Origin of the sequence: Micromonospora olivasterospora (assembly GCF_007830265.1) — a bacterium.
Classification (GTDB): Bacteria; Actinomycetota; Actinomycetes; order Mycobacteriales; family Micromonosporaceae; genus Micromonospora; species Micromonospora olivasterospora.
Genome location: NZ_VLKE01000001.1, coordinates 6192787 through 6423472 on the forward strand (window position 1 = coordinate 6192787; position 230686 = coordinate 6423472).

Below are 230686 nucleotides of genomic sequence, written 5' to 3' on the forward strand. Positions count from 1 at the left end.
CCGCCGGTAGTCGACGGCCATGATGCGCGCCTGGGCCGGGGTGTGGCTGGCGACGATCGCCTGGGCCACGAGGCGCAGCAGGTTCGTCTTGCCGCTCTCGGTGTCCCCCAGCACGGTCAGGTGCGGCATCGCCCGGAAGTCGTGCCACACCGGCGCGAGCTGGTCCTCGTCCACGCCGAGCGCGATGCGGGCGCCCTCCGGCGCCGGCAGCTCGGCCATCGGCAGCGAGACCGGCAGGGTGCGTACGGCGGCGGCCCGTTCCCCGGGCCAGCTGTCCGCCACCGCGGACACCAGGTGCTCGGTGGCCGCGGCGAGCCCCTCGGCCGACTGGACGCCGTCGATGCGCGGCAGCGCGCCCAGGAAGTGCAGCTTCGCGTCGGTCAGCCCGTGCCCCGGCCGGCGGGGTACCTGGGCTGCCGCGCGCAGGTCGATCCCGGATTCCACCGGGTCGCCCAGGCGCAGTTCGAGGCGGGTCCCGATCTTGTCCCGCATCGACATGTGCAGCTCCGACCAGCGGCCCATGGAGATCATCAGGTGGACCCCGTAGTTCAGGCCGCGGGCGGCGATGTCCCGGGCCATCTCCTCCACCGGCTCGAACTCCTGGCGCAGCGCGAACCACCCGTCCACGACCAGGAACACGTCGCCGAACCGGTCCTCCGGGATGCGACCGTCGGCCTGCGCCTGCCGGTAGGCGTCCCGGCCGTGGATGCCCAGGCCCGCGCAGCGGCGTTCCCGCTCGACCAGGATCGAGCGGACCTCGGCCACCGTGCGGCCCACCCGCTCCGGTTCGTGCCGGCCGGCCACGCCGCCGATGTGCGGCAGGCCGGCCAGTCCGGCCAGCGCACCGCCGCCGAAGTCGAGGCAGTAGAACTGCACCTGCCGCGGCGAGTGGGTCAGGGCCAGCCCGCACACCAGCGACCGCAGCAGGGTGCTCTTGCCGCTCTGCGGCCCGCCGGCCACGCCCACGTGCCCGCCGACCCCGGCCAGGTCCACCACGAGCAGGTCGCGCATCTGCTCGAACGGCTTGTCGATGAGACCGACCGGTACCTGCAGGTACCCCTGCTGGCCGGCGTCGATCGGACGCAGCCCGTGCTCGGGATCGGGCAGCAGCGGCGGCAGCACGTCGTCCAGGGTTGGCGCGTCCTCCAGCGGCGCCATCCACACCTGGTGTGCCGGCGGCCCCTGGTCGACCAGCCGGTCCACCAGCGCGTGCAGCACGGTGGTGCCGGTGTCGGCCGACTCGTCCGGTGCCTGCTCCACCGGCGGGCGCGGCGCCGGGACGGCGGGCGCGGCGGCCCGGGCGGTGAACGGGACGACCTGGCTGGCGATCACCTCGCGGTGCAGCCTGGGGCCGCGTACCCGGTGCGGGCCGGACACGTACGCGGCCTTGAACCGGGTGATGCTGGTGACGCTGGAGCGCAGGTATCCGTTGCCCGGATCGCCCGGCAGCTCGTACGCGTCGGGTACGCCGATGACCGCCCGCGACTCCATCGCGGAGAAGGTGCGCAGCCCGATGCGGTACGACAGGTGGCCCTCGAGCTGGTGGATGCGCCCGTCCTCCAGCCGCTGCGAGGCCAGCAGCAGGTGCACCGCGAGCGAGCGGCCGAGCCGACCGATCATCACGAACAGTTGGATGAAGTCGGGGTTGGTCGCGATCAGCTCGCTGAACTCGTCCACCACCAGGAACAGGGTGGGCAGCGGGTCGAGTTCGGCGCCCTGGGCCCGGGCCTTCTCGTAGTCGCGCACGGAGGTGAAGTTGCCGGCCCGGCGCAGCAGCTCCTGCCGGCGTACCAGTTCCCCTTGCAGCGTGGTCTGCATCCGGTCGACCAGCGCGGCCTCGTCGGCCAGGTTGGTGATGAGCGCGGAGACGTGCGGCAGCCGGTCCAGCCCGACGAAGGTGGCGCCACCCTTGAAGTCCACCAGCACGAAGTTGAGGGTCTCCGAGGAGTGCGTGGCCGCCAGGGCCAGTACCAGGGTGCGCAGCAGTTCGCTCTTGCCCGACCCGGTGGCGCCGATGAGCATGCCGTGCGGGCCCATCCCGCCCTCGGCGGACTCCTTGATGTCCAGCTCGATGGGGGATCCGTCGGCGGCCACCCCGATGGGTACCCGCAGCCGGTCGGCGGGCGTGCGGTCGTCCCACCGCTCGCGGGGGTCGAAGGTGTCCAGATCGGTGATGTCCAGCAGGTCCGGCAGGTCGAGGACGGCGCTGAGCCCGCTGGCCGGCTGCTCGCCGGTGACCTTGGTGGCGTGCCGGGCCATGATCCGGGCCAGCGTCCGCAGCCGGGTCAGGTCCAGGTGGTCGGGCGCGGCGAGCCGGGTGCGCACCTCCCGGCCCACGTGGTCCTTCTCGATCATGTCCACGTCGGTGGCGGACACCTCCAGGTTGAGCACGTTGTCCCCGTCGGCGAGGCCGCGGCCGTCGAAGTCGACGAGGACGGCGTTGCGGTACCCGGAGACGGTCAGCCGGGCGCCCGCCGGGATGACGCCGCCGTCGCAGACCACCACGACGAACGGTTCCTCGCGGGAGGGCTGGGCGTCGTCCTCGTACCGGGAACGGCCCGCGAACTCCGCACCCAGCAGCCGCTCCACCTCTTCCAGGGTGGCGCCGAACAGCCGCACCGACCCGGCGGCGTCGACGTCGGTGGCATGCTTGGCGTGCGGCAGCCACTTGGCCCACTCCCACTGTTCCGCCTGCTCGGCGCCGACGCACAGGGCCAGCCGCAGCTCGTCCGGGGCGTGGAAGGTGGCCAACTGGGCGAGCATGGCGCGCACCATGCCCCGCGCCACGTCCCGGTCGCCACTGATCCGCACGTGCGCGAAGCCGGGCAGGCACAGCGCGACGGGCTGGTCGGGCACCGTCGTGTACGCCTTGATGAACCGGCGCAACGCCTTCGCGCACACCGGTTCCAGGTCCTCCACCGGCTTGGTCTCCAGCGGGCTGATCCGCACCGCGAGCCGCTGGGCGCCGGTACCGACCCGGATCTCGCCGAAGTCCGGATGCGTCGGCCGGCGCTCCCACAGCCGGCTGGTCATCGCCAGCGACCACAGCGACTGCGGGTCGGGGTGCCGCCAGGCCAGCGCGGCCCGCTGTTCCGCCGCGTAGTTGCGGACCTGCCCTCTGGTCTGGGCCAGATAGCGGAAGTAGTCGCGCCGGTCGCCGTTGAGCTGTTGCTGGCGCTGGCCGGAGTGCATCGTCATTCCGAACACCGCCATGGCCAGCATGCCGCCGCCCATCATGACGAGCATCACGATGCCCATCGGGCCTCTGAGCGAGCTGCTCATCATCATGAACATGAACCCGCCGGTCATCAGCAGGCTCGGCAGGATCATCCCGAGCGAGCGGAATCCCGCGGGCTGGACCTCCGGGACCACCGGCGGCTCCTGCAGGGTGATCTCGCCGTGCGGCAGCTCGGGTCCGTTGCGGCGGGCCGGCCGCCGGAAAGGTCTAGTGCTCACATCCGTTACACGGCTGCGAGCCGGAAAGAGTTGACCGGCACCGGGATCATTACTCTCCGCACCGGGGTCGCCGCTGGGCGCCCCCTGCGACGGCCGGGCGCACGAGCAAGCCGCACCCGCCGCACCCGAGGCGGGCGGAGCGATGGCGGGCGTGACCGCCACGAACGCGAACCGGCCCGTACCGCGCATTGCCCCGCCGACCATCTTGCGCAGGCGCCGGGCGGCACGGACGAACTCTGCCGAGCCGCCGAGCCGCCGAGCCGCCGAGCACCGAGGCCATGGGGGCGCACAACCCCTTGCTCAGCCGGCCACGCGGAGCCGCGCAGGGCGCAGGATCACACCTACGCCCCACGCGGCCCCGCGGCGGTGGGAAACCGGGTCAGGCGATCACCACGGCCCTCTTATCAGGGGAGTTCCCGCCGACCCCGGGTCACCGTACGCGCGCTGTCTCTCCTGCTGCACATCGGGACTGTCCACCGATGGGAGCACCAGCGATGCGGGCAGTTCGTGCAGGTTGACATCGACAGCGTAGGGCGCGCCCACTCCTTCCGCCGGCGCGCCCGCAGACGCCGGCCGGGTGAGCAGCAGCTTCAGGTCGTCGTGGCCGCGGTCACCCCGCCAGAACACGTCTTTCGTCGCTATCAACCGCTGGAACTGGTTGCCCTGCCTGACGATCTCGCCCGCTTCCACCGAAACGTTCGGCCGCCAGACGCCGTCACCGCGGTCGTGTTCGAATCGCAGCGTCCAACGCCTCCCACTCGCTGACGTCGATGCCCCCAACTCTCCGACGAACATCTTCTGTACGTCACCGGAGAACACGATCCGCTGCGCGAAGAGGGACTCCTTGCTCACCACCATGATCCGCCACGCACCGCTCATACTCACTGCCGGCATTCTCAAGCACCTACTTCCGTAACTAGGCCAGCGGGTCAGGCCGCGATGGCCGCCCGCACGTCGGCCGCGTGCAACTGGCGCATCTCCTCGACGGTCGGTGCGGCGGCGCCGCGCAACCGGTTGGCCTGCTTGGTCATGGTGCGTTCGAGCAACTGGCGGGCGTACCGGCCGTTGCCGAAGGTCTCGTTCCGGGTCAGGCTCTCGAAGTGCTCGTACAGCAGGGGAATGCTGTCGTTGCTGAAGTCGAAGCCGCCGTCGCGGGCCAGCGTCTGCAAGATGGACACCAGCTCCGAGGAGGTGTACGACTCGAACGGGATCTGCCGGCTGAACCGGGAGGCCAGCCCCACGTTGTTGGCCAGGAACCGGCGCATGTCCCCGGTGTACCCCGCCGCGATCACCACGATGTCGTCCCGGTGGTCCTCCATCAGCTTCACCAGCGTGTCGATGGCTTCCCGACCGAAGTCGTTGCCCTGGCCGGTCAGCGCGTACGCCTCGTCGATGAACAGCACACCACCGCGCGCCCGGTTGAACACATCCGTGGTCTTGACGGCGGTGTGCCCGACGTACTCGCCGACCAGGTCGGCCCGGGAGACCTCGACGAGCTGGCCGGTGCGGAGCACGCCCATCGCGTTGAGCAGTTGGCCGTACAGCCGGGCCACGCTGGTCTTGCCGGTGCCGGGCGGCCCGGCGAAGACCAGGTGCCGGGAGATCGTCGGAGTGGGCAGGCCGGCCCGGGTCCGGGCCTCGGTGGAGGCGATCAGGTCGATGACGTCGGTCACCTCGCGCTTGACCGCGTCCAGGCCGACCATCGAGTTCAGCCGCCCGAGCAGGTCCTGGACGGCCTGTGCCACGCCGGCCGACGCCGACGGCCCGGCCGCCTGTTCGCCCAGGTCCTCCGGCAGCAGCCGGGCCAGTTCGAGGTCCGAGGCCTGCGGGCTGCTCGACAGCCGGTACGCCTGGCGCCCCAGCATGTCCTCGAAGACCTGCCGGGCCACCCGGGCGTTGCCGAACGTCTCGTTGCGGGCGAAATCGCTGAAGTGGCGCACCAGGGCCTGCCGCGTCTCGTACTCCAGCGCGTAGTGGTGGGTACGGCAGAGCCGCTCGACGATCTCGGCCAGTTCGTCGTCGGAGTAGCTCTCGAACTGGATGGTACGGGCGAAGCGGGACTCCAGGCCCGGGTTGGCGGCCAGGAAGGTCCGCATGTTCGGGCTGTAGCCTGCGACCACCACGACCACCTCGTCACGGTGGTCCTCCATCAGTTTGACCAGGGTGTCGATGGCCTCCCGGCCGAAGTCGTGGCCGCCGCCGCCCCCGCCGGTCGAGAGCGTGTACGCCTCGTCGATGAACAGCACCCCGCCCAGGGCCTCCTCGAACCGGGCCGTGGTCTTCACGGCGGTGCCGCCGACGTGCTCGGCGACCAGGTCGCTGCGGGACACCTCGACCAGTTGCCCGCTGGAGAGCACCCCGAGGCTGGCCAGGATCCGGGCGAAGATGCGGGCCACGGTGGTCTTGCCCGTGCCGGGCGGCCCGGCGAAGACCAGGTGCCGGGACATGGGCGGCACGTGCAGCCCGGCCTCCCTGCGCCGCTTGGCGATCTGGTTGAGCCCGACCAGGGTGGCCACCTCGTGCTTGACTCCGGCCAGGCCGACCAGCCCGTTCAGTTCGCGCAGCAGCGCGGCCACCGGCCCGTCCGCTTCCCCGCCGCCACCCGTGCCGCGGCCCGGCGCCTCGGCACTCGGCGGCCCGTCACCGGGCGCGCCGGCGCCGGGACCGCCGTCGGCGGGTACCACGGAACCGAATGGCCCGACGGACGGCGCGGGGGCCGGCGGGCGCATCTCGGACAGGTTTCCGGGCGGGGTGACGCCCGGCCTGGCGCCTCCGGTCGGCGCGGGCACGGATCCCGGGGCGTCGCCGGCCGCCGGCGCTTCCCGCCGCCCGGCCCCGGACGGCGGAAGAGAAACCGGGCGCCCGTTGTGGCCGGTGTCCACGCCGGACAGCTCGACCGCGGCGGTCGGGCTCGGCGCGTCCACGGCGACGCCACCGTTGCCACGCACCACCCCGCCGTGCAGTCGCACCGGCTGGTCGGTCTCCACCAGGACACCTGGGCCCTGGTTGCCCACGATCTCGCAGTCCGTCGCGGTGACGCTGCTGCCGGCGCCGGCCTTGATCCCCGGGCCGCGGCTGCCGCTGATTCGGCTGCGGGACACGGTGACCTCGCTGGGGCCACCGGTCAGCAAGCCCGCCCCGGCCGACTCCTCCACGGCCGTCGAGGACAGTGTGGGGCGGGCGGTCCCGGCCACCTCCACCCCGACCCGGCAGCCGGTGAACCGGGAGTTGGACAGCACGGCGGTCGCGCTGTCGGCGAGCCTCGCCCCGGCGGCCCGCGCCCCGGTGACCTGACCGTTGGAGAACCGGCCGGCACCGCCGGTCGCGTGCAGGCCGTACCGGACGCCCTCGATGGACAGGCCGTGCAGTTGCGGGTCGGCTTCCTGCTCGATCGCCACGCCGATGGGGACGTCGCGTACCTCGACCCCGTCCAGCCGCGCCTTCGACTGGCCGGTCACGAACACTCCCGCGTCGGCGCAGCCCGCCACGGTCCCCCCGGTGAGGTGCGGCGCCGCCGCGTCGTTGACCACCACCCCGGCCGCGCCGCAGTCGCGCACCTCGCAGTTGGTCAGCTTCGGTCGGGACGTACCCCGGCAGTCGAGGCCGTGGCCTCGGGGCCGGGTGATGACCGTGTCGGAGAGCGCGGGTGCCGCATGCGCCATGGTCACCACGGCGTGCACCCGGGTTTCCAGGATCTCGCAGTGCTCCAGCACCGGGGCCGCCTCGTCGTTGGCGAGCAGCCCGACCTCGCCGCCGAGCACCGTGGTCCGGGCCAGGTACGGCCGGGCGGCCTGCTGCGCCACGACGGCGTACTGGCCGACGTCGTCGATGCGGCAGCCCTCCAGGCGCGGGGCGCTGACGCCCACGGCCAGGAGCGCCGCCTCCGCGATTTCGGTGAACGTGCAGTCCCGGAACACCGGCGCGCTCGGCCCGGACGTCAGGATCGCGTACTTGGCGATGCCGTGTACGCGCACGCCGGTGTACTCGCCCGCGCCGGCCTCGTGGACGATGCCTGCCCCGCCGGAGTTGCTGATCGCGCCGCCGCGCATCTCCACGGCGCCGCCGCGCACGTGGATCACGGCCGGCGCCGTGGCGTCGATGGTGCACGCCTCCATCCGAACCCGGCCGGCGGCCACCTGGAGCAGCGGCATCCGCTCGTCGCCGCCGCGGATGGCGATGTCCTGAATCAGGACCTCGCCTCCGGCAGCCAGGATGGCCCCGCCCGCGGGCACCTCGATGGTGACGGTGCCCGGACCGTCCTCGGCGACCAGGACGACATTCTGGCGGAACATCGGCGCCTCGCGGTACACGCCAGGGCGTACCGCGACGGTGTCGCCGGGGGCCGCCGAGTCCAGTGCCCGGGTGATGTCGGTGAGGCATCCGGTGTCCCTGGCCGACACCGACAACACGCTGGTGGTCACGGATTCACTCCTTCATGAATGTCGCCGCCCTGTTCGGGCTGGAGCGCGAACGGGTGGTCGCCGGCCGCGAAGCCCAGCGGCCATGGCAGCGGCGCGGACGCCGCGCCTCGCGGCTGTGCGGCGAGCGCCTCGCGCAGCTTTCCAGCCACCCGCTCGTCGAGCCCGCGCTGGTGCCCGACGACGATCTCCCGCAGCAGTACGCACGGCGCGCCGTCCGGACCCTCGTCGGTGCCGAGCACCGTGAAGCGGGTACCGGCGGCGAACATGGCCCGCCCGGCCCGGGCACCCGGCCCGTCCGGGACACCCAGTTGGTCCAGCCGCCGCGCGGTGGCCGACCAGATCGCGTACCGGCCCGCGCCGCCCTCGGCGCCGCCGGTCAACGACACCGCGGTGAACGCGGGCTCCACCAGCAGATCCCCGGCACGGTACCGGTCGGTCACCTCCAGCCCGGCGGGTGCCGCGGCGAAGACGGGTCCCCCGACGGCCGGTAGCTGTTCCAGCCCCGCGCGGGCGCACCGGGCCAGCAACTGGACGTCCTCGTCGGGCGTACCCCCACCGCGCAGCGCGCCGTTGACCCGCTCGCCCACCCCGTTGAGCAGGGCCAGCACCGCGACCAGCCCGGCCATCACGTCGTACTCGCCGACCGCGCTGCGCAGCCCCGGGCGCAGCGACAGCGCCCGGGTCACCGTCCGGGAGTGGGCCTGGAACTTCCAGCCCAGCACGGTACGCAGCCGCTCCCGGTCCGTCTCGTCGGTGCGCGCCCGTACCCCGAACCACGCCGCCCCCGGCCGGACGGCGCGTGGTGCCGGCGGCGAACCGGCGTCCACACCGGTCGCCGGGCCGTCGGCGGTGCCCGGTCCGGTCGGCGTGGCGTCGGTGGTGTCCGGGGCGGTCGCCGGAGCATCGGTGGTGTCCGGGGTGGCCGCGGCCAGGTCGGCGGCCAGCGTCCGGCAGGTGTCCAGTTCCAGCCGGGGCGGTGCGAAGTCGGGCAGCACCATGCGCCGGACGCTGAGGTCGGGACGGGGCACCTCGATCGCCGGAACCGCCAGGCCGAGCACCCCGAGCGCCGGTTCCGCCTCCGACGACAATCCGGGTGCCGATGCCGCTGCCGCAGCGGGTGACGGGGCGGTCCCCGGATCGGTGGTCACTGGCGGCGGTACCGGTCTGGGCGGTGCCGACGACAGCTGGTCGCGGCCGGGCGCCCCGCCGGTCGGGGTGTGGCGGACGCGGACCGGCCCCAGTAGGGGCAGCAGGCGACCCGCCGGCTCCGGTTCGGCCCCGCCGTCGGGGCGCCAGCACCAGAACAGTCCGCTCGTGGAGGCGCGTCCGAAGGTGAAGTGGATCCCGGCGTCCGAGGCGTAGACCGGTGTCCCCAGGTCGACCGCGAGCTGGTGCAGTACCGCCACCGCCCCGTCGGCCGGCGCGGACGGCTGGGTGACCAGCAGCACCGGCCGACCCCGCCACCGGGGGCAGTGCCAGATCGCCTGGGCCAGGTCGGTGGCGGTCAACGGCCGGCCGCCCAGCCGGAAGCCGGACCGGTCCGCCTCGACCGCGAGTGCGAACCAACCGGCCGGGCCGGGGGTGACCGAGCCCGGGGCCTCCCACGGCCCCCGCTCGAGCACCGGTACCCGTGAACCGGCGTCCGGCAGGAGGCGCGCCACGGCGGCACCCACCGCCTGCGACGCCTGGCGCAGGTACCGCGCCACGTGCCGCCCGACCGGCACGCCCTGGCCGGGCTGCGGACGTCCCCAGGACGACGGCAGGGACACCCGCTGCAACGGGGCGAGCAACTCGGTCACGGCAGCACCGGCCGATCCGTAGCGCCGTCCGGTGCTGCCACGGGCGCCGCGGCAGACAGCCACGGGTTCGCCGGCGCCATACCGTCGGACGAGGGGGCGTCGGCCGGTGGGACCGGGTCGTCGTCGGGACCAGGTACCCGCCACACGACCGCCTCGGTGTCGGGCCGGCACAGGTGCACCAGGGCGCGGTACACGGAGATCTCGTCCAGGGGCTCGGCGGGCTCGCCCCCGGCCAGGTGCGTGACCAACTGCGGATCCGGCGCCAGGCCGTAGTTCTCCAGGTAGTACGCGACCGCCTCGCTCCACAGCCAGGTCCCGTCGGTACGCAGGTGCATCGGCACCACGTCGCCGCGGTCCGGGGTCAGGATGTCGGGCGTCGCGGTGCTGCTCCACGCGATGACCACCCCGCCGCGCAGCGCGGCGAGCAGGCCGTCGCGTTCCGTGACATCGGAGATGACCGGCCGGTTGCTGGCGAACCACGGGCCGCGTACCGGGTCGACGCCGTCGAAGAGCCGGGCGGTGGTCACCGGCGCGGCCGGCCGTGCCGCCCACAGCAGGGCGCCGCACGAGCGGGCCAGGGTCTGGTAGTGCGGCGCGTTCAGCCCGGCCCAGCAGACCTCGACCTGGGCCTCGGCGTCTCCGGCCGCGGCCATGGCCTGCCGCAGGTGGACGCTGATGGCGGGAAGGGTGCCGATGGCCTCGTCGACGCTGACCACGGCCACCCGTAACGGGTCCTGCCAGGGCCGGGCGCTGGACGGCATCCGCCACGCCCGCCACACCGCGCGTACCGTCGGGATTGCCGCCGCCGCGGCCACCAGCGCCCGGTCCACCGGATCGAGGACGTCGGCCGGATCGGCGGTGCGGTCCCGCGGAAGCACTATCGACGCCAGGTCTTCCTCAGTCCTCGGCAGGTCGGACAGGAACTGCCACGGCGCCGGCGGGCGTTCTCCGCGCAGCTCCTCCAGCGCCAGGCCGAGGTCGATGTCCCCGCCGCTGAGTGCCAGTTCCTCGCGCAGCGCCGCGATTTCGTCGGCGTCCAGCTGCAGCGGCTGGGAGACTGCCTCGAAGGCAACCGCATGTACGACGTCCAGCCGCCGGCCGGCGGCCAGCGCGTCCCGAGCGTCCGTCAACAGCCGGTCCGGCAGCGAGCCGGCCAACCGCAGCAGCAAGGCGTGCATGGTCTCGTCCCGTGTCTCCACCGGTGCCACGTCCAGCCCTGTGTCCACGTCCACGGTCACTGCCCTCCTTCGCCGCGTCCAGAATTCATCTGTGGCACGCCCAGCGGGCCGGTGGGGGTTCACTCCTCCCGGCCCGAATTCCTATTTGTGCCGCCACCACGACTCGGTGCTGGTCCGGTCTTCCTTACGGAACTCCGTGCTGACCTGGCGGCCGTGCACGATCATTCCCGCGTACCAGGTGCGAGCCACGTAGTTGAACGGCCCCATGTCGAGCGGGCCGGCCTCCCGGGCGTTGGTGACGCAGAAGTCGAACACGTCCCGGCAGAATTCCAGCACCGTTTCCCGCCGGCCGCCGGTGAGCCCGGCGTTGAGCAGCGGGACACCCCGGTTGTCGGACAGGAACTGCAGCAGCTTAGCGCTGCCGCCGTGGTGGTACACCATCCACGGAATGCACAGCGGCGCCGGCTCGTCGCCCAGGTACAGCCGGTCGTCCATCTCCGGGAACGGATCGCGCAGCATCTCCACGTCGGTACCGTCGACGCACCACACCTGGTCGATCTCGGGGTGCTCGCGCAGGTACCGCCAGCAGCACAGCCAGCGGTGGAAGTACGGCGAGCTGAGGGCCCCGCCCGGCGTCACCCGGACGTGCGTGACCAGGTCGGTGTCCGGCTCGTCGAGGCAGTCGTGCAGCACCACCAGCCGCCGCCCGTGCCGCTCGACAGAGCGGCGCAACTCGGCCAGATCGTCGTAGTTCGGGGTCCAGGTGGTGCCGCGCTGCGGGTCGGGCTGCGAGGTGAGGTACGTGGTCAGCACCACGTTCTGCGCCGCCGCACCGACCGGGACGGTGCGGAACTCGCGGTACTCGGCCGAGGTGTAGCTCGCCTCCGACCGGGTCTTGAGGTTACGCACCAGGTGGAAGCGCTCGATGTCCGACACGCTGGAGCCGACCTTGGTGCGCTCGTCGCAACTGAAGATGAAATCTCCGCTGCCGACCACGTCGGCGAACCGGAACGAGGTCAGGCCGGCGTTGTAGATCCGGTTGGACAGGTCCACGTGCTCGTACCCCCACCGGCCGTACCGGGTGTCGTACCCGCCCACCCGGTCCAGCACCCGCCGCTCGAAGTAGAGCATGCAGCCGCGGGGATGGGTGTACGCCCGAAGCTGCGCGTCCTGGTAGATCTCCACCGAGTCGGTCAGCTGGCCACGCGGGGTGTCGGTGAACATGTACATCAGATGCGGCTCGGGGCTGTCGATGTATGGCCGCTCCCAGCCGTCCGCGACCGGCCAGCAGTCGTCGTCGAACAGGAACAGGTGCGTACAGCCCCGCTCGACCAGCAGTTCCAGGCACTTGTTCTTGGCCCGCGCGATGCCGACGTTGCTGTCGAAGCGGAACGTCGCCTCCTCCACCGGCTCGTCGCTGGCGTCGTCGACCACGACGATCGCGGCGCCGCTGGGCGCGTACTTGCGGATCGCCTCCAACGCGGTACGGAACACGGCGCCCCGGTTGTGCGTCGTGATCCCGATGCCCACCGCCGGAAAGTCCGTCTCCTGCATACCCACCTCTTCGGTCGGGCGCCACGGCGCCGCTGCTCGGGCCGCCGTCCGGCCTCGGTCCCGGCCGTCGCGGCAGTGCCGGACGACCCGTCGCCGCCTGCCTTCCGCCGCCGGGCGGGAGGTCGTCCACCTGGGGCACGGCATCGTGGCACCGTCGGGTTCACGGGTCGGCGCGCGAACCGGCGGCGGCGCGGCGGAGGCCGCGGGTACCAGCGCCGGGCGTAGGGATAACCCTCTCCAACTCGGGGGTCCCCACCCGCGGGAGCAGGGGCCGCACCATATCGAGCGACCCGCCCCGGGCGGCACTGTCATGGCATGGCCGAACGAGTGCAGAGCAACCGACCCAGCAGCACGCCGGAGACCGACTCCTACCTGCGTGAACTGATGGACACCTACCAGCAGCCGCTGCTGCGGTACGCGCAGCGGCTGACCGACGGCGACACCGGGCGCGCCGAGGACGCGGTGCAGGAGGCGTTCCTGCGGGCGTGGCGGCACCTGGACCGGCTCACCGGCGACCACGGGTCGGTGCTGGGCTGGCTGCGCCGGGTGGTGCACAACCTGGTGATGGACGGGTACCGCATGAAGAAGGCCCGGCCGACCGAGGTGGACATCGAGAACGCCGCCGAGGTGGCCACGGCGGACCCGATGGCCGGCGTGGTGGACTCCCTGCTGGTCGAGCAGGTGCTGCACGGGCTGTGGCCGGAGCACCGGGCCGCGCTGGTGGAGACGTACCTCAACGGCCGGACCGCGGCCGAGATCAGCGAGACGCTCGGGGTGCCGGTCGGTACGGTGAAGAGCCGGGTGCACTACGCGCTGCGGGCGGCCCGCAAGGCGACGACCAACCACCTGCTCTGTGCGGCGTGAGCCCTTCGGCGCGACCGTGGCGGAAGGCCGTCGCAGCCGATGGGCCGGGCCAGCCGGGCCCGACCGGAGCCGCCTACAGTAACAGCATGCGCCGCTCGACCCAGCGAACCGACGAATCACCCCCGATGCCGTGCCCATCGGAGCATGTGGCACGGGTGGTCGACGCGGTGCACGGCCTGCCGGGGCGGCCGCTGCCGGGAGTGCAGGCCGAGGCCCTGGCCCGGGCGCTGGGTGGGTGCCTGGAGGCCGCCACCGTCACCATCACGCTGTGGCTTCCCCTGCCGGCGCGCGACGCGGACCCGACGGTCGAACACACCGTGCAGGAGTACCGCTGGACCGCTGTCGGCGCCGAGACGGCGGTACCCGAGACCGGGGCGGCGCCGGTCCGGCTGTGCGACGGCGAGCAGGTCCTGGCCGACCTCGTGATCGAGCCGCCGGCGGCGGCCGAGCGGCTGCGCCGGTGGCCCGAACTGCACGCGGTGACCCGACTGCTGGTCAGCGACATCCAGGCCCAGCTGATCACCGGCGACGCCGAGAGGCTGATCGGCCAGAGCGACCTGCTGCTGGCCGACGCCCGGCTGCGGGCCGCGGGCGAGATGGAGCACCAGCGGTACCAGCTGGAGCGCGACCTGCACGACGGCGCGCAGCACCACATGGTCGCGTTGCAGATGTCGCTGGCCATGGTCGAGTATCAGCTGGGCGCCGGCAACGCCGTGGAGGCGGGCCGGCACCTCGACCGGCTGCGGGAGTTGCTGGCCAGCACCGAGGAGGTGCTGCACAGCACCGCGACCGGCCTGCTGGCACCGTTGGCCGACCACGGTCTGGTGGCCGCGTTGGCCGCCCGGCTGGATGCGCTCGACACGGTCACCCTGGACATCGATGCGCAACTGACCGACCGTCGGTACCCGCCCGAGGTGGAGACCGCCGTCTACCTGGCCTGCCTGGAGGCGGTCAGCAACGCGCACAAGCACGCCCCGGGCGCCGCGGTCACGCTGACGCTACGTACCTCCTGCCGGGGCCTGAGCTTCGAGGTGGTGGACACCGGGCCGGGCTTCGACACCGGCGGGCGGATGCCGCTGCGCCAGCTCGCCGCCCGTCTGGCCTCGGTCGACGGCACGTTGACGGTACGGTCGAGCCCGACCACCGGTACCCGGGTCAGCGGGTTCGTGGCGAGCTGAGCGTCGCGCCGGTACCGCCGGGCCGCCCGCCCGCGCGTGCCTCGCGCCGGTCACCCGGCGCCGCCGGTGAGCAGCCGTTCGCACGTCCGCACCAGCAGCGCGCACGCACTGCGCCCGGCCGGTCCCGAGTCCGGCGCCATGGACTGCGTCCGCCAGAACGCCAACGCCCTGCTCGCGGCCTGGGCTACCTGCCCCGAGCCGGCGTCGTCCGCCAGGCCGAGCCGGGACCGCGAGTCCGGACCGTGCTCGCCGAGCAGGCGCAGCGCCTCGTCCTGCCCGCGCGGCAGCCGGATCCGCCGGCCCTGCAACGCCTGCAACAGGTCCAGCTCGGCCACCTCGTGCGCGCCCGCGACGGCCGCCTCCACCGCCCGGGCGAACCGGTCGTCCAGCTGCCCCGCGGCCAGGCAGGCCGCCAGTGCGCGCAGCGTCCACCGGGCGGCCAACACCCCCGCCCAGGCGCGTACCCGGGCGCGCAGCGCCGCCTCGACCGCCGCACCGCCGCCCGGGGCCACCCGCCAGTCCACGATCGCGTCGCACATCGACGTCAGCTGCTGGTGTGATCCGGCCGTCGCGGCGGTACCCTCGCGCAGCGCGCAGATCGCCACCGGGGGGAACCCGTCCCCGCCCGGCGCGCGCAGAGCGGCCAGGAACTCCAACTCCGCCGCGCTGGCCGGCCCGGACAGCACCAGCACGACCGCGTCGGGGGGCCCGTCGACAGTCCCCGACCAGCGGCGCAGCCGGGCCGCGAGGTCGGCGTCGACCCGGTCGCGGTAGCGCAGCAGCCGCAGCCCGCGCAGCGCGTCCACGGGGCCCTCGATCAGTATCCGGTCCACCTCGGCCGCTGCGCCCGGCCACCCGGCGCCGGACCGGTCGGGCAGCCGGACCGGCCGCCACGGCGGTGCCCCGGGAGTTGGCTCCAGCGTGACCCGCGGGTATGGCTGGTACTGGTAACCGGTCGGCGAGACCACCCCGACCGGTGGATCCCATCTGGCGGTGTCGGCCGGCTCGTACAGCACCGACACCAGCTCAGGTGCCGAGGCCCCGACCACCACCACCCGGCTGCGACCGTCCTGCCGGTCGACCGCGACCCGTAACGGCGGGCTGTCCGCGGGCGCCTCCCGGCTGGTCACGAGCAGGGTCAGCAGGCGGCGCGCGGAAACACCGGCCGGCAGCTCTGGCGCGGCGGCGGCCTCGTCCGGCGGCGGCCCGGCCGGCTCCGGCGCGGCGGTGCGCGTGGGCTCCGGCGCGGCGGTGCGCGTGGGCTCCGGCAAGTCGCCGCCGACCCGCTCCGGCAGCAGGATGTCCACCACGGTCGGCGCGCCCCGGCCGGCCCGTTCCACCCGCAGCCGGCCGCCCAGCGCGGCCAGCCGCCGGGAGTCGTCCCGCAGCGCCGCGACGACCCGGGCCGGGTCGGCGCCGGCCCGCTGCGCGCGGATGGTCAACACCCCGTCGGACCGGCCCAGTTCCAGGTGCACCGGCTGCTCGCCGCCGCTGGCGCCCAACGCGGCCGCCGCGGACACCCCGGCCTGGTACAGCCCGGACTCGACCTCCCAGCCCTGGCGCCGGCCCAGTTCGCCGCGGAGGACCACCGGCACCGGCAACGCCGCGGTGACCTCCTCCAGCGCCGCGCGCACGCCGGTGCTGCGCAGCACCTGCGGGTACACCCCGCGGACAACGGCCCGGAACTGCTCGATCATCTCGCCCAACCCGGCCCGGATGCCGCCGGCGATCGCCGTCGCCTCCGGTGAGCCGGCGCGCAGCGCCCGCTCAAGGTCCGCGGTGCGGTCCAGGATCGCCCGCAGCTGCCGGCCGGGCGTCGCGGTGACCGCGGTGGCGAGCCGGTCGCGCTCCACCGCCTGCACCGTGAACAACTCCATCTGGGTCGCGCTGACCCGCCGTACCGCCCGGTCGACCCGGGCCCGCACGGCAGTGCACGCCGCACGGTGGCTCGCCTGCCGCAGCAGTAGGCCGACGCAGACCGCTGTCTCGCCCAGCGGCACCGCGGCGTCCAGCGGGTACCGGGGATTCTCCGGGTGTGCCAGCACCAGCACCGCGTACCGGGCGCCGCCGTCGGTCACGTCCGCGGTCGCCACCACCCCGGCCGTGCCCAGCAGCAGGTCCGGGTCGGCTACCGGGTTCGGCAGGGCGGCCAGCATCCAGCGCCGGGACCGCCACGTGATCGCGGGTGCCCATGACAGGGCGCTGCTGTCGTATGCCGTTTCCGTCGGCAGCCACAGCGCCGCGTAGCGCACCGCGTGGGCCCGGGCGAGTTCGCGCAGCAGCGTGCGCAGGATCGGCCGGTATCCGCCCAGCGGGTCCCGCGGCCCGGCCGGCGCGGGCAGCGCACCCGAGGACGCCAACCGGGCCAGAGCGGTGAACGGCCCGGCCGGGCGGGGTGGGTATGCCGGCTCGCCGGCTGTGTTCCGGGGCACGGCGCTAGCCCGCCATCTGGTTCGAGCGCATGTAGGCGAGCACCGCCAGAACCCGCCGGTGGTGCGCGGCCGACTCGGCCGGCAGGTTCAGCTTGGTGAATATGCTCGCGATCCGCTTCTCGACCGTTTTGACCGACAGGAACAACTCCGTCGCGATCGCGGAATTCGACCGCCCTTCCGCCATGAGCCGCAGCACGGCGCGTTCCTGCTCGGTGAGATCGGCCAGCACACTGCGTACCGGTGGGCTCGGCCGGTCCACCAGGTTGGCGGCCAGCGCCGGCTCGATCACGATCTCGCCGGCGGCGATGCGCACCAGCGTGTCGGCGAGCACGGCCACCCCGGCCACCTGGTCTTTGAGCCGGTACCCGATCCGCTCGGTGCCGATCTCCAGCAGTCGGAACAGGTAGTGCGCCTCGGCGTGCTGGGACAGCAGCAGCAGCCCGACGTGGGGGTGTTCCGCCCGTACGCGCTGGGCGGTCTGCAGTCCGCCGTCCGCGCCTGGCGGCATCCGGATGTCCATGATTGCCACGTCGACGGGGGTACGGGCCAGTAACTCCAGCAGTCGGTCGCCGTCCTCGACGCAGCCGACCACCTGGTGCCCCGCGGCGGACAGCAGCAGTTGCAGCCCTTCCCGGAACAGCGCGCCGTCGTCGGCTACCGCAACGTCCATGGCTCGTCTCCCGATGTCAATAACCACGATCTTGTGACCCGGTATACCGGGGCGTATCGTGGTGGCGCCGTTAACCAGCCACGACGTTGTTGCATGGTAGCGGCGGCGGGCTCGGCGAGGGGACTCTGGTATGTATGGGGTGGGCATCGACCTGGGTACCAGCTTCACCGCCGCAGCGACAGCCTCCGCCTGGGCCCTGGACATGGTGCCCCTGGCCGGGCAGGCGATCGTCACCCCGTCGGTCGCCTACCTCGACGAACAGGGCGCGCTGCTGACCGGTGAGGCGGCCGACCGCCTCGGCCTGCAGAACCCCAGCCGGATGGCGCGGGAGTTCAAACGCCGCCTCGGTGATCCCACCCCGGTGATCCTGGACGGGGCGCCATACTCCCCCACCGCCCTGATGGCCGCCCTGCTCCAGTCCGTGGTGGACACCGTCAGCCAGGCCCAGGGCGCCCCACCCGACCGGATCGTGCTGACCCACCCGGCCGTGTGGGGCCCGTACCGGCGCGAACAGTTCGCCGAGATCCCCCACCTGGCCGGCCTGCCCCGCCCACACACCGACCCGGGACGGGCAGCCCGGTCCGACGGCCCGACCGTCATCACCATCACCGAACCGGTCGCCGCGGCCACCTACTACTGCTCCACCCAACCACTCCCCCCCGACGGCCTGCTGGCCGTCTACGACCTGGGCGGAGGCACCTTCGACAGCGCCGTGGTCCGCAACGGCCGCGACGGACTGGAGATCATCGGCACCCCCGAAGGCATCGAATGGCTCGGCGGCGCCGACTTCGACCAGGCGATCATGGACCACGTCGACCGCCAACTCGACGGCGCGATCACCGCCCTGGACCCCACCGACCCCGGCACCCCGGCGATCCTGGCCGCCGTCCAACGCGACTGCATGCTCGCGAAAGAAGCCCTGTCCACCCGCGACAAGGCCGACATCACCGTCCCCCTGCCCGGCTCCGACCGGCACGTAACCGTGACCCGGGAAGCGTTCGAGCAGATGATCACACCACCCGTGGAAACCACCATGGAAACGTTCCGGCGGACCCTCACCGCCGCCGGCATCACCATGCAGGACCTCACCGCCGTGCTCCTGGTCGGCGGATCATCCCAGATCCCCCTGGTCACCCAACTACTACGAGACACACTGCGGCGACCAATCATGACCAACACCCACCCGAAACACGCAGTCGCCCTCGGCGCCGCCATGCTCAGCTCCGACACCCACACCGCACACTTCATCCCCGCACCCCGCATCCCCACAACCCGACGAACCAAGCCCAACACACCAACCACCACGGCCACCACCACAACGACCCGAACCAGCACACCGCCCACAGCAGCCGAACACGACAGCGGCGAGCCCGAGGCAGCAGCCCCAGCAGCAGCACTGGGCGCGCTGGCCCTGGAGGCGGGGCGCGGCGCGAAGCACTCGGCACGGCCGCCGGCCGAGCCGACACAGCCGGTCAGCGGCCCTGCCGGAGACACTCAACCGGCGGACGTGCCGCCGCCGGCGTGGCGGCGGTGGTCACGGCCCGTGAACGCGCGCGTCGTTGTCGCGCTCGTCGCGGTCACCGGCCTGCTGGGCGCAGCGATGCTGCTCGGGACCGACACGCCGAGCGACCGGCCGCAGGTGTCCGGCGCGACGTCCGGGGCCGACATCCCGGGCGACCGGCCAATGCTCAAACTGGAGGACGTCCGGGTACAGAAACCGTCGAAGCTGGCTACGGTCCGCCCCGCGGTAGTAGGTACCAAGCATTTCGTCGACCGGCCGCCCGTCTTCACCAGCGTTCCCGCCCCGCTCACCGGAGCAGTGCTGATCCCCGGCTCCAGCAACGACAAGCGACTGACCGCCCCGGCGGACTACCTGGTCTTCGACGTCACACACGACGCCACCGTCTACGTCGCCCTCGACAGACGCGGATCACCGGAGGTGGACAACTGGTGGCCGGCGTGGCTGAACCAGCAGGGCTTCAAACGCACTGACATGATCATCCCAACCAACGACAAGAGCCAGCGCCACTTCGTCGTGTTCGCCAAAAAGGTGCCGGCCGGACGCGTCACACTCGGACCGAACGCGGCAACAAGCGTGTACTCCACCGGATACATCACGCTCGTAACCGCCGATTAACGGTGGTTTCGTGACAAGATGACCGTTCCGACGCTATGGCTGATCCAGCACAGAGGTTGATCGCGGTGGCGCCGATGCGTAGCAGCCCGCCAGGCGTGGTTCGCAGATAGCGTTGGGCGGCTTCGGGGTTGGTGCAGCTCACGAACCGGTCGTCGGTGCCGAACGTTGGCCTCTTGACCTGCGGTCGCACTCCCGCGAGCCGACCATATCGACGCGAAACCACGGGACGTAGGTCTCGGGACTGAAATGAACTGACCCACGGACCGGGGCCTGGCCGTGTTGGGAAGTATGAGGGCACTTCAAATCACGAAGCCGTGGCGCGTCCTGGTTCGCCGGCAGCAGGCGTGGCCGGCAGATTCTGTCACTGATTCACGAGGCGTGCCGCAGCCGGATGGCCTTCACCCAGTCGACGGCCAGCCGCCACTGCCCGACCTCTTGGCGGTACCGGTGCCAGATGCGATGAGGTACTGCCTGGTCGAGTGGACGCCCGAGCAGCTCGCCACCCGGGCGGACGAGGCGATCGATGTCCTTGCCGAGGCGCCGGGCCATGGCCCGGCGATGCGGGATGGCAGCCGTCGGCAGTTGGTCGAACACCTGACGATGCCCGGGTTCCGAGCGGTGGCCATTCTGGGGCCGCTGGCCGACATCGTCGGATTCGGCTACGGCTATCTGTGTCGGCCTGGCCAGCGGTGGCGAAACTGGGCGGCCGGTGCGATGCCGGTCGTCGCCGATCGCAGGCGGTGGCTCGACGACGCCTACACCGTATCCGAGCTACAGGTCCGCCCGGCCCGCCAGGGCGGAGGGCTGGGTGAGGCAATGCTGCGCGGCATGCTGTCATCGGCCGGCACGCGGACGGCAGTGCTGTCGACGGCGGAGACGGCCGAGGCGCGGTCGCGGGCGTGGCGGCTGTATCGGCGGATGGGATTCCGTGACCTGCGCCGCGGGCTGGGCTATCCCGGCGACCCGCGTTCGTTCGCCATCCTCGGCCGCGATCTGCCGTGGCGGGACGGTTCGGGGTGCACGGGGGATCGCGGTGCGTGGCCGGCAGTGAGGAGGTAGCGCAATGCTGAGGCACCGGACCCTGCTGCTCGCCGGAGTTCTGTTCGCGTCGGCGCTACGGACGGTTGCCGACTGCGGTCACTGGGGCTACGCGCGGCTGGCGGTGCTCCGCGGACGTGGACCGCGCAGCCGGTCATCGACAGAGACCTTTCATATCAACTTCGCCACGGATTGATCCACGCACGCTTTGCAGTACGTGCACACAGGGACGCGAAGGGGCGCCGCGCCGAGGCGCCGGACTTCGAAACCATCCCTTTCACAGTGGAGTGACCGACGTGAACAGAACCCTCCGAAGGCTACTCTCCCTGGCGGGCGGCCTGCTGCTCGGCATGCTCGCGGCGCTGGTGGCGGTGAGCCCCGCGGCAGCGCATCAGACCCGGGTCAGCGGGGCCGCGGTGTGCCAGCCGGACGGCACGTATGAGATCACCTGGCAGGTAAACAACGGCAGCTGGGAGAACAGATACGCTCAGATCACCAAGCTCGTCGCGCGACCGCAGGAGCCGATCGACGGGATCAAGGTGGGCAGCGCGATCAGCGCCGACACCGACGGCAACGGTCCGAAAGGTGTCGTAACCGGCGTGCAGCGGGTGCCGGGCACGACGACGAGTGCCACCCTGACGGTGTCGGCGACCTGGTTCGAGCGCAACGGCGACCGTACCGGCATCTCCAGCACCGACTCCGGCCACGCCGCTGGCCTCAAGGGGACGTGCAGGAAGACACCGCAATGCGTCGGCATGGCACAGGCCACGTACAAACATACGTTCGACGGCGCGAAGGGCCGGGCGACGATCGAGCTCGCCGGTGACCTGCCCCTGTGCAAGGATCAGAAGCAGGAGTTCCTCCTCGTCTCCTACTTCGCGCCGAGCGCCGAGGCGAGTTGGCCGCAATACGCGCACGACCACCACATCGCGGCGATCGACGCCACGCACCGTAAGGTTGAGCTGAAGGTCGACGTGCCGAAGTGCTACACCCAGATCGACCTTGTCTGGGGCGGCAAGAGCGAGCTGATCACGCCAATGTTGGCGAAGGGCAAGCGCTACGGCGACAAGAAGCTGGGCAGCAAGGGCAAGCCCGGCAACCGCTCCGCCGGCCCGCTCGGCGCCTACAACGGCGGTGCCGTGTCCTGCGCACAGCCGAAGGCCACCTTCGTGCCGGCCTGCGACGGGTCGGTCACCGTCCATCTCAGCGGTGGCCGCTATCCGGTGACGTTCCGGGTCACCGCGGCCGGTGTGGACCGTGCTGCCGAGGTGCCCGCGGGGAAGTCGGTGAAGTTGCAGCTGCCGGCGGGCACGGGCCCGATCGTCGTAGCCGAGCGGGGCAAGGAAGTGGCTCGTTATCTCTGGTCGCGGCCGTCGACCTGCGGGCTGCCCACGATGTCCACCGAGTCGACCTGCACCGAGCTGAAGGTGACCATCACCCATCCGGGTCAGGGGATGCCGCCGATGGAGGCGGTCGCCAGCTATGGCACGCAGGACAGGAAGATCACGGCCTCCGACGGGAGATCGGAGACGGTCGTCTTCGCCGCCGGACGAGAGCGCGTCGTCAATGTGGTATTTGACGGCGACGACTACAAGCTGATCGGTGAGTACGAGGACCCGGGCACCTGCGAGAAGCTGCCGGCGACAGGTGCGATGACCGCCCGGATCAGCCTCATCGGAGTCCTGATGGTCGCCTTCGGGGCGGCCCTGATCATCTTCGTGCGCCGCAGAAAGACGTCGACCGACGAGCGCTAGTCAGTGCGCGTCCACCACGTTCGCCGGGTGGCCGGTGGTGGTCGTGGATCCTCGCCTTGGGAGCGAGCGGCCCCACCGACAAGTGATGCGGTGGGCGCCCGCGCGGACCAAATGTTCCTTGAGTCGCCCATGGTGGGCGGCAGAGGCCACGTCGGGACGGGCCGGCGCCGGGGTAGGTGCCGGCCAGTCCCGACGTGGCGCGATGACCGAACGCTCCCATCAGCAGTGCCTACGATGATCGCACGTAGGAACAGCCGCGCAGCACCTGGACCAGCTTGTCGAACATGACGCGGTCATCGATCCGCCTACGGTGGTAGCCCAGGTGCTGTCCGGCATGGACGCCGCCGCGTTGACGCGGTTGCGGCAGGCTCGGGCCGACTCGCGGGAGTTGGCGTGGGCGCAGATGCTCTCTACTCGCGGGAGAACGCATCACGCACGTGGAAGAAAACCTATCGCCGAACGGCTAGCCGACGCCACCGATCCGGTCAGCAGCAGCCGACGTCGGGGTACTTCGCGCGTACGCGCTGGGCGGTCCGCAGTCCGCCGTCCGCGCCTGGCGGCAGCCGAATGTCCATGACGGCCACATCGACAGCAACTCCAGCACCGACGATCTTGTGACCCGGTATACCGGAGCGTATCGTGGTGGCGCCGTTAACCAGCCACGACGTTGTTGCATGGTAGCGGCGGCGGGCTCGGCGAGGGGACTCTGGTATGTATGGGGTGGGCATCGACCTGGGTACCAGCTTCACCGCCGCAGCGACAGCCTCCGCCTGGGCCCTGGACATGGTGCCCCTGGCCGGGCAGGCGATCGTCACCCCGTCGGTCGCCTACCTCGACGAACAGGGCGCGCTGCTGACCGGTGAGGCGGCCGACCGCCTCGGCCTGCAGAACCCCAGCCGGATGGCGCGGGAGTTCAAACGCCGCCTCGGTGATCCCACCCCGGTGATCCTGGACGGGGCGCCATACTCCCCCACCGCCCTGATGGCCGCCCTGCTCCAGTCCGTGGTGGACACCGTCAGCCAGGCCCAGGGCGCCCCACCCGACCGGATCGTGCTGACCCACCCGGCCGTGTGGGGCCCGTACCGGCGCGAACAGTTCGCCGAGATCCCTCACCTGGCCGGCCTGCCCCGCCCACACACCGACCCGGGACGGGCAGCCCGGTCCGACGGCCCGACCGTCATCACCATCACCGAACCGGTCGCCGCGGCCACCTACTACTGCTCCACCCAACCACTCCCCCCCGACGGCCTGCTGGCCGTCTACGACCTGGGCGGAGGCACCTTCGACAGCGCCGTGGTCCGCAACGGCCGCGACGGACTGGAGATCATCGGCACCCCCGAAGGCATCGAATGGCTCGGCGGCGCCGACTTCGACCAGGCGATCATGGACCACGTCGACCGCCAACTCGACGGCGCGATCACCGCCCTGGACCCCACCGACCCCGGCACCCCGGCGATCCTGGCCGCCGTCCAACGCGACTGCATGCTCGCGAAAGAAGCCCTGTCCACCCGCGACAAGGCCGACATCACCGTCCCCCTGCCCGGCTCCGACCGGCACGTAACCGTGACCCGGGAAGCGTTCGAGCAGATGATCACACCACCCGTGGAAACCACCATGGAAACGTTCCGGCGGACCCTCACCGCCGCCGGCATCACCATGCAGGACCTCACCGCCGTGCTCCTGGTCGGCGGATCATCCCAGATCCCCCTGGTCACCCAACTACTACGAGACACACTGCGGCGACCAATCATGACCAACACCCACCCGAAACACGCAGTCGCCCTCGGCGCCGCCATGCTCAGCTCCGACACCCACACCGCACACCCCATCCCCGCACCCCGCATCCCCACAACCCGACGAACCAAGCCCAACACACCAACCACCACAACGGCCCGAACCAGCGCACCACCCACAGCAGCCGAACACGACAGCGGCGAGCACCGCCTTGTTGGTCGGCACGTAGCACCCGGTTCGGTCACGCCCGCGCCCGCAGCCGGCGCCCCGGCCCCGAAGGCGAAGCGCGGCGCGAAGCACCGGGCACGGTCCGCGGCCAATCCGACACAGCCGGTCACCGGCCCTACCGGCGACACCCACCCAGCCGACCTGCCGTCACCGGCGCGACGGCAGTGGTCACGGCTCGCGAACGCGCGCCTCGTCGTCACGCTCGTCGTGGTCTTCGGTCTGCTTGGCGTAGCGCTCGTGTCCGGGAACGACGCCCCGAGCCACCGGCCACAGGTGTCCAGCGCGACGTCCGAAACCAACGTCCCGAGCGAGCGGCCGCAGGCGCCCAGCGCAACGCCCGCAACCATCGCCCCGAGCAAACGGCCGCAGGTGCCCAGCGCAACGCCCGCAACCATCGCCCCGAGCAAACGGCCGCAGGCGCCCAGCGCAACGCCCGCAACCATCGCCCCGAGCGGCCGGCCAATGCTCAAACTGGAGGACGTCCAGGTACACAAACCGTCGAAGCTGACCTCTGTCCGCCCCGCGGTAGTAGGTACCAAGCATTTCGTCGACCGGTCACCCGTCTTCACCAGCGTTCCCGCCCCGCTCACCGGAGCAGTACTGATCCCCGGCTCCAGCAACGACAAGCGACTGACCGCCCCGGCGGACTACCTGGTCTTCGACGTCACACACGACGCCACCGTCTACGTCGCCCTCGACAGACGCGGAGCACCGGACGTGGACAACTGGTGGCCCGCCTGGCTGAACCAGCAGGGCTTCAAACGCACTGACATGATCATCCCAACCAACGACAAGGACCAACGCCACTTCGTCGTGTTCGCCAAAAAGGTGCCGGCCGGACGCGTCACACTCGGACCGAACGCGGCAACAAGCGTGTACTCCACCGGATACATCACGCTCGTAACCGCTGATTGATGATGATTACGTCGCAACGTCACTGAACGTCCACTACCGGACCGGGCTGTTTCGCGGGCCGCCAGGTCTCATCGAATCTGGACGAACCATCTGGACGTTCTTGGGGAAGGACTCAGAAACAGATGACCACGGAAAGCTCAGTCCAGTTGGCCGGCATCGATCCCTCCATCCCCACTGCTGCGGGCATGTACGACTACTACCTGGGCGGTAGGAACAATTTCGCAGCCGATCGCCGAGCCGCGAACAAGGTGATCGCAGCGGCTCCCGAGGTGATTCTCATGGCCCGGGAGAATCGCGGGTTCATCCAACGCGCGGTGCGATTCCTGGCCCGCGACGCGGGCATCCGCCAATTCCTCGACATCGGCAGTGGCATGCCCACCCAAGGCAACGTCCACGAGATCGCCCAAGCTGAGGCGCCAGACGCACGCGTGGTCTACGTCGACAACGATCCGCAGGTGCTGGTCCGCTCGCGTGCCTTGAAGACCACCGAAGCCAAGACCACGAGCGTGATCACGGCGGACCTCCGCGACCCGGATGCCATCCTCAACCACCCCGAGACCCGGGCGCAGATCGACTTCGACCAGCCGATGGCCATCCTGCTGGTGGCCGTCCTTCACTTCATCGACGACGAAGCTGACCCGTACGGGATCGTCGCCCGCCTCCGCGACTCGATGGCCCCGGGTAGCTACCTGGTCATCAATCACGCCACCGCCGACCCCAGGCCGGGCAACGCTGGCGGCGCCGCAGAGGTCTACAAGAACACCAAGTATCCGGCCACCCACCGCACGCGCGATCAAATCGAACGCTTCTTCGACGGCGCACCCCTCATCGACCCCGGCCTGGTGTTCGTTCCGGAATGGCGGCCCGACGTCGAAACCGACATCAGCCCAGAGGAGGTCTGGATCCTCGGCGGCGTAGGCCGAAAGCCGACCGTGGACTAACTTCGATCGTTCACGGATCTGAGGGGTCGGCCTGACGTCACCGAGGGTGCGTGGCCGGCGGTGCAGCCGGAACTGCACATCTCGCTTAGTGAGGACCCACAGGGAAGGCGCCCGGCATGGGACAACAAGAGGCACTCCTCGAAAACCCTCGACACGAATCCGAGCTACGTCAGCCGCTTACCTTCGAACAGCATGGTGTCGACCGTATCCCGGAAGCGGAGCGGAAGAGTACGCCGTGGACGTTCTTCACCGTCTGCACCGGGGCCAGCTTCACCCTCGGGAGCGTGGCGTTCGGCTGGCTCCCGGTCTCGTTCGGGCTCAGCTTCTGGGCATCGCTCACCTCAATCACGGTGGGCACGCTCATCGGGCTCGTTCCACTCGTACCGCTCATCGTCATCGGCTCACGCACCGCCACCAACAATTCCACCTCGAGCGGGGCTCATTTCGGTGTACGGGGCCGACTGATCGGGTCCATCATCGGGCTGGGCATGATGTTGCTGGGCACAGCCATCGCTATCTGGTCCAGCGGCGGTGTACTCGTCGCGGGCGCGGCCAGGCTCCTCCATACGCCGACGGGGAGCGGTGCCCTTGCGCTGACCTACACGGTTCTCGGCCTCCTTTCGGTGCTGATCGCGGTATACGGGTACCACCTGCTCGTCCGGACCACGCTGATCCTGATGGTCTTCGGCGTGCTCACCACGCTGCTACTGGTGGCGGCCTTCGCCGGCCACGTCGACGTGGGGTATCGGGGCGGTCAGTACGCGCTCGGCAGCTTCACCAGCACCTGGCTGCTGTCGGTGTTCGCCGTCGGCGTCGGTGGCGTCATGACGATGAGTACGATCGCCGGCGACTGGACCCGCTACATATCGTCCCGCCGCTATCCGACGTCCAGGCTGCTGCCTGTCGGCCTGCTGGCCGTGGTCCTGAGCTACATCGTGCCCATGGGGATCGGCGCGCTCGTGAGCACGGCGTTCGTCGACCCGTCGGCACCCTTCCCGCAGAGCTTGGTGACCGCGGCGCCCGGTTGGTATGCCATCCTGCTCATCCCGATGGCCCTCTTCGGTGGCCTGGGCTGGACGGCGTCGAACGTCTACAGTTCGGGGCTCGACCTCAGCGCCATCGTCAGCCGGCTGACCCGGGCGAACGCGACCACGATCGTGAGCATCGTCAGCGTGGGGCTGGTACTCGCCGGCTCGCTCGTGTGGAACGCTGCTGACTCGCTGTCCGCGATCTCACTCATCCTGCTTGCGGCCAGCGCACCATGGGCCGCGGTCATCGGCATTGGTTACCTGCGGTGCGGTGGACGATACCTCCCCGACGACCTTCAGGTGTTCAACCGGCGGCAACGCGGTGGCGCGTACTGGTACACGAACGGCTGGAACGTGCCCGCCGTTGTCGCCTGGGCGGTGGGGTGCGGATTCGGACTGCTCACCGTGCGGACCACGCTCTACACCGGCCCGTTGGCAAACATAGCCAACGGCATCGATGTGAGCTTCGTGGGTTCGTTCCTCCTCGCCGGGGCGCTGTATCTCGGCCTGGAGACCCTGCGCCCTGGCGCCGGTACCACGTCCCAGGCGCCGGTCACCCCGAGCACCCCGGTCATCCAGAACACCACGCCGTGAGAAGGCGGGGGCGTACCCGAGGACGTCGGGTACGCCGCCCACCGAACCCGCCAGCCAAGGGAGTCCGCGGAACATGGCAGCATCGGCTGTTCCCGAGAACATCGGCCTTCCGGAGAGCGCCAGTCTCGCCGAGCCGGAGTACACATCCGGAGCCAGATGGCTGCGACCGTCGGAATGGCCCACCGAGGCCGATCCCTATTTCCAGCCCAGGCCTCTCGACAGCAGCACCACTCCGGCGATCATCAGCCGGTACGACGACGTGCTCGCGGTGATGCTCGATCCCGAGGACATCTGGCGCCGTGAGATACCACCAGCACTCTTTCCGCTCGATGATCGTCATTGCATCATGGGCGCCTCCTGGATGTTGGACGGTGAGGTACACAAGCGGCTGCGCCGAACGCTGCGGCAGATCAACCGCGGCTCCACCGACCGAACGCGTAGGTTCACCCGGACGCTCACCGGAATGTTGCTCGCCAGGTTGATGAACGAGCCGCCGCCGTGGAACCTCTCCCGGGTCATCGATGACGTATCCATGCGGGTCATCATCGAGTGCACCCTGCAGGCACCGCCCCTCCTGGTCCACGCGGTGCGGCTTCGGCAGCTGTGGCACGAAGCGGGCGCTGCCAGCGACGGCTACTTCGGCATGGCACGCCAGCCCGAGTTCGAAGCGATCCTGCAGCTCGTGACCGAGGAACACCACGACCTGCCCGATGGGCTGGCCCGTCACCTGGTCGATATGCGGGACTCCGGTGTCATGACCGACAGCCAGCTCATGAGTCAGCTGGGGATGCTGGTCGTCAGCTACGAAACGCAGGCCGCCTCGGCCGCGAGCCTGATCGGCATGCTCCTTGAACACGACCTGTACGGGTACGCCCGCCAGGCCACCGCGCATCCCGAACTCATGCGGCGAATCGTCGCCGAGGGTAGCCGGCGTGGCCTCTCCTTCCCCACAAACCTCATGACGCCGTCGAGACCGGTAACCATCGACGGCCAGACGCTTCCCGCCGGGGAGCCGGTGCTTGTGTCCTACGCGGCGGCAAACATGGATCCGATCCGCTTCGGCGCTTCGGCGAGTCGTTTCGACCCGCGGCCCTCGCGGCCCACACACCTCGCGTTTGGTCAAGGGCCGCATCGCTGTCAAGGAGAGACGGGCGCCGAGCAGTTCGTGGAGGATGTGTTGGTGGCAATGCTGACCCAGCTGCCGGACGACGTTCAACTCGACCACGACGGGAAGGTACTCCGCGAGACCGCGGGCATCTCGTGGACGATCCCGCGCCTGCTGGTGAGCCCCCGTCCCGGATCGTGACCCACGATCGGCCGTACGCGACAGGACCCCCGTCGCCCCCCGCTTGACGTTTCGAAGCCACTCCGAGTCTCCTACTGCGCATTCGCCAGCTCACGGGCGATGTCGACCCGCGAATGGGCCCCGAGCTTCGCCAGGATGTGGGAGACGTGGGTTTCCACGGTACGGCGGGACAGGAACAGTTGGGCGGCGATGTTGGGATTGGACTGTCCCGCGGCGACGAGGTCGGCGATCTTCCGTTCGGTGGTGGTGAGGGCTTCCCAGCCGATGGTGGGCCGACGGCGCGGTCCGCGGCGGCCACGGCGGATGCCGTGCGGCCGTATGCGGGCGTCGGCGCGCATGATGTCCCAGGCCGCATCGAGCGACGTGTAGACCTCGATGGCCTGCGCGTACGCGGCCCGCGCCGGCAGCTGGTCGGCGCGTTCGGCGTACAGCACGGCGGCGTCCTCCAGTGCCTGCGCGCGGAACAGGGGGTAGCCGATGCGGTGGAAGATGTCGGCGGCGGCGAGGATCCCCGCGGGGTCGGCCGCCAGCAGGCCCGCGCAGTACCCGGCCGCGGCGGTGGTCGCGGGAGATCCCTGCCCCTCGGGGGCGTTCGCCCGGGCCGCGGCGGTGGCGGTGGTGCGATCGCCGCAGACCAGCGCGAGGCGGACCACGTCGGCCAACCACATCGGCGTGTCCGGGGTCAGTTGCGGAAACTCGCGCTTCCCCTCGGGATCGAACACGGCCAGCAGGCGAGCCAGCGCCTCGCCGGGCCGGCCCTCGCGCTCGGCGGCCAACGCCCAGGCAACCAGCAGAAGGTCGGCGTACAGGCGCAGGCCGTTCCCGGGGCTCGCCAGCTCCTCGACGCCGGTGAACTCCCGCTCGGCCGCCGGCAGGTCGTCGCGGTGAACCGCGATCAACGCCCGCACCCCGCGCCCGGCCAGCCGGTACGTCATGTCGATCGGCAGGTCGGCAGAAGCCTGTAGCTCCGCCAGCGCCTCGTCCCACCGCCCCCGGTAGAAGTTGTAGTCTGCGATCTTCGCCCGCAGATGCCCCAGCCGGGGCGGAGTGCCGGCACGTTCGGCGAACACCATGGCCTGGCCGAATGCGTCGTCGGCCTCGGCTGGCCGTCCCAGGTTGTCGAGGCCGCCCGCGCGGTTGATCATCAACAGCAGCCGCAGGTCGGCGACCGGCGGCTCGTCCCCCAACACCGCCAACGCGCGATCGATGAGCGCCACCTGCGCCGCCACGTTCCGCTGCTGGTTGTGCTCGATGAGGGCCAGGGTGTGCAGGGCGTATCCGGCCGCCAGCCGGTCACCGGCCCGGTGCCCCTCGGCCTCGGCCCGGGCGGCGGCCGCCCGAGCCTCGTCGAAACGCCCGACGCCGATGAGCGCAAGGGCGCGCAGGGCGTACAGCCGGGCGGTCCAGACCGCCGACAGTCCCGGCCGCTCCAGCGTGTGCTCGGCGACCTCAACGGCCTGCTCGTACCGCCCCATGCGCATCAGCGCGTACCCAAGGGTCCAGGCCACCCGGGCTGTCACCATGGGATCGCGGCTGAAGGCCAGCACCGGATGGGCCAACTGCTCGACCTGCTCGTTGTCGCCAAGCTGCGACAGCGCGACCGTAAGGTCGGCATCCAGCCGTTCCCGGCGCGGATCGTCGTCAACCGCGTCGCGAACCCGGGTCAACAGGTCGACGGCCACCCGCGGCGCCCGGTAGGTCAACGCCGCAGCTTCCCGGGCCACCCAGTCGATCATCCACTCGTCGGCCCGCACCGGTCCGGCGAGCAACTGCTCGGCCACCCGCTCCACCGGCGCCCCCGCGCCGGCCAGCGCCCGAGCCGCCTGCCGATGCAGCGCCGCCCGCAGGCTCGCCGGCATCGCCTCGTACAGCGCCTGCCGGATCAGCCCGTGCCGGAACACCAGCCGGTCCCCCGACGCCGCCAACATCCCGCCCGCCAGCGCCTCATCCACCACGACCATCAACTCGGTCGCCGGCTGCCCGGCCACCACCCCCAGGTCATCGACCGTGAACGCGGAACCCAACACCGCCGCCAGCCCCAGCACCGACCGGGTCCGCTCCGGCAAGAACCCCAACCGCCGCCCGATCGCCTCCGGCAACGACCCCGGCCACTCCCCCGCACCCGTCAACTCCGCCACACCCGCGACCACCGTGATCCGCGCCTCCCGGACCAACGCGTCGACCGCCTCGCGGGCGTACAGCGGATTTCCCCCCGCCTGCCCCGTCAGCTCACTCAACGCCCCGCTCGGCACCGCGCCCACCAGTTCGCCCACCACCTCGACCACCTGGGGCGCCGACAATGCCCCCAGCGGCAGCACCGTCGCCCCCCGCTCCACGAGGTCACGCCGCGTTGCGGCCACTTCTGCTCGGCGTGGCACCGGCCGGGACGCCGCCACCAGCAACAACGGCGCCTGGGCGGCGGCCCGACCCAACCGCGACCACACCGACAGGCTCGCCTCGTCCGCCCACTGCGCGTCGTCGAGCACCAGCACCACCGGCGTCATCGAACACAACCGGTCCACCAGCACCAGGACCTGCTCGGCCAACAACGCCGCCACATCCCGCGGCGTCACCAGCTCCGACCTTCCCTCCCCCTGCAACAGCCCCGCCAACGGCGCCCGCAACGGGTCCACCGAGTCCCGCCCGACCAGCAGCGCATCCAGCAACACCTGCAACGGAAACGGCGGCAGCAACTCCGGCGCAGCCCCCGTGTACACCGCACACCCCAGCCGCGCCGCCTCGGCTGTCGCCGCCGAGATCAGTGTCGTCTTCCCGATCCCAGGTTCGCCGTCCACCCACACCATCCCGCCTCGGCCCCCGGCCACCCCCACAATCAGCTCTCGCAAGACCGCCAGCTCGACGTCCCGACCGACGATGGCCGAGGCAGGTGAACGCATGCCGACACGATAGGGCGGCCACCGCCGCAACGTGAGGCCACCTGGTGGGGAGTGTGCCGATTTCCGTGTTTGGGCCTGTGGTGCGACCGGGGCACCTGTGTCGCTACGCCTGCCGCACCTCGTGCCCTATCGGATCGCCGGCAGGGCGGCCGGCTCTCCCCTCAACGTGAGATTCCAGGCCAGCACCGCCTCCACCGGATCGGCCACGGTCGTGATGCCGGTGCCGCCGGTGAGTCCGACGTAGGCCCGCCCGGTACCGACGACCAGGCGCAGGTCGACCGACTTCGTCAACAGCGGCTTGGCCGGGCGGAAGCCGGACTTCCTGTTCACGTAGACCCTCAGCCTGTGCATCCTGGCGTCGTAGTCGATCCACACATTGACGACGCCCTTGCCATACAGGCTGAAGCCCGGCTCCTTCCACACAAGATGCTGGGTGATGTCACCGTTCCTGGTCACCGCGACGTGCTGGTGGTCGACTGGGTCGAACCTGTTGGCCCACGTGTCGAACTCGACCGCCAGGCTCGGCTGGATCCGCGGCCGGCCGGTGTTCGGCCGGGCGCCGTACCCGAGCCCTTCGCCACTGGCCCCACGCGCGTTGGGGGACTCGCCCTGGACCACGAACGCGATCCCGTCGCTGATCTTGGTGATCTCGAAGGAGAATCCCGTGCTGAAGGAGCGCGACGGGTCGATCCTGGTGGTCGCCCACGCGCTGCCCGCCGTGTCCCGCCCGGATGCCAGCACCAGCCGCCCGCCCGCGACGGTCGCCGACCCGTTGAGCCGGAGGTTGGCGGTGTCGGGGAAGCCATTGAACGAGAAAACGGGCGTCACCTTGCTCATCGGCGTCCGAACCGTCGGTGGCTGGTTCTGGCGGACTGCCAGTGGTGACATCGGCGCGGCCTTCGTGTGCTCGGGGATCGCCGTGGACGACGAGGTCGCGCTCGTCAGCACCGGGGCGAGGGACCCGTCGAGGGGGGCCGCCTTCGGGATCTCGGCGGCGTTGCTCGCCGAGATCGCGGGAACACCGACCGCAGCGGCCACCACGACCGCCGCCACCCTCGCGACGCCGCGCCGCGAGATCTGCCCTCGGGACGAGGGCCGGGCGGTCCGGTCAGAACGCGCGAACATCACATCCAGCTCCTGCCTTGTGAGCCCATGCCCGTGTCGTCATCGAGCTACGCACCCTGCACGGATGGGGAGCGGGTCGCGGTTCACCGCGAACGAATCGGGTTTCGGCCGGCAGGCCGATGATGCTGGCGGCAGCGCCGGCCGGGGCGCATCGCACCACCCGCCTTGCTAATTCGTATTAGCGTCTTGACGCCGCCGAGACGGCGCGCGCAAACTCGTCAACCAACGGACCCGTCCGCGGCGAGCGTCCACACCGCACAACCGCCCAGCGAGGCCGAACACCACCCGCTGACTCGTCACGGCCGGCCTGCTTCCCCTGTTCCCCTTCGGCCCGTCTCACGAACGGAGGGACCGCGATGACGCGTACCCCGGAAAGCCCCTTCTCCCGACGCACCCTGCTACGCGGCGCAGCAGCCGCCGCCGGCGTCGCCGCCACCGGCGCCAGCCTGACCGCCACACCCACACCCGCGCTCGCCGCACCAGCCGGCTTCCCCAACTACCAATACGTCCGCGACGCCTTCACCAGCCCACTGCGCTACAACCCCACCGGCGAATTCATCTTCCCGTGCGCACGCGGCGTCTACGACAAACTCGACACCTACCTCGGCCGCTACTACCTCTACTACGCACCCCACGACGCACCCGGCGGCATCTGCCTCGCCTACGCCGACCGGCTCGAAGGCCCCTACACCGAATACCCCAACAACCCCATCATCGACCGCTACCTACCCACCACCACCGTCAGCCACGTCTCCTCACCACACGTCGTCTGGGACGCCCCCACCCGACAGTTCTACCTCTACTTCCACGGCGAGAACTACACCACCCGCGTCGCCCGCTCCACCGACGGCATCCACTTCACCGACGAAACCCCCATCCTCTCCACCAGACTCGTACCCAACACCACCGAAACCTCCTACGCCCGAGTCTTCGAACACACCGTGACCGGCAAGAACAACCGCTACGTCATGGTCTTCATGGGCCTACACAACGGCAACCGCAAAATCTTCTGGGGCTGGTCACCCAACGGCTGGGACGGCTGGCAATTCGACCCCAACCCCCTGATCTCACCATCCGGCGACGGACTCACCGACATCTCCGGAGCACACCTGCTGAAACGCAACGGCACCGCATACGTCGCCTACCACGGCAACAGCGGCAACATGTACCTCACCGAAATCGGCAACAACTTCGACCGCGAAAACCACCTCGGAATCTTCCACCGACCAATCGCCTCCGACAACGGCCGCGTCGCAGCCCCCACCTTCGGCACCGACGGCGGCGTCCAATACATGCTCTACGAAGCCGGACCCCGCCTCGACGCCAGAATCTGCATCGCCCGCGCAATCTAGTAATACTCGGGTTGCATTGGTATGTCGCCGGGCGGTCAGGGCGGCTCTGAGGTGAGCATCGCCAGCCCGCTCGGCGCGCCGAGGATCGGCGCCAGGAGCAACGGCTCGTCGCCACCCTGTCGATCAACGTCAGCGTGCCGTCGAGGATGCCGTCCGCCAGCCGGCGACCCGCCGTATCGCAGCGGCGAGGTCGCCGGCACAGGCGGCGAGTAGGTCGACGGCTTCGCGCAGGTACCACCACACGGTGGTGGCCGACACTCGAAGCCGGCCACGAGACGGGTGAGCGTGTCACCGTTGCTTGACTTCCTCTCTCCCCTGAAGAGGGCAGATTCCTGGCGGTGCTCATGCGGCACGCCGGGTGGTTGACGCTTCGCAGCCCACAGGTGCGGGGCTCCACGTCCGTACACGACCAAGCCCGGCCGCGTTGAGAATGTTCAGGGCCGCGTTGGTGTCGGCGTGGTCGAGGTGCCCGCACGAGGTACAGGTGAACACGACGCCGTGACGGGAGCGGGGGTCACGGTGCCCGCAGGTTGAGCACGTTTGCGACGTGTACGCTGCTGGCACTTTCAGCAGTTGCCCGCCCCGCTCGGCCAGCTTGTACGCCAGCAGTTCAACGGTGCGTGCGTGGGCCTCGTTGAGCATGACCCGGTTCAGCCCGGCCTTCTGCCGCACGTTGCGGCCCGGCTCGGCGATGGTGCCTCTCGCAGAGCGGGTCATGTTTTCCACCCGCAGTTCTTCCACCGCCACGATGCCGTACCTTCCGGCTTTGAACTCCGGTACGGACGCCCGGCCTTCCCAGCAGTTTCTCCACGCCCGCACGTACGTTTTCAACACCTGCCGTGCGGCCTGCGCGGGCAGGTCCGCCAGCCACGGGATGTCCTTGCGTGCCTGCCGGATCGCTTCATCGGCCTGCTTCAGTGTGGGGCGTCGGTCGCGTCCGCCGCCCCACGTCCACCACCCGTGCAGCAGGTTCCACATCGCCCGGGCCGCGTGGCCCTGAATGTCGAGTGCGGCGGCCTGCTCCGCAGTGGGGGCGAGACGACGCACGTATCCGTGGTTGATCTTCACGACGCGCCTCTCTTCCTCCACGGCCGCTCCCACTGGGTTTCGATGTACCTCTGGATGGTTACGGCGGACACGTTGCCGACCGACGACACGAAGTACGACCGGGACCACAGGGTTGGCAGCCGGCTGCGCAGGTGAGAGAACTCGTCGCGAAGCACCCGCGAGGTGAAGCCCTTGAACTGGTTCGCGATGTACGACGGCGAAGCGTTCGGGTCGGCCCGGACGAACAGGTGCACGTGGTCGGGCATGACTTCCAGCGCCACGATCGACCAGCCATGCTCGTCACACTTCTGTCCGATCAGGTCCCGCAGACGTTCGGCGACTGGGCCGACGAGCACGGGGCGGCGGTACTTCGGGCACCACACCACGTGGTATCCGAGGCTGTACGCCGCCCCACGGCTCGTCTGGTATTCGGCCACCAACCTAGTATACGCATGGCACGTAGCTAACAGAGCAGCATCAGGGCAGCGATTCACCTGCCGCCTGAACACGGCAGCCCTCTCGCCTCAAATCGGTAGGTGGGCTACGGACGCCAGCGCCTGTCTGCTGCGCGGGCAGCCTACGGGTGAGGCGTAGCAACCTCAGGACCCGGAACGACCGGGCTCACGCAGCGCGGCGTCGACGGCTGCCTCGACGTGCAGCCGGGAGGTGGGGAAAACCGGCACCGGGCTGTCGTCCGGCGAGATCAGCAGTTCGATCTCGGTGCAGCCGAGGATGATGCCCTGGGCACCGGAGTGAACAAGCCGGTCGATGACCTGCCGGTAGGTCTGCCGCGACGTGTCGCTGACGTGACCGAGGCAGAGCTCCTGGTAGATGATGCGGTGGACCTCGGCCCGGTCGTCGGCTTCGGGAACGATCACGTTCAGGCCGTGCCCGGTCAGCCGGTCGCGGTAGAAGTCCTGCTCCATCGTGAAGGCGGTACCGAGCAGACCCACCGAATCCAGACCCGCCGCGCCGACGGCGGCGGCGGTGGCGTCGGCCAGGTGCAGCAGCGGGATGTCGATGGCGGCTTGGACCTGGTCGGCGACCTTGTGCATGGTGTTCGTGCACAGCAGCAACAGGTCGGCGCCCGCGGCCTGCACGGCGGCAGCGGCCCGGCCGAGCAGACGGCCGGCCTCGTCCCACCGCCCGGTGCTCTGCAACTGCTCGATGTCGGCGAAGTCGACCGAGTACAACACGCAGCGGGCCGAGTGCAGACCGCCCATGCGTTCGCGGACGAGTTCGTTGGCCAGCCGGTAGTAGTGGGCGCTGGATTCCCAGCTCATCCCGCCAAGCAGTCCGATGGTCAGCATGGGTCCCTTCCTATCAGGCGCTCACCCCGTGACAGCCGGTGGGCCGGTCGAAGCGCCCGCAGGCGTCGAACCGTCGCTCGACAGTGCTGGCAATTGGGGGCTGGCACGGCCGGCGGTGGGCGTGGGGGAAGGGCCCGCCGCCGGCCGCAGGCCGGTGGTATCCCTGCGCGTGGGGACCGCTGACAGGGGCCGGCCCGGCAGTCATTCGGGTTGACTGCCGCCGCCCCGAACCTCGGCAGGTGGGTGCGACCACTGCCGAGGCTGGTGCACATCAGTGGACGGGTGACGGTCGCGCCGCGCGCTCACTGACGAGTCGGGTGACTGCTTTCCGGGCTTGGGACCGCCCGCAATCGGCGGTTGGCTACGGCGGCCCGCTGGCTCGAGCCTGGCCTACTGGCCTGGCAGGTGGTCGGTAAGGGTGTCATCGGCATCTCGTGCCGTTGGGCAGGGCGCCCAGGCGAACTGCCCGAGGTCTTCGCAGCCGCGGCACAAGCCGTTGTCACCGGCCCGGTGGACTGTGAGCGTGGTTCGGGCCCACGCGATGACGGTGTGGTCCGCCGGCGGTGGCTGAGGGCTGGGGCGTGCGGCGAGGACATGGGCATCAGGCCGGCGCTGGTGCCGGGGTCGTGCCACAGGTACTCGGGGCGGACGACGTAGCCGGGTCGCCATGGTGATCACCTCCGTGGATCGGTGGACGGTGCCGGATGAAGAGAAGTCAGTGTCCAGCGGTACTGGCCTCCGATTCGGGTGGGAGCCAGGGCTGCGGGATCGACCTCGGTGGTGCGACGCCACCAGATCCGCAATAAAAGCGTCGATCTGCCCGCGGGTGACGCCGGGCATGCAGATGATGTGGCTGGTGTCGCCGTCGGTGGCGAGCAGCCACTTCTTCCGTACCGGTTCTGGTGGGGTGGGAAGGACGACGGTGAAGGCGTGTGGATGCCGCCAGGCGGGCCAACCGACGGCGGTGAGCTGGTCGACCGCGTAGGCGGCGAGGGTTCGTGCTTCGATGGCACGCCACCGGTGCCCCTCACGCCCGTGGGTGGCGATGGCGTGCCACAGCAGCGCGGCGGCCAGGCCGCAGCGGGAACCGGTGATCGTGGTGTCGACGGTGTCGGTGTAGGCGACGTGGCTGCCGTGGCCGCGGACCCTGTCGCGGATGAGCACGACCCCGCACGGGGTCGGCACGCCGAGGAACTTGTGCCCCGACACCGCGATGCTGCCGACGCCGCCGGCATCGTCGAAGCGCAGCCGGCCGTCGAGGGCGAGCGGGATACCGGACAGGGCAGCGTCGACGTGCAGGTGCCCGTCAACGCCGTAGTCGTCGAGGACGGCGCGGATGCGGGTGGTGTCGTCCACTGCCTCGGTGAGGGTGGTGCCGGCGGTGGCCACCACGATGGCGGGCCGCCGCCGGCGTTTGCGCAGCTGCGCGGCCAGATGCGCGTAGTCCATCTCGCCGTCCGGGCGGGCGCTGACGACCACACCGCGCGCCCCGAGTATCTGCAACGATTTGGGAATCGAGTAGTGCGCGGCGGTCGAGTAGTAGATCCGGGCCGTGGGGTAGCGGCGGCGAGCGGCGTGCAGGGCGGACAGGTTGCCTTCGGTGCCGCCGGTGGTGACGTAGCCCCATCGGTCGTCGGTTGGCATGGCGAGGATGTCGGCGAGCCAGGCGATGACGGCCCGTTCCAGCGCCCGGGTGTGGGCGCCCCCGCCCGGGTCCGCCGGGTCGCCGATGTTGTTCCACAGCCGGTTGCCGAGGCGGGCCATGACCTCGGTCTGGTCGAGGTCCACGGCCGCGGGAAAGCCGATGCTCGTCGCGGCCGCGGCGTCGGCCTCGCGCACCAGGTGGTCGAGGACGGTGGTGATGTCGACCGGCGCGCGGCTGAGGTCCGCGGCGTCGGTGAGGCTGACGGTCTGGGTCACGCGGGCCGCCTGGCGAGCAGGTGGGTGGCGAGGGTGTTGTTCAGGGCGAGAAGTTGCCGCCATATCAGGCGGGTCTCGTCGTCGCCCTGCTCGGTGAGGCTGGCGTAGGGATTGTGGTAGGTGATTCGGTCCGGGTCGAGGGTCTTGTTGCAGCGGATCCCGGTGTCACCCAGTCGCGCCTCGGGATCGCGGTCGATGTACAGGGCGGTGCCGTCGGCCATCGCCGCGTAGCACTGGCCCTTGAGGTTGAAGGCCGACATGTAGCGGCCGGCGGCCGCCGCGTCGCGCAGCGTTTCGGCGACCTGGTACCAGCGTCCCCGGTCCGAGTCGAGGGTGCTGACGCCCACGCCGACGTAGGTGGTGCCTGTAGGCAGGGTCATGTCCCCGCCGTTGACCATGGAACCCTGGGGCCCGAGAGGACTCCAGGCACGCCCGAGAGTGGCGATGTTGTCCACCGCCACCTCCGTCAGCTCGCCCAGCAGCCTGGGCAGGTCGTCGGAGTCCGGTGACTGCGGCCAGGTCCGGGTGGCGGTGTACAGCTTGTAGCCGTGTGGCTCGGCCGGGGCGTCGCAGGTGAAGAACAGCATCACGGCGTGCGGGCTGACCGCGTCGCGCCGGCCGAACGCCTGGTCAGCCGCGATCATGTGGCTGGTGTTGGCCCGCTTGCAGCGATACGCGATCTGCATCCGCAGATCAGCCTGGCGGCGGGCCCCGGCGGACGGTTCGTCCTCAAGATGACTCGGCCCGCGCGGGGACAGGGGTGGACTCGCAGTCGGGGGCGGAGGCGGAGGGACAGGGGTGGCCGGTGGCCGTTGGTGCTCGGCGAGAGCCCAGGGAGCCCCGTGTCCGGGTGGTGGGGCGTGGGTCACGGGCTGCTGCTGGCCGGCGGGTGGCACGGTCGGTGGGTGCGGCCGCCAGGCGGGGTCCAGGGGATCGACGCCGTAGTGCCCACCTAATGAGGGCGTGGCAGCGTGCGTTCTGATCATCGCTTCCCCCTCAGATCGAGATGCTCATCGGATCGGGCACGGCGTGGGTTTTCGGGGTGCCGCGGCCGATGCCGGCGTAGACCTCGGGTCGCGACTGCCGCAGACTCGCCGCCCAGGTCCCACCGATGGCAGCGGCGGCGGCGAGGATCGCGGGCAGCAGAAACGGATACAGCGATCCCGGCGCGGCACCGAGCAGCGAGCCGACGTTGCCGACCATCAGGGCCAGCACCACCACCCCGCCGAGCACCCCCAGCACGGGGGCGAGCCGCCACTCCCACATCCCGGACCGCTGTCCACGCAGGCTGGCCGGCGCCCTGAACGCGGCCACCGAGGCGGCCAGCAGCAGGCACAGCAGGCCCATGGCGCCCAACGTCGACAGCCAGGTGAACATCACCGTGACGGGGTCAGCGTCGCTGAGCGCGAACGCACCCACCACGACGGCGGCGATACCGGTCTGCGTCAGTGACCCGCCGCGCGGCGCGCTGACGCGAGTGCGGCCGCTGGCCCGGGCGAGGCCGGCGGGCAGGACGCCTTCGCGGGCCATCGCGAACACGTACCGTGCGATCACGGCGTGGAATGCGAGCATGCAGGTGATGGTGGCGCCGATCAGCGCCAGCTGACCGAGGAAACTCCACCCGGGGCCGAGGCGGTCCAGGACCGAGAACGGCAGTCCGCCCGCCGGATCAGCGGCCGCCTCGGCAACGGACTGCGGGCCGACGGCCACTCCCATCGCCCACGCGGCGATCGCGTACACGACGCCGAGCACCAGTACGCCGCCGACCGTGGCCCGGCTGACCGACCGGCGGTCGATCGCCTCCTCGACGAACGACCCCACTCCGTCGACGCCCATGAACGCGGCCACGCAGAAGGCGACCGCGCCGCCGATGCCGCTGACCGCCAACCCCGAGGCGTCGAAGCCCTCCCAGGACAGCCCACCGTTGGCCGGCCGACCGGAACCGGCGAGCACGAACGCCGCCACGATCAGCAGCGACACCGCAAGCACGGCGACCAGGGCCCGGGTGGACAGCACGATCGCCCGCACGCCCAGCACCCCGACCACCGCCAGGGCGATACCCGCCCACACCCACCAGGTTCCGCCCAGGTGCGCGGCCATGGTCGCCCCGAACAGCCCGTACAGGCTGGTCTGGATCGCGTTGTAGGCCACCAGGGCGACCAGGCCGGCGGCGACGCCCCAGCCACGACCCAGGCCGTTGGCGAGGATGCCGTAGTAGGCCGCCGGGTGGCCGACCTGACGTGCCATCGCCGCGTACCCGGTCGCCAACAGCGCCACCACCCCGGCGACCAGCAGGAACGTCAGCGGCAGCGCGACCACCTGCGTGGTCGCGTAGATCGCGACGATCCCACCGACCAGCACCACCATCGGCGCCGAGGCCGCCGCCCCGAACACCCACAACCCGAACGGGGTCAACGTCCGCCGCGCGAGGGCCACCTGCACATGCGTCGGCTTCACCGCCGCACCCCCCGGCTCGCACCGGTACGCGTGGCGGTGCGCCCTGCCGGCGACCACCCTCGGGCATCGAGCTGTCGTGGTGGAGGCGCGGTGAGGGAGGATGTGGCTACGGTAGGCATGACGGGTATCTCCTTCGATATCCGGTGGGGGCAGAGGGTGGCCTGCTGGCCGTGCGGTCAGCGGCAGCAGGTGATCGACTGGTGCCCTATCGGGCGGTCAGGGAGAACGTGGGGGCGTCGCCGGGATGGCCCGACCGCGAAACGGTGTCGCGGTGCGGTGCAGGCGCACCCGGCGTGGCAGCCCGCCCGGTCGCCCGCCGCCGGACGGAGGTCGCCACATCCGCCACAGGGCCGGGCCGCCCGGCTCCAGCAGGATCGGCGAGCGCGGCTCGTAGCCCAGTCGGGTGAGCAGACCGTCCCGGGGGCGGTCGCTGCAGACCTCCGCGTACGACGGCAGCCCGGCAGCATCCGCGACGCGGTGGTAGCTGGCCAGCAACGCCTCCCCGGCTGCACCCTGCCCGGGACAGACCGCGAGGTGAGCGAGGTAGTGATGCGGCGTATGGGGAAGCACGGCGTCGACGTAGGCATGGAGCAGGGCGAACCGGGCCGCGTGCGGACCGAGGAGGCTGTGCAGGTCGTACATCCACTCCGCAGCCGGCGGAGCTGGCTCCAGTCGCGGATACCAGACCGTGACGGCGGACCGGTCGTCGGTCGTGTCCACCTGGCCGTGCGCCAGCCCGCGCCGCAGTGCGAACTGCGCGTATCGGCGCACGACTCCGGGGCGCTCGGCCGCGTCCGGCACCAGCCACGCACCCAGGCGCCCGGCTGCCAGCGTGTCGGCGATGACCGGGGCCAGCGCGGCGACGTCCTCGCCGGTCGCACGGCGGACGCCGGTGTCCATCAGCTTCATGTCGCACTCCTCGGCGATCGGACGTCGCTGCTTGCGGCCGTCATGGTCGGGAAGGGGTCACCGGCGGGTGACGGGCGCTGGCCCGACGCCCACAGCGCCGCACCAGGCGCGTCGGCGAAGGTCGCGGCCAGGTGCAGGCGGTCCGGGGTGACTCCGGCGGCGGGCAGCAGAGACCGCGCCGACTCGATCAACCGCGGTGGCCCGCACACGTAGACCGCCTGCCCCGGCCGGTAGCGGTCCAAGGCCACACCGAGCAGGTCGCCCTTGGCGTCAGGCTCGACGTCGAACGCCGGCCCCAACCACAGCAACTCCCCCGGGGCCACCCGCTCGACCAGCACCCGGGACACCTCACCGGCCGCCACGGCGCGCGCGTGGAACTCCACCCGTCCATCGCGGCGAGGAGCGTTCGCTGGCGAGTACCAGCGCCAGGCCCCCGGCAGCCGAGGCGTGCACACCGGCATCGCCTGGCCGGGCGCGTACCGCAGACGTCGTGTCGGGCGGACCGTCAACACCGCGACGCCGTCGGCTGCCGCCTCGCACGCCTCGACCACGCCGGCCGTGACATGCGGACCGTCGCCCACCACACCGGCCGCCCGCTCCGCCAACCGGAGCACCCGGCGGCAACCCCGCCCCCAGATCCCGGCCAACTCCGGCTCCCAGCAGCCGCCGGCGAACCGCCGCACCGTGTCCGCCATCGCCGCCGCGATCACCGTCCCGTGGTACGGGTAGAGGCCGAATCGCCGGTACATCCGACCCAACACTGCTATCCCCGCGCGCCGGCCAGCCGGAGCATCTTTGCCGGCGACCAGGTGCCCCAGCGTGGAGAAGAAGATCGGCGCGACCTGGGATGGGCGGAGACGGACGCTGCGGTCCTCGGTGAACGACCAGAAGTGGTCGGCGGCGCGGTCGTGCGCGGCGAGGGCGCCTGCGAGTGACTGTGCTGGATCAGTCATCGGCCCGGCCGTTCCTGTCCGGACGAGCTCGGTCGAGCACAGCCCGCGAGGGCCGTGCAGCGGAGAGACCTGGGACCCCGGCGGTGAGATCCCCGGCTGCGGCGGTTCCGGTTGCTAGCGCCATGGCTGCCCTCCTCCACCCCGTTTCTCTTCAGGCAAGACTCGTTCGTCCGGTACCGAGAGACATCGGGTAGCTCACGGATATTTACGGCCGTGCCCGTTCCGCGCCGGGTCGCCACAGCGGTGTCCACGAGCCTTCGCACTGGCCGTCGACGGCAGGATTGCCGTACCGGTGGTGTTGGACACCGACCACCGGGAGGGAGCGTTCGTGGCCGGCCGGCGGCTCCGCAGCCGACGTTGCCGGCATCGAGCCAGCGGGAAGATGTTGGGCCTGGCCCGGCAGCGGCTCGGCGATGGCACGGCCCTGCACCAGGGCGGTCTGGGCGGATCCTCTGTCGTTCCCCGACGGCGCGTTCGACGATGCCATCGCCTGCCTGGTCCTGCACTACCTCAAGGCGGCACCACTCGCCGAGTTGCGACGCGTGCTCGACTGGTCATCGAGCCAGCGGCGTCGGCGGCCGCGGACACCAGCGGCGGACGGGTCCACGGCACCGACAGGCCATCGGTCCGCCATGGGCACCCACGGCCGGGTGTCGCGGTCCACTGCTTCGTCCGCCGCGTCCGCACCCCGCACTGCGGGCGGCATCGCGCCTGCGCTTCCGTGGTGCCAACCGGGGTCCCGGCATCGTCCAGCGCGAGCTCGTAGGCAGCGGCAGCGGTAATGACCTCGTCATCCCGCTTCATGCGACCGATGACCTGCAGACCAACCGGCAACGACGGGCCCCCCAGGGGGTTCGTCGTGAAGCCGGCCGGCAGGCTCATCGCGGGGTGACCGCTGAAGTTGACCGGATAGGTCAAGCACCAACCAATCTGCGGATCGACGGCGACACCGTTGACGGCCGACGGGCCGAGGGTATTGCCATCCTCGGCGTTCTGAACCCCCGCGACGGCAATCGTCGGCGTGACTATGTAGTCGTAGGTCCCCAGCCCGGCGTTGAGCTTGTGCAGCACGTCGGAGCGCAGGAAGTCCAGGTGCCGGTACTCTTCGGCCAAAAGCCTCTCCGACCGGTCGAGCATGGCAGCGAACTGCGGCGTCAACTGCTCCTTGCGCTCGCGTAGATCCAGAGGGATGCCGAACTCCAGGAACAGGTCCCGGGCGTGACCGTACAAGCCGGCCTGCATGAGCACCCAGGTGTCGGCGAAGTGCTGGCTGGTCAGCGGCCGCCGGTTTCTGCCGCCCAGGTCGGTGACCTGAATCTCGTCGAGCCCCAGCTTCACCTGGTCAACCACTGCCCCGGCCTTCACGAAGGCCTTGAGGGCCTGGCGGACAACACTCTCCACCGGCGCCTCTACCGGAAACAGATCCATGTTCGGCGAGTAGGCGATGCGCCTACCCGCGAGCGGGGACGTGCCCTCCGCGCCGCCACGAAACGCGCCGATGTAGTCCAGCGAACCGTCCATGCTCAACGGGTCACCCTCGTACGGACCGCTGATGGCCTGCATCAGCATGGCCACGTCTGCCACCGTTCGTGCCATGGGCCCGGGGGTGAAGAACGGCGCCGCAGCGAACGGCGGAGCGTCCTGCGGCCAGCGACCGACACTCGGCTTGAGTGCCACGATGTTGCACATGGCCGCCGGGATGCGAACACTGCCGCCCGCGTCGGAGCCCTGCGTGAGGGCCGTCATGGACGATGCCACGGCCGCGGCCGAACCGCCGCTGGAACCACCGGCGTTGAACCGAGGGTCGAACGGGGTGCTTGTCGGGCCGTGGACCTTGTTGTCGGTAGTGCCCTTGTGACCGAACTCGGGGGCAGCGGCGTCGGGCTGACCGAAGACGCAGGAGTACCAGCCCACCAAGGCACCGTCAGGCGGGACTACCGACCGTGCGCTCACCAGAGCGCAATGAGGGGTGGCGGCTCACTCCGTCAACGTCAGCCACAATGGGCATGCGACTACGGAGGTCTACATGAACAGGGACGACAGTCGGTGGCTCCGGAACTACTGCCCCGGTCCACACCTGGCGAGTCAGTTGGTCTGCTTTCCACACGCCGGTGGGTCGGCGAGTTTCTTTCTGCCGATGTCCCGCGCCCTCAGTGACGACCTCCAGGTGCTCGCGGTCCAGTACCCCGGTCGGGGCGACCGCCGCAGCGAGCCGTGCGTCCACACGATCGAGGCACTCGCCGACGCGGTGGCCGACGAACTGGCTCGGTGCCTGGACCGGTCCATCGCGCTGTTCGGCCACAGTATGGGTGGCTTGGTCGCCTTCGAGGTCGCACGACGCCTGGAGGCGCGGGGCCGCACCCCACTGGCGCTTTTCGTCTCCGGGTGTCGCGCGCCGTCGCGCCGTCGCGCACAAGTCGTACGGCTGCGCGACGGCGAGGACGTCCGCGCCGAGCTGGAGCGGTTGGGCGGCACGGACCCGCGACTCCTCGACAACAGTCAGGCACTCCGCGCGGCCCTCCCGGCGATGCGCAACGACTACGAGGCGATCGACGCCTATCGTCTTTCGTCCCACGCCGCGCCGTTGAGCATCCCGATCCACGCCTACATCGGTGACAGCGACCCGGAGGTTCTACCGGACGAGGCCGTTGCGTGGCGGCGGCACACCAGGGGCTCCTTCGACCTGCGTACGTACCCGGGCGGCCACTTCTACCTCGGCTCGCCCGAGGTTGATCTGGCCTCTGCGATCCGCACTGCCATGGCCACCAGCCCTGCCACCGGCTACCGAGCCTGAGGGCGTAGTTGATCCGCTGCGGACGTCCTGGACACCTGGACCTCAAGCTTGCTGAATCTGCGGACGACCGTGCGCTTCTGCCGCTGCGGCGCGCTGACCGTGGCCAGCGCCTCGACCCTCCCGGCGAGTTGACCGAAGGCGATCTCGGCTGTGACCAAGGCCAGTTCGGCTCCGGCGCAGCGATGTGTGCCCAGGCCGAAGGACAAGACGTCCCTGGGGTCTGCACCTGGCGCGATGAACCGGTCCGCGACGAAATCGCTCGGCTTCGAAAATCGCCGGGAGTCCCGGCCAAGTGCGCCCAAGCACACGAGGATCAGGCTGTCGCGGGCGATGGGCAGCCCGCCCAGCTCGGTATCCTCGGCCGCGACCCTGGCGCCGTACTGAATCGGCGGGTCGTAACGAAGGGTCTCGAGCACGAACGACCGCAGCAGGGCATCGTCCGAACGCAACCGGCGTAGCAGATCATTGTCCCGTGCGAGCTGGAGCATTCCGCTGCCGAGAAGAGAACCCGTGGTCACCGTGCCCGCGCTGAGCACGAACACCAGGTTGCTGATGATGTCCTGCTCGTCGAAGGAACCATCCTGAGCCAGCAGTCCGGCCAGGCCGGCGTCGCCGGCCGCGCGCGTCGAGCAGGTTTCCCTGACGTACGAGATGAGGTGCGACGCGGCTTCATCAGCATCCTGGAGCCTCTTGTCGGGCGGATGCAGCTCATTGCGTTCCAGGAACATGTCGAGCCATGCCATCAACTGGTGCACATCGTCGTGAGGGATTCCGAGCAGCTCACCCATCACGGAGTTCGGGATGGCGGTGAACGACTGTGTCGCGTCGACGCTGCCGTCACCGGCGACAAGCGTGTCGATGTGTGCCGCAACATGACGCTCGATCATCGGACGCATCAGCTTGACTCGTCTGGGGTTGAAGAACCGCGACACCAGACGACGAGCGGGCTGGTTTTCCGGCGGGTTGAGAAAGAGCAGGCTGTTGTAGAGGAGCACGGTCGATGGGTGCGCCTGCCAGCCCGGCCAGGAGCGATCGGCGTAGCCGGGATCGGGCACCGGAAACAGCCGCGAGTTCAACAGGACGTCGACGCTCTCCTGAAACCCCATGACCACCGCGCGATTTTTTCCGATCGACAGGACAGGAGCCCGCTCCATCAGATCGCTGTAGAAGGGATAAGGATTCGCGCGCCCTTCGGGGCTGAACAGGCGCAGCAGGACGTCCTGAGGATTATTCATGACCCCATGCCACTTCGGTCTCGTCCGCTGACCGCTAGGCCCCCCATCGCAAGGAGCGGCTCGCCGTTTTCTGACCCGAAGGCAACGCCTTCGGCAATCCCGTCCGAGTGGTCGACGCGCAGTTGAACGCCATACGCCACCTTCGACAACGTGAGGTCGTTGTCCGTGGTGTGCAGTCTCAGTTCTTCGATTGAATGAGGTGTCGCGTACCGGTTCGGGGTTCCGGTGGCACAGGCCGCCTGCAACAGGGCATCCACCAGCAGCCACGGAATTCGGTGTCGAGAGAAGAACTCGTCGTCGATTCCCTCGGACAGGCGTGGCTCCCACCGGGCCGAGGTCAGCCGCGCGCCGAGTCGCACATCCCGGACGTGGTCGAAGAGCCCGGACATCGACATCGTCGCGGACGCCCGCTTCGTGGTCGGCGCGACCCGCGGGGTGTCACGCTGCTCGGACGTGGCGGCGACGCCACCGATCGGGATCAGGACGTCGAAGTGCTGGACGCGCCGGTCGTGGTTCCCGCCGGAAACCCGCGAGTGGATACCGACCCGGACGACACCGCAGTCGAACCCGGCCGGGGTGTACGAAGCGGTGAGCAAGTATCTGACCACCTGCGGGTCTACTGCGATCGGAGCTTGGAAGCGGATGTCTCGGAAGGTGTTCACGGGCGCCGCGCCGGCGAGGTGACCGGCCGCCTCCGCCGCGAGCTCCAGTGCCAGTGCTCCGGGCACGAGCGCCCGTGACTCTCGAACATGCCCATAGAGGTGCCCGTACGGAGCAAGGTCGAGTTCCCAGACGAGTTCCCCGCCGTCCGCCCAGGACGGGGTTCCGAGATAGGAACTCCGGTGGGTGGCGTCCACCAGCGCGGGGAACCGCGTACGCAACATGTGCAGTTCCGCGTCGCCCAACGGCGTGGGCACTGCCCGTCGTCCCGACCGAGGAGCCTCCACCTCGGTGTTGAACAGGCGTTGTCCTTCGGCGTCGCTGAGCAGACCGAGTTGCCCCGTCCTCGCCGTGTACTCGGTGAAGCCGGTCCGTGGGCCGAGACCTGACTCACCCCACAGGCTCCAGCAGATGGAGTACTCGGCAGTCCCCGAATGTGCGGCCTCGTACCGGGCTGCGGAGTTCAAGAAGTCATTGGCCGGACCGTAGTCACTTTCCCCGGCCAGGCCGAAGGCTCCCGCGACGGAGCTGAAGTTGCACCACAGGCCAGGTGCGAGATCGCCGAAGGCCGCCTTGAGGTTGTGGTACCCGGCTACCTTCGTGTCCCGCACCTTCCGGAAGGTCGTCAGGTCCTTGGCCGCCAACCGGCGCGCGCCGCTGATTCCAGCACCATTGATGACCATGTCGAGGCGGGGTGTCGTGCCGCGGATCGTTGCCGCGACGCGGCGAACAGCGGTCTCATCCGTGACGTCACAACCCAGATAGCGAACCCGTGCGGCACCGAACCGCTGCCGCAGGACGTCGAGGTGCGACAGAGACTCGCGAGACTTACGACATCGGTCGTAGAAGCTCCGCACCTGGGCCATACGGACCTCGGGATCCGCTGCCCGGCGTTTCCGCGCATACTCTGTGCTGGTGGTCTCACCTATCTCGCGAGACTGCGCCGCCATCGTCTCCGGGTCGGTACTGCCGAGTAGCCAGAGCATCGAAGGCTGCGTGCGCAGGCCTTCGAGACATCGGGCGGTGATACCGCGCGCCCCTCCCACGGCGAGGACGACCGGGCCTTCGCTCGTCGACCACGGACGAGCACCATCGTGTGCGCCGACGGTGGCCGCGTTGTCTGGCAGCAGCCGTTCTTCCAGACGCGTGGCGGACGTCGACTGCCCGCGGTAGTAGGCCACGGGCAGGCCCCGGACGCACGCCGATTCGCGACCCAGCTGCGCCAGTGCGGTTGGCAGGGTGGCTGCGTCAGTCACCACGGCATGCGCGTGAGTATGCGGCAACTCCCAGGCCATGGCCTTGATCAGACCGGTGAGCAGGGCCGCGTGCGGATGGGGTGTCCCGCCCTCGATGGGGTCCAGGACGAGAACGGCCAGCGAGGAATCCGGCGGATCCGATTGGGCCAACCGTTTGGCCGCCAGGAAGGCCGCTTCCTGCAGGGCGAGCAGCCGCGGCTGGGGCGCCGCCGGCCACCTGGTCGAGTGCAGGGAGGTGATGACGCGGACATGACTCGGGACGCTTTCCCCGACGGTCATGAGCCTGACGATCGCGTCCTCGTCCCAGCAGGTCGCGTCGGGTGGAACGACCACGGTCACGACGCTCGGCTCGGTCAAGTTGGAGAGCTGGTCCGCGATGTCCCAGTCATCGGTGAGCACGAGCGCGCCGGGTGGCAGCGATTCACGTTCCGCGAACCCCGGCACCGCCGGGCAGGGTACGAGCTGGAGCGAGTACAACTGCGTCATCACGAGCCTCCTGAGTTCAGTCGCCTCGCGACGGCGGTAGTACGTCCACCGTCGGCCCTGCCGTGCTCGAAAAGCGTTGGGGCAGCTTGCCTTCGAAGATGGAACGCAGCACACCGACGAATCCGTCCCCGGCCAGATAGCTCGGTTCCCCCCTCCCGTCTGCCGCTTGGGGATCCGCACGAAGTTCGGTGCGCACTCGCGCCAGCACCTGCCAGCCCCGTGCCCGGGCCGTCTCGGGGCGCGCGAGTGCGACCGCATAGGCGCCTTCGGCGACCTCCTGCGGGGAGAGCCCGAGCGACTGCGCGTTCTGCTCCAGTGGGCCGGCGCTCCACGCGGCCACAAGGGCGAGGTCGATGTCCCCGCGTCGCAGGTAGCAGCTTGCCGCGTGCAACGCCGCCAGTCCGGAGGCCGGGCCGGTGTCGACCATCATCGTGGGCCCGTGCAGGTCTCGACGGTTCGCCACCCAGCCGAGCGCGGTGGACGACATACGCCCTACCAGACTGTAGGGACCGATCGGATTGGTGCGCGATCGGTGTTCCCGCAGGTAGGCGGCCGCCGCCCGGGCATCCGCTCCGTCCAGCGATCGGGCGATACCGCTGCCCAGACACCGTAGCGTGGAGTCGACCGCCGATTGGGTGAGACCGTAGTGCGCGCCGAAGATGCCGGTGCGTTCCTCCAGTCCGTCCCAGAGCAGACCCCGGCCGGGCTCCGCCGCCCCTAGGCGGTTCACGAGCTCGACCACCAGCAGTTGGCTCATGTCCAACTGAGCCGCCACCTTGGGTGGTATCAGTGACTTCTCGAATGGCGGCACCGGGTAGGGACGCTCGAAGCGGAACGCCTCGGCACCCGCTTCTCCCCTGGACATCCGCGCGGCGACGACGTCGTCGTCCGGCCGTCCTGGCAGAAGGGCGCTCCAGCGGACGAGAACGAGCTCGTCACACAGCGGCGGTGGCGAGGACCGTACCTCGTGCTCATCCGCGTCGGGGGAGATCAGGAGCTGATAGCCGTTGATACCCCCCAGTCCGCAGGCGAAGACACCGACGAACGGCGCCTGCCCGTCCGTCATCGACTTCTCGAGTCCCACCGGCGCCGACGGGATCCGCACCGGAAGCGAGCGAGCGTAGTCGGGCACCGTCGTGTGATTGGGCTGCCGGGGAATGGTGGACCGGTGCAACCCCAGTGCTGCCTGGATGATGGAAACGGCCCCACACGCCATTCCGGTGTGGCCGAGCATCGGCTTGTTGCCGGTCACCCAGGGGGTGCCACCGGGATGCGCGGCGGCTATGGAACGCAACTCGGTGGCGTCGCCCACGTGGGTGGCCGTGCCGTGTCCCAATACCCACGCCACCTGGCCACCGGGCACGTCGTTGACGCTCCTCGCCCGGATCATCGCCCGGACCTGGCCCTCCTGGCTGGGCGCGAATATCGCCTTGCTCTTTCCGTCGGAGGCAGCCCCGAACCCGGCGAGAACCGCGAGCACGGTGTCGTGGTCGCGGAGCGCGTCACTGAGGCGTTTGAGCGTGACGAGTGCGGCGCCCTCCGAGAAGACGGTGCCGTCCGCCGCCGAGTCGAACGCTCGCACCTCGCCTGACGGGGACAGCGTTCCCATCTCCGAGAAATAGATCTGTCGTAGCGGTCCGTGCGAGCTCACCCCGCCGCAGAAAGCCACGTCCACCGCACCGTCGAGCAGGTGCCTGACCCCGAGGTCGACGGAGTACAGCGAGGACGGACAGATGTTGTCGACGACCAGGATCGGGGTGTCCTGCGGCAGGAGACCTTCGATCGCCCTCCGGGCTTGCGCATACGGGAGGAACTCCCCATGACGCGAACCGGCACACGGGTCGGCCTGCGCCAACTGGTGCCGGATCCGTTCGCCGACCCGGGCGTCGTCCGGATCAGCCGGCAGGTGTCTCGCCGCGCCGGCGGCGAGCATGTCGGCGGTGAGAGCCGTGTCGAGCTCATAGCTGGTGTCGGTGGAAGCGGCGAGAAAGAGCCCAGGCCTCGTCACCTTCCCGGACGTCCCCGCCAGGCACTGCCGCAGGGCACGGCGTAGCCAGGAAGCCTGGAGATCCCCAGCCCCCTGCTCGGCGGCCTCACGTACCTCACCGAAGCGGAGGTCGGGCACCCGGCCGGTCTCGTCCTCGGCCGCCGCGACCAGCGCCTCATGCCCTCGGAACCTGTCAGGTCTTCCAAACGGGAGCGGCCCGTCCTGCGCCCGTTGCCAGAGGTCCTCGATTCCCTCACACCCGGGGATCACCACGCCTGCCCCAACCAGGCAGACCTGCTCGGCAGGCACTGCTTACGCCTCGGTCGTGGAGTCGGAGCGTCGCAGCAGATCGGCCACCGAACGAAGGGTGAGCGTCGCGGGAGACTCCGAGTCTCCGGTGTCTACTGCCCACAACTCCCCGGCGCGCGCGAGCACGATCCGGTGCTGCAGGGAGTCCAAGCCGAGTTCCGCTTCCAGGTCCACGTCTGGCGTCACCACCTCTTCGGGGAGTTCCAGGACGGTGGCGTACATCTTCTGCAGACCCTGCAGGAGGGTGTCGTTCTCGGGCAGCATGGCTACTCCTTACGGTATTGTTGGATATTGGCATCGGTCGGGCGTGTTCTGAATGGAGTCAACACGCAGGTGTCGCCCCCTGTGATTTCGACGACAAACCGGGACAGGCTGTCCCTGAGGCCGCATTCCACAAACCGGTCGACCCCTGCCTCACGGAGTTCCGTCACCGCGTTCGGGAAATTCAGTGGGCGCACCAACTGTGCACCGATCATAGCGAGCAGGTCGTCGTCCGGCGCAAGCCTCCGCCCAAGTATCGTCGAATACACGGCCGTCCGCAGGACTCCCGGCTGGATTCCGCGCACTGATTCCAGGTAGTGCTGCAACGCCGAATCGAGACAGGGATGATGCTGTGGATACGGGCCAGTGCGCAGCCTCGTCGCCAATATTCCGCGCGAATCGGCGATACGCAGCAATCGCCGCACCTGCTCGGCCGGCCCGGAAAGAATCACCTGTGTCGGGCTGTTTGTCGCGGCGACGACGACGTCCTCTCCCTGCCGCGCAAATTCCTCCGCTTCGGCCGGGGAGACCATGAACGCCGCAGTCGCCCCAGTCGGCTGCGCGTAGGACTCGAGAGAGCGAGCCCGCTCGCACAGCAGGCGCGCCCCGTCCTCGACAGTGAGCCCCCCTGCGGCGACCAGGGAGGTTATCTCCCCCAGGCTGTGTCCGAAGACTATGTCGGCCCCGAGCCCGAGTTCCTCTTCAAGAATTCGCCAGCAACAGAGCTGGAGATGATAGGTGCGCAACTCGCTCAACGGATCCCATGAATCCAGATCCGACTCGGAGAGTACGGACGACCAGCCGTAAGCGGCACTGACAGGATCGATCCGCTCGGCCACTTCCGTGGCGATACGCCGTCCCGGCGAGTAGTGCGCGAAGGGAGCCGAGAAATAGGAGCCCGCGCCAGGAAACATGAAGGCAGTGACCATGAACCTCTCGCTCAAATCCGGCCGGGAGGGGTTCTCCTGTCTACCAGACAGGAGAATTCTGTGCGGCGCTCTACGATGCCGCACCGGGATGCACTGTGTGTAGGAAGATCGGCGATGTTGGCCTGAAGATACCCCTGGATCGGCCAACGGGGAAGATCTTTTCCGCCTCCTGATACCCGCAGAGTCCGCCATTCGATCGTCGAACACGCTCCGCCGCCAAACCGATACTCAGCGACGCGTTCGGCGCCACATTTCCGTCGGCCATACCTCCGTACCCGGCCGATCGAGGTGCGGGTGAGGTGTTCGGCGAGTTGGCGGTGATGGGCCCGCCGCTGGCCCTGGCGCACCTACCCGGCGGAGTCTCCTCCGGCGGCCAGCACCTCGGCGAAGAACCGCAACCGGACCTCGTCCTGCACCGACTCACCGCCTTCGTGTCCGTTGAACGGATACACCTCCATCCGGCACGGCCCCGCATAGTGGTGGTAGGCGCCGAACACCGTCGAGGCCGGGCAACTGGCGTCCATCAGCGCCACGCTGAACAGCGCCGGGCAGCGCCCCCGGGCGGCGAAGTTGACCCCGTCGACATAGCTCAACGTGTCGAAGACCCGCTCCACGTTGCCCCGGTGGACCTTCAGGTAGTTGACGATCTCCTGGTAGGGGCCGGCGGTGGCCAGCTCGGCGCCGCGCCGGAAGTCACAGAGGAACGGCACGTCGGGCGCGACGGCGCGCAGCCGGGGGTCGAGGGCCGCGACCGCCAGCGACAGCCCGCCACCCTGGCTGATCCCGGTGGCCACCACCCGGTCGGGGTCGACCAGCGGATGGGCCCGGGCCGCCTGCACGGCGCGCACCGCGTCGGTGACCACCCGCCGGTAGTAGTGGGTTCGGGGGTCGAGCACGCCCCGGGTGACGAAGCCGGGATGCTGTGGGTTGCCGCCGGCCGGCTCGTGGTCGGGGGTCGCTCCGGCGCTCCACCCGCTGCCCTGGCCGCGTACGTCCATGAAGAGGTGGGCGTAGCCCGAGGCGGCGTAGAGCAGGTTCTCGTGCGGCAGGCCCCGGCCGCCGCCGTAGCCGGGAAACTCCACCACGCACGGCAGCGGCTCCTCGACACCGGCCGGGACGGCGAGCCACGCCTTGACCCGGTCCCCGCCGAAGCCGCTGAACGTCACGTCGTAGACGGTGATCACCCGCAGTGGTGAGTCGACCGGTTCGAAGGTGGCGTCCAGCTCGCGCCGGGCCGCCTCGGCCAGGGTGTCGGCCCAGAACTCGTCGAAATCGGCGGGCTCGCGGCGCACCGGCCGGTATCCGGCGAGTTCGGCCAACGGCAGGTCGGTCAGCGGCATGCGTACCCCAGTTCATCTCGTCGCGTCGGCCGACCCGAGCCACCCCATGGTCACGCTGAGTGTCGGCTGGTGTTCCGATTTGGGCAGGCGGCTGACGGCCGGATGTCATCCTTGGCTGCGGCAACCCGCCAGGTCAAGGGGCCGAGCGCCCGACCCGGCGACCGAGAAGTGCGGTGATAATCCGTATTAGCTTCTTGACTCGGCGGATCGCCCGGGACCACACTCAGCACTCGGACCGGCCAGACACCTGCCGCACCCTCCGTCACTGATGATCTCGCCGGTGGCCGTGCCCGACGCCGCCTCGCCACGAGCTCCGGTCGGTCCGCCGCGCCACGTCCGAGTCGCTTGATTCCGCTCCGACCCGCCTGCCCGTCCCGACAGGAGGACCACCATGGCCACCAACCCGATCCCGACCAGTTTCAGACGCCGAACGTTGCTGGCCGCCGCAGCGGGCGGAGCGGCCCTGCTCGCCGTACCGCTCCGGGCGTTCGCCGAGACGTCGGACGCCACCGGGACGCCGGAGAGCACGGAGACGTCGGAGGCCACCGCGTCGGGCCTGCCGCTGCTGGCCCCGCTGCCGCCCGGAGCACCGGACCGGACCCTGTTCGCCCCGCTGGAACAGCGGTTCGCCGGCTACCTGGCGATCCTTCCGGCGATGACCAACGACATCGACGAGACGACCAACCCCGGGTTCATGGGCGGCGGCTGGTGGCGCTCCCCGAACGCGCCGTACAACGCCCGGGTGCAGGAGCACGTCTACACGTTGAGCTGGTTCCACGCCAACCAGCGGCCGTGGAATCCGTACGCCGGAAACGCGGCGCTGGCCGGGCGGCTCGACGCGGCGCTCGGGCACTACCTCGGGCTCCAGCACGACGACGGATCCTGGCCGGAGTACAGCCGCAACGAGCACTCGCTGCCCGCCACCGGCTTCGGCCTCGGTTACCTGGCCAAGACCCTGGCCAACCTGCGGCAGTCGGATGCGCTGCCGCAGCGGCGGACGGAGATCGAGCGGGCCCTGCGCGCCGGGATGAGCTGGCTGCTGGATCCTGCCAACGGCATCTGGCGTACCCCCGTCCAGTGGACCAACCAGGTCGCCGCCGGCCTCGCCGGCGCGACCCTGGCGCTGCGGCTCCAACCGGACGCCGCGCTGGCCGCCCGGCTCACCGAGCGGATCGACTTCCTGGCCGAGCACGGACAGAGCCCGGCCGGCTTCTTCTACGACCCGACCGGCATGGACATCAACTACAACTTCGAGGTGATGCTGCCGGAACTGGCGGAGATCTACCTGCTCACCGGCAACCGGGCCGTGCTGGGGATGGCCCGCCGGTTCACCGAGTGGTTCGGCTACAACCTGCTCCGCGAGCCGGACGGCTCGGGCTGGCTCACCTACTACGCCATGTCCGCCCGGACCAGCGTCGCCTACTACGACAACGCGATCCCCGACCCGGACCGCACCAACCTCAACTCGGCCTTCGTCCCCGACCTGCCACAGCTCGGCGCGTTCCTCACGTCCAGGGAGGACCGGGCCGCCGCCCGCGCCGCCTGGGCCGCCGAGCCGGGTCCCGCCCCCGGACTGGCCAAGCAGGACACCTCGCCCCGGATCATCGCGCACGCGCCGTACGCGGAGACGCTGCCGAGCAACGCCGAGAAGAAGCGGGCCATCGCGGCGCTGCCCTACCTGCGGCAGCCGGAGTTCGCCCAGGTGCGCCGGGACACCGTGGTCAAGCAGGACTACCTCTACGTCAGGCGGCCGGGGCTCTACTTCGGGGCGTTCTTCGGCACCCGGCCGACCAGCACGGTCCGCAGCGGACCGGGTTTCCTCTGGCACCCGGTGGTCGGCACCATCGTGCACGCCCAGCAGAGCGACACCGGCTGCTGGTCGACGCTGCTGCCCAACGGCAACCCGGACGGCCGGAGCAACCTGGTCGCCGAGTACCAGATCGGTGACCGGGAGTGGAACGGGAAGTTCCTCTCCCCCGGCGACGCGCCGGTGCGGGTGCACTACGGTCTGCCGGACTCGCGGATCACCACCGAGCTGACCCTCACCCGGGACAGCGTGATCCGCTCGGTGCGGGCCACCTCGACGGCGACCGAGCAGATCCCACTGGTGCTGCAACCGCAGGACGCCGTGACGTTCGCCGACGGCACCCCGGTCGCCTACGGCGCCAACGCGGCTGCACGCACCGACGGCCTGACCATCCGTCGCGGCGGCACCGTCATCACGATCAGTTGGGACAGCGTACGGCCGGCCACCGTGACCAGCACGTCCCGGACCTACCTGCGCGACGCCCGGCGACGGGTGCACACGCTGCGGGTGCCGCACGACGGCCGGATCGAGGTACGCATCACCCTGTCCTGACCGTGAATCTGGTATCGACCAGCCGCCGGACCGGTTGTCGACCGGTCCGGCGGCCAGCTGGTGGAGACGTCGCGGCCGCCGACACCACGTACAGGCGACGCCCAGCCGGCCCGCCTCGGCTGCCTCGACCAGCCTCTCCGGGGGGGGAATCCGATCCCGTTGTCGCGCACGGTGACGCGTACCAGGTCCGCCTCGTCCTCCAGCAGCACCCAGGCGTGGGCGCCGGGGCCGGCGTGCCGTCGTACGTTGTCCAGGGCGGCTTGCACCGCCGCGCTCAGCTCTGCGGCGGTGGGGGCCGGCAGGCCGGCAGGCACCGACTGGGAAGACCGGGAGACACCCGTGGCCGGGGCATCAGCTTGTCCACGCGTACATCATCACCGGCCGGAAACGCGCGGCCACCGCCCACTGGCAGGCCATGTGCCGAGCCCGGCGCGGAGCGGCCAGGAGCGCCACCGGCAGCAACATCACCGCGAGCAGCCGTACGACGACCCGATACCGCCGGCCACGAGGGCGGGCGGGCGTCACCGAGAGAAGAGATCCCGCGGTCGACACCTCGTGATCTGAGTTCCGCTACTCATCCTCGACAGGTGGACCCCCCGGTGGGCCCGCGTGAAGTGAGCAGACCATGCAGCGCCGCGCCGAACGCCCCGGGGTGTGTCCGGTATCCCTCGTGGCCACCCGGCAGGTCGGCCAGGTGCTCGCCGAGCAGGGCCGCGAGCCTGGCCGCGCAACGGCTGGGGAACGTGTCGGTCGCCCGGCCGGTGGCGGGCACGATCGTCGTGGCGCCCGCGCGCAACGCCGCCCAGCCGGCGGCGCCGATCCGGTATTCCCATGTCGCGCGCGCCTCGCCGGTGAGGAAGGCGTTGATGTTCGCGACGGTCCGGCCGCTGGCGGGCTCCCACACCACCTCGTCCTCGTGGTCGCGTGGATCGTGGGAGGGGTCTCCGAAGCCGGCCCGCATGATTTTGAGCGCCGCCGGCCAGCCCGACTCCGCGTGGACCCGGCGGGCGTCGCGGTGCAACCTGTCGTACCTGGCGCGCTCGGACGCGGTGGCGAGCGACCGCAGCGGGGGTTCGTGGGCGACGAGGACACTCACCCGCCGCGGCCGGCGCCACGCGAGTTCCAAGCCGATGACCGCGCCGGTGCTGCACCCGAACACGCTGACGGGGGCCTCGCCGAAGATGTGGTCGGCCAGCGCGGCCGCGTCCTCGGCATGCCGTTCGAGTGACACCGGGCGCCCCGGGTCGTCCACCACGGTGCGGGTCTGGCCCCGCCGGTCGTAGGTCAGAACGGCGTAGGTCTCGGCGAGCCGGGTGGCGAGCAGATCGGCGCAGTGCGCGTCCCCGCCGCCGCTGGGCAGCAGCATGAGGGGCGGGCCGGCACCGCGCACGACGTAGTAGAAGTCCGCGCCGTCGCCCCGAAACGTCCCGATCCGGTCAGCGGCCACCGTCGTCCCCGCCGTGGCTCTGGAACTGCTCCGCCCGCGCGAGATCACCGTTGGTGAGACCGTGCCGTCGGAAGTACATCCGTGGGTTGAAGTACACCGCGATCCGTGCGGGGCCGTGGGGGGAGCGCTGTGCGCTGAGGAACGAGTGCGCGTACATCTCCTTGTCCGCCTCGCCGCCCATGAAGAACCGCGCGCAGCGCTCGTAGGCGTCGCGGCTGCGCGCCGACACGTCGTAGGCGTCGAGGACCTCGCGGATCATCCACTGCGCCTCCGCGTCGGAGCGGCAGCGCGGGGTCAGCCCGAACTGGTGCATCACCGACTCGATCGGACGCGTGCCGCCGGGTACGAGCGAGACGTAGGTGCCGTACGACCAGAAGCGGCGGTGGTTGGAGCGCCATTCGAGCCGGGTCCGCGGCGGTGTCCCCGGTGCCCACGCGGATCGCGCCCAGGCGCGGCTTGCGATCGCGGCCATCGTGGGGCCGTCTCCGAGGTCGGCGCGTGGCCCCAACCGGTCCCAGCGGGCGAGGCGTTCCGCGGTGAGGACACCGCGGTGCTGCACGTACAGCTTCGTCCTGGCTGACGGTCCGGTCGCGAGGTCGAGGCACAGGTAGGACACCGTGTCGTCGTCGTGCATCGCGCCGGCGATCACCTGCCACTGGCCGGGGAAGCCGAGCGCGGACAGTGCCGCGTCGACGCGCGCGGCCGTGTCGGCGGGGTTGGGGCCGCCGTGCCATAGGTGGATCTTGCCGATCGGCGGTCGACGGGGAACCCAGCCCATCGTGTGGAACGCCGCCATGGGCGGGCGGTCGGCCGGTCGGGGTGCCACGAGGTGCTCGATCCGCCGCAGCCTGCTCAGGTCGAGGCCGTGGGTGGCACTCAGGCGTGCGTTCAACCGGCGCGCGCTTTCCCAGTACGACACCGGGTTCGCGGGTTCGGCGTGCGCTTCGACCGAGGCTCGCAGGCCGAGTGGCTCGTCGCCGAGCACGACGGAGAGTTCGAGCGGTGTGCTGTCCGCGGTGAGCGTCGACCACGCCGGCGGGGCGTCGAGCGGGCGATGTCGCCACGTCTCGCCCATGAGCCGGACGTCCGCCGCCACCTGGTCGGCGAGTTGGTCGAGGCCGGTCGCGTGGCACAGCCCTCGCACGGCGGCCTCCGCGTGCTCGCCGCACGTTGCGGTCATGGCGTGAACCTTATCGGCAGGCTGGCGATCCCGTTCACCACGGCCGACACGAGGTGGCGCGGAGGGCCGGCGAGGGCGAAGCGGACGCCGCTGTCGGCGAGTTCGTCGACGAGGGCGGCGAGCAGCGTGCGTGACGCCGCCGCGCCGACGCAGAAGTGGGGACCGAACCCGAACGCGAGGTGCGGGTTGGGCGCGCGGCGGGGATCGAACCGGTAGGGCGACGAGAACACGGACTCGTCCCGGTTCGCCGACGCGATCCAGGCCACCACCCAGTCGCCCGCGCGCAGCCGTACCCCGCCGAGTTCGACGTCCGCGGTGGTCCGACGCACCAACTGCTGCGCGGGGGTGGTCCAGCGTGCCGCTTCGTCGACCAGCCCGGGAATCACCGACCGGTCGTCGACGACCGCCCGCCACAGGTCGGGGGTGCGCGCGAGGTGCAGCAGCAGATGCAGCGCGACGTTCAGCGTGGCGGTGTTGCCGCCGACCAGCGCGCTGTGGACGTTCAGCATGATCCGGCGGCGGGCCAGCGCGGTGCCGTCGACGGAGGTCGCCGACAAGGCGCCGATGAGCGTTTCCGGTCGGGACAGCGACGTGGCCAACGAGGCCCTGATCGACCCGAAGAGCCGTGAACTCGCGCGTAGTACGGTCTCGTCCTCGTCTCCGTCCTGGTAGGACGGGTCGCTCGGCGCGAGGGTGGCGAGGGCGGTCACGACCGTGCTGTCCCAATGTTCCTCGGGTATCCCGAGGAGGGGACCGGCGGCGATCATCGGGAGTTGCCGCAGCGCGGTGGCCAGGTCGTGGACGCCTCCGGCGAGGATCGGGCGTAGCAACCGGCGTACGCGCGCGCGGATCTCTGCCTCGTGCGCCCGGACGGCCCCGGGCCCCACCGCGCGGGCGGACGGCCGGCGCAGCGCCGTGTGTTGGGGTGGGTCCGTGAGCGCCAGCGCCTGGCCGCCGGCCGGGTCGGGTGCGCCGACACAGTGGAGCAGGGCGCCCGATGTGGAGCTGAACACCGCCGTGTCGCGCAGAATCGTGTGGCATTCCGCGTAGCGGAAAAACGACCAGCACTCCGTCCCGTTGGGGGCGACGTCCTTGCGCACCGGCTCGGTCCGCCGCAGCGCGCGCCACGCCGCGTGCGCGCCGCCCCTTGTGGAGTTAGTGGCGTCAAAAGAATCGAAAATGGACATTGTTTGTGGTGTACGTGACCGGCCCAATTCAGCGTCCATGTCGCATCACCGCCCTGTGTCGACGATTACCGTGAGTGGCGGCGCGCTTGACCCTTGCGCACGCCGGCAGAGGCATGGATCATGACAGCACCCCCTCGTCAGGGAAGGCAAGACAATGGACGATATCGAACGGACAATCCACGACTTCGTCGCGGACGTGCTGCTGGAGGGCGAGGACATCTCGTTCGACGAACGTACCCCGCTCCTGAAGCATCGGCTGATCGACTCGCTCAATGTCGAAGAACTCATCGCGTTCGTCGAGAGTGAATATTCGATTACGTTGAGCGACTGGCTGCACTCGAAGTGGGAGACCATCGAGAGCATGGCCGGACTTATCCGCGCGCATTCCCCACGATCCCCGGAGGCCGCTGTGTCCAAGACGGACGTGACACCCGACGCCATCGCCACCGACTACGAAAAGTCAGTAGCTCGTTACTGGAACGAGAAACTGAACGACCCGATCAACCTTTTGCTCGGCGCCGAGGACGGGCTGGTCCACCACCACTACGGCCTCGGGGAGTACGACCCTGCCGTGCTGTCCGGCAGCGGTGCCGACCGCGAAGCCGCCATCATCCGGGAACTGCACCGGCTGGAGTGCGCACAGACCGACGTCGTGCTCGACGCATTCGGCGGCATGGAGCCGGACGGCCGGTTGCTCGACGCCGGGTCGGGCAGGGGCGGTGGCTCGTTCAGCGCGCACCGCAGGTTCGGCTGCTGGGTCGACGGCATCACTCTGTCGCAGTACCAGGTCGACTTCGCCACGAAGCAGGCAGCTCGGCACGGCTGCACGGACAAGGTCGCCTTCCACCTGCAGAACATGACCCGAACGCTGTTCCCGGACGGTCACTTCGACCGCGTCCTCACCAACGAGACCACCATGTACGTGGACCTGGCTGCCGCGTTCGGCGAGTTCGCCCGGCTGCTGCGTCCCGGCGGCCGCTACGTCTGCGTCACCTACTGCGTCAACGACACGATCGCGCCGACGAGCGCGGACTGCGAGGCGGTGGACGCGCACTACGGCACCCGGATGCACTTGCGCAGCGAATACCTCGCGGCGCTGTCCGCCGCCGGGTTCTCGCCCAGTCAGGTCACCGTCCTCAACGCCCAGACGATCCCGTACTGGGAGCTGCGCAGCCACTCCGAGCACCGAACCGGCGTCGAGCGGGCGTTCCTCGACGGATACCGGTCCAACGTGCTGCAGTACGTGCTGATCGCGGCCGACCGCCTGCCGTCCTGACCCCCGGACAGCGGACACGTACACCCCGCCCGAGGACACATGGACTTCGCACCGGACCCCGACCAACGGCTACTCGCGGACAGCATCCACGCACTCGGCGTCGCGCTCAACGCCCCGGACGAGCACGACCGCAGCGGCGGACCGTACTTCAGCCGGCAGAAGTGGCGACGGTGCGGAGAATTCGGCCTGCTCGGGCTCAGCCTCCCCGAACGCTGGGGAGGGCTTGGGCTCGACTCGCTGAGCACGGCCCTCGCGATCGAGGCATTCGCCCGCGGGCACGAGGACATGGGACTGGTGTTCTCAGCCTGCGCCCACCTGTTCGCGTGCGCGATGCCGATCGCGGCGCACGGCACCGACTCCGTACGCGACGAGGTGCTGCCGAAGCTCGGGTCGGGCGAGTGGATCGCGGCCAACGCGATAACCGAGGCCGAGGCGGGGTCCGATGTCTACGCCATGCGCGCCACGGCCGTACGCGACGGCGACCGGTACGTGCTCGACGGCGTGAAGAACTACGTGACCAACGCTCCGCTGGCCGACGTGTTCGTGGTGTACGCGAGCACCGATCCCCGCAGCGGTTACCTGGGCATCAGCGCGTTCGTCGTCCACCGCGACACACCAGGGGTGACGGTCGGCTCGCCGCTGCCGAAGACCGGGCTCGCGTCCTCGCCGCTCGCCCCGGTCTACCTCGACGGTGTGGCGGTACCGGTGGCGAACCGGCTCGGCGGCGAGGGCGAGGGGCGCGACGTCTTCACCGGCTCGATGGAATGGGAACGCACCTGCCTGTTCGCCGCCTACGTCGGTGCCATGGACCGCCAACTCGGCAGGACCGTCGCGTACACCAGCGAGCGCCGCCAGTTCCGCAAACCGCTCGCCAGACACCAGGCCGTCGCACATCGACTCGCCGACATGAAACTACGTCTGGAGAGCGCGCGCCTGCTGCTGTACCGCGCCTGCTGGGCACGCGACCAGGGGACGGCCCGTCCGCTCGACGTGTCGCTCGCGAAGCTGGGCGTCAGCGAGGCCGCCACCCGCAACGCGCTCGACGCCGTACACCTGCACGGCGGTGCGGGCATCGTAGACGGTTCCGGCGTCGAACAGGCGATCGCGGACGCGGTGCCCGCGTCGCTGTTCTCCGGCACCTCCGAGATCCACCGCGACGTCATCGCGGCGGAGCTGCGCCGTGAGACTTGAGGAGCACGTCCTCCGCGCCGCCGCGGCGACACCCGACGCGGTGGCCGTGTGCGGTCCGGACGCATGCCTGACCTATCGCGAGCTGAACGCACGCGCGGACGAGCTCGCCGCCGGACTGCGCACGCTCGGTGTCGATGCCGGCGACCGCGTCGCCCTGTGGTTGCCGAAGTCCGCGTTCGGCGTCGCGGTCACGCAGGCGGTACTTCGGCTGGGCGCGGCCTACGTCCCGTTGGACCCGCGCGCCCCCGCACCGCGGGCGGCGGCCCTGATCAGCGACTGCACACCCGCCGCCGTGGTGACGACGGACGGGAGGGCCACCGACGTCGCCGGGCAGACGGCGCTACCGCCCGCGCTGATCGGCCACGACGATCTCGCCCGGTGGGAGGTCAGGTCGGCGCCACGACCGCCACGGCCGTCGACACGTGACGCCGACCTCGCCTACGTGCTCTACACCTCGGGCTCGACCGGCACACCCAAGGGCGTATGCGTGAGCCATTCCGCGGCAGCGGCGTTCGTCGACTGGGCAGCGGACGAAATCGGCGTCACCGGCGGTGACCACCTCGCCAACCACGCGCCGTTGCAGTTCGACCTCTCGGTGTTCGACCTCTACGCGGCGTTCCGAGCGGGCGCTTCCGTACACCTGATCCCGGAGTCCACCCCGGCGCGGAACCTGGTGCGGTTCATCGACGACCACGCCATCACCGTCTGGTACTCGGTACCGTCCGCGCTGACGATGATGATGGAGTTCGGACGTCTGCTCGACCAGACCCGCCTGCCGCTGCGCGCCGTCGTGTTCGCGGGCGAGACGTTCCCCATCGAGCACCTCAGAGCGCTGCGCGAGCGCTGGCCCTCGTTGGACCTCTACAACTTCTACGGCCCCACCGAGACCAACGTCTGCGCCTTCCACCGCGTCGGGGCGATCCCGGCCGACCGTACCGCCGCGGTGCCGATCGGCACCGCAGCGGCGGGGGACGAGATCTGGGCCGTCCGCCAGGACGGAACGATTGCTGAACCCGGCGAGGAAGGCGAACTGATGGTCGCCGGGCCGACGCTGATGACCGGCTACCTCAACGCCGAGCCGTTGCACGGCCCATACGCCACCGGCGACGTCGTGCGCCGACTCCCCGACGGCGCGTTCGAGTACGTCGGCCGCCGCGACCACATGATGAAGATTCGGGGCTACCGGGTGGAACCGGCCGAGATCGAGGCAGCGCTGCACGCTCACCCGGACGTCGTCGAGGCCGCGGTCGTGGCCACCGGATCCGGTCACCGGGCCCGCCTGCGCGCGTGGGTGCGCACCCGCTCAGGAGACACGCTGCCGCTGGGCGAGGTCAAACCATTCCTCGCGCGGCGGCTGGCCCCGCACCTCATTCCCGACAGCGTCCGCACGGTCGACCGGCTGCCGCGGACGACCAACGGCAAGCTCGACCGCCGTGCGTTGGTCGAGGACCGCACGATTGCAGGAAGGGACGGATCGTGACTGCCGAGACCTACGACGTATGCATCATCGGGGGTGGCCCCGCCGGCTCGACCACCGCGTCGTACCTGGCGAAGGCCGGTCTGCGGTGCATCGTGTTGGAGGGCGACCGGTTTCCCCGCCCCCACGTGGGCGAGTCGCTGGTGCCGAGGGCGACGGTCGCCCTCCAGGAGATCGGCGTGCTGGACAAGATCGACCGAGCCGGATTCGCGCGGAAGTACGGCGCGGCGTGGACGGCCGCGGCGGACGACGCCCCGACGGCCGACGCCGTGGTACGCCACCGCCGCCACTTCACCATCCCGCAGGTCGCCGTCCGGTTCGCCGAACGCCAACAAACCGGGGTATCCCACGAATACACCTACCACGTCGACCGGGCCCGATTCGACACGTTGCTGCTGGAACATGCCGCCGAACTGGGCGCGACCGTGCTCCAGGAGGCCCGGGTCGGGCGGGTGGACCTCGACGGCCCGATCAAGCGCGTGACCTTCCGACGGCATGGCGTGACTTCCGAGGTCCACGCGCCGATGGTGGTCGACGCGAGCGGCCGTGGCACCCTGCTCGGCCGCCAGCTCAAACTCAAGGTCGCCGATCCAGAGTTCAAGCAGTACGCCGTGCACTCCTGGTTCGAGGGTCTCGACCGGGAGGCGGCGAGCGGTACCACCGGCATCGGCGACTACACGATCATCCACTTCCTTCCCTTCGCCGGATCCTGGATGTGGCAGATCCCGATCTCGGACACCGTGACCAGCGTCGGCGTCGTCACGGAGAAGGCCCGCCTGCGCGAGGCGAGCGGTGACCTGGAGAAGTTCTTCGACGCGTGGGTGAGCACCCGGCCGCCGCTGGCACAGGCACTGCGCGCCGCGCGACGACTGCGCCCGTACACCGCGGAGGGCGACTACAGCTACTCGATGCGCGAACTGTCCGGCGACGGATGGGTGCTCGTCGGCGACGCCGCGCGGTTCGTGGACCCGATCTTCTCCAGCGGCGTCGGCATCGCCCTCAGCAGCGCGCGGCTCGCCGCGAGCAACATCATCGCCGCAGCACCACTCGGCTTCGCCAAGTCCGCGTTCGCCGAGTTCGAGCGCAAGTCGCGCAACGCCACCCAGTGGTGGCGCAACTTCATCACTGTCTACTACCGGCTGAACGTGTTGTTCAGCTCCTACATCCGCAACCCCGAGTATCGGCTCGATCTGATCAGGCTCCTCCAGGGCGACTTCTTCGACGACGACGAGGAGCCGCCAGTGCTCGGCAAGATGAGAGAAAAGTTGGCGTTGGTCGAAAGCAACCCGAACCATCCCTGGCACAGCCGCCTCCGGTCGTTGCAACCGCAGTCATGGCGGGACGGCCCCGCGGAGCGCTGACCGACACTGGCCGCTCGGCCGCCACGCTTCCAGCGCCCATCTGAGCTGCCATTCACTGCACAGGTCAGAGGCGATCAGCGAGGCCGCCGCCTCCGGTTCGTGAGCGGACAGGCGAACACCAACAGCGCGTGTGCCGCCAGCACCGTCAGGTAACCAGCCGCCGACCTCAGCAGAGCACCAACGCCACCAGCAGCACCGTGCCAGCGACCTGGTGCTGCGCTGGTGTCCCCACCTCCACTTCGGTGCGGAACACGATGTGCCAGCCGAGCGCGCCCTTGACGAGCCGGCCTTGAACTGGTTCGCGATGTACGACGGCGAAGCGTTCGGGTCGGCCCGGACGAACAGGTGCACGTGGTCGGGCATGACTTCCAGCGCCACGATCGACCAGCCATGCTCGTCACACTTCTGTCCGATCAGGTCCCGCAGACGTTCGGCGACTGGGCCGACGAGCACGGGGCGGCGGTACTTCGGGCACCACACCACGTGGTATCCGAGGCTGTACGCCGCCCCACGGCTCGTCTGGTATTCGGCCACTAACGTAGTATACGCATGGCACGTAGCTAACAGAGCAGCATCAGGGCAGCGATTCACCTGCCGCCTGAAGACGGCAGCCCTCTCGCCTCAAATCGGTAGGTGAAATCCCGAGGCGGGCTGTCCACCCCGACGTACGGCAGCACCAGGAACACCGCCACGATGCCGAGGAGCAGGCATCGCACCACCAGCGACCCGACCGCAAGCCTCGCGGACGGCTCTCCCCGCACGGGAGCCAGCGCGCCGGACACCGTCGGCTGCGAACCGGGCGCAACGGGCGACGGGGCGACGTCACCGGGCCGCGGCCCACCCGTCACACCATCCCGCCACCCTGCACAAGGGAACCTTGCCACGATAATCCGCGCCGGTGAAGAGGTCGCAGCACGAGAAGGGAAGAGAGGAGAATGAAGTCCAACTGTCGAACGGGGGCACGATGACTGATCCAGGCACTCCCAACACCCTCGGCACCTCCACCAGTTTCGGTGAGTCCGCTCTCGACGCCTTCCGCCGCTCCGTCGGGACGCGGGCGCGCAGGTTCCTAATCGCGGTCACCCTGCTGCTGGGACTGCTGGCCGCTGCCGGGCTTGCTTTGGTCGGACCACCCGGTGATCGCACGTTCGCCAACCTTTCCGGGCCGGCACAGAGCCTGATGTCCGTCATCGTGCCGGCCTTCGGCGTCCTGCTCGCCCGCGACCTGAAGCCGGCGTCCCGGTCCACGCGCCTCGCACCTACCCTGCTGGCCGCGGCGCTGCTCGCCGCCGCCGTGGGCCTGTTCGGCCTCCTGGCGTGCGTCGCAGCCCTCACAATGACCACGTCGAGTGCTCAGGACCCCTGGCGGCACGCCGGAACCATCGCGGTGGGTGGTGTTCTGGTCCAAGTGGTGGCCCAACTTGTCGGCACCGGACTCGGCCTGCTGATGCGGCGTCCCACCGTCGCCTTCATCACCACCATCGTCCTGCCGCTCGGCCTGTGGTTCCTACTGGGTGCCGTCGACGTTCTCCGGCCGGCCCAAGCCCTGACCCCGTATTCCACCGTCCGGCACCTGCTCTCCGGCCAGATGAATCCACTGAACTGGGTCCAGTGGCTCGCCGTCCTGCTCATCTGGGGCGTGGGGCTGAACGCCCTTGGCTGGGCGCGGCTCCGACACCGGAACCATGACGGCCGGCCCGCCCCAGCACACGGTGAGCCGAGCCCGTCGCCAAGCCGGTAGCCATCCCGATCTGCCGTCCCCCGCCCCTCCGGGAGCGCGTCGCCGCCGACCCGCGACGTCCAGCGGGCGTGACCTCGGGTGCTCGCCCCCGGCCGCGGCGGGGAGTCAGCGCGTAGTCCAGTTCCGGAAAGTGATCTCGATACCCGTCGAGCAGGCGCCTCGCCACCCCACCGAGTCGACGAGCGGATGCGTGGCCAGGGCGCGCAGCGACCGGTCCCGGCTGCCCGCGCCCCGCCCCCGCCGGCCGCCGCCCGCCGACCCGGGCCGTCGTACGGCGATCCGGAGGAGGTCGCCGCGGTGCTGGCGGACGAGATCGTCGGTCCGCTGCTGACGGCCCGCCCGGCACCGGACGACGACTTCTTCGCCCTCGGCGGCGACTCGTTGGCGGCGGCCGTGGTCGTCGGGCGGGTCCGCGACCGGTTCGGCGTGCCGGTCAGCCTGACCGAGTTCCTCGCCGAGCCCACCCTGGCGCGGCTGGCCGCGCTGGTCGAACTGGCGACCGCTGACAAGGGGATCCGTTGACGCAGTTGGCTTTCCTGATCGCCCCGATGCACGGGCACGTCAACCCGACGCTGCCGGTGGCGCGGGAGTTGGTGGCCCGGGGCCACCGGGTGATCTACTGGCTGACCGCGCAGTTCCGGGACGCGGTGGCCGCCACCGGCGCGGAGTTCCGGGAGATCCGCACGCCGCCGCCGGATCCGCGCCTCCCGGCCGACACCGACCCGCTGGTCACCCTCGCGCTGATCCCGGCCCGGTTGGCCGCCGCCGCGGTCGAGGTCCTGCCCGGGGTGCTCGACGGGGTACGGGAGCTCGGCCCCGACACGGTGGTCGTCTACGACCAGCTGTGCGTGTGGGGGCGGCTGGTGGCCGAGGTCGCCGGCGTGCCGGCGGCGATGCTGTGCACCACGTACGCGTCGAACGAGCACTTCTCCTTCCTCACGGGGCCGCACGGGCGGACGGTGCCACGGATTCCCGCGGCCATGGAGGTGTTCGACGGCGACCTGGGCCGCCTCGCCGCACCGATCCTGTTCGACGTCGACGAGGTGTCGGTGCACGACCCCGGCGGCGACCGGCCCCGGGTCACCTTCACCGACGCCGGCGGAACCGCCCGCACCCTCGTCTGCGACGTCGTCGCCGGCTGCGACGGCTTCCACGGGGTCAGCCGCACCGCGTTTCCGCCCGGCGCCCTGCGGACCTACCGGCGGGAGTACCCGTTCGCCTGGCTGGGCATCCTCGCCCGGACGCCGCCGTCGCACCACGAGCTGATCTACGCGTACTCGGATCGCGGGTTCGCGTTGCACAGCATGCGCTCGCCCGAGATCACCCGGCTGTACCTGCAGGTGCCGGCCGGCGAACGGATCGAGGACTGGCCGGACGACCGGATCTGGGACGAGTTGGCCGTCCGGCTCGCCGTCGACGGGTTCGACCTGCGGTCCGGGCCGGTGTTGGAGAAGGGGCTGACGTCCGTACGCAGCGTGGTGACGGAGCCGATGCGGTACGGCCGGTTGCTGCTCGCCGGCGACGCCGCCCACATCGTGCCGCCCACCGGAGCGAAGGGCATGAACCTCGCCGTCGCCGACGCGCTGGACCTCTCCCGGGCCCTGGTCCCCTTCCTGTCAGGGCGGTCCACGGAACTGCTGGACGGCTACAGCGACCGTCGCCTGCACCGGGTCTGGCGGGCCGAGCACTTCTCCTGGTGGATGACCTCGATGCTGCACCGGTTCCCCGACGACGACCCGTTCGAGCGTCGCCTGCAACTGGCCCAGCTCCGCTACACCGTGTCGTCGGTCGCCGCCGCGACCAGCCTGGCCGAGAACTCTACGTGGGCCTGCCGTACGACCTCTCCTGAGGCAGGCCCACGACAGGGCACCACTAGGCGCGACTCCGGCGCTGAGCCTGGGCGAACAGTCCGGTCGCCGCGAGCGCCATCAGGCCGGGAAGCCAGTACTGCCACGCCTGGGAGAGCCCGGCGAACACGGCGACGTTCTGGGTCACCTGAAGCAGCACGACTCCGCAGAGAACGCCGATGAAGCTGCCGCGCCCGCCGAAGATGGAGGCGCCACCGAGTACGACCGCGGTGATGCTGGCGAGCGTGTAGGACGTCCCGGCTGTCGGGTCGCCGACCCCGATCTGGGCCGCCAGCAGGAACGCGCCGAACAGTGTGCATACCGAACTGGCGACGTAGGCCAGTACCTGGACCCGGGCCACCGGGATGCCCAGCTTGTGTGCGGCGTGCTCGTTCGAACCGGTGCCCCGCAGGTACAAGCCCGGCATGGTCCGCCGCGACGCGAGTTCGAGGCCGAGCAGGAGTGCCACGCCCACGAGCACCGGCCAGGGGACCGGGCCGATCCCTGCCTTCAGCAGTGCGGTAACCGGATCGGCGATCGAGCCGCCGGGTATGTCGCGCATGACCAGTGACAGCCCCTGCAGCGCCATGTACGTCACCAGCGTCGCCACCACGGGGGCGGCCCCCGCGAACCGGACGAGTGCTCCGTTCGCCCCGCCGACGGCGACGGCGAGCAGGGTCATCAGTCCGACCCCCACGATCCACCAGACGACCGCGTAGTCGTCGCTGACATAGAACGACGCCACCACGACGAGGGCGCCGCTGAGCGGGCCGACGGAGAGGTCGATCCCGCCGGTCAACATCACGATCAACTGCCCGGCGGACAGGAACAGCAGGGGTGCGAGCAGTTCCAGCATGCTGCCGATGTTGAAGCTGGAGAGGAACCGCTCGTTCTGCGTGGCGCCGACCAGCCCGAGGGCGAGCACGGCCGTGAGGAGAAAGACACTCGGGCCCTGCTCGCCGCTGAGAAACCGGCGCCACCGGCTCCCCCGGGCCCGGCCGCCGGACGCGGCCTGCTCCACGTCCTTCGTGACCGTGCCGGTCAGCGACGCCGCCGTGATGGCGTCGTCGGATATGTCGTCACCGACGAGTTCGGCCACGACCCGGCCGCCGCGGAAGACCAGAACCCGGTCGCACAGGCCGGCGAGTTCCACGTTGTCCGAGCTGAGCACCACGACGGGTACTCCGTCGTCGGCGGTCCGCCGGAGCCGGTGGTAGATGTCGGAGCGGACACCCACGTCGATGCCCTGGGTGGGCTCGTCGCAGAGCAGGACCTTGGGGTCGGAGAGCAGCGAGCGGCCCAGCACCACCTTCTGCTGGTTACCGCCGGAGAGCGTCTCGACCGCCACGTCAGGCGAGGCGAGCCGCACCCCCAGGTCCGCGATCTCCCGTCGGACGATCCGCTCCTCGGACTGCGGGGCGATGACGCCGGCGCGGGACGTCCGGTGGGTCGCGGCGACGGCCAGATTCTCCCGGACGGAGTGGATGGTGGCCACTCCCTCGATGTGGCGTTCCTGGGGCATGAGCACGATGCCCGACGCGCGGGCACGGCGTGGGCTCGACACGTCGACCGGGCGATCGTCGACCGTCACCTGGCCGCTGCTGCGCGTCGCGCCGCCGAGGGCCCTGATGAACTCCCGTTGGCCGTTGCCCTCGACGCCGGCCAGGCCGACGATCTCGTGCCGCGCCACGTCCACACTCACACCGGCGAACCGGTCGGACGTCAGGTTCCGTACCCGGAGCACGGGTTCCCCCAGATCGTCGGCGCGGTCGGGGAACAGCGCCGTGACCTCGCGTCCGGCGACTCGGGTGATGATTTCCCGCTCGCTGACGTCGGACCGGTTGAATGTGCCGCGGATCTGCCCGTCCCGCAGCACGGTGATGCGGTCAGCCAGCGCGAACACGTCGGGTAGCCGGTGGCTGATGTACACGACCGCGACACCACGGGCCGCAAGCCCGCGGATGCCCTCGAACAGTCGGTTGGTCTCGGCGGCCATGAACGGTTCGGTGGGTTCGTCGAAGATGACGACCTCCGGGTCGCAGGCGAGCGCGCCGCAGATCTCGACCGCCTGTTTCTCGGCGAGAGTCAGGGTGCGGACCGACGAGGTGGGATCGATCGGCATTCCCATCGCCGCCAGCTTGTCCCTCGCCCACCTTGTGGCCTCGGCGAACCTGGGCCGCTTCGCCTCCGGGACCGACAGCATGAGGTTCTCAGCCACCGTCAGGTCGGCCAGCAGCGCTGGATGCTGGAAGGCGATCGCCAGACCCTGCCTGCGCGCGGCGGTCGGCGAGACTTCGGCGATCGGCCTCCCGCCGATCTCGACGCTGCCGGTGTCCGGCTTCAGTGCCCCGGATGCGATCGCCATCAGGGTGGACTTCCCCGCGCCGTTGCCACCGACGAGTGCGTGGATCTCGCCTGCGTGGACCTCGAAGTCGACCCGATCGAGGGCGAGGACGCCGGGGAAGCGTTTTGTCACACCGCGCATCACGAGGCGGGCGTTGGATCCAGCCATGGTTGGTGTCCCTTCGGATGCTTGGCCGTTGACCGGGGTGTCGGCCAACGGCCAAGCATGGAGGTGGATCAGTTGTAGATGCTCTTGAGCTGTTCGGGGCCGAGCTCCGCGGAGAGGATGGCGTTGCTGGGCAGGGCCGGGTCGCACCTGGGCTGCTTGGCCTTGTCGAAGCTGTCCTCGTAGATCGGGATGTTGATGATCTCGGGCTCGCCGTCGGTGATCCCCTGCTTCGCCGCGACCGCCTTGCGCAGGGCGAGTCGGACGATCCAGGTCCGGCTGGAGACAGTCACGATGTTGTAGTCCGGCTGTTGGGCACTACGTTTCTTCCACTCGCAGGCGAAGCCGTTGAGGTCGTTGGCCGTCCAGAGGGGCAGCTTCCGGTTGGCCGCCTCGAAGGCGCGAAGGCCGCCGAGGGATCCGTCACCGGAGTCTGAGATGATCGCGTCGATCTTCGGGTATTTGGTCAGCAGGCCGGCAACGACCCGCTGGGTCTGCGCGGGGTTCCAGTTCGTGTCGATCGGCTTGCCCGGCTCGTTCAGCAACTTGGCGTTTCGGCAGGCGGGGTTCGCGGCGAACTCCTCCTCGACACCCTTGATCTCGGTGGTGCTCTGGGTGTTGCCGGGCGTACCGCCGAGGAACAGCACGTTTCCGCCGGTGTCGCCCAGGTGCGCACAGGTCCACCGCGCCCAGGTGCGGCCGTCGTTGATGGTGTTGTGGCCGACGAAGGTGGTGTAGTCCTTGCCGGGGGTACCGCCCGGGTTGGCGGTCCACGGGACGATGGCGACACCGGCTTTGAACGCCTCCCGCAGGGTGGGCAGCAGCGCCTCTCCGGCGTCGGGGAAGACGACGATGGCGTCGGCGCCCTGGGCGACGAGGGCCTTGATGTCGCTGATCGCCTTCTGCGGGTTGTTCTGAGCGTCGGAGTACGGCATGACGGTGAGGTTCGAACACTTGCGTGCCTCGTCCTCGAACTCCGCCCGGGCCGTCTTGCGCCAGGCGTTGTCACCTGTCCCGTCAGCCAGCGCGACCTTCAACGGCTTGCTGCCGCAGAACTCCTGGATCGACTTCAGCTGGTTGACCTCGCCGACCCGGGTCTGGTCGCTGTAGACGGCCTCGACGTTCGCGGCGTTCGGCGAGTCGTTCTTCTTGGCGGCGCATCCGGTGACGGCGAGCATCGCCGTGATCACCACCGCTCCGGCCGCCGGCACGCGGCGTTGTTTGTCGATCACTGTTCCTCCAGTTCGAGGGCTACTAGGGGAAGAAACGGGCGATATGAGATGGAAGGGGTCACCGGGATCTGGGCACGCCGAGCCGGCGTAGGACCCCGGTCAGTGGAAGTCGGCGCAGGACGACGGCCACCGCGAGCACGACCGCCTGCACGAGCAACTGGATCGAGGTGGTGGCACCGGCGGCCAGGACGACCTGGTTCAGCTGGGTCAGGAACAGCGCGGCGACGCCGGTGGCGAGGGCGTTGCTCATGCCGCCGGTCAGTACGCTCCCGCCGAGGACCACAGCGGCGATGGACGACAGCTGGTACGTGTTACCGAGCAGGATGTCGGGCGTACGCAGGTATCCCGCGAGAAGCAGCCCGGCCGCGGCGTACAGAGCCCCGGCCGCGGCATAGGCGGAGACCTGGTATGCCCCGGTCCGGATACCCAGCAGCCGCGCGGCTGCGGAGTTGGCGCCCGCCGCCATGAACCGGCGACCCAGCACCGACCGGCGGCGCAGCCACTGGGTGGCCACGACCAGCACCACCGCGATGATCAGGAGGTTTGGTACCACCCACACCGAGCCGGTCGCGAAGCCGCTGAGGCTCGGATCCGCCGAGCCGGGGAATCCGCCGGACACCTGTAGGACCACGCCGATGAGGATCGCGTTCATGGCCAGGGTCACCACGAACGCCGCTATCCCGAACCGCACCACGGCGATGCCGGTGACGAGTCCACCGGCCGCGCCCACGAGGAGTCCGAGGGCGGCCGCGATCGGGACCGGGATGCCGGCGAGCTGCGGCACCTTGGTGACGAACACCGCGGCCAGGGCCATCGCGCCGGGCACCGAGAGGTCGATGCCGCCCTGGCTGACGACGAAGGCCTGCCCGAGTGCGGCGACCGCCAGGACCGCAGCGAATGGGAACATCGAGTTCAACGCGGAACCGGAGAGGCTGCCCGGCGCGATCAGCGGGCTGGCCGCGAAGAGCAGCGCGGTCATCACCCACACCGGCGTGAACGGCCCCCGGGGCAGCCGCACCCGTGACGCGGGGATCTGCCTGGATTGCTGTTCGGGTTCGCTTACGTCGAGGGACATCCCGCGTGTCCTTTCTGTCAGACCGGGGTGCGCGTGGTCATACGGCGGTGTAGCCGCCATCGACCGGAATGTCGGCACCGGTGATGAAGCTCGACCTGGGACCGAGCAGGAACACGATCACTGCGGCGACCTCGGAGGTGTCCGCGATCCGGTGCAGCGGATGGGAGTCGACGAGCTGCCGTTCGGCAGCGATCGGATCGGGTTGTGCCGCGAGGTACGTCCGAAGCTGGTCCGTACGGACCGAGCCTGGGCTCACGGCGTTGCAGCGGATGTTGTGGCCGGCGTAGTCGGCGGCGATCTGACGGGTCAGCTGGAGCACCGCCCCCTTGGAGGCGCAGTACGCCGGCTGGTTGGGCAGGCCGACTCTCCCCGAGATCGACGAGAGGTTGACGATGGAGCCGCCCAGCCCTTGACCGACCATGGCTCGGACGACGTGCTTGCACGTGAGGAAGGTGCCGGTCGCGTTCACGGTGAGCACCCGCGTCCAGTCCGCGAGCGTGGTCTCGGTGAGCGGCGTGGAGATCATCGTGGCGGCGCAGTTGACCAGCCCGTCGATCCTGTCCCAGGCGTCGAGTGCCGCGCCGACGGTGTCGTGGACCGCGTCCTCGTCGGCGATGTCGGCTACGTGGGCCAACGCCTGCCGCCCCTCGGAGCGCAGCTCCGCCGCCAGCCGTTCGATCCCCTCCGCTCGGTGGTCGACCAGCAGAACGGCGTCGCCCGCGGCGGCGACGGCACGTGCCACGGCGGCACCGATGCCACCGCTCGCGCCGGTGATCATGATGGCGTTCCCCATGATCAGGTCCTTTGGCTCGTAGGGTCAGCGGTTTGCCGGACGGGCCGGCCGGTCGGTGGGGGCCGAGGCGCTGAACCTCCACCGGTCCCACCTCGAATGCATCCCACCGCTTGGGTGGAGGCGGGATATCCGAGCGTTGTTCGGTGGGCGGCACGTCGCTGCGTTGCACGCGGGTTGTACCGCCGATTATGCAGATGAGCTGCGGGAACAGCTCTAAGCTGGGGACGAGGCTGACATGCTGCATGCAGCATGTCAAGGGCTTGACGGCGACTTGGACGGTTGGCATGCTGCATGCAGCGTGCCGGTGACGGCGGTTCGGAGCAGAGGCGGTGAGTGCTGGAGATGCCCGGGACGAAGGAAACGGTGAGGGTCGCGGTCGCCCAACTGCCATCAGCTCAGGGAAACCCGGATGCGAACGTCGAACGTACGGCCGCGACGATCAGACGCGCCGGCGCGGAGGGCAACCACCTGGTGGTGTTCCCGGAGTGCACGCTCAGTGGATACATGTTCGACTCGCACGAGGAGACGGCGCGCGCCGCCATCGGCGTCGGCGATCCCCGGATCGGGCACCTCGTCCGGGCATGCCGGGAAGCATCGACCATCGCCGTGGTCGGCTTCCTCGAAACCGACGGCACCCTGCTGTACAACTCGGCGGTGACGCTCGGCCCGCACGGGGTGCTCGGGATCTACCGCAAGCAGCATCTGCCGTACCTCGGCGCCGACCGGTTCGTGACACCCGGTCGCGGCGACACCCCGCCGGTGGTGGAGACGCCGGCCGGAAAGATCGGCACGATGATCTGCTTCGACCTGCGCTTCCCGGAGGCGGCCCGGGTGCTCGCCCTGCAAGGTGCGGACATCATCGCGGTGCCGACCAACTGGCCGCGAAACGCGAACATGCTCTCCGACCACGTCACCCGGGTCCGGGCCCTGGAGAACCTCGTCTACCTCGCCGTCGCCGACCGCGCCGACGAGGAGAACGGCACTCCCTTCCACGGCCGGAGCCAGGTGGTCTCTCCGGGCGGGGAGGTTCTGGTCGACGCCGGCACGGACGAAGGACTCTTCGGCGCCGAGGTGGAGCTCGCCCAGGCCCGCAACAAGAAGCTGGTGATCGTCCCGGGCGAGTACGAACTTGAGATCTTCGCCGGACGCAGACCGGACCAGTACACCGAGATCACCGGTCCGGTCCGGGCCGAGCGGGACGCGGACCTCGACTGAGGTCGGACGAAGACATGCGACCAGAGAAGGAGGGCGGCCGTGTGCGGACCTGAGTTCATCACCGAGGCGACCCGACAGAAGATCGCGGCCTACGCCGCCCAGTTCCGGAAGGTGACCAGGAGTCCCTTCGGCCCCGACGACGAGATCGGCATGCTCAACCTGCTGTCGGCTGAATCCGCCCGCGAGGTCATGCGACGCGCCGACGGCGGTGCCGCGATCGACCTGTCGGTGGACATGTTCATGGGCATGCCCTCCTGGACCAAGGCCGGTGACCCGCCCTTCCAGCAGTGGATGACCCACACCCCCGCCGGCACGGTTCTCGACGACCTGACCGGCGCCGGGCAGGCCCAGAACGAACTGGTCGCCTACTCCGGCGACGCGGTGTCGATGTACACCCACACCGGGACGCATATCGACACGCTCAACCACTTCGGCTACAACGGCGAGATCTGGAACGGATTCTCCGCCGCGCAGCACCTCAGTTCCCGGCACTGGACCAGATGCGGAGCCGACAGGATCCCCCCGATCATCGGTCGCGGCGTGCTCTTCGACGTGGCCGCGCTGCACGGTGTCGACATGCTGCCGGACAACTACGGCATCGGCGCCGATGACCTACGGAACGCACTGAAACGACAGCGGACCACCTTCCTGCCCGGGGACATCGCACTGGTCCGTACGGGGCGAATGACCCAGTGGCCCGATCCACGGCGCTACATCGACAACAGCCCTGGACTGAACCTCGACGGCGCGCGGTTCCTCGCCCTGGCCGGAGCAGCGGTGATCGGCGGCGACAACTCGGCTCTCGAACAGATGCCGGCCAACGACCCGGAGAACTGGCAGGTGGTCCACACCTACCTGCTCGGTGAGGCCGGTGTGCCCATCATGGAGATCGTCGACTGTGAGCACCTCGCCGCGGAATCCCTCTACGAATTCGCCTTCGTCGGCGCCTGCCTGAAAATCCGCGGCGCCACCGGCGCGCCGATGCGCCCCCTTGCCCTGCCACTGATCCGCTGAGCAACACGATCAGCCGGATTCCACCGTCACCATTTCAAGTAAGGCGACCCTGTCATGCCCAACGAAGAGTTCACCTCTGCGATCGACCGCAGCCGGACCGCCTACGGAGACGACGGTTTCAGCCGGTACCTGCGGCGAGCGTTCCTGGCTTCCCGCGGGTACGACGACATCGACCTCGACCGGCCCGTGGTCGGGATCGCGGTGACCGCCTCCGACTACAACACCTGCCACCGGGACATGCCGGCCCTGCTGGCGGCCGTACGGCGGGGAATTCTCGAGGCCGGCGGTCTCCCGATGGACTTCCCCACCATCTCCCTCGGCGAGATCCTCACCTCGCCCACCTCCATGCTGTTCCGGAACCTGATGGCGATGGACACCGAGGAGATGATCCGCGCTCTGCCGATGGACGCCGCCGTACTGCTCGGCGGCTGCGACAAGACCGTCCCGGCCCAGCTGATGGCCGCCGCGTCGTCGGACAAGCCGGTCATGCTCGAAGTGGTCGGACCGATGATGACGGGCAGCTGGCGCGGGCAGCGGATGGGCGCCTGCACCGACTGCCGCCGGGTGTGGGGAGAGCATCGGGCGGGAAACCTGACGTCCGCCGACGTGACCGAGGCGCGAAGCGAGCTGGTCACGACAGCTGGCACATGTGCCGTCATGGGCACGGCCTCCACGATGGCCTGCATGGCGGAAACGCTCGGCATGATGCTGCCCGGTGGAGCCACCCCGGGGGCGTCGACCGGCGAGCGGCTTCGCCACGGCGTCGCCACCGGACGACGCGCCGTCGAACTGGCCCGCCAGGGGGCACCCGCGCCGCGACAGGTCCTCACCAGGGACGCGTTCGAGAACGCCGTAAAGGTTCTCGCCGCGCTCGGCGGCTCCACCAACGTCCTGGTGCACATGATCGCCGTGGCCCGCCGGGCCGGGGTGGACCTGTCCCTCGCCGACTTCGACACCATCGGCGCCAAGGTACCGCTGCTGGTGGACTGCAAGCCGTCGGGCGCGAACTACATGGAGGATTTCCACCGCTCCGGTGGGCTTCCCGCCCTGCTCAAAGAGCTGGAACCACACCTGGAGACGTCGACGGTCGGGGTCAGCGGGCATGCCCTGGCCGACCTGCTCGCCGACACCAACGCGCGTGCCGACTGGCAGCACGTCATCCGACCGCTCGACGACCCCCTCGGGCCACCCGGCGCTCTGGCGGTACTGACCGGATCACTCGCCCCGAACGGCGCGGTGATCAAGACCTCGGCGGCCAGCCCGTCCCTGATGCAGCACACCGGCCCGGCCTTCGTCGTCGACGCCGACCAGGACATCGCCTCGATCCTCGACGACCCCGACCTCGACGTCACTCCCGACCACATTCTCGTGCTGCGCTACGCCGGGCCGATCGCCGCTGGAATGCCGGAGGCCGGGGCACTGCCGATCCCGGCCAAACTGGCTCGGAATGGAACACGCGACATGGTCAGGATCTCCGACGCGAGGATGAGCGGGACCTCGTACGGGACGGTTGTCCTGCACTGCGACCCCGAGGCCGCCGCCGGCGGGCCGCTCGCCGCCGTCCGAAACGGCGACCTCATCCGACTCGACATCCCAGCACGACGGCTCGACCTTCTGGTGGATGAGGCGGAGATCCGGCGGCGCCTGGCCGGTTTCACTCCCCCTCCGCTGCCGGAACGTGGCTGGCGACGGCTCTACGCGACAACGGTCCTGCCCCCTAGCCAGGGCGCTGACCTTTCATTCTTGTAGGCTCCGGGCGAGAAATGCGGGGAACGATGGGACCGGCGACATACCTGCGGACAACGGGCCGCGAGGCTGTTGCACGCCGTGCCGGCGGAAAGGGTGGGCGGGCGTGAAGCCACTGTCCGAGGATGTCTCACTGACCGAACGGGTCTTCGAGCAGATCCGGGCCGCGATCATCTCCGGGGAGCTGGCGCCTGGTTCGTTGTACTCGGTGGTGGAGATCGCGAGTCAGCTGGGGGTGTCGCGCACACCGGTACGCGAGGCGCTGTTGCAGTTCGCGGCCAATGGCATGGTCAGGTTCGAGCGCAGTCGTGGCGTACGAATCCTGGAACTCTCGGTCAAGGACATCGAGGAGATCTACTCGCTCCGGCTGCTGCTCGAGGCACCGTCGGCCCATCGTGCGGCGACCGAGATGAGCGAACGCGATCGCGCCGCCCTCAAGAAGGCGTTCGACGGCATGCGGAAAGCGTGTGACGCGGGCGACGAAAGCCTCTTCCAGAGACACGACCTGGTGTTCCACGAAACGATCGTCCGGGCGGCGGGCAACGAGCGGGTCGTCCAGGTCGTGGCGAACACTCGCTCCCAGATGCACGCGCTGGGCCTGTCGACGACGAAGACCCGAACCCTCGCCGACATCCTGGCCGTCCACGAAAAGATCTATACCAATATCATGGCCCGCGATCCGGCTGGTGCCAGCGACGCGGTCCAGGACCACCTGATCGGTACGTTGCAGATGCTGGTGCAGCAGTCGACCGACGACCCGGCGGCGGTCGAGAACTACCAGCCACCCGTCAGACCGCTGAGGATGACCCCCTAGCGGGCGCCGACGTAACAGAGCCGAACGTGTGGTGGGCCCAGTCGGCGAAGCTGGTCCAACCCACCTCGGGGTAGGCGGCATGCAGCGCGGCGATGTCGACCTGGTAACCCGGCCCGTTCAGGAACGCCCACATCGCGTGCATGTCCGCATTGCCGATCTCGGCCAGCGGCACCCGCTCACGGCGCACTTCCCGTCCCAGCGCCGCGCTCAGCGCGGCCGCCATCTGGGCGGGGGTAGGGGCGTCGCTGGCCAGCTCGATGCGCCGCCCGACGTAGGGAGCGGGGTCGAGAAGCACCTGCGCGGCGAAGGCGCCGAGGTCGGCGCGGGCAAGCTGCTGCAGCGGCCGATCCGCCGGCAGCGGCAGATCGAGCACCCCACCGCGAATGCGGTCCGCCCCACCGAGGGCGTTCTCGAAGAAGTACGTCGGCCCCAAGATCGTGTACGGGACGTCACCAGCAGCCAGCTCGGTTTCGATGCGCGCCTTGCTGTCGAAGTGCGGCACACCGCTGCCCTGGTCGGCGCCAGCCACCGAACTGAACACCAGATGCGGCACTCGGGATTCGCCGGCGGCTGCCAGGATCGCCCGCCCCTGGGCGACCTCGGCATCCACGCCCGCCTCGAAGGGCGTCGTGAGCGCGAAGGTAGCCCCCGCGCCCGCCATCGCCGCGGCCAGCGAGCCGCGATCATCCAGCGATCCCGCGACCACCTCGACACCCCCGTCGGCCAACCGGCGAGCCGCCGCCCGCTCCGGGTCGCGTACCAGTGCCCGCACCCGGGCCCCGCGGCCCAACAACGCCTCGGTGACGGCGCTGCCCTGACCGCCGGTCGCCCCGAACACCAAGACCGGCGCATCGGCCATCAAAGACACCTCTTCCCGGCGAGCGGACGCGGCGACCGATCGCCGCCGCGCACCACCCTATCCGCCCTCGTCGGCCGTCACCCCTGTCCTTGCGCAGCCGGCTTCCGTCTTCAGAGTCGTACCGGCCGGTCGACGCCGAGTTGCCCGGCGGCCTCCGCGCTGCCGGCCGGTATCCGGCGGGTCAGACTGCGGCGGCGATCCCCTGCGCGAGGTCTGCGGCCTTCTCGGCGATCATCACCGTCGCCGCGTTGGTGTTCGTCGACACGATCGTCGGCATGACCGAGGCGTCGGCGATCCGCAGTCCGTGCAAACCTCTCACTCGCAGCTGCGGGTCCACGACCGCGTGCGAGTCCACGCCCATCCGGCACGAGCCGGCCGCATGCCCGTAGGACTGCACCGCCTCGCGAACGAACGCCGTGACCGTGGCGTCGTCGGCGGTCAGGAGCGGGTGCGATCTCGCCTTCCAGTCGTCGAAGGCCGGCATCTCGCTGATCCGCAGGGCGTGTCTGACACCGCACACCAGGGCCCGGATGTCGGCAGGCTCGTCGAGGTAGCGGAAGTCGATGCGGGGCGGCACCGCCGGGTCGGGGCTGGCCAGTTCCAGCACCCCTCGGCTGGCGGGACGCATGTGCCCGATGCCGAAGGTGTAGCCATGCTCGGGCGCCGACTGCCAGGGGTTTGTGAAGGGGACGTGGATGAACACGATCTGCAGGTCGATCGACGCCCGCCCGGGCTCGCTGTCCAGCAGCAGCGTCGTCTCGCCGAGATTGCCGCTGGCGGGCGGGAGCGGGCGGCCGGCCTCGACGGTGAGGCCGGCCAGGATGACGTGGTCCTGGAGGCTCTGCCCCACGCCCGGCAGGTCGTGGAGCACCTTGACGCCGACGCGCTCCAGGGTCTGGACGGGGCCGACCCCCGAGGTGAGCAGGAGGTGCGGGGTTCCGATGGCGCCGGCACAGAGGATCGTGTCGTTCCCTGCCGCGTAGTGGCGCCGCTCGCCGTCGACGACCACGTCGACGCCGAGGCACCGGTCACCGTCGACGACCACCCGCTCCACGAACGCCCCGGTCACCAGGTCGAGGTTCGCCCGGCCGAGCGCCGGTTCGAGGTACGCCGTCGCGGTGCTCTGCCGCCGCCCGTCGACGATGAGCAGGTCGTGGCTGCTGGCGCCGCGCAGCTCGGGACCGTTCAGGTCGTCGACGACCGGATGGCCGGCCTGGGCGGCGGCGGCCAGGTAGGCCCGGGACAACGGGTGCGGCTGCGCGGCCGGTGCCGGGCGGAGCGGACCGGTCCGCCCCCGGTACGCCGGGTCGCCGTGGGCGCACGTCTCGGACCGCTTGAAGTACGGCAGCACGGAGGCGTAGTCCCATCCCGTACAGCCGAGGTAGGCCCAGGTGTCGAAGTCGCTACGGTCGCCGCGCAGGAAGGCCATCGCGTTGATGCTGCCGGTGCCGCCGACGGTACGTCCACGCGGGATGTCGTGGACCTTGCCGGTGCCGGTCTGCGGGACGGTCTGGAAGGCCCAGTCCACCTCCGTCCGCCGCAGCGCCGGCCAGGTGGACGTGGTCATGATCCGTTCGCTGACCTCGGCCCGGCCCGCCTCGATCAGCAGCACCCGGACCGCCGGGTTCTCGCTGAGCCGGGCGGCTAGAACGCAGCCGGCCGTACCGGCTCCGACCACGATGTAGTCGTAGCCGATGGGCGTCGACGCCCTCACAGGGACACCACGACCGTCTTGGTCTCGAGGTACTCCTCCAGCGACTCCCGGCAGGTCTCCCGGCCCCAGCCGGACTCCTTGGTGCCACCGAACGGGAGCGCCGAGTCGGCCGCCTGGTAGCAGTTGACCCACACCTGGCCGGACTCGATCGCGGCGGCCATCCGGTGCGCCCGCGAGACGTCCCGGGTCCACACGGCGGCGCCGAGGCCGAAGCGGGTGTTGTTGGCCAGTGCCAGCACCTCCTCCTCGGTGTCGAACGGTACGGCCGAGACGACCGGCCCGAAGATCTCCTCGTGCATGATCCGCGAGTCGGGACGGGCGTTGACGAGGACGGTGGGCTCGACGAAGTAGCCGCCGGCGTACTCGTCCCCCTGCGGCGCGCGGCCACCCGTGACCACCTCGGCGCCCTCGCCGACGACGATCTCGACGTACCCGAGGACCCTGTCGCGGTGCTCTGCCGAGATCAACGGCCCCATCTGCGTGGCGGGGTCGGTACCCCGACCGAGCGTGATCGAGGCGGCGTACTTCGCGAGCCGCTGGACGACCTCGTCGAAGACGCCGCGCTGCACGTAGAGGCGGGAGCCGGCGATGCAGCTCTCGCCCTGGGTGGCGAAGGCCGCGGCGGCCGCGCCGGCGATCACGGCGTCGAGGTCGGCGTCGTCGAAGACGATGTTGGGGGACTTTCCGCCCAGTTCGAGCGAGACGCGCTTGAGGTTGCCGGTGGCGGCTCGCACGATCGCCTTGCCGGTGGGCACCGAGCCGGTGAACGTCACCTTGTCCACGCCGGGGTGCTCGACGAGGGCCACGCCGGCGGTCTCACCGAACCCGGTCACGTAGTTCACCACCCCGGCCGGGATGCCGGCCTCGGCCGTGAGCTGCGCGAGCAGCGCGATGGAGATCGGGGTCTGCTCGGCCGGCTTGAGCACGACGGTGCAGCCGGTGGCGAGGGCGGGCGCGAGCTTCTTGATGGCCATGAGCAGCGGCAGGTTCCACGGCACGATCGCGGCGACCACACCGACCGGCTCCTTGAGGGTGTACGCGTGGAACCTCCCGCCGTGGCTGGCCGGGTAGGAGATCGGGATCGTCTCACCGGTGATCTTCGTCGTCCAGCCGGCGTAGTAGCGCAGTACGTCCACGGAGAACGGAATGTCGAAGTACCGCATCTCGTTGATCGGCTTTCCGCTGTCGATCGAGTCGAGTACGGCCAGCCGCTCGGCGTTCTCCTCGATCAGGTCGGCAAGCCGCCAGATCAGCCTGCCACGGGTCTGGGGGGTGAGCGACCGCCACGCGCCGCCCGGCGCGAAGGCGGCGCGAGCGGCCGCGACCGCCCGGTCGACGTCGCTCGCGTCGCCGGCGGGCACCTCGACGACCAGGCTGCCGTCGGCAGGGTCGTAGACCGGCAACGTCTGACCGCTGCCGGCCGCCACCCACTCGCCGCCGATGAGCATCTTCTCGGCGAGCCTGATGTCAGCCGCGACCGACGAGGTGGTCTGGAGCGTGCTCGTCATCCCGCAACCTCCTGAGAGTTCTGCCATACCAGTAGGGACCGTGGTGGTCGTGTCTCTTGCCGCCGGGGGCGACGGTGCCGGTGCTCCAGCAGTTCGGTGTGGCGCCCCCGCCGTGCGGGCGTGCCGACCTCAGCGGCGGGGAGCCAACCGGACGCTGACGCTCTTGACGTGCGAGTAGTGGTGCAAGGCCTCGATCCCCTTCTCCCGCCCGTAGCCGCTCTGCTTGTGCCCGCCGAACGGCATCTGGACCGACTGGGTCGACCATGAGTTGATGTAGACCTGCCCCGCCTCGATCGATTCGGCGACGCGGAAGGCACGGGAGATGTCCTCGGTGAAGACCCCCCCGACCAGGCCGAACTCCGAGTCGTTGGCGAGGGCGATGGCCTCCTGCTCGGTGTCGAACGGAATGACCACCAGGACGGGTCCGAAGATCTCCTCCCGGGCGATCCGCATCTCGTTGGTGACGCCGGAGTAGATCGTGGGCTCGACATAGAAGCCGCCGTCCAGCTCGGGATCGCTGACCACGGCGCCGCCGAGCTCGGTTCGGGCGCCCTCCTCGGCGGCGATCGCGAAGTACCGCTGCACGGTGTCGTACTGGCCTCGGGTGATCATCGGACCCACGTCCTGGCCGGGACGCAGCCGCCGGGCGGCCGCCACCAGCGCCTCGACGAGCCGCTCCTGGACCGACCGCTCCACCAGAAGCCGGGTTCCGGAGGAGCAGACCTGGCCGGCGTTGGTCGTGAAGGCTCGGACGGCCTCGGCGGCGGCGAACTCGAGATCGGCGTCGGCGAACACGATGTTGGCCGACTTGCCGCCGAGTTCGAGAGTCAGCGGGAGGATTCGGTCCGCCGCGATCCGCCCGATGTCCTGCCCGACCCGCACCGAACCGGTAAAGGCCACCTTGCGCACGAGCGGGTGCCGCACGATCGCGGTCCCGACCTCGTCGCCGCGGCCGAGCACCACGTTGAACACCCCCGGCGGCAGCCCTTCCTCGCTGGCGATCCGTGCCAACGTCACGGTCGTCTGGGAGGTGGTTTCCGCGGGCTTCGCGACGATCGTGTTGCCGGCGGCGAGCGCCGGGGCGCAGGCCCGGGCCGCCTGGTTGAGCGGCAGGTTCCACGGCGTGATCACCCCGACCACCCCGAACGGTTCGCGCAGCGTGTAGACGTGCAGGTCGGGCTGGATATCGAGCACGTCGCCCGCCGGCAGGTTCACCAGTGCCGCGTAGAACTCGAAGTACTCCGCGGCGCCGCGGATCTCGGCCGTGGCGAGGGCGAGCGGCTTGCCGGTGTCGAGGCTCTCCAACTCGGCAAGGGCGTCCAGGTCCGCGAGCAGCCGCCGGCCGATGGCCGCCAGGATCCGGCCGCGTTCCAGCGAGGCGATCCGACGCCACCCGGGCGCCGCGGCGTGGGCCGCCCGCACGGCGAGGTCGACATCGGCCGCCGTGCCCTGCGCGACCTGTGCTCCGGCACCGCCGGTCGCCGGATTGGTGCCGGAGCGGAAGTTCCCGGTGGTCGGCGGGACGGCCTCGCCGCCGATCCAGTGCAGCAGCGGGGCGGTCACCGGTCACCGCCGATCAGCTCGTACATGGCGGTGTGGTCGGTCTGCGGCGTGACTTCCCCGGCGATGCGCCGCCACTGTCGGGCCACGCCGTCGGCAATCTCGGTGGCCTGGCCGAGTTCGCGTGCCAGGTCGACGGCGATCCCGACGTCCTTGGCCATCAGCTGCAGCGCGAACCCCGAGTCGTGGCTGCCGCTGATCATGAACTGGGCGACCTTGTTCTCGCTGGTGTTCGAGCGCCCGGAGGAGCTGTTGAGCACCTCGGTCATCGTCTCCGGCGGGATGCCGAACCGCTCCCCCAGCCGCAGCGCCTCCACGGTCACCGAGATGGTGGTGGCCGAGACGAGGTTGTTCAGGGCCTTCGCCGCGTGCCCGGACCCGATGGGGCCGACCGGGATGACGGTACGGGCCAGTCGTTGCAGGGCCGGGCGCACCTCGGCCAGATCGGCCTCCTCCCCGCCGACCAGTACCGCCAGCGTTCCGGCGACCGCGCCGCGTACCCCGCCGGAGACGGGAGCGTCGAGCATCCGCAAACCCCGGGCGGCCAGCCGCTCGGCCAGCGCACGGGTGCGCAGCGGCTCGGAGGAGCTCATGTCGACGACCAGGGTGCCGGGTCGCAGGGCGCCCGCGACCGCGTCGCCCTCGAGCACCGATTCGACAATCGCCGAGTTCGGCAGCATCAGGACCAGGGCGTCCACAGCGCGGTACGCGTCGACGGTGTGGGCGGTGACCGCCTTCGGGTGGTCGGTCACGAATCCCTCGGCGACGTCCGGTGCGGCGTCGGCCACGGTGAGCCGGTAGCCCGCGTCGTACAGTCGCGAGGCCATCGGTCGGCCCATCTTGCCGAGGCCGATGAACCCGATGTGCTCGATCCCCATCCCGGTCACTCGGCATCCACCGCGGCGAACACCTCGGCTGCGAGGCGGAAACTCTCCAACGCGGCGGGCCCGCCGCAGTAGAAGGCGGTCTGCATGAGGACCTCCTTGATCTTTTCCCGGGAGACCCCGTTGTTCAGCGCACCGCGGACGTGCGCCTTGAACTCGTGGCCCCGGTTGAGGGCGGTGATCATGGCGAGGTTGATCAGGCTGCGCTCCTCCAGGCTGAGCCCGGGGCGGTTCCAGATGTCGCCCCAGCAGTACTTCGTCACGTACTCCTGCAGGTCGATCGAGAAGTCGGTGGCGGCAGCCAGCGACGCGTCGACGTGGGCGTCGCCGAGCACCCGGCGGCGCATCGCCAGGCCGGCCTCGTACAGGTCTTCGGTCACGGTGGGTTCCTTCCGAGCGGTGGTTCAGATCCGGGCCAGGTCGGCCCAGTCGCGGATGACGAACACGTCGTCGGCGGCGGCGACGTGACAGGCGGAGTGCCCGCCGAAGTGGGCCGGGAAGACCAGCAACGAGCGGTCCGCGGCCTCGGCGAGGAGGCGGCGGCGGGACGCCCGGGCCAGCGCCGGGTCCTCGCAGAAGCAGCTGTTGACGTCCGGGTCCGCTATCTGCACGGGTGAGTGGATGATGTCGCCGACGAAGAGCGCGCCGGCGTTCCCGGACTCCAGCCGCAGCACCGCGGAGCCGGGGGTGTGCCCGGGCGTGGCCTGCAACACCAGGTCGGAATCGATCCGGTACTCGCCGCTCCAGAGCTCGACGAGTCCCGCGCGGTGCACCGGGACGACGCTGTCCTCGAAGACGTTCTGGTTGCCGTCGGCCGGCGGCCGCGGGTTCCGCACCGGGTCCCAGAACTCGAAGTCCTCCTGGGTGATGAGGTAGCGCGCGTTCGGGAAGGTGGGCACCCAGCCGCGGCCCTCCAGACGGGTGTTCCACCCGACGTGGTCGACGTGGAGGTGGGTGTTGACGACGACGTCCACGTCCTCCGGTGCGACCCCCGCCGCGGCCAGGTCCGCCAGGTACGCCGTGTCGTGGTGGGCGTAGACCGGGGCGTAGGGGCGTTCCTTGCCGTTGCCGGCGCCGGTGTCGACCAGGATCACCGCCCCCTGGCTGCGGATCAGCCAGGTGTGCAGCACCGAGCGGAGCTGCCCTTGGCCGGCGTCGAAGAAGTCCGGGTCTAGCCATCCGGCGTTGTCCCGCCAGTACGCGGGGTCGCTGTCCGGGAACAGGAAGCCGGGGGTCGCCGGGCTGGGGCCGGCGTGCTCCTGGATCCGGGTGATCTCGACGCCGCCGATGACGACCGTCTGCGGCCCGCTCACCACGACCGGTTCACCTCCGGCACCGGGTACGCCGCCTCGATCTCGGGCGTGGCCGAGGAGAGCACGAAGTTCGCCGTCTCCATGACCTCGGGGGTGAAGCCGTTGCCCTTGGCCAGCGTGCGGGTCTCGGCCATGTAGGCGCTACGCGCCTGGGCGGCGTCGGTCATGCTCCGCTCACGCTGCTCCCACACCGCGAGCGCCTCGCCGATCTCGTCGTACTGGTCGAGGGTGTGGGCGAGTTCGACCGCGTTGACGAGGCCGACGCTGGCCCCCTGCCCGAGCGCGGGACACATGGCGTGGGCCGCGTCCCCGACGAGCACCGCCCGACCGGTCGACCAGGGCGTCACCCGGTTGGTCTGGTAGCTGTCGTGTCGGCCGCCCTCGGCCCTGCCGGCCAGCTCCACCGCCGTGGCCAGGTGCGGGAAGCGCTTCGACCAGACCTCGACGTCGATCGGGATTCGCGAGGCCCGTTCGTTGGTGGTGGTCGCCATCATGCCCAGGTAGATCGTGTCGGGCCCGGTGGGGATGAACAGGATGCGCATCGGGTCCGGCTCCAGCGTCCAGAAGTCGATGACCCGGTCCCACTCGGGGCCCTGGAACTCCTCGGGCCGCGGGATCAGGACCCGGCAGACGCCGTCCTGGTACCTCTTGCGTTCCTGGGTGAGCTCGCCCAGCGAGTTACGTACGACCGAGCCGGCGCCGTCGGCACCGACCACCAGGTCGGCCGCCAGCCGGGCCCCGTCCGCCAGGAGCAGGGCGCCCGACGGGTCGGCGCCCACCGCCCGGGAACCGGTGACGATCTCGACCCCGGCCTCACGGGCAGCCGAAACGAGCAGCGCGTGCAGCTTTGGCCGGGTTATCGCCCAGTAGGGATAGCCGGCCAGCTCCGACGAGACCGGGTCGCCGTTCAGGCTGGTGTCGTAGGTGCCGGGCTGTACGCCGTTCGCCCGGATTGCCCCGGCTACCCCGATGACCTCGAGGGCCAGCATCGCGTTGCGCCACAGCAGGATGCCGGCGCCGAAGTCGCGCACCTGGTCGTTCTGCTCGTGCAGGCGGACGGTCCAGCCACGGCGGGCGAGCGCGATGCTCACGGTGAGACCGGCGAACCCGGCGCCCGCGACCTCGGCGTGGCGGGTACCGCCGGTGGGGCTTGTCGGGCGGATTCCTGTCATCTCGGTGCCTCCGCGTCCACCCACACGGTCATGTTCCCTCGCGCCAGCGTGTGAAAGTGCAGGTTGAAGCCCAGGACGACCGGGGTCAGCTCGGGATCGATCTCGAGCGCGGGGACGTCGACCGCGTGGACGATGAACACGTAGCGGTGGCGGCCCGAGCCCGTCGGCGGGTTGGGGCCGATGTACTGGCGCATCCGCAGGTCGTTGGGGAGGGTGAGGGACCCCGGCGGCATCGGTCCGTCCGGCGCACCGGCGCCGGCGGGCAGCGAGGTCACGGAGGCGGGAATGTTCGCCACGGCCCAGTGCATGAAACCGACCCCGGTGGGAGCGTCCGGGTCGTAGCAGGTGATCGCGAAGCTCTTGGTCTCGGCCGGGAAGTCCGCCCAGGCGAGGTGGGGTGAGGCGTTCGTGCCGCCGATGTCCGGATCGCGGTAGGGCAGCGGCATCTCCGTGCCGTCGACGAGGTCGTTGCTGAATACCCGCAGCGGTGGCGCCGGGGTCACGGCCGCGTAGGGGTCGTCGTTGATCACAGTTTCTCCTGTCCCGATCACTTGTCGGCGATCGGTGCGGTGTCGACGCGGACTGTGCGGATCGTGGTGCGGATGTCCCAGGTGCCGGCCCAGCCGTCCGGCAGGGCGACGGCGCTGCCGGGGGTCAACTCGTGCGAGGTGCCGTCCTCGTCCGCGACGGTGGCCTCGCCGGAGATGACGTACAGGTAGGAGGCCCCCTCGGCCGCCGCCCGCCGGTACACCCCCGGTCGGCGTTCCTGCACGGCGCACCGGCCGTCGGGGCCGTCGAACACGACGGTCTCGGCGACCGGCGGCGCCCAGGAGGCCCCTCCCGCCACCGGCGGGAGCTGCAGGTCACCTCCGTGCACGTCGGCCGCGGCCAGGAAGGCGGACGGCTGCACGCCCTCGCGGTACGGCGGCACCGGGGTCGTGTGCAGGTAGACCTTCCGGATGGTCTCGCGGATGTCCCAGGCGCCGACCCAGCCGTACGGCAGCACGATCACGCTGCCGGCGGTCAGCTCGTGGGTGGTGCCGTCCTCGTCCGTGATGGTGGCCTCGCCGGAGATGATGTACATGAACGAGCCCCGCCTGTCCTTCACGCGGGGATAGACACCGGCGTCGCACGCCCAGACGGCGAAGAACGAGCCCGCAGCGTCGTACAGGACTCTCTCGTAGGCGAACGGCGCGCCCCGGAGGATCGGCTCCATCGAGATCTCGACGGGGAGCTGGCCTTCCAGGACGGCCCCAGCGTCCAGGAACACCGAGGAATGAGTGGTCTGGTTCGTCGTCATGGCTCTTTCCGTAGAACAGTCAGTGGGCGGTTCGGGCCAGTTCGGTCGTGTTCAGCGGGGGCGCCGCGGGTGCCTCGATGCCGAGCAGGTCGAACGAGGGGCGGTGCAGGATCCCGTGCAGTTCCTCGTCGGTGATGGGCGTGTGCGCGATCTGCCGCATCCGCGCGACGATCCGTTCGAGGGCGGTGGTCGCGCTGGCGGCGGACACCATCGGGGAGTCGCTGCCGAAGAGCACCTTGGAGAGGACGCCGTACTCCTTGGCGGCCGAGAAGGCGTTCGCCAGCACCGTCGGACGGCTCGCGATCGCGGACGTGTCGGCGAAGACGTTGGGGTGCCGGCGCATCACGACGACGGTCTCGTAGATCCACGGGTGACCCATGTGTGCGACCACGATCCGCAGGTCGGGGAAGGTGCACGCCACGTCGTCGAGCAGCAGCGGGTTGGCGTCGGGCAGCCGGCCGGCGTTCGCGAAGATCGCGCCCTGGTGGATCATCACGGGCAGGCCGAGCCGCTCCGCGGTCTTGAAGACCCGCATCGTCATGGGGTGCAGCGGCGAGGTTCCCTGGTAGATCGGCCCCATCTTGATGCCGACCAGTCCAAGTTCCGCGTGGCAGCGCTCCACTTCGTCGACGGCGTCGTGGCGGGTCGGGTCGACCGACATGAAGCCGACGGTCTGCCCGCCGACTTCTCGTACGAATGCGGCGACGGCATCGTTGGGGACCATGATCCCAGAGGCCTGCGCCTGGAGCCCGAAGACGATCGTCCGCTCGGCGGGCGCGACGCCCCGACGGTAGGACTCCACCGTGACCAGGTCGATCTCGTCGGAGGCCAGCGTCTTCGAGACCCGCCCCAGCCCGTCCGTCCAGGGAGAGCGCTGGTGCTCCCGAGTCCAGAAGTGCGTGTGCACGTCGGTGATCAAAGTCAGACCTCACTTCGCAGATAGGGAACGGCGAGCGCCTCTGGCGCCTTGTGCCGCCGTTTGCCCTCGACGGCGAGGGCGACGAGCGCCAGCACGTACGGCATGGCGAGCCACAGGGACACCGGCAACGTCACGGCCGGCCGGACAATGGCGAGCACGACCAGCGCCGCGACCACGGCCAGGCCGGCGAGCTCGACGGCACCGGCCCGCCGCCGGTCGGGACGGGAGGCGGCAGCCGCACGCCGGACGCGCCCGGCGCCGATGGCCACCAGGATGAGTAGGGCCGCGGCAATCCACACCTCACGAGGGATGTCGCCGACGGCCTGCAGCCGCAACTGGGTGGCATCGGTGACCGCGAAGATCGCGACGGCAAGGCCCAGACCGCTCAGCCGCCAGCCGCCGAACAGGACGGCGGCGATCGCCAGGTAACCACGCCCGCCGGTCATCGCCTCACGGAAGACACCGACGTCGCCGATGGAGATGTATGCTCCCGCCGCTCCGGCGCAGGCCCCGGAGAGCAGGACACCGGCCCAGCGCAGCCCGCGGACGCTGACGCCGGCGGCGTCGACGGACACCGGGCTCTCACCGGTCGCCTTCAGGTTGATGCCCCAGGTCGTCCGAGTCAGTGCCAGGGCCACGAGGACGACGACGACGGCCGTGGCATAGATGAAGGCGTCCTGGGTGAACAGGGCGGGCCCGAGGACAGGCACGTCCGAGAGCAGCGGAATCGCGAGTCGGGGCAGCGGGTCGAAGGCGCGTGGCTTGCTGAAGAGGTCGTCGTTGAGGAACGCCGTCAGGCCGTAGCCGAGCAGGGTCAGCGCGATGCCGGAGATGATCTGGTCGACCTTGGTCTCGATCGCGAGCACGCCCATCAGCGCCCCGAACAGCAGGCCGCCGACGATGCCGCCGAGGAAACCGACCGCGATGTTCCCGGTGCCGGCCATCACGAGGTAGCCGCCGAAGGCGCCGACGAGCAGCACACCTTCGAGCCCGACGTTCAGTACGCCGGCCCGCTCGGAGACGAGTTCCCCGGTGGCGGCGAGCAGGATCGGAGCGGCGATCGTGATCGCCGAGACGAGGAACGCGACGTCGAACATGCCCATGTCAGGCCTCCTCGGTCCGGGCACCGCTGCGGGCGACGACGCCGGCCCGGCGACGGGCGGGGCGGGCCTGGCCACGGACGGCGCCCTCCTGCCCCTCAGGACGACGGCCGCCACCAGGACCAGCACGATGACGGCGCCCTGGAGCACCGACGCCAGCGAGGACGGCACATCCAGCTGGGCCTGCATGGCGGTCCCACCGACGTTCAGCGCGGAGAACACGACGGCGGCGGCGACCGCGCCGACCGGTGAGTTGCGCGCCAGCAGGGCGACCGCGATGCCGTTGAAGCCGACGCCGGCTTCGAATCCGTCGCTCATCCAGGGCGCGGAACCGGCGAAGAGCAGCGCGGCGCCCGCGAGACCGGCGAACCCACCGGAGATCACGATGGCCGAGACCCCCTCGCGGACCGGATCGATGCCCGACCACCGAGCGGCCTCCTGGTTGCCGCCGGCTACCCGCAGGCGGAAGCCGAACGCGGTGCGCGACAGCAGCAGCACCACGGCGACGGCGCACACCGGGAGGAGCACCACGTCGTACGAGAGCGTGCGCCCGGGGATCGACTCGACGCTCGGCCACAGTGCCGCGGCCGGGAAGTTCGCCGACTGCGGTTGACCGTCCAGGGAGCCCTGCAGCGGCCCCCGGACCAACCAGTTCGCGACCTGGATCGCGACCAGGTTGAGCAGGAGCGACGACACGATCTCAAGGACCCCGCGCGAGGCCCACAACCAGGCGGTCAGGCCCGCCCAGAGTGCCCCGCCGACGATGCCGGCGACGGCGGTGAGCCCCACCGCGACCGGGCCCGGCAGGCTTCCGCACTGCAGCCCGACCGCCGTGGCCAGGGATCCACCGGCGAGGATCTGACCGGGAAAGCCGACGTGCAGACGTCCGGCCCGGGTGGTCAGGATCCAGCCGAGCGCGACGAGGAGCAGCGGCACGGCCTGGGTCAGGGTCGTACCGGCGTTGGCCGGCGTCCCGAACGTTCCGCTCCAGAAGGCGTGGAACGCGTCGGGCGGCGCCACCCCGATCGCCAGCAGCAGGAACGCGCCGACGACCAGCGCCGCCAAGGCCACCCCCACCTGCACGAGCAGCCGCATGACCAGGTCTTTCGACAGCATCACAGGGCCTCTCCCGACGACGTCATGAGGGCGCCGAGGCTGGCGCGGGTGGCCTTCTCGGCGTCGACGACGCCCTGGATGCGGCCGTGGGCGAGCACCGCGATCCGGTCGGACATCGAGATGACCTCGTCGAGGTCCATGGAGATCAGCAGCACGGCACCACCGCGTTCGCGGTGCGCGACGAGGCTCCGGTAGACGAAGTCCGCCGCTCGTACGTCGAGACCCCGCACCGGCTGCGCGGCGATCAGCAGGGCCGGATTCCCCGACAGTTCCCGGGCGAGGACGGCCTTCTGCTGGTTTCCGCCGGAGAGCCGCCCGATCGGCAGGTTCTCGCTGTCGGCGCGCACGTCGAACTCGTCCATCAGCCGGCGGGCCTCGGCGCACGCCGCCCGGATGTCGAGCAGTCCCCGCCTGTTCAGCGGCGCGCGGCGCAGCGACCGTAGGGTGATGTTCTCCCACAGGGCCATCCCGGGGACGATCGCCGCGTGGTGCCGGTCCTCCGGAATCACGGCTCCGCCGGCTCGGAAGAACCCTCGCGGCGACCGGTGGGTGAATGGCCGCCCCGCCAGCTCGATGGTGCCCGACAGCGTCCGCCGGATGCCCACGAGCACCTCGACGAGTTCGGACTGCCCGCTACCGGCGACACCGGCGATCCCCAGGATCTCGCCTCGGCGCACCTCGAGGTCGATGCCCTGGAGTGCCTTCGGCCCGGCCGGCTGGCTGTCGTCCCGAGCGACGTCGAGGCCGCGGATGGTGAGGACGGCGGGACCCGGCGTGCCGGCGGGGAGCGGCGGACGGTCGGCCACGCGATCGCCGACCATCAGGGTCACCAGGTGGTCGGGGGTCGCCTCCGCGATGGTTCCCGAGCCGCTCACCGCGCCTCGGCGCAGCACGGTGTACCGGTCCGCGACGCTGAAGACCTCTGAAAGTTTGTGCGAGATCAGGATGACCGCGTGACCGTCGGCGGCGAGCCGCCGCATCAGGTTGGCGAGTTCGTCCCACTCGCCCGGGCTCAGCGCGGCGCTCGGCTCGTCGAAGATCAGGATCCGGGCGCCTCGGCACAGCAGCTTGACGATCTCCAGTCGCTGCCGCTCCCCCACCGACGCGTCGGCGACCAGCCGGTCGGGCGTGATCCGCAGGCCGGTCGTCGAAGCGACCTCCTGTGATCGGTGACGCGCCTCGGCCAGACCGTTGCGCCATGGGACGGCGGCGGGTGCGATGGCGAGGTTCTCCAGCTCGGTCAGGGTCGGTACCAGCGTGAAGTGCTGGTGGACCATCCCGATTCCGGCCCGTAGTGCGTGCTCGGGCTTGCGGAAGCGCACCGGCTCTCCGTCGAGCTCGATGCCACCCTCATCGGGGGCGTAGAGGCCGGTGACGATCCGCATGAGCGTCGTCTTGCCCGCACCGTTCTCGCCGAGGAGGGCGTGGATCTCACCCCAGGCGATGTCGAGGTCGACGGCGTCGTTGGCGACGAAGGAGCCGAACCTCTTGGTCACTCCGGTGAGCCGGAGAGCGGGGGCTCTGGTGTCCGCGCCGCGCAGGGCGGGGCCGGAATCGGGACGAGTCTTCATCGACGGCGGCCTAACGCTGCTCGAAGTGGTAGGCCGGCTTGGGAAGGAGAACACCCTTGTCGGCGACGATCTTGCCGTCGGTGATGTCCTTGGTGATCCGCTCGACGAGCGCCTTCTCCTCCGCCGTTCCCTTGCCCGGGCAGAACTCGAACCGCAGCGCGCCGGTGCCAAGGCCGTAGCTGATGGCGCCAGCCGGCAGCTTGTCGGCGGCGGCGTCGGCGACAGCGTTCTTCAGGATGTCGGACCAGCTCACTACGCCGGAGCCGATGATGTGGGGACTCGAGTCGCAGTGCAGGGCAAAGACGTCGTACACGTCGGCGGGGCTGGCGGACCCGCCGACGGCCTGGTAGACGCCCCCGGAGCCACTGTCGAGGTCGGAGAGGATCGAGTCGACGCCACTGGCGATCATGGCTTCGGCGGCCTGCTTCGCCTTGCCGACATCGTTGTAGTCGCCGGTGTAGGTCTGCACGACCTTGGTGTTCGGGTTCTCCAGCGCGGCTCCCTGAGCCATGCCGTAGTACCACGCGCCCGACGCGGGAACCTGGAGGCCGGCGATCATCCCGAGTTTCTTGGTCCGGGAGTGCGCCGAGGCGACGGCCCCGACGACGATGGCGTTGTAGCCGACGGCGGCGCTGACCGAGGTCACGTTCTCGGCGTAGGCGTCGAGGTCGGCGGCCACCAGGATGAAGCGCACCTTCGGATACTTCGGTGCCACGACCGCGACGGACTTGTTGAACGAGGCGCCGTCGGCGACCACGATCTGGTTCTTCGCGGCCAGCGACTCAAGGCCCTGGATCTGCTCCTGGGAGTTGGCGGCGTTGTCGACGATGGAGGACAGCTTGAGGTTCTTGTCAGCCTCGATCGCCGCGTTGACGCCGGCCAGGCCGAACTGGGTGAACCCGCCGTCGTTGCGGGGAGCCTGGGAGATGAAACCGATGCTCTTGGTCCCGTCGGCGGCCGCTACTTCGCCCGAGGGCCCACACGCCGAGAGCGCGAGGGGTATGGCGGTAACGGCTGACAAGACCCTGATCTTGGTACGCATGCGAGCCCTTTCGTCGGCTGCTGCCCGTTCAGGTAACAGGGGTGAAACGGACCGTTGAAGAGACTGGTATGGCAGATACAGGCGCGTAGACTGCGGAAACGCGGTGACGTGACCCAGATACTGCTGATCTGCCATACCAGTTGTCAAGAGGTTGATCGGACCTGAACCTCGGATGACCTGCCGCAGGCCGGGCCGACTCGGCGTCGGCACAGGCGATGGTGGAAGGAGGGCCGGTCAGGCCACGCCGGGGTACGGGCGCGGAAGGCGCCGGACCGGTCGGCGACCGACCGGTCAGTGACCGAACTTCGCCGTGACCTCGTCCTGGAGTTCGAGGCGACCGCGTTGCACGTGGGCACGCATGGCCTCTTCCGCCGCATCGGCGTCCCGCGCGCGGATGGCGTACACGACGGCGCGGTGCTCCGCGAGCGACCGCCGCATCCGCCCCTCTCGCCTGGTCACGATCGACGACAGCAGGCCGCGGTTCAGATGCTGGACCAGCAACCGGTAGTGGTCGCTCAACCGATCGTTGCCAGCACCCTCGGTAATGAGCTCGTGCAACCGCGCGTCCGTGGCGCTGTAGCCGTCGGTGTCGCCAGCGTCGACGCAGTCCTGCATCGACGCCATCACCTCGTCGATCCGCGCGATGAGCTCGTTGCTGGCGCGGTTCGCGCACAGCCGGGCGGTCATCCCCTCGACCGCCTCACGCACCTCGAACAGATCGAGGATCTCGTGCCGGCTGAGGCTCTTGACGAACGTGCCACGGCGACGCTCGATCGAGACAAATCCGGCGCCTTCGAGCTCCTTGAACGCCTCACGCACCGGCATCCGACTGACCCCGAACCGCTCGGCGAGGCGCGCCTCCGAGAGCTTCTCCCCGGGCGCGATGACGCCGGACACGATCTCCTCACGAAGCCTCTGGACGATCACGTCCTTCTTCGAGACGTCGTTGTCGGCGACCCCAGCGGATGCCCTGTGCGCCGCCGACATAGCTCCAAACTTCCGCTAGACCACTGCCCGGACTCCCCCTGAGCTTGATGCATGATACCCGTTGCGGTGGCCGTGCCGGGGCGCCGCACCCCGGGAAGCCGGCCGTCGGTTGTCGCTCACCGGGGCGTACGACAGATCCGGGCCGACGAGAACGCTGGCCCGGGTGGCGCCTTGGGCCGCCACACCGGGTTCGCGTTGACCGTCAGAAGGGGTGCCTGCCAGGCTGCCCCGAGCCGCTGCAGCAGGCCGTACTCTCTACGGACGTGGCTGACGTCCGCTCCGGCGAGAAAGCCGATCACCTCGTCGTGCACCATCGGCCGGCCGAGCAACTCGACGTGGAGCGACAGCACCTCGACCACGGGGATCTTGGTGAACGGGCCTGGTGTGGACTCGGCCGCGGTGACGATCGGCAGGAAGGCGACCACCCGCACGCCTGGAATCGGGCAGAGGGTCTGGAAGCGGTAGAACGGCGCGTCCTCCAGAAGCGAGCGGATGAACGGCTCGTCCGGGTGGTCTTCGGTTGCCGAGCCGACGCCCGCGAGTGCGTACATGACGCGTAGCAGCCAGCCGGTGGCCACGCCGAAGCCGGAGTCGGCGTTCGGTGGCGGGTAGTACGCGCGGCCGGTGCGGACCAGCGGGCTGAGCATCACCAGCGCCGTCACCGGCGATTTCGGCGGGTTTCGCAGGTAGGTGCGGGCCACCATCGCCCCCTCGCTCTCCCCGACCAGGGCGATCGGCCGGCCGGTGCGCCGGTGCACCGCCTCGACCTGCACGGCGAGCAGCTGCGCGCTGGACTCCAGCGAGCGGTGGGTGGCCGTCGACCGGTACGGCAGCGGACGGCCGCCCGAGTCCAGGCCGTCGTACGAGAACCGCTCCACGTTCGGATCCGCGGCGGGCCGGCCGTCGTACGCGGAATTGTGGCCGGCAATCAGGATCACCGCGTAGGGCACCCCCTGGGGTAGCGGTTGGTTGAAGATCGGCGGCGAGAAGGTGCTCCGCGCGCCGTCGCGTTGGGCGAGCGCCTGCCCCACCAGCGGGATGGCCAGCACCAGCACCACGACGATCGGCACCACCGGCACCCGTCGCAACCGCACGTGGGAGGGCAGCACGGCCGCCCGCACCGTCCGGTTCCACAGCAGGCCGTTGATCATCCCGACGGCCACGGCGACGACGGGCGTCCACTCCTCCGGGGCGCTCCACACCAGGCCACCGGCCGCGGTGATGACCACGAAGTTCAACGACGACCAGCCGAACAGCTTCGCCGTCGGCAGGCCGCGCCACCAGCCCGCACCCACCGCCATCCGCTGCAGGAACGGGGCCAGTACCACCATGGGGATCAGCGAGGCGAACAGGACCCAGGACAGGGACACCACCGAAGCGGCCACCGCGAGCGCGGCGAACGGCGCGACGATGGCGGCCGTCAACGCCGCCACGCCGAGATTGCGCAGCAGCAGGGCCCGCCGTACCGGCCGGGGGCTCCCGGCCGGCCAGGACAGGCCGACCAGCGCCGCGGACAGCGCCCCGCGCGCCACGATCGCCCCCACCAGGCCGAGCCCGAACACCCACCAGGAATTGTGGTAGACCAACAGCCAGCGCATGTCGTGGTAGGAGTCGTACGGCCAGACCGCCGAACTCTGCCCGATCAATCCCTCCGCCTGCCGGAAACCGATCGGCACCAACACGAGGGACTCGGCCAGCGGAACGACGGCGGCGACCCCGAGCAGTGCCAGCAAGCGCCAACGGCTCGGCACCCCTCCTCCTTCACGCAGGTGAGGCTTTGCACCAACTCTCCCGCGTTCCCGATCCCGACGAGGACGTTTCGGTCGAACCCGTCCGCGCGCCGGTGACCGTGGCAGCGCCGGGTTGCGGTGCGACATCATGCGTGGCTGCGGCGGTTTCGGCCCACCGAATGCGGCGAGGGGCTGACAGGTCAACTCCAGTGCGCCGACGACGGGATGCCGCAGACGTTTTACTCCTTCCGCGGGCGCCCACAACGGTCAAGGCAGGATCTCGACGTACCCGTCGGTCCCGTGCACGCGGATCCGCTGCCCGTCCCGGATGAGCCGGGTGGCATCTACCACGCCGACGACGGCCGGCAAGCCGTACTCCCGGGCGATCACCGCGCCATGGGTCATCAGGCCGCCCACCTCCGTCACCAGGCCCGTGATTCCGACGAACAGGGGCGACCAGCTGGGATCGGTGTAGGCCGTGACCAGGATGTCGCCCTCCTCGAGATCGGCCTCCGCCATGTCGAGGATGACGCGGGCCCGCCCCTCGACGGTCCCGGCGGAAACCGGCAGGCCGATCAGGGCACCGGCCGGCACGTCGTCGCGCCGGTACGCCCCGACGACGGCCTCGCCATCCGACGTGAGCACCCGGGGCGGCGTGAGCGCCTGGTACGACCGGAACATGTCCTTGCGCTGCTGGATGAGCTGGTCATCCACTCGGTTCGCGCGCACGACGTCGTGGAGCTCCTGGAACGTGAGGTAGAAGATGTCCTCCTTCGCGGAGAGCACGTTGGCCTGCACGAGGCGCTCGGCCTCTTCCAGCAACGCCTGCTTGTAGACGAAGTAGCGGCTGACGATGCCGTACTTCGGGTACTCCCGGTAGCCGATGAAGGTCCGGACCCGGTCGATCATCCGCTTGGTCTCGTCGGCCTTCTGCTCCCCGTCCGGCAGGGCCCGCAAGCGTGACAGCACGTCGTGTTCCTTCTTCGCCGCCTCCCGCTGCCCCTGTGCGAAGCGCCGCTCGGCGGCGCCCGGCTCGAAGTTCCTGACGTTGTCGAGGATCACGGGTACGAGCGTGGTGGGACGCTCGCGCCACCGCGGCCTCGTGATGTCGATCTCGCCGACACAGCGCATGCCGTACCGGTCGAGGTAGGCCTCGATGGCGTCACGCGCTTCGGTCCCGCCCGCGAGCTTCGGCAGCTCGTCCAGGAAGCCCTCGTCCTCGACGCCCTGCAGGAACGCCACCACCTCTGGATGCGGGCGGATCACGTCGGCGACGTCGAGCAGCGCCAGTCCCATCTCCGACGTGACGTTGCCGGGGGCGGACAGCGTGAGGGTGTCGGCCGCGTTCTTCTCGCCCAGCCATTCCCACAGCCGGTCGTTGAGCCACCAGGTGGCCTCCATCCCCGCCATGATCGCCTGCATGCTCAACGGATCACTGAGGACCCGCTTGTGCTCCTGGAAGTCCTCCAGCAGGAAGTCGAACAGCGCCGCTCCGGTCTTCGTCCGGATGTCGCGCCGCAGGGCGGCGATGGAGGCCCGGCTGCGCTCGATCAGCTCGGTGACGATGGCCGGATCGGTCTCGATCGGGGCGGACGCGCCGCCGACCGGCGGCCCGCCGGGACTTGCGTCCGGGAGCGACGGGACGAAGTCGTCGCGGTCGAGGACGGTCTCCAGGGCGTCCCTGGTCAGCGGATCGGATCTACCCGCCATCTCGAGGAGACCGGCGCGGCTCGCGGGCGAGGCCAGGCGCCGGGTGACGTCGACGAACAGCCTCCCGCCGGCCTCGTGCATCGGCACCATGGCCGTCAGCTGCCACATGGAGATCCCCAGGGGCTTCATGGGGTCGGTCATCATCTGCTGGTGACCGACGGAGAGGTAGACGTGGTTCTCCGCGTCGCCGGCCGCGGGGATGGGGAACAGCGTGGTGATCGGCCGGCTCTGAACGATCTGGAAGCCATCGTCGACCAGGCACCATTCGATGTCCTGCGGGCGGCCGAAGTGCGCTTCGATCCGTCGGCCGAGCTGGACGAGCCGCACGACCTCCGCGTCCGTCAGCGCCGGCTGCTCCTGCCGCGCCGGGTCGATCGCCACTTCCTGCGTGCCGCCGGCCGGCAGGGCGTGAACGGCACGCTGCTTGGCGGCGACCGCCCTGGCGACGATCCCGCCGTCGCGCACCTTGAAGACGTCCGGGTTCACCAGGCCGGAGACCAGGGCCTCGCCGAGGCCGAAGCTGGCGTCCACGGTGGCGACCTTCCGATTGCCCGTGACGGGGTCGGCCGTGAACAGGATGCCGGCCGCATGCGGGAAGACCATCTGCTGCACGACCACGGCCATGTGGACCGTACGGTGGTCAAGGCCGTTCCGCTGGCGGTAGATCACGGCCCGCTCGGTGAACAGCGACGCCCAGCACCGGCTGACGTGCTGGAGGATCGCCGCCGGCCCCACGACGTTCAGGTACGTGTCCTGCTGGCCGGCGAAGCTGGCCGTCGGCAGGTCCTCTGCCGTCGCGCTGGACCGGACGGCGTAGGCGGCGTGCTCGCCGAGTCGGACGAGCGCGCGGGTGATCGCCGCCGTGAGATCGTCGGGAATGGCGATCCCTTCGATGGTCCGGCGGATCTCCCCGCTGAGGGTGCGGACCGCCTCCCGGTCGTCCGGGTTCAGGCGCGACAGCTGATCGATCCGATCGTCGATCGACGGCGCTTCCGCCATGATCCGCCGGAAGGCGTCCGTCGTCACGCAGAAGCCAGCCGGCACGCGGATGCCCTCGATCCGCGACAGCCCGCCCAGGTGCGCGCCCTTGCCGCCGACGACCGCGACCCGCGTCTCGTCGACCTCTTGAAGATCCAACACGTACTGCTCGATCATCGCGACACCTCCGAGACAGCCGTGCTCCGTCGCACCGCACCAGCCGACCGACTCACCAGCGCCCCCACCCCTGGTTCGCAATCACCGCGTCCCCCGTACATCGACACCAACACACGCACGTCGTGCCCCCGTTTCCGCAGGTTGTGACCTCGGCCGACGATTCTGCGCCACAACCCGGGTCTTGCCGCAAGCCCCCTGGTGCGATATACGTTAGAAGTGGCAGGGAGATGTCTCCTTGCCTTTTCCTTTCGCTGTTCACTGAAACTGACAAGCTTTTCGTGCAGCGGCGGCGCGCCGCGTACGGCCGGCCGTACGCGTCGTCGGCCCAGGCGGATGTCCCATCGGCCTTCGGATGCAGCGGCGGAAGTTTCCCTTGTCGGCATGGCCGAACGCCGTCGACGCGCCGCCGTCTCCCGCAGGTAGGAACCAGCGGATCGGTCAGGCGCGAAGCCGCGTCTGGGCGACGGCGGACGAGCGAGTTGATCGTGCCGGTTCGATGCGCTGCTCCAGCGTCGGATGTGGCATGGTGGCCGGATGATCGACACCCGCCGGGCCGTACACCTCAGAGGATCGTGGCATGTCCAGTGACCGTCTCATGCGCATCCACAGCGCCGAGTTCCAGGCCATGGCCGAAAGGGTCCTGCGGGTCACCGAGCTCACCTCCCGCCTGAACGTCCTGCCCTTCGAGGACGAAGCGGGCAGGGCGGAACTGTTCGAACAGATCCTCGGCCGGCCGCTGCCGGCGAGGGTCACGATCTATCCGCCCTTCTACACCGACCACGGCCTTCACCTGGACCTGGCGGAGCGCGTGTTCATCAATCAGAACTGCACGTTCCTGGACTACGCCGGCATCCGGCTCGGCGAACGCGTGATGGTCGGCCCAAAGGCCACGTTCATCACCGTCGGTCATCCGGTCGATCCTGAGGAGCGACGGGGGTGGCTCAGCGGCGCGCCCATCGACGTGGCGGAGAACGTGTGGATCGGCGCCGGTGCCACGATCCTGCCCGGCGTCAGCATTGGCCGTGATGCCGTGGTCGCCGCGGGCGCGGTCGTGGCCGACGACGTTCCAGCGGCAAGCCTGGTGACCGGCAGTAAGGCCACCGTGCACCGGCGGTGGTGACAGCTTTCGAGCGCGAGCAGATCCAGGCGGTGGCGATCGACATGTGCACCGTGTTCAAGGCCGCCGTCCGTCAGGTGCTACCGCACGCGCTGCTGGTCGTTGACCATTTCCACGTCGTGCAGCTGGCCAACCGGGCCGTTACCGAGGTCCGCCGCAGAGTCACGCTCACCCAGCGCGGGCGTCGAGGCCGCGGCACCGACCTGGAATGGCGGATGCGGAACCGGCTGACCCGCCGCGCTGCTCGCATGCCCGGCAAGCACGTCGACCGCCTGGTCGACACCCTTGAGGCACTGCCCGCCAAGATCGGCGCCCCGATCCTGGCCGCGTCGAATGCCAAGGAAGACCTGCTCGACCTGCTCGCGACCGCCCGCACCCAACCCGACCGGGAACACGTCCACCGACTGCTGCACCGCTGCTACAACCGCTGCACCGCCACCGACCTGCACCGGCTCGCCACCACAGTCGAAACCTGGTGGCCGCAGATCCACGCGTTCCTACGCACAGCTATCACGAACGCCGGGTCGGAAGGCACCAACCGCGTCATCAAGACCATCGCCCGCGACGCCTACGGATTCCGCAACCCTGAAAACCAGCGACTACGCACCCGCACCGCGACCACCCGACGCCACCGCGGACACCTCAACCCCGCTTAAGTTCGAAGAGCCCCTAAAGATCAACTACGGTAAATGATCCCCGGTGACACGAGCGTTAGGAAACCCCCAAGGCCCGTGAAACTCAAGAACTAAAACTAAAGCAGAAGGTGTAAATCAAATGGCAACTCAAGACCTTTACCCGTTCCGGGTGGCGGTGGAGGGAGCGGCGGCGCCGCCTCCCGCCAATATCTCCCGACCGATTATTGGCTGATCAGTTTGCCGGATAGTGTGGCTACCTCATCCTCGGTGTAGGGGTGGCCGTCGGGGGCGGTCTTACAGCCCTGTGCCCAGGCTTTCACCCATGCGGCCATCCCCGGCCCCAACTTCCCCTGTTCGTCGGGGGTCAGGGATACCCGGTCGGGGAGTTCACCCTTTTCTTCCAGCGTCTTCAGGTATTCGCGGAGGGTGGCGGACCCGTCCTTGCCGGGCCGCCAAGTGACCACGTGATCTGGTGGTGGGGGCAGCGACGGCGCCGCCTCCAGCCAATAATTCCCGACCGATTGCCGGGTGATCAGTTTGCCGGATAGTGTGGCTACCTCATCCTGGGTGTAGCGGTGGCCGTCGGGGGCGGTCTTACAGCCCTGTGCCCAGGCTTTCACCCATGCGGCCATCCCCGGCCCCAGCCTCCCCTGTCTGTCGGGGGTCAGGGATACCGGGTCGGGGAGTTCACCCTTTTCTTCCAGCGTCTTCAGGTATGCGCGGAGGGTGGCGGGCCCGTCCTTACTGGGCCGCCATGTGACCACGTGATCTGGTGGTGGGGGCAGCGGCGGCGCCGCCTCCCGCCAATATTTCCCGACCCATGTCTGGGTGATCAGTTTGCCGGATAGTGTGGCTACCTCATCCTGGGTGTAGGGGTGGCCGTCGGGGGTGGGCTTATCCTGTAGTCGCTGTGCCCAGGCTTTCACCCATGCGGCCATCCCCGGCCCCAACTTTTTCTTTTTGGGCAGGGATACCCCGTCGGGGAGTTTACCCTTTTCTTCCAGCGTCTTCAGGTATTCGCGGAGGGTGGCGGGCCCGTCCTTGCCGGGCCGCCAAGTGACCACGTGATCTGGTGGTGGGGGCAGCGCCGCCTCCCGCCAATAGCTCCTGACCGATTCTTGGGTGATCAGTTTGCCGGATAGTGTGGCTACCTCATCCTCGGTGTAGGGGTGGCCGTCGGGGGCGGGCTTACCCTGTAGTCCCTGTGCCCAGGCTTTCACCCATGCGGCCATCCCCGGCCCCAGCTTCCCCCTTCTGTCGGGGGTCAGGGATACCCGGTCGGGGAGTTCACCCTTTTCTTCCAGCGTCTTCAGGTATTCGCGGAGGGTGGCGGGCCCGTCCGTGCCGGGCCCCCATGTGACCACGTGATCTGGTGGTGGGGGCAGCGGCGGCGCTCCCTCCAGCCAATATCTCCCGACCGATTCTGGGGCGATCAGTTTGCCGGATAGTGTGGCTACCTCCTTCTGGGTGTAGCGGTGGCCGTCGGGGGCGGTCTTACAGCCCTGTGCCCAGGCTTTCACCCATGCGGCCATCCCCGGCCCCAGCCTCCCCTTTCTGTCGGGAGTCAGGGATACCCCGTCGGGGAGTTCACCCTTTTCTTCCAGCCTCTTCAGGTATTCGCGGAGGGTGGCGGGCCCATCCGTGCCGGGCCGCCATTTGACCACGTGATCTGGTGGTGGGGGCAGCGGCGGCGCCGCCTCCCGCCAATATCTCCCGACCGATGTCTTGTCGATCAGGTTGCCGGATAGTTCGGCTACCTCATCCTGGGTGTAGCGGTGGCCGTCGGGGGCGGGCTTACAGCCCTGTGCCCAGGCTTTCACCCATGCGGCCATCCCCGGCCCCAGCTTCCCCTTTCTGTCGGGAGTCAGGGATACCCCGTCGGGGAGTTCACCCTTTTCTTCCAGCCTCTTCAGGTATTCGCGGAGGGTGGCGGGCCCATCCGTGCCGGGCCGCCATTTGACCACGTGATCTGGTGGTGGGGGCAGCGGCGGCGCCGCCTCCCGCCAATATCTCCCGACCGATGTCTTGTCGATCAGGTTGCCGGATAGTTCGGCTACCTCATCCTGGGTGTAGGGGTGGCCGTCGGGGGCGGGCTTACCCTGTAGTCCCTGTGCCCAGGCTTTCACCCATGCGGCCATTCCCGGCCCCAAGTTTTTCTTTTCAGGCAGGGATACCCGGTCGGGGAGTTCACCCTTTTTTTCCAGCGTCTTCAGGTATTCGCGGAAGGTTTGAGGCCCGTCCGTGCCGGGCCGCCAAGTGACCACGTGATCTGGCGGTTCTGGTAGTGGCGCCTTGGTGGTGGAGGCCGCTGGGGGCGGCTGCGGTGTGGGGTGCGGGCCTGCCGATTGGCCGGTACGGATCGGTATGGATCGCGTGTGCGGAGATGCCGGGCCGGACGTGATCTGAGTGTCGGGGTAGCCCAGTGCGACCATCCTGGGATACCCGGGTGCGAAACCATAGTTGTCGTGGAACCCCGACGCGGCCGAGGCCAGGGTGATGTTGACCTCGTACACCTCGGACATCAGGCGTAGCAGCGCCCCCTTGAGGTGGGGAACGGACGTCCCGCGCGTGTCCAGGGCCTGCCGCAGCCGGTGAACGTCCTCCGGGGACAGGCCGTTCGCTTCAGCGAAGTCGGTTCTGTCGATGATGAGGTCGAACTGCGCCTGCAGACCACGGCGCACATCCTCAGCACCTGGCAGCCCCATCACGCTGGAGAATCGCGTGAACAACCGGTCCCACTCGTCTGACCGCGGCAGCTCGGCCGGCACCGATGGTAACGGGACAGCAGCGGGAACAGCGGCGTTGTAGTGGTTGTGGTGGGTGGGGTTCGCCGGGTCGGCCGCGACGTAGTACAGGTCGACCCGCCGGCCGTCCCGCGGCCCGAACACCGCCACCGGGCTCACCCCCCGCCCGGTGCGCTGCACCACCGTGATCCGGCTACCGGTGGCGTGGGCCAGCAACGGCAGCAGGAACTCCCCGCCCGGCCCGGCCCACCGACGGTCCCAATTGGCCACCGTGTCGACGACCTCGGCAAACTCGTCCGCCTCGAGCGGCCCGTCAGACGTGCTCAACACGTGGACCAGATAGTCACGGGCCCGATCCGGCGCCAACAACGCCACCGGGAAACCCCGGCCACGCCCATTGACGAAGTCCAACTGCTCCTGCGGCACATCCGTCACCGAACCGGGATCGAGCCACAACCCGATCAACTCCGCACGCGCCTCGTCATACCGCTGCCTGATCCGCCCCGCATCCAGGAAAGCCGCCTCGGTGACAACACCGCCCACCGAAACGCCCTGGTCGCCGACACGTTCCATCAGCCGCGCCAACACCTGCCCATCGCTGAGCTCCCGCACCTGCCGCAACGGCTCCCCCTGCGGCAGATGCCGCCGCTGCACCACCACATCGGCCGGCAACCCCCCGAAACAGGTGTCCAGGTACGACCCGACACGGGCCTGCAACAACTCGTTCACCCGCGCCAACCCAGACCCGGCCGGCACCGCACCAGCCATCCGCCCCACACTGACGCGCACCCGCTCAGGACCGGACAGCCACTCATACAGATCCGCCGGCAGCACCCCTGCCTGCGCCAACACGTCCCGCACCCACACCGGATCAGCGACAACGAACGCCGACAACACGCAATACCCATCAGCCGGCACCGCGAACTCCAACACCGGCCGGCCAACCCCATCCACACCATCCAGATCCAGAACCAGATCCGGGTCCAGGACCAGATCCAGATCCGGGTCCAGAACAAGATCCGGGTCCAGGTCCAGGTCCAGAACAAGACCCGGGTCCAGAACCAGGTCCAGGTCCGGGTCCAGAACAAGATCCGGGTCCAGATCCGCATCCGGGTCCGGGCCCGGGGCCGGGTCCGGCATCGATAGATCCTGGGTGAATGCCGGGTTAAGAAGCGCCGGGTCAAGAGAAGACAGGTTGTGATCTTCCGTATCCCGATCGTCCGGCGCGGTCACGTCGTCCCCCACCACCGACGGCGCCCACGCGACATCCACCTCCGGCACCCCAGACGGCGGGTACAAAGAATCGACCTGTTCGGTGCCGTCCGGTGGCGTCCACCCCCAGCCGGGCGGCAGCGCCGACAGTTCCACCCCTCCCGGACCTAGACCCACACCCAGGTCCAGGTCCAGGTACGGCATCCACAGATCCTCCACGAATGCCGGGTCAAGAAGTCTCGGGCCAAGATGAAACGGGTCGTGGTCTCCCGCATCCCGCTGTTGCGGGACCGCCACGGTCGCGTTGTCCCCCACCCCCAACGGCACCCACGCGACATCCACCCCTGGCATTCCGGACAGCGGGGACTGGACCTGCTCGGTGTCCTGCAGCGGCCCCCACTCGACGAGCTTTGGTGTGTCCAGATCCATCCCATCCAGATCCGGGTCCCACACGTTCTGAAATTCCTGATCACCGGATGCCGGGCCAGTACCAGACGGGTCGTCGAGGTTCCTGTTGCTGCCGTCGTCGAGCTGATTGCCGATGGGCGCGCCGAAGTCGCCGGGTATCGCAGCAGCACCGTGCTCGTCGGTCGCACCAATGTCGGAATCCCACCCTGCCTGCCAGAGCGATGCCGTGGGGATGCCCGGGTCGTTCAGCGAACCGGTCGGCGCTGGCAGCCAGGGCAGACCCGTGTCCGCCGGCGGGGCAGGTACCGGCCCGGGCATCGGCAACTGAGGTGCCGGATCCTGCCCGTCCAGTCCGTGCGGGAACGACTGCGTCCCTGGGAACTGGCTGGGCTGGGGGCCGCTGGGCTGCGACCACGATATCGGGCCGGGCGGGGCCTGCGGCCAGTGCGGATCCGTCGGTTGCGGCTCGGGGTCGGGTGCCGTGTCCATGGCCTCAAGCAGATAGAGCAGATCGACCGGGTCCACATCGAGCAGATCGGCGGGTTCCCCCTGGTTGGTGGCCCAGTCGCCGAGGTTCCTGCGGCCGTCGTCGGGCTGATTGCCGATGGGCGGGTCGACGTTGGCGGGTATCGCAGCATCGTGCGTCGGCCAGTGCGATGCCGTGGGGGTGTCCGGGTCGTTCAGCGGCTCGGGCGGCGCTGGCAGCCAGGGCAGGCCCGTGTCCGCCGACGAGGCAGATACCGTCCCCGGCATCGGCAACGTGCCCCCGTAGTCCAGCCGGGACAGGTCCTCACCCTGCGGGCGGTCCGGTCCGAGGGCAGGGCCCGGCGGTGGTGCTTGCCGGGGCTGAACCGGAGCGCTCACCCCGTACCGCGCCGCCACGCCACCGCGACCTTCCCGGACCAGCCGCAGCAGACCACTGCGGAGCAATACCCCGATCCGGTCCTGCACCGTTCTCGGGTCCATGGAGGGGGTTGTCGCCTTGCCGAGGGCTCTCAGGGTGACGGTGATGATCCCGGCGTCGTCCATAAGGCGGATCAGGGCGTTCCACAACTCCCGCAGACCATCCCGCTGCCGTGTTGTGGTGGCGATGTCGTCGGCGTGCTGGGCGAACAGCGTCCGGGCGTCCTTCTTGTTGAGCACCCACTGGCTGCCCGCAGGAGGGTCCGGCAACGGTGCTTGTTGGGGCTGACCCGGATCGCTCACCCTGTACTGCGTCACCCCGCGACCGCCGTGAGCTTTCTGGACCAACTGCAGCAGACCACTGTCGAGCAATATCTTGATCCGCTTACTTACCGTCGACAGCGCTGTGTTTGTCGCCTCGACGAGGGCCGGCTGGCTGGCGGTGATGGTCCCGTTTTTTTCCATACGGTGGATCAGGGCGTTCCACAACTCCTGCAGATTCTCCGGCTGCTGCCGTGTTGTGGTGGCGATGTGGTTGGCGTGCTGGGCGAACAGCGTCCGGGCGTCCTTCTTGTTGAGCACCCACTGGCTGCCCACGGGAGGGTCGGGCAACGGTGCTTGTTGGGGCTGACCCGGATCGCTCACCCAGTACGGGGACTCGACCTGTCCGGTGTTCCGCGGCGGCTCCCACTCGTCGTCGAGGTGTGGTGTGCCCAGATTCATCCCGTCAAGATCCGGGTCCCGTACGTTCTGGAATTCCTGATCACCGGACACCGGGCCGGTACCAGACGGGTCGTCCTTGCGCGGATCCATCGGTTGCGGCTCGGGGTCGGGTTCCGTGCCCACGGCCTCAACAAGCAGATAGAGCAGATCGGCCGGGTCCACCAGTGGATCGGAGTGGGGGGAGTCGGCCGGGTCGGGGGCGGTGGTGTCTGCCCGCATGGCGTGGGACGGGCCGCGTGGCGGGCTGGTGGAGGCGAGCAGGAACGCGCTGGTGTCGGTGCCGGTCGTGGTTGTCGGCCGCGGGTGGCGGGCGGCCTGGCCGAGGAGGTCGGTGATGGTGGCGGGTCGCCCGTCTCCGTCGAACGCGGCCACCCGGGTGCTGGATGCGAACAGGTGTCGCAGCCACGGATCACGTATCGGGTCGTCCGGCTCGGGTCGGTCGGCGGCGCCGGGCAGCAGAGGGTCCCGCACCCGGATCCTCGGCGGCCCGGGATCCTGTGGCTGGCTGTGGAGGGCGAACACGTGCTGCGGTTCGTTCGGTGGCGCGGCCCTGACCACCACCATCGACCCCGGCGCCGCCCGCAACGCGGCCAGCACGTCCTCTCCCGCGACCCCGTCCGGGTGGGCGACCCGCTCGGGTACCGTGTCGAGGATCTCCATCAGTTGCGGCCAGCCCATGGTGGGCGCGAGCCGGCCGTCCGGTCCGATGATCCGGTCGTCGAACACCGCCCGGTTGCCCAGCCGCTTGTACTCGGTGTGGAACACATCGAGAGTGGCCGCCACACACCACCACAGGTCACCGCTGCCGGGACGCACCTGCTGCGCGGCGGCCCAGTCGGCGGCCCGCTGCCCGGACCCGAACGGCGTGAGATCCTGCCCAGTCGTTGTGGCAGCCGGCTCGCCGTGTCTGCCGGGGCCGCCACTGACCGGTCCGTCCCGCAACGACACACCCCGCCACGAATCCGCGTCGCTGAACGAACCCGCGTCACTGAACGAACCCGCGTCGCTGAACGAATCCGCGTCGCTGAGGCCGTGCTTGCCAGGCACCCCGCCAAGCGACTCGTCCGGCAAGGACACGTCACTGATCGACATGGTGTCGCTGGTGTCGAGGTTGCTGAACACGTCATCGCTGGACATCGACATGTCACTGGCGGTGGCGTTGTCACGGCCGCCGGCGCTGGCGTTGTCACGGCCGCTGGCGTTGGCGTGGTGGTGGATCGGCGTGCCATCGGCGGGGGCGGCGGGGCCAGCGGGCACGGTACTACCGGCGCTGGCCGCGTCCGGGGTGCCTGGCGTCCCCGCCGTGCCGGGCGTGCCGGGCGTGGCGGGCGTGGCGCTGCCGGCGGCCTGGGCGAGGACCTGCTGGTATCGGTCCTTCCATTCCTGTTGGAACGGCCTGGCGAGGGTGTCGTGACCGGTCGGATCCAGGCCGTACCGGTGGGCGAGGGCGGTGAACTGGGCCTGCGCCAGGCCGGCCGCCGCCGCGGTGTGCTGCTCGGGTGTTACCGGTACGGCCGGCGCGCCGGTACGCCCGCTTTCCTGAACGTCGAGGGTAGCCACACCGGCGGCCGGTCCGGTGACGCCGGGAACGGCCGCGGCCGAGAAACGGGCGGGCAGGTCGTTGACCGCCTGCCGGACCACGTCCGCCACGGCGCTCACCTGCGCGGCGTCGGGACCGGCCACCACAGCGGGCAGCACTGCGGGCAGTGCGGAGGTGCCGAGGATCGCATTGAGGCTTCGGTCCACCCGGTCCCGCACGGCGCTCTTGACCGCCTCGATCGCGGCGGCGGACGGCACCGCCGCCCCGGCACCTGCCGGCACGCCGGCACCTGTCGGCGTGCCAACGGCCCACGACGTGCCAGCGGCCGTCGGTAGGCCGGCGGCGAGGTACCGGTCGATGTGGTGTTCGGCGGCCAGGTGCGCGATCGCGCGCAACGCCTCCAGGTCGAACGCCGCCGGCAGCCCGGCGACCACCTGCTGCGCCCGCACCCCGGCCGGGAACTGCCCACCCGCGGACGCCAACGCCTCGGCCATCCCGGCCACCGCCCGCTGCCGAACACCCGTCAAAAATCCCTCGGTCAGCGCGGCAGCGGGCAGACCGACCGCAGACAGGAAACCCGCAACAACCCGATCACCCCGCCGGGCCTCGACCCACCCGGCGAAAACCCCCTCGATCGGCATGGCGAGGGCGGCCATGCTCTCGCCCGCCCGAGCCACCCCGGCCAGCAACCCACCGTAACGGTCCACCAGATCCTGCTGGAACCGATACCACCGCTCGACCACCGGCCCACCCGCTGCCGCGACCCACGCCGGCACCGGCGCAACCGGCACCGACAGGCTCGGCACCGACCACGACGGCACCGACAGATCCAGGCGCGGCGCGGGCAGGTCCAGACTCGGCGCGGGCAGGTTCAACCCCGGCAGCGGCAGCGGCGGCGGGGTGGACGGCGGGGCCTGCCCGCCGGCACCCACAGCCTTCGGATCATCGGCCCCAGTCCGGTACCCCGTGAATGTGTCCCCACCAACCGGTGTCGGCCCCACCGGCATGACCGGCCTACCGTCGGGCGTGAAGTCCAGGCGAGGCATCTGCACCCGGGGCCCATTCATGGCGCGACTCACGACGAGCCCGAGGCCGCTCGCGGCCGACCCGCCCGCCCCCGAAATCGCCCCGGACAGAAGATCCGCACCGAGATTGCCGGGGTCCCAGTACCCGTCGACCATCAAGCTGGCACCGATACCGAAGATTCCCTCCGTGCCGGTCTCCAACACCGGCCGCGTCAACAGATCGGTCAACAGCATCTTGGTGCTGTCCGACAGGCCGAGTTTGCTGACCGCGGCGGCGACAGCGCCAGCGGCCTTGCCCAACGCCGGCCCGCCCGCCGTGCTCAGGAACGCCACCGCCCCCGCGTACGCCGCCTGCTTACCGACCGCCGACCAGTTCACCCCCGACTGCAAACCATCGGTCATCATCGACACCTCGGCCAGCAGCGCAGAACCCGGCATCGTCAGCATCTGCATCGCCGTGCTACTCGCCGCCGACCGGACCAACGCCGACCGCAGGACCACCTGGATGATCGTCCGCGTCTGGGCGACGTGTGTCGCCGCCCCCACCGGATTCCACCACCACATCGCGGCGGCGGCGGCGAACTCGGCCTGCATGAAGGAGAACATGGCCACCGTCGTACGCTTGCCGGTCTCCGTCTCCAGGAAGAACTTCTTCTCCGCCTCCACCACGGCGAGCATCAGATCGGCCGTCTCGGCCATCTTCCCCACGAACGGAACGGTCTGCGCCACGAACCGGTCAAAGGCCTCACCCTCCCCCGCCTGCCGGACCGCCCTGACCGTCTGCTCCAGCAACGGACCCAGCACCGTACGCACCCGACCCGCCAGCAACTCCAGCGTGCCGATGTCATCCCACAACAACGGCAACCTCGCCCGGGACACCCCCACCCCGGTGAACCCTTCCAAAACCCGCAACGAACTCTCACTGAGCTCAACAGTCGAAAAAGCGGCGGCGACCAACGCGCAACGCTCCTTCCCCGCCCCCCGAACCAAGGACACCCAGTACGGATCAGCCAGCCGCGCAGACCGCCCACCCCAGCCCCCGACCATCTCCTCGGCGATGACCTCGGCACCGTCGCCCGCCCGGCGGCCGAGACCCCAACACCTCACCCCACGACCCGACCGACGCCCACCACCACCGGCAGTGTTGATCGCCGAGAGCCACGCACCATCACCGTAGAGTGACGGTAGTCGACACCGGCGACGCGAGCCATCCCGCCCACACGTGGGCCACCACACATCCGCACCCCGCGCCGGGCCCCGGCGGCGTGTCACGCGAGAACTGGCTCCATGCGATTCACGGTCAGGAGTCCCTCCTGCCGTGGTCGGCTGTGATCGGGACGACGTGCGCAGGGCCGGCGCGATCGGCTGTGTGGCTCGTTCCGGCAAGCGGAACACTCCGCTCGGTAGATGGACCGGTGATCGCCACGGTGTGCACCATGGACGCCACCCTTGCCGCCCCTAGGACACCGGTCGACGCGGCCGCCGAGTGCCTCCGCACGGCCGCGCGTGATCGGATTCCCTGTCCACCATTGCGCGGCCTCATCGATCCCGACGACGTCGCCACGGCGCCGTCCCCGCCGCCCCGCCCCGCCGTTCCGTACGCCGTGCAGGAGCGGCTGAGCGAGCTACGCCTGGTCGACGGAGCCAGGGTGGTCGGCCGCAAGATCGGCCTGACGTCCCCCGCCGTCCAGGCCCAGCTCGGCGTAGCGGTGCGCCGAGCCGCCTCCGGTCCATCACGGCCAGGTGGATGACTCGCTCGGCGATTCAGCCCCTGCCGCTGCCGCATGGAACGCGCGCCGGCGACTATGCCTTCATCTCGGGCCAGGTGGCCGTCCGTCCCGCCGGCAGCACGGTCATCGGCGATTTCGGGGCAGCAGCGCGGGCGGTCCTCGACAACGTCCGCGCCTTCTGCCACGCCGCCGGTGGAGACCTCAGCGATGTGTGCAAGGTAACCGCATTCCTGCTCAACGCCACCCTGTTCGAACCGTTCAACGCGGTCTACAGCGAGTACTTCGCTGACCCGCTGCCGGCCCGGTCGACGGTGTTGGCTCCGCTGTCCAATCCGGATCTGCGTATCGAAACCGAGGCGGGCGATCGCGGCTGGGCCGCGTGACGGCGAGGCGGCAGAGCGCCGGCGGATCTCAATGGATCCGCCGGCGCTTTGATGACGGGGTTCAGCGGCACGGACGATAGACGGAGTCGTCCAGGTCGAGTGAGAAGAGCACGCCGTTGATGTTGGCCGCGTTGTCAGCCTGGCAGAAGGCAGTCGAGGAGCCGTATTCCGCGTGGAGGACCGGCTTGCCCGCGGCGATGAACGGCTGGTATTCGCCGCATTCGTTGTACCGGCCGCATTCCTCGTTGAGCGCCATGTCGAAGTAGTCGACGAGGTCGTCGATCTGGCCGAGGTCGTTCTTCATCACGGTGCTGAGGCCACGGGCGTGGGCGGTGTTGGCGAGGAACCGGTTGTACGCGAGTTGGTCGGCGGCGGTGAGCGGGAACCCGGTCCGGTTGATGTAGCCGTCCATGTTGTCGAACTCGACAGCGTCGAACCCCTTCGCCCGGCACATGTCGATCCGTGCCGTCATGATGCGGGCCAGCGGGCTCGTGGGACTGATGCCGCGGACGTCGAGCCACCGTTCGCCGGCCCAACCGTCGAGGTTCCGGCCGACGAGGCTCGCCGGGAACTGGCCCGCGTCGGGGCGCCAGTCCTCGTAGGAGCCCGCGCTGATGTAGCAGACCACCCGAATTCCGGCTCGGTGGAGGGCGGCGACGTCCGCCGAGGACGCGTCAAAACCGTCGATGTCGTAGATGTCGACATCCCGGAAGGGAGGCTTTGGCACGCCCGCGATGACCCAGTTCCAGCTGACCTGCAGCGGCGGGCGCCAGCAGTCGGGGCACCGTACCGAGCTTGTCGTGCTCCCGGGTCGGGTAGACGGGGACGGCGGAGCGGTCGTTGGCGTCGTAGCGGAAGGTGACGTGGGTACGTGCGGCTGGGTCGATGGGGGTGGCGGAGTGGACGCGGACGGGGATCTGGCCCCGCCCGATGGTGCCGGCTGCCCGGGCGTCGAGGTCAGCGAGATGGCGACATAGTCGAGGTCGGCTGCGTCACGGCCGGTGTTGGTGGTGATTTGTAGCCGCAGCTCGCCGGTGGGTGACATGTACCGGGCGTAGGGTGCGGACGCGGGCCAGGCGAGCGACGTCCACGGGCCCCAGTGTGGAGCGCCGGCGTTGGTGCCCACGCGCACCCAGCCCCTCGCCGCCCAATCGAACAGTGCGAACGTCCAGGTCTGGGTCTCGGGGTCCGGACCGCGGTAGTTGACCCGTACGTCGACTGCGGTCACCTCCCTGGGCGACACGTCGGGCGGCGCGACGAAGGTGAGGTATCCGGAGTAGCGGCCGATGAACTCGACGTAGCGGTTCCAGTCATCGGTGGTGCCGGTGAGGTCGGCCTCGGCCAGGTTGGTCACCGGCTGCCCCTCACCCGTCCGGCCCGTCGTTGTCGTGCGCTGCGTAGCCGTAACTGCCGTCGTACTGGCCTGGGCACGAGGCGACAGGGCTGCGACCAGGCCAAGAACGATGGCCAGTACCACGACGCCGATCCCAGTGAGGTAGAGGGCTCTTGTCTTGGTCATGGCTGCGCGATTCCTGTTCAAAGCGGATTTCCTCAATTTGAACCGTGCTGCTGCCGCCGTGCCAGAAATCGAGATGGAGCTCACCTGGGGTGGTGCGGTTGACACGGTTTGCCGCCAGCGGAATGCGCAGGTCCTGGTAGCCGGTGGTGATGGTCCGATAGTCGCCCCTCACACCCGGTGGTCTCTCCCAGGATCGTTGCGGCCGTGACCGTCGGTCCATGCCGGATTACCGTCGAAGTTGTCGAGCAGTATCGGCTGTGCGGTCGGTCGGGGCGCCGGTGGTGCCGCACCCTGCGGCAGTCGGCGTCGGGACGGGGCCGGCGGCGGTGGGGGCGGGAAGTGATGCCGGGTCCGCCGGGTCGACGGTCGACTCGGAGGAAAGGTCGCTATCTCCGGTCCATAGGTACTCCTGCCGCTCGACGCGCCCGAGGTCGCCCTTGCCCCTGTCGCCGGCGCTGGCCATGCACACGCCGAGTACCGCCAGGGGCGCCAGGAAGCTGACGACGAGGAAAACCGCACCCCGTCGCGCCGCCTTGGTTCGTTGCGTGACTGGTGGGCGGGTCTGCATCCGGAGGGGGGAGGACGGGTGCCGGGCAGCGTATCCGCGGCCGCGGGCTTCCCGTTGGGATTGGTCGTACCAGGTCATCGTCTGCCACCTGACCTACGTGGACGGGGTCTCACATCGAGCACGGCTGCCGGTCAGCATCCGTTCACCACCGCCCGCAGACACGGCCGACGCGTGAAGGCCGCTCGGTCCGCGCGGGGACTGCCACGCGTCCCCGCGCGGAGGCGGTCAGGCCACCGGCCGGTCAGGCGTCGACGATCGGGCTGGTGCCCACGCGGACGTTGTCGATCGCCCAGTACCAGTTGTTGCCGGCATTGAAGATTCGGAAGCTGACCTTCGCCGACGTGGCCCCAGCCGGGACGGGGCAGGAGAGCCGGACCAGCCGGTTCTCCTGGTCCCGGCCCTGGTTGGTGTTCCCGGAGGTGGCGCTGCTGTAGTGCAGCAGCTGGACCTTGTCGCCGGTGTCGAACTGCACGGTGACCTCGGCCTCCTGCGGGCTCTCCTGTCGGTAGTGGGAGTCGAAGCCCAGGTGGAGCGTGGCGGTGCCCGACGGGATGGCCACCGCCGGGGTGGTCAGGGTCGAGTCGAACCGGCCCCGGCCGGACGGGCCGCCGGTGTCGTCCCAGTCGTCGGGGTCGGCGACCGCGACGACGCCGAGGGACCGGCTGAAGTTGGGGCGGTTCTGCCCGCCGGGGAACCAGAACTGCTTGGTCGGGAAGGTCCAGCCCTGCAGCTCCCGGGTGCCCTGTGGCATGGCCGGCGCGTTGCTGACCGTCCAGCCCTCGGGGGCGGTCCGGGTCCAGCCGAGCAGGCCGGGCCGGCTCAGGTCGGCCGCCGGGGCGAGCGCGGGAACGACGGACTCGAAGTCCTCCGCGAGCAGATAGCCGGTCATGACGGGCCCGGTCTTGGTGGACAGGGACGCGGTCGCCTGCTGGGCGCTGCCGCTCAGATTCGCCGTGACGGTCGCCTTGAGGCTGCCGGAGGCGCGCGCCGCGGTGGTGGGCGCGACGACGTCCCACTCCAGGCTGGCGGAGGAGCGGGCCGGAACGGACGTCGGCGTGTCGCCCCGTGGGGTGGCGGTCCAGCCCGTCGGGAGGGCCAGCGTGGCGGACAGGCTGGTAAGCGGGGTGCCGCCGGCATTGGTGACGGCGGCGGTCACGGTGACCGGCCTGCCCGGCGAGATCACGGTGCCGTCGGTGCCGGGCGAGCTCGCCGGACCGGTCAGCGAGACGCTCATCGCGGGGGCGACCCGGGAGCGGACCCGGGCCTCGGCGAACCTCAGCAGGCCGTCGCCGTCGCCGTGGGCGGCTACCACCAGGCTGCCGGTGGTGGCGTTCGGGGGCGGCGTGACGGTGAAGCGCACATCGGCCGAGTCCCCGGCGGCGATCACGGTCGGCGCTGCGGCGGTCCGCTCGACCGTCCAGCCGGAGGGGGCGAGCAGGGCGACCGAGAGCTGGTCGAGCTTGGCGTCGGCCTGGTTCCGCACGGTGACGACGACATCGGTCGGGTTGCCTTGGGCGAACGGCGTGTCCAGGGCGGGCAGCGGCTGCGGCAGGACGATTGCAGCGGCCAGCGCCGGGGCGGTACCGGTCGCCGGGTCGGTGACGCCGGGCCTGCCGCCGGCCAGGCGGCCGGCCATCCGGCGCAGGAACGTCGGGTCCGCCTGGTCGACGACCACGACGTCGTACCAGCCATGGTCGGGGAGGTGGATCGGCACGGTCTGGGTCTCGCCGGGCGCGAGGGTGACGGCCTGGACATGATCCCCGGGGTTGCGCGGGTAGACCGACTCGCCGACGAGGAGCGTGCGGGTGGCGGCGGAGGGGTTGGCGCACCGGACCTTCACCTGGCCGGGGACGGCCTGCTCGACGAGGTGGGCCTCGGCGCCCACACCGGTGCCGCGCAGTTCCCAGACGGACCAGCCGGGGCCGGTGACCTGCAGATCGTAGCCGTCGGCGCCGTAGCCGACCGTGTTGTCCGCGGTCCCGCCCGCGGGGACGGTCCAGGTGCGTGGGATGGTGCCGTCACCGGGGTAGGCGGTGAACGTCGCGGCGGTGGTGCCCGCGTTGCCGAGCCGGAGGCGGACGCCAGAGCCGGTGACGTCGGCCCGCAGGGACAGCCGGTACGGAGAGGGGCGCGTCGGGCGGGTGCCGGCCTCCTGCTGCGGGAGCGACTGGTTCTTCGGCGGTACGGGGTTCCAGCGGCCGACCGCCGACGGCACCGGCTCGGGCTGCTCCAGCCTGGGCTGCGCGTGTGCGCGCGTAGTGTCGAAGGCGGAGGTCAGGTCGCCGAACACGCTGCGGCGCCAGGCGCTGATGTTGGGCTTCTGGACACCGGTCCGCTTCTCCAGGAAGCGGATGAGCGAGGTGTGGTCGAACGCCTCCGAGCAGACGAAGCCGCCGACCGTCCATCGCGAGACGACCGTCATCGGCACCCGCGGGCCGGGGCCGACCGGGAGGCCGTTGAACCAGTCGTCGCTGTTGCCGGAGTCCGGCCGGGGCTCGACCGGGGCGGGCACGTGGTCGAAGTAGCCGTCGTTCTCGTCGAAGTTGATGAACAAGGCCGTCTTCGACCAGGTCTTCGGGTCGCTCGCGATGGCGTCGAGGAGGTCGTAGATGAGGTTGGCGCTGCCGACCGGGGTGGAGGAGCTGGGGTGCTCGGAGAGCGCCGCCGTCGGAACCAGCCAACTCACCTTCGGCAGCGTGCCGTTCTTGATGTCGGATCTGATCCGCTGGACGAGGGTGTTCGGCTCGGAGCGGTAGGCGCCCCGCATGAACAGCCGGCGGTCCGCCTCGGTCAGCGAGTCGACACCCTGCTGGAACTGGGCCAGCGCGGCCTTCCGCTGGTCCGCGGTCTTGCCCCAGAGGCCGTCGTAGAACTGCTTGGTGGTGGAGTACTGGCCGCTGACCTTGGAGAGGATCTTCCGGCCGATCTCCTTCCAGGGCCGGAAGTACTCCACCGCGTTGTCGGTGAAGTTGTCCCACTCCTGGTAGATCTGCCAGGAGACGCCGGCGGCCTCCGGGCGCTCGGGGTATGTCGTCCAGTCGTAGCCGGCGTGGGTGTAGGAGTACGCGGCGTTGGTGACAGCCCGGTTGGCGCTGCCCGGCTCGTAGCCGGTCGTGCCGGTCCACAGGTAGTTGGGGTTGGGGTTGGTCGAGCCGTAGACCGAGCAGAAGTAGGCGTCGCAGATGGTGAAGCGGTCGGCCAGTTCGTACTGGAGGGGGATGTCGCGCCGGTCGTAGAAAGCCATGGTGCTCTGGCCCTTGGCCGCGACCCAGTCGTTCCACCAGCCGTTCGCCCGGGCCCGGTTGGCGTCGGAGAAGCCGTGCGGGAGCGAGCCGAGGTACTGGATGTCGCTCTCGGGACGGCCGGCGTCGACCGCCGCCTGCCGGGCCGAGAACGGCAGGACCTCGCCGCCGCTGGTCCGTGGCTGCGCGAAGGCGGTGGCCCCGGTGGGCAGACGCAGCGGCGTACGGTCGCCGAAGCCGCGCACCCCCTTCAGGTTCCGTCGGTGGTACAGCCACGTTCTCCGTCGCACCTGTTCGAACGCCGACACCTCATCGTTGTATCGCTCGAACAGGCCATCGCGATGTTCGTGGCGGCCGTCCTATGGAGGGTGGCGGGACCGGCTGACCTCGCCGGTCCCGCCGTCGGTTCTCGCGTCGGACGTCGAACCGCCCCCCGGGTCCGGGCCGCCGAGCGGCGGGCGCGGCGCTCAGCTGGACCAGCGAAGGTAGACCGACTTGGACACGGTGTAGAAGTCCAGGGCGGCCGATCCCTGTTCCTTGAACGCCGCGTTGGAGGAATCCTTCAGGCCGCCGAACGGCACGTTGGGCTGGTTTCCGGTTGTCGGCTCGTTCACCTTGATGGTGCCTGCCCGGACCTCGTCGGTGAAGGTCTGCGCCGCGGCCAGCGAGTCGGTCAGGATGCTGGCGACGAGCCCGTACCGGCTGGCGTTGACGCAGGCGATGGCCTCCTCCAGCGAGGAGACCTCGACGACCGCGACAACGGGCCGAACACCTCCGTCTCGAAGATCTGCGCGCCGGGCGTGAGGTTGGTGAGGACCGTGGGTTCGAAGAACGGCGGGGGGCTTCCCGGGGCGTGTGCAGGACCGCGCCTTCCCGCACGGCCGCCTCGACGATCTTCGCCACCCGGGCGTGGGCGGCCGGGTTGACGAGCGGACCGACGTCCGTTGCCGGCTCCGTGCCGTCTCCGATCCGCAACGCCCGGGCCCGGGCGGCCAGCGACTCGACCAGTGCTGGCGCGATGCCCGGGGTGCAGTAGACCCGGCTGGTGGCGGTGCAGGCCTGCCCGGTCAGCCCGAACGCGCTCCGGGCGATCAGCTCGGCGGCAACGTCCGGCTCCGCGTCGTCCAGGACGACGGTGGCGTTCGATCCGCCCAGCTCCAGTTGGACGCGGGCCATGCGCTGCCCCGCGACCGCCGCGATCTGCCGGCCGATCTCGGTGGACCCCGTGAAGCTGACGGCCTGGACGCCCGGGTGGGCGACGACGGCGGCGCCGACCGTGGCGCCCCCGCCGATCAGGACGTTGAGTACGCCCGGAGGCAGTCCGGCTGATTCGAGGAGCTCGGCAAGGAGGACGCTCGGTCCGGGCGCCTCGAGGGCGGGTTTGAGCACGACGGAGTTGCCCGCCACCAGTGCCGGCCCGAGCTTCCACGCCGGAATTGCCAGGGGGAAGTTCCACGGGGTGATCAGGCCGACCACCCCGAGCGGCTCCCGCCGCGACGTGATCCGCAGGTTCGGTTCGAGGTTGGCGAACTCGTGGCCGGCGAGTCGCCAGCCTTCGGCTCCGAAGAACGAGAGATAGTCGACGGTCCGGTCGACCTCCGCGCCCGCCTCCCGGAGGGTCTTGCCCTCCTCACGCGTGATTGCCGCCGCGAATTCGGTGCGGCGCTCGGCGAGGATCGCCGCGGCACGGGTGAGGATCTCGCCGCGCCGCGGCGGAGGGGTACGCCGCCAGGCCCGCTGCGCGTCGACGGCGGCACGGACCGCCGCGTCGACGTCGGGGACGTCGGAGAGCGAGAGGTGTGCGACCAGGTCCCCGGTCGGGCCGTGCAGTGCTCGACTGTCGCCGCCGACCGGGCGTCCGTTGATGCGGCCGGCGATCACCGACCTGTCCGTGGCGAGGTTCTGGATGCTACTCACCGCCCGGGTCGTTCTCTTCGAGGATGTGTTCGAGGACTTCGTGCACGTGCCTGCGCATCGCGCCCTCGGCGCCCTCGGGGTCCTGGTTGGCGATCGCCTCCGCGATCGTGACGTGCAGGTGCGCGGCGGCCGCTTTGAAGCCCTGCCGCGCGGGCCTGATGTTGCGCAGGGTCTGGGCCAGGTCGAGCGCGTTGCGGGCGTATCGCTGCAGGTGGCCCGAGCGGGAGGCGTCGACGATGGTGAGGTGGAACTGCGCGTCGAGTGTCCTGAACTCCTTGGGCTCTCCGCGGTCGGCCGCTTCGAGGCTGCGGCCCGCGAGCGTGACGATGGCCTCCGCCTGTTCGTCGGATCGTCGCAGCGCCGCCAACCTCGCGGTCATCCCCTCGATGCACTCGCGTACTTCGAAAGCCTCGGCCAACGCCGGCTTCGACGGCGTCGCGATCCGGATGCCCTGGGGATGGATCGAGACCAGGCCCGCTTCGGTCAGATGGATGAGTGCCTCACGGACCGGGGTGGCGCTCACCCCGCAGAGTTTTGCGATGCGCGGGATGGTGAGGTACATGCCGGGGGCGAGCGTGCCGTCGACTATGGCCTCTCTGAGCAGCGCCGCCGTACGAGCGGTCAGATTCTGGTGTCGTGCCAGCGGTGTGATCTTCAGCGAGGAATCGTCGCCGCTCACTGCCCCTCCCCATTCGAGTAGTTCGACCAATATCTCATATATCACTCCGTTGCGGAGAGGACAGTCCGAGGCAACGTACTCAGGAACCTCGTTCCATTCTCTTCCACCGCGAGGATGTCGGTGCAGCCGACGGCTCCCAGGCCCGGGACCCGAAGTGTCGGTAGGAGGTGGAAGACCATGCCGACCTCGACGGGGCGCGGGTCGCCTGCGCGAATGTCGAGGACGTCTCCTTCGCCGAGGCCCGGCGGGTACGCGATGCCCATGCTGTAGCCGCCGCGGTTCGGCCAGTACGCGGCGGGGACCTCGGCCTCCACGAGGGACCGGCCGGCCCTGTCCACGTCCCCGATCGGCACTCCCGGCCGGGCCGCGGCCCGCATCGCCTCGCCGGCCGCCGCCGACAGCGCGACCATACCCGTGAGCTGCGACGTCGGCCTCGCGCGTGTCACGGTCCGGGTCAGGACGCCGTGATACCTGCCCTTCGAGGCGCACACCTCCAGGCGCAGCGGCTCCTGGTCGCCGACCGGGCGCTGGGCATGCGTCGAGTGGGTCACGAGGGAACTCACCCCCGGAACGATGTAGGCCGGCGACCCGGTGTACTCGCTCCCGCCGCGCGCGAGGCTGGCGAGTACGGTGGCCGCGACGTCGCTGTCGGTCCTGGCCGTACGAAGGCTGTCCAGCCCGGCGAGGACGGACGCTTCGGCGAGCTCGGTGGCCCGCTGGATCAGCGCGATCTCCGCGGGCGACTTGCGGGCACGGTGCCGCTCCACGAGGCCGGAGGCGTCGACCAGGTCGATCTCCTCGCGCAACTGGTCGTAGTACAGCGGAGGCAGGAACAGGCTCCGCCGGTCCACGCCGAGCCGCTTTCCCGCGAGCCCTTCCCGCCTGATCGACGACAGCAGGACCGGAATGGGGTCGGAGAGGGACTCGACCCCGATCGGGACGGGTTCGGCCACCCACGGCAGGTCGGGCACGTTGACGCGTTCGGTGTTGCGGACCACGAATGTGATGTCGCCCTCGGCAGGCAGGATCACGCACTGGAAGATGTGATAGCCGGGCGTCGTGTATCCGGTGAGATAGGTGATGTTCTCGGGCCCGGTGACGAGAAGCGCGTCCATGTTCCGCGCGGCCATGTCCGCGCGCACGGCCGCCAGCCGCGACGCGTACTCGTCGTCGGTGAAGTATCGGTTCATCGAGCTGTTCCTCTCCTAGCTGACAACTGGTTGGTATCGGCGAGTTGCTCCAGGGCAACCGACAATCTGCGCAGGCCCTCCTCCAGTTCGGGCCGCGGCACCGAGAAGGTGAGCCGCCCGAACACCGGGGCGCCGAATCGGTTGTCGTGTGCGACCGAGACGCGCGCTCGGGAGGTCCACGATTCGAAGAAGGACGCCTCCTCGCCGGTCGCGATGCCGAGCTCCTCCGGGACGAGCTCGATCAGTTGGTAGATGGCGCCGGACGGCCGCACCGTCCGGATGCCACGCCATCGGTCCACGACGGCGTGCGACAGGTCGCGCAGCTCCTGGTGTCGTCGCGGGTCGTGATGATCCCGGGGCGCACCGGTGAGCGCTCCCCACGCCGCCCACTGGCTGATCGAGGGAGCGCAGTTGCACAGGCCGGCGTGTACGCGTCGGGCGACGTCGATGACGGCTCTCGGTCCGGCGGCGTAACCGACCCGCCAACCGGTCATGCCGTAGGCCTTGGAGACGCCGTCGATCGTGACCGTCCGGGCCAGCACCTCGGGACCCAGGGAACCGAGGCTGGGTGCGGGCCGCCCGTCGTACACGAAGCGGGCGTAGATCTCGTCGCTCACGATGGTCGCGGAGCTGTGGTTGACCACCACGTCGGCGAGCCCGGCAAGCTCGTCGGCGCTGTAGACCGCGCCGCTGGGATTGGCCGGCGAGTTGAGCAGTACGACCCTCGTGTCGTCGTCGAGGGCGTCTCGCAGCTGCGCCCTGGTGAGCTTGTAGCCCGTGTCCGGTGTCGTCCCGAGCCCGACGATCCGCCCGCCCAGCCGCTCGATCTGCCCCCGGTAGCCCCCGTAGTGCGGGACCGGCAACACGACGGCGCTGCCAGGTCCGACCAGTGCGCTGAGTACGCAGAAGACGCTCAGCTTCGCGCCGGCGGTCACCATGATCTGCGAAGGCTCGTAGGACAGGCCGCGCTCCTCTAGAAGGGACCGGCTGACGGCCTCCCTGAGGGGCGCGATGCCCGCCGCGCCGACGTACCTGGTGTCGCCCCGGTTGATCGCTTCGGTGGCCGCGGCCGCGGCCGACGGCGGAGAGCCGATGTCCGGTACGCCGGTGGCGAGGTCGATGGTGTCCATCGGGCTATCCGGCGGAGGGGACGTCAGGCGTCGAGGCGTCGTCCTGCGCCCCGGACGTGTCACGGAGGACCCGGGTGGCCGCGTTGTACCCGGGGATGCCCGTCACCGTTCCGCCGGGCCAGACACCCGAGCCGCACAGGTAGAGGCCCCGCACCGGCGTGCGGTACCGGGCGAGACCGGGGGTGGGCCGGTTGCCGAACATACCCAGCGGCGTCATGTCGCCGTGCAGCTGGTGGCCCTCGACCAGCCCGTACTCCCGCTCGAAGTCGACCGGACTGAAGGTCACCTGGTCGACGATGATGTCCTTGATGTTCACGATGAATTCCTCGATGGTGTCGATGCAGGTGGCCGCGAACTTGGCCTTCGTCTCGGCGTCCCAGGCCCCGGACGCGAGGCGGTACGGCGCGTACCAGACGTTGACGCTCATCAGGTGCCGCCCCGGCGGGGCGACGCTGGGGTCGACGACCGATGGGGTCAGCCCCAGGAGCTTGGGGCGCCTCGACGGGTGGCCGTACTTGTAGTCGTCGTGGGCCTCCTCGAGGTACTCCACGGTCGGCGAGTAGCGGTACTGGCAGGCCGCCAGCTGTCGCGCCTCGGTGTCGGAGGTGGCCGAGCGGTGGATGGGCAGCCCGTCGAGGGCCAGGACGAGTTTGAACGCTCCCCCCGCCATCTTGAGGCTGCCCAGCCGCTCGGCGAGTCCGTCGGGGACGAGCGCCGGGTTGTCCAGCAGGTTCAGGAGGGTGGTCTTGGGATTGAGGTTGGACAGCACCGTCTGTGCCGTCACCTCGTCGCCGGACGAGAGCACCACGCCGGTGGCCCGCTCCCCCGCCGTCACGATGCGTTCGACCCGGGTCTCGAGGCAGATCTCGACGCCCCGCGCCTCGGCGGCGGCGCGCATGGCTTCGGCGATCGAACCCATCCCACCGCGGGGTAGGCCGGTCGAGCCCCGGACCATGTGGCGCCGCGGGTCGTCGGCCGTCGCGTGCCCGCTCATCAGGGACAGCGGGCGGCGCAGGAGGCCGATCGGTGATCCCGGGGTGGAGGGCGCGACGTTCCCGGCGCTCATCGACAGGCTCGCCAGCAGCGCCTTGAGGTGGGGGCTGGACAGCCGCCTGTCGAGGAAGTCCTGGATGTTGCCGAAGAACACCTCGGCGAACGCCGCCTCGTCGTCGGGCGTACGCATGGCCGCGGCCAGCTCCGCGAGGCTGGGCGGGTCGTCGAACACCGACACGCCGAGCTTGCGCGCGAAGTCGTTGAAAAAGTCGATGATGGCGAAGTAGGACTCGACGTCGTTCGGTGCCAGTAGGCGCAGGTCGGCCTCGGTCCGCTTCCGGTCCCGCCAGCCCTTGAACGACCGTCCGTCGGCGAGCGGGAACACCATGGTCGGATCGGGCCGGTCGAAGGTGACCCCGAAGTGCTCCAGCTGCATGTCCCCGAAGATCCGCGGTTCGAGGGCGCTCGGCGTGTTCGTGATCGTGCCCCGGTACCCGGGGAAGAACTCCAGCGGCGCGCAGAGGCCCCCGGCCTGCGCCCGCTGCTCGACGACAAGTACCCGGCGACCGGCTGCGGCCAGGTAGAAACTGGCGACAAGACCGTTGTGGCCGCCGCCGACGATCACGGCGTCGTAGTGGGTGCTTCTCGGCTTCATCGCGATACTCCATATTCGATATATCGCAGACGGGCGACGTGACCCGACCGCGAGACGATCCCCAGCTAGTTCGAGAAGCCGGTCCTGGACAGGAACGCCTTGAGGCCATCGGTCTGTGGAGCGCGGAGCAGCCGGCTCGGCGAGCCCGACTCGACGATGCGCCCGTCCTGCATGAACACGATCCTGCTCGCCACCTCCTCGGCGAACCGCAGCTCGTGGGTGACCACGATCATGGTCATGCCGTCCGCGGCCAGATCGCGCATGACGTCGAGCACCTCTCCGACCAGCTCGGGATCGAGCGCCGACGTCGGTTCGTCGAAGAGGATCAGCTTCGGGCGCATGGCCAGCGCCCGGGCGATCGCCACGCGCTGCTGCTGCCCGCCGGAGAGCTGCCGCGGGTAGGAGCCGGCCTTCTCCGCCATGCCGACCCGCTCCAGAAGCTCGACGGCGAGGGCGACGGCGTCGGCGCGCTTGCGCCCGATCACCCGGGTGGGCCCCTCGACGACGTTCTCCAGCACCGTCATGTGCGGGAAGAGGTTGAACTGTTGGAACACGATGCCGATGTGCCGCCGGTTCACGGCGACCCTGCGCTCGGGGAGCTCCACGAGCGCGCCGTTCGACTCCCGGTAGCCGACGTACTCACCGTCGACCTTGATGACGCCCGAGTCGACCGTCTCCAGATGGTTGACGCACCGCAGCAGCGTCGTCTTGCCGGACCCCGACCTTCCGATCAGGCAGACCACCTCGCCCCTGGAGACGTCGAGGTCCACCGACTTGAGCACCTCGATGCTGCCGTACGACTTCCGCACTCCCCTGATCGTGACGAGCGGTGTCATCCGCGCACCACCTTTCGCACCATGCGCCCCCCGGCCCGAACAGGGCCGATGCGCGTCGCCCCGGGGCGGGCCACGCCCCTACCGAAGATCCGTTCGATGTAGATCTGCGCCACCATGAGGATCGAGGTGCAGACGAGGTACCACGCGGAGGCGACGAGCAGCAGCGGGATCGGCTGGAAGTTCCGGGAGAAGATCTGCTCCGAGACGTACAGCAGGTCGCCCAGGGACAGCACGCTGACCAGTGACGAGTACTTCAGCATCCCGATGATGTTGTTGAAGGTCGGCGGGATGATGACCCGGATGGCCTGGGGCAGGACGATGCGACGGAACGTGTGCCACGGGGTCATCCCCAGGCCCTTGGCGGCCTCGGTCTGCCCCCGGTCGATCGAGAGCAGACCACCCCGAACGATCTCGGACATGTAGGCGGCCTCGTTGAGGCCGAGCCCCAGGACCCCGGCGACCATCGCCGAGATCACCGCGTTGGTCGGCCAGCTGTGCAGTTCGGGGCCGAACGGGATGGCCAGCGTCAGCTTCGGGTACAGCGCGCTCAGGTTGTAGAAGAAGATGAGCTGCACCAGGGTCGGTGTGCCCCGGAAGATCCACGTGTAGAACCAGGCGAAGCGGGAGAGAATCGGGTTCTGGGACATCCGGCACAGGGCGATGACGATGCCGAGCACGATGCCCAGGCTCATCGCCAGGACGGTGACCTCCAGCGTCAGCAGCAGGCCGCTGAGGATCGCCTCGCTGAACAGGTACTCGGCGAAGACGTCCCACCGGTAGGCGTCGTTGGTGACCATCGAGACCACCATGCGCGCCGCGAGCACGAGGGCGACCGCGACCGACACCCAGCGCCAGGGGTGCCGCTGCTTGACCACGTGCAACGCTTCCGGGGCCTCCCGGGTGAGGTCTCGCGGCGCGGCCGTGGCGCTATCCATGTTGGCTCCACTCGTCGTCGGCCGGGAGCCACCGGGTCGTGCCGCCCGCCTTCAGGGCGATCTGCGTGAAGCTCTCCTCGTCACTGACGGAGCCGTGCCAGTGATGCGCGTGGGCCGGGATCACCACCCAGTCGCCGGGCCGGAGCTCGTGCACCTCGCCCTCGATGGACACCGCGCCCCGGCCGCTGACGGCGTAGAGCACCTGGTCGACGCTGTGGGTGTGCGGCAGGGTGCGCGCCCCGGGCGCGAAGTAGACGCCGGTGAGGTCGGTGCCGACCTCCTCGCCGTTGCGGTACAGGTCCGTCCGGGAGACGGCGCCGGCGAAGCGGTCCGGCTCGTCGGCCAGCTCAGCCTGAACCGGGTCGAAATGCCTCGGCTTCATCGTCTCTGCCTCCGTTCAGTGGGTGTCGAAGATCTGTTGCAGGGATCGGACGTATTCGTTGGTGGCGCGCTTCTCGGCGTCGGTCGGCTGGCGCGGGTCCTTGGCCACTGGCGCGGCGCCGAACCTGAGCAGGCAGGCGAGCAGGAGCATCCGGGCCTTCGTGGCGCTGAGGTTGCTGCCCGCGACGAACGGCGCCGGGGCTCGACCCACCGGGTCCTCCGGCCGGCCGCGGCCGCACCAGACGACGGGAAATCCCGAGTACGCGGCGAACGACAGCGAGGATTCCACCTCGCGGCTGGCCCAGCCGTTGGGCGCGATGCCCTCCAGCACGAAGCCGGCCAGACCGTGCCGCTCGGCGTGGTGCGACACAGCGTCGGCGACGCCGAGGTCCGCACAGCCGCAGGTGCCCGCCAGGCCGTACCTGCCGTACACGACGATGGTGACGACCGGAAGCACCTCGGGGGCGAGCCGGCCGCTGCCGTCGGTGACCTGGACCAGCCTGGTGCCGCCGGCGCCATCCAGGGCCGGAACCTCGCGCGGAAGCGCGGAGATCCGCACGGCGGAGCTTCGGGTGTGCCGCCGCAGCGGCAGGTACTCCAGCCGGATGGGCCACTGCGTGGCGCAGGTGGCCACCGGGCCGCCGCCGGCGTAGCCACCCGGGCGTCCGGCCACCTTGTACGCTCCGCGCGCGGTGCGGACGACGCCGTCGGCCACCAGGACCGGGCCGACGGCGTCTCCCCGGCCGTCCAGGTCCCAGGCTCTCGACGCGATGTACCGCACGCCGTCGACGAGGTTCTGGGCGCCGTCCGACCCGAGGGAGCGATGCAGACGCTGGGCGACCTGGCCGACGATGGGCTTGTCGGTGTCGATGAGCAGCGCGAGCCAGTACAGCGTCTCCTCGATCACCGGGCTGCCCTCGAGCCACTGCACCCCGGCGACGCCGTCCTCGGCAGTGATCTGCTGGACCGTGTTGGTGATGGTCACGAGGGTGGCGATGGTCGGCTCGGCGCGGCTCTCCCAGGCGCCGTACGGGAAGTAGTCGACTCCGAGGACCTCGGGGGCTTCGCCGGACAGGTACCCGGCCGGCGGGGCGGCGCGGAAGTGCCGGTACCGGGCCAGCCGGCCGAGCGCCCCGGCGCGTCCGGTCTCGTCGACCCAGAGCGCGTCGAGCTCTTCGTACAGGCGCTCCGCCGACGGGAAGAAGCTCTGTGCCGCCGGGTCCGCGCCCTCGGGCAACGGAAGCGCCACCAACTGCCCCCGGGCAAGTACCACCTTCCGCGGGACCGGGGGTGTCGCGTCGTTGTCCAGCTCGTCGATCGGGTGGCCGCTGCGGTCGACGACGCCGATGACGACGTCGTCGGCCACGCGCTGCGGCACCAGCGCGGCGGGATCCGCGCCCATGGGCGGCGTGTTGAGGATGGTCGCCGTCGGGCCCGCGATCACCGCGACCAGTGGACGGGACTCCGCGCCGGGTTGCGTGTCGGGTTGGCTGCTCACGGGTGGGCCCTCAGTTGGTGCCGGCATTGATGAGGGCCTTGTCGGAAGCGATGCCCTGGACGTTCCACTTCTCGAGGATCTTCAGGTACGTACCGTCGTCCATCAGCTCCTGGAGCGCGGCCTTCATCGCGTCGCGCAGCTTCGGCTCGGCCTTGGAGATCGCAATTCCGGTGTAACCACCGGCCATGAGCGGGTCCCCGAACAGCTTCAGCGCGCTTCCGGCCTGCTTGACCGCGTAGGCGGCCGGCGCCGTCGAGGCGAAGACCGCGTCGACCCGCTGGCTGGTCAGCGCGACCACCGCCTGTGGATTGCTCGGGTAGGTGGCGGCCTCGATCGCGGGCTTCCCCGCCGCCACGCACTTTTTCTGAGAGAGGTCGTCGATGATCAGTGCCTCGGCGCTACCTGCCCCGACGCCGACGCGTTTCCCGCATGGGATCGGGTCGCCCTGGTAGTCGCTGCGGGTGATGAAGGACTGGGAGACGCGATAGGCGTCGAGGATGTCGACAGCCTTCTGGCGCTCCCTGGTGTCGAGGAAGCTGATGCCCGCGTCGAAGCGTCCGGCCTCGATGCCGGTGATCACTCCCGTGAACTTGGTGCGGGTGAAGTTGATTTTCAGGCCGAGCTTCGCGGCGACCGCGTCGAGCATCTCGGCGTTGTAACCGATCACGTCCTTCTCGTTGGTGTCGAGGAAGTTGTCGGGCGGGAAGTCGGCCGAGCCCGCCACCTCGATCGTGCCGCGGGCGGCGATCTCGGCGGGCACGAGGGCGTGCAGGGTGTCGTCGGCCTTCACCGCCGACGCGACGTCCTTGTCGGGGCCGTCGCCTCCGCAGGCGCTCACGGCCATGAGAAGGACGAGTGCGACGGGGGCGGCAACGCGGGAGGGTTTGAGAGCGGAGAGAGTCATGGCGCCTCCAGATATCCCAGATGCGGCGTACGCTATGCGATATATCTCTCACCGGCAAGAGGCTGATTCGCCCGCGATCCAGCGCCCCACCTGGGCCTACTGCCCCCTCCACGCGAGGGAGGTGGCCGCGGGGCGACCACCCTGGCGAACCGAGCCCGCCCGCACGTCGCGTCCCAGCCTCTGAAATCCTATTTACCCGGTAGGGATTACCGGGTTACCTTGGCAGCCATGATCAGTCAGGTGAATCCCCTCGACGGCACCGCGGTCGCGGTGTCCCGGGGATGTTGCCGTGGCTGGACCACCGCGCGCGGCTGTTGCCGCTGAGCGCGCATCCCTGACTTCTCCCTGTCGCCACGCCGCCGGCTCGACGACGAGCCGCAGCGTGTCCGCCACCGGTCAACGGCCACTCGACGCCGCCCCCGCCCGCCGCGGGGCGCCGGCGCACACCCGTCGTTCTCGATCAGGAGGAACGTCATGACTGTCCTCGACCAATCACCCGCGCCTGTCGACCCGGACCTGTTCCGTGCCCTGCTGCGCCGGCAGGCCGCGTCGGTCGCGGTGGTCACCGCCGCCGGCGACCCGCCGGTGGGGTTCACCGCGACGTCGTTCACGTCGGTGTCCCTGCGCCCGCCACTGGTCTCGTTCTGCCTGGCCCGGTCCTCGTCGAGCTGGCCGACCGTCGCCGGCGCGGCGCACGTCGGGGTGCACCTGCTCGGTGAGGACCAGCGGGAGGTCGCGCGGACGTTCGCGACCAGCGGTATCGACCGGTTCGCCGCGCACTCCGGCTGGCGGCACGGCCCGTACGGGGTGCCGCTGCTCGACGAGCCGGTCGCCTGGCTGCTGTGCCGGGTGACCGAGCGGGTGCTCGCCGGCGACCACGCGATCGTGCTGGCCGAACCGCTGAGCGGTCACCACGGGGAGGGCGCCCCGCTGCTCTACCACATGGGGCGGTACGCCGCCCTGCAGCCATCCACGAAGGAGTCGTAAGTGAAGCCGTCACGCCATTTCGATCGCCGGGCGTTCCTGTCCGCCACCCTCGGCGCGGTCGCGCTGGGCCTGACCGCCTGCGCCGGCGACGAGACACCCGACGCGGCGCTGGCCGCCGGCGCGCCGCTGCCGGAGTCCGCACCGAAGGGCACCAAACTCGTCGTGGGCGACAAGGAGCACCAGAAAGCCCTCGAGTTCTCCGGCGAGGTGGACAAGTTCACGTTCCAGGTGGAGTTCGCCAACCTCAGCGGCGGCCCGCAGACCCTGGAGGCGTTCCGGGCCGACGCCCTGGACATCGGGTCGGTCGCGGACATCCCGCCGATCCACTCCCACTGGACCGGCATTCCCACGAAGATCGTCGCATCGAAGTTCCGCCAGGACCCGCTGAACCACGCCATCTACCGGCTCGGCATCGCGCCCGGCGTCGCGGTCGCCACGCTCGCCGACATCCGCGGCAAGAAGATCGCGTACAGCCCGGGGCAGGCACAGGGCGCGCTGGTGCTGCGCGTCCTGCACAAGGTCGGACTGACCAAGCAGGACGTCAAGCTGGTCGAGCTGCCGAGCACCGGCGACGCGTACTCGACCGCGCTCGCCAGCCGCCAGGTCGAGGTCGCCCCGATCGGGGGCGTGCAGATCAGGCGCTACGAGACCAAGTACGGCAGGGACGGCGCCACCACGATCGCGCACGGCCTGCGGGACGACCCCGGCCACCTGTACGCGCCGGTCACCGTGCTGGCCGACCCGGCGAAGGCGGCCGCGATCCGCGAGTACGTGCAGGCGTGGGCGCGGGCCTGGCGGTGGCGGGAGGCCAACCCGGACGAGTGGATCGAGCGGTACTACGTCAAGGACCAGGGCCTCAGCGCCGACGACGGCAGGTGGCTGGTCGAGAACGCCGGCGTGGCCGACATCCCGGCGAGCTGGACCGAGGCCATCGCCCGGCACCAGGAAACCATCGACCTGCTGGCGAAGGAGACCGGCAACAAGCCGCTCCGGGCCGAGGACCTGTACGACCGGCGGTACGAATCGGTCGCCGCGGACGCGCTCGCCGCGGGAGGTGCCCGATGACCGCCTCCGTTCTCACCCGGCCCCGGACGGCGACGACCGCGCCCGCCCGCAAGCCGAGGCGCCGGCTGAAGCCGGGCCGCCCCATCCCGTTCGGGGCGGCGCTCGGCCCGCTCCTGCTGCTCGCGGCGTGGGCGCTCGGCTCGGCAACCGGCTGGCTCGACTCCCGTACCCTCTCGGCGCCCTGGACCGTGGTGACGACGGCGGGCGACCTCATCGCGGACGGCCGCCTGCAGGACAACCTGGCCGTCTCGGCGCGCAGGGCCGCCCTGGGCCTCGCCATCGGCACCGTCGCCGGCACGGTGCTGGCCCTGGTCGCGGGGCTGAGCCGGTTGGGTGAGGCAATCCTCGACGGCCCGATCCAGATCAAGCGGGCCATCCCGGCCCTCGCCCTGGTGCCGCTGCTCATCCTCTGGCTCGGCATCGGTGAGCAGATGAAGGTCACGACCATCACGCTGGGCGTGCTCGTGCCCGTCTACATACACACGCACAACGGGTTGCGCAGCATCGACACCCGGTACGTCGAACTGGGCGAGTCGCTGCGGCTGCGGCCGGCCGTCTTCCTCCGCCGGATCGTGCTGCCCGGCGCGCTGCCCGGCTTCCTGCTCGGCATGCGGTTCGCCGTCGTGGGCGCATGGCTGGCCCTCGTGGTGGTCGAGCAGATCAACTCGACCAGCGGCATCGGCTACATGATGGATCTGGCCCGCCAGTACGGCCAGACCGACGTGATCATCGTCGGGCTCGTGCTGTACGGGCTGCTCGGGCTGCTGTCCGACGGCGCCGTCCGACTCGTGCAGAGGAGGGCGCTGTCGTGGCGACGCACGCTGGCGGACTGACCGCCACCCGCCCCGTCCGGGTCCAGGGACTGGTGCGCGGCTTCGGTGACCGAACCGTCCTGGACGGTCTCGACCTGGAGGTCGGCGCGGGGGAATTCGTCGCGCTGCTGGGTCGCAGCGGGTCGGGCAAGAGCACCCTGCTGCGCACGCTCGCCGGCCTGGACGGCGCCGTGACGGGCTCGGGGCTGGTCGACGTACCGGACAACTCCTCGGTCGTGTTCCAGGACGCCCGGCTGCTGCCGTGGCAGCGCGTCCTGGACAACGTCGTCCTCGGCCTACGCGGATCGGACGCACCCGAACGCGGCCGCGCGGCCCTCGCCGAAGTCGGACTGGCCGGGCGCGAACGGGCCTGGCCCAGTGAGCTGTCCGGTGGTGAGCAGCAGCGGGTGGCGCTGGCCCGGGCCCTGGTGTCCGAGCCGGAGCTGCTGTTGGCCGACGAGCCCTTCGGCGCGCTGGACGCGCTGACCCGGCTGCGCATGCACGACCTGCTGCGCGAGCTGTGCGCCCGGCACCGGCCCGCGGTGCTGCTCGTCACGCACGACGTGGACGAGGCCGTCACGCTGGCCGATCGGGTGCTGCTGCTCGACGCCGGCCGTATCGCGGTGGACCTCGCCATCGACCTGCCGGCGCCGCGTTCGCACCGGCAACCGCGGTTCCTCGCCTACCGGGAGTCCCTGCTGCGGGCGCTCGGCGTCGACCAGACGGAAGGATGACCATGCTGCACCTCAACGCGTTCCTGATGGGTGTCGGCCACCACGAGGCGGCCTGGCGGCTGCCGGAGAGCGACCCGTTCGCGCAGACCGACGTCGCGCACTTCACGCGCCTGGCACGCATCGCCGAGCGCGGCAAGCTCGACTCGCTCTTCCTCGCCGACAGCCCGGTGCTGTGGAACAGCATCGGTCGGCGGCCGGGCGGCACCCTCGAACCGACCGTGCTGCTCACCGCACTGGCCGGCGCGACCAGACACATCGGCCTGATCGCGACCGCCTCGACGACGTACAACGAGCCGTTCAACCTGGCCCGCCGGTTCGCGTCGCTGGACCACGTCAGCGGCGGCCGGGCCGGCTGGAACATCGTCACCACGGCCGGCGAGCAGGCGGCCCGCAACTTCAACCTGGACGAGCTGCCCGCCCACCGGGACCGGTACGAGCGGGCCGCCGAGTTCGTCGAGGTGTCGCTGAAGCTCTGGGACAGTTGGGACGACGCCGCGCCGCTCGGCGACAAGGACGCCGGCCGGTGGGGCGACGACGACCTGCTCTACCCGACGGAGCACGTCGGGCGGTACTTCCGGGTGGCCGGCCCGCTGAACGTCCCCCGCTCGCCGCAGGGCTACCCGCTGCTGGTGCAGGCCGGGTCGTCCGAGGACGGCAAGGAGCTGGCCGCCCGGTACGCCGAGGCCGTCTTCACCGCCCAGCAGACACTCGCCGAGGCGCAGGCGTTCTACCGGGACCTCAAGGAACGGGCCGCGCGGGCCGGCCGCGATCCGGACACCATCAAGATCCTGCCGGGGATCGTGCCGGCGATCGGCGCCACGGAGGCGGAGGCCCGCGCGCTGGAGGACGAGTTGGATCGGTTGATCAAGCCCGAGTACGCCCGGCAGCAGCTCGCCACCACGCTGCGGGTCGCGCCGGAGGACCTCGACCTGGACAAGGAGCTGCCCGCCGACCTGCCCGCCGAAGACGAGATCGAGGGCGCCAAGAGCCGGTACACGTTGATCGTCACCCTGGCCCGGCGGGAACGGCTGACCGTACGCCAGCTCATCGGCCGGCTCGGTGGCGGGCGCGGGCACCGCACCTTCGCCGGCACGCCGGAGCAGGTCGCCGACGCCATCGAGGAGTGGTACCGCAGCGGTGCGGCCGACGGCTTCAACATCATGCCGCCGGTGCTGCCCTCCGGGCTGGAGGCATTCGTCGACCATGTCGTGCCGATCCTGCAGCGCCGCGGACTGTTCCGCACCGAGTACACCGGGGCAACCCTGCGCGACCACTACGGGCTGCCCCGCCCGACCAACCAGTTCACGCGGCAGCTCGCGGCCACCGCCCGCTGACCGCTGACCGCTGAAAAGGAGAACCCATGGTCGACTACCGGCCCTTCGGGCGCACCGGCGTCCGGGTCAGCTCGCTGACACTGGGCGCGATGAACTTCGGGCAACGGGGCAACCCGGACCACGAGGACAGCATCCAGATCATCCACCGGGCGCTCGACGAAGGCATCAACTCCATCGACACCGCTGACGTCTACTCCGACGGCGAGTCGGAGGAGATCGTGGGCAAGGCCCTCGCCGGCGGGCGGCGTGACGACGTCTTCCTCGCCACCAAGTTCCACGGTCAGGTCGGCGACAACCCGCAGCACCGGGGCAACTCCCGCCGCTGGGTCATCCGTGCGGTGGAGAACAGCCTGCGCCGGCTGCGCACCGACTGGATCGACCTGTACCAGGCGCACCGGCCGGAGCCGGACACCGACTTCGACGAGACCCTCGGCGCACTCACCGACCTGGTGCACCAGGGCAAGATCCGCTACATCGGCACCTCCACGTTCGAGCCGTCGGCCATCGTGGAGGGCCAGTGGATCGCGCAGCGGCGCGGCCGGGAGCGGGTGGTCAGCGAGCAGCCGCCGTACTCGATCCTGGCCCGTGGGGTCGAGCGCGAGGTGCTGCCCGTGGCCCAGCGGTACGGGCTGGCGGTGATCCCGTGGAGCCCACTGGCCGGCGGTTGGCTGTCCGGTCGCTACCACGCGGGGCTCGAGGCCCCGATCTCCCGTCGGGCGGGCTGGCTCCCGGCCCGGTTCGACCCGGCCCTGCCGGCCAACGCTGCCAAGCTGGCCGCCGTCGACGAGCTGGCCGCCCTCGCCGACGAGGCCGGGCTGTCGCTGATCCACCTGGCGATCGCGTTCGTCCTGGAGCACCCGGCGGTCACCTCGGCGATCATCGGACCACGCACCCTGGCGCACCTGGAGTCGCAGCTCGGTGCCGCCAAGGTGACGCTGTCCCGGGACGTGCTGGATCGCATCGACGCCATCGTTCCACCCGGCACCACGCTGAACCCGGCCGACGCCGGCTACCAGCCGCCGTCGCTGGCCGATCCGGCGTACCGCCGTCGTGGCGGGTCGTCGGAACAACCGACCGGGGTGGCCCCGTGAGCGGCGGACCGTCGCCGACCCCGGATGTCGTCGTGCTGGTCGGTAACCCGCGCGCTGGGTCGCGTACCCGAGGCGTCGCCGAGGCCGTGGCCGGGGCGCTGCTGGATCGGCTGGGCGGGTCGCTCGGCGCCGTCCAGGTGCTGGAGCTGGCCGAGGCCGTCGGAGTGTCGTTCGGACCGGAGCCGGCGTACGGGGCGAAGGCCGGTTCTGATCCGTTCGCGGCGGTGCGGTCGGCGCGGCTGCTGGTCGTCGCGACATCGGCGTACAAGGGCAGCTACACCGGGCTGTTGAAGATCTTCCTGGACCAGTTCCCGCACCGGGAGCTGGCCGAGGTCGTCGCGGTGCCGGTGTCCGTGGCCGCCTCACCGGCGCACGCCGACGCGGCGGCGTCGGCCCTGCGCGACGTGCTGCTCGAACTGGGCGCCCGGGTCCCGGCGCCGCCGCTGGCCGTGCCGGAATCGCGGCTCGCGGACGCGCGTGAGATAGCCGCGCGGTGGGCCGACCAGCACGCCGCCGCGGTCGGGCCACGCCTGGCCAGGGTGGTGTGACGTGCCTGTCGTGTCGCGACACCCCCGCCTGACCGGGCCGCCCTTCGTGGACCACCAGCCGCCCGACTTCACCGTTCACCGAACTCACAGAGGGAGTGCCCGCATCATGAGCTTACTGACGGTTCCTGGCTGGCGCCGCGGCGCGGCCGGGATCGCCGCCGCCGCGCTGGCTGCCGGCATGTCGGTTGCCGCGCCGGCAGCCGCCGCCACCGCCACGGTCGACACCATCCTCGAGTGGTACGACACCACCGCGGCCGCCATCGCAACCGGCACCCGGCCGCAGGTGACGAACAGCCGCGCGTGGGCGATCAGCTGGCTCGCCGCGGCCCGGGCGGTCCGGACCGCACCCGCCTCCGCCGCGGGCCACTACCAGGACGCCGCACTCGCGACCGCCGTACACACCGCGCTGAGCACCCTGATACCGGACAGCGCGCCCACGCTCGACGCGGCACTACGGACCACGCTCGACCGGATCCCCGACGGGCGCGCCAAGGACCGCGGGGTCGCCGCCGGCCAGCGCGAAGCACGTTCGTTGGCCGCCCAGCGTGCGGGCGACGGACTCGATCCCGCCGCCGTCAACCCGCCCTACCCCGCACCCGACCCGGGGCCGGGCGTCTGGCAGCCCACCCCACCGAGCTTCAGCGCCGCCCAGCAGGCCGGAACCCGGTTCGCCACGCCGTTCGTGCTCGACCGCGCGGACCGGTACCGGCCCGAGCCACCGCCCGCGCTTGGGTCGGAGCGCTACCGTGCCGACCTTGCCGAGGTCCGTGCGTACGGCGCGGCCGACAGCACGGTACGCACACCGCAGCAGACGGACACGGCGACGTTCTGGCTCGGCTCCTCGCTGACCCTCTACACCGGGATCCTGCGCGCCGCGCTCGCCCAGTCCACCCGGCCGACCGCCTGGCGGGCGAGCCTCGTGGCCATCTTCCACGTCGCGCTCGTCGACACCCAGATCGCGACCTCCGACGCCAAGTACGCCTACCTGCGCTGGCGGCCGGTCACCGCCATCCAGGCCGATGGCGACCCCGGATGGACGCCGCTGCACGGGACCCCCGCGCACCCGGACTACCCCAGCGGGCACAACACCTACGCCGGCGCCGCCGAACAGGTGCTCACCGCCCTGATCGGGGCGCAAGCCCGGCGGCCGTACACCATCACCAGCCCCAGCCAGCCCGGCGCCACCCGTACCTACGCCGACTGGCGGCGCCCCACCGAGGAGAACGTCGACGCCCGCGTGTGGTCCGGCATCCACACCCGTACCGCGGACGAGGTCGGCGTCCGGCTCGGCCGTGACGTCGCCGCCTACACCGTCCGCAGCGCGGCACGGCTGTTCACCTAGAACGGGCTGACCGGCGGGGCGGCACGGTCGCCGTTCCGCCCCGCGGGCAACGCCCCTCCCCCACCTCACCCAACCGAGCAGGAAGGCCGTCCACTGATGAGCCTCGAGTTCCTCTGGTACATCCCGAATCAGGTTCAGCCCGGTCATCGGGGCGACGACGTCGTCGAGAACCACAACAGCCTGCACACCCTCGCCGGCCACGCCAGGGCTCTCGAGGAGCACGGGTGGGGCGGCGCGCTCATCGGGACCGGCTGGGGACGGCCCGACACCTTCACGGTCGCCGCCGCACTCGCCGCCCAGACGACGACCTTCCAGCCCCTGATCGCCATCCGGCCCGGCTACTGGCGGCCCGCCAACTTCGCCGCCGCCGCCGCGACGCTCGACCATCTCAGCGGGGGTCGAGTGCTGATCAACATCGTGTCGGGCAAGGACAACCTGGCGGCGTACGGCGACGGCGAAGGCGACCAGGCCCACCGCTACGCCCGCACCCGGGAATTCCTCCAGATCGTGCGCAGGCTGTGGACCGAGGAGCACGTCACCTACCAGGGCGAGCACTTCCGCGTCACCGGCTCCACGGTCGCGCTCCGGCCGGTCGTCCGCGGCGACCGCAGGCACCCCCGGCTCTACTTCGGCGGCGCCTCCCCCGCCGCCGAGGAGGTGGCCGCCACCGAGGCCGACGTCCAGCTCTTCTGGGGCGAGCCCCTCGACGGCGTGGCCGAGCGGATCGAGCGACTCAAGCAGCTCGGCGAGAAGCTGGGACGCGAGCACGCCCCGCTGGAGTTCGGGCTGCGTGTCACCACGCTGGTGCGGGACACCACCGAACAGGCCTGGGCCGACGCCGAAGCCAAGGTGGCAGAGATGGCGAGGGCCACGGGCCGCACCGCGCGGGACCAGAACTGGCAGGCCGCTGTCGGTCAGCGGCGTCTGCTCGACCTCGCCGCACGCGGAGAGGTGCTCGACGACAACCTCTACACCACTCCCGGCAGGTTCGGTGGCGGCGGGGCGGGCACCACCTGGCTGGTCGGCTCCGCCGAGGACGTGGCGCGGTCGCTGCGGAAGTATCAGGGGCTGGGCATCACCCACTTCGTGCTCTCCGATACGCCCTACCTGCCGGAGATCAGGCGCCAGGGCGACGAGCTTCTGCCGTTGCTGCGCGGCTGAGCGCCGGCGCCGTGAGGTTTTCAGTGGCAGCGGCGTCTGTCGCCTTGGGCTGCTCGCGGGCCTACTCGAATCCGCCGCACCGGGGATACTGTCCGGGCCCGAGTCGAGTGATCGTCAGGAGTGCCCGTGATGCGTCCCAGGATCGGTTTCCAGATCCCGTGCCGGCTGCCAGCACCGGAGATCGCCGCGGTTGCGAGATCGGTGGAGCGGGCCGGTTTCGACGAGATGTGGGTGGTCGAGGACTGCTTCTTTGCCGGCGGAATCGCCGCCTCGGCGACCGCGTTGGCCGCGACCGAACACATCACGGTCGGCATCGGGATCCTGCCGGCGGTCGCGCGTAACGCGGCGTTCACCGCGATGGAGGTCGCCGCGCTGGCCGAGATGTACCCGGGCCGGCTCACCTGTGGACTGGGGCACGGAATGCGGGACTGGATGCGTCAGGTCGGCGCGGCACCGGCCTCGCCGCTGACCGCGCTTGGCGAGCACCTGGACGCGGTCCGCCGGCTCCTCGCCGGCGAGGAGGTCACGGTGCGGGGCCGCTATGTGCGGCTGGACCAGGTGGCCCTGGAGTTTCCGCCCCGCCAGCCGCCGCCCGTGATCGCCGGGGTACGCGGTCCCAAGTCGCTCGAGGTGGCGGGCCGCCACGCCGACGGAACGCTGCTGGCCGAGCCTGTCACGCCGGCCTACCTCGCGGCGGCTCGCGCCTCGATCGAGCGCGGACAGGGCGGCGACCGGCGCGCGCACCCGATCACCGCCTACGCGCTGTGTCACGTCGACGAGGACGCGGCGACGGGCCGCGACGCCGTGCGTCCGGTGCTGACCGCCGCGATCACCGACCCGGCCTGGTCGGCCCATCTCGACCCGTTGGACCTGGCCGGACAACTCGCTCAGATCGCCGCACTGCCCGAGGCCGAACGCGCCGCCGCCGTACCGGATTCGTGGGTCGACGAACTCGCCGTAGTTGGTACTCCGGCCGACTGTGTCCGCCGGATCCGCGAACTGCACGATGCTGGTGCGGACAGCGTGGTGCTCTCCGCGGTCGGCGACCTTCGGCAGCAACTCGACCGCGCGGCGGCAGTTGTCGGCATGCTGACCGACACTCGCTCCTGACGCACCAGGGTGCCTGGGTGACGAGTACCCCCGGGAAGCGGAAGCGCGCCTCGGTCCGATCAAGGAGCGGCCGCGATCGCCAACAGTTCCACTGCGAGGGCGGTCGGGGTACGGCCGAGCCAGAGGGCGTGCAGCGGACGGGTCAGGGGGAGGCCCTCGACCCGAAGCTCGATCACTTCTCCCGCGGCGATGGCCGGCGCGGCTGCGCGCGCGCTGATCACACCGATGCCACCGCCGGCGCGGACCGTGGAGAGGATCGTGGTGGTCGAGCCGAGGTTGATGGCGTGCGGCAGCGACGGCGCGAAGCCGAGGGCGTGCTCGATCGCGTTCAGGAACGTGTCGCGGGTGCCGGAGCCCGGTTCACGCAGCAGCAGTGGCTGATCGGCGAGGTCCGTCGGCCGCAGCTCGCGCCAGGCGTGCGCGGCGAGCGGGTAGCCGGCGGCGATGACCAAGGCGAGCCGGTCGCGGCCCACGATGCGGGTGCTCAGGTCGGCAGGGATGTCGGGTGACTCGACGAACCCGAGGTCCACCGCGCCCGAGCGGACGGCTTCGACAACGCCGTGGCTGTTCGCGACGTCTGCGGAGATGTGCAGCTCGGGATGGGTACGGCGCAGGCTCAGCAGCCAGGCCGGCAGCAGGTACTCGGCCACGGTGAGGCTCGCGGAGATACGCAGCCGCGCCTGCCGGTCCGCGCGCAGCGTCAGAATTCCGTCGGCGAGGGCCTGCGCGGCGTCGATGACGTTGCGCGACCAGGCGACGACCGCCTCGCCGGCAGGTGTGAGAAGGCTCCCGCGTCGCGACCGCACCAACAGCGGTACGCCGAGCCGGCGCTCCAGCTTCGCGAGTCGTGCGCTGGCGCTGGGCTGGGTGATCCCGTGCGCCTGCGCCGCGCGCCCGACGCTTCCCGTCTCGGCGACGGACAGCAGCAGGTCGAGCGCCGGCAGATCGCTTATCCAGGGCGGCAGTGGCATCGCGCGCAGTCTGTCACAGGCGCTCGGGGGTGTCCGGCCCGTCCCGGGCCTCGCCATCAGGCCAGCAGGTATTGCAGGCCCAGGCTGGTCGAGCCGACCGCGGCCCAGAGGATCAGGCCGAGCAGCAGCGGCCGGGCACCGGCGCGGCGGAGCGCGGCCACGTCGGTGGAGAGGCCGACGGCGGCGAGGGCGATCGCGACGAACAGCAGCGCCACCTGGTGCAGAACGGCCTGGGCCGCGGCGGGGATCAGTCCGCCGGTGTTCAGCGCGGCCACGGCGAGGAAGGCGACCAGGAACCAGGGCACGAGCGAGGCCGCGAGCCGAGCCTTCGACGCCTCCGGCAGGTCCGCGCGGCGGCGACTCGACGTGGCGAGGACGAGGACGACCGGGATGATCATCAGGGTGCGGACGAGCTTGACGACGACGGCCGGTCCGACGGCGTCCTGGCCGTAGGCGCCAGCGGCGGCCACCACCGAACTGGTGTCGTTGACGGCGGTGCCCGCCAGGAGCCCGAATGCGTGCCCGCTCAGCCCCAGTGCGTGCCCGAGCGGCGGAAGGACCAGCACGGCGGCCACGTTGAAGAGGAAGATCGTCGACATCGCGTACGCGACGTCGTTGCTCTTCGCCCGGATGACCGGCGTCGTGGCCGCGATGGCGGAGGCGCCGCAGATACCGGTGCCGACACCGATCAGCGTGCGCAGATCGCGGGGAACGCCGAGCCGCCGGCCCACCGACCAGGCCAACAGGAGACACACCCCGAGCGTGCCCAGCATGACCGGCAGCGACCCCACGCCCGCCGACAGCACCTCGCCGAGCGACAGCCGAGCGCCGAGAAAGACGACCGACAACTGCAGCACCACACCCTTGGCCAGGCTCAGCCCCGGCTCCAGCGCCTCGGGCCGGCGCCGCGCCAGCGGGCTCAGCAGCACCCCGGCGACGACGGCGAGGACGGGCGCACCGACCACGGGGACCTGCGTGCCCGCAACCGTCGCAGCGAGTCCCAGCAACACCGCCGCGCCGAGCCCGCCGGCCTGGACGGGCGCGCGGCGTCGGGTGGGCACCTCGGCAAGAACGATCACCAGTCCAGGCTTCGCCCGCACGGCGCTCCCCGGTAGCGCACATTTCCGGACCACGGTCATAGCCAGCACCTATGACCAAACCCGCCGCTGCGCCAGCCCATCGACCCCGCCGGGCCGCCGTCCCGGCGGGCGCGGATCATGCCGGGTGTGCTCGGCCGCCTCGTCGACGTCGGAGGTACCAAGATCGTCAACGTTACACACTCGGACCTGATGCGATACGGTCGGGGGGTGAAGACCGAGCGTCACTGGTGGAACGGCGACCGCACCGTGCGCGGGCGTCGCGACGTGTACATCCGCACCGATGGCGTGTCGTGGGAGGTCGAGGCCCGAGTCGGCGGCGGCGCCGGCCGGTCGAAGATCCACCAGTGCCCGGGGCGGAAGTCGGCGGAGATCCTGGCCGGGGCATGGATGGACGGGCAGAGCCGGTGGCAGGTCGTCGCGCCCTGATCGGTCGCGGCGATCCTCGGCTCACCGCCGGTCGGCAGGCGGCGGGATCCGGTGCGGTTCGAGTAGACTGCAGCAGGCCCGCCCATCATGGCGGGCCGAGTTCGATGTCCCACGCCACGCGCCGCAGCCGAGACGGCCAGCGCCGGGCGGGACGTCCCTTCGACGTTCGGAGCCTTCATGGCGGCACGCCGCCCGCGCCAGACCACCTCGTCCAACTGCCCCACCTTCGCCGACCTCGGCGTGCCCGACGCGCTCAACCGGGTGCTGGCCGCGGCCGGAGTGGAGCGGCCGTTCCCGATCCAGGCCGCGACCCTGCCTGACGCGCTCGCCGGGCGGGACGTGCTCGGCCGGGGCCGCACCGGTTCGGGCAAGACCTATGCCTTCGTACTGGCGGTGCTGACCCGTCTGGCCGCCACCTCCGCGCCACGGCGGGCCGGACGCCCCCGGGCGCTGATCCTCGCACCCACCCGTGAACTGGCCACCCAGATCGACAGCGTGATGGCACCGCTGGCGCAGGCGCTGTCGCTACGCACGATGACCATCTTCGGCGGCGTCGCCGCCCGCCCCCAGATCGCCGGGCTGCGCGCCGGGGTCGACGTCCTGGTGGCCTGCCCGGGCCGGCTCGCCGACCACGTCGAGGCCGGCAACGCACACCTGGACGCCGTCGAGATCACCGTGCTCGACGAGGCCGATCACATGGCCGACCTCGGCTTCCTGCCCACCGTACGGCGGCTGCTGGAGCGGACTCCGCGCGGCGGGCAGCGTCTGCTGTTCTCCGCCACCCTGGACGCCGGTGTCGATGTCCTGGTGCGGCGGTTCCTCACCGATCCGGTCGTGCACAGCGTTGACTCGACGCTGTCGCCGGTCGCCGCGATGGCGCACCACGTGCTGCACGTCCACGCCGACGACCGGTTCGCCGTGCTGGTCGAGCTGACCGCCGCGCCGGGCCGCACCGTGGTCTTCACGCGCACCAAGCGGGGGGCGAGAACCCTCGCCCGCCGGCTGGTCGCGGCCGGTGTGACCGCTGTCGAACTGCATGGCAACCTGGCCCAGAGCGCGCGCACCAGGAACCTGCGGGCGTTCTCCGCCGGAGAGGTGCACACGCTCGTCGCCACCGACATCGCCGCCCGGGGTATCCACGTTGACGACGTGGCTCTGGTTGTGCACGCCGACCCGCCGGTCGAGCACAAGGCGTACCTGCACCGCTCGGGCCGTACCGCCCGGGCCGGCGCGGCCGGGACCGTCGTCACGCTGATGACCGACGGGCAGGTGCCCGAGGTACGGGAACTGACCCGCAAGGCGGGCATCACGGCGACCACGACCCGGCTGCGCCCGGGTGACGCGCTGCTGCACCAGCTCGCCCCCGGGGAGCGGACGCTGGTCCCCCAGCCGGTACCGCAGTCCGCCGGCCGGCGGCACGAGGCGCAGCCCGCCCACGGCGGCCGGGGCCGACGCGGCGACAAGCCGGCATCGACCACCTCGACACGATCCGCACCGGGATCCGCACCGGCGCGATCCGGTGCGGCGGCGTTCTCCGCCCGGGCTCGGCCGGGCGCTCGCCACGGCGGGCGCTGACCCTACCCGACGGGGCCGAGCACCGAGACCTCGGTGAGTTCGGCGTCCTCGGCGGCGCCCAAGCCGCCTACCTGATAGCTGGTCAGTACCTGCAGCCATCGGTGGGGCAGGTGCCCGCGGCCGGGATCACCGACGAGGACACGCGCGCCGCGGTCGGCGGCGCGGTGCAGGAACCCCAGCATCCGCGCGGCCATCTCGGGGTCGTAGAAGGCGTCGCCGGCGAGGATCACGTCGGCGACGCCGCCATCACCATCGAGCAGATCACCTTCGTCCACCGCCAGCGTGACCGCGTTGGCCGTGGCGTTCATCGCGACGGCCGCCAGCGCATACGGGTCGATGTCGTTGGCGGTCACCTCGGAGGCGCCCGCCCTGGCTGCGGCGATGGCCACCAGACCGGAGCCGGACGCTACGTCGATCATCCGCCGGCCGGCCACCACCTGCGGATGGTCCAGGACGTACCGGGCGAGGGCCTGGGGCGTGGTCATCCCGATTTCCGCACAGGTTTCGGTCGACTGTGACACCTATGGCGGGTATGTGCGAGTGGAGGCCAGATGGGGGACGACCGACAGCTGACCGCTGTGATCATCGACGACCACCCAGCCGTGCTGGCCGGGGTGGCCCACTGGCTATCCTCCGGCGCACCACCGATACGGGTGGCCGCCTCGGGTCATGACGTCCGCGTCGCGTGGCTCGGTGAGGGTGCCCAGGCCGACGTCGTCATCCTCGACCTCCACCTTGGCGGGCCGACCCCGGTGATGGGTGAGCTGCGTAGGCTGGTCACCTGCTCAAGGCCACCAGGGCCGCGGCGGCCGGTCGAGGCTACAACGCGTCGTCCCTGGCGGGCGCGCTCGCCGGCGACCGCACCTCGGCGCACGCAACGGTTTGCCGCCTCGTCAGCGACGTTTTCTCGATGGACGGACGGCGAACTTTAGCACCGCGTTTCACCGGTCCGCCAGGTCAGACACCCGACACCAGGGAAGCTCCGGTGTGGGCAGGAGTCCTTACACGTCCTTTGTCGACGATTACGCCACAGCGGTGTGGCTGGCGACGATACGGCGCATAGGGTCCAAGATTTCCGACTGGTGGTCAGTCAGGAAGAAATGCCCACCGGCGAACACGTGTCGCTGTGGCGGGGTCGCGCATTCCAGCGCCCACCCGGCCGCCCGGTCCAGGTCCACGTGCTCGTCCCCGTCGCCGAGCAGCACATGCACCGGCAGCTCCAGCGGCGACTCGGCCCGGTAGGCGTACCGCTCGGACAGGGCGAAGTCGGCCCGGATACCCGGCAGGATGAGCTCCATCAGCTCCCGGTCCGCCAGCAGTCCGGCCGGGGTGGCCCCCAAAGGCGCGCAACGCCTCGATCAGGCCGGCGTCGTCGAGCTCGTGCCAGCGCTGCCCGATCAGCCGGGTCTGCGGCGCCTCGGCCCCGCTGACCAGCAGCGCCAGCGGATCGGGCGCGCCCCGGCGGCGCAGCTCCCGAGCCACCTCGAACGCCACCAGCGCACCCAGGCTGTGCCCGAACAGCAGGAACGGCCCCGACGCCCGCTCGACGACCGCCGTGGTCAGCTGATCCACCAGCTCCGTGACGTCGTCGAGGGGCGGCTCGTGCAGCCGGGTCCCCCTGGCCGGCATCAGCGCGACCTGCAACGACAGCTCCGGCTCGGCCATCGCCTGCCACTCAAGGAACGACGCGGCGATGCCACCGGCATGCGGGAAGACGAAGACCTGCGCATCGCCGGTGGACCGCGCCACCGACCCGAACCAGCGGGTCGCGCCGCCCGCACTCTCCAGGGCCATGACCGCGAGCATAGGTCAACCAGGCAGCGGAGCCGCCCAGGCCGTGATCCCCGTGCGCCGACCCGACACTGGCCGCTCGGCGCTGTCGCTCTCGTACTGCCGCTCACGGGAGCTCTACCGTCCCGTACCGGGTCCGGGTGGCTCCGGTGCTCAGCGCCCAGTAGCGGTCGCCGAACGACCAGTGCCACCATTCGGTCGGGTAGTTGACCATGCCGGCGGACGAGAGCGCCCGGGCGAGGACGTCGCGGTTGGTGCGGGCCTGCGGGGTGATGTCGGGTGACCCGGTGTAGCAGGCGTTGGCGCTGTCCACCGGGGTCCCACTCCGGGTACCTGCGGCGCAGTTCGTCCTGGTAGCTCTCGAGGTAGGTCGTCTGCAGGCTGAGCGGCCGATACCCCTCGATGATCAGCACCGCAGCCCCCGAGGCAGGGTCCGCTGGGCGGCGAGCAAGCGCTGGACCGTTGCCTCACGGAGGTGCGCGTAGGCCCCGGCCTCGTCGGCCAGGCGATCGTCTACCCGAAGTTCCGCAACCTGGCGCACGTCGACCAGGGCTTCCCCGTTGTCGCCCAGCGGGATGGCCGAGATTCGTCGATCGGACAGCAGGATCATGAGCGGCACCGCCCGGCGTCGGCGAGGTGTCGCGCGGCGACGACGACGCGGATGCCGCGGAGACGTGCGGCGGTGCAGACGGCCATCAGCAGGCCGCCGGAGAGGGAAAGACGGCGAGGCGCGGCCGCAGCGCGCCCTCGATCAGGATGTCCAGCAGCGCCGAGAAGCCGATCCCGGCCCGCTGCCAGATCTGCGGGTACTGGGAGGCGGCGGTGAATCCGGGGAAGGTGTTGACCTCGTTGATCACCAGCTCCCGGGAGTCTCCGGCCCACCCGGTGGTGCCGGGGTCGAGCTGGGCCGGAATGTGGAAGACGGCGCCGTCGTCGTACTTGGCGTCGTAGTCGAAGAAGGAGGCGGTCGCCACCTGTATCTCCAGCGGCGGCCCGGCCTCGACGCGACCGTCGGGGTGCTGGAGGACGCCGACGTCGATCTCGCGCCCGCGCACGGCGCGTTCGACGAGAACCTTCGCGTCGCTCTCGCGCGCGAGCCGCAGGGCGGCGGGCAGGTGCGCCCATCGTTCGACCTTGGAGACGCCCAGGCTGGAGCCGGCCCGGGCCGGTTTGACGAAGACCGGCAGTCCCAGTCGCTCCTGATCCCGCGACGACAGCTCCTCGTGGGGGCGCAGCGTCACCCCGGCGGCCACGCGCAGGCCGTCGGCGGCGAGGAGCTTCTTCGTGACCGGCTTGTCCATTCCCGCGGCGCCGGTGAAGACACCGTTCCCGACGAACGCGACGCCGAGCCACTCCAGCATCGACTGGACGGTGCCGTCCTCACCGTACGGGCCGTGCAGCGCCGGGAACACCACGTCCTGGTCGCCGAGGGTCCGCAGCGCCTGCGCGAACGTGGCCCGGTCGCCGTTCACCCGCCACTGGCCGTCCCGCTCGATCAGCACCTCGGTCACGTCGTACGTGTCGCGGTCGAGATGGGTCAGGATGCTTTCCGCCGAGCGGCGGGAGACGTCGTGTTCCCCGCTGCGCCCACCGAACAGCACCGCCAAACGAACATCGCCGATAGTGTTCTCAACCGCACTGTCCGTTCATCTTGAAGGGTTCTGCCATGGCCTCTGGTCATCGGCGGCTGTCGCGAACTGTCGCCGCGCTGCTCCTCCTCGCCGGGATGACCCTCCCCGCCGATCCCGCCGAGGCGGCGAAAAGGGGTCCGGACCTCACGGTCGACGCGTCCGGGACAAGGCTCCCGTTGGGGGTCGGGAGAAAGGTCGCCTATCTGAAGGTCAGCAACCTGGGAAACGAGACCCCGAACGAGGTCACCGTCGACGTCCACCAGCCACCGGGTGACCCCATGCCGGTCGCGCTGCTGTGGCATTCAGGGGGTGCAGGCGAGTGTGACGGCGATTTCGGCGGCTTCTACTGCCGGCTGTCGCCAGAACTGATTCCGGGGCCTGGCGAAACCGTCGACATTCCCATCGACGCAACTGTCTACACGACCGAGGAGCCTTACGAAGGCAGGTTCGAAGCGTCGGTGAGGATCGAGTCGGGTAAGGACGCGAATCCGGCGAACAACACCAAGTGGTTCCCGCTTGAGCTGGTCGACCAGCCCAGCGCCGACCTCTCGTTGGTCGCCCGGGACGTGAAGCAGTCGGTACGGGTCGGCGGCGACGGCACGCCCGAGTCCACCGGGACGCTGAACCCGGGTGAGACGGGTGCGGTGCGGTACACCATCGCCAACCAGGGCCGGAAGGCGGTCAGCGGCGTGCGGGTCACGCTGCACCTGCCCAAGGGGGCGACCTTCACCAGGCCGCCGACGCAGTGTGTCCTCGCCGACGCCGCGCGCTCGGCGGTCTGCACCTACGAGGACCTCACGCTCGTTCCCGCCGCCGAGGACACCGATCCGAACGACACGATCTACTCGGCGGTCGAGCTGTACAACCTCGTGACGACTGCGGCCTCCGCCGCCGCGCCGGCAACGTTGAGGGACGGAACCGTGCAGGTCGAGGGCCTGGCCGAGCAGTCGACGGACGTCCGTTCCAAGCCTGCGCGGACCGAACTGCCCGCGAACGCCATCGCCGTACCGGCGGCCGACGTGGACCACAGTGACAATCGGGACGGGTTCGCCGTAGTGCTGGCCGCGAAGAGCGGCGGCGATGGTGGCGCCGGCGGCGGTGATGGTGACGGCGGGTTGCCGGTCACCGGGCCGCAGGCCGGGCTGATCGGCGGAATCGGCCTCGCCGCGCTGGCGGCCGGAGGCATGCTGTTCCTCGTTGCCCGGCGTCGCCGGACAATCCTGGTCACCCCCGAGGACGAGAGGCCAGCAGCCTGATCTGTCCCCTATCGGCCGGTGCGGACCCCCGTCCACGTACGGGCGGGATGGGAAACCATCCCGCCCGTCGCTGAGTCTGATGTGGGACAACAGACATGTCGCTCCGGCCGATGCGTCGTCGCTGGCCCGCCTGATGATCTGGACCGGAGAGATGTGACCGATCGACACCGGCCACGTAGACGGGGCGCCCGGACAAGTAGCGCGGTCCGGCAGGCTGAAGGGATGTCTCGTAACCCGGTGAGGGGTCAGCTCACCCTCCGGTCGCGACTGCTGCGACAGCGGCGTGTGGCCGATGAGTGCCGTCGCTGGGCCGCTGCAGGCGCTCAACCTCCGCGAAGCCAGCTCGCGTCAGTCGCTCCGAGAACTCGTCGAGGGGCCAGCGATAGGCGGTCACGACCTTGTGGTCGAAGGCCGCGACCTCGTCACCGTCGAAGAGGCCGAGCACCAACGTTCCGGCCGGGACCATTGCTCGCCGGAACTCGGCGAGCACGCCGTCGAGATCTTGCGGCGGTAGGTGGATCAACGAGTACCAGGCCAGGATGCCGGCGATGGAGTGGTCGGCGACGGCGAGAGTTTCCATCGACCCGAGTTGGTACCTGCCGCCCGGGTGGGCCGCCTGCGCGTGGGCGATGAACTCGGGAACCATGTCGATTCCTGTGGCGTCGACGCCCAGCGATCGAAGGTGATCGGTGATGTGGCCGGGCCCGCAACCCAGGTCGAGTACCGTGCCAGGTCGGCCCGCCAGGTGCCGCCCGATGAAGGCGAGGTCGTCGGCGTGTACCTGCTGGCTGGTACCGAACAGCCCGATGTAGAGCTCTGCGACGGCCGCATACGCCTGCCGGACCCGCGCCATGTTCACCGCGTGACTGTATGAGGTCCCGAATCGACAGAACAAGCCCCGGGGCCGGCGCGGAAAGCAGGTCGTCCCTTGCGGTGCCCGCGTCAACGCCGGTGAAGTTCCGACTCCAGCCGCCGGATGAGGGTCTTGCGGGCCCGGCCGCCACGCTCCCGCCGCAGTGCCGCCCTGAGCTGGTCCGCGTCCAGGCCGCGGACGAGTCTCGTGGCCTCGGCGACCGGCACGTCCGCCAGCCGCTCGGCCGCCGTCGCGTCTCTGCGCGCCCGTTTGGCCGGTGCCGTGTTGGCGACGTACTGCTTGCCGGATTTGGATGCCTGCCGCTTCTTGGTGTCGGTCGCGCGCCGTTCCTCCTCGGAGAGCTCTTCCCATGCCTGCGCGGGCAGGTATCGGCTCGTCTCACCGTTCCTGCGCGCCCGGGTGGAGCCCTCCCTCGTCTGCCAGTCCTCGGCGCCCCAGCGTTGCAGGGACCGCTGCCGCTCGTCCTTGGGTCCCTGGTAGCCCCCGCCGCGCCTCTCGTACTCCTTGGTCAGCAGCTGTGACTTGCGTGCCGACCACTGCCCCCGCTTGCCGCCCTTGTCGGACGCCCTGATTTCGTTCTTGATCTGCTCTCTGAGTTCCGGCTTCGTGTACCGCGCCATGACATGCCGGTACCCGGTGCGAAGCGGGGTGAACACGTGCGGGACCGCGCACTTTTCAACCACCCGTAGCTGGGACACGTACTTGTGCAGTTGGGCGACGGCGGTGGGGGCGGCTGCTCGCCCCCCAGAGCACGGACACCGGCCGCTCGGTCAGGACGACATGGTTGGCCCGCAGAGCACGCGGCGGGAGACCCGGTCAGCCCCGCCGGCAGCGGTAGGCCAACCGAACACCGGCCTGCACGGGCGACGGTTCGATGATGTTGACGGTGGCGGTCTCGGTGGTGGCGCCGACCCCGCTGAACGTCCACTTCAGGGTGAGGGTGGCGCTCCGCTGCCCCCGGCCGACCCGCTCGGTGAGCAGGGCGCCCGGCGGCGCGTCCGAGCGAAGCCACTGGTAGCGGATCGTCCCGCCCCTGCCGTTGGTCCGCACGGTGGCGACCACGTCGACGGTGACGTCGCATCGGTTACCGGCCGGCCGCGGCACCGCTACCGTGACTCCCTCCACCTCGAGCGGGCTGAGCCGCTCAAACAGGTAGAGCCCGACCACGGCGACCAACGCGAGGGTCAGCAGCGTGGAGAGCACCGAGACCCCTCGGCGCCACAGCGGGCGCGGGCGGCTCGCCGGGGCCGTGGCAGGCCAGGCGGGGGCGCCCGGTGGGGTGGCCGGCACGCCGGGTCCGAAGCGCACCTCGCCGCTCGGCGCCTGCTGGGCCGGGCCACCTGCGGCCGGCACCTGCGCCGACCGCTGGGTACGCGCGTCGGTCGTCCCGCCGTATGTGGCGGTGGCCGGCCTGGTAGCAGAGGTGTCGGGCGCGCCGAACCGCGTGGTGGCGGCGTCCGCCGCACCGAAGCTGATGGTCCGATCGGTCGCGCCGGAGCGCATGGTCGGCTCGGCCGCCCCTGGGTACGCGGTCCGGCCGGTCGCGTCGAGGTGGACGGTCGCGGTGGATCCGGCGTCGCCGAGCGCCACGGTACGGTCGAGGTCGAGGGTCGCCCCCGGGTCGGCGGCCGGCGACATCGCCCGGGTGGGCAGTGCCTCGGTGGGCTCCTCCGGCCGGGTCACGCGAACCCTCTCCAGCTCGGGGCGACGGTGTGGGCAGCGGGCACGTCGTACTCCTCAGCCGGGGGTGCAGTAGTTGTAGAGGGTCACGTACACCGTCGAGGAGGTGGCGGTGTTGCCGGCGGCGTCGACGGCGGTGACGCGGATGGGGATGCGGGTGGTCAGTTTCGGCATCGGTAGCGGACCGAGGGTGCCCTGGAAGCCGCCCCGCCGGGCCGGGCTCATCGGGACGGTGGAGGTGACGTTCTCCAGGGTGTAACGAAAGGTGACCTTGAGCCCGGCCGGGTCGCTGCGGTCGTCGGTGACGGTGGCTGCGACGGTGCTCGTCTGGTAGCCGTACGGGCAGCCGTTCGCCTCCAGCTGACCGGGGTTGGCGCTGACGCCGTCGACGGTGGGGGCGGTGACGTCGGGCGGGGCGGTGCTGGTGGTCGGAGTCGGGGTCGGCGGCGCGCTGGTGCGTACCGGTGAGCGGGTCGGGGTGGCCGGGCGGGACGGGCTGGGCGTGGCCGTCGGGACCGCCGGCGGTGTGGGCGTGGGCGACGCTACCGCGGTGGGGCCCAGGGTGGGCGTGGGGGCGCCGGTCGGGGTGGCGGCCGGAGTGCCGGACGCGGCCGGATCGACGCCGGCCGGGCCGTCGGCGACCGCCGGGCCGTCGTGGGCGGCGTAGCTGTAGCCGGCGCCTCCGGCCAGCAGGGCCGCTACGAGGGCGCCACCGACCAGTGCGGTCCGCTTCCGACCCTGATGGAACAGGCCCCCGCGGGCCCGGATGGCGCCCGCGCCGAGCACCGTGCTGGCCAGGCTGGTGGCGCCGCCCGCGCCGTCGGGGAACGGCCACAGCGCGGCCAGCAACGCCGCCCGTCGCGCCAACTCGCGCAGCCCGCGCTCCTCCCACTCCGGGCCGTACGCCTCGCCGGCCACCCGGTCGAGGAGCTCGAGGAAGACCTGAGCGGGTTGCGGCCGGTCGGTGGGCTGCTTCGCCATGCCGTACCGGAGCAGGTCGTGTACCGGCACCGGGGCCGGTTCGGTCGGGATCGGCGCGGTGGCGTGCTGCTCGCGCAGGGTGAAGATGTTCCGCCCGTCGTAGGGCGGCAGGCCGGTCAGGCACTCGAAGAAGGTGGCGGTGGCCGCGTAGATGTCGCAGGCGGGGCTGGCCGGGGCGCCGGTCCACTGCTCGGGCGCCATGTAGCGGGGCGTGCCGGAGACGGTGGTGTCGGAGCCCTGGCCGATCGGCATGGCGATGCCGAAGTCGCCGAGCTTGCTCAGCCCTTCGCCGGTGACCAGCACGTTCTCCGGCTTGTAGTCGCGGTGCACGACGCCGTGGGCGTGCGCGGCGGCGAGCCCTGCGAGGGAGCCCTTGAGGACGCAGAGCGCCGACTCGGGGGTGGTGGGGCCGTGCTCGCGCAGCATCTGCCGCAGCGACACTCCGTTGACCAGTTCCATGACGATCGCCGCGCCCTCGGCGCACTCGACGTACTCGTACAGCCGGGAGATGTGCGGGTCGTCGATCTCCCCGAGCAACCGCGCCTCCTGCCGGAAGGCGGTCCGGAAGGACGGGTCGTCGCCGATGTCACGCACGAGGTACTTGATGGCGACCGGAGTGCCGGTGGCATCGTGGGTGGCGAGCATGACGCTGCCCGACGCCCCGGCACCGAGCCGACGGACAGGCGTGTAGCCGGACAACTGCCAGCCGCTCATGCGACGTACTCCACGGCGATCCAGGAACGGGTGTCGGTTCCCGTCTCGCTGATCATTTTGGTCGCGTCGGAGCTGCCGTCCATCGGCGCAACGGGTGCTTCCGCCGTCCGGTCGGCGACCCGGGAGCGGGGGTGCTGGCCGGGCTCGGGGCCGGTCGTATGCGGGCCGGGCGACGCGGTCGGCGCGTGGTCGATGACGGACACGCCGCAACAGGTAGCATCCCCCGGCAAGCCGCCGGGCGCACAGGCGCGGGCAAACGTGGGTCCGGTGATCCAACGGCTCCCAGCCAGTGGAGTCGGCCGTGGTGCGTCGCACCGCTCGGCCCACAGTCCGTGCTCGGCGCTGGCGCAGAGCATGGGGCGGACGGCGAGGGGCTCAGACCGTAGTCTGCTGCCGGTGTGGCGACGACAGAGATCATGGGATGCGGTCGACCGGGGCTCGGTGCAGCACGCGTACGGGCCGGCGGTGGAGGTGCCCGACCTGCTGCGCCGGTTGCGCTCGCGCGACCAGGAGGCCCGCCGCAACGCCTACCACGGGACCAGCCACTGGTGTCGCAGTACGACGAGTGCGCCGCGCCGTCGGCTGCCTGCGACGCGGATTTCCGCTGTGGGTCAGTCCCCATGCCGGCTCAGGGGCACCCCTGAGCCGGCATGTCGTCCGGCACCTGACCAGCATCGACGCACCGGTCACCGGCGAGCGGGACGATGACGTACCGGATGCGCCCGGCTGGCTCGGGACCGTCTCCGGCGTGCGGTGCCGGTCAGCCCCACCAGGTGAGCATGAGTCGCATCGGCTGCTGCCGGGACCAGTAGAAGACGTAGGGGTACCGGGTGCCGGTGAATCTGTTCGGCAGGGCCACGGCATCCCCGCAGCTGGGGTCGAGTCCGGCGGCGTCGGTGCCAGCTTGCACCGACCACACCCATTGCGCCCCGGTCCACCAGTTGGTGCGCAGCGGGCCGCCCTCCAGGTCGCAGGAGAAGACGTAGGGTCGCTGCTGGGTGTCCCAGCCGTCCTGCACGGCGATGGTGCCGGCGTGCCGGACATGGGTGGTGCCCGAGCTGGAATGAGTGGACCACGTCCATGCGTCGTTGTACCAGGTGAGCTCCAGCACCTGGCCGTTTACGCCGATGAATGCCTCGGGGCGGGATGCGGCGTTGGGGCCGTTCTGGACAGCGACCAGACCCACGCCGTGCGCGTTGTAGCTGGGCTGCGGTGAACCGTGGCCAAACCAACGCCAGGTCAAGCCGTCGAAGCCGTGGCGCCAGAGATTACCCTGCACGTCCAGCACGAACACCTGGGGCAGGTCGGGTTGGGTGGGCGACAGCCGCAGGTTGACCGCACCGACCGGGTCGGCGAGGCGGTGCAGGGTCACCCCCGCCGGGACGCCCTGGTCCGTCCAGGTCCATTGTCCGGTGTTGTTCTTCCGGCTCCACCAGAGATGTCCGTCGGCGCCGATCACGTAGATGTACGGGACCGCCTGACTGCCAGGAGCGGTCTGTACGGCGACCGCACCGACCGGCGCGCTGACCGTGGTGCCGCCGGGCGTGCCGATGTCGGTCCAGGCCCAACGGCTGCCGTCCCACCAGTTACCCCACAGGTGACCGTCGTCGGTGTATACGAAGACGTAGGCACGCTCGATGGACGTGGACTGGTCCAGGAATTTGATGACACCGACCGAGCCCCTGATCCGGCTCACCGGGGGTGCGCCGCGCGCGGTCCACCGCCAACTGCCCGCGACCGGCGACATCACCCACAGGGCATCATTGATCACGTTGAACATGTACGGCCGGGGGTCGCTCGCCGGGCCGTCCTGGAGGCTGACCGCCCCGACCACCTTGGCGTATCCCAGGTTTGGAACCGGAGCGCCGAGGTCCTCGACGTGCCACGCCGCAGCGGTTGACACCGGACGGGCCGTGCTCGACGCGAGCGCGGGCCGCGCCACCCCGGGATGGGCGGCGGCGACGGTCAGTGCCGCACCCACCAGAATGGCGGCGAGTACCCGCGTTCGTCGTCTTGATCTCAGCATGGATGGGACTCCTGTTCGCGACGGAATCGCACAACCGCCGGCGCTGTCTGTCGACAGCGCCGGCGGGCGATGGTCCAGAGCGTGGCAGGAACCCCTCTGCGGCGATGTCCGTACATCGACACCGGTCGGGTTACCGTCATCTGGGGCGGCCAGCGTCAGCACCCCAGACTGATCCCCATCGATGCAACCTGGGCAACGACGGCCCCTCATCGAGGTGACCGGATCCGCGCGTTCGTCGTACAGGAAATCGCGGCGCGGACGCCAGCTCAGGGGAGGTCGGGATCCGGGTGCTCGGCCACGAAACGCTCGCCCGTGTCGTCGTCGACCAGCGAGTTGTCGACCAGCCATTCCACCGCCCGCCGCCGTGCGCGAACGTCGCGGAAGGCGTACCACGCCGGCAGCAGGTGCGCATACTCCTCGTGCAACTCGTTCTTGAACCGGCGGAAGGCACCCCGGCCCTGGATAACCCGCGCGAGTCTTCGGCCGGCCGCCGCGTCACTGACCCCCGCAGCGAAGTCGGCCATGTCCTGGTACCAGACGTAGGACGGCAGCGGGTCGATGCCCACCAGGTCGAGGTCGTCAAGGTCGACGGGGGTGTGTCCGTCGATGCCACCGTCCGTCGTCCAGAACACGATCTCGCCGGTCTGCGGGTCGATCAGCCATCGGTGCTCGTAGTCGGTCTGGTCCTCGAGCGCGGTAGCGATCGCCTCCAGGTCCAGCCTGCTCAGGTCAAGCATCCAGCCACCATAAACCCGCTTCGTTCCGCGCTTCGACCAGCGACAGCACACGACAGTGCCGGGCACCCGCCAGCCCGCCGTCCACGCTCACGCTACGTGATGCTCGGTTCGCGGCGGGAGCGAATTTCCGCGCTCTACTCGTTGATGAGCTGCTCCCGGAGAATGTCTGCGTGCCCACAGTGCTGGGCGAGCTCGCGCAGCACGTGGAGATACACCCACCGCAGCGGAACCGGGCCCCGCCGGTGCCCGTGAAGAATGTCGTCCAGACCCAGGGACGACGCCGCCTGGCGTGATGCTTCGCAGGCTTCACGGTGCGCGTGCTGGACGGTGGCGATCGTGTCGTCGTCATCGAGGGTGAAGGACTCGTCTGACGTCGCATGGATGCCGATCTCAGCGCGCGGCCGGCACGTGACGGCTTCGTCGAACCAGACCTTTCGACGAAGGTCGCGTGCTTCACAAGACCGAGCAGCGTGGTCCGGGAGGCCACCAACGATCGGCGCGCCTGTTCCTCTGTCAGCCCGTCCAAGCAGCCATTGAGCGCGACCCGGGGTGCCCTTTCCTCGGCTTCGGATCCTTCATTTGGGTGGTGATGGGGCTTCGAGTGGCTTTCCGCGAGCGCGTGCGGCATCGGTGGCGGCGATCCCAGTCAGGACCAGCATTGCGGTGAGGGCGGCGAGCAGGGGTGGTATGAGGACCATCAGCGGGGCTGCAAGGACGAGAATGAGGACCCCGATGATCCGTGGTCGGGATACGCGGGCGAAGACCACGTACTCGAAGTGGGCGCGGCCGGCGACGTACAGGGCGGGGCCGCCGAGGATGACCGCGGCCCAGGCTGGCAGGGTGTGGCCGAGTGGCTGGGGGATGACGAGTTCGTATCCGATGGCGGTGATGATGATGCCGAGAATCATGATCCAGTGGGTGAAGGCGGCCACTCGGCCGAGGTGGGAGGGGTCCTTCGACGCGGCGATGGCGTCGGCGAGGATCTGCCCAGCGCGGTAGAAGTAGATCCGCCACAGCAGGACAGTGGTGACGAACCCGATCACGAACGCGGCTGTCGATGCGACGTCGTACAGGCCGCTGGTGTAGGCCAGGGCGATGCCAAGGACGGACTCGCCGAGAGCGATCAGGAGGAACTGTCGGTAACGGTCGGCCAAATGTTCGCCGGCCGCCGCCCACACCGTGGCACGGGACCTCCCGAGCTTCGGCACGGGCCACCCGAATCGTGCCGATAAGAAGTCCCCGGCCGCTGCGGCAACCCACAGCAGCACCCGGGCCCCGTCGTGGGTGAGCGCGCCGGCGATCCACAGGATGCCCGTCAGCGCGAACCAGACGAGCTCTCGGGTGACTCTGTCCTGCAGCTCGTGCCCGGGCAGCATGGCCTTGACGACGACGAACCGGCCGACCTGGAGGACAACGTACGGCACAGCGAAGGCCAGGCCGCCGCCGCGGAAGGCGGTCGGCAGCGCAGCCGACATGATCAAGACACCGAACATGGTCACGATGACCATGACCTGCACGGGTAGCCGGCGTGGGTCCATTCTGGCCGTCGTCCACGCGGTCGTGGTCCACACCCAGGTCAGCGGCATGAGCAGCAGCAGCGTCTTGCCCGCAGCCGGGAGAGCAAGCCACGACTCGGCAACGCCAGGACGGGCCAACTGTTCGGTCACCCGCCGGGCGATCCGCTCGATGACGAAGACGAACGACAGGTCGAAGAACAATTCCAGGAACGTCGCCTGCTGCGGGCTCCCACGTTTGCGCAGCAGGCCGGACCACCCTGCCTCCATCATCGCCGACCTCACTTGGCTGACCCGTCACGCCGTTACCCTGCCACGCCGCCCTGTCGGCGCGCGTGCACTCGCGCCGATCCCACCCATAGAACGAACGGCGAACTCGCCCAGCTCGAAGCCGACGGCTGCCGGCCGCTGCCGCATGGCCGACGGCGGCGCGGACAGCACCGCCGGATAGACACCCTCCGGCGCGGCGGCTGACCACCGTGCCGGAGGGCGTCTGCGCCGGTTCCCCGAGAGCTGCCCCGGAAGGTTTCTCGGGAGCTTCCGTAAATCGCCGGGCCGGTCGGCGCGCTGCGGCACGTCAGGCTGTTGACAACGCCCTGGCAACGCTGGTCGACAACTTCTTCGTCGCGACGCTGGCCGCGCACCTCGAAGCTCACGCCCCGCACCGCGTGCCCCTCCCCCAGCGGTCGGGCCGAGAATGCAAGAGGGTGTGCCGCGTACAAGGCAGCCAGCGGCCGTTACCTGGGCGGACACGGCGGCCGGGACCGGCCGACATTGCGGCCAGGATCGAACAGCTCGGCGGGGCGGCTGGACCGCTTGGGCGCGATGCCTGGGTGTGACTGTGGGTTCTTCTTATTGGTCGCGGTCGGCTGCAATGGACGTATGTCGTTTCGTGGTCAGCCGGGTACTGGGAACCGTCAACGTGTGTCCGCTTCGAGGCGGCGTTTGAGAGCTGCAGGTCAATACACGGACGGGCTGCGGGTGCCACGTTCCTCGCGGCCCGCGGCGGCTCGGCTGGAGGTGGGGCCGATCGACGTCAAGCCTGACCCGTGGCAGCGTTTGGTGGCCATCGGCAGCATCCTGTCGGTGCTGTTCGTGGCCATCGGCCTGTACATCACCAATGAGGCCAACCGTGAGACCAGCGAGGCCAACCGCGAGCAGCATCGTCTCACCGCTCAGGGGCAGATCACTGATCGGTTCACCGAGGCGGTGGAGCAGCTCGGTCAGGGGCACGGTCCGGCCGCAGCCGGCGCACTGGGCGTCGTCGGGGTGCTGTTGTCGGAAGCTGCGGCAGGCCACGCAGCGGCGGCTGGGTAGTACGCCCCAGGCGAAGCACTCGGCGCAGCCGATCGCCAGCGCGCCAGCGCCGCGTGGCCGTCGTGGGATGCTCACGCGGGCGGTAGTGACCGGCCGTCGCGTCGTTGCGGCACCACCGCTGTCGTGGCGCCGCCGACAGCAACAACGGGTTTCCCTTGTCCCGCAACGGGTTTGGTGACCCTCTCCGGTTCGGCGACGAGGAGGTCGGCGACGGTGCAGCCGATCGTGACGCAGATGACGTCCAGGTCATCGAGTTTGATACTGGCCGGCTGCCCGGACCACAGGCCCGACATCTTCCCGGCGGAGATGACCAGGCCGTGCTCGGCCAGCATCCGCTGCAGGTCGCTGGCCTTCCAGATCCCACGCTGAGCGGCGGCCAGCCGCAGGTTCCACTTCACGCCAGCAGCCCCTTCAATCGTTGCGCGGCACGCTCGTGCCCCGCGGCCCAGGCATCCTCGACATGGGTGCGATGAACATGGACATACCTCATAGTTGTGGCGATCCAGGAATGGCCGAGGATCTCCTGGATCGAGATCAGATCAAGGCCGTCCTGATAGAGCCGCGAGGCCGCATAGTGGCGCAGCACGTGCGGAGTGAGCGTGTCCGCCCAGCCCGGCAAGTGCTTGGCGGCGGCCTCGGCCAGCCCCGCGCGCAGCGCGTCGTCACCGACCCGACGGCTGGTGCCGTCGGCGTGCTTACGCTCGGAGGGGAACAGTGGCGCGCCGGGCCGGACGTGGTCGTCGTCGAAGTGGCCCCACACGTCGGCGACGAACCAGGCGAGGGTCCGCCGCGCGTTGTTGATCAGCGGCACGATCCGCTCCCGCGGCCCGGAACCCCGCGCGCCCTTGCCGTGACGCACGTGCAACTTGCCGAACCGGCCCAGGTCCCACTTGACGTCGTGCAGGTCCAGCCGACACGCCTCGTCGACCCGTAAGCCCACCTCGGCCATCAGCCGGGCCGCGGCGTAGTTGCGGGCGGTGGGCGCGAACTTCCGGCAGGTCGCCAGCTCTTCCCGCCACCCCGCGAACAGCACCTCGACTTCCGCGTCGGTCGGTGGGATACGCAGCATCGCCTCGGTGCCACCGCGCGGCCGGTTGAGCTCGTCGATCGGGCACTCGACCACCCGACCGGTCAGGTTGTGGATCTCGACCTTGTGACGCAGTTCCAGGAACAGGAAGTACGTCTTGAGCGCCTGCGCCCGCGCCAGCCGGGTGCCCTTGGCCGTCTCGCGCAGCACCCGACCGAAGTAGGCGTCCGCGTCGGCCGGCTCCATCTCCCACAGCGGCCGGCCGAACCAGGTCCGTACCTGCTCCAGGTGCCCGACGTCGCCGCGGATCGTCGCGTCCGCCAACCCGGCCGACGCGCGGGCCAGCACGAACCCGGCCAGCACGTCGGTCTCGAATTCGGCGATGTCCTCCGGCCCCGGCTCGGCCCGGACCACCCGCAGATCCCGCACGACCGCCAGTCCCAACCCGAGCCTCCTCGCCTTCACCGGCGACATCAATCAGTCACCGACGACGACAACGACTCAGAATTTCTGAAGTGACGTCAACCCCATTCAGTCGCGCGGAAGACCCGCAGACTCCCGCCCTGGCCAGGGGAAACAGGATCAGACCTCAGACCACCACGTGGGGAACTGGCGGGTTGTTTCTTATGTACGGCGTGGCACCGACCACCAGGTGAGGTGGGCGGCGCGGGTGAGCGCGCCGGTTTTGCGGAGGGCGGGCATGACGGGCCCCAACGCCTCGGAGTACCGCTGCGGGTTGGTCGATCAGGTGGTGGGTCTGGTCTGGCATGGGCCTGTTCAACGGCTCGGGTCGGGGGTCAGGCCCCCGTCCGGGGCCCGGCGTGGGGTGTGGGTGTGGGGTGGCGCACGTGTGGGTGGGGATGGCTGGTGTCGCCGGTGTCGACTACCGTCACTTTGCGGTGAGGGGTGCGTGGCTCTCGGCGATCAACGCTGTCGGTGGGGGTGGTGGGCGTCGGTCGCATCGCGGGGCGAGGTGTGGGGGTTTTGGCCGCCGGGTGGGCGACGGGGTGGCGAGGTTGTCGCCGGCGAGGTGGTCGGGGCTGGGGTGGGCGGTCCGCGGGGCTGGCTAATCCGTACTGGGTGTCCTTGGTTCGGGAGCGGGGAAGGAGCGTTGCGCGTTGGTCGCCGCCGCTTTTTCGACTGTTGAGCTCAGTGAGAGTTCGTTGCGGGTTTTGGAAGGGTTCACCGGGGTGCGGGTGTCCCGGGCGAGGTTGCCGTTGTTGTGGGATGACATCGGCACGCTGGAGTTGCTGGCGGGTCGGGTGCGTGCGGTGCTGGGTCCGTTGCTGGAGCAGACGGTCAGGGCGGTCCGGCAGGCGGGGGAGGGTGAGGCCTTCGACCGGTTCGTGGCGCAGACGGTTCCGTTCGTGGGGAAGATGGCCGAGACGGCCGATCTGATGCTCGCCGTGGTGGAGGCGGAGAAGAAGTTCTTCCTGGAGGCGGAGACCGGCAAGCGTACGACGGTGGCGATGTTCTCCTTCATGCAGGCCGAGTTCGCCGCCGCGGCCGCGATGTGGTGGTGGAATCCGGTGGGGGCGGCGGCGCACGTCGCTCAGGCGCGGACGATCATTCAGGTGGTCCTGCGTTCGGCGTTGGTGCGGTCGGCGGCGAGTAGCACGGCGATGCAGATGTTGTTCATGCCGGGTTCTGCGCTGTTGGCGCAGGTGTCGATGATGACCGATGGTTTGCAGTCGGGGGTGAACTGGTCGGCGGTCGGTAAGCAGGCGGCGTTCGCGGGGGCGGTGGCGTTCCTGAGCACGGCGGGCGGGCCGGCGTTGGGCAAGGCCGCTGGCGCTGTCGCCGCCGCGGTCAGCAAGCTGGGCCTGTCGGACACCACCAGAATGCTGTTGACCGATCTGTTGACGCGGCCGGTGTTGGAGACCGGCACGGAGGGGCTGTTCGGTATCGGTGCCAGCCTGATGGTCGACGGGTACTACGACACCGGCAATCTCGGTGCCGATCTTCTGTCCGGGGCGCTGTCGGGGACGGGCGGGGCGGCCGCGAGCGGCCTCGGGATCGTCGTGAGTCGCGCCATGAATGGGCCCCGGGTGCGGGTGCCGCATATCGCGTTCACGCCCGACGGTAGGCCGGTCCTGCCGGTGGCGTCGACACCGGTTGGTGTGGACCCGTCCACGGGCTACCAGAGCGGGGTCGACGATCCGAAGGCTGTGGCTGCCGGCACGCAGGCCCCGCCGCCCACCCCGCCGCCGCTGCCGGCATCGAACATGCTCACGCCGAGTCTGGACCTGCCCGTGCCGCGCCTGGACCTGTCGGTGCCGTCGTGGTCGGTGCCGAGCCTGTCGGTGCCGGTTGCGCCGGTGCCGGCGTGGGTTGTGGCAGCGGGTGGGCCGGTGGTGGAGCGGTGGTATCGGTTCCAGCAGGATCTGGTGGATCGTTACGGTGGGTTGCTGGCCGGGGTGGCTCGGGCGGGCGAGAGCATGGCCGCGCTCGCCGTGCCGGTCGAGGGGGTTTTCGCCGGGTGGGTCGAGGCCCGGCGGGGTGATCGGGTTGTTGCGGGTTTCCTGTCCGATGTCGGTCTGCCCGCTGCCGCGCTGACCGAGGGGTTTTTGACGGGTGTTCGGCAGCGGGCGGTGGCCCGGATGGTCGAGGCGTTGGCGTCCGCGGGTGAGCAGATCCCGGCCGAGGTGCGGTCGGAGCAGGTGGTCGCCGGGCTGCCGGCGGAGTTCGACCGGCAGGCGCTGCGCGCGCTCGCGCACCTGGCCGTTCAACACCACATCGACCAGCACCTCACCGCCGGCACGCCGACAGGCCCCGGCACGCCGACCGGCGCTGGCACGTCGTCGGCCGCGGGCGTGCCGGCAGGCGCCGGGGCGGGGGTGCCGTCCGCCGCCGCGGTCGAGGTGGTCGAGAGGGAAACGCGGAACTGGGTGGACCGAAGCCTCGATGCGATCCTCGGTGCCCCCGCAGTGCTGCCCGCCGTGCTGCCCGCTGTGCTGCCCGCTGTGGTGGCCGGTCCCGACGCCGCGCAGGTCAGTGCCGTGGCGAACGTGGTCCGGCAGGTGGTCACCGACCTGCCCGCCCGTTTCTCGGCTGCGACCATTGCCGATATCACCGCACCGCACGCCATCCCGTTCCCGGCGGACGCCCCGGCAAGCTGGCGTACCGGCGCGCCGGCAGTGTCGGTGACTGTCGAGCAGCACACCGCAGCCGCGGCCAGCCTGGCAGAAAAGCAGTTCACCGCCCTGGCCCACCGCTACGGTGTCGACCCGGCCGGTCACGACACCCTCGCCGAACTGTTCCGAGGGGACTGGGTGGATGGATACCATCAGGTGCTCACGCAGGCCGGCGGCAGCACGCCCGGCATGCCGGACACGGCCAGCGCCCGCAGTACGGAGCCGGGCGGCGCTGCCTTCCGCGTTGACGCCACGCCGATCTACGCCAGCGACACGACCCCGGTCAGTGACGTGTCCGTGGCAAGCGATGCGGTGTTCAGCCCCGATCTCGGCTCCAGAGACACGGATTCGACCGGTTTCAGGGACACGGGTTCGATCGGTGACGTGTCGGTGCTGGACGAACCGGTCGGTGCCGACTCTGCCGGTCTCGGCGAGCCGGCCGTCGCGGCTACCGGGCCGGCCGGGCAACGAATCCACGACCTCGCCAGCGGCGGCCACGGCCGTGCCAGCGACGCTCAGCTGCGCCGCCTCGCCGCGGACATCGGTATCCAGACGGCGTCGCCGGACGGGATCCTGCCCCGACTGTTCGAGGTGTCCAGGGACATCGTCATGGCGGACACGTTCAGCGGGGTGTACTTCGCAGACCCGGCGGCGGCGGATCCGGACGCGGCGGCGGCGGACCGCACGGCGGCGCGGGCGCTGCCGCGGGTGCGGGGATGGTTCACCATCGCCGGGCACCGGAACCTGGCCGAGCGGCTGGCCGACGATCCGGTACGTCAGGCCTTGTTCCTCCGGATGCTCACCGCCTCGCCCGCCTGGCAACACGCCGTCGCGCAGGCGCGGCAGCGCGGCGGCGACGCACCCGACATCATGCTGGTCTGGTGCGACGCGGCATGGCAGGCACCGGGACAGGCCACCTCCTTCGGTGAATGGCTGCGCACCCGGCTGCGCGCCCGGCGGCTGATGTCGTCCACGCACGAGGTGGACCAGATACCCGGCGAGCTGCGGCCACACGTGGACGAGCCGGTACGGTCGGTGTTGTTCTCGGACGCTTCGGTGGAGTTGTTCGGACCGGACCTGGTGGAGGCGGTACGAACCGCGGACATCGTGCAGAACGGTCAGGAACCCGGCGTGCGCTGGCCGGACCAGGAGGACTTCGCCGCCGCTGGCGGCCGGCACCGGTGGGCCGGCAACACCTCACACGGGCAGTCGCCCGATCCAGCGCAAGACGGCGACCCGTCCGGTCCTGGCCCGGCGTCCGCGGCCCAGTGGATGCGGGGCCCGTCGCGGGATCCAGAGGCGGAATTGCCGGTGCCGGGCCCTGCCCTCGGACCGGACCGCCCGCAGGGTGAAGACCTGTCCTGGCTGGACTACGGGACTACGGTGCCGATGCCCGGGCTGGCACCTGCCCCGCCGGCGGACACGGGGCTGCCCGGGCCGCTGGACGACTGGGATACGCTGCCGATGTCCGGGCTGGCACCTGCCCCGCCGGCAGGCACGGGGCTGCCCGGGCTGCCCTGGCTGCCCGGGCTGCCCTGGCTGCCCTGGCCGCTGGACGACCCAGACGCCCCCACCGCGTCGGCCTGGCCGGCAGGGCCGGCCGCGTCGGCCTGGACGGTGGGGTGGACGGAACCGGGGTGGCCGGTTTCCGACATTGATGTGACCGCCCACGGTGCTGGGATGTCCACCGACCCCGGCCAGCCGCGCGATCAGGCCGGCGACGGCGGGGATCTCGGCGACTGGGCCACCTGGCAGGGGCCGGTCATGGACTGGCAACCCTCCCTCGCGCCCTCCCCGGCGGTGACCCGCACCGACGCCGGCATTGTCCACGCCGGCGACACCCCCCATCACCCGGCCGACGAGCCACCCACCACCACCGCCTCGCTGCACCCCGACCAACCCCAACCCCAGCCCACCGCGGGCAGCCGGTGGGTGCGCAACCGGAATGATGCCCGGACGCTGTTCGACCAGCACGCCGACCACACCGCCACCACAACACCGCATCGGGAACAGCTGCGGCAGTTGTGGAACGCCCTGATCAACCATATGGACGACGACGGGATCATCACCGCCAGCGAGTCAGCCCTCGCCGCGGCGACATCCACATCGCAGCCGACGGTGCATAAACGGATCGTGGTATTGCGCGACAGTGGTCTGCTGCAGCTGGTCCAGGAAGCACACAGTCGCGTGGCGGCGCGGTACGCGGTGAGCGATCCGGGTCAGCCCCGGCAAGCACCGTTGCCGGCCCTTCCCGCGGGCAGCCGGTGGGTACGCAACCGGAATGATGCCCGGACGCTGTTCAACCAGCACGCCGACCACATCGCCACCACAACACAGCAGCGGGAACAGCTGCCGCAGTTGTGGAACGCCCTGATCAACCATATGGACGACGACGGGACCATCACCGCCAGCGAGCCAGCCCTCGCCGCGGCGACATCCACATCGCGGCAGACGGTGCATGACCGGATCGGGGCATTACGCGACAGTGGTCTGCTGCAGCTGGTCCAGGAAGCACACAGTCGCGTGGCGGCGCGGTACAGGGTGAGCGATCCGGGTCAGCCCCGGCAAGCACCGTTGCCGGCCCTTCCCGCGGGCAGCCAGTGGGTACGCAACCGGAATGATGCCCGGACGCTGTTCAACCAGCACGCCGACCACATCGCCACCACAACACAGCAGCGGGAACAGCTGCCGAAGTTGTGGAACGCCCTGATCAACCATATGGACGACGACGGAACCATCACCGCCAGCGAGCCAGCCCTCGCCGCAGCGACATCCACATCGCAGCCGACGGTGCATCGCCGGATCGTGGCATTACGCGACCGTGGTCTGCTGCAGCTGGTCCAGGAAACACACCGTGGCGTGGCGGCGCGGTACAGGGTGACCGATCCAGGTCAGCCCCGGCAAGCACCGGTGCCGGGCCCCGCCCCCGAACCGGACCGCCCGCAGGGTAGTGAGGACCTGTCCCGGCTGAACCACGGGGATACGTCACCGATGCCCGGGCCGGTACCTGCCCCGCCAGCGGGCACGGGCCTGCCCGGGCTCTCAGGGCCGCCCGGGCCGCTGGACGCCCCGGACGCCCTCACGGCGGCGGCCTGGCCGGCGGGGCCGGCCGCGTCGGCCCGGCCGATGGAGGAGGGACCGGCGGGGCCGGCGGGGCCGGTTTCCGGCATTGATGTGACCGCCCACGGTGCTGGAATGTCCACCGACTTCGGCCAGCCGCGCATCGACGATCAGGCCGGCGACGGCGGGAACCTCGGCGACTGGGCCACCTGGCAGGAGGACCCAGCCCTCGATCTGTTTGATCCGCTTCATCCGGCGGCGTGGGTCGGCCCGCCCACGGCCGTGGGCACGGGACTCTACCCCGGGCCGCAACCGATGGATCCGACCTGGGCGCAGGCCCCGCCCGGCCCGACATCGTGGTCGCAGCCCAGCGGCGACCAACCCAGCCAGTTCCCAGGGACACAGTCGTTCCCGCCCGGACCGGGCATGCAGGAACCGGCACCTCAGTCGCCGATGTCCGGGCCGGCACCTGCCCCGCCGGCGGGCACGGGCTGCCCGGGCTGCCCTGGCCGCTGGACGACCCGGACGCCCCCACCGCGTCGGCCTGGCCGGCGGGGCCGGCCGCGTCGGCCTGGACGGTGGGGTGGACGGAACCGGGGTGGCCGGTTTCCGACATTGATGTGACCGCCCACGGTGCTGGGATGTCCACCGACCCCGGCCAGCCGAGCATCGATGATCAGGCCGGCGAGGGCAGCGGGAACCTCGGCGACTGGGCCACCTGGCAGGGGCCGGACATGGACTGGCAACCATCCCTCGCGCCCTCCCCGGCGGTGACCCGCACCGACGCCGGCACTGTCCACGCCTACGACACCCCCCATCACCCGGCCGACGAGCCACCCACCACCCCCGCCCCGCTGCACCCCGACCAACCCCAACCCACTGCGGGCAGCCAGTGGGTGCGCAACCCGGATGATGCCCGGACGCTGTTCGACCAGCACGCCGACCGCATCGCCACCACAACACAGCAGCGGGAACAGCTGCCGCAGTTGTGGAACGCCCTGATCAACCATATGGGCGACGACGGGATCATCACCGTCAGCGAGTCAGCCCTCGCCGCGGCGACATCCACATCGCAGCCGGCGGTGCATAAACGGATCGTGGCATTACGCGACCGTGGTCTGCTGCAGCTGGTCCAGGAAGCACGCCCTGGTGTGGCGGCGCGGTACGGGGTGACCGATCCGGGTCAGCCCCGGCAAGCACCGTCGCCGGACCTTCCCGAGGGCAGCCGGTGGGTGCGCAACCGGAATGATGCCCGGACGCTGTTCGACCAGCACGCCGACCACATCGCCACCACAACACCGCAGCAGGAACAGCTGCCGCAGTTGTGGAACGCCCTGATCAACCATATGGACGACGACGGGACCATCACCGTCACCGAGCGAGACCTCGCCGCGGCGACATCCACATCGCAGCCGACGGTGCATAAACGGATCGTGGCATTACGCGACCGTGGTCTGCTGCAGCTGGTCCAGGAAGCACGCCCTGGTGTGGCGGCGCGGTACGGGGTGACCGATCCGGGTCAGCCCCGGCAAGCACCGTCGCCGGACCTTCCCGAGGGCAGCCAGTGGGTACGCAACCAGAATGATGCCCAGACGCTGTTCGACCAACACGCCGACCACATCGCCACCACAACACAGCAGCAGGAACAGCTGCGGCAGTTGTGGAACGCCCTGATCAACCATATGGACGACGACGGGACCATCACCGCCAGCGAGCCAGCCCTCGCCGCAGCGACATTCACACCGCAGCCGACGGTGCATAAACGGATCGTGGTATTGCGCGACAGTGGTCTGCTGCAGCTGGTCCAGGAAGCACACAGTCGCGTGGCGGCGCGGTACGCGGTGAGCGATCCGGGTCAGCCCCGGCAAGCACCGTTGCCGGGCCTTCCCGCGGGCAGCCGGTGGGTACGCAACCGGAATGATGCCCAGACGCTGTTCGACCAGCACGCCGACCACATCGCCACCACAACACAGCAGCGGGAACAGCTGCCGAAGTTGTGGAACGCCCTGATCAACCATATGGACGACGACGGGACCATCACCGTCACCGAGTCAGCCCTCGCCGCAGCGACATCCACACCGCGGCAGACGGTGCATGACCGGATCGTGGCATTACGCGACAGTGGTCTGCTGCAGCTGGTCCGGGAAGGCCACGGTGGTGTGGCGGCGCGGTACGGGGTGAGCGATCCGGGTCAGCCCCGGCAAGCACCGTTGCCGGGCCTTCCCGCGGGCAGCCAGTGGGTACGCAACCGGAATGATGCCCGGACGCTGTTCAACCAGCACGCCGACCACATCGCCACCACAACACAGCAGCGGGAACAGCTGCCGCAGTTGTGGAACGCCCTGATCAACCATATGGACGACGACGGGACCATCACCGCCAGCGAGTCAGACCTCGCCGCGGCGACATCCACACCGCGGCCGACGGTGCATAAACGGATCGTGGCGTTACGCGACCGTGGTCTGCTGCAGCTGGTCCAGGAAGCACACCGTGGCGTGGCGGCGCGGTACGCGGTGACCGATCCGGGTCAGCCCCGGCAAGCACCGGTGCCGGGCCCCGCCCCCGGACCGGACCGCCCGCAGGGTAGTGAGGACCTGTCCCGGCTGAACCACGGGGATACGTCACCGATGCCCGGGCCGGTACCTGCCCCGCCAGCGGGCACGGGTCTGCCCGGGCTCTCAGGGCTGCCCGGGCCGCTGGACGCCCCGGACGCCCTCACGGCGGCGGCCTGGCCGGCGGGGCCGGCCGCGTCGGCCCGGCCGATGGAGGAGGGACCGGCGGGGCCGGCGGGGCCGGTTTCCGGCATTGATGTGACCGCCCACGGTGCTGGAATGTCCACCGACTTCGGCCAGCCGCGCATCGACGATCAGGCCGGCGACGGCGGGAACCTCGGCGACTGGGCCACCTGGCAGGAGGACCCAGCCCTCGATCTGTTTGATCCGCTTCATCCGGCGGCGTGGGTCGGCCCGCCCACGGCCGTGGGCACGGGACTCTACCCCGGGCCGCAACCGATGGATCCGACCTGGGCGCAGGCCCCGCCCGGCCCGACATCGTGGTCGCAGCCCAGCGGCGACCAGCCCAGCCAGTTCCCAGGGACACAGTCGTTCCCGCCCGGACCGGGCATGCAGGAACCGGCACCTCAGTCGCCGATGTCCGGGCCGGCACCTGCCCCGCCGGCGGGCACGGGGCTGCCCGGGCTGCCCTGGCCGCTGGACGACCCGGACGCCCCCACCGCGTCGGCCTGGCCGGCGGGGCCGGCCGCGTCGGCCTGGACGGCGGGGTGGACGGAACCGGGGTGGCCGGATCCCGACATTGATGTGACCACCCACGGTGCTGCGATGTCCACCGACCCCGGCCAGCCGCGCAATCAGGCCAGCGACGGCAGCGGGAACCTCGGCGACTGGGCCACCTGGCAGGGGCCGGACCCGGGGGTTTCCTAACGCTCATGTCACCGGGGATCGTTTAGTTGATCTTTAGGGCGTGGGGTTGAGCGTCTGGCCGGGCACGCAGCATTCGCCCCGGATGTCTCTGTCGGCAAAGGACCGTCCAGGCCGGCGGTCACCGCCGTTTTCCTTGGGCCTGGTCGAGCTGGGCGTGGAGTCGGGCGGCGTCGGCGCGGGCGTCCTGGGCGGCCTGCTCAGCCTGCCGCCGGTCGGTGTGGAGTTGCTCGACCTGGCGGCGTACCTCGGCCAGGGCGGCGAGCGTGGCGCGTAGCTCGGCTTCGGCGTCGTGGCGGGCTGTCTCGGCCTGGGCGAGGGCGGTGCGGGCGGTGTCCCGTTCGGCGGCGGCTGCCGCGGCGGCGGTGGTGGTGGTGGTGGTGGTGGTGGTGGTGGTGTGGCCTGCTCGGCGCGCTGCTCGACGGTGGCGCGGGCGGTGTCGGTGGCGCGGGCCTGCGCCTGTGTGTCGGCCAGGTCCCGGCGCAGGGCGGTGTTCTGCTCGGCCTGGTCGGCGGCACGCTGCTCGGCGGTGTCGGCGCGGCCGGTCGCGGCGGCCAGGTCGACGCGCAGCTGCTCGATGGTGGTGCGGGCGGTGTCGAGCTGGGCGCGCAGGTCGGCCACCTCGCCGGCGAGACGCGCGGCGTCGGTGCGGGCGGTGTCGCGCTCGGCGGTGACGGTGGCGGCGGTGGCCTCGGCCCGGTCCGCCCGGGTGGCCTCGGCGCGGCCGGTCTTCTCCGCGGCGCGGAGTTCGCCGGTGAGGGTTTTGACCTCGGCGCGGGCCTCGCGGAGCTGGGCGCGCACGTCGTCGTGCTGGGCCTCCAGGGCGCGGCGGCGTTCGATCTCCCGGGCGGCGGTCGCCGCGCGGGCCTCCGCCTCGGCCTCCGCGCGCCCTTGGGCCTTGCGGGCTTCGGCGACGTCGCGGGCGGCGCGGGCGACCGCGTCCGCGGCGTCCCGCTCGGCCGCGGTGGCGCGGGCGACGGCGGCGTGCCGCTCGGTCTGCGCCGCCGCCCGTTCCCGCTCCGCGTGGTGGGCGGTGTTGAGGGCCTGGTCCCGCTCCGCCTCCGCCGTCTGGGCGCGCTCGACGGCGGCCGCCATCGCGGTCTCGGCCTCCGCGATCCGGGCCAGGGCGCCCGTCTCGACGCCGTGCACCGCCGGGAGTACCGGCTCCAGGCGGGCGGTCAGCGCGGTGAGCGCCGGCACCAGGTCGCCGGCCACGGCGCGAAACGCCGCCAGCGGGGCGTCCAGCCCGGTGGCCAGCTCCGCCGCGCGTTCGGCGGCGGCCATCTCCTTGCACGTCCGGTTGCCCGGCTGCCACCGCCGGTCCCGGCAGAACTCCAGCGGCCTGCCGAACCCGCTGTAGGCCAGCGGGCCCGCCCGACTGGCAGGGTGTGGTAATCCAATCGTCTTGTATTCACCGCTTGCCAGTCACGGTGCGTTGCGGGTTGGGCTGTAGCGGTTCCAAGTGCCGCCAGCGGCGGCGTGGTGCCGTTGGGTGGTGTGGTGGTGGAAGTCGAGGGCCTGGGCGACGACCGGTGCCGGGGCTTGGAGCACGAGCTGGCGCAGTGCGGCCAGGCGGCCGGGGACGGTCGGGATACCGAGGTCCCGGATGAGCGGGGCCATCGTGTCGACGGTGAGGGGCTGGCTGGCGCGGCGGCCGGGGAACAACCAGCGGGCGTCGCGGTTGGTGGCGGTGCGCATGTTGGTCCGCTGGTCGCGCAGGGCCAGCAGCAGTGCGGCGACGGGTTCGGGGACCGGTGTCGGCGGATCGCCGAGGTGCAGCAGGACGTCGGGCCCGGTGGTGTCGATGTCGTCGATGGTCAGGCGCAGGATGCGGCCGAGGGGTTGGGCGTAGAGCAGGACGAGGATCGCGGCCACGCGGGTACGCAGTCCGCCGGTCTCGTCGGTGATCAGCTTGCGCAGCAGCGCGAGATGGCGGTGCTGGGTGATCGGGACCTGCCCAGGCGCAGGGCTTGGCCAGGCGAGGAAGTCGCCGGCGCGCAGGACCTGCTGGCCGAGGCCGTTGCGGGTGGCGCGGCTGATGGGTCCGCGTTCGGTGCGGCGCCGGAGCCAGGGCAGGGTGTGTCAGGTGGTGTACTGGCGTAGCAGCCGGCGTTGCTCGGCCTCGGTGACGGTGTCCAGGTGTTCGAGCAGCCACCGCTCGAACAGCGTGACCTGCTTGTCGATGCGGGGTAGGACGTCGCACTGCATGAGCAGCTCGCGTAGGTGGGCGGCGACGCGCCAAGGCTGTAGGCGGTGGAACGCCTCGTGGGTCAGCACAATGTCGCCGCGCCCCAGGCCCCGCAACAGATCGACGGCCCCGGCGGAGCGACCGTGCCGGGATGAGACCCGTGCCAGGCCGGAGAGTGGATTGTCCATGCTGGTCAGCAGCTCGGCCAGCGGCACCAGCTCGGGCCGGACGCGTCCGGTGCCGTCGTCGAGGAGTTCGGCGACGCGCCGGGTGACGGTGCAGCGGGTGCAGTGGCGGCCGGCGTGTAGCTTGCCCTCCTGCCCGCACTCGACACAGGCGTAGGAGATGGAGAATCCGGCGCATCTGGTGCAGATTGGCGCCTGGTCTTCGGCGCGTAGTCCGGCCAGGACCCGGTCGAGGCCGCAGCTGGGGCAGCGGCCATGGGCGCGTAGTGTCCGGTCGTGGCAGGTGCGGCAGACGTGCCCGTCAGGCCAGCGCGCCGCGAAGGTGCCGCGCCGACCGCAGCGGGCGCAGTCGCGGATGAACCAGCGTTCGTACTGCTCGGCGGTGGCATAGGGACGGTCCATCAGTCCGGCCGCACGCGGGCCCGCCGGGGCCGGACCGTGGCCAGGTCCACCGGCGCCGGGGCGTCTCTGGCGACGGCCTTGCGCGGGGCGACGTTGGCCGCCGTGGTGACGACCAGGTCGGCGGGGGTGACCTCCAGGATGTCGCACAGCGCGGCCAGTACTGGCAGCGACAGTCGCTCGGGTGTGCCGGTGACGAGACGGTGGACCTGGGAGGAGGACAGGTCGATGCCGCGTTCGTGCAGCAGCGGCACCAGTTCGGTGGCGGTGAACACGCCGCGGGTGGCCATCATCTCCCGCAGCCGCCACTGGTAGCTGACCTGCTTTTTCATGCTCATTGCGCCCTCCTGGCCGGTCGTAGTGCCGCGTCCATGGTCGCGTCAAGCGCCTGCCGCAGCGTGCGGGTGCGGAAGTCCGACGACACGCAGGTGTAGATCGCCGTGGTGGAGGCGTGTTCGTGGCCGACCTGCTGCTGCACGAACAGCGGGTCCCAGCCGGCCTCGATCAGATGGGTGACATACGAGCGGCGCAGCGAGTGGAAGTCCAGCCCGGCGTCCAGGCCGAGGGCGTCGCGGTAGGCAGACAGCCGCGCGTTGATCTGCGCCAGCCCGACCCGCGACGCCCGTTCCGACGGCCACAGCGCCGGGTTGCCCTCGACCGCCAGCAGCGGCCGGATCTCGTCGATCCACTCGGCGAGGATCTCCGGCACCCAGCTCCAGACGGTCAGCACGCTGCGCCGCTTCGGCGGCGAGCCCTTCATCGCCTTGCCGTGGCGCACGTAGAGCACGCCGTACTCGCCGAACTCGTCGGCGTGCGGGTTACGGCCGACGTCGGCCACGTCCAGCATTCGAGTCTCGTTGCGCCGCAGCCCGTACCCGTAGGCGACCTTGAACAGGGTCGCGTCGCGGAACGCCGGCAGCCAACCCTTACGCCCCGCCGCCCGGATCCGGGTGACCTGCTCGTCGGCGTAGTCCAGCAGCGCCTGCATCTCGTCGAGCGTGAACGCCCGCTTGGCCGGGTCCCCCTCGGCCGCGGCGACGTGAACAGCGGCGTTCCACTCGTGGACCACCTGCACCGGGTGCGTGCCGAACCGCTTCTCGCACTCACCGACCCAGCCGTAGGCCGGATCAGTCAGGTACGCGCAGAACAGCCGGACCGCCTCCTGATAGCCGCGCAGCGTGGAGCGGCGCACCCGACGCACGGCCCGCAGATCGGTGCACCACTCGTCGACCAACTGCGGAGTCCACCGCCACGGCAGCGCCTGCGCGTGCGCGGCGAACGCCCGCACCGCCCGCTGTCGATTCTCCACGGTGCCGAACGACAGGTTCCGCGCGAGCTGCTGGTTACGCCAGCCGTCGAGCATCGCCGCGAACACCTGCTCGTCCGGCCGCAGCAGCCGCACCCCGTCGGCGAGATGCAGGGCCACCGACCCCGGCGCGGCGCGTTCCACGTCCACCGACAGTGACCTCCCACCCCTCGCATCAGATGCGAGATCTTCGCATCAGATGCGACCCGCTTGTCAAACAAGCAGGTCAACACGGGCGCCGGGAAGCAGCCCTGGAGGCGGTAGCATGCCGGCGGCCCCCTACGACGGGCGGGCTGCTACCTTCGCGACCACCAGCGCCAAGGCCGGACCGCGCTCGCACGCGAACCGCCGTGTATTCGCGTCACTCGAATACACGGCGGAGGTAGTTTCCAGACCAAAAACAACGCTAGCTAGGCGCGCGTGGATGGGACAACCAACTGTGGCGGCTCGGTGACGACCTGGCCGTCCGGCTTCCCTGGGCGACGGGGGCCGCTGACGCGCTGCTACGCAAGGAGTACGCCTGGCTGCCCACGCTTGCCCCGCGCCTTCCGCTGCCGATCCCCGTCCCGCAGCGACTCGGCGACCCCCCGAACGGTTCCCTCGGCCCCGGACGCCGTCCACGCCGCCTGGCACGACGCGAGCACCGCACCCGAATGGACAGGCCCGGCGCTATGGCTCCACGCCGACCTGCACCCGGCCAACATCCTCACCGCCCACGGCACCTTCTGCGGCGTGATCGACTTCGGCGACCTCTGCGCAGGCGATCCCGCATACGACCTCGCCGCCATGTGGCTCCTCCTACCAGACAACAACACCACCGACCACTTCCACGCCGCCTACCAGCCGACCCCGGACACCGCCACCACGCGCCGCGCCCGAGGCTGGGCAGTCGCACGCGCCCTCGGCGGCATCCTCATCGGCGACGACGGCATCCACGGCCGCCCCGGCGGCAAACCCACCTGGGGCCCACCCGCCCACGCCGCCCTACAACGCCTCACCGCCACAACCCACTGACCCGGCCGTCACCACTGCGTCCGGCAGACGGCCTCATCAACCATCCGCGCATCGGCCATGAGCGCGCCCCACCGATCCACAAGTTATTCCTTGACAAGAATATTTTCGGTCGAAAATACTCCTCGCTATGGACGCTCTCCTCACCGCACTGGCCGACCCGGCCCGCTGGCGGCTCGTGAACCTGTTGGCCGAGCGGCCCCGCTCGGTCGGCGTCCTCGCCCAGCTTGCCGAGGCACGCCAGCCGCAGACGACCAAGCACCTGCAGACCCTCGAGCGCGCTGGCGTCGTCACCTCCCAGCGCACCGGCCAGCGCCGCATCTACGCGCTCCAGCCCGCTCCCCTGCGGGACCTGGCGGCTGCGCTCAGCCGGCTGGCCGACGCCGCGGGCCAGGTCGGCGGCCCGGGCTCGACCCACGACGGGCTCAGCCGCCAAGCAGAGCGGCTCGCCGCGGAGGCGCCGGGGTGGGCCGACGGACGATCGTTCAGGTTCCTCCAGTCGCTGGCGGGGCACCCCGAGCTGGTCTGGCGTCACCTGACCGAGGCCCCCTGCTCGCCGGATGGTGGACGCCCGACGACCTCCGCGTCTCCGAACTCGTCTTCGAGGCGCGACCTGGTGGGCGGATCGTCCAGGAGTATCGCGACGCCGAGGACGCCGACGGCTCCGACCTCGTCGCGGGGCGCGCGGAGGGAGTCGTCGACGACGTACGCCCCAATGAGCGGCTCGCCTACCGCCTCTCCCCCCTGCTTCCCGACGGCGGCCTCGCCTTCACCGCCCACGTCGACCTCAGCCTCCGGCCCACCGACACCGGCACGGACCTCGACGTCCACTGGCGAATCACCGACAGCACAGTCGGTTCCGCGGACTTCGTCGCAGGCATCGAGATCGGTTTCGGCCAGAGCCTCGACAGGCTCGCGGCGACCGTCGCCACCCATTCCGACAGCACCGACAGCACCGACGACACCGACACAAGGAGCACGAAGTGACACAGCAGACCACCGGCCGCAGGGTCGTCACGAACATGAGCATCTCCCTCGACGGCCACTACGCCCGGCCGGGCGACCCCCGGGACATGGGCTGGGTGATGCCGTACGCCGTCACCGACGTCGCCCGTGACCATCTGACCAGCCTCTGGAAGCCGGCGACGACGGCCCTGCTCGGGCGGGTCAACGCCGAGGGGTTCCTCGGTTTCTGGCCCACCGTCATCGGCATGGAGGGTGCCGACCCGCGCGACGAGGGCTTCGCGCAGTGGCTCGTCGACACCGACAAGGTGGTCCTCTCCTCCACGCTCGGCGAGGCTCCGTGGGAGCGGACGACGATCGTCGACAAGCCGACCGCCGAGGTGGTCGCGGACCTCCAGGCGACCGAGGGCGGCGACATTCTCGTGCTCTCCAGCGGGAGCGTCATCAAGGCGCTCCTGGCGGCCGACAAGGTCGACCGACTGGCGCTCACGATCTTTCCGGTCTTCCTCGGCGGAGGGCCACGCCTCTTCGACGACGGCCTGCCCGGCGGGCAGTGGGCGCTCGCCAGCGAGGCCGCGGGCGAGCACGGCACGTTGACTCTCGTCTACGACCGAGTCCGCTGAGCCAAGGATGCCATCGGCCTCGCCTGGGACCACGTCGAAGTCACCCGCAGACCAGGACGTCCTCATCTCGCCCACCTGTCGGTGCTGCCCTCGCGTGCGGCGGTGGTCGTACGTACCCACCGCCGGGATGGGTATCGATCGGGCGGTCAGTTAGGGTTGAGCCGGCGATCACGGTCCGACGGGCGTACGGGACACGTTTGTCGTTGCTCGCGGTCGTGGCGAAAGCGCGGGGGTTTGACGAGGAGGGCAGCGATGGAGCGGCCGGACTGGGCACCCGAAGGTATAGACCTCAGCAAGCCGAGCGTCGCGCGCGCCTACGACTACTGGTTGGGTGGCTCCCACAACTTCGCGATCGATCGGGAGTTCGCCCGGCAGGCCATCGCGGCGGTGCCGGACCTGCGGCTGGTGGCGCGGGCGAACCGGGAGTTCCTGCACCGCGCGGTCCGCTTCATGATTGACATGGGGATCCGTCAGTTCCTGGACATCGGCTCGGGCATCCCGACCGTGGGTAACGTGCACGAAATCGCCCAGAAGATCGTGCCGGACGCACGCGTGGTCTATGTGGACATCGATCCGGTGGCGGTGGCACACAGCGAACAGATCCTGTCCGGCAACGAGTTCGCCGCCGCGATCCACGAGGATCTGCGCCGGCCGGAGGTCATCCTCGACCATCCGACGACGCGGGCACTGCTGGACCTGGACCAGCCGGTGGGACTGCTGTTGGCGTCGGTCGTGCACGCGATTCCCGACGAGGACGATCCGTACGGGATCCTGAACCGGCTGCGTACGGCGCTCTGCCCGGGCAGCTACCTGGCCATCAGCCACGTTACGACCGACAGCCGCCCACAGGAGATGGGCGAGGGGGCGCGGCTGAGCGGTCGGACCACCACGCCGGTCACGGCCCGTACCCGCGCCCAGGTCGAGCGGTTCTTCGACGGTCTCGAACTGGTGGAACCCGGCGTGGTGTGGTCGCCGCTGTGGCGTCCGGAATCTCCCGAGGATGTCGGGGACCATCCGGAGCGGATGAGTTTCTATGTAGGAGTTGGGCGTACGGCGTGACGGGGCACCCCGATGCCGACTCGCTCGCCGACCGACACCGTCACGGCCTGGACACGTTCGCGAAGGCGTGGGCAAAGGGGCTGCACCGGGCGCACTATGTGCCGATCAGCTCCGCCGAGCGGTACCGAATCGTCAGCGGGCTGGCCGAACGGCTCGTCGGCGGCCTGTTCGCCGAGCCGCCCGACCCCACCTGCGGGTTCGGCGTCGGGGAGGATCTCGTCGCCGCCGGGTTCGCGTCTCCAGACGCGTTGGGCCGTACCATCGCGGTCCTGAACACCCGACTCGCGGCCGACCTGGGGCTGCCCGCCGACGCCGCGGTGTGCGTACGGCTGACCGCGTTGCTGGAAGGACTGGCGGCCGGGTTCACGGCCGCGGTGCACGACCGCAGCCTGGACGCCCAGGATGCCGTCCGCCTGGCCGCGTTGGCCGCGCAGGCACGCGCCGAGCAGGCACTACGGGCCAACGAGGCCCGCTTCCGGCATCTCGCCACCCACGACGCGTGAACGCCCTGGGTCACACCCTCGGGCTCACCGTCACCGCCGAAGGCATCGAGACCGCCAGCCGGGCCCGGCGGATGCGCGCCGCCGGCTGCGACACCGGCCAGGGCTGGTACTTCGGTCGGCCGGTACCGCCGGGCGAGATCACCCGACGCGTCGCCGCCCAGCGGCGCTGACCGCCGGCCCGGTAGGTCTGACGGCCCGCCGGTGACGTTGACGGCCAGGCCGGCAACCCTGACATCTGATCGCGTTTCCGCAGCTGTCGGCCCACCCTCACGCGACCAGCGCTGTCACGATTGGCTGCGGGGCGGGTGCTGGGCCCGTCTGCTACGGTCGCCGCCATGGCTGCCGTATGGCGGATCGCGAACTATCACCAGGCCAAGGCGCCGGTGACCGACCCGGTCACCAAGTTCGGCGGTCAGCCCGTCTGGCTCACCGGCCCCCAGTGGCCGGTAAGCCGGCTGCTACCACCGGGCCGTCGACCTGTATCGCCAGCTCGCCGACCCGTACAACGTGGCACTCAGCCTCGCCGACCTCGGCGAGATCCACGACGACAGCGGCGACCGACGGGCCGCCCGGCAGGTCTGGCAGGAGGCGCTGTCCATTCTCGACGGACTCGCCCATCCCGACGCCGAGGGGATCCGGGCGAGGTTGGCCGGCACCGAGTCCTCCGATGGCACCCTCTCCGGGGCCGGAGCGGCGGGTCCGGCGCCGGACCGCTCGGCTCCGCTCGGCGGTCCGCCGACGGGTGAGCGTGGTGGCCGACGGTCGCCCCGGCGCGTCCACGCCGGGGCGACCGTCGGCGGTCTGCCGTCAGCCGGGCCTCACCACCGGATGATGATCGAGCACCACGGCGGGAGCAACTTGCACTTGAAGGTGATGGTGAACTTCGGCCACTTACGGTTCGAGAACTCGACCGTGGGCGCCTCGGTGCCGGCTTTGTCGGCGAGGTCGGCGATGGTCGTCTTCTCGGTCAGCTCCTGGGTGGTGTAGAGCTCCTTGCCGTCCTCGGAACGCACGACGGCCTGGTCCGGCTCGTACGGGTCGGACACGCCGGCCGCCTCGAGGATGTACTTGACCTCGCCGGCCCGGATGTCCCCCGCCCGTCCGTCGATCACCGCCTCGTCGACCTTGACGCCACCCCGGTCGTCCACGGTGATCACGTCGGCGGTCGCCATGCTCGCCGAGTCGAAGGGGAACCACCCGAATTTCCAGTCCCCACCCTCGCAGTGGATCAACCCGTACGTGGTGCCTTCGGGCACGTAGACGATGGTGACGTTGCCCTTGTCGTCGACGGTCTCGACCGGACAGTCGGTGGGCTTCGACGGCCCCGGTTTGTCGTCCTGGGCCACGGCCGTTCCCGGCACCGACAACACGGCGGCGAGTACGGCGAGCGCGGTCCATCGCGCGCCCGTCCTGCGAATCATGTTCCCTCCCGTTGTTCGTGACCGGTGACCCGGTCGCCACCAACCACGATGGCGGCGTGGGCTGGAACGGCACTGATGCGGCGCTGAAACGCGGACGATGCCGGCGGTGCCCGTTCCTCCCGGCGGCGGTCTCGCGCCCGCACCAGCACCGGCGACAAATCCGGCCGTGGACGACGCGCGGAGCCCAGGGCGGCGTGCGTCACCGCGCAAGGGCACGGCTAATACTGCAACGGCGGGTCGTGGCTTCGGCTGCTGATCGTTCGTTGACTGGTTGTGGTGGATGCGCAGTTGGTCGGGTCGTGGGATGCCGGGTTGGAGGAGTTGTTCTTCCGGTTCTCGCATCGGTTTACTCGAGTGGAGCCGCGGCGGCGGGCGTGGGCGTATGTGCGGGGGTTGCTGGCGCCGTTGGAGCGGCGCAACGGCTGGACCCTCGCGGAGCAGGCTGGGCATGTCTCGCCGGACGGGTTGCAGGGCATGTTGTGCAGCGCGGCGTGGGACCGGGACGCGGTCCGCGATGACGTACGCGACTACGTCGTGGAGCAGATCGGCGATGCGGCCGGGGTGCTCGTCGCCGACGAGACCGGGTTCGTCAAGAAGGGCCGCGCCTCGGCGGGGGTCCAACGGCAGTATTCAGGCACGGCGGGCAAGACGGAGAACTGCCAGATCGGCACGTTCCTGTGCTACGCCACGAGTCGGGGCCGGGCGTTGATCGACCGGGAGTTGTACCTGCCCAAGTCGTGGACCGGCGACCGGGACCGGTGCCGAGCGGCGGCGATCCCGGACGAGGTCGAGTTCGCCACGAAGCCGCAGCAGGCTCGGGCCATGCTGGAGCGGGCGATCACCGCCGGGGTGCCGTTTTCGTGGTTCACCGCCGACGAGGCCTACGGGCAGAACCCCGGCCTGCGGGGCTGGCTGGAGGAGCAGGACATCGCGTATGTGATGGCCACCCGATGCGACGACGAGGTGCCCTCCGGGTTGCATACCACCACCCGCGTCGATGAGCTGATCGCCAGAGTACGTGCGGGCGCGTGGCAGCGGCTGTCGTGCGGCGATGGCGCGCACGGACCACGCCGCTACGACTGGGCCCGGGTGCCGATCCGCCGCACCTTCGCCCACGGCCGCCGCGGCTGGGTCCTGGCCCGACGCTCGATCAGCGACCCTAGCGACATCGCCTACTACGTCTGCTTCGGCCCCCGCGGCACCCGACTGCGGGAACTCGTGCGGGTCGCCGGTAGCCGTTGGTCGGTGGAGGAATCGTTCCAGACCGCGAAGAACGAGGTCGGCCTGGACCAGTACCAGGTCCGCCGCTACGACGCCTGGTACGGCCACATCACCCTGGCCATGGCCGCTGCCGCGTTCCTCGTCGTCACCCGCGCCCGCGAAGCCGCAAAGGGGGCACCACCGGCAGCGAGGGCAGCCTGATCCCGCTGAGCAGCAACGAGATCCGCCACCTGTTCGCCCACCTCGTCCTGACCATCCGCCACCACGCCAGCCACATCCTGCACTGGTCCAACTTCCGCCGCCTACGCCAGGAACAAGCCCGAGCCGCCCACTACCGCAAACGACTCGAACCGCCATAAGTCACGACCCGCCGTTGCAGTACTAAGGGCACAGCCGGCCGCCGATGCGCCGGGTCAGTTCGGCGGTCGTGCGGGCGACCTGCCGGGCCAACTCGCGCTGCCCGTCGACGTCCACGTCGGCGGCAGGGTAGGTCACGGCCACGGCCGCGACCGGGTGGCCGGTGTGGTCGTGTACCGCTGCGGCGACCGCGGAGACCTCGGGTGTGACCAGCCCCTCCTCGATGGCGTAGGTGCGTTGCCGGACTCGGATCAGCTCGGCGCGCAGCTGGGCCAGACTGGTGACGCCGACGCCGTGCCGCTGCACGAACGCGTCCCGGCCGGGGAAGAGGGCGCGCACCTGGGCGTGCGGCAGGGCGGCGAGCATGGCCAGGCCGCTCGCGGTCAGCGCCGCCGGCAGCCGTACCCCGACGTCGGTGACCAGCGGGGGGCGGCCAGGCGCGCGCTCCTCGATCACGTAGAACACCTCGCGGCCGTACAGCACGGCCAGATGGGCGTTGTGCGAGCTGGTCTCGACCAGGCGGGTCAGCAGGGGCCGGGCGACCCGCTGCAGCGGGGCCTGACGGGAGTACGCGGAGCCGAGGGCGAACGCCTCGACCCCCAGGCCGTACCGCCGCTCCTCCGCCAGGTGCATCACGAATCCCTCGTTCCGCAGCACCGCCAGCAGGTGGTAGACGGTGGACCGCGGCAGCTCGAGGTCACGCGCGATCGACGCGGCGGGGAGGGGTTCGGCGTGCCGGGCCAGCAGCTTGAGCAGGCTGATGGCGTGGGCCGCGGCGGGGACGTTAGCCACGCCCCAGTGTCTCAGATCCGAGACAGAACCTGGCCGCCGGTCGTATCCGGCAGGCTCGGTCGTCGGTTCGAATAGAGGGTATGAGAACAGCCCAACCCCGTCGGGCCGCTGCCGTCGTCACGGTCGGCACCGGCCCGCTGAGCTTCGACGACGTCGTCGCGGTCGCCCGCCACGACGCCCCCGTCGAGATCTCCGCCGATGCGCTGTCCGAGATCCGCAGGAGCCGCGAGGTCGTCGAGGCGCTCGCCGACGACGCTGAGCCCCACTACGGCGTGTCCACCGGGTTCGGGGCGCTGGCGACCCGGCACATCCCGGTCGAGCTGCGCGCCCAGCTCCAGTCCAGCCTCGTCCGCAGCCACGCCGCCGGGTCGGGGCCGGAGGTGGAGCGGGAGGTCGTCCGGGCGCTGATGCTGCTGCGCCTGTCGACGTTGGCGACCGGCCGTACAGGAGTCCGCGCCGAAACCGCGCTCACGTACGCGCGGCTGCTGAACGCCCGGATCAGCCCGGTCGTGCACGAGTTCGGCAGCCTCGGCTGCTCCGGCGACCTCGCGCCGCTGGCGCACTGCGCGCTGGCGCTGATGGGAGAGGGCCCTGTGCGCGATGCCGCCGGTGAGCTGCGCGACGCCGGGGACGCCCTACGCGAGGCAGGCATCGAGCCGGTCTCCTTGGCTGAGAAGGAGGGCCTCGCGCTGATCAACGGCACCGACGGCATGCTGGGCATGCTGGTGCTGGCGATCAGCGACCTACGCCACCTGCTCAAGGTCGCCGACCTGACCGCCGCGATGAGCGTAGAGGGGCTGCTCGGCACCGACGCAGTGTTCACCCCTGAGCTGCAGGCCCTGCGTCCCCACCCGGGCCAGGCCGCCTCCGCGGCCAACATCCGCGCCGTGCTCGCCGGCAGCCCGATCGTGGCCAGTCACCGCAGCCCGGACTGCACCCGCGTCCAGGACGCCTACTCGCTGCGCTGCGCGCCGCAGGTGGCCGGGGCCGCCCGGGACACCGTGGACCACGCGGCGCTGGTCGCCTCCCGGGAGCTGGCCGCCGCGGTGGACAATCCGGTAGTCACCCGCGACGGGCGGGTCTCCTCGAACGGTAACTTCCACGGTGCCCCGCTGGCGTACGTGCTCGATTTCCTCGCGGTCGTCACCGCAGACGCCGCCTCGATGGCCGAGCGCCGCACCGACCGGTTCCTCGACGTGGCCCGCAGCCACGGGTTGACCGCCTTCCTCGCCGAGGACCCGGGCGTCGACTCGGGCTACATGATCGCGCAGTACACCCAGGCCGCGCTCGTCTCGGAGCTCAAGCGGCTCGCCGTACCCGCCAGCGTCGACTCGATCCCGAGTTCGGCGATGCAGGAGGACCACGTCTCGATGGGCTGGTCCGGTGCCCGTAAGCTGCGCCGCGCCGTCGACGCGCTGACCCGCGTGCTCGCCATCGAGCTGCTCACGGCCGCGCGCGGCATCCAGTTGCGGGCGCCGCTGCGCCCCGCCCCCGCCACCGGCGCGGTGATCGACGCCCTGCGCGAGGTGGCCCCCGGTCCTGGGCGCGACCGCTTCCTCTCGCCGGAGATCGACGTCGCCGTGCGGTTCGTGGCCAGCGGGGCCGCGCTTCGCGCCGTCGAGTCGGTAACCGGACCGTTCAACTGATCCCCGGCCAAGCAAGGAGACACGCCATGGAAGGCGCACGTCCCGTCCGTGCCCCGCGCGGCACGACCCTGACCGCCAAGTCGTGGGCCACCGAGGCCCCGCTACGGATGCTGATGAACAACCTGGACCCGGAGGTCGCCGAGCGCCCCGACGACCTCGTGGTGTACGGCGGCACCGGCCGCGCGGCCCGCGACTGGACGTCCTTCGACGCGATGGTCCGCACCCTGACCACGCTGGAGCGGGACGAGACGATGCTGGTGCAGTCGGGTCGCCCGGTGGGCGTGCTACGGACGCACGAGTGGGCCCCGCGGGTGCTCCTGGCCAACTCCAACCTTGTCGGCGACTGGGCCACCTGGCCCGAGTTTCGGCGGCTGGAGCGGCTGGGCCTGACGATGTACGGCCAGATGACGGCCGGCTCGTGGATCTACATCGGCACGCAGGGCATCGTGCAGGGCACGTACGAGACGTTCGCGGCCGTAGCGGAGAAGCGCTTCAACGGCACCCTGGCCGGCACGCTCACGCTCACCGGGGGCTGCGGCGGCATGGGCGGGGCGCAACCGCTCGCGGTGACCCTGAACGACGGGGTGTGCCTGATCGTCGACGTGAACAGGGCCCGTCTCGACCGCCGGGTGCAGCACCGCTACCTGGACGAGGTCGCCACCGACCTGGACGACGCGATCGAGCGGGTGCTACGCGCCAGGGGCGAGCGCCGCGCGCTCTCCGTCGGGCTGGTCGGCAACTGCGCCGAGGTCTTCCCCGAACTGCTGCGTCGTGGTGTCCCGATCGACATCGTCACCGACCAGACCAGCGCCCACGACCCGCTGTCGTACCTGCCCGAGGGCGTCTCGGTCGAGGACTGGCACGATTACGCGGAGGGGAAGCCCGAGGAGTTCACCGCCCGGGCCCGCGCCTCGATGGCCCGGCACGTCCAGGCGATGGTGGAGTTCCAGGACGCCGGCGCCGAGGTCTTCGACTACGGCAACTCCATCCGGGACGAGGCACGACTCGGCGGGTACGAGCGGGCGTTCGAGTTCCCCGGGTTCGTCCCCGCGTACATCCGGCCGCTGTTCTGCGAGGGCAAGGGCCCGTTCCGCTGGGCGGCCCTGTCCGGCGACCCGAAGGACATCCACGCCACCGACCGCGCCGTGTTGGAGCTGTTCCCGGACAACGACCGCCTGCAGAAGTGGCTACGCGGGGCGCCGGAGAAGATCGCGTTCCAGGGCCTGCCGGCGCGCATCTGCTGGTTGGGCTACGGCGAGCGGGACAAAGCCGGCCTGCGGTTCAACGAGATGGTCGCCTCGGGCGAACTCAGGGCGCCGATCGTCATCGGGCGGGACCACCTGGACGCCGGCTCGGTCGCCTCGCCGTATCGGGAGACCGAGGCCATGCTCGACGGGTCGGACGCCATCGCCGACTGGCCGCTGCTGAACGCGCTGATCAACACCGCATCCGGGGCGTCCTGGGTATCGATCCACCACGGCGGGGGTGTCGGCATCGGCCGGTCGATCCACGCCGGCCAGGTGTCGGTCGCGGACGGGACCGCCCTGGCGGCCGAGAAGCTGGCACGGGTGCTGACCAACGACCCCGGCATGGGCGTGATCCGCCACGCCGACGCTGGCTACGAGCGCGCCGAGCAGGTCGCCGCCGAGCGGGGCGTGCGGATCCCGATGCGGGAGAGCTGAACCTCCGCGATGAGCTCCGACAGCGGCAACGGCGTCCGGGGCGGTAACTCCGGACGCCGTTGCCGTCGGAAGACTCACCACCTGCGCATATGCCTCCTATCACTTGCGCTTGCGGATCTCCTCGGCGGCCTGGGGGACGACTGTGAACAGGTCGCCGACCACGCCGAAGTCGGCGAGTTCGAAGATCGGCGCCTCGGCGTCCTTGTTCACCGCGACGATGGTCTTCGAGGTCTGCATGCCGGCGCGGTGCTGGATCGCGCCGGAGATGCCCAGCGCGACGTACAACTGCGGGGAGACGGTCTTGCCGGTCTGACCGACCTGGAACTGGTGCGGGTAGAAGCCGGAGTCCACGGCCGCGCGGGACGCGCCGACCGCGCCGCCGAGCAGGTCGGCCAACTCCTCTACCAGCTTGAAGTTGTCGGCGTTGCCGACGCCCCGGCCGCCGGAGACGACCACGGACGCCTCGGTCAGTTCCGGGCGGGAGCCCTTCTGCTCGGCGACGCGCTGCACGACCCTGGCCAGCTTGTCCGCCTCACCAACCTGCACGGTGAGCTGCTCGACGGCCGGGGTGGCCGCCGCCGGGGTCGGGGTGAGCGAGTTCGGGCGGACGGTGACCAGCGGCAGGCCGCGGGTGACCTTGGACTTGACGATGGTCGAGCCGGCGAACGCGACCTGCGTGGCGGTGCCGTCGGCGGTCAGGGCGACCACGTCGGTCAGGATGCCGTTGTCCAGCTTGACCGCCAGCCGGGCGGCGATCTCCTTGCCCTCCTGGGCGGAGGCGAGCAGCACCGCGGCCGGCTGCACCCGCTTCACGAGGTCGGCCAGCACGGTGGCCTTCGGGGCCACCAGGTAGCCGTCGATGTCCTCGCTCTCGGCGGCGTAGACCTTCTCCGCGCCGAACTCGCCCAGCTTGCCGGTCAGCGCCTGCGCGGCGCCGGGGCCGCCGAGCACGACCGCGCTCGGGGTGCCCAACTCGCGGGCGAGGGTGAGCATCTCCAGGGTGACCTTCTTGACGCCGAACTCCCGGGTGGCGTCGACGACGACGAGAACCTCAGCCATGTCCAGACCCCTCACACGAACTTCTCGGTGGCGAGGAACTCGACCAGCTGCACGCCGCCGGAGCCCTCGTCGGTGACCTTGGTGCCGCCGGAGCGCGGCGGGCGCTTGGAGTGCTCCAGCACCGTGCTGGTGGCGCCGGCGAAGCCCACCTCGGCGGGGGCGACGCTCAGGTCCGCCAGGGACAACGTCTGCAGCGGCTTCTTCTTCGCGGCCATGATGCCCTTGAACGACGGGTACCGCGGCTCGTTGATCGTGTCCCACACCGAGACCACGGCCGGGGTCGAGGCGGTGACGACCTCGTACCCCTCCTCCGTCTGCCGCTCCACGGTCAACGTCGCCCCGTCCACGGTCAGCTTCCGCGCCCCGGTCAACGCCGCAACACCCAACCGCTCCGCGATCATGTGCGGCAGCACCTGCACCCCACCATCAGTCGACTCCGAACCACACAGCACCAGATCCGCATTGAGCCGACCGAGAGCGGCCGCCAGGACCTTTGAGGTGGCCACCGCGCAGGAGCCGTGCAGGGCGTCGTCCACCACGTGCACCGCCTTGTCCGGCCCCATGGACAGCGCCTTACGGATCGACTCGGTCGCCTTGTCCGGACCCATGGTCAGGACGGTCACCTCGCCGCCGTGCGCCTCCTTGATCTTCAACGCCTCCTCGATGGCGTACTCGTCCATCTCGTTGATGACGTTGTTCGCCGAACCGCGGTCGACGGTGTTGTCGTCAGAACGCAGGTTGCGGTCCGCGCCCGAATCAGGCACCTGCTTGACGAGTACGACGATATTCATCGCGCTTCGACAACCTCTCTACGTTGTTCGCCACGCCGGGCCGCGACGCGACACACGGCTCAGTTGAATGTGCTTTCTTCGGCCCTGGTACCCGATGGATCAGGCCAGCGCCGGACGGTAGATGTCTGCCCCGCGAACTGCTGGGACACGGTCCAGGGCTCGGACGATGTCCTCGACCCGCTCCTTGGCGTCGCCGAAGAGCATCTGGCTGTTGTCGCGGAAGAACAACGGGTTCTGCACGCCGGCGTAGCCTGTGGCCATCGACCGCTTGAAGACGATCACGTCGTGGGCGTTCCAGACCTTCAGGACCGGCATGCCGGCGATCGGCGAGGACGGGTCCTCCGACGCGGCCGGGTTGACCGTGTCGTTGGCGCCGATGACCAGGACCACGTCGGTGGCGTCGAAGTCGTCGTTGATCTCGTCCATCTCGAGCACGATGTCGTAGGGCACCTTGGCCTCGGCCAGCAGCACGTTCATGTGGCCGGGAAGGCGACCCGCCACGGGGTGAATGCCGAACCTCACGTTGACGCCCCTGGCCCGAAGCTTCGCGGTCAGGTCGGCAACGGGGTACTGCGCCTGCGCCACCGCCATGCCGTAGCCGGGGGTGATGACGACCGAGGAGGCGCCGGCCAGCAGCTCGGCGACGGCGTCGGCCTGGATCTCGCGGTGCTCGCCGTAGTCCTTGTCGCCGCCGGGGGCGGCCTCGACCCCGAAGCCACCGGCGATGACGGAGATGAAGGAGCGGTTCATCGCCTTGCACATGATGTAGGAGAGGTAGGCACCGGATGAGCCGACCAGCGCACCGGTCACGATCAGCAAATCGTTGCTGAGTAGGAACCCCGAGGCGGCCGCAGCCCAACCCGAGTAGCTGTTGAGCATCGAGACCACGACCGGCATGTCGCCGCCACCGATGGAGGCGACCAGGTGCCAGCCCAGGGCCAGAGCGAGCACCGTCAGCACGACGAGGACGACATCCTGTCCGGTGCTGCCGGCGTCGATGGCGGCGTAGGCGATGGTGAGGATCGTGAAGAGGACCAGCGAGCCGACGTTGATGAAGTTCTTGCCCGGCAGCATGAGCGGGGCGGACTTCATCTTCGCCGAGAGCTTCAGGTTGGCGACGATCGAGCCGGTGAAGGTGACCGCGCCGATGAAGATACCGATCGAGACCTCGGCCTCGTGGATGTTGTTGAGGCTGTCCAGAGCGTAGTGCGAGCCCTGGAGGTGGCCGTTCCACCCGATCGCGACGGCGGCGAGACCGACGAAGCTGTGCAGCAGCGCGATGAGCTCGGGCATTCCGGTCATCTCGACGATTCTGGCCCGCCACAGGCCGATCACGGCACCGACCGTGATCGCGGCCAGCATGAGCAGGATCGAGACCATGCCGCCGTCGATGTCGGTGGTGACGTCGATGACCAGGACAACGGTGGCGACGAGCGCCATCGCCATGCCGACGATCCCGTAGGTCAGGCCGTTCTTGGCGGACTCGTGCCTCGACAGGCCCGCCAGCGAGAGGATGAACAACAGCGAGGCAACGATGTACACCGCGCCAGTGGTCGAGATGATGTCCATCGCTCAGGCCCCCTTGTTGAACATGCCGAGCATCCGCCGCGTGACCGCGAAGCCACCGAAGATGTTGATCGAGGCAAGCAGGGTCGCGACGGCGGAGAGAATCCGTATGGTGGTGTTCTCCGAGGCGACCTGGATCAGCGCGCCGACCACGACCACGCCGGAGATGGCGTTGGTGACCGACATCAGCGGCGTGTGCAGCGCGTGCGCCACCTTGCCGATGACGTAGTAACCGATCACGATCGAGAGCATCAGCGTCGTGAAGTGCCGCGGGATCGGGTCCGGCGCGGTCGCGTTGACCAGCCAGAGCAGGGCGGTGCCGCCCAACACCAGGCCGACCTTCGCACCTGCGGACAGCCGCGCCTTCTCCTCCTTGGCCGGAGCGGCAACCGTGCGAGTCGCGGCGGCGGGGGCTGCCGAGACCTGCACGGCCGGCGGCGGCCAGGTGGACTCGCCATCCTTGACGACGGTGATGCCACGCTGGACGACGTCGTCGAAGTCCAACGTCAGGTTGCCGTCCTTCTCCGGGGTCAGCAGCTTGAGCAGGTTGACGACGTTGGTGCCGTACAGCTGCGACGTCTGCGCGGCCAGGCGGCCGGCGAGGTCGGTGTAACCCAGGATCGTCACACCGTTCTGGGTGACGACCCTCTGATCCGCCACGGTGCCCGCGACGTTTCCACCGTTGGCCGCGGCCATGTCGACGATCACGGAGCCGTTCCTCATGCCGGCCACAGTCTCGGCGGTGAGCAGGCGCGGCGCCGGGCGTCCGGGTATGAGCGCGGTGGTGATGACGATGTCGGCGGCCCGCGCCTCCTCGTCGTACATCGCGGCAGTCGCGGCCCGCTGTTCCTCGGTCATCTCCTTGGCATAGCCGTCGGAGGACTTCTCCGCCTTGAACACGGACCGGTCCAGCTCAACAAACTGCGCGCCCATCGACTCGACCTGCTCGGCCACCTCGGGGCGCACGTCGAACGCGCGCACGACCGCACCCATCGCCGATGCGGCACCGATCGCGGCCAGACCCGCGACACCGGCGCCCACCACGAACACCCGGGCCGGAGGGATCTTGCCCGCGGCGGTCACCTGGCCGGTGAACATCCGGCCGAACTCGTGCGCGGCCTCGACCACGGCGCGGTAGCCCGCGACGTTCGCCATCGAGGACAGCACGTCCATCGACTGCGCGCGCGAGATCCGCGGCACCGCGTCCATCGCGAGCGCGGTCACGCCCTGCGCTTGCAGCTCCTCCAGCAGCTCGGGGCTGCGGCCCGGCGCCATCATCGAGATGATCGTGGCGCCCTGCCGGAGCCGGCCGATCTCCTCGTGGGTGGGGGCGTTGACCTTCACGACGACGTCGGCGGCCCACACCTCCTCCGTCGTACCGACCCGGACACCAGCGGCGGTGAACGCGCCGTCAGGCTGGTCGGCGAGGTCGCCGGCGCCCGACTCGACGATCACGTCGTAGCCGAGGTTGGTCAGTTGGGAAACGGTCTTGGCGGTCGCCGCGACCAGGGCGCCCTGTTTCGACTCGCTCGGGATGCCGATGAGCATCGATACCCTCCTTCTCTCGTTTCCACCGGGTCCACCCTGTCCGGGGCAGCCAAGGAAGCGCCGGACGGCGGCGAGCCGCGAGACCCTGCCGTAGCCGGCGGACGGCCGGTGCGGTCCCGGGCCACGGGACGGTCACGACAGGATGCCGTTGTCCCCCGCACCCCTGTCACGGATAGCGACCACGGACCCGGTGCACCCGGCACGCGCGTTCGATGGCCATGCAGGAGACCGCTAGTAGAGAGCCTTCCCGCCATCGAGACGGATGACCGTGCCATTCAGGTAGGGCGAGCACGTCGCGAGGAAGAGCAGCGCCTCCGCGACATCGTCGGCATCCCCGTTGCGGAACTCGTACCGCGTCCCGACACGGTAGGTGTCGCCATCGACGAGCGGTTCGCCGCGATAACGACGCAGCGCGTCATTGGTGCCGTCGTCCGAACGGAAGAACTGCGTCGGTGCCACCGCGTTGCACTGCACCGTTGGAGACAGCGCGACGGCGAGCTGCTCCATGAGCCGAATCAGGGCCGTCTTGGACAGGCCGTGCGGAATGAGGTTCGGCCATGCCTCGTTGGTCGAGTTCCCCACCAGCGCGATGATCCTGCCGTGGCCCTGTGCCTTCATGACCGCGGCCGCGGCCTGGCTGAGGAAGAACGGTCCCCGGATGTTGACCCCGAACGAGGCGTCGAAGTCGTCCTCGGTCACATCTTCGAACTCCTTCGCGCGAAGTGAGCTCGCATTGTGGATCAGCACGGAGAGATCGCCGCGCCAGGCCACCGCCTGGTCCACGAGCCGGCGGGCGTCGGCGGTGTTCGACACGTCCGCCTCCACGGCGATCGCCTCGCCGCCCTCGGAGCGGATGAGCTTGACGGTCTTCTCGGCGAGCTCCGCCTGCTTCCAGTGGTTCACCACCACGGCCGCCCCGGCCGCTCCGAACCTGCGCGCGAACACCCGGCCCGCACGTTCGGCCGCGCCGGTGATGAGAACCGTCCGGCCGACGATAGATGAACTCATGATGTCTCCAGATAGTCAGAATGAGGGGAATGAATTCTGGATTGGTCGCCGCCACGGCGACGGGCCGCAGGCGGAAGCAGAAGTGTCTCGGCGGACGGTAGGTCAGACTTCGCGGATGCCGGCCCGCCACACGGCGCTCGTGAGCGGGACCCCGGGGCGGTAGGCGAGGTGGGTGACCGAGGGGGCGTCCAGCACCTGAAAATCCGCCCGCCGGCCAGGACCAATCACCCCGACGGCCGGCTGCGCCGCGCCGCGGGGATCGAGCCACCCCGCCTCGTCCATTCCCAACGCGATCGCCCCTCCCAGCGTCGCCGCGCGGACCGCCTCCTGCACGGTGAGACCCATCTGCAGCACGGCGGTGGCGACGGAGAACGCCATCGAGGTGGTGAAGGACGTCCCGGGGTTGCAGTTCGAGGCGATCGCGACGACCGCGCCGGCGTCCAGGAGACGCCGGGCAGGCGCGAGCGGCATCCGAGTGGAGAGGTCGCAGGCCGGAAGAACCGTCGCGACCGTGCCTCGCCCCGCGCCCGCCCAGGAGGAGGCCAGGGCCGCGATGTCGTCGTCGGTCAGGAAGCCGAGGTGGTCCACGCTGAGGGCGCCGTACTCGACAGCGAGCTGCGCCCCTGGCCCGTGCCCGAGCTGGTTGCCGTGCAGGCGACGCGCCATCCCCCGCGCCCTGGCCACGTCGAGGATCCTGCGCGTCGCCGCCTCGTCGAAGGCGCCGACCTCGCAGAAGACATCCACCGCGGTCACGAGGGGAGCGACGGCGTCGAGCATCGGACCAGCGACGAGCGCGACGTACTCGTCCGGGTCGGCGCCCGCGGGCACGACGTGTGCGCCGAGGAACGTCACCGCGTCCGCGTGCCGACCGGCCAGGCGGGCTGCCCGTACCTCGTCGGTCACTGTCAGGCCGTACCCGGTCTTCGTCTCGATCGTCGTGGTCCCGCCACGGCGCGCCTCAGCCACCAGCCGCTCGATATTTCCCTCGAGATCCGCGTCGCTCGCCGCCCGCGTGGCCTGGACCGTCACGTTGATACCGCCCGCCGCGTACGGCTCACCGGCCATCCTCGCCTCGAACTCCGCGGTGCGGTCTCCGGCGAAGACCAGGTGGGTGTGGGAATCTACCCAGCCCGGGAGCACAGCTCGTCCGGCCAGGTCCACCCTCCGGTCGGCGGGGGGCGCCGCACGAGACGGCCCGACCCACGCGATCCGGTCTCCTTCGACGACCAGCGCCGCATCGGCGACCCGCCCGCCGTTGGCCTCGTCGTTCGTGGTCAACTCTGAGATGCCGTCGATGACGACGGCTTCCTGTGGCTCGTTCACGTCCTGGTGCCTCTGGTTGTCCCACATGTCTGCAGGCCCCTCATCCCCGAAGCTGGCCCTTGCGCGGATCACGCAGCCGGGAGAACTGCGCCGTCGAATAGCTGCGCCCGCTGGTCGGGGCGAGGAACGGTTCGGCGGTGTGGTCGCGGCCGTCCAGCTCTGTCTCGACGACGTGGCGAAGTAGCTCACCCACGATCGGCGCCGTCTTGAACTGTGTGCCTGAGGTCGCCATCGCGACGAACAGCCCGTCGAAGCACGTCCGGTCGTAGATCGGCAGCCAGTCCTCCGCCGCGTCGTACAGCCCGACGACGCCGGTTCGCGCACGCGGGATGCCCAGTGCCGGGATGCGCCGAGCCAGCCGCAGCGTCGTGCGTTCCCAGACGTCGGCCGTCACCAGCGGGTCGAACTCATCGGGGTCCTCGATGACTGTCTGCTCCTCGACGAGATCGCCGTTACTGCCACCGAGGAACGCGTTGCCCAGCTCCGGACGAAAGTTGATGTTGAGGTCGCCGTCCACGAGGTGTACCCCCTGAAGCGCGAGGTCCAGCCCCGCAGGCGCCGGCACGTGGACCAGTTCCTCCCGGATCCGCCGGGTTCGGACCCGGAAGTCGGAGGTTCCGCCGATTGCACTGACAAGTGAGTCGGTGTGCGGTCCGGCAGCGACGAGAACCGCCTCCGCCCGCAACCTGCTCCCATCGGCCAGGGTCGCCCCCACGACGCGGGCACCCTCGAGATCGATCCGCACGACGGGGGTCGATCGCCGCAGGCGGGCACCTTCTCTCTGGGCCGCGTGCATCAGATTGACGGCCGCGAGGGTCGGGTCACCGACGTACCCCGACTGCGCGGTGTAGAGAGCGCCGGGCAGCAACTCTGTCGGCTCGGACCAGAACTCGTCGTCGTCCACGGGCCGGGGCGGTCCGAACCGGTGGAAGTCGAAGTACGGGAAGTGGCCACTCATCTCGTCCAGCGACCACTCCTCGTACGAGACCTCGGCGGCCCTCATCGCCGCTGCGGCTCGGTCGACGAACCCGGTCCCGGCGTCAAGGATCAGCGAGCCACACCGCACGAAACGCGCGACCTCCTCGGTGCTGTCGGCACCGAGGAAGCCGCGCCAGTTGTTCCACACCGCCAGGGCGTCGGCAGCGAGCGCCGAGCTCTGCGCGTCGCTCGCGTGGACGCGGATGATGCCTGCCGACGACCCGGTCGAACCGTCTCCGATCCCGCTGTTGCGGTCGACCACGAGCACGTCGTGGCCCGCCTTCGCCAGCGCGAAGGCGGCACTGGCGCCGATCACCCCCGCCCCGACGATCAGCACGTCAGCGCGGTTCTCTACCTCGGTACCCATGTTCCCTCACAGTCTGGATCAACGCGGCGCTCAACGATCGTCAACGGCGGAGATTCAGAGACCCCAGCCGGCGTGCGGCTGAAGAGCCCCCTTCTGCTTGACGAACGACTCGCGCAGGTCCGCAACCCTGTTCCCGGCGAAGGTCAGCAGGAAGTTGCCCGCCAGGGTGTAGTCCTCCCCGCCCGAGCGGAGGGTGGCCCACCATTCGACGCCCACCCGGTCTCCCTCGATCACCGGCGTCCCGTAGCGGAAGTCGACATCAGAGACGCCAACGAGCGCGGCCTCCCAAAACCCCGCGATGGCGTCGTGACCGACGAACGGCTGCTCCAGGAAGGGGCTGTTCCGGTAGCTGGCGTCCTCGGTCATGATGGCCGCCGCCCCCTCCACGTCGCCTTCGCGCCACACCCGCCCGAACTCCTCCAGCCATGCCTTGACGACGTCAGCCGAAACGCTCACTTGATCTTCCTCGCTCTCGTTGGGGGCGGAACCGCATCGGCCACGGTGCGGCCGGCGTCGCGGCCGGCCGCCCACCCGGCCCGGCACAACTCTATGCGAGATGTCGCCGCTAGCATAGTATTATGCGGGCGAGAAACGGCCAGCTCCGGCACTGCGCATCCCGCACGGACGTCCGTCTCGCCAGAAGGAGGTAGCAACCCGAATGACACCGACTCCCGAACCTGGTGCCGACGAGATGCATCGGTTCGACGACCTCTACCAGGTTTCTCGGTCCGAAGCCATCGTCGAGGACGACGAGTTCCTCAAGCACATGGCGGCCGGCTCGGAGCTGCCCGTCCTGCTCGCTGCGCTGGCGGCAGCTCTCGGCGACACGTCGATCCTGCACGCGGACCTCCAACCGCCCCTGACGCCAATGGACACGCAGCCGCACCCGCACGGTGGGATGTCGGAGGAGCAGAAGGAGAAGGCCGTTGCCGTCGCCCTCTCTGCGCTGACCGTCCTGCGCGACAAGGGGATCACCACGGTCGACGTGCTGCCGGACGAGACAGTTCGAGAGATCCTCCACTACCTCAGCGGCGGGCGAGAGGAGTGGTATCGGATGCTGACCCATGAGCTCGACCTCGCAACCGACAAGGGCGGCCGGCCGTCCTGGAGGTTCGGGGACGTCGCGAAGGGGCGACCGTTCCCCACCCTCATCATCGGCGCGGGTGTCGCGGGGATCGCCGCCGCTCACCGGTTCGCCCAGGCGGAAGTGCCGTTCACCCTGATCGAGGCCAACACGTCCGTGGGCGGTACGTGGGCGAAGAACACCTATCCCGGGGTCCGGCTCGACACTCCCACCTTCGGATACTCCTACTCGTTCGCGCAGCGCGGGGACTGGCCGCACCAGTTCGCGCAGGGCGGCGAAATCCTCGACTACCTTCGTGACGTGGCCGAGCGGGCCGGAATCATCGACAGGATCGAGTTCTCGACCAGACTCCTTCGCCTGCGCTGGGACGACGACGGCAGGTTCTGGGAGGCGACCACCCGCGGACCGGACGGCGGCGAACAGGTCCGCCGGTTCTCGGCGGTGGTCGGCGCGTTGGGCCAGCTCGACAGGCCGAACATCCCGGAGTTCGAGGGCCAGAGCCTGTTCCGCGGAACGACGATGCACTCGCAGGAGTGGGATCACGCAACCGACCTGCGGGGCAAGCGGGTTGCCGTCATCGGCACCGGCGCGAGCGCCTACCAGATCGTGCCCGCCATCGTCGGTGATGTGGACGCCCTCACCGTCTTCCAGCGCAGTGCGCCGTGGATGCTGCCGGCGCCGAACTATCACCACCCGATGACGGACGCGTTCAGCTGGCTCGTGCGGAAGGTTCCGCACTATGCGCAGTGGTACCGCCTCTGGGTGATCCTCACGGGCATCCCCGGACGGACCCATACCGTCACGGCGGAAGAGGACTGGCCCGGCGCGCCGCTCAGCGTCTCGGCCAAGAACCAGGAGCTGCGGGAGTACCTCGTCGCCCGACTCGAGGCCCAGTTCCAGGACGCCCCGGAACTCCTCCAGCACATCGTCCCCACGTACCCGCCCGGCGCGAAGCGCATGCTGCGGGACAACGAGGTGTGGGCCGCTGCGCTGCTCGCCGAGAAGACGACGCTCGTGACTTCCGGGATCGCGCGGTTCACCGAGGACGGGATCGTCGACAACGACGGTCTCCTGCACGAGGTGGACGTCATCGTGTACGCGACCGGCTTCAAGCCGTCCGACTATCTCGACGAGGTCGAGGTCCTGGGACGAGACGGTATGGAGATCCACGAGTTCTGGGACGGTGACGCACGCGCCCACAACGGCGTCATGGTCCCGGGTTTCCCCAACTTCTTCCTGATCTATGGCCCCAACGTGGGTGGCGTTGTCGCGGGCAGCCTGCACTTCATGCTGGAGCGCGCCGTCGAGTACTCACTCAAGGCGATTCACGAGGTTCTTCGCCGGGGAGCGGCCGCGATCGACGTACGCGGAGAGGCGCTCGACCGCTTCGTGGCGTGGGTCGACCAGGGCAACCGGAGGATGGCGTGGGGCCAGCCGTATGTGAGCACCTGGTATCAGAACCGACACGGACGGGTGTCCCAGATCTGGCCGTACACCAATGTGGAGTACTGGGAGATCACCGAGTCGATCACCGAGTCGGACCACGAGTTCCTCGACTAGGCCGGCAGATCCCCGATGACCCCTGGCACCACGCATCCCTCCACAGGAGACACCGACATGTCGACAATCAAACGAGACCAGATCAACGTCGGCGGGCTTGTGACGAGCTTCCTGTCGGCGGGATCCCCGTCCGCACACCCCCTGGTACTGCTGCACGACGGGGCATGGGGTGGTTCGGCCGAGGCAAGCTGGATCAACGTGATCCCCACCCTGGCGAAGCGCTACAGGGTGATCGCACCAGACCTCTACGGCTACGGGGCCTCCAGCAAGATGGTGCAACTCGACGTGGCGCCGTACGAGTTCCGGCTCCGCCAGGTAGCGGCGCTGCTCGACGCGCTCGGTCTGGAGGACCGCCCACCCACCTCGTCGGCAACTCCTTCGGCGGCGCCATGGCGCTGCGGGCGGCGACCCTGCCCTGGTTCTCGTGGCGCGTCAGCGCGGCCGTGTCGATCTCAGGAACGGGCGGCCCGTACCGCACCAGGGAGGGGCTGGCCGCGCTGTCGCGCTTCGACGGCTCCCACGCGGACATGCTGCGGATCGTGCGACTGCTCACCGATAATTTCCCGGCGATCGACGACCACGTCGAGCTTCGGCTACGTGACGCGTGCAACCCGGGCCACTACAGAGCGGTGGCTGCCGCCGGACTCGCCACCCCGTTCGAGAGCGCGCCGAAGCACCGCGACGACTACCCGCGGAGCCTCCGAACGGTCCGGACGCCACTGGCGCTGGTGAGCGGGCGCCAGGACAACCTCGTCGAGCCGGACTGGGCGCACAGGATCGCCGAGCACGCCCCCAGCTGCAAGGTCTACGAGATCGATGCGAGGCACTCCCCCAACATCAGTGACCCCGAGACGACGGCGGCTCTCCTCCTCACGATCGTGGGCGAGCTCGAGGGTGGCGCCGCGACGCACGACCATGCCGCGCCCGGGACGAGCCGGTGACGCGGAAGCCGACGGTCCCTCACGGAGCCAGTCGCGTTCGCGGGGATCTCGGCCAGGGGGCCGGAGCCGCCCCAGCGAGCGGGCGACCTGGTGACGGCGGGGTGCCGGCACCGCTGCGCCGGTTCTGCCAGCTTCGGCCGACTCCGTGGGCGACGGGTGCGGGTGTGACCCGCGAAGTGGTGTCCTACCACGAGAGCCGGAGGCTGGCCACCGGCCGGCCGCCCTGGCGGCTGAGCATCGCCGACCTGACCGGACCAGGCCCGTTCTCACGCCTGCCGGGGATCACCCGCACCTTCGTTCCGATCGACAGCCCTGTCGAGCTGCGGGTGGATGGTGAGACCCACCGCATCGCCGCTGCCACGCCGTTCTCGTTCGCCGGCGACTCCGAGACGACGCTGGTCCGGCTGACGGCGCCGTGCCGTGCCGTCAACCTCATGGTCAAGGCCGACGACCCCGACCCGGCTGAACTCCTGCCCTGCCGGTTCCCAGGGCTGGAGGTCCCGACGGCCGTCGTCGTGATCGCCCTCACCGCTGGCCGCGAAACCAGCAGGCTCGACGTCTGGCGACCGTCGGCCGCCCTCGACGGGCTAGGGGTTCGGCAGTGGCTCGCGGTTCGGTGACCTTGGAGAGACTGTCAGTAGGCACTGTCTGAGGCGGCGGGTGCGTTCGACCGGCCGGCGGTTGCTGGCCTGCATCGGGGCGCGCCCGGCCGGGCAGCAGTGCGGCGAACCGAACCCAGCCGGGTTCCAACAGCGAAGGGCAGCGCAGGCACGGGAATCCTTGTCGGTCACGGAGCGTGAAGAACTCACATGATCGGTAAAGTCCCGTGCCTGTCTGCTGCCCGCGAACGGTTACCTCTCAGCAGCCGGGACGTGTCAGCCGACCCCCGACGATGGTTGCCCGCACATCGCAGGCACGCGCCGCGAGTGGCAACTGCCAGGGGTCGGCACCTCGGACTCTCGTCGACGCCGCGTCGATTTCGACCGCGTCCCAGTGCTCGCCCACGCGCAGTCCCGGCGGAAGCCCAGGATTCCGCGACAGAGCGAGGGATTCGTACCCCCTGACTGTTCCCGCCGCCCAGAGCGTGTCCGGCGGGAAAACCCCACGTCGCTGCAGCCGCAAGCGCTGGTCGAGTTCCAAACGGCTGAGCTCCTCGAACGGATCGATCACCGCGTGCTGGTCCGAGCCGATGGCGAGGCGTGCCTTCGCGTCCTGGAGCTCGGGGGCAGGGCCGATCCCGTCGCCGAGATCAGCTTCGGTCGTGGGACACATCACGATCGTCGCGCCGGCGTCGCCGAGCAGGCCGATGTCGCCAGTGGTCAGGTGCGTCGCGTGAACTGCGGAGAACCGCGACGACACCAGCCCGTGATCCGCGAGCAGGCCGACCGGAGTGAGGCCGTGCGCCTCCAGGCAGGCCTGGTTCTCCGCGGGCTGCTCGGACACGTGGGCGTGCAGCGGCACGTCCTGAGGTAGGCCGTCGGCGATCACGGAGAGGTCGGATCGCGATACCGCTCGGACCGAGTGAATGGCGGCACCCAGGGTGACGAGTCCGCCAGCCTGTTCTGAGAGCACGTCGCGCAGCCGATGCCAGCGGTCCAACCACCGATGGGCGTCTCCGTCGCTGAACCGCTGCTGCTCCGCGCCCAGTGGCTCGTTGACGCCACCCCACAGGTAGCAGGTGTCCAGAAGTACCAGCCGAACGCCGGCGGCGGCCGCCGCCGCCGCCAGCGCCAGCTCCATCTCGTGACCGCCGTACGGCGTTCCGCCAGGCTGGTGGTGCAGGTAGTGAAACTCACCGACTGCCGTGTAACCGGCGTCGCGCATCTCCTTGAAGACCCGCTCCGCGACGACGTGGTAGCTGTCCGGCGTCAGACGGTTGGCGACGTCGTACATCCGCTGCCGCCACTGCCAGAAGTCACCCCCGTTGGCGTGCGTACGACCGCGCAGCTCTCGATGAAACGCATGGGAATGGGCGTTCGCGAATCCCGGCACGACCATTCCGAGCACGACATCGTCGGGCTGCGGCGGCACGCCTGCGACGACCTCGACGACCACACCGTCCACCGCCTCCACCCGCACCCTCTCGGCCAGGCCTCCCTCCACGAGCGCGACCTGGCAGTGGAAGCGCTGCCGTTCGCCGCTCATCGGGATGCCCCGCCGGTGAGGTCTCGGAGAACGGCGGCAAGCCCTTGTGCTCCGACCTCGCAGTCCTCCTCGCGGGCGGCCTCCTCCGGGGCGTGCGAGACGCCAGTCGGATTCCGGACGAAGATCATCGCGGATGGGACGTACGCGGAGAGGACACCTGCGTCGTGGCCAGCGCCTGTCGGTATCGCCGGCACGCCGCCGAGCAGACCGGCGATCCTCGCCGTGAGCGGCTCGTCGAAAAGGACCAACGGCGAAAACGACTCCTCGTGGACCTCAAGGGCACAGCCCTCGGCCGCAACCCGCTTCTGGATGAGCGCAACCGTCGTGTCCAACTGCACGCGTACCTCAGAGTCGGTATGAGCCCGGATGTCGAGCCAGGCGTCGACACGCGAGGCGATGACATTCGTGCCGTTCGGGGTGACCGAGATGCGGCCGATGGTGCCACGAGCGGCCGGTCGCTCCAAGGCGATCTCGCGGACCGCAAGGGCCGCCGACGAGAGCGCGACCACCGGGTCGCGGCGTCCCTGCATCGGCGTGGTCCCGGCATGGTTCCCCTCCCCGACGATCGAGAGCCGCCACCTGCCGTGCGCCATGATCGCCGAACCCACCGCGAGGGGGAGACCGCGGTCCTCCAGGTCGAGGCCCTGCTCGACGTGAAGTTCGAGGAACATGTCGATGCCGGCGAGTCGGTCGGGGTCCGGGCCGATGGTGGAGACCCCCAGGCCCGCCTGCCGCCAGGCCTCTTCGAGGGTGACGCCACTGCGGTCGACCCGGGCGAGCGCGTCCTCCGGCGCGATCTCACCGACCATCAGTCGAGAGCCCAGGCACGGCATGCCGAAGCGGGATCCTTCTTCCTCCGCGAACGCGCAGACGGCAATCGGCCGCGTGGGACACCAGCCATCAGCCTTGAGGATCGCGACCGCCTCGAGTGCACTCACCACACCGAGAGGTCCGTCGAACGCGCCTCCGCCGGGGACGGAGTCAAGGTGACTGCCTGTCGCGACGGCGCCCTGTCGCGACTCGCCCCACCACGCCCACAGGTTCCCGTTCCCGTCCACCTCGACGGAAAGACCCAGTGCTTCCGCTGAGCTTCTGAACCAGCTGCGAAGCGCCACCTCCGCCGGCTCCAGCAGATGACGCGAGTAGCCACCGCGGACGTTGTCTCGGCCGATCTCGCTGATCTCCGCCAATCTGTCACGAACCGACACGGCGCCCGCCCCTCGCGTCGACGTGCGTCATTGGTCGCCGTCGACCGACAGCGGCGTGGTCATGGAAGGCTGTACTGGGCATAAGCTCTGTCAACGTCGTTTCTATCGGGGACACAGGTCCTCACCGGCATCTTGAGTTCGTCTGCAGGCGCGTTCTACATGTTGCCGCCTCGAGCACCGGGACATGGCCGCAGGGGCTCGGGCGGTAACGGCGGTGCAGTCTTCCACATTCGACCGTGCCGTCACTCGCGGACAACGCTCACGGGCCTAGGAAGAAGTCGACCAGCAGATCCGAGACGGTCGTGGGCTGCTCGAGGGGCGCGGCATGTGCCGCATCAGGAACGCACTGGAGAGATCCGCGCGGCAGCCCTCGAGCGAGCTCGGCCGACTTGCGCTCGGGGACGAGCTGGTCGTACTCGCCCCACAGCGCGAGAGCGCGGACGTCCATCCGGGACAGGTCGGGCGAGACGTCGTAGGCGGCGAGAGCCTCGCACGCCCACGCGTAACTACGGTCGTCGGCGCGACGAAGTTCCTCGATCATCGACGCCGCTCGCTCGCCGCGGTGCTCTCGCGTCGCCGGCGCGAACCAGCGCTGCAGCGATCCCGCCGCCAACGCCTCAGTCCCTTCCGAGCGCACCAAGGCAGCCCGCTCAGCCCAGGCCGCTGGTGCGTCGACGTTGGCGCCGGCGGAGATGACCGCAACCGCGTCGACGCGCTCGGCATGCCGGCGGGCCACGTCCATCCCCACGGTGCCACCGATGGAGACGCCCGCGTACAGGAACTTGGAGACCCCGCGTGCGCCGAGCTGACCGACCACCGCGTCGGACAGGTCGCTGATGGTGAACGCATCGTCTGCGGCGGGCGAGGCGCCGTGTCCGGGTAGGTCCCAGGTGACGACACGGAAGTGTTTTGCGAGCAACGCGGCCGCGTCGGCCCAGAGGGCGGATGACGTACCCAAGGAGTGGCCGAGGACCAGGCACGGAGCATCCGTGGCGCCGTGTGGCTCACCGAACGTGATCTGCAGGTTGACCATACCGACTCTCACTTCACGTGGTTCAGGAAGTTCTTCGTACGCTCGGATGTCGGCGAATCGATCAGCTTCTTGGCGTCGTCGATCTCGGCGATCCGGCCCTGATCCATGAAGGCAACCCGATCGGCGACGTCCCGCGCGAACCGCATCTCGTGGGTCACCACGATCATGGTCATCCCCCGCTCAGCCACGCGACGCATCACCGACAGCACCTCCCCGACGAGCTCGGGATCCAGTGCGCTCGTCGGCTCGTCGAACAGCATGAGCCTCGGCTCCATGGCCAGCGCGCGGGCGATGGCGACACGTTGCTGCTGCCCACCGGAGAGATGGCGCGGGTACGAGTTCTCCAGGTGCGCCAGTCCGACGTCAGACAAGCTCGCCCGCGCGCGGGCGACCGCCTCGCTCCTTGCGAATCCCCGGACCTTGACAAGGCCGATGGCCACGTTCTCGAGCGCTGTCAGGTGGGAAAAGAGGTTGAAGTGCTGGAAGACCATGCCGATGCGCTGGCGGTACCTCGCGATCTCGGCCTCGCTGGGCTCGTGGAGCTCCCCGTTCTTGACCGTCGCGCCCGCGAATTCGTTCTCTACCTGGATGTAGCCGCCATCGATCTGTTCGAGGACGTTCACGCAACGAAGCAGCGTGCTCTTTCCTGAGCCTGACGGCCCGATCAGACACAACACCTCTCCGTGCATGACGTCGAGGTCGATGCCTTTGAGGACCTCGATCTCGCCGTAGCACTTCCGCACGTCCCGGATGGTCACAAGTGGCTGCTGCTTCACTTCGACGCCTCCCCGACTCGAGATTTCATGAACTTCCGCTGCGGTCCTGCGGACAGGGAGTACTTCTTCTCGAGGAAGTGCTGACCCAGGGTCGCCAGCATGACGATCGTCAGGTACCAGAAGCTGACCACCATGAGGAGCGGGATCACTTTGAAGTTGGAGCCGTAGATCTGCTGGGCCCGGGTGAGGAGGTCGCCTCCACCGATGACCGCGACGAGCGAGCTCGCCTTGAGGAGGCTGATGAACTGGTTGCCCGTCGGAGGGATGATGACCCTGATCGCCTGTGGGATGACGATGGTCCGCATGGTGAGGCCACGCTTCATTCCCAGGACCTGGGCCGCCTCACGCTGGCCGGGAGGCACCGACATGAAGCCGGCACGGATGATCTCGACCATGAAGGCGCCCTCGTGCAAGGAAAGGCCGATGATGGCGGCCGTGAAACCGGTGATGAGGGTGTTCGTGTCCCAACTGGCCGCACCGAACCCGACTCGCGGGATGAAGAGTGCCGCGTTGAAGCAGATCAGCAGGAGAACAAGGAGCGGCAGCCCTCGGAACAACCCGACATACGCCTTGACGAAGGTGCGGAAGACCGGGTTCCGGGACTCACCGAGAAGGGCGAGCAGGCAACCGATCAGCACCGCGATGAGCTGGGCGAGCAATGAGAGCTTGATCGTCATCCACAAGCCCTCCATGATGGGATCGGCGAAGAGGTAGTCACCTACGACATCCCATTCCAGGTGCTCATTGGTCACGAACCCGTAGACGAGAAAACCCAGGATCACAGCCGCGACAAGCCCACTGATCCAGTAGCTCGGGTGTTTGCGTGGCCGGGGTTTCGCGAAAGGATCTCGCACTTCGACATCAGCTGCCGGGTGTGTCACGTGTGTCACGGTTCACCTTCTTTTGTTTCTCGTTAGCGATGATCCGAGAGGCGTGGTTGGTGTCCGAGGTCGACGCTTCTCGTGTGCTCGCGACAGACGGCCGGCCTGAACGGTCGGGTTCGCACTCCAGTCATCTGACCGCCGGTCTGACGCGGCGCGGGTGTCCGCGCCGCGTCAGACCCGGGTCCCGCGAGTTCACGACAACAACGCATTAGGAGGTCGTCGATACGCTCGGGGCGACGCCCACATCGCCGCTAGGTCAGGAGCCGCACGCCCCGCAGACCTTCGGCAGCTCGAGGGGACGCTCGGTCGCCAGGTTGATGCCGGGCTTGTCCAACGCGATGTCGTTGAGTTCCCACTTCGACATGATCTTGCCGTAGGTGCCGTCCTCGATGATCGCCTCGAGCGCACCGAGCAGGGCCTTGGCGGTCCCGTCGGCCTGAAGGCCTACCACGATGCCGACGTAGGTGCGCGACAGCAGCGGGCTCGGGATGATCTCGAAGTGGCCGCCGCTGGCCTTCGCCTGCCACACTCCAGTCGCCGTGTTGGTGAAGGCGAAATCGATCCGACCGGACTGCAGTGCGGTGTTCTGGTCGCCGGCGGTCGGGAAGTTGGTGATCTGCAGCGCGGCCTTGCCCTCCGACTCGCAGTTCTTCGAGAACAGCTTGGCGTCTTCGACGAACTCGGTTCCGGTCTGAACGCCCGCCTTCAGCCCACACGTGGTCAGGGGGTTCTTCGTGATGCCGTGCTTGTTCTCCGACGTCGTGACGACGCTCTTGGTGGCGTAGGCATAGTCGACGAACTTCACCGTCTTCTGACGCTCCAGGTTGTCGGTGATGCACTCCATCGCGGCATCGAACCGACCGCTCTGCACCCCGGGCAGCAGGCCGTCGAAGGCGATCGCCTGCTGGCGGATGTCGACGCCAAGTCGCGGCGCCATCGCCATCAGGATGTCGTGGTTGAAACCATCGATCTGCCCTGACTGGTTGGTGAAGTCGCACGGCGGGTACTGCGGGTCGGTCCCCACGGTGAGGACACCGGCGTCCCGCACCTTCTGCGGCAGCAGTTCATTCAGCTTCGGGACAAGCTGAGCGTTGTCCTTCGGCGTGTCGGCCTCCGCCCCGCAGCCGCTCAGGAGGAGCGCGGTGGCGGCAAGCAGGGAGAGGGTAGCGGTCACTACACGGCTTTTCGGCATCGATGGCTCCTGGTGGGCTACTCGAGGCTGGCGTGAAAGAATTCATTCAGCGCTGGCGGAACGGTATCCCCTTCCATGCAGCACGGCAACCCCCTCACGCATGCGATCTGAAGATGTTTCGCAGACGCAACACAGCCGCCTTCGGGCCGCCCCCTGGAGAGCGTTGAGTGACCGACCGCGCGCGACAGGTGACGGTTAAATATGTCGATGCAAGGCGCTCGGCAATAGCTCTTCCCGGCCATCCTCACGGGGCGCCACTGCGCATATCCGCGGCAGATGCCGCGCAAGCTCCCGCCGCCAAATACGGCATCGCCGGTTCACGGAGTGGCGGAGGGACGGAACCTGGGACGCGATCCGCGACGAGTCTTGCCGGCGGGTACGGGTGGCGGCATCGCCCGAGCGCGACCAGAGCCCGCCAACATCGCTCAGAAAAGACGCGAAGGGGTGGGCGCGCCATGCGTGCCCACCCCCGTGGCGCAGCCCGCCCCATGCGGCAAGAGCGAAAAGCTGCCGGTCAGGCGTCAGCTTCCAGTGGACCACCGACGATGTCGATGAACACCCCGTCGAGGACCTCCGCGGCAACGGCCTCCATCTCCCCCGCCATAATTCGGTCGTCCTCGAGGAATTCGGCCTTGGAGCGCACAAGGTCGTAGGTGGGGCGATTCGCCGGCGCCGCAGCCCCGCCGTTTCGCAGGTCCAGGCCCTGGGCAGCACACAGCAGCTCAATCGCGATGATGTACGCCGCGTTGCGCACCATGGGCCCAAGGCGCACGGACGCGTGCGTCGCCATGCTGACGTGATCCTCCTGGCCGGCGGAGGTCGGAATGCTGTCGACGCTGTTCGGAGTCGCCTTGGCCCGATTCTCCGCGACGAGCGCGGCACTGGTCACCTGAGCCATGATGAACCCCGAGTTCAGGCCCGCATTGCCAACCAGGAACGGCGCCAACCCGCTCATGGAGGCGTCCATGAGCATTGCCTGGCGGCGCTCGGAGATCGACCCGATCTCGCAGATCGCCATGGCGATGATGTCCGCCGCGTAAGCGATGGGCTGGCCGTGGAAGTTCCCGCCCGACAGGACGACGTCATCGTCGGGGAACATCAGGGGGTTGTCGGAGACCGCGTTGACCTCCTGCTGGATCGTGCGCGCGGCGAACGTCAGGAGATCCAGCGCCGCCCCCATCACCTGTGGCTGGCAGCGCAGGCAGTAGGGATCCTGGAGCCGACGTCCCTCGAACTCCACGTCGAGGACCGAACTGTCGGCGACCAGGCGGCGCAGGAGGCCTGCGACCCGGATCTGGCCAGCGTGCCCGCGGATCTGCTGGATGCGGTCGTCGAGAACGACCTGCCGGCCCGCCGTCGCCTCCAGCGTCAGCGCACCTGCGGCCAGGCCTGCGTTGAAGACGGCCTCGGCGCCGAACAGTCCCCGCAGGGCGATGGCGGTGGATGCCTGAACGCCGTTCAGGAGTGCCACCGCCTCCTTGGGGCCCAGTTCGACGGGAGTCAGCCCGGCCTTCGCGAGGCCCTCTACGGCGTTGTAGGTGACGCCGTCGATCCGGACGCGACCCTCTCCCATCAGGGCGCCGGCGAGGTGCGCCAGCGGCGCCAGGTCTCCCGAGGCTCCGACGGAGCCCTGCGTCGGGATGACAGGCAGCACGTCCGCGTTGATCATATCCACGATCATCTCCGCGGTCTCGACGCGGATGCCGGAGTGCCCGCGCGCAAGACCGATGAGCTTGATGACCATGATGGCGCGGACCGTCTCGTCGGGAAGCGGGTCGCCCACCCCGACCATGTGCGACAGCACCGACCGGCGTTGCAGCTCCAGGAGGTCCGAGGGTGAGATCCGTCGGTCCGCCAGCTTCCCGAAGCCGGTGTTCACCCCGTAGACCACATCTCCGCGGCTGATCGCGTCCAGGATCACCTGGTGCGCGCGTCGCAGGTTCTCCACCGCCTGAGGAGCGAGCGCCACCCGGACAGGGCCCCGGAATACGGGACGAAGCGTATCGAGGCTCAAATGCTCGCCGGTGATCGTGATGGTGCTCACGATGATCATCCTCCTGTTAGCTGATCTCTTGAGGCTCACATTCGACGGTCGACCCAGCGACGGAGAGCGACGGCAGCGACAGGTCGCCCGGCGACTGGCGCCCTCGACGTCGAGCGAGGACCTTGCCCTGATTGCAGAAAAGCATTCATCTGCCTCGGGCACCGTATCTCACACTATGCAGTGCGGGCAACCTCCGTTATGTTGCCTCCTGTGACCCACTCCCGTGCCGTCGTCCTCGCCTCCCGGCCCGTCGGCGAGCCCGCCCGCTCGAACCTTCGTCTCGAGACGCGCGAGCTCCCGGCCGTCGCCGACGGCCAAGTCCTGCTGCGGACGATCTACCTCTCGCTGGACCCGTACATGCGCGGCCGGATGAACGCAACGCGTTCCTACGCCAAGCCGGTGGAGGTTGGCGAGGTGATGGAAGGCGGCACCGTCTGCGAGGTCCTCGAGTCGGCGTCGCCTGCCTTCAGCCCCGGCGACATCGTCCTCGCGCACTCCGGCTGGCAGACCCACGCCGTGCAGGACAGCCAGTCCCTGCGCAGGGTCGACCCGGCCAAGGCACCTATCTCAACCGCCCTCGGCGTGCTCGGCATGCCAGGTTTCGCGGCGTACGTCGGACTCACCGAGATCGGGCGCGTCCGCCCGGGCGAGACGCTCGTGGTGGCGGCCGCGACAGGGGCCGTGGGGTCCGTCGTCGGCCAGATCGCCAAGATCCAGGGCGCCCACACCGTCGGCATCGCGGGCGGCGCCCGCAAGGTGGCATTCCTGCGCGAACTGGGATTCGACGTCGCCCTCGACCATCGATCACCCACCTTCGAGTACGAGCTGAGCGAGGCCGTTCCGGACGGAATCGACATCTACTTCGAGAACGTCGGCGGCGCCGTGTGGGACGCCGTCTTCGATCACCTCAACGATTTCGCACGGGTGCCCGTCTGCGGCCTGATCTCTCAGTACAACGAGACGTCGGCCCCGGCTGGGCCCGACCGGCTCCCGCAGCTAATGAGCGCGATCAACATCAAGCGACTCGTCGTCCGCGGTTTCACGCAGCGAGACTTCATCTCGACCCACTACTCCGAGTTCCAGCGCGACATGTCGGCCTGGCTTTCCGCCGGCCGGATCAAGTACCGAGAGGATTTCGTCGACGGGCTCGAGAACGCCCCTGACGCGTTTTTCGGCCTCCTGAAGGGGAAGAATTTCGGGAAGCTCATCGTCAAGGTCGCCGACGACCCCACGCGCCCCGCACCGCCCGTGCCGTGATGCGCTGGCCGCCGACGGCCTCGATCAGTCCTCGAAGACCGCGAGGTCGGTGGCGTGTCGCTCGAAGCGCTCGAGCCCGTCCTGCGAGGCCCCGGGGTTGGAGTCGGCCATGGCGTGCAGGAGCGCGGACGAGGCGATGTTCATCGCTGCGGACGTGTCGAAGAGCAACCCACTCCCGAGCCTGACGGTGATGAGCTCATCGGTCTCGTGCCCGACGGTCGCAAACGACTCGTCACTGAGAACCGCGGCCCTGAGTCCGATCTGCCTCGCATAACGCACCAGGTCACAGGCTTCCCTCGGGTAGCGCGGGAGGATGAACGCCAGGCACCAGGTGGCCCCCTCCGCCGCCGCGCGAGCAAGGCTCTCCTTGGCCTCTGTGTCGCCGCGGTCGATCACAGAGATGTTCGGGTGCACCTTGGCGCCGAGGTAGGCAAAGTGCTGGGCGAACGAACGCGAGATCCGCAGCCCGATGACCGGCAGCCGCTGCGAGGACATGAGGGCGGACCCGACCCGAGAAATCTGCTCTTCGAGGGTGACCGACTGGCCGAGCCACTGTAGATTGGCCACCTCGGCCCCGATCGCCTCGGCCAAGGGACTCGCGCTCTCGACTGAGGGCGGGAGTGTCGACATCTCAGAGCGGGCCCACTTCTGGAGCGCTCGCTTGAAGTCCGAGAACCTGGCGTAACCGAGCGCGGCCGCGAACCGTGACACCGAAGGTTGGCTGACGCCGACCTGCCGAGCAATGCTCTCGCTGGTCAGGAAGGCCGCAGCATCACGGTGATCGATCACATAACGCGCGATTCGTCGTTGCGCAGGCGATAGCCGGGCGTTGGTCAAGCGCTCATAGACGTCGGCCGGCGCCGTGGCCGCAGTGGCGGTCATGTCAAGCATCTCCTAGCGCGGATCAAACACGAGCGGGCGGGTGTGACGCCTCGGCAGTAGGGCCGGCCTCCCGGAGCAAGCGACACGGGTGATGTTCAGGTGCTCGAAGTCCTGGACTGAGCGCGACGTCGAAGGAACCAGGGCACAAAGAGTCATGCTCATCTCTCACCCCTTCCTCCTGGAACGCGAGACTCAGGCGACAGTCGACCCGCCGCGCCAGCTGAATAGCTCTATGCATACTACTAGCCTCGATAATTCGCGCCTGACGTCGGCTCGTTCCGCCCGGCGGACCTGAGCGCTGATGGTCGATGTCGGGAGGCTCCGGGCATGGTGACAGGGCCGTCTGTCGCAGCGGCGGACGTGGTCTCCCGGGTCCTCCGGGTTGTTGGGGCAGCGCCTGGGCTGGTCGGCCCGGGGGGCGGGTCGCCGTGATCCGGTGCAACGCGGTGGTGGATCTGCTCGGCCCAGGGCCAGCTGGAGGCGATGCGTAGCCAGCGGCGACGTTGGCCGCGCACGAGGCGGGCGACGGTGTGCGGGATCCGGATCGCGCAGCCGCTTCGGTTCAGCTTCGGCCAGGCGGCCGTCGAGGCCGATGAGTTGCAGCCACGCGACCAGGTCGCGGCGGTGCAGCAGGCCTGGTTGATATCGAACCTGCGCGAAGGTGGCCGGCGCAGGCCGGTGCCCTTGGCGCGGCGGATCCCGTCCTCGACGCGGGCGTGGGCCCGGGAGCGGGCCGCCAGGAGTACTCCACGGCGCGGCGGACCGGGTGACGTCCGGTCGGCCAGTCGCGAACGGCGTGGGTGGCCCCGGCGTTGCCCTGCCACGGCGTGGCGGGGTGAGTCTGAATCTGGTCACCGACACGGCATCGGCAAGATGCCACCACGGGGCCCGTGAAGCAACGCCTACGCCGAACGTTTCGTAGCGCGTCCGGTTCACCTCGGACCCTGAAGGGACTCCAGCGACGACGCACAGGCGGGAGCTGGGAAGGTCCCAGGGGTCCTTCCCAGCTCCCGGCACGCCGCCATCCGCAGTCAGACAACCGGCACGTCGGACTCCCGGTTGGGACCGAGGTGCCGGGCGTACGCGCCGCCGGTGAAGAACGCCGGCAGGTCCTCACCGAATGCGGTGTCCTCGACGATCTGCGCGGCCCGCTCGGCACGGTCCCGGTCGGGACCTTCGCGTCCAGCGGTCAGGGCGGCAAGTTCCTCCGCGAGGATCGACCGGACCAGTTCCTCGGTGACGCAACCGCCGCCGGCCAGCGGAGTGCCGTGGTACAGCCACTGCCAGACCTGGCAGCGGGCGATCTCGGCGGTCGCCGCGTCCTCCATCATGTTCCACAGTGCCACCGCGCCCACGCCGCCGAGCCAGGCGTCGATGTAGTGCAGCGCGACCGCGATGTTGAACCGGAGTCCCTCCGCGGTGACCTGGCCCGGGGTCTTGTCCACGGCCAGCAGGTCGGCGGCGGTGACGCTGACATCGTCGCGAAGTCGATCGAGCTGATTCGGGCGGTCGCCCAGCACCGCGTCGAACTCCTCCCGGCAGGTCTCGACCAGGCCCGGGTGGGCAACCCACGAGCCGTCGAACCCGTCGCCGGCCTCCCGCCGCTTGTCCGCCCGCACCCGGTTGAGGGCGACCTGGTTGACCTCCGGGTCCCGGCTGGGGATGAAGGCGGCCATCCCGCCGATGGCGTGCGCCCCACGCCGGTGACAGGTACGCACGAGCAGTTCGGTGTAGGCGCGCATGAACGGCACCGTCATGGTGACGTCGGATCTGTCGGGCAGGACGAAGTCCGGCCACTGCCCGAAGTTCTTGATCACGCTGAAGATGTAGTCCCACCGCCCGGCGTTCAGTCCCGCCGAGTGCTCGCGCAGCTCGTACAGGATCTCCTCCATCTCGAAGGCGGCGGTGATCGTCTCGATCAGCGTGGTGGCCCGGATGGTGCCGTGCGGCAGGCCGAGATACCGCTGCGCGAAGACGAAGATGTCATTCCACAGCCGCGCCTCCCGGTGGCTCTCCAGCTTCGGCAGGTAGAAGTACGGTCCGGCGCCGGCATCGAGCTGCCTGTGCGCGCAGTGGAACAGGTAGAGCCCGAAGTCGACGAGGCTGGCCGAGATCGGCCGCCCGTCCACCGCGATTCCCTTCTCCACGAGGTGCCAGCCACGCGGCCGGACCACGATGGTGGCCAGCTCGTCGCCGAGGGCGTACCGCCTGCCGCGTGGATCGGTGAAGTCGATCCTCCGGTCGAGGGCGTCGATCAGGTTGAGCTGGCCGCTGATGACGTTGTGCCAGGTTGGCGCGGTGGCGTCCTCGAAGTCGGCGAGCCACACCTTCGCGCCGGAGTTGAGCGCGTTGATGGTCATCTTGCGGTCGGGCGGTCCGGTGATCTCGACCCGCCGGTCGATGAGGCCGGGTGCCGGCGGGGCCACCCGCCAGTTTGGGTCGGCGCGGATGTCGGCGGTCTCCGGGAGGAAGTCGGGCAGCTGGCCGGTGGCGTACCGGTCGCGGCGGGCCCGCCGGGTGTCGAGCAGGGCCACCCGGCGGGCAGCGAACTCGCTGTCCAGCCCGACCAGGAAGGCGAGCGCTTCGGCGGTGAGAACCTCGTCGAACCGCTCGGCCATCGGGCCGATGACCTCGTACCTCATGCGAACTGCTCCTCCTCGGTCGAGCCGCGCAGAGCGGTGGTCTCGGCGACTGGGTTCAACACCGTGCTGATCAGGTCGAAGTAGCCGGTGCCCACCTCGCGCTGGTGCTTGACGGCGGTGTAGCCGGTCGCCTCGGCGGCGAACTCCCGCTCCTGCAGCGCCACGTAGGCGGACATTCCGTCACTGGCGTAGCCACGGGCCAGGTCGAACATCGAGTAGTTGAGGGCGTGGAAGCCGGCCAGGGTGATGAACTGGAACTTGTAACCCATGTGGCCGAGCTCCCGCTGAAACTTGGCGATGGTCGCGTCGTCGAGGTGTTTGCGCCAGTTGAACGACGGCGAGCAGTTGTAGGCGAGCAGCTGGTCCGGGTACTGGTCCTTGATCGCCTCGGCGAAGCGGCGGGCCACCTCCAGGTCCGGCGTGCTGGTCTCCATCCAGAGCAGGTCGGCGTGCGGGGCGTAGGCCAGGCCACGGGCGATGCACGGCTCGACCCCGTTACGCACCCGGTAGAAGCCCTCGGCGGTCCGCTCGCCGGTGACGAACGGCCGGTCCCGTTCGTCCACGTCGGTGGTGAGCAGCGTGGCAGCCTGCGCGTCGGTGCGGGCGATGACCACCGACGGCACGCCGGCGACGTCGGCGGCGAGCCGCGCCGCCTCGAGGGTGCGAATATGCTGGCCGGTGGGGATGAGCACCTTCCCGCCGAGGTGGCCGCACTTCTTCTCGGCGGCGAGCTGGTCTTCCCAGTGCACCCCCGCCGCGCCCGCCGTGATCATCGCGGTCATCAGCTCGTAGGCGTTGAGCGGGCCGCCGAAACCGGCCTCCGCGTCGGCGACGATCGGCGCCAGCCAGTCGGTTCCCCCCGTCTCGCCCTCGGCCGTGGTGATCTGGGCGGCGCGCAGCAGGGCGTTGTTGATCCGGCGCACCACCATGGGCACCGAGTTGGCCGGGTAGAGGCTCTGGTCGGGGTAGGTGTGCCCGGCGAGGTTGGCGTCGGCGGCCACCTGCCATCCGGAGAGGTAGATCGCCTTGAGGCCGGCCCGGACCATCTGCACGGCCTGGTTGCCCGTGAGCGCGCCCAGGGCGTGGATGTAGTCCTCGCTGTGCAGCAGGCGCCACAGCCGGTCCGCCCCGTGCCGGGCGAGGGTGTGCTCCTCCTGGATCGCCCCGCGCAGGCGCACCACGTCCTCCGCGCGGTAGCTGCGCCGCACCCCCCGCCAACGCGGATCGGTCTCCCACTCGGTACGCAACTGCTCAGCTACGTTCTGCATGATGTTGTCCCCTCGGAAGTCGACGACGCCGGCATTCCGGACGCGCCCCCGGTGCGGCGTTGACCCGATGGCCGGTCCCGGCGTGCTGCCAACAGTCACATGGCGCCAACGGCGGGTCGAGGGACGGAACAGGCCAATTTCTGAGAATTTCTTGCGTCATCTTGCGAAGTTGTTAACGGGTATATTCGCATCCTGCCAATGCTGTCCGACCTGCCAACGACCAGCGGGGAGGTGATGGCGATCGCCAAGACCTTCGGCGGCGCCCGGCTGCGCCGGATGCGCGAGGACCGAGCGCTCAGCCAGGCGCACCTGGCGCGCCTGCTGAACATTTCGCCCAGCTACCTCAACCAGATCGAGCACGATGCGCGGCCGCTGACCGTCCCGGTGCTCATCCGCATCACCGAGGTGTTCGGCGTCGACCCGACCACCTTCGCCCCCCGGGACACGCCGAGGCTGGTCGCCGGGTTGCGAGAGGCTCTCCCCGGTCGGACGAGCGTCGCCGATCTCACGGAACTCGCCACCCGGCTGCCTGAGGTCGCGGAGGCGGTCATCGACCTGCATCGCCAGTACCGGCAGGCGGACGAGCAGCTCGCCGAACTGCTGGGCGATCGCGAGGCGATCGGTCACAGCCCCCACGACCAGGTGACCGAGTTCTTCTACCGCCGGCAGAACTACGTACCGGAGCTGGACGAGGCGGCGGAGCGGCTGGCCGCAAGCATCGGACTCCGCCGTGGCGAGGTCGGAGCCGCACTGCAGGACCGGCTGGCCGAGCGGCACGACGTTCACGTGCGCCGCGACGACGCCAGTTCGCTCGGTGACGAACTGCACCGCTACCGCCCGCAGACCCGCACCCTGCACCTGTCGACGTCGCTGCGGGCCGGACAGGAGGCCATGCGGATGGCGGCGCAGATCGCGCTGCTGGAGTTCGCCGACGTGATCGACGAGATCGTGGAGGAGGAACGGTTCGACGACACGCAGACCCAGATCCTCACCCGGGTCGGATTGGCTAACTACTTCGCCGCCGCGCTGATCCTGCCGTACGAGCAGTTCCTGTCGGCGGCAGAGCAGCGCCGGTACGACATCGACCTGCTCACCCAGCATTTCGCGATGGGCTGGGAGACCGTGTGCCACCGGCTCAGCACCCTGCAACGCCCCCGCGCGCGCGGCGTGCCGTTCTCCTTCGTCCGGGTGGACCGGGCTGGCAACATGTCCAAACGCCAGTCCGCCACCGGCTTCCCGTTCTCCAGGACGGGCGGCACCTGCCCGCTGTGGAACGTCTACGAGGCGTTCAGCTCGCCCGGCCGGGTGGTCGTGCAGGTCGCCACGATGCCCGAGGGGCAACGCTACCTGTGGATTGCCCGCACCATCACCCGCCACCACGGCGGCTACAACCAGCCGGGGAAGGTCTACGCGATCGGCCTGGGCTGCGAGACCCGGCACGCCGACCGGCTGGTCTACTCCGCCGGGATGGACCTGCAGGCAGCGGGGGCCGCCACACCGATCGGCCCGGGCTGCAAGACCTGCGAGCGGATGACCTGCCCGCAGCGGGCCGCCCCGCCGATCAGCCGCCGGCTCGACCTGGACGAGAACCGGAGCACCTTCATCCCGTATCCGTTGAAGGACTGAACCGAGCCTGTCGGGCTGGCCTGCTCCGCCTGCGCTACGCGGCGGACGGGCGGATGTGCCGGCTGATCAGCCGCTCCAGTTCGGCTCGCATGTCCAGCGTCGTCGCGACGTCCAGCAGCGCCCTCGCCAGCATCGGTGGCGGCTCCCGGTCGGCCAGCACCAGCCCGACGTGGTGCGCGCGCTCAGGCCGGGCGATCGGAATCAACTGCATTCCGTCCGGAACACCGAAGGCGTGCAGCCACGGCTGCGCGATCACCGTCGACCAGCGGTGGGTCGAGACGTGCGCATAGAGCACCGAGAGGGTGTCGGACTCCAGCTTCGGCAGAATCGTCACCCCGGCCTCGGCGAAGTGCTGGTTGAGGATGCGGCGGTTCTGCATGGTCGGCGGAAGCAGGCACAGCGGCACCTCCGACAACTCGGCCCAGCCGATGCTGTCGCGCCCGGCGAAGGGGCCGCCCTCCGGCGTGAGCAGCAGATAGCGCTCTCGGTAGAGCGGCGCGGTGCGGACCGCGCCCAGGGGCTCACCGTCGATGTAAGTGATCCCCACGTCGAGCTCGAACGCCGCCAGTTGGCGCACGATCTGGCGCGACGACAGCGACTCCACCGCGAGCCGCACCAGCGGGTGGCGGGCGGAGAACGGCTCGGTCAGCAGTGCCACCGCCGTCAGGGCGGTCGGAATCGCCCCGATCCGCAGCACCCCCGACAACGCCCCCCGCATCGCCGACAGGTCATGGCACAGCGCGTCGCGCTCGGCGAGCATCCGACGCGCCGATGCGACGACCCGCTCGCCCTCCGGGGTGAAGCCCTCGAACCGGTGGCCCCGTCGAACGACCTGCACGCCGAGCTCGGTCTCCAGCTTGCGGATCCCCGCCGACAGGGCGGGCTGCGAGACGTGGCACACCTCGGCGGCGCGGGCGAAGTGCCGTACCCGCGCCAGCGCGTCGAGATACTCGAGATAGCGCAGCAGCATGGCCCCGGACTATCCCACCCTCTCCTGCCCTGCCGGTTCCCGCCCCCCGGCGCCCGGCGCCGCAGGCGTCTGCCGGGCCGGCTCGGCCTGCTCCACCAGCACGCGCTCGGCGCCAGCGTAGACGTTCATGCTCGCTCCGCGCAGGAAGCCGACAAGCGTCAGACCCGACTCGACGGCCAGATCGACGGCCAGCGAGGACGGCGCGGAGACCGCGGCCAGCACCGGCACGCCCGCCATCACCGCCTTCTGCACCAGTTCGAAGGAGGCTCGCCCGGACACCATGAGCACGGACCCACGCAGCGGGACCCGCCCGCCCAGCAGGGCCCAGCCCAGCACCTTGTCCACGGCGTTGTGCCGCCCGACGTCCTCCCGGACCACCAGCAGCTGCCCGTCGGCCGTGAACAGCGCCGCAGCGTGCAGCCCACCGGTGGTGTCGAAGACCTGCTGCCCCGCCCGCAGCGCAGCGGGCAGCCCGGCCAGCACCCGGGTGCTGATCCGCACCGGGTCCGCGGCGGGACGGAAGCTGGAGGCCAGCCTCACCGCGTCCAGCGAGGCCTTGCCGCACACCCCGCAGGAGGACGTGGTGTAGAAGTTGCGCTCCACCCCCGGCTCGGGCGGCGCAACCCCGGCCGCGAGCGCGACGTCGAGCACGTTGTAGGTGTTGCGGCCCTCGTCGTCGCGGGACCCGCAGTAGCGGGCGGTGATCACATCGGCCGCGGCACGGATGACGCCCTCGGTGAGCAGGAACCCGTGGGCCAGCTCGACGTCGTGTCCCGGCGTGCGCATCGTCACCGCGAGCGCGCGGGCGCCAACCCGCAGCTCGAAGGGCTCCTCGGCGGCGAGGCTGTCCGGGACGCGGTGGGCGCCGGCCGGGGTGATCCGCAGCACCGGCCTGCGGACCGACAACCTGCCCATCAGCACCCCCCGCCGGGCAGCGCGATCAGCCGTACCAGGCTCTCGCCCGGCCCGACGACCGCAATCGCGTCCGCACCGGCGACGCCGCGCAGCATCGCGCTGCCGACGTGCGTCACCGGCTCCGCGACACCCGCGCGTACCCGGACCGGAATCAGCGTCGTGACGCCGGGACGCCGCGGCAGCCGGGGGCCGTGCGCGGTGCCCAGCGGGGGCGGCGCCGCCCCACGCAGCCCGGCGAGCACCGGTACTGCCAGGGTCAGGAACGCAACGAGAGCGGCCAGCGGGTTGCCGGGCAGCCCGACGACCAGCGTCCCGTCCGGAAGCCTGGCCAACGACTGGGGGTGACCCGGCCGGCAGGCCACGCCGTCGACCAGCAGCTCCGCGCCGAGCCGCTCGAGACACGGGCGCAGGTGGTCGGCCGGTCCGGCCGAAGACGAGCCCGAGACCAGCAGTACCTGGCCGCTGCCTGCCTCCAGCGCGACGGCCAGCGCCCTCTCTGAGTCCGGCAGCCGGGTGAGGCCGGCCGGCTGCCCGCCCGCCCATCCGATCAGCCCGGGCAACATCGGACCGATCGCGTCGCGCACCGCGCCCGGCCCCGGCAGCCCCCTGCTGCACAGCTCGTCGCCGGTGAGCAGCGCGCCGACCAACGGCCGTGGGTGCACCTCGAGCAGGTCGTTGCCGACTGCGGCGGCCAGCGCGGCCAGCTGGGGCGTGACCCGCGTGCCGACGGGGGCCAACTGCTCCCCCCGCCGACACTCCTCGCCCGCCCGGCGCACGTGCCGACCGAGCGGCGCAATGCCCGCCGCGGTCACCGACTGTTCGTGACGCAGGGCCTGCTCGTAGGGCAGCACCCCGTCGGTCCCCTCCGGAACCGGGGCACCGGTGGCCACCTCACGGGCCTCGCCGGGCCGCAGCGCCGGCCCGGCGGTCTGGCCCGCATCGACCCGACCACGGATCGTCCACGGCGGTGTGCCCCGCACGGCGTAGCCGTCCATCGCCGACCGGTCGAAGGACGGCAGGTCGATCAGGGCGAGCAGCGGTCGGGCCAACGTCGTGCCGACCGCTGCCGCGGGGTCCAGCCGGTCGGGCGCCAGCGGCTCGGCCACCGAGTGGGCCAGCGCCCGCGCCTCATTCCAGTCCACCGTTCCCCCGTCCACCCGGTTCCAGCCGTGGCTCGTATCCGTCCTGGCCTGTCCATCCCGGCGGCGGTCGCCGGCTCGGCGGCGCGGCCTCTCGCCGACGAACGTGCGGCCGCGAGAAGCTCACGCCGCCTCGGGCAGCCGGGCGGCGGCCGCCACGGCGATCGGGTCGAGCCCGTCTCCGCCCTGATCGATGTGCGCGAGCAGGGCTGCGCGCAGCCTCGGTGGCCAGAACCTCCGGATGTGGTCGGCCACCGCCGTTACCGCCTCCTCCTGCGGGCGGTGTCGAAACTGCCTGGAGATGTCGTTGGCCATCCGCACGTGCGGTGGTGTCGTGAGGGCGCTCATCGCTCAGTCCTCCACGATCGCGACCGGGAGCGCGGGGCGCCCGCCCTCCGCGGCGGCCGTCGCCGTCGCGCCCGCTGGTGTCACCTGCACCGCGGTCACCTTGTACTCCGGGCAGTTGGTCGCCCAGTCGGAATGCTCGGTGGTGACCACGTTCGCCCCGGACTCCGGGTGGTGGAACGTCGTGTAGCAGACCCCGACCGGCATCCGGTCCGACAGTTGGGCACGCATCGTGGTCTGCCCGACCCGGCTGGCGAGGGTGACGGTGTCCCCGTCGTGGATGCCGCGCACCTCCGCGTCGTGCGGGTGGATTTCCAGCACGTCCTCCGGATGCCAGGCGACGTTGCCGGTGCGCCGGGTCTGGGCGCCCACGTTGTACTGGCTCAGGATTCGGCCTGTGGTCAGGATCAGCGGGAAACGCCGCGTGCTGCGCTCCTGGGTGGGCACGTAGTCGGTTCTGTTGAAGCGTCCCCTGCCGCGCACGAAGCCGTCGACGTGCATGATCGGCGTGCCGTTCGGCGCCGCGGCGTTGCATGGCCACTGCACGCTGCCGACCCGGTCCAGCATCTCGAACGAGACCCCGGCGAAGGTCGGGGTGGTCAATGCGATCTCGTCCATGATCTGGGCCGCCGACTCGTAGTGCATGGGGTAGCCCATCGCCTGTGCGATCTCACAGACAATCTGCCACTCCTGCTTCCCGGTGCGGGCCGGCCGCACCGGGCGGACCCGGTTGATTCGCCGCTCGGCGTTGGTGAACGTGCCGTCCTTCTCCAGGAAGGACGTGCCGGGCAGCAGGACGTGGGCGAACCTGGCCGTCTCGTTGACGAACAGGTCCTGCACGACCAGCAGGTCGAGCGCCTTCAGGGCGGCGTGCACGTGCGTGGTGTTCGGGTCGGACTGGGCGATGTCCTCGCCTTGTACGAACAGGGCCCGGAACGACCCGTCCAGCGCCGAGTCGAACATGTTCGGGATGCGCAGGCCCGGCTCGTCGAGCAGCGGTACTCCCCACAGGTGCTCATAGACCGACCGCACGTCGTCGTCGGCGACGTGCCGATAGCCGGGCAGCTCGTGCGGGAAGGATCCCATGTCGCACGAGCCCTGCACGTTGTTCTGCCCGCGCAACGGGTTGACCCCCACCCCGGGGCGGCCGATGTTGCCGGTCACCATCGCGAGGTTGGCCATACCCATGACCATCGTGGAGCCCTGGCTGTGCTCGGTGACGCCAAGGCCGTAGTAGATCGCGGCGTTGCCCGCGGTCGCATACAGCCGGGCCGCCTCGCGCAGCTCGGCCGCTGGCACCCCGGTGATCTCCTGTACGGCCTCGGGGCTGTTCTCCGGGCGCGCGATGAACTCCGCCCACTCGTCAAAGCCCTCGCAGCGCTGCGCGACGAACTCGTCGTTCACCAGGCCCTCGGTGACCACCACATGTGCCATCGCGTTGACGACCGCGACGTTGGTGCCGGGGGCCAACTGCAGGTGGTGGCGCGCCTGAACGTGCGGAGAACGGACGAGCCCGATCCGCCGTGGGTCCACCACGATCAGCTGGGCTCCCCGGCGTAGCTGCTGCTTGAGCCGGGAGGCGAAAACCGGGTGCGCGTCGGTGGGGTTCGCCCCGATCAGCAGCACGACGTCGGCCTCGGCGACCGAGGCGAAGTCCTGCGTGCCTGCCGAGGTGCCGAACGCCTGGCTCAGGCCGTAGCCGGTGGGCGAGTGGCACACCCGCGCGCAGGTGTCGACGTTGTTGTTGCCGAACGCCGCCCGCACCATCTTCTGGACGACGTAGACCTCCTCGTTGGTGCACCGCGACGAGGTGATCGCACCGATCGCCCCCTGGCCGTGCTCGGTTTGGATCTCGCGCAGCCGCCGGGCGGTGAACGAGATCGCCTCCTCCCAGCTGACCTCCCGCCACTCGTCGGTGATCGATTCGCGCAGCCGCGGGGTGAGCACCCGGTCGGGGTGGGAGGCGTAGCCGAAGGCGAAACGGCCCTTGACGCACGAGTGGCCCTCGTTGGCGCCGCCGTCCTTGTAGGGCACCATGCGGACCAGCTCGTCGCCGCGCAGCTCCGCCTTGAACGAGCAGCCGACGCCGCAGTAGGCGCACGTGGTGATCACGGTACGGGTGGGCATGCCGAGTTCGACGACCGAGCGCTCCTGCAGCGTCGCCGTCGGGCAGGCTTGCACGCACGCGCCGCAGGAGACGCACTCGGAGCTGAGGAAGTTGTCGGCCGCGGTGCCCGCGGAAACTCTCGAGCCGAAGCCGCGACCCTCGATGGTCAGCGCAAAGGTGCCCTGGATCTCGTCGCAGGCCCGCACGCAGCGCGAGCAGACGATGCACTTGGACGAGTCGAAGTCGAAGTAGGGGTTGGAGCGGTCGGTCGCCCCGTCGAGGTGATTCTCGCCGTCGAACCCGTAGCGGACCTCGCGCAGCCCGACCACGCCGGACATGTCCTGCAGCTCGCAGTCGCCGTTGGCCGAGCAGGTCAGGCAGTCCAGCGGGTGGTCGGAGATGTAGAGCTCCATGACGCCGCGGCGCAGGCGCTCCAGCTTCGAGGTCTGGGTGCGTACGACCATGCCCGGCCCGACCGGGGTGGTGCACGAGGCCGGCGTGCCGCGTGCACCGTCGATCTCGACCACGCACAGCCGGCACGAACCGAAGGCCTTCAGGCTGTCGGTGGCGCACAGCTTGGGGATGTCGATCCCGGCCTCCGCAGCGGCGCGCAGCACCGAGGTGCCCGGTGGGACGGCGACCACGACACCGTCGACGGTGAGTTCCACGGTGGCCTTACCCGGCACAACAGGGGTGCCGAGGTCGGGTTCCTTGAGCAGACTCATCGGGTGCCCTCCCCCTCGGTGTCGGCGGATCGGACGTCGAAGTCGGCGCCGAAGTGCCGGACCGCGCTGCGGACCGGCATCGGCGTCAGGCCGCCCATCGCACACAGCGACCCGTCAGTCATCAGCTCGCACAGGTCCTCGAGCAGCACCAGGTTGCGCTTCCGCTGCTCGCCGGCCCGAATCCGGTCGATCACCTCAACCCCACGCACGGCACCGATCCGGCAGGGCGTGCACTTGCCGCAGGATTCCTCGGCGCAGAACTCGAAGGCGAAGCGGGCCATCCTGGCCATGTCGACGGTGTCGTCGAACACGACGATCCCGCCATGGCCGAGCATGGCGCCCGCCGCGGCGAACGCCTCGTAGTCCATCGGCAGGTCGAACTGCTCGACCGGCAGGTAGGCGCCCAGGGGGCCGCCGACCTGGACCGCGCGTACCGGCCGGCCGCTGCGGGTGCCCGCGCCGTAGTCCTCGACCAGCTCTCGCAGGGTGACGCCGAAGTCGGTCTCGACGATCCCGCCACGGGCGATGTTGCCGCCGAGCTGGAACACGCTGGTGCCGCGCGAGCGCCCGGTGCCGCGCGCGGCGTAGGCCGCCGCGCCGCCGGCCAGGATCGCCGGTACGGTGGCCAACGAGAGCACGTTGTTGACCACGGTCGGACGGCCGAAGAGCCCTTCCATGGCCGGGATCGGCGGTTTGGTCCGGACCATGCCGCGCTTGCCCTCCAGGCTCTCCAGCATGGAGGTCTCCTCGCCGCAGATGTAGGCACCGGCACCGACCCGCACGTGCAGGTCGAACCGCAGCGACGAGCCGAGCACCCGCTCCCCCAGCCAGCCGTGGGCGTAGGCGATCTCGATCGCAGAGGTCACGGTGGCGACCGCCTCCGGGTACTCCGAACGGATGTAGACGTACCCCTCGGTCGCGCCGGTGGCGTGCGCGCCGATCGTCATACCCTCGATCAGGCTGAACGGGTCGCCCTCCAGCAGCATCCGGTCGGCGAAGGTCCCGCTGTCGCCTTCGTCGGCGTTGCAGCAGATGTACTTCACCGGGTCCTGCGCCTCGAGCACGGTCCGCCACTTGATGCCTGTCGGGAATCCCGCCCCGCCGCGGCCACGCAGGCCGGAGTCGATGACCTCGGCGACGACGTCGGCCGGGGCGAGCTCCAGCGCCCTGCGCAGCCCGGCCAGCCCGCCGTGGGCCTGGAAGTCCCCCACCGACAGCGGGTCGACCACGCCGACCCTGGCGAAGGTGACCCGCCGCTGGTCGCGTAGCCACGGCAGCTGCTCAACCGGACCGAGGCACAGCGGGTGGTCGGTCGGCCCGTCGGTGAGTCCGGTCGTGGCCAGCAGGCCCTCGACATCGCCCGGCTCCACCGGCCCGTAGCCGATCCGCCCGGCGGGAGTCGCCACCTCCAGCAACGGTTCCAGCCACAGCAGCCCACGCGATCCGGTCCGCACGATCCGCCACGGTCCCGGCGCGCCCGCCAACTGCTGGGCCACCGCGTCGGCGCCCACCGAGCGGGCCGCGGTGTCCCGCGGGAGGTAGATCGTGGCCGGCTCGTTCATCGTGCTTCCTCGCCGTCGCGGTCGGACCGACCAGCCGCGGGCGCACCCGCTGCCGGGGCGGTACCCGCGCCGTCGACCGGGGCGGCCGGTGGCCCGCCGGGCCGCTGCCGCGCACTGGTGACGAGGCCGTCCAGTCGGGCGCCGTCGACCCTCCCGTATACGGCGCTCCCGATCTGGGCCGAGGGGCCGAGCGCGCAGTTGCCGAGGCAGAACACCTGGTCGAGGGTGACCGAGCCGTCCGCCGTGGTCTGGCCGACGTCAACGCCGATGCTGATGCGGGCGTGCTCGACGAGCTGGTCGGCACCGACCGACTGGCAGGCCTCCCCCCGGCAGATCCGCACTGTGGTAACGCCGGCCGGGGTGGTCCGGAAATCTCGGTAAAAGCTGATCACGCCGTGGATCTCGGCCCGGGAGAGGTTGAGCCCCTCGGCAATCACGCCGATCGCGGCAGGGTCGACGTGACCGAACTCGGCCATCAGTGTGTGCAGAATCGGTAGCAGGGCTGCGGGGTCCCCGCCGTGCGCGGCCACGACCGACCGCACCCGTTCCTCGTATCCAGATCCGCTCACCACGACGCCGTGTGTCATCGGGCCATGGTCCAGGGAGCCGATCGGCAGGTCAAAGCACTCCTGACTATCGAGGCATAACTACCATCTATCACCGGTACGCAACACCAGAAGCGATCAACCGCCGCAAGGGATGACACCGGGGCCGCGTACCCCGAGACGGCTGTGCCAGCCAACCTTGATATACAGGTACGGAACGTGCATCAGGCGCCGAGGGACAAGCTCCGGCCAGGGCGTTGGATGGAACCATGAAAATCGTCGATCGGCTGGCGGGAGCCTCCCGGGTGGGGCTGGGCCTGGCGGCCGTCGGCCGCCCGGCCTACATCAATCTCGGGCGGGCTGCGGACCTGCCGGCCGAACGGACCGTCGAGGCGATGCGCGCCCGCGCTCACGATCTCCTCGATCGGGCGTACGCGGCCGGCATCAGGTATTTCGACGTTGCCCGCTCTTACGGCCGGGCCGAGGAGTTCCTGGCGCAGTGGCTGCACGCCCGGCCGGACGTCGGCGACGTGGTCGTCGGCAGCAAGTGGGGCTACACCTACACGGCCGGGTGGCGGATGGATGCCGAGGTGAACGAGGTCAAGGACCACGGCGTCGCCACCTTCGACCGGCAGCTCGGCGAGTCCCGGGCCCTGCTCGGCGGCCGCCTCGACCTCTATCAGATCCACTCGCTGACCCCGGACAGCCCCGCGCTGCGAGACGCGGCCCTGCACCGCCGGCTCGCCGGCCTCGCCGCGCTGGGCACGGTGATCGGGATGTCGACGAGCGGCCCGGCGCAAGCCGAGGCGATCCGGGCCGCGCTCGACGTGCGGGTCGATGGGCGGCCTTTGTTCCGCAGCGTGCAGGCCACCTGGAATCTCCTGGAGCCCAGCGTCGGCCCGGCGCTCGCCGAGGCGCATGACGCGGGGTGCCTGGTCATCGTGAAGGAGGCGCTCGCCAACGGCCGTCTTGCCGTCGGTGAGCACGCACCCGGCGATGCCGCCGCGCTCGCGGCGGTCCTGCATCAGCCCTGGGCGTCCATCGTGTTGTCCGGGGCCGCGACCGCCGATCAGCTGGCCTCGAACCTGCGGTCGGAGGGGCTCACCGTCGACCCGGCCCGGTGGAAAGGCCTGGCGATGCCCGCCATCCGTTACTGGCAGGAACGGTCACGCCTGCCGTGGAGCTAGGGCCTTGGCCGCAGGGGTGAGCACCTCCACGCCGCTCGCCTTGAGGGCGTCCCGCACGTCGGATGGCGGCGCGGTGTCGGTGATCAGGTAGTCGGCGGCGCCGAGTTCCGACACCTGGGCGAACAGGCGGCGGCCGAACTTGGAGGAGTCGGCGAGGATCGCCACGCGGGCCGCACGGGAGATCATCTCCTGCATCATCGCGGCCTCGGCGAGGTTGCTCGTCGTGTAGCCGGCGTCGGCGGCGACCGCGCCGACGCCGATCAGCGCCAGATCGCAGCTGATGTCCAGCTCGGCGCCGGCGTTGGCGCGGAAGCTGACCGGGCCGATCGTGGCGAGGGTGAGCGCGCGCACCGCGCCCCCGAAGACGTAGATGTCGCGGACGGCCGTGGGCGGGAGGGCGCCCGGCACCAGTAAATTGTTCGTCGCCACCGTGAGGTCGCGGTGCTGGCCGAGGTTACGGGCGAGCGCGAGGGTGGTCGTCCCGCCGTTGATCATGATGGTCGAGCCGTCCTGGACCAGCGCCGCGGCCAGCGCCGCGATCTTCTCCTTCTCCTGCTCCTGCACCGTGAGCCGCTGGTCGACGGCGCGGTCGGTGCGGAAGACCGTGGACAGGCTGACGGCTCCGCCGTACGTGCGCACGAGGATGCCGTCGGCGGCCAGCTGATCGAGGTCGCGTCGCACGGTGTCGATGGATACGCCGAAGCGCTCGGCCAGCTCACCCACCGTGACCTGGCCGGTGTCGGTGACGTACGCGGCCAGCTGAGCCTTGCGTCCGGCAGGCAGGTGGCGCTGCCGCTCGTCCCTGGCAATGCTCACTGTTCCCCCCTTGTCAGTGCGGCAGTATGCCACAAATTCGCGCCCACCGAGAGCATCGCCGCACGGAGCAGCGAAGAGTCGCAAGGACCGGCGTGGCTCATCCGGTGCCGGTAGCGGCGGGGCCAACTACACCTCGGGCGGCGGCGACGGGGCGTCGGAGCCTGCTTCATGGCACGACAGCATGCCGCACTCCGCAGTTTTCTGCTGTTCTTCTCTTGTCTACGCCCGTAACACGCTGCTAACGTGACGCCAACATGGCAGAGGACAGAAAGATCTCGATATAGAAGGAGCTCGTCATGGCGGTTCGTGCAACCCGGCTGAAGCGAGTGATAGGGGCGGTGACAGCGGCCGCGATGGTCGCGTTCGTGGCGGCGTGCGGCTCGGGCGACGCCGTCGACACCGCCTCGGACGGCAGCGTGACGCTGGAGTTCGCCCAGTGGTGGGGAGCCGAGCTCCCGGCCGGTGAGTTCGACAAGATCATTAATGACTTCACGGCGCAGAACCCGAACATCAAGATCAAGCTGTTGAGCGCGCCATACGCTTCGACCAAGCAGCAGCTGATCACCGGCGCCGCCTCGAAGACCCTGCCCGACGTGGTGGGCCTCGACGGCGCCTGGGTCAACGACTTCGCCAAGCAGGGCGCGATCGCCGACCTGTCCACGCTGATGGCCGACGCGAACTTCGACGCCAGCCAGCTCGCCAGCCAGGTGCAGGTCAAGGGCAAGACCTACATGATCCCGGTGGTCAACTTCGTCTACCCGCTCTTCGTCAACAAGGACCTGCTCACCAAGGCCGGCGTCGCCGAGGTGCCCACCACGCGCACCCAGTTCCTCGACGCGGCCAAGAAGATCAGCGCGACCGGCGGCGACGCCAAGGGCTGGGCCCTCCCGCTCGACACCGCCGTCCCCAACGGCGTCCAGAACGACGTCATGTCCTGGCTGTGGGCGTCCGGCGGCAGCATGCTGGCCGACGGCAAGCCCAACCTGACCAGCGCGCAGGTCAAGAGCACGGTCGAGTACGTGAAGAGCCTGAACGACGCGGGCGTCATCGCCCCCGGCTCGCTGACCATGAAAGAACAGGACAAGGTCGAGAAGTTCACCAACGGCCAGGTCGGCATGATGATCGACTCGCTCGCGCACATCAACCTGATCAAGAAGAACAAGCCGGACCTGAAGTTCGAGGTGGCGGCCCTGCCAGCCGAGGACGGCTACACCGGCAAGCGCGGCATCCCGTACGCGTCGTGGGGCATCGGCGTCTCCAACTCCACGAAGCACAAGGCCGAGGCGTTCAAGTTCGTGTCCTACCTGCTCGGTCAGGAGACCAACGCGAAGCTGAGCACCATCGCGAACGGCTTCCCGGGCAACAAGAACGCCCAGCCCGACTTCAGCAACAGCGACCCGCTGTTCAAGACCGCCTTCGACATCTACCAGCAGGGCTACCCGGCCAACGAGTTCGTCGGCCTGCCCAAGTCCGAGGACCTGATGCGCAGCTTCGACGAGCAGCTCCAGCTCGTGCTGACCGGCAAGACGAGTGTCGACGAGGCCCTCGCCAAGTCGCAGGAGTCCTGGTCCTCGGTGATCGAGTAGCCCGCCCGGGCGCCGTGCCGGTCCGCCGGCGCGGCGCCCGACCAAGGAGACAGCGATGACATCCATGACGGCGCCGAAAGCCGCGGCGCCCACCGAGGAACAGGTCACACCCGGCCGGCCCCGCTCCGTTCTGGCCAGGCGCCTGATCCCGTACGGTTACCTGTCCCCCACGGTGCTCCTGATCGCGGTCCTGATGGTGGTCCCCATCATCATGGTGATCAGCTACTCGTTCCGGGACAACGTGATCGTCCAGGAGAACTCGGTGTTCGCCGGGTTCGCCAACTACACCAAGGTGCTCAGCGACCCGGACTTCCTGGCCGCGCTGAAGAACACTGCGATCTTCATCTCGGTCAGCGCCGTGGCCCACCTGGTCCTCGGCCTGGCCTTCGCGCTGATGCTCAACACCCAGTTGCTGAGCGGGGTCACCAAGGCCATCTTCCGGATCGTCTACATCCTGCCCTGGCTGTTCACAATCGCGGTGATCGCTGTCATCTGGCGCCTGCTGCTCGACCCGTCCGGCGTGGTCAACTACGTGCTGCACACGCTGGGTCTCATCGAGGAGAGCGTGAACTGGCTCGGCGACCCGGGCAAGGCGCTCTGGGCGGTCACCTTCGTCAACGTCTGGTCCGGCTACCCGTTCTTCATGATCAGCCTGCTCGCCGCGTTGCAGGGCATTCCCAACGATCTGTACGAGGCGGCCGCCGTGGACGGGACGAACTGGTTCCAGCGGTTCCTGCACGTGACGCTGCCCCAGCTGCGGCCGGTGATCATCAGCATGGCGGTGCTCGACCTGATCTGGACGTCCCAGCAGTTCGCACTGATCTGGATGACGACCGGCGGCGGGCCGCTGAACACCACCGAGATGCTCAGCACCTACACCTACAAGCAGGCCTTCAGCGAGTACGAGTTCGCGACCGCGTCGGCCGCCGCCGTGATCGTCCTGCTGCTGACGATGGTCCTGGCCTTCTTCTACGTACGCCAGCAAAGGGAGCGGTGAGGCATGGCCACCACCGTCAAGACCCGGCACACCCTCGCCAAGGCCGGCGTCATCACCGGCCTCGTCATCGGCGGGCTGTTCGCTGGCCTGCCGGTGCTGTGGATGCTGTCCACCTCGTTCAAGGGCAACGGGGAGGTCTTCCAGAACCCGCCCGAACTGATTACCAGGGGCTTCTCGTTCGACGCCTACCGGGAGATCCTGGGCAACGGCGCCCAGCTGCGGTTCTTCCTCAACAGCTATGTCGTCGCCTTCGTGGTGACCATCCTGACGCTGCTGGTGGCCGTCCTGGCCGGGTTCGCGTTCAGCCGCTTCACGTTCCCGTTCCAGAAGACCATCAACGCGGTGATCGTCAGCGTCCAGGCGGTGCCACCGATCACGCTCGTCATCCCGTACTTCGGGCTCGTCGTCGCGCTCGGCCTGTACAACACCTATCCCGGCCTGATCCTCACGCACATGGTGTTCACCCTCCCGTACGCGATCATCATGATCACCGCGTACCTGAACACGCTGCCCCGAGAGCTGGACGAGTCCGTCAAGGTCGACGGCGGCACCAGCTGGACCACGCTGTGGCGGATCCTGGTGCCGATCTCGGTGCCCGGTCTGATCGCGGTCGGGGTCTACACGTTCATGATCTCGTGGAACGAGTACCTGTTCGCGCTCACGCTGACCCGTACCGACGACATGCGCACCGTGCCGATCGGCATCCAACTGCTCATGGGCCAGCACTCGTACGAGTGGAACCAGATGATGGCGATGAGCATCCTCGGGTCCGCTCCGGTCCTCGTCCTCTTCCTCCTGTTCCAGCGACGGTTCATCGGCGGGCTCACCGCCGGCGCCGTCAAGGCCTGACACACCCAAGCAACGCAAAAGGAGAAACGCACAAATGCTGACGACCGGCAAGGCGATCCTGGATGTCGCCAACGAACACAGCTTCGCCGTGCCCGCCTTCAACATCAGCGACTGGGCGATGTTCAAGGGGATCGTGGAGATCAGCGAGGAGACGAACGCCCCCCTGATCGTCGGGATCCACCCGGACGAGGTCCGGCACATCGGCCGCGAGATGATCACCGCCATCGCCGAGCGGTCGCACAACTCGAGCGTCCCGATCGCGATCCACTGGGACCACGGCGCCACCTACGAGCAGATCCTGCAGGCGATCCAGTACGGCTTCACGTCCGTGATGATCGACGGCTCGCTGAAGCCGTTCGAGGAGAACGTGGCGATCACCAAGAAGGTCACCGACTCCGCGCACGTTCTCGGCGTGTCGGTGGAGGGCGAGCTCGGCACGATCGGCGGGAACGACAGCTACGCCGAGGCGGGCGCCGCCGAAATCATCTACACCGACCCCGACGACGCGGTCACGTTCGTCGAGCAGACCGGCGTGGACAGTCTCGCCGTCGCGATCGGCACGTTCCACGGCCTCTACCCGGCCCACCTCAAGCCGGAGCTGAAGCTCGACCTGCTCAAGGAGATCAAGAGCCGGGTGCAGATCCCGCTGGTGCTGCACGGCGGCTCCGGCAACCCGGACGACGAGATCCGCGAGGCGGCGCGAATCGGTATCAACAAGATCAACATTTCCACCGACATCAAGGTCGCCTACCACGACAAGATGCGCGAGGTGCTGGGCAACGACCCGAAGGTGCGCGAGCCGAACGCCATCCAGCCCGCCTGCATCGAGGCCATGAAGGTGGTCGCCGCCCAGAAGATCGAGCTGTTCGGCGCCGCCGGCAAGGGCTCGCTCTACTGACATGGCCGACGCGTCCCGGGTACTCCTGGGCCTCGGCGGTTGCGTCGACCACGAGTTGAAGCTGACCGCCAGCGTCCTGGAACAGCTTGTCGCCGAGTACGGCATCGTCGCCGCGGAACTGACGTCGCCGGCCACCGTGACCAGTGAGCGGGACCTCGTGGTGTCGATCCTGGGGTACGTGGCCCGGGGCGGGGGCGGCGAGCACTTCGTCGCCTCCGCCCCGGCGCTGTCGACCTTCGCGAACCGGTTCCCCTGCAAAGAGACCCTGGGCGGTACCTCGGTGCGGGCCGGGATCCTGATGAGCCGGCTCGGCGTGCCGTCGACGCTGCACCTGGTCAGCGTCAACGACACCTTCCGCCGGCTGCTGCCGACGGACAGCGAGTACATCAACAGCGGTGTGGGGGACACCTTCTATCCACACCTGATCGTTCAGTACGACAAGGGCCTGCGGGTCCGGGCCGGCGACATCGACATCACCGCGCCGTTCCCGAACCGCCTGATCTACGTCAACGACCCGGCGAACGGCGCCATGCTGCTCGCCGACGATCTCAGCGACCGGTTGGGCAAGGCGGACGTCTTTCTGATCTCCGGATTCAACGCCATGCGCGACGAGGCGGAGCTCGACGAGAGGCTCGCCTCCCTGAAGGAGCACATGCGGCAGTTGCCGTACGGGGCCGTGACCTACTTCGAGGACGCGGCGTACCACGAGCCCGCCTTCAGTCGCCGGGTCCGAGACGCGCTGCTCGACGAGATCAGCGTGTACGGGCTGAACGAGGACGAGCTGCAGTCGCACCTCGGGCGCCCGGTCGACCTGCTCTCGGCCGAGGATGTCGCCGAGGCGCTCACGGCGGTGCACGCGCTCATCCCGGTGCCGACGTTGGTGCTGCACACGAAGTACTGGGCCGTGGCGCTCGGCGCAGGCGAATACGCCGATGCCCTCGACACCGGCACCGTCATGGCGGCCACCCGCTACTGCCACGGCGACGACTTCACCGACGAGGACGTCGAGCACCTGCGCCTGCTGCCGCGGCGGCCCGAGTCCGTTGCCTTCGCCGCGGCGCTGCGCTCGCGCATGGGGGAGGCTGTCGATTGTGTCCCCGGCTTCGCGCTCGACGTCCAGGACCCCACCACCGTCGGGCTCGGCGACACGTTCGTCGGCGGCTTCCTCGCCGAGCTCGCATTGAAGGGACACCGATGACCGTCGAAGTGTTGCCCGCCAACCAACCCGAGACGTTCTATCGCGGCGCCGGCCGCATCGCCGAGTTCCGCAACGTGCCGGCGCTGCCCGACCGCCCCGAGGACTGGGTGGGCTCGGTGACCAGCCGGTTCGGGCTCGCCCCGTCCGGCCTGTCCACCCTGGCCGACGGCCGGGTGCTGGCCGAGGCGATCGCCGCGGACCCGGGCTGGTGGCTCGGCCCGGAACGCGCCGACACCGGTGTGCTGGTGAAGCTGCTCGACGCCGGTCAGCGGCTGCCGTTGCACGTGCACCCGGACCGCCGCTTCGCCACCGCGCACCTCGCCTCGCCGTACGGGAAGACCGAGGCCTGGGTGATCGTCTCCGCGCGGCCGGACGCGTACGTCCATCTGGGCTTCGCCCGTGACGTGGAGGCCGCCGAGTTGGCCGGCTGGGTGGACGGGCAGCAGACC

The 230686-nt window shown here is 70.2% G+C and carries 174 protein-coding genes and 12 pseudogenes (2 of these 186 running past the window's edge); 66 read left to right on the plus strand and 120 right to left on the minus strand.

Going from position 1 to position 230686, the window contains the following annotated elements; translation table 11 throughout:
- The 6 genes from eccCa to JD77_RS28105 form a co-directional block, all read right to left on the minus strand.
- On the minus strand, positions 1-3456 hold the 5' portion of the coding sequence (gene eccCa / locus JD77_RS28080; RefSeq protein WP_145776889.1) for a type VII secretion protein EccCa. Its footprint begins 519 nt before the window's first position; only the first 3456 of its 3975 coding nucleotides appear in the window; its start codon is at positions 3454-3456; the stop codon falls past the left edge of the window.
- 387 nt (positions 3457-3843) lie between these two features.
- The gene (locus tag JD77_RS28085; protein WP_145776890.1) at positions 3844-4341 is read right to left on the minus strand and encodes a hypothetical protein; all 498 of its coding nucleotides are present in this window, start codon (positions 4339-4341) and stop codon (positions 3844-3846) included.
- A 44-nt stretch (positions 4342-4385) separates the two neighbouring features.
- On the minus strand, positions 4386-7877 hold the full coding sequence (locus JD77_RS34880) for a right-handed parallel beta-helix repeat-containing protein (protein WP_145776891.1): 3492 nt from the start codon (positions 7875-7877) through the stop codon (positions 4386-4388).
- Positions 7874-9676 (minus strand): hypothetical protein, encoded by a 1803-nt coding sequence (locus JD77_RS28095; RefSeq protein WP_145776892.1) that lies wholly within the window; start codon positions 9674-9676, stop codon positions 7874-7876. The genes JD77_RS34880 and JD77_RS28095 overlap by 4 nt, the downstream gene beginning before the upstream one ends.
- Positions 9673-10908, minus strand: a complete 1236-nt coding sequence (locus tag JD77_RS28100) for a hypothetical protein (protein WP_145776893.1) — start codon at positions 10906-10908, stop codon at positions 9673-9675. The genes JD77_RS28095 and JD77_RS28100 overlap by 4 nt, the downstream gene beginning before the upstream one ends.
- 87 nt (positions 10909-10995) lie before the next feature.
- The gene (locus JD77_RS28105; RefSeq protein WP_170286571.1) at positions 10996-12408 is read right to left on the minus strand and encodes a glycosyltransferase family 2 protein; all 1413 of its coding nucleotides are present in this window, start codon (positions 12406-12408) and stop codon (positions 10996-10998) included.
- A 315-nt stretch (positions 12409-12723) separates the two neighbouring features.
- Here JD77_RS28105 and JD77_RS28110 point away from each other — a divergent pair, with 315 nt between their 5' ends.
- On the plus strand, positions 12724-13272 hold the full coding sequence (locus JD77_RS28110; RefSeq protein WP_211372712.1) for a sigma-70 family RNA polymerase sigma factor: 549 nt from the start codon (positions 12724-12726) through the stop codon (positions 13270-13272).
- 155 nt (positions 13273-13427) lie between these two features.
- On the plus strand, positions 13428-14450 hold the full coding sequence (locus tag JD77_RS28115) for a sensor histidine kinase (RefSeq protein ID WP_170286572.1): 1023 nt from the start codon (positions 13428-13430) through the stop codon (positions 14448-14450).
- Positions 14451-14500: 50 nt separating this feature from the next.
- Here JD77_RS28115 and JD77_RS28120 read toward each other — a convergent pair whose 3' ends face one another.
- Both JD77_RS28120 and JD77_RS28125 read right to left on the minus strand, forming a co-directional pair.
- Positions 14501-16882 (minus strand): hypothetical protein, encoded by a 2382-nt coding sequence (locus JD77_RS28120; protein ID WP_145776896.1) that lies wholly within the window; start codon positions 16880-16882, stop codon positions 14501-14503.
- A gap of 4 nt (positions 16883-16886) precedes the next feature.
- A complete protein-coding gene (locus JD77_RS28125) occupies positions 16887-17552 on the minus strand; it encodes a response regulator transcription factor (RefSeq protein ID WP_145776897.1) in 666 nt (221 codons plus the stop codon).
- Between the two features lie 130 nt (positions 17553-17682).
- On the opposite strand from JD77_RS28125, the gene JD77_RS28130 reads away from it, so the two are divergent.
- Entirely contained in the window at positions 17683-19689 is a 2007-nt protein-coding gene (locus tag JD77_RS28130) for an Hsp70 family protein (RefSeq protein WP_145776898.1), read from the plus strand.
- A 369-nt stretch (positions 19690-20058) separates the two neighbouring features.
- On the opposite strand, the gene JD77_RS33060 is transcribed toward JD77_RS28130, so the two are convergent.
- On the minus strand, positions 20059-20238 hold the full coding sequence (locus JD77_RS33060) for a hypothetical protein (protein ID WP_211372892.1): 180 nt from the start codon (positions 20236-20238) through the stop codon (positions 20059-20061).
- Positions 20239-20271: 33 nt separating this feature from the next.
- Here JD77_RS33060 and JD77_RS28135 point away from each other — a divergent pair, with 33 nt between their 5' ends.
- The 6 genes from JD77_RS28135 to JD77_RS28165 all read left to right on the plus strand — a co-directional run bounded on the left by JD77_RS28135 (position 20272) and on the right by JD77_RS28165 (position 29227).
- Positions 20272-20748, plus strand: a complete 477-nt coding sequence (locus JD77_RS28135; protein WP_246141039.1) for a GNAT family N-acetyltransferase — start codon at positions 20272-20274, stop codon at positions 20746-20748.
- A gap of 266 nt (positions 20749-21014) precedes the next feature.
- Positions 21015-22481, plus strand: coding sequence for an LPXTG cell wall anchor domain-containing protein (locus tag JD77_RS28140; protein ID WP_145776900.1), 1467 nt, complete (start codon positions 21015-21017; stop codon positions 22479-22481).
- A 711-nt stretch (positions 22482-23192) separates the two neighbouring features.
- Positions 23193-25358 (plus strand): Hsp70 family protein, encoded by a 2166-nt coding sequence (locus tag JD77_RS28150; RefSeq protein ID WP_145776901.1) that lies wholly within the window; start codon positions 23193-23195, stop codon positions 25356-25358.
- A gap of 122 nt (positions 25359-25480) precedes the next feature.
- Positions 25481-26299 (plus strand): SAM-dependent methyltransferase, encoded by an 819-nt coding sequence (locus JD77_RS28155; protein WP_145776902.1) that lies wholly within the window; start codon positions 25481-25483, stop codon positions 26297-26299.
- Positions 26300-26415: 116 nt separating this feature from the next.
- Positions 26416-27921: a purine-cytosine permease family protein gene (locus JD77_RS28160; protein ID WP_145776903.1), complete on the plus strand. Its 1506-nt coding sequence runs from the start codon at positions 26416-26418 to the stop codon at positions 27919-27921.
- 73 nt (positions 27922-27994) lie between these two features.
- Positions 27995-29227 (plus strand): cytochrome P450, encoded by a 1233-nt coding sequence (locus JD77_RS28165; protein WP_145776904.1) that lies wholly within the window; start codon positions 27995-27997, stop codon positions 29225-29227.
- A gap of 71 nt (positions 29228-29298) precedes the next feature.
- Here the strand turns inward: JD77_RS28165 and JD77_RS34885 are convergent, their stop codons facing one another.
- Both JD77_RS34885 and JD77_RS28175 read right to left on the minus strand, forming a co-directional pair.
- The gene (locus JD77_RS34885) at positions 29299-32124 is read right to left on the minus strand and encodes an ATP-binding protein (protein ID WP_145776905.1); all 2826 of its coding nucleotides are present in this window, start codon (positions 32122-32124) and stop codon (positions 29299-29301) included.
- 126 nt (positions 32125-32250) lie between these two features.
- Complete coding sequence (locus tag JD77_RS28175; RefSeq protein WP_145776906.1) at positions 32251-33249, minus strand: L-type lectin family protein; 999 nt, start codon at positions 33247-33249, stop codon at positions 32251-32253.
- Positions 33250-33605: 356 nt separating this feature from the next.
- Here JD77_RS28175 and JD77_RS28185 point away from each other — a divergent pair, with 356 nt between their 5' ends.
- Positions 33606-34601: a glycoside hydrolase family protein gene (locus tag JD77_RS28185; protein WP_145776908.1), complete on the plus strand. Its 996-nt coding sequence runs from the start codon at positions 33606-33608 to the stop codon at positions 34599-34601.
- A gap of 109 nt (positions 34602-34710) precedes the next feature.
- Here JD77_RS28185 and JD77_RS34355 read toward each other — a convergent pair.
- From JD77_RS34355 to JD77_RS28235, 10 genes and pseudogenes are all read right to left on the minus strand, one after another.
- Positions 34711-34897, minus strand: a pseudogene (locus tag JD77_RS34355) (IS5/IS1182 family transposase); the annotation flags it as partial.
- Between the two features lie 46 nt (positions 34898-34943).
- The gene (locus tag JD77_RS28195; RefSeq protein WP_145776909.1) at positions 34944-35702 is read right to left on the minus strand and encodes an RNA-guided endonuclease InsQ/TnpB family protein; all 759 of its coding nucleotides are present in this window, start codon (positions 35700-35702) and stop codon (positions 34944-34946) included.
- Positions 35666-36088 (minus strand): IS200/IS605 family transposase, encoded by a 423-nt coding sequence (tnpA, locus tag JD77_RS28200; protein ID WP_145776910.1) that lies wholly within the window; start codon positions 36086-36088, stop codon positions 35666-35668. Before tnpA (JD77_RS28200) ends, JD77_RS28195 begins: the two co-directional genes overlap by 37 nt.
- A gap of 159 nt (positions 36089-36247) precedes the next feature.
- Positions 36248-36958, minus strand: coding sequence for an aspartate/glutamate racemase family protein (locus JD77_RS28205; RefSeq protein WP_145776911.1), 711 nt, complete (start codon positions 36956-36958; stop codon positions 36248-36250).
- A gap of 390 nt (positions 36959-37348) precedes the next feature.
- The gene (locus JD77_RS28210) at positions 37349-38878 is read right to left on the minus strand and encodes a histidine decarboxylase (RefSeq protein ID WP_387227931.1); all 1530 of its coding nucleotides are present in this window, start codon (positions 38876-38878) and stop codon (positions 37349-37351) included.
- A complete protein-coding gene (locus JD77_RS28215; RefSeq protein ID WP_246141043.1) occupies positions 38875-39564 on the minus strand; it encodes a hypothetical protein in 690 nt (229 codons plus the stop codon). Before JD77_RS28215 ends, JD77_RS28210 begins: the two co-directional genes overlap by 4 nt.
- A 310-nt stretch (positions 39565-39874) precedes the next feature.
- Positions 39875-41320, minus strand: coding sequence for an APC family permease (locus JD77_RS28220; protein WP_145777821.1), 1446 nt, complete (start codon positions 41318-41320; stop codon positions 39875-39877).
- Between the two features lie 231 nt (positions 41321-41551).
- Positions 41552-42244: an N-acetyltransferase gene (locus tag JD77_RS28225; RefSeq protein WP_145776912.1), complete on the minus strand. Its 693-nt coding sequence runs from the start codon at positions 42242-42244 to the stop codon at positions 41552-41554.
- A complete protein-coding gene (locus JD77_RS28230; RefSeq protein ID WP_145776913.1) occupies positions 42241-43197 on the minus strand; it encodes an FAD-binding oxidoreductase in 957 nt (318 codons plus the stop codon). Before JD77_RS28230 ends, JD77_RS28225 begins: the two co-directional genes overlap by 4 nt.
- A 510-nt stretch (positions 43198-43707) precedes the next feature.
- Positions 43708-45111 carry an amidase gene (locus JD77_RS28235; RefSeq protein ID WP_170286573.1) on the minus strand — a complete coding sequence of 468 codons (1404 nt, stop codon included), beginning with the start codon at positions 45109-45111 and terminating at the stop codon, positions 43708-43710.
- A gap of 112 nt (positions 45112-45223) precedes the next feature.
- Between JD77_RS28235 and JD77_RS28240 the strand changes: the two genes are divergently transcribed.
- A complete protein-coding gene (locus JD77_RS28240; RefSeq protein ID WP_145776915.1) occupies positions 45224-45991 on the plus strand; it encodes a thioesterase II family protein in 768 nt (255 codons plus the stop codon).
- Here the strand turns inward: JD77_RS28240 and JD77_RS28245 are convergent.
- The 6 genes from JD77_RS28245 to JD77_RS28270 form a co-directional block, all read right to left on the minus strand.
- Positions 45979-47226 carry a cytochrome P450 gene (locus JD77_RS28245; RefSeq protein ID WP_145776916.1) on the minus strand — a complete coding sequence of 416 codons (1248 nt, stop codon included), beginning with the start codon at positions 47224-47226 and terminating at the stop codon, positions 45979-45981. The genes JD77_RS28240 and JD77_RS28245 overlap by 13 nt on opposite strands.
- On the minus strand, positions 47223-49628 hold the full coding sequence (locus JD77_RS28250; RefSeq protein WP_170286574.1) for an SDR family NAD(P)-dependent oxidoreductase: 2406 nt from the start codon (positions 49626-49628) through the stop codon (positions 47223-47225). Before JD77_RS28250 ends, JD77_RS28245 begins: the two co-directional genes overlap by 4 nt.
- Positions 49629-49644: 16 nt before the next feature.
- Entirely contained in the window at positions 49645-51924 is a 2280-nt protein-coding gene (locus tag JD77_RS28255) for a beta-ketoacyl synthase N-terminal-like domain-containing protein (RefSeq protein ID WP_145776918.1), read from the minus strand.
- Between the two features lie 3 nt (positions 51925-51927).
- The gene (locus tag JD77_RS28260; RefSeq protein WP_145776919.1) at positions 51928-52188 is read right to left on the minus strand and encodes an acyl carrier protein; all 261 of its coding nucleotides are present in this window, start codon (positions 52186-52188) and stop codon (positions 51928-51930) included.
- A 2-nt stretch (positions 52189-52190) separates the two neighbouring features.
- On the minus strand, positions 52191-53114 hold the full coding sequence (locus tag JD77_RS28265; protein WP_170286575.1) for an ACP S-malonyltransferase: 924 nt from the start codon (positions 53112-53114) through the stop codon (positions 52191-52193).
- A gap of 347 nt (positions 53115-53461) precedes the next feature.
- Complete coding sequence (locus JD77_RS28270) at positions 53462-54454, minus strand: acetylxylan esterase (protein WP_145776921.1); 993 nt, start codon at positions 54452-54454, stop codon at positions 53462-53464.
- Positions 54455-54845: 391 nt separating this feature from the next.
- Between JD77_RS28270 and JD77_RS28275 the strand changes: the two genes are divergently transcribed.
- The gene (locus tag JD77_RS28275) at positions 54846-56813 is read left to right on the plus strand and encodes a hypothetical protein (RefSeq protein ID WP_145776922.1); all 1968 of its coding nucleotides are present in this window, start codon (positions 54846-54848) and stop codon (positions 56811-56813) included.
- Here JD77_RS28275 and JD77_RS35265 read toward each other — a convergent pair.
- The 4 genes from JD77_RS35265 to JD77_RS28295 form a co-directional block, all read right to left on the minus strand.
- Positions 56729-57127, minus strand: coding sequence for an ATP-binding protein (locus JD77_RS35265; RefSeq protein WP_342799668.1), 399 nt, complete (start codon positions 57125-57127; stop codon positions 56729-56731). The genes JD77_RS28275 and JD77_RS35265 overlap by 85 nt on opposite strands.
- 260 nt (positions 57128-57387) lie before the next feature.
- Positions 57388-58260, minus strand: a complete 873-nt coding sequence (locus JD77_RS28285; RefSeq protein ID WP_145776923.1) for an alpha/beta fold hydrolase — start codon at positions 58258-58260, stop codon at positions 57388-57390.
- Complete coding sequence (locus JD77_RS28290) at positions 58250-59440, minus strand: hypothetical protein (protein ID WP_145776924.1); 1191 nt, start codon at positions 59438-59440, stop codon at positions 58250-58252. The genes JD77_RS28285 and JD77_RS28290 overlap by 11 nt, the downstream gene beginning before the upstream one ends.
- Positions 59437-60627 (minus strand): cytochrome P450, encoded by a 1191-nt coding sequence (locus JD77_RS28295; protein WP_170286576.1) that lies wholly within the window; start codon positions 60625-60627, stop codon positions 59437-59439. The genes JD77_RS28290 and JD77_RS28295 overlap by 4 nt, the downstream gene beginning before the upstream one ends.
- A gap of 154 nt (positions 60628-60781) precedes the next feature.
- Here JD77_RS28295 and JD77_RS28300 point away from each other — a divergent pair, with 154 nt between their 5' ends.
- Genes JD77_RS28300 through JD77_RS28315 form a run of 4 tightly spaced genes read left to right on the plus strand, consistent with a single transcriptional unit; the run spans position 60782 to position 65932 of the window.
- Positions 60782-61903: a methyltransferase domain-containing protein gene (locus tag JD77_RS28300; RefSeq protein WP_246141047.1), complete on the plus strand. Its 1122-nt coding sequence runs from the start codon at positions 60782-60784 to the stop codon at positions 61901-61903.
- A 39-nt stretch (positions 61904-61942) separates the two neighbouring features.
- The gene (locus JD77_RS28305; protein WP_145776926.1) at positions 61943-63094 is read left to right on the plus strand and encodes an acyl-CoA dehydrogenase family protein; all 1152 of its coding nucleotides are present in this window, start codon (positions 61943-61945) and stop codon (positions 63092-63094) included.
- Positions 63084-64574, plus strand: coding sequence for an amino acid adenylation domain-containing protein (locus JD77_RS28310; protein WP_145776927.1), 1491 nt, complete (start codon positions 63084-63086; stop codon positions 64572-64574). Before JD77_RS28305 ends, JD77_RS28310 begins: the two co-directional genes overlap by 11 nt.
- Complete coding sequence (locus tag JD77_RS28315; protein WP_145776928.1) at positions 64571-65932, plus strand: NAD(P)/FAD-dependent oxidoreductase; 1362 nt, start codon at positions 64571-64573, stop codon at positions 65930-65932. Before JD77_RS28310 ends, JD77_RS28315 begins: the two co-directional genes overlap by 4 nt.
- Here the strand turns inward: JD77_RS28315 and tnpA (JD77_RS35740) are convergent.
- Complete coding sequence (gene tnpA / locus JD77_RS35740) at positions 65903-66523, minus strand: IS200/IS605 family transposase (protein WP_425463578.1); 621 nt, start codon at positions 66521-66523, stop codon at positions 65903-65905. The two genes, JD77_RS28315 and tnpA (JD77_RS35740), sit on opposite strands and share 30 nt — an antisense overlap.
- Positions 66524-66896: 373 nt before the next feature.
- Here tnpA (JD77_RS35740) and JD77_RS28325 point away from each other — a divergent pair, with 373 nt between their 5' ends.
- From JD77_RS28325 to JD77_RS34365, 3 genes and pseudogenes are all read left to right on the plus strand, one after another.
- Positions 66897-67673 (plus strand): hypothetical protein, encoded by a 777-nt coding sequence (locus tag JD77_RS28325; protein ID WP_145776929.1) that lies wholly within the window; start codon positions 66897-66899, stop codon positions 67671-67673.
- Positions 67674-67859: 186 nt separating this feature from the next.
- Positions 67860-68195, plus strand: a complete 336-nt coding sequence (locus JD77_RS28330) for an acyl carrier protein (RefSeq protein ID WP_145776930.1) — start codon at positions 67860-67862, stop codon at positions 68193-68195.
- 458 nt (positions 68196-68653) lie between these two features.
- Positions 68654-69481, plus strand: a pseudogene (locus JD77_RS34365) (4-hydroxybenzoate 3-monooxygenase); the annotation flags it as partial.
- Positions 69482-69545: 64 nt separating this feature from the next.
- Here JD77_RS34365 and JD77_RS28340 read toward each other — a convergent pair.
- The 4 genes from JD77_RS28340 to JD77_RS28355 form a co-directional block, all read right to left on the minus strand.
- Entirely contained in the window at positions 69546-72032 is a 2487-nt protein-coding gene (locus JD77_RS28340; protein WP_145776931.1) for an ATP-binding cassette domain-containing protein, read from the minus strand.
- A 68-nt stretch (positions 72033-72100) separates the two neighbouring features.
- Positions 72101-73261: a substrate-binding domain-containing protein gene (locus JD77_RS28345; RefSeq protein ID WP_145776932.1), complete on the minus strand. Its 1161-nt coding sequence runs from the start codon at positions 73259-73261 to the stop codon at positions 72101-72103.
- Between the two features lie 58 nt (positions 73262-73319).
- Entirely contained in the window at positions 73320-74336 is a 1017-nt protein-coding gene (locus JD77_RS28350; RefSeq protein WP_170286577.1) for an ABC transporter permease, read from the minus strand.
- 37 nt (positions 74337-74373) lie between these two features.
- A complete protein-coding gene (locus JD77_RS28355; RefSeq protein WP_145776934.1) occupies positions 74374-75129 on the minus strand; it encodes an SDR family NAD(P)-dependent oxidoreductase in 756 nt (251 codons plus the stop codon).
- A gap of 363 nt (positions 75130-75492) precedes the next feature.
- Between JD77_RS28355 and JD77_RS28360 the strand changes: the two genes are divergently transcribed.
- The 4 genes from JD77_RS28360 (at position 75493) to JD77_RS28375 (ending at position 79918) form a co-directional block, all read left to right on the plus strand.
- Complete coding sequence (locus tag JD77_RS28360) at positions 75493-76344, plus strand: carbon-nitrogen hydrolase family protein (protein WP_211372714.1); 852 nt, start codon at positions 75493-75495, stop codon at positions 76342-76344.
- A gap of 150 nt (positions 76345-76494) precedes the next feature.
- Positions 76495-77358: a cyclase family protein gene (locus JD77_RS28365; protein ID WP_211372715.1), complete on the plus strand. Its 864-nt coding sequence runs from the start codon at positions 76495-76497 to the stop codon at positions 77356-77358.
- 54 nt (positions 77359-77412) lie between these two features.
- Entirely contained in the window at positions 77413-79107 is a 1695-nt protein-coding gene (locus JD77_RS28370; protein ID WP_145776936.1) for a dihydroxy-acid dehydratase, read from the plus strand.
- 103 nt (positions 79108-79210) lie between these two features.
- Positions 79211-79918: a GntR family transcriptional regulator gene (locus tag JD77_RS28375; protein ID WP_145776937.1), complete on the plus strand. Its 708-nt coding sequence runs from the start codon at positions 79211-79213 to the stop codon at positions 79916-79918.
- Here JD77_RS28375 and JD77_RS28380 read toward each other — a convergent pair.
- The 17 genes from JD77_RS28380 to rph form a co-directional block, all read right to left on the minus strand.
- On the minus strand, positions 79893-80777 hold the full coding sequence (locus JD77_RS28380; RefSeq protein WP_145776938.1) for an NmrA/HSCARG family protein: 885 nt from the start codon (positions 80775-80777) through the stop codon (positions 79893-79895). The genes JD77_RS28375 and JD77_RS28380 overlap by 26 nt on opposite strands.
- 181 nt (positions 80778-80958) lie before the next feature.
- Positions 80959-82491 carry a GMC family oxidoreductase gene (locus JD77_RS28385; RefSeq protein ID WP_211372716.1) on the minus strand — a complete coding sequence of 511 codons (1533 nt, stop codon included), beginning with the start codon at positions 82489-82491 and terminating at the stop codon, positions 80959-80961.
- The gene (locus JD77_RS28390; RefSeq protein WP_145776939.1) at positions 82488-83999 is read right to left on the minus strand and encodes an aldehyde dehydrogenase family protein; all 1512 of its coding nucleotides are present in this window, start codon (positions 83997-83999) and stop codon (positions 82488-82490) included. Before JD77_RS28390 ends, JD77_RS28385 begins: the two co-directional genes overlap by 4 nt.
- A 129-nt stretch (positions 84000-84128) precedes the next feature.
- The gene (locus JD77_RS28395) at positions 84129-85562 is read right to left on the minus strand and encodes an aldehyde dehydrogenase family protein (RefSeq protein ID WP_211372717.1); all 1434 of its coding nucleotides are present in this window, start codon (positions 85560-85562) and stop codon (positions 84129-84131) included.
- Positions 85559-86437 carry an NAD(P)-dependent oxidoreductase gene (locus JD77_RS28400; RefSeq protein WP_145777826.1) on the minus strand — a complete coding sequence of 293 codons (879 nt, stop codon included), beginning with the start codon at positions 86435-86437 and terminating at the stop codon, positions 85559-85561. Before JD77_RS28400 ends, JD77_RS28395 begins: the two co-directional genes overlap by 4 nt.
- A gap of 5 nt (positions 86438-86442) precedes the next feature.
- Positions 86443-86823: a carboxymuconolactone decarboxylase family protein gene (locus JD77_RS28405; RefSeq protein WP_246141049.1), complete on the minus strand. Its 381-nt coding sequence runs from the start codon at positions 86821-86823 to the stop codon at positions 86443-86445.
- Positions 86824-86847: 24 nt separating this feature from the next.
- Positions 86848-87756 (minus strand): MBL fold metallo-hydrolase, encoded by a 909-nt coding sequence (locus tag JD77_RS28410; RefSeq protein ID WP_211372719.1) that lies wholly within the window; start codon positions 87754-87756, stop codon positions 86848-86850.
- Entirely contained in the window at positions 87753-88928 is a 1176-nt protein-coding gene (locus JD77_RS28415) for an FAD-dependent oxidoreductase (RefSeq protein WP_145776941.1), read from the minus strand. Before JD77_RS28415 ends, JD77_RS28410 begins: the two co-directional genes overlap by 4 nt.
- Positions 88925-89458, minus strand: coding sequence for a YbhB/YbcL family Raf kinase inhibitor-like protein (locus JD77_RS28420; protein WP_211372720.1), 534 nt, complete (start codon positions 89456-89458; stop codon positions 88925-88927). Before JD77_RS28420 ends, JD77_RS28415 begins: the two co-directional genes overlap by 4 nt.
- 17 nt (positions 89459-89475) lie before the next feature.
- On the minus strand, positions 89476-90228 hold the full coding sequence (locus JD77_RS28425; RefSeq protein WP_145776942.1) for a cupin domain-containing protein: 753 nt from the start codon (positions 90226-90228) through the stop codon (positions 89476-89478).
- 19 nt (positions 90229-90247) lie between these two features.
- On the minus strand, positions 90248-91147 hold the full coding sequence (locus JD77_RS28430) for an amidohydrolase family protein (RefSeq protein ID WP_170286578.1): 900 nt from the start codon (positions 91145-91147) through the stop codon (positions 90248-90250).
- A 2-nt stretch (positions 91148-91149) separates the two neighbouring features.
- Positions 91150-93363 (minus strand): ABC transporter permease subunit, encoded by a 2214-nt coding sequence (locus JD77_RS28435; RefSeq protein ID WP_145776944.1) that lies wholly within the window; start codon positions 93361-93363, stop codon positions 91150-91152.
- On the minus strand, positions 93363-94934 hold the full coding sequence (locus JD77_RS28440) for an ABC transporter ATP-binding protein (protein ID WP_145776945.1): 1572 nt from the start codon (positions 94932-94934) through the stop codon (positions 93363-93365). Before JD77_RS28440 ends, JD77_RS28435 begins: the two co-directional genes overlap by 1 nt.
- A gap of 10 nt (positions 94935-94944) precedes the next feature.
- On the minus strand, positions 94945-96111 hold the full coding sequence (locus JD77_RS28445) for a BMP family lipoprotein (protein ID WP_145776946.1): 1167 nt from the start codon (positions 96109-96111) through the stop codon (positions 94945-94947).
- Between the two features lie 156 nt (positions 96112-96267).
- Positions 96268-96963, minus strand: a complete 696-nt coding sequence (locus JD77_RS28450) for a GntR family transcriptional regulator (RefSeq protein ID WP_107074326.1) — start codon at positions 96961-96963, stop codon at positions 96268-96270.
- Between the two features lie 116 nt (positions 96964-97079).
- The gene (locus tag JD77_RS28455; protein ID WP_246141052.1) at positions 97080-98714 is read right to left on the minus strand and encodes an esterase/lipase family protein; all 1635 of its coding nucleotides are present in this window, start codon (positions 98712-98714) and stop codon (positions 97080-97082) included.
- Between the two features lie 246 nt (positions 98715-98960).
- Entirely contained in the window at positions 98961-101558 is a 2598-nt protein-coding gene (rph, locus tag JD77_RS28460; RefSeq protein WP_145776947.1) for a rifamycin-inactivating phosphotransferase, read from the minus strand.
- Positions 101559-102135: 577 nt separating this feature from the next.
- Between rph and JD77_RS28465 the strand changes: the two genes are divergently transcribed.
- Together JD77_RS28465 and JD77_RS28470 are read left to right on the plus strand one after the other, a co-directional pair.
- The gene (locus JD77_RS28465; RefSeq protein WP_145776948.1) at positions 102136-102678 is read left to right on the plus strand and encodes a DapH/DapD/GlmU-related protein; all 543 of its coding nucleotides are present in this window, start codon (positions 102136-102138) and stop codon (positions 102676-102678) included.
- A gap of 11 nt (positions 102679-102689) precedes the next feature.
- A pseudogene (locus JD77_RS28470) lies at positions 102690-103331 on the plus strand (ISL3 family transposase); the annotation flags it as partial.
- Between the two features lie 200 nt (positions 103332-103531).
- Here JD77_RS28470 and JD77_RS28475 read toward each other — a convergent pair.
- Positions 103532-112777, minus strand: coding sequence for a hypothetical protein (locus JD77_RS28475; protein WP_145776949.1), 9246 nt, complete (start codon positions 112775-112777; stop codon positions 103532-103534).
- Between the two features lie 524 nt (positions 112778-113301).
- On the opposite strand from JD77_RS28475, the gene JD77_RS34890 reads away from it, so the two are divergent.
- Positions 113302-113616, plus strand: coding sequence for a hypothetical protein (locus JD77_RS34890; RefSeq protein ID WP_211372721.1), 315 nt, complete (start codon positions 113302-113304; stop codon positions 113614-113616).
- The gene (locus tag JD77_RS28485) at positions 113613-113978 is read left to right on the plus strand and encodes a RidA family protein (RefSeq protein WP_145776950.1); all 366 of its coding nucleotides are present in this window, start codon (positions 113613-113615) and stop codon (positions 113976-113978) included. The genes JD77_RS34890 and JD77_RS28485 overlap by 4 nt, the downstream gene beginning before the upstream one ends.
- A gap of 61 nt (positions 113979-114039) precedes the next feature.
- Here the strand turns inward: JD77_RS28485 and JD77_RS28490 are convergent, their stop codons facing one another.
- The 13 genes and pseudogenes from JD77_RS28490 to JD77_RS28545 form a co-directional block, all read right to left on the minus strand.
- Complete coding sequence (locus JD77_RS28490) at positions 114040-115581, minus strand: endo alpha-1,4 polygalactosaminidase (RefSeq protein ID WP_145776951.1); 1542 nt, start codon at positions 115579-115581, stop codon at positions 114040-114042.
- Positions 115582-116306: 725 nt separating this feature from the next.
- Positions 116307-119615 (minus strand): alkaline phosphatase family protein, encoded by a 3309-nt coding sequence (locus tag JD77_RS28495; RefSeq protein WP_211372722.1) that lies wholly within the window; start codon positions 119613-119615, stop codon positions 116307-116309.
- Positions 119616-119774: 159 nt separating this feature from the next.
- Positions 119775-120059 (minus strand): annotated as a pseudogene (locus JD77_RS34895) (aldehyde dehydrogenase family protein); the annotation flags it as partial.
- A 151-nt stretch (positions 120060-120210) separates the two neighbouring features.
- A pseudogene (locus tag JD77_RS35745) lies at positions 120211-121224 on the minus strand (aldehyde dehydrogenase family protein); the annotation flags it as partial.
- Complete coding sequence (locus JD77_RS28505; protein ID WP_170286579.1) at positions 121217-121903, minus strand: GntR family transcriptional regulator; 687 nt, start codon at positions 121901-121903, stop codon at positions 121217-121219. The pseudogene JD77_RS35745 and the gene JD77_RS28505, both read right to left, overlap by 8 nt.
- Positions 121904-121944: 41 nt before the next feature.
- Positions 121945-123093 carry a M24 family metallopeptidase gene (locus JD77_RS28510; RefSeq protein ID WP_145776954.1) on the minus strand — a complete coding sequence of 383 codons (1149 nt, stop codon included), beginning with the start codon at positions 123091-123093 and terminating at the stop codon, positions 121945-121947.
- The gene (locus JD77_RS28515) at positions 123090-124223 is read right to left on the minus strand and encodes an aminotransferase class I/II-fold pyridoxal phosphate-dependent enzyme (protein WP_145776955.1); all 1134 of its coding nucleotides are present in this window, start codon (positions 124221-124223) and stop codon (positions 123090-123092) included. Before JD77_RS28515 ends, JD77_RS28510 begins: the two co-directional genes overlap by 4 nt.
- A gap of 4 nt (positions 124224-124227) precedes the next feature.
- Positions 124228-125871, minus strand: a complete 1644-nt coding sequence (locus tag JD77_RS28520) for a phytoene desaturase family protein (RefSeq protein WP_145776956.1) — start codon at positions 125869-125871, stop codon at positions 124228-124230.
- 65 nt (positions 125872-125936) lie between these two features.
- Positions 125937-126707 carry an amino acid ABC transporter ATP-binding protein gene (locus JD77_RS28525; RefSeq protein WP_145776957.1) on the minus strand — a complete coding sequence of 257 codons (771 nt, stop codon included), beginning with the start codon at positions 126705-126707 and terminating at the stop codon, positions 125937-125939.
- Positions 126704-127642 (minus strand): amino acid ABC transporter permease, encoded by a 939-nt coding sequence (locus JD77_RS28530; RefSeq protein WP_145776958.1) that lies wholly within the window; start codon positions 127640-127642, stop codon positions 126704-126706. Before JD77_RS28530 ends, JD77_RS28525 begins: the two co-directional genes overlap by 4 nt.
- A complete protein-coding gene (locus tag JD77_RS28535; protein WP_145776959.1) occupies positions 127635-128024 on the minus strand; it encodes a cupin domain-containing protein in 390 nt (129 codons plus the stop codon). The genes JD77_RS28530 and JD77_RS28535 overlap by 8 nt, the downstream gene beginning before the upstream one ends.
- Positions 128025-128039: 15 nt before the next feature.
- Positions 128040-129521, minus strand: coding sequence for an asparaginase domain-containing protein (locus JD77_RS28540; protein ID WP_145776960.1), 1482 nt, complete (start codon positions 129519-129521; stop codon positions 128040-128042).
- Between the two features lie 10 nt (positions 129522-129531).
- Positions 129532-130425, minus strand: coding sequence for an ABC transporter substrate-binding protein (locus JD77_RS28545; protein ID WP_145776961.1), 894 nt, complete (start codon positions 130423-130425; stop codon positions 129532-129534).
- Positions 130426-130899: 474 nt separating this feature from the next.
- Here JD77_RS28545 and JD77_RS28550 point away from each other — a divergent pair, with 474 nt between their 5' ends.
- The 10 genes from JD77_RS28550 to JD77_RS28595 all read left to right on the plus strand — a co-directional run bounded on the left by JD77_RS28550 (position 130900) and on the right by JD77_RS28595 (position 140609).
- Positions 130900-131412, plus strand: coding sequence for a flavin reductase family protein (locus JD77_RS28550; RefSeq protein ID WP_145776962.1), 513 nt, complete (start codon positions 130900-130902; stop codon positions 131410-131412).
- Complete coding sequence (locus tag JD77_RS28555; protein WP_145776963.1) at positions 131413-132477, plus strand: ABC transporter substrate-binding protein; 1065 nt, start codon at positions 131413-131415, stop codon at positions 132475-132477. It begins immediately after the preceding gene.
- Entirely contained in the window at positions 132474-133310 is an 837-nt protein-coding gene (locus tag JD77_RS28560; RefSeq protein WP_145776964.1) for an ABC transporter permease, read from the plus strand. The genes JD77_RS28555 and JD77_RS28560 overlap by 4 nt, the downstream gene beginning before the upstream one ends.
- On the plus strand, positions 133286-134023 hold the full coding sequence (locus tag JD77_RS28565; RefSeq protein ID WP_145776965.1) for an ABC transporter ATP-binding protein: 738 nt from the start codon (positions 133286-133288) through the stop codon (positions 134021-134023). Before JD77_RS28560 ends, JD77_RS28565 begins: the two co-directional genes overlap by 25 nt.
- Complete coding sequence (locus JD77_RS28570) at positions 134020-135357, plus strand: LLM class flavin-dependent oxidoreductase (RefSeq protein ID WP_145776966.1); 1338 nt, start codon at positions 134020-134022, stop codon at positions 135355-135357. Before JD77_RS28565 ends, JD77_RS28570 begins: the two co-directional genes overlap by 4 nt.
- Before the next feature lie 26 nt (positions 135358-135383).
- Positions 135384-136448: an aldo/keto reductase gene (locus JD77_RS28575; RefSeq protein WP_145776967.1), complete on the plus strand. Its 1065-nt coding sequence runs from the start codon at positions 135384-135386 to the stop codon at positions 136446-136448.
- Positions 136445-136996, plus strand: a complete 552-nt coding sequence (locus tag JD77_RS28580) for an NADPH-dependent FMN reductase (RefSeq protein WP_145776968.1) — start codon at positions 136445-136447, stop codon at positions 136994-136996. The genes JD77_RS28575 and JD77_RS28580 overlap by 4 nt, the downstream gene beginning before the upstream one ends.
- Positions 136997-137102: 106 nt before the next feature.
- Positions 137103-138338, plus strand: coding sequence for a vanadium-dependent haloperoxidase (locus tag JD77_RS28585; RefSeq protein ID WP_145776969.1), 1236 nt, complete (start codon positions 137103-137105; stop codon positions 138336-138338).
- 96 nt (positions 138339-138434) lie between these two features.
- The gene (locus tag JD77_RS28590) at positions 138435-139499 is read left to right on the plus strand and encodes an LLM class flavin-dependent oxidoreductase (RefSeq protein WP_145776970.1); all 1065 of its coding nucleotides are present in this window, start codon (positions 138435-138437) and stop codon (positions 139497-139499) included.
- Between the two features lie 129 nt (positions 139500-139628).
- Complete coding sequence (locus JD77_RS28595; RefSeq protein WP_145776971.1) at positions 139629-140609, plus strand: LLM class flavin-dependent oxidoreductase; 981 nt, start codon at positions 139629-139631, stop codon at positions 140607-140609.
- 59 nt (positions 140610-140668) lie between these two features.
- Here the strand turns inward: JD77_RS28595 and JD77_RS28600 are convergent, their stop codons facing one another.
- On the minus strand, positions 140669-141580 hold the full coding sequence (locus JD77_RS28600) for a LysR substrate-binding domain-containing protein (RefSeq protein WP_145776972.1): 912 nt from the start codon (positions 141578-141580) through the stop codon (positions 140669-140671).
- 56 nt (positions 141581-141636) lie between these two features.
- The gene (locus tag JD77_RS28605; protein WP_246141055.1) at positions 141637-142659 is read right to left on the minus strand and encodes a YeiH family protein; all 1023 of its coding nucleotides are present in this window, start codon (positions 142657-142659) and stop codon (positions 141637-141639) included.
- A 228-nt stretch (positions 142660-142887) separates the two neighbouring features.
- Between JD77_RS28605 and JD77_RS28610 the strand changes: the two genes are divergently transcribed.
- Both JD77_RS28610 and JD77_RS28615 read left to right on the plus strand, forming a co-directional pair.
- A complete protein-coding gene (locus JD77_RS28610) occupies positions 142888-143106 on the plus strand; it encodes a hypothetical protein (RefSeq protein ID WP_145776974.1) in 219 nt (72 codons plus the stop codon).
- A gap of 177 nt (positions 143107-143283) precedes the next feature.
- Complete coding sequence (locus JD77_RS28615; protein ID WP_145776975.1) at positions 143284-144681, plus strand: DEAD/DEAH box helicase; 1398 nt, start codon at positions 143284-143286, stop codon at positions 144679-144681.
- 2 nt (positions 144682-144683) lie between these two features.
- On the opposite strand, the gene JD77_RS28620 is transcribed toward JD77_RS28615, so the two are convergent.
- The 6 genes and pseudogenes from JD77_RS28620 to JD77_RS28640 form a co-directional block, all read right to left on the minus strand.
- On the minus strand, positions 144684-145118 hold the full coding sequence (locus JD77_RS28620; protein WP_342799669.1) for a class I SAM-dependent methyltransferase: 435 nt from the start codon (positions 145116-145118) through the stop codon (positions 144684-144686).
- A gap of 585 nt (positions 145119-145703) precedes the next feature.
- Positions 145704-145979, minus strand: coding sequence for a thioesterase II family protein (locus tag JD77_RS34380; protein ID WP_246141057.1), 276 nt, complete (start codon positions 145977-145979; stop codon positions 145704-145706).
- A gap of 91 nt (positions 145980-146070) precedes the next feature.
- Positions 146071-146487: pseudogene (locus JD77_RS34385) on the minus strand (thioesterase II family protein); the annotation flags it as partial.
- Positions 146488-146578: 91 nt separating this feature from the next.
- Positions 146579-146785, minus strand: coding sequence for a M15 family metallopeptidase (locus JD77_RS34390; RefSeq protein WP_246141058.1), 207 nt, complete (start codon positions 146783-146785; stop codon positions 146579-146581).
- Between the two features lie 93 nt (positions 146786-146878).
- The gene (locus tag JD77_RS34395) at positions 146879-147082 is read right to left on the minus strand and encodes a hypothetical protein (protein WP_246141059.1); all 204 of its coding nucleotides are present in this window, start codon (positions 147080-147082) and stop codon (positions 146879-146881) included.
- 85 nt (positions 147083-147167) lie between these two features.
- Positions 147168-148079, minus strand: coding sequence for a D-alanine--D-alanine ligase family protein (locus JD77_RS28640; RefSeq protein WP_246141061.1), 912 nt, complete (start codon positions 148077-148079; stop codon positions 147168-147170).
- Between the two features lie 302 nt (positions 148080-148381).
- On the opposite strand from JD77_RS28640, the gene JD77_RS28645 reads away from it, so the two are divergent.
- Entirely contained in the window at positions 148382-149359 is a 978-nt protein-coding gene (locus JD77_RS28645; protein ID WP_145776977.1) for a COG1361 family protein, read from the plus strand.
- Between the two features lie 250 nt (positions 149360-149609).
- On the opposite strand, the gene JD77_RS28650 is transcribed toward JD77_RS28645, so the two are convergent.
- From JD77_RS28650 to JD77_RS28690, 9 genes and pseudogenes are all read right to left on the minus strand, one after another.
- Complete coding sequence (locus tag JD77_RS28650; RefSeq protein WP_211372723.1) at positions 149610-150218, minus strand: class I SAM-dependent methyltransferase; 609 nt, start codon at positions 150216-150218, stop codon at positions 149610-149612.
- 83 nt (positions 150219-150301) lie between these two features.
- The gene (locus JD77_RS28655) at positions 150302-150853 is read right to left on the minus strand and encodes a DUF5872 domain-containing protein (RefSeq protein ID WP_145776978.1); all 552 of its coding nucleotides are present in this window, start codon (positions 150851-150853) and stop codon (positions 150302-150304) included.
- A 196-nt stretch (positions 150854-151049) separates the two neighbouring features.
- Entirely contained in the window at positions 151050-151916 is an 867-nt protein-coding gene (locus JD77_RS28660; protein WP_145776979.1) for a hypothetical protein, read from the minus strand.
- 54 nt (positions 151917-151970) lie between these two features.
- Positions 151971-153608, minus strand: a complete 1638-nt coding sequence (locus tag JD77_RS28665) for a serine/threonine-protein kinase (protein WP_145776980.1) — start codon at positions 153606-153608, stop codon at positions 151971-151973.
- Positions 153605-153811, minus strand: coding sequence for a hypothetical protein (locus JD77_RS28670; protein WP_145776981.1), 207 nt, complete (start codon positions 153809-153811; stop codon positions 153605-153607). The genes JD77_RS28665 and JD77_RS28670 overlap by 4 nt, the downstream gene beginning before the upstream one ends.
- A 557-nt stretch (positions 153812-154368) precedes the next feature.
- Positions 154369-155634, minus strand: a complete 1266-nt coding sequence (locus JD77_RS28675; protein ID WP_145776982.1) for a PLL family lectin — start codon at positions 155632-155634, stop codon at positions 154369-154371.
- Between the two features lie 266 nt (positions 155635-155900).
- Positions 155901-156371, minus strand: a complete 471-nt coding sequence (locus tag JD77_RS28680) for a UPF0158 family protein (protein WP_145776983.1) — start codon at positions 156369-156371, stop codon at positions 155901-155903.
- A 134-nt stretch (positions 156372-156505) separates the two neighbouring features.
- Positions 156506-156999, minus strand: a pseudogene (locus JD77_RS35270) (DinB family protein).
- Positions 156947-158158 carry a low temperature requirement protein A gene (locus JD77_RS28690; protein ID WP_145776984.1) on the minus strand — a complete coding sequence of 404 codons (1212 nt, stop codon included), beginning with the start codon at positions 158156-158158 and terminating at the stop codon, positions 156947-156949. Before JD77_RS28690 ends, JD77_RS35270 begins: the two are co-directional and overlap by 53 nt.
- A gap of 747 nt (positions 158159-158905) precedes the next feature.
- Between JD77_RS28690 and JD77_RS32565 the strand changes: the two genes are divergently transcribed.
- Positions 158906-159202: a hypothetical protein gene (locus tag JD77_RS32565; RefSeq protein ID WP_170286580.1), complete on the plus strand. Its 297-nt coding sequence runs from the start codon at positions 158906-158908 to the stop codon at positions 159200-159202.
- 71 nt (positions 159203-159273) lie between these two features.
- On the opposite strand, the gene JD77_RS28695 is transcribed toward JD77_RS32565, so the two are convergent.
- On the minus strand, positions 159274-159600 hold the full coding sequence (locus tag JD77_RS28695) for a helix-turn-helix domain-containing protein (protein WP_145774696.1): 327 nt from the start codon (positions 159598-159600) through the stop codon (positions 159274-159276).
- Positions 159597-160673: a tyrosine-type recombinase/integrase gene (locus JD77_RS28700; protein WP_145776985.1), complete on the minus strand. Its 1077-nt coding sequence runs from the start codon at positions 160671-160673 to the stop codon at positions 159597-159599. Before JD77_RS28700 ends, JD77_RS28695 begins: the two co-directional genes overlap by 4 nt.
- A 719-nt stretch (positions 160674-161392) precedes the next feature.
- Here JD77_RS28700 and JD77_RS28705 point away from each other — a divergent pair.
- Together JD77_RS28705 and JD77_RS34905 are read left to right on the plus strand one after the other, a co-directional pair.
- On the plus strand, positions 161393-167047 hold the full coding sequence (locus JD77_RS28705) for a hypothetical protein (protein WP_145776986.1): 5655 nt from the start codon (positions 161393-161395) through the stop codon (positions 167045-167047).
- Positions 167048-167064: 17 nt separating this feature from the next.
- Positions 167065-169863: a hypothetical protein gene (locus JD77_RS34905; RefSeq protein WP_145776987.1), complete on the plus strand. Its 2799-nt coding sequence runs from the start codon at positions 167065-167067 to the stop codon at positions 169861-169863.
- Between the two features lie 33 nt (positions 169864-169896).
- Here the strand turns inward: JD77_RS34905 and JD77_RS28715 are convergent, their stop codons facing one another.
- The 5 genes from JD77_RS28715 to JD77_RS28730 all read right to left on the minus strand — a co-directional run bounded on the left by JD77_RS28715 (position 169897) and on the right by JD77_RS28730 (position 174007).
- Positions 169897-171144: a coiled-coil domain-containing protein gene (locus tag JD77_RS28715; protein WP_246141379.1), complete on the minus strand. Its 1248-nt coding sequence runs from the start codon at positions 171142-171144 to the stop codon at positions 169897-169899.
- Between the two features lie 141 nt (positions 171145-171285).
- On the minus strand, positions 171286-171735 hold the full coding sequence (locus tag JD77_RS34415; protein WP_246141062.1) for a hypothetical protein: 450 nt from the start codon (positions 171733-171735) through the stop codon (positions 171286-171288).
- A gap of 207 nt (positions 171736-171942) precedes the next feature.
- Complete coding sequence (locus tag JD77_RS33075; protein WP_211372724.1) at positions 171943-172635, minus strand: hypothetical protein; 693 nt, start codon at positions 172633-172635, stop codon at positions 171943-171945.
- Positions 172635-172970, minus strand: coding sequence for a helix-turn-helix domain-containing protein (locus JD77_RS28725; protein WP_145776988.1), 336 nt, complete (start codon positions 172968-172970; stop codon positions 172635-172637). Before JD77_RS28725 ends, JD77_RS33075 begins: the two co-directional genes overlap by 1 nt.
- Positions 172967-174007, minus strand: a complete 1041-nt coding sequence (locus tag JD77_RS28730) for a tyrosine-type recombinase/integrase (protein ID WP_145776989.1) — start codon at positions 174005-174007, stop codon at positions 172967-172969. Before JD77_RS28730 ends, JD77_RS28725 begins: the two co-directional genes overlap by 4 nt.
- A 341-nt stretch (positions 174008-174348) precedes the next feature.
- Here JD77_RS28730 and JD77_RS28735 point away from each other — a divergent pair.
- From JD77_RS28735 to JD77_RS33080, 7 genes and pseudogenes are all read left to right on the plus strand, one after another.
- A pseudogene (locus JD77_RS28735) lies at positions 174349-174952 on the plus strand (phosphotransferase); the annotation flags it as partial.
- Between the two features lie 127 nt (positions 174953-175079).
- Positions 175080-175292 (plus strand): annotated as a pseudogene (locus tag JD77_RS35750) (ArsR/SmtB family transcription factor); the annotation flags it as partial.
- 122 nt (positions 175293-175414) lie between these two features.
- Complete coding sequence (locus JD77_RS34420) at positions 175415-175936, plus strand: SRPBCC family protein (protein ID WP_246141066.1); 522 nt, start codon at positions 175415-175417, stop codon at positions 175934-175936.
- Complete coding sequence (locus tag JD77_RS28745) at positions 175933-176535, plus strand: dihydrofolate reductase family protein (RefSeq protein WP_145776990.1); 603 nt, start codon at positions 175933-175935, stop codon at positions 176533-176535. Before JD77_RS34420 ends, JD77_RS28745 begins: the two co-directional genes overlap by 4 nt.
- A gap of 252 nt (positions 176536-176787) precedes the next feature.
- Complete coding sequence (locus tag JD77_RS28750) at positions 176788-177594, plus strand: SAM-dependent methyltransferase (protein WP_145776991.1); 807 nt, start codon at positions 176788-176790, stop codon at positions 177592-177594.
- Entirely contained in the window at positions 177591-178097 is a 507-nt protein-coding gene (locus tag JD77_RS28755; protein ID WP_211372727.1) for a hypothetical protein, read from the plus strand. Before JD77_RS28750 ends, JD77_RS28755 begins: the two co-directional genes overlap by 4 nt.
- Entirely contained in the window at positions 178094-178267 is a 174-nt protein-coding gene (locus JD77_RS33080; protein WP_211372728.1) for an EAL domain-containing protein, read from the plus strand. Before JD77_RS28755 ends, JD77_RS33080 begins: the two co-directional genes overlap by 4 nt.
- A gap of 648 nt (positions 178268-178915) precedes the next feature.
- Here JD77_RS33080 and JD77_RS28760 read toward each other — a convergent pair.
- Positions 178916-179518, minus strand: coding sequence for a hypothetical protein (locus tag JD77_RS28760; RefSeq protein ID WP_145776992.1), 603 nt, complete (start codon positions 179516-179518; stop codon positions 178916-178918).
- 288 nt (positions 179519-179806) lie between these two features.
- Here JD77_RS28760 and JD77_RS28765 point away from each other — a divergent pair, with 288 nt between their 5' ends.
- Positions 179807-180940 (plus strand): IS701 family transposase, encoded by a 1134-nt coding sequence (locus tag JD77_RS28765; protein ID WP_145777833.1) that lies wholly within the window; start codon positions 179807-179809, stop codon positions 180938-180940.
- A gap of 180 nt (positions 180941-181120) precedes the next feature.
- Here JD77_RS28765 and JD77_RS28770 read toward each other — a convergent pair whose 3' ends face one another.
- Positions 181121-181888 (minus strand): IclR family transcriptional regulator, encoded by a 768-nt coding sequence (locus JD77_RS28770; RefSeq protein WP_145776993.1) that lies wholly within the window; start codon positions 181886-181888, stop codon positions 181121-181123.
- 80 nt (positions 181889-181968) lie between these two features.
- Between JD77_RS28770 and hutH (JD77_RS28775) the strand changes: the two genes are divergently transcribed.
- Together hutH (JD77_RS28775) and hutU are read left to right on the plus strand one after the other, a co-directional pair.
- Positions 181969-183534 carry a histidine ammonia-lyase gene (gene hutH, locus JD77_RS28775; RefSeq protein WP_145776994.1) on the plus strand — a complete coding sequence of 522 codons (1566 nt, stop codon included), beginning with the start codon at positions 181969-181971 and terminating at the stop codon, positions 183532-183534.
- Positions 183535-183560: 26 nt separating this feature from the next.
- A complete protein-coding gene (gene hutU / locus JD77_RS28780; RefSeq protein WP_145776995.1) occupies positions 183561-185216 on the plus strand; it encodes a urocanate hydratase in 1656 nt (551 codons plus the stop codon).
- A 99-nt stretch (positions 185217-185315) separates the two neighbouring features.
- Here hutU and JD77_RS28785 read toward each other — a convergent pair whose 3' ends face one another.
- The 8 genes from JD77_RS28785 to JD77_RS28820 form a co-directional block, all read right to left on the minus strand.
- The gene (locus JD77_RS28785) at positions 185316-186275 is read right to left on the minus strand and encodes an electron transfer flavoprotein subunit alpha/FixB family protein (protein WP_145776996.1); all 960 of its coding nucleotides are present in this window, start codon (positions 186273-186275) and stop codon (positions 185316-185318) included.
- Between the two features lie 11 nt (positions 186276-186286).
- Positions 186287-187066, minus strand: a complete 780-nt coding sequence (locus tag JD77_RS28790; RefSeq protein WP_145776997.1) for an electron transfer flavoprotein subunit beta/FixA family protein — start codon at positions 187064-187066, stop codon at positions 186287-186289.
- Between the two features lie 99 nt (positions 187067-187165).
- Positions 187166-188635 carry a Re/Si-specific NAD(P)(+) transhydrogenase subunit beta gene (gene pntB, locus JD77_RS28795; protein WP_145776998.1) on the minus strand — a complete coding sequence of 490 codons (1470 nt, stop codon included), beginning with the start codon at positions 188633-188635 and terminating at the stop codon, positions 187166-187168.
- A gap of 3 nt (positions 188636-188638) precedes the next feature.
- The gene (locus JD77_RS28800; RefSeq protein ID WP_145776999.1) at positions 188639-190180 is read right to left on the minus strand and encodes a Re/Si-specific NAD(P)(+) transhydrogenase subunit alpha; all 1542 of its coding nucleotides are present in this window, start codon (positions 190178-190180) and stop codon (positions 188639-188641) included.
- A 231-nt stretch (positions 190181-190411) separates the two neighbouring features.
- Positions 190412-191188 carry an SDR family NAD(P)-dependent oxidoreductase gene (locus JD77_RS28805; RefSeq protein ID WP_145777000.1) on the minus strand — a complete coding sequence of 259 codons (777 nt, stop codon included), beginning with the start codon at positions 191186-191188 and terminating at the stop codon, positions 190412-190414.
- Between the two features lie 102 nt (positions 191189-191290).
- The gene (gene hutI, locus JD77_RS28810) at positions 191291-192511 is read right to left on the minus strand and encodes an imidazolonepropionase (protein ID WP_246141068.1); all 1221 of its coding nucleotides are present in this window, start codon (positions 192509-192511) and stop codon (positions 191291-191293) included.
- A gap of 40 nt (positions 192512-192551) precedes the next feature.
- Positions 192552-193856, minus strand: coding sequence for an NAD(P)/FAD-dependent oxidoreductase (locus tag JD77_RS28815; RefSeq protein ID WP_145777002.1), 1305 nt, complete (start codon positions 193854-193856; stop codon positions 192552-192554).
- Between the two features lie 54 nt (positions 193857-193910).
- Positions 193911-194312: a nuclear transport factor 2 family protein gene (locus tag JD77_RS28820; RefSeq protein ID WP_170286581.1), complete on the minus strand. Its 402-nt coding sequence runs from the start codon at positions 194310-194312 to the stop codon at positions 193911-193913.
- Between the two features lie 202 nt (positions 194313-194514).
- Here JD77_RS28820 and JD77_RS28825 point away from each other — a divergent pair, with 202 nt between their 5' ends.
- The 4 genes and pseudogenes from JD77_RS28825 (at position 194515) to JD77_RS28840 (ending at position 198061) form a co-directional block, all read left to right on the plus strand.
- Entirely contained in the window at positions 194515-196500 is a 1986-nt protein-coding gene (locus tag JD77_RS28825; protein ID WP_145777004.1) for a flavin-containing monooxygenase, read from the plus strand.
- Between the two features lie 57 nt (positions 196501-196557).
- Positions 196558-196839, plus strand: a pseudogene (locus JD77_RS35755) (alpha/beta fold hydrolase); the annotation flags it as partial.
- Between the two features lie 50 nt (positions 196840-196889).
- Positions 196890-197441, plus strand: coding sequence for an alpha/beta fold hydrolase (locus JD77_RS35760; RefSeq protein WP_246141070.1), 552 nt, complete (start codon positions 196890-196892; stop codon positions 197439-197441).
- A 101-nt stretch (positions 197442-197542) separates the two neighbouring features.
- Positions 197543-198061 (plus strand): HutD family protein, encoded by a 519-nt coding sequence (locus tag JD77_RS28840; protein WP_281292138.1) that lies wholly within the window; start codon positions 197543-197545, stop codon positions 198059-198061.
- Between the two features lie 238 nt (positions 198062-198299).
- On the opposite strand, the gene JD77_RS28845 is transcribed toward JD77_RS28840, so the two are convergent.
- The 7 genes and pseudogenes from JD77_RS28845 to hutH (JD77_RS28875) all read right to left on the minus strand — a co-directional run bounded on the left by JD77_RS28845 (position 198300) and on the right by hutH (JD77_RS28875) (position 206723).
- Entirely contained in the window at positions 198300-199586 is a 1287-nt protein-coding gene (locus JD77_RS28845) for a formimidoylglutamate deiminase (protein WP_145777008.1), read from the minus strand.
- Positions 199583-200784: pseudogene (locus tag JD77_RS28850) on the minus strand (allantoate amidohydrolase). The gene JD77_RS28845 and the pseudogene JD77_RS28850 overlap by 4 nt, the downstream one beginning before the upstream one ends.
- Before the next feature lie 269 nt (positions 200785-201053).
- On the minus strand, positions 201054-201827 hold the full coding sequence (locus JD77_RS28855) for an alpha/beta fold hydrolase (protein ID WP_145777010.1): 774 nt from the start codon (positions 201825-201827) through the stop codon (positions 201054-201056).
- 8 nt (positions 201828-201835) lie between these two features.
- Entirely contained in the window at positions 201836-202603 is a 768-nt protein-coding gene (locus tag JD77_RS28860; protein ID WP_145777011.1) for an amino acid ABC transporter ATP-binding protein, read from the minus strand.
- Positions 202600-203493: an amino acid ABC transporter permease gene (locus JD77_RS28865; RefSeq protein ID WP_145777012.1), complete on the minus strand. Its 894-nt coding sequence runs from the start codon at positions 203491-203493 to the stop codon at positions 202600-202602. The genes JD77_RS28860 and JD77_RS28865 overlap by 4 nt, the downstream gene beginning before the upstream one ends.
- A gap of 250 nt (positions 203494-203743) precedes the next feature.
- Complete coding sequence (locus JD77_RS28870; protein WP_145777013.1) at positions 203744-204679, minus strand: ABC transporter substrate-binding protein; 936 nt, start codon at positions 204677-204679, stop codon at positions 203744-203746.
- A gap of 514 nt (positions 204680-205193) precedes the next feature.
- On the minus strand, positions 205194-206723 hold the full coding sequence (gene hutH, locus JD77_RS28875; RefSeq protein ID WP_145777014.1) for a histidine ammonia-lyase: 1530 nt from the start codon (positions 206721-206723) through the stop codon (positions 205194-205196).
- 198 nt (positions 206724-206921) lie between these two features.
- Here hutH (JD77_RS28875) and JD77_RS28880 point away from each other — a divergent pair, with 198 nt between their 5' ends.
- Positions 206922-207980, plus strand: coding sequence for an NADP-dependent oxidoreductase (locus JD77_RS28880; RefSeq protein ID WP_145777015.1), 1059 nt, complete (start codon positions 206922-206924; stop codon positions 207978-207980).
- Positions 207981-208004: 24 nt separating this feature from the next.
- On the opposite strand, the gene JD77_RS28885 is transcribed toward JD77_RS28880, so the two are convergent.
- The 4 genes and pseudogenes from JD77_RS28885 to aceA form a co-directional block, all read right to left on the minus strand.
- A complete protein-coding gene (locus JD77_RS28885) occupies positions 208005-208862 on the minus strand; it encodes a MurR/RpiR family transcriptional regulator (protein WP_170286584.1) in 858 nt (285 codons plus the stop codon).
- Between the two features lie 409 nt (positions 208863-209271).
- Positions 209272-209611, minus strand: a pseudogene (locus tag JD77_RS35765) (transposase); the annotation flags it as partial.
- A 282-nt stretch (positions 209612-209893) separates the two neighbouring features.
- Positions 209894-211504, minus strand: coding sequence for a malate synthase A (aceB, locus tag JD77_RS28895; protein WP_145777017.1), 1611 nt, complete (start codon positions 211502-211504; stop codon positions 209894-209896).
- A complete protein-coding gene (gene aceA, locus JD77_RS28900; RefSeq protein ID WP_145777018.1) occupies positions 211501-212772 on the minus strand; it encodes an isocitrate lyase in 1272 nt (423 codons plus the stop codon). Before aceA ends, aceB begins: the two co-directional genes overlap by 4 nt.
- A gap of 198 nt (positions 212773-212970) precedes the next feature.
- On the opposite strand from aceA, the gene JD77_RS28905 reads away from it, so the two are divergent.
- Positions 212971-214398 (plus strand): short-chain fatty acyl-CoA regulator family protein, encoded by a 1428-nt coding sequence (locus JD77_RS28905; protein ID WP_246141074.1) that lies wholly within the window; start codon positions 212971-212973, stop codon positions 214396-214398.
- Positions 214399-214432: 34 nt separating this feature from the next.
- Here the strand turns inward: JD77_RS28905 and JD77_RS28910 are convergent, their stop codons facing one another.
- The 7 genes from JD77_RS28910 to JD77_RS28940 form a co-directional block, all read right to left on the minus strand.
- Positions 214433-215368, minus strand: coding sequence for a LysR family transcriptional regulator (locus JD77_RS28910; RefSeq protein WP_145777019.1), 936 nt, complete (start codon positions 215366-215368; stop codon positions 214433-214435).
- 9 nt (positions 215369-215377) lie between these two features.
- Entirely contained in the window at positions 215378-216283 is a 906-nt protein-coding gene (gene fdhD, locus JD77_RS28915) for a formate dehydrogenase accessory sulfurtransferase FdhD (RefSeq protein ID WP_145777020.1), read from the minus strand.
- Positions 216283-217440 (minus strand): molybdopterin molybdotransferase MoeA, encoded by a 1158-nt coding sequence (locus tag JD77_RS28920; protein ID WP_211372729.1) that lies wholly within the window; start codon positions 217438-217440, stop codon positions 216283-216285. The genes fdhD and JD77_RS28920 overlap by 1 nt, the downstream gene beginning before the upstream one ends.
- Positions 217441-217545: 105 nt before the next feature.
- Complete coding sequence (locus JD77_RS28925; protein ID WP_211372730.1) at positions 217546-217770, minus strand: formate dehydrogenase subunit delta; 225 nt, start codon at positions 217768-217770, stop codon at positions 217546-217548.
- A 3-nt stretch (positions 217771-217773) separates the two neighbouring features.
- Entirely contained in the window at positions 217774-220599 is a 2826-nt protein-coding gene (gene fdhF / locus JD77_RS28930) for a formate dehydrogenase subunit alpha (RefSeq protein WP_145777021.1), read from the minus strand.
- Positions 220596-222161 carry a formate dehydrogenase beta subunit gene (locus tag JD77_RS28935; RefSeq protein ID WP_145777022.1) on the minus strand — a complete coding sequence of 522 codons (1566 nt, stop codon included), beginning with the start codon at positions 222159-222161 and terminating at the stop codon, positions 220596-220598. Before JD77_RS28935 ends, fdhF begins: the two co-directional genes overlap by 4 nt.
- On the minus strand, positions 222158-222748 hold the full coding sequence (locus tag JD77_RS28940) for an NAD(P)H-dependent oxidoreductase subunit E (protein WP_145777023.1): 591 nt from the start codon (positions 222746-222748) through the stop codon (positions 222158-222160). Before JD77_RS28940 ends, JD77_RS28935 begins: the two co-directional genes overlap by 4 nt.
- A gap of 227 nt (positions 222749-222975) precedes the next feature.
- Between JD77_RS28940 and JD77_RS28945 the strand changes: the two genes are divergently transcribed.
- Positions 222976-223893 carry an aldo/keto reductase gene (locus tag JD77_RS28945; RefSeq protein WP_145777024.1) on the plus strand — a complete coding sequence of 306 codons (918 nt, stop codon included), beginning with the start codon at positions 222976-222978 and terminating at the stop codon, positions 223891-223893.
- On the opposite strand, the gene JD77_RS28950 is transcribed toward JD77_RS28945, so the two are convergent.
- The gene (locus JD77_RS28950) at positions 223873-224709 is read right to left on the minus strand and encodes a DeoR/GlpR family DNA-binding transcription regulator (protein ID WP_246141075.1); all 837 of its coding nucleotides are present in this window, start codon (positions 224707-224709) and stop codon (positions 223873-223875) included. The genes JD77_RS28945 and JD77_RS28950 overlap by 21 nt on opposite strands.
- A gap of 296 nt (positions 224710-225005) precedes the next feature.
- Here JD77_RS28950 and JD77_RS28955 point away from each other — a divergent pair, with 296 nt between their 5' ends.
- The 6 genes in view from JD77_RS28955 to JD77_RS28980 are tightly spaced (at most 55 nt apart) and all read left to right on the plus strand, a layout consistent with a single transcriptional unit that may run on beyond the window.
- Positions 225006-226295, plus strand: coding sequence for an ABC transporter substrate-binding protein (locus tag JD77_RS28955; RefSeq protein ID WP_145777025.1), 1290 nt, complete (start codon positions 225006-225008; stop codon positions 226293-226295).
- A 55-nt stretch (positions 226296-226350) separates the two neighbouring features.
- The gene (locus tag JD77_RS28960) at positions 226351-227292 is read left to right on the plus strand and encodes a carbohydrate ABC transporter permease (RefSeq protein WP_145777026.1); all 942 of its coding nucleotides are present in this window, start codon (positions 226351-226353) and stop codon (positions 227290-227292) included.
- Positions 227293-227295: 3 nt separating this feature from the next.
- Entirely contained in the window at positions 227296-228141 is an 846-nt protein-coding gene (locus tag JD77_RS28965; RefSeq protein ID WP_145777027.1) for a carbohydrate ABC transporter permease, read from the plus strand.
- 34 nt (positions 228142-228175) lie between these two features.
- Positions 228176-229039 (plus strand): ketose-bisphosphate aldolase, encoded by an 864-nt coding sequence (locus JD77_RS28970; RefSeq protein WP_145777028.1) that lies wholly within the window; start codon positions 228176-228178, stop codon positions 229037-229039.
- Between the two features lies 1 nt (position 229040).
- Positions 229041-230237, plus strand: a complete 1197-nt coding sequence (locus JD77_RS28975; protein WP_145777029.1) for an ADP-dependent glucokinase/phosphofructokinase — start codon at positions 229041-229043, stop codon at positions 230235-230237.
- Positions 230234-230686 carry the 5' portion of a class I mannose-6-phosphate isomerase gene (locus JD77_RS28980; protein ID WP_145777030.1) on the plus strand. 498 nt of this gene lie beyond the right edge of the window, so only the first 453 of its 951 coding nucleotides appear in the window; the start codon lies at positions 230234-230236; the stop codon falls past the right edge of the window. Before JD77_RS28975 ends, JD77_RS28980 begins: the two co-directional genes overlap by 4 nt.

Bases quoted from the DNA above. Each gene is read 5' to 3' on its own strand.
- JD77_RS35760 (WP_246141070.1), top strand. From the start codon at position 196,890: ATGGCGCTGCGGGCGGCGACCCTGCCCTGGTTCTCGTGGCGCGTCAGC.
- aceB (WP_145777017.1), bottom strand. From the start codon at position 211,504: ATGAGGTACGAGGTCATCGGCCCGATGGCCGAGCGGTTCGACGAGGTT.
- JD77_RS28105 (WP_170286571.1), bottom strand. From the start codon at position 12,408: ATGCAGGAGACGGACTTTCCGGCGGTGGGCATCGGGATCACGACGCAC.
- JD77_RS28845 (WP_145777008.1), bottom strand. From the start codon at position 199,586: ATGAGCGGCGAACGGCAGCGCTTCCACTGCCAGGTCGCGCTCGTGGAG.
- JD77_RS28340 (WP_145776931.1), bottom strand. From the start codon at position 72,032: ATGGCTGGATCCAACGCCCGCCTCGTGATGCGCGGTGTGACAAAACGC.
- JD77_RS28940 (WP_145777023.1), bottom strand. From the start codon at position 222,748: ATGACACACGGCGTCGTGGTGAGCGGATCTGGATACGAGGAACGGGTG.
- JD77_RS28260 (WP_145776919.1), bottom strand. From the start codon at position 52,188: ATGCTGCCCGAGAACGACACCCTCCTGCAGGGTCTGCAGAAGATGTAC.
- JD77_RS28350 (WP_170286577.1), bottom strand. From the start codon at position 74,336: ATGTCCCTCGACGTAAGCGAACCCGAACAGCAATCCAGGCAGATCCCC.
- JD77_RS28510 (WP_145776954.1), bottom strand. From the start codon at position 123,093: ATGAACCGATACTTCACCGACGACGAGTACGCGTCGCGGCTGGCGGCC.
- JD77_RS34905 (WP_145776987.1), top strand. From the start codon at position 167,065: ATGTCCACCGACCCCGGCCAGCCGAGCATCGATGATCAGGCCGGCGAG.
- JD77_RS33075 (WP_211372724.1), bottom strand. From the start codon at position 172,635: ATGGACCGTCCCTATGCCACCGCCGAGCAGTACGAACGCTGGTTCATC.
- JD77_RS28960 (WP_145777026.1), top strand. From the start codon at position 226,351: ATGACATCCATGACGGCGCCGAAAGCCGCGGCGCCCACCGAGGAACAG.
- JD77_RS28945 (WP_145777024.1), top strand. From the start codon at position 222,976: ATGAAAATCGTCGATCGGCTGGCGGGAGCCTCCCGGGTGGGGCTGGGC.
- JD77_RS28515 (WP_145776955.1), bottom strand. From the start codon at position 124,223: ATGGACACCATCGACCTCGCCACCGGCGTACCGGACATCGGCTCTCCG.
- JD77_RS34890 (WP_211372721.1), top strand. From the start codon at position 113,302: ATGGACGCCACCCTTGCCGCCCCTAGGACACCGGTCGACGCGGCCGCC.
- JD77_RS28175 (WP_145776906.1), bottom strand. From the start codon at position 33,249: ATGTTCGCGCGTTCTGACCGGACCGCCCGGCCCTCGTCCCGAGGGCAG.
- JD77_RS28240 (WP_145776915.1), top strand. From the start codon at position 45,224: ATGAACAGGGACGACAGTCGGTGGCTCCGGAACTACTGCCCCGGTCCA.
- JD77_RS28300 (WP_246141047.1), top strand. From the start codon at position 60,782: ATGGACGATATCGAACGGACAATCCACGACTTCGTCGCGGACGTGCTG.
- JD77_RS28665 (WP_145776980.1), bottom strand. From the start codon at position 153,608: ATGAGCGGCTGGCAGTTGTCCGGCTACACGCCTGTCCGTCGGCTCGGT.
- JD77_RS28910 (WP_145777019.1), bottom strand. From the start codon at position 215,368: ATGCTGCTGCGCTATCTCGAGTATCTCGACGCGCTGGCGCGGGTACGG.
- JD77_RS28125 (WP_145776897.1), bottom strand. From the start codon at position 17,552: ATGGACGTTGCGGTAGCCGACGACGGCGCGCTGTTCCGGGAAGGGCTG.
- JD77_RS28590 (WP_145776970.1), top strand. From the start codon at position 138,435: ATGAGCCTCGAGTTCCTCTGGTACATCCCGAATCAGGTTCAGCCCGGT.
- JD77_RS28290 (WP_145776924.1), bottom strand. From the start codon at position 59,440: ATGACCGCAACGTGCGGCGAGCACGCGGAGGCCGCCGTGCGAGGGCTG.
- JD77_RS28365 (WP_211372715.1), top strand. From the start codon at position 76,495: ATGCTCAACCTGCTGTCGGCTGAATCCGCCCGCGAGGTCATGCGACGC.
- JD77_RS28585 (WP_145776969.1), top strand. From the start codon at position 137,103: ATGAGCTTACTGACGGTTCCTGGCTGGCGCCGCGGCGCGGCCGGGATC.
- JD77_RS28110 (WP_211372712.1), top strand. From the start codon at position 12,724: ATGGCCGAACGAGTGCAGAGCAACCGACCCAGCAGCACGCCGGAGACC.
- JD77_RS28575 (WP_145776967.1), top strand. From the start codon at position 135,384: ATGGTCGACTACCGGCCCTTCGGGCGCACCGGCGTCCGGGTCAGCTCG.
- JD77_RS28675 (WP_145776982.1), bottom strand. From the start codon at position 155,634: ATGCTGAGATCAAGACGACGAACGCGGGTACTCGCCGCCATTCTGGTG.
- JD77_RS28535 (WP_145776959.1), bottom strand. From the start codon at position 128,024: ATGAAGCCGAGGCATTTCGACCCGGTTCAGGCTGAGCTGGCCGACGAG.
- JD77_RS28655 (WP_145776978.1), bottom strand. From the start codon at position 150,853: ATGGCGCGGTACACGAAGCCGGAACTCAGAGAGCAGATCAAGAACGAA.
- JD77_RS28600 (WP_145776972.1), bottom strand. From the start codon at position 141,580: ATGCCACTGCCGCCCTGGATAAGCGATCTGCCGGCGCTCGACCTGCTG.
- JD77_RS28785 (WP_145776996.1), bottom strand. From the start codon at position 186,275: ATGGCTGAGGTTCTCGTCGTCGTCGACGCCACCCGGGAGTTCGGCGTC.
- JD77_RS28715 (WP_246141379.1), bottom strand. From the start codon at position 171,144: ATGGCCGCCGCCGAACGCGCGGCGGAGCTGGCCACCGGGCTGGACGCC.
- JD77_RS28305 (WP_145776926.1), top strand. From the start codon at position 61,943: ATGGACTTCGCACCGGACCCCGACCAACGGCTACTCGCGGACAGCATC.
- JD77_RS28805 (WP_145777000.1), bottom strand. From the start codon at position 191,188: ATGAGTTCATCTATCGTCGGCCGGACGGTTCTCATCACCGGCGCGGCC.
- JD77_RS28370 (WP_145776936.1), top strand. From the start codon at position 77,413: ATGCCCAACGAAGAGTTCACCTCTGCGATCGACCGCAGCCGGACCGCC.
- JD77_RS28800 (WP_145776999.1), bottom strand. From the start codon at position 190,180: ATGCTCATCGGCATCCCGAGCGAGTCGAAACAGGGCGCCCTGGTCGCG.
- JD77_RS28265 (WP_170286575.1), bottom strand. From the start codon at position 53,114: ATGGTCACTGCCTTCATGTTTCCTGGCGCGGGCTCCTATTTCTCGGCT.
- JD77_RS28160 (WP_145776903.1), top strand. From the start codon at position 26,416: ATGGGACAACAAGAGGCACTCCTCGAAAACCCTCGACACGAATCCGAG.
- JD77_RS28270 (WP_145776921.1), bottom strand. From the start codon at position 54,454: ATGCCGCTGACCGACCTGCCGTTGGCCGAACTCGCCGGATACCGGCCG.
- JD77_RS34380 (WP_246141057.1), bottom strand. From the start codon at position 145,979: ATGGAGCTCATCCTGCCGGGTATCCGGGCCGACTTCGCCCTGTCCGAG.
- JD77_RS28925 (WP_211372730.1), bottom strand. From the start codon at position 217,770: ATGAGCGCCCTCACGACACCACCGCACGTGCGGATGGCCAACGACATC.
- hutH (WP_145776994.1), top strand. From the start codon at position 181,969: ATGAGAACAGCCCAACCCCGTCGGGCCGCTGCCGTCGTCACGGTCGGC.
- JD77_RS28400 (WP_145777826.1), bottom strand. From the start codon at position 86,437: ATGGGGATCGAGCACATCGGGTTCATCGGCCTCGGCAAGATGGGCCGA.
- JD77_RS28230 (WP_145776913.1), bottom strand. From the start codon at position 43,197: ATGACTGATCCAGCACAGTCACTCGCAGGCGCCCTCGCCGCGCACGAC.
- JD77_RS28445 (WP_145776946.1), bottom strand. From the start codon at position 96,111: ATGGCAGATCAGCAGTATCTGGGTCACGTCACCGCGTTTCCGCAGTCT.
- JD77_RS28935 (WP_145777022.1), bottom strand. From the start codon at position 222,161: ATGAACGAGCCGGCCACGATCTACCTCCCGCGGGACACCGCGGCCCGC.
- JD77_RS28570 (WP_145776966.1), top strand. From the start codon at position 134,020: ATGACCATGCTGCACCTCAACGCGTTCCTGATGGGTGTCGGCCACCAC.
- JD77_RS28955 (WP_145777025.1), top strand. From the start codon at position 225,006: ATGGCGGTTCGTGCAACCCGGCTGAAGCGAGTGATAGGGGCGGTGACA.
- JD77_RS28690 (WP_145776984.1), bottom strand. From the start codon at position 158,158: ATGATGGAGGCAGGGTGGTCCGGCCTGCTGCGCAAACGTGGGAGCCCG.
- JD77_RS28880 (WP_145777015.1), top strand. From the start codon at position 206,922: ATGTTGCCTCCTGTGACCCACTCCCGTGCCGTCGTCCTCGCCTCCCGG.
- JD77_RS28760 (WP_145776992.1), bottom strand. From the start codon at position 179,518: ATGATTCGCAGGACGGGCGCGCGATGGACCGCGCTCGCCGTACTCGCC.
- JD77_RS28815 (WP_145777002.1), bottom strand. From the start codon at position 193,856: ATGGGTACCGAGGTAGAGAACCGCGCTGACGTGCTGATCGTCGGGGCG.
- JD77_RS28870 (WP_145777013.1), bottom strand. From the start codon at position 204,679: ATGCCGAAAAGCCGTGTAGTGACCGCTACCCTCTCCCTGCTTGCCGCC.
- JD77_RS28215 (WP_246141043.1), bottom strand. From the start codon at position 39,564: ATGCAGATCGCGTATCGCTGCAAGCGGGCCAACACCAGCCACATGATC.
- fdhF (WP_145777021.1), bottom strand. From the start codon at position 220,599: ATGAGTCTGCTCAAGGAACCCGACCTCGGCACCCCTGTTGTGCCGGGT.
- JD77_RS28465 (WP_145776948.1), top strand. From the start codon at position 102,136: ATGTCCAGTGACCGTCTCATGCGCATCCACAGCGCCGAGTTCCAGGCC.
- JD77_RS28560 (WP_145776964.1), top strand. From the start codon at position 132,474: ATGACCGCCTCCGTTCTCACCCGGCCCCGGACGGCGACGACCGCGCCC.
- JD77_RS28595 (WP_145776971.1), top strand. From the start codon at position 139,629: ATGCGTCCCAGGATCGGTTTCCAGATCCCGTGCCGGCTGCCAGCACCG.
- JD77_RS28965 (WP_145777027.1), top strand. From the start codon at position 227,296: ATGGCCACCACCGTCAAGACCCGGCACACCCTCGCCAAGGCCGGCGTC.
- JD77_RS28185 (WP_145776908.1), top strand. From the start codon at position 33,606: ATGACGCGTACCCCGGAAAGCCCCTTCTCCCGACGCACCCTGCTACGC.
- JD77_RS28970 (WP_145777028.1), top strand. From the start codon at position 228,176: ATGCTGACGACCGGCAAGGCGATCCTGGATGTCGCCAACGAACACAGC.
- JD77_RS28390 (WP_145776939.1), bottom strand. From the start codon at position 83,999: ATGACGAGCACGCTCCAGACCACCTCGTCGGTCGCGGCTGACATCAGG.
- aceA (WP_145777018.1), bottom strand. From the start codon at position 212,772: ATGCAGAACGTAGCTGAGCAGTTGCGTACCGAGTGGGAGACCGATCCG.
- JD77_RS28225 (WP_145776912.1), bottom strand. From the start codon at position 42,244: ATGAAGCTGATGGACACCGGCGTCCGCCGTGCGACCGGCGAGGACGTC.
- JD77_RS28415 (WP_145776941.1), bottom strand. From the start codon at position 88,928: ATGACAGGAATCCGCCCGACAAGCCCCACCGGCGGTACCCGCCACGCC.
- JD77_RS28325 (WP_145776929.1), top strand. From the start codon at position 66,897: ATGACTGATCCAGGCACTCCCAACACCCTCGGCACCTCCACCAGTTTC.
- JD77_RS28440 (WP_145776945.1), bottom strand. From the start codon at position 94,934: ATGAAGACTCGTCCCGATTCCGGCCCCGCCCTGCGCGGCGCGGACACC.
- JD77_RS28645 (WP_145776977.1), top strand. From the start codon at position 148,382: ATGCCGGTCGCGCTGCTGTGGCATTCAGGGGGTGCAGGCGAGTGTGAC.
- JD77_RS28790 (WP_145776997.1), bottom strand. From the start codon at position 187,066: ATGAATATCGTCGTACTCGTCAAGCAGGTGCCTGATTCGGGCGCGGAC.
- JD77_RS28905 (WP_246141074.1), top strand. From the start codon at position 212,971: ATGCTGTCCGACCTGCCAACGACCAGCGGGGAGGTGATGGCGATCGCC.
- JD77_RS28425 (WP_145776942.1), bottom strand. From the start codon at position 90,228: ATGACGACGAACCAGACCACTCATTCCTCGGTGTTCCTGGACGCTGGG.
- JD77_RS28520 (WP_145776956.1), bottom strand. From the start codon at position 125,871: ATGAAGCCGAGAAGCACCCACTACGACGCCGTGATCGTCGGCGGCGGC.
- JD77_RS28485 (WP_145776950.1), top strand. From the start codon at position 113,613: ATGACTCGCTCGGCGATTCAGCCCCTGCCGCTGCCGCATGGAACGCGC.
- JD77_RS28245 (WP_145776916.1), bottom strand. From the start codon at position 47,226: ATGAATAATCCTCAGGACGTCCTGCTGCGCCTGTTCAGCCCCGAAGGG.
- JD77_RS28275 (WP_145776922.1), top strand. From the start codon at position 54,846: ATGGCCACCAACCCGATCCCGACCAGTTTCAGACGCCGAACGTTGCTG.
- JD77_RS28615 (WP_145776975.1), top strand. From the start codon at position 143,284: ATGGCGGCACGCCGCCCGCGCCAGACCACCTCGTCCAACTGCCCCACC.
- JD77_RS28680 (WP_145776983.1), bottom strand. From the start codon at position 156,371: ATGCTTGACCTGAGCAGGCTGGACCTGGAGGCGATCGCTACCGCGCTC.
- JD77_RS28165 (WP_145776904.1), top strand. From the start codon at position 27,995: ATGGCAGCATCGGCTGTTCCCGAGAACATCGGCCTTCCGGAGAGCGCC.
- JD77_RS28750 (WP_145776991.1), top strand. From the start codon at position 176,788: ATGGAGCGGCCGGACTGGGCACCCGAAGGTATAGACCTCAGCAAGCCG.
- JD77_RS28380 (WP_145776938.1), bottom strand. From the start codon at position 80,777: ATGGCCGATGCGCCGGTCTTGGTGTTCGGGGCGACCGGCGGTCAGGGC.
- JD77_RS28825 (WP_145777004.1), top strand. From the start codon at position 194,515: ATGACACCGACTCCCGAACCTGGTGCCGACGAGATGCATCGGTTCGAC.
- JD77_RS34395 (WP_246141059.1), bottom strand. From the start codon at position 147,082: ATGATCCTGCTGTCCGATCGACGAATCTCGGCCATCCCGCTGGGCGAC.
- JD77_RS28725 (WP_145776988.1), bottom strand. From the start codon at position 172,970: ATGAGCATGAAAAAGCAGGTCAGCTACCAGTGGCGGCTGCGGGAGATG.
- pntB (WP_145776998.1), bottom strand. From the start codon at position 188,635: ATGGACATCATCTCGACCACTGGCGCGGTGTACATCGTTGCCTCGCTG.
- JD77_RS28975 (WP_145777029.1), top strand. From the start codon at position 229,041: ATGGCCGACGCGTCCCGGGTACTCCTGGGCCTCGGCGGTTGCGTCGAC.
- JD77_RS28855 (WP_145777010.1), bottom strand. From the start codon at position 201,827: ATGGTCAACCTGCAGATCACGTTCGGTGAGCCACACGGCGCCACGGAT.
- rph (WP_145776947.1), bottom strand. From the start codon at position 101,558: ATGATCGAGCAGTACGTGTTGGATCTTCAAGAGGTCGACGAGACGCGG.
- JD77_RS28550 (WP_145776962.1), top strand. From the start codon at position 130,900: ATGACTGTCCTCGACCAATCACCCGCGCCTGTCGACCCGGACCTGTTC.
- JD77_RS28130 (WP_145776898.1), top strand. From the start codon at position 17,683: ATGTATGGGGTGGGCATCGACCTGGGTACCAGCTTCACCGCCGCAGCG.
- JD77_RS28355 (WP_145776934.1), bottom strand. From the start codon at position 75,129: ATGGGGAACGCCATCATGATCACCGGCGCGAGCGGTGGCATCGGTGCC.
- JD77_RS28295 (WP_170286576.1), bottom strand. From the start codon at position 60,627: ATGTCCATTTTCGATTCTTTTGACGCCACTAACTCCACAAGGGGCGGC.
- hutU (WP_145776995.1), top strand. From the start codon at position 183,561: ATGGAAGGCGCACGTCCCGTCCGTGCCCCGCGCGGCACGACCCTGACC.
- JD77_RS28530 (WP_145776958.1), bottom strand. From the start codon at position 127,642: ATGGATAGCGCCACGGCCGCGCCGCGAGACCTCACCCGGGAGGCCCCG.
- JD77_RS28155 (WP_145776902.1), top strand. From the start codon at position 25,481: ATGACCACGGAAAGCTCAGTCCAGTTGGCCGGCATCGATCCCTCCATC.
- JD77_RS28435 (WP_145776944.1), bottom strand. From the start codon at position 93,363: ATGCTGTCGAAAGACCTGGTCATGCGGCTGCTCGTGCAGGTGGGGGTG.
- JD77_RS28885 (WP_170286584.1), bottom strand. From the start codon at position 208,862: ATGACCGCCACTGCGGCCACGGCGCCGGCCGACGTCTATGAGCGCTTG.
- JD77_RS28330 (WP_145776930.1), top strand. From the start codon at position 67,860: ATGCGTGGCCAGGGCGCGCAGCGACCGGTCCCGGCTGCCCGCGCCCCG.
- fdhD (WP_145777020.1), bottom strand. From the start codon at position 216,283: ATGGGCAGGTTGTCGGTCCGCAGGCCGGTGCTGCGGATCACCCCGGCC.
- JD77_RS28450 (WP_107074326.1), bottom strand. From the start codon at position 96,963: ATGTCGGCGGCGCACAGGGCATCCGCTGGGGTCGCCGACAACGACGTC.
- JD77_RS28150 (WP_145776901.1), top strand. From the start codon at position 23,193: ATGTATGGGGTGGGCATCGACCTGGGTACCAGCTTCACCGCCGCAGCG.
- JD77_RS28525 (WP_145776957.1), bottom strand. From the start codon at position 126,707: ATGACACCGCTCGTCACGATCAGGGGAGTGCGGAAGTCGTACGGCAGC.
- JD77_RS34885 (WP_145776905.1), bottom strand. From the start codon at position 32,124: ATGCGTTCACCTGCCTCGGCCATCGTCGGTCGGGACGTCGAGCTGGCG.
- JD77_RS28250 (WP_170286574.1), bottom strand. From the start codon at position 49,628: ATGACGCAGTTGTACTCGCTCCAGCTCGTACCCTGCCCGGCGGTGCCG.
- JD77_RS28205 (WP_145776911.1), bottom strand. From the start codon at position 36,958: ATGCTGACCATCGGACTGCTTGGCGGGATGAGCTGGGAATCCAGCGCC.
- JD77_RS33060 (WP_211372892.1), bottom strand. From the start codon at position 20,238: ATGGCCCGGCGCCTCGGCAAGGACATCGATCGCCTCGTCCGCCCGGGT.
- JD77_RS28545 (WP_145776961.1), bottom strand. From the start codon at position 130,425: ATGACTCTCTCCGCTCTCAAACCCTCCCGCGTTGCCGCCCCCGTCGCA.